Source organism: Streptomyces sp. NPDC002092 (assembly GCF_053593775.1).
The window spans coordinates 1-172,551 of sequence record NZ_JBSFDG010000020.1 but is presented as its reverse complement, the minus strand read 5'-3'; the positions used below and the strand labels follow the sequence as shown (position 1 = coordinate 172,551).

Annotated in this window: 148 protein-coding genes, 11 tRNA genes, 1 other RNA gene, 1 pseudogene and 2 riboswitches; of the genes and pseudogenes, 77 read left to right on the top strand and 84 right to left on the bottom strand. The window is 70.0% G+C overall.

Annotation, left to right across the window (positions count from 1 at the left end):
- Positions 1-695 precede the first annotated feature (695 nt).
- Positions 696-1,247, bottom strand: coding sequence for a MarR family winged helix-turn-helix transcriptional regulator (locus ACWCRD_RS37055; protein WP_450970092.1), 552 nt, complete (start codon positions 1,245-1,247; stop codon positions 696-698).
- 122 nt (positions 1,248-1,369) lie between these two features.
- On the opposite strand from ACWCRD_RS37055, the gene ACWCRD_RS37050 reads away from it, so the two are divergent.
- Entirely contained in the window at positions 1,370-2,647 is a 1,278-nt protein-coding gene (locus ACWCRD_RS37050) for an MFS transporter (protein ID WP_450970098.1), read from the top strand.
- Positions 2,648-2,860: 213 nt separating this feature from the next.
- Here ACWCRD_RS37050 and ACWCRD_RS37045 read toward each other — a convergent pair whose 3' ends face one another.
- Positions 2,861-4,507, bottom strand: coding sequence for an ATP-binding SpoIIE family protein phosphatase (locus ACWCRD_RS37045; protein ID WP_450970091.1), 1,647 nt, complete (start codon positions 4,505-4,507; stop codon positions 2,861-2,863).
- A gap of 233 nt (positions 4,508-4,740) precedes the next feature.
- Entirely contained in the window at positions 4,741-6,120 is a 1,380-nt protein-coding gene (locus ACWCRD_RS37040) for an NAD(P)/FAD-dependent oxidoreductase (RefSeq protein ID WP_450970097.1), read from the bottom strand.
- 386 nt (positions 6,121-6,506) lie between these two features.
- On the opposite strand from ACWCRD_RS37040, the gene ACWCRD_RS37035 reads away from it, so the two are divergent.
- Positions 6,507-7,274 (top strand): TetR/AcrR family transcriptional regulator, encoded by a 768-nt coding sequence (locus ACWCRD_RS37035; RefSeq protein ID WP_450970090.1) that lies wholly within the window; start codon positions 6,507-6,509, stop codon positions 7,272-7,274.
- Positions 7,275-7,625: 351 nt separating this feature from the next.
- A complete protein-coding gene (locus ACWCRD_RS37030) occupies positions 7,626-9,596 on the top strand; it encodes a sigma-70 family RNA polymerase sigma factor (protein ID WP_450970089.1) in 1,971 nt (656 codons plus the stop codon).
- A gap of 32 nt (positions 9,597-9,628) precedes the next feature.
- Here the strand turns inward: ACWCRD_RS37030 and ACWCRD_RS37025 are convergent, their stop codons facing one another.
- A complete protein-coding gene (locus ACWCRD_RS37025; protein ID WP_450970088.1) occupies positions 9,629-12,955 on the bottom strand; it encodes a BTAD domain-containing putative transcriptional regulator in 3,327 nt (1,108 codons plus the stop codon).
- 462 nt (positions 12,956-13,417) lie between these two features.
- Positions 13,418-15,517: an asparagine synthase-related protein gene (locus tag ACWCRD_RS37020; protein WP_450970087.1), complete on the bottom strand. Its 2,100-nt coding sequence runs from the start codon at positions 15,515-15,517 to the stop codon at positions 13,418-13,420.
- A gap of 683 nt (positions 15,518-16,200) precedes the next feature.
- Here ACWCRD_RS37020 and ACWCRD_RS37015 point away from each other — a divergent pair.
- The 4 genes from ACWCRD_RS37015 to ACWCRD_RS37000 all read left to right on the top strand — a co-directional run bounded on the left by ACWCRD_RS37015 (position 16,201) and on the right by ACWCRD_RS37000 (position 21,420).
- Positions 16,201-17,625, top strand: a complete 1,425-nt coding sequence (locus ACWCRD_RS37015) for an MFS transporter (RefSeq protein WP_115907289.1) — start codon at positions 16,201-16,203, stop codon at positions 17,623-17,625.
- A 96-nt stretch (positions 17,626-17,721) separates the two neighbouring features.
- Positions 17,722-18,942: an L-2-hydroxyglutarate oxidase gene (gene lhgO / locus ACWCRD_RS37010; protein WP_450970086.1), complete on the top strand. Its 1,221-nt coding sequence runs from the start codon at positions 17,722-17,724 to the stop codon at positions 18,940-18,942.
- 228 nt (positions 18,943-19,170) lie between these two features.
- The gene (trmB, locus tag ACWCRD_RS37005; protein ID WP_450970085.1) at positions 19,171-20,031 is read left to right on the top strand and encodes a tRNA (guanosine(46)-N7)-methyltransferase TrmB; all 861 of its coding nucleotides are present in this window, start codon (positions 19,171-19,173) and stop codon (positions 20,029-20,031) included.
- A gap of 69 nt (positions 20,032-20,100) precedes the next feature.
- Positions 20,101-21,420 (top strand): PrsW family intramembrane metalloprotease, encoded by a 1,320-nt coding sequence (locus tag ACWCRD_RS37000; protein WP_450970084.1) that lies wholly within the window; start codon positions 20,101-20,103, stop codon positions 21,418-21,420.
- Positions 21,421-21,432: 12 nt separating this feature from the next.
- Here the strand turns inward: ACWCRD_RS37000 and ACWCRD_RS36995 are convergent, their stop codons facing one another.
- From ACWCRD_RS36995 to ACWCRD_RS36970, 6 genes are all read right to left on the bottom strand, one after another.
- Positions 21,433-22,383 carry an aldo/keto reductase gene (locus ACWCRD_RS36995; RefSeq protein ID WP_450970083.1) on the bottom strand — a complete coding sequence of 317 codons (951 nt, stop codon included), beginning with the start codon at positions 22,381-22,383 and terminating at the stop codon, positions 21,433-21,435.
- A gap of 108 nt (positions 22,384-22,491) precedes the next feature.
- A complete protein-coding gene (locus tag ACWCRD_RS36990) occupies positions 22,492-23,517 on the bottom strand; it encodes a M23 family metallopeptidase (RefSeq protein ID WP_450970082.1) in 1,026 nt (341 codons plus the stop codon).
- Between the two features lie 12 nt (positions 23,518-23,529).
- Positions 23,530-23,686: riboswitch (cyclic di-AMP (ydaO/yuaA leader) on the bottom strand.
- Between the two features lie 164 nt (positions 23,687-23,850).
- Positions 23,851-24,936, bottom strand: a complete 1,086-nt coding sequence (locus tag ACWCRD_RS36985; protein ID WP_450970081.1) for a PP2C family protein-serine/threonine phosphatase — start codon at positions 24,934-24,936, stop codon at positions 23,851-23,853.
- A 130-nt stretch (positions 24,937-25,066) separates the two neighbouring features.
- Positions 25,067-25,140 (bottom strand) — tRNA-Met (locus ACWCRD_RS36980).
- Between the two features lie 100 nt (positions 25,141-25,240).
- Positions 25,241-26,464 (bottom strand): alginate lyase family protein, encoded by a 1,224-nt coding sequence (locus tag ACWCRD_RS36975; protein ID WP_450970080.1) that lies wholly within the window; start codon positions 26,462-26,464, stop codon positions 25,241-25,243.
- Between the two features lie 218 nt (positions 26,465-26,682).
- Positions 26,683-27,813, bottom strand: coding sequence for a dihydrofolate reductase family protein (locus ACWCRD_RS36970; protein ID WP_450970079.1), 1,131 nt, complete (start codon positions 27,811-27,813; stop codon positions 26,683-26,685).
- A 66-nt stretch (positions 27,814-27,879) separates the two neighbouring features.
- On the opposite strand from ACWCRD_RS36970, the gene ACWCRD_RS36965 reads away from it, so the two are divergent.
- A complete protein-coding gene (locus ACWCRD_RS36965; RefSeq protein ID WP_450970078.1) occupies positions 27,880-28,395 on the top strand; it encodes a MarR family winged helix-turn-helix transcriptional regulator in 516 nt (171 codons plus the stop codon).
- Positions 28,396-28,517: 122 nt separating this feature from the next.
- On the top strand, positions 28,518-29,150 hold the full coding sequence (locus tag ACWCRD_RS36960; RefSeq protein ID WP_450970077.1) for a GTP cyclohydrolase II: 633 nt from the start codon (positions 28,518-28,520) through the stop codon (positions 29,148-29,150).
- Between the two features lie 233 nt (positions 29,151-29,383).
- On the opposite strand, the gene ACWCRD_RS36955 is transcribed toward ACWCRD_RS36960, so the two are convergent.
- Entirely contained in the window at positions 29,384-29,935 is a 552-nt protein-coding gene (locus ACWCRD_RS36955) for an NADPH-dependent FMN reductase (protein WP_450970076.1), read from the bottom strand.
- 199 nt (positions 29,936-30,134) lie between these two features.
- On the opposite strand from ACWCRD_RS36955, the gene ACWCRD_RS36950 reads away from it, so the two are divergent.
- Positions 30,135-30,686, top strand: coding sequence for a TSCPD domain-containing protein (locus ACWCRD_RS36950; RefSeq protein WP_450970075.1), 552 nt, complete (start codon positions 30,135-30,137; stop codon positions 30,684-30,686).
- Between the two features lie 128 nt (positions 30,687-30,814).
- Positions 30,815-31,072 carry a hypothetical protein gene (locus tag ACWCRD_RS36945; protein ID WP_450970074.1) on the top strand — a complete coding sequence of 86 codons (258 nt, stop codon included), beginning with the start codon at positions 30,815-30,817 and terminating at the stop codon, positions 31,070-31,072.
- Between the two features lie 91 nt (positions 31,073-31,163).
- Here the strand turns inward: ACWCRD_RS36945 and ACWCRD_RS36940 are convergent, their stop codons facing one another.
- The 3 genes from ACWCRD_RS36940 to ACWCRD_RS36930 form a co-directional block, all read right to left on the bottom strand.
- Entirely contained in the window at positions 31,164-31,430 is a 267-nt protein-coding gene (locus tag ACWCRD_RS36940) for a hypothetical protein (RefSeq protein ID WP_450970073.1), read from the bottom strand.
- 155 nt (positions 31,431-31,585) lie between these two features.
- On the bottom strand, positions 31,586-31,795 hold the full coding sequence (locus ACWCRD_RS36935) for a fibronectin type III-like domain-contianing protein (RefSeq protein WP_450970072.1): 210 nt from the start codon (positions 31,793-31,795) through the stop codon (positions 31,586-31,588).
- A 637-nt stretch (positions 31,796-32,432) separates the two neighbouring features.
- Complete coding sequence (locus ACWCRD_RS36930; protein WP_450970071.1) at positions 32,433-33,542, bottom strand: HoxN/HupN/NixA family nickel/cobalt transporter; 1,110 nt, start codon at positions 33,540-33,542, stop codon at positions 32,433-32,435.
- A 27-nt stretch (positions 33,543-33,569) separates the two neighbouring features.
- Positions 33,570-33,773, bottom strand: a riboswitch (cobalamin riboswitch).
- Between the two features lie 80 nt (positions 33,774-33,853).
- On the opposite strand from ACWCRD_RS36930, the gene ACWCRD_RS36925 reads away from it, so the two are divergent.
- Entirely contained in the window at positions 33,854-34,231 is a 378-nt protein-coding gene (locus tag ACWCRD_RS36925) for an ArsR/SmtB family transcription factor (protein WP_450970070.1), read from the top strand.
- Between the two features lie 297 nt (positions 34,232-34,528).
- Here ACWCRD_RS36925 and ACWCRD_RS36920 read toward each other — a convergent pair whose 3' ends face one another.
- From ACWCRD_RS36920 to ACWCRD_RS36875, 10 genes are all read right to left on the bottom strand, one after another.
- A complete protein-coding gene (locus tag ACWCRD_RS36920) occupies positions 34,529-35,572 on the bottom strand; it encodes a hypothetical protein (protein ID WP_450970069.1) in 1,044 nt (347 codons plus the stop codon).
- Positions 35,573-35,580: 8 nt separating this feature from the next.
- Positions 35,581-36,798: an FtsX-like permease family protein gene (locus ACWCRD_RS36915; protein ID WP_450970068.1), complete on the bottom strand. Its 1,218-nt coding sequence runs from the start codon at positions 36,796-36,798 to the stop codon at positions 35,581-35,583.
- Positions 36,795-37,520 (bottom strand): ABC transporter ATP-binding protein, encoded by a 726-nt coding sequence (locus ACWCRD_RS36910; RefSeq protein ID WP_450970067.1) that lies wholly within the window; start codon positions 37,518-37,520, stop codon positions 36,795-36,797. The genes ACWCRD_RS36915 and ACWCRD_RS36910 overlap by 4 nt, the downstream gene beginning before the upstream one ends.
- A gap of 24 nt (positions 37,521-37,544) precedes the next feature.
- Positions 37,545-39,146, bottom strand: coding sequence for a hypothetical protein (locus ACWCRD_RS36905; protein ID WP_450970066.1), 1,602 nt, complete (start codon positions 39,144-39,146; stop codon positions 37,545-37,547).
- Between the two features lie 148 nt (positions 39,147-39,294).
- Positions 39,295-39,792 (bottom strand): hypothetical protein, encoded by a 498-nt coding sequence (locus ACWCRD_RS36900; protein WP_030938479.1) that lies wholly within the window; start codon positions 39,790-39,792, stop codon positions 39,295-39,297.
- A 167-nt stretch (positions 39,793-39,959) separates the two neighbouring features.
- The gene (locus ACWCRD_RS36895) at positions 39,960-40,433 is read right to left on the bottom strand and encodes a DUF3515 family protein (protein WP_450970096.1); all 474 of its coding nucleotides are present in this window, start codon (positions 40,431-40,433) and stop codon (positions 39,960-39,962) included.
- A gap of 120 nt (positions 40,434-40,553) precedes the next feature.
- Positions 40,554-40,778: a helix-turn-helix domain-containing protein gene (locus ACWCRD_RS36890; RefSeq protein WP_030938482.1), complete on the bottom strand. Its 225-nt coding sequence runs from the start codon at positions 40,776-40,778 to the stop codon at positions 40,554-40,556.
- Positions 40,778-41,398 (bottom strand): DUF2975 domain-containing protein, encoded by a 621-nt coding sequence (locus ACWCRD_RS36885; RefSeq protein WP_450970065.1) that lies wholly within the window; start codon positions 41,396-41,398, stop codon positions 40,778-40,780. Before ACWCRD_RS36885 ends, ACWCRD_RS36890 begins: the two co-directional genes overlap by 1 nt.
- A gap of 297 nt (positions 41,399-41,695) precedes the next feature.
- On the bottom strand, positions 41,696-42,001 hold the full coding sequence (locus ACWCRD_RS36880; RefSeq protein WP_450970064.1) for a helix-turn-helix domain-containing protein: 306 nt from the start codon (positions 41,999-42,001) through the stop codon (positions 41,696-41,698).
- A 395-nt stretch (positions 42,002-42,396) separates the two neighbouring features.
- Positions 42,397-43,341, bottom strand: a complete 945-nt coding sequence (locus ACWCRD_RS36875; RefSeq protein ID WP_450970063.1) for a transposase — start codon at positions 43,339-43,341, stop codon at positions 42,397-42,399.
- A gap of 5 nt (positions 43,342-43,346) precedes the next feature.
- On the opposite strand from ACWCRD_RS36875, the pseudogene ACWCRD_RS36870 reads away from it, so the two are divergent.
- Positions 43,347-43,835, top strand: a pseudogene (locus ACWCRD_RS36870) (site-specific integrase); the annotation flags it as partial.
- A 34-nt stretch (positions 43,836-43,869) separates the two neighbouring features.
- Here ACWCRD_RS36870 and ACWCRD_RS36865 read toward each other — a convergent pair.
- From ACWCRD_RS36865 to ACWCRD_RS36845, 5 genes are all read right to left on the bottom strand, one after another.
- Positions 43,870-43,942, bottom strand: a tRNA-Lys gene (locus tag ACWCRD_RS36865).
- A gap of 99 nt (positions 43,943-44,041) precedes the next feature.
- Positions 44,042-45,625: an amino acid permease gene (locus tag ACWCRD_RS36860; protein ID WP_450970062.1), complete on the bottom strand. Its 1,584-nt coding sequence runs from the start codon at positions 45,623-45,625 to the stop codon at positions 44,042-44,044.
- A gap of 336 nt (positions 45,626-45,961) precedes the next feature.
- The gene (locus ACWCRD_RS36855) at positions 45,962-48,124 is read right to left on the bottom strand and encodes a DEAD/DEAH box helicase (RefSeq protein ID WP_450970061.1); all 2,163 of its coding nucleotides are present in this window, start codon (positions 48,122-48,124) and stop codon (positions 45,962-45,964) included.
- A gap of 217 nt (positions 48,125-48,341) precedes the next feature.
- Entirely contained in the window at positions 48,342-48,860 is a 519-nt protein-coding gene (locus tag ACWCRD_RS36850; protein WP_450970060.1) for a hypothetical protein, read from the bottom strand.
- A 76-nt stretch (positions 48,861-48,936) separates the two neighbouring features.
- Positions 48,937-49,287, bottom strand: a complete 351-nt coding sequence (locus ACWCRD_RS36845; RefSeq protein ID WP_450970095.1) for a metallopeptidase family protein — start codon at positions 49,285-49,287, stop codon at positions 48,937-48,939.
- Between the two features lie 85 nt (positions 49,288-49,372).
- On the opposite strand from ACWCRD_RS36845, the gene ACWCRD_RS36840 reads away from it, so the two are divergent.
- The 9 genes from ACWCRD_RS36840 (at position 49,373) to ACWCRD_RS36800 (ending at position 57,040) form a co-directional block, all read left to right on the top strand.
- Positions 49,373-50,944: a metallophosphoesterase family protein gene (locus ACWCRD_RS36840; RefSeq protein WP_450970059.1), complete on the top strand. Its 1,572-nt coding sequence runs from the start codon at positions 49,373-49,375 to the stop codon at positions 50,942-50,944.
- A gap of 80 nt (positions 50,945-51,024) precedes the next feature.
- Positions 51,025-51,097 (top strand) — tRNA-Glu (locus ACWCRD_RS36835).
- Positions 51,098-51,138: 41 nt separating this feature from the next.
- Positions 51,139-51,213: transfer RNA gene (locus tag ACWCRD_RS36830), tRNA-Asp, on the top strand.
- 24 nt (positions 51,214-51,237) lie between these two features.
- Positions 51,238-51,311 (top strand) — tRNA-Phe (locus tag ACWCRD_RS36825).
- Positions 51,312-51,696: 385 nt separating this feature from the next.
- A complete protein-coding gene (locus tag ACWCRD_RS36820; protein WP_450970058.1) occupies positions 51,697-51,882 on the top strand; it encodes a DivIVA domain-containing protein in 186 nt (61 codons plus the stop codon).
- An 85-nt stretch (positions 51,883-51,967) separates the two neighbouring features.
- Positions 51,968-52,285, top strand: a complete 318-nt coding sequence (locus tag ACWCRD_RS36815) for a hypothetical protein (protein WP_450970057.1) — start codon at positions 51,968-51,970, stop codon at positions 52,283-52,285.
- Between the two features lie 80 nt (positions 52,286-52,365).
- Entirely contained in the window at positions 52,366-56,319 is a 3,954-nt protein-coding gene (gene hrpA / locus ACWCRD_RS36810; protein WP_450970056.1) for an ATP-dependent RNA helicase HrpA, read from the top strand.
- A 120-nt stretch (positions 56,320-56,439) separates the two neighbouring features.
- Positions 56,440-56,514: transfer RNA gene (locus ACWCRD_RS36805), tRNA-Asp, on the top strand.
- 337 nt (positions 56,515-56,851) lie between these two features.
- A complete protein-coding gene (locus tag ACWCRD_RS36800; RefSeq protein ID WP_450970055.1) occupies positions 56,852-57,040 on the top strand; it encodes a DUF6274 family protein in 189 nt (62 codons plus the stop codon).
- A gap of 492 nt (positions 57,041-57,532) precedes the next feature.
- On the opposite strand, the gene bldC is transcribed toward ACWCRD_RS36800, so the two are convergent.
- Both bldC and ACWCRD_RS36790 read right to left on the bottom strand, forming a co-directional pair.
- A complete protein-coding gene (gene bldC / locus ACWCRD_RS36795; protein ID WP_003949541.1) occupies positions 57,533-57,739 on the bottom strand; it encodes a developmental transcriptional regulator BldC in 207 nt (68 codons plus the stop codon).
- A gap of 565 nt (positions 57,740-58,304) precedes the next feature.
- Positions 58,305-59,147, bottom strand: coding sequence for a hypothetical protein (locus ACWCRD_RS36790; RefSeq protein WP_450970054.1), 843 nt, complete (start codon positions 59,145-59,147; stop codon positions 58,305-58,307).
- A gap of 251 nt (positions 59,148-59,398) precedes the next feature.
- Here ACWCRD_RS36790 and ACWCRD_RS36785 point away from each other — a divergent pair, with 251 nt between their 5' ends.
- Both ACWCRD_RS36785 and ACWCRD_RS36780 read left to right on the top strand, forming a co-directional pair.
- Positions 59,399-60,502 (top strand): Leu/Phe/Val dehydrogenase, encoded by a 1,104-nt coding sequence (locus ACWCRD_RS36785; RefSeq protein ID WP_450970053.1) that lies wholly within the window; start codon positions 59,399-59,401, stop codon positions 60,500-60,502.
- A 290-nt stretch (positions 60,503-60,792) separates the two neighbouring features.
- Entirely contained in the window at positions 60,793-61,050 is a 258-nt protein-coding gene (locus ACWCRD_RS36780; protein ID WP_109497005.1) for a DUF3073 domain-containing protein, read from the top strand.
- A gap of 76 nt (positions 61,051-61,126) precedes the next feature.
- Here the strand turns inward: ACWCRD_RS36780 and purM are convergent, their stop codons facing one another.
- The 5 genes from purM to ACWCRD_RS36755 form a co-directional block, all read right to left on the bottom strand.
- Positions 61,127-62,194, bottom strand: coding sequence for a phosphoribosylformylglycinamidine cyclo-ligase (gene purM / locus ACWCRD_RS36775; protein ID WP_450970052.1), 1,068 nt, complete (start codon positions 62,192-62,194; stop codon positions 61,127-61,129).
- A 43-nt stretch (positions 62,195-62,237) separates the two neighbouring features.
- Positions 62,238-63,767: an amidophosphoribosyltransferase gene (gene purF / locus ACWCRD_RS36770; RefSeq protein WP_123966093.1), complete on the bottom strand. Its 1,530-nt coding sequence runs from the start codon at positions 63,765-63,767 to the stop codon at positions 62,238-62,240.
- Positions 63,768-63,828: 61 nt separating this feature from the next.
- Positions 63,829-64,617, bottom strand: a complete 789-nt coding sequence (locus tag ACWCRD_RS36765) for an META domain-containing protein (protein ID WP_450970051.1) — start codon at positions 64,615-64,617, stop codon at positions 63,829-63,831.
- Positions 64,618-64,657: 40 nt separating this feature from the next.
- Complete coding sequence (locus ACWCRD_RS36760; RefSeq protein WP_450970050.1) at positions 64,658-65,455, bottom strand: sterol carrier family protein; 798 nt, start codon at positions 65,453-65,455, stop codon at positions 64,658-64,660.
- Positions 65,456-65,465: 10 nt separating this feature from the next.
- Entirely contained in the window at positions 65,466-66,104 is a 639-nt protein-coding gene (locus ACWCRD_RS36755) for a TetR/AcrR family transcriptional regulator (protein ID WP_450970049.1), read from the bottom strand.
- A gap of 77 nt (positions 66,105-66,181) precedes the next feature.
- On the opposite strand from ACWCRD_RS36755, the gene ACWCRD_RS36750 reads away from it, so the two are divergent.
- Positions 66,182-66,406 (top strand): hypothetical protein, encoded by a 225-nt coding sequence (locus ACWCRD_RS36750; RefSeq protein WP_450970048.1) that lies wholly within the window; start codon positions 66,182-66,184, stop codon positions 66,404-66,406.
- Here the strand turns inward: ACWCRD_RS36750 and ACWCRD_RS36745 are convergent.
- On the bottom strand, positions 66,333-66,623 hold the full coding sequence (locus ACWCRD_RS36745) for a hypothetical protein (RefSeq protein WP_450970099.1): 291 nt from the start codon (positions 66,621-66,623) through the stop codon (positions 66,333-66,335). The genes ACWCRD_RS36750 and ACWCRD_RS36745 overlap by 74 nt on opposite strands.
- A gap of 59 nt (positions 66,624-66,682) precedes the next feature.
- Here ACWCRD_RS36745 and ACWCRD_RS36740 point away from each other — a divergent pair, with 59 nt between their 5' ends.
- Positions 66,683-66,979, top strand: coding sequence for a hypothetical protein (locus ACWCRD_RS36740; RefSeq protein ID WP_450970047.1), 297 nt, complete (start codon positions 66,683-66,685; stop codon positions 66,977-66,979).
- Here ACWCRD_RS36740 and ACWCRD_RS36735 read toward each other — a convergent pair.
- The 4 genes from ACWCRD_RS36735 to purS all read right to left on the bottom strand — a co-directional run bounded on the left by ACWCRD_RS36735 (position 66,976) and on the right by purS (position 71,712).
- Positions 66,976-68,214, bottom strand: coding sequence for an RNA-guided endonuclease InsQ/TnpB family protein (locus ACWCRD_RS36735; RefSeq protein ID WP_450970046.1), 1,239 nt, complete (start codon positions 68,212-68,214; stop codon positions 66,976-66,978). The genes ACWCRD_RS36740 and ACWCRD_RS36735 overlap by 4 nt on opposite strands.
- A gap of 302 nt (positions 68,215-68,516) precedes the next feature.
- A complete protein-coding gene (gene purL, locus ACWCRD_RS36730) occupies positions 68,517-70,775 on the bottom strand; it encodes a phosphoribosylformylglycinamidine synthase subunit PurL (RefSeq protein ID WP_450970045.1) in 2,259 nt (752 codons plus the stop codon).
- Positions 70,772-71,452 carry a phosphoribosylformylglycinamidine synthase subunit PurQ gene (gene purQ / locus ACWCRD_RS36725; protein WP_450970044.1) on the bottom strand — a complete coding sequence of 227 codons (681 nt, stop codon included), beginning with the start codon at positions 71,450-71,452 and terminating at the stop codon, positions 70,772-70,774. Before purQ ends, purL begins: the two co-directional genes overlap by 4 nt.
- A complete protein-coding gene (gene purS, locus ACWCRD_RS36720; RefSeq protein WP_365287283.1) occupies positions 71,449-71,712 on the bottom strand; it encodes a phosphoribosylformylglycinamidine synthase subunit PurS in 264 nt (87 codons plus the stop codon). Before purS ends, purQ begins: the two co-directional genes overlap by 4 nt.
- A gap of 280 nt (positions 71,713-71,992) precedes the next feature.
- Between purS and ACWCRD_RS36715 the strand changes: the two genes are divergently transcribed.
- The 8 genes from ACWCRD_RS36715 (at position 71,993) to ACWCRD_RS36680 (ending at position 76,475) form a co-directional block, all read left to right on the top strand.
- Complete coding sequence (locus ACWCRD_RS36715) at positions 71,993-72,310, top strand: histone-like nucleoid-structuring protein Lsr2 (RefSeq protein WP_115907231.1); 318 nt, start codon at positions 71,993-71,995, stop codon at positions 72,308-72,310.
- 124 nt (positions 72,311-72,434) lie between these two features.
- A tRNA-Gly gene (locus ACWCRD_RS36710) sits at positions 72,435-72,506 on the top strand.
- 81 nt (positions 72,507-72,587) lie between these two features.
- Positions 72,588-72,660 (top strand) — tRNA-Gly (locus ACWCRD_RS36705).
- Between the two features lie 137 nt (positions 72,661-72,797).
- Entirely contained in the window at positions 72,798-73,736 is a 939-nt protein-coding gene (locus tag ACWCRD_RS36700; RefSeq protein WP_450970043.1) for an ABC transporter ATP-binding protein, read from the top strand.
- On the top strand, positions 73,733-74,512 hold the full coding sequence (locus tag ACWCRD_RS36695) for an ABC transporter permease (protein ID WP_450970042.1): 780 nt from the start codon (positions 73,733-73,735) through the stop codon (positions 74,510-74,512). The genes ACWCRD_RS36700 and ACWCRD_RS36695 overlap by 4 nt, the downstream gene beginning before the upstream one ends.
- A 17-nt stretch (positions 74,513-74,529) precedes the next feature.
- Positions 74,530-75,765 (top strand): sensor histidine kinase, encoded by a 1,236-nt coding sequence (locus ACWCRD_RS36690; protein ID WP_450970041.1) that lies wholly within the window; start codon positions 74,530-74,532, stop codon positions 75,763-75,765.
- Entirely contained in the window at positions 75,762-76,376 is a 615-nt protein-coding gene (locus ACWCRD_RS36685; RefSeq protein ID WP_450970040.1) for a response regulator, read from the top strand. The genes ACWCRD_RS36690 and ACWCRD_RS36685 overlap by 4 nt, the downstream gene beginning before the upstream one ends.
- A 23-nt stretch (positions 76,377-76,399) precedes the next feature.
- Positions 76,400-76,475, top strand: a tRNA-Gly gene (locus ACWCRD_RS36680).
- 40 nt (positions 76,476-76,515) lie between these two features.
- Here the strand turns inward: ACWCRD_RS36680 and ACWCRD_RS36675 are convergent.
- From ACWCRD_RS36675 to ffs, 6 genes are all read right to left on the bottom strand, one after another.
- Positions 76,516-77,415, bottom strand: a complete 900-nt coding sequence (locus ACWCRD_RS36675) for a phosphoribosylaminoimidazolesuccinocarboxamide synthase (protein WP_450970039.1) — start codon at positions 77,413-77,415, stop codon at positions 76,516-76,518.
- Between the two features lie 158 nt (positions 77,416-77,573).
- Positions 77,574-79,076: a N,N-dimethylformamidase beta subunit family domain-containing protein gene (locus tag ACWCRD_RS36670; RefSeq protein ID WP_450970038.1), complete on the bottom strand. Its 1,503-nt coding sequence runs from the start codon at positions 79,074-79,076 to the stop codon at positions 77,574-77,576.
- A gap of 213 nt (positions 79,077-79,289) precedes the next feature.
- Positions 79,290-81,095: a hypothetical protein gene (locus ACWCRD_RS36665; protein ID WP_450970094.1), complete on the bottom strand. Its 1,806-nt coding sequence runs from the start codon at positions 81,093-81,095 to the stop codon at positions 79,290-79,292.
- A gap of 356 nt (positions 81,096-81,451) precedes the next feature.
- Positions 81,452-82,705 (bottom strand): phosphoribosylamine--glycine ligase, encoded by a 1,254-nt coding sequence (purD, locus tag ACWCRD_RS36660; protein ID WP_450970037.1) that lies wholly within the window; start codon positions 82,703-82,705, stop codon positions 81,452-81,454.
- A gap of 271 nt (positions 82,706-82,976) precedes the next feature.
- Complete coding sequence (locus ACWCRD_RS36655; RefSeq protein ID WP_450970036.1) at positions 82,977-85,238, bottom strand: DNA polymerase III subunit gamma and tau; 2,262 nt, start codon at positions 85,236-85,238, stop codon at positions 82,977-82,979.
- A 67-nt stretch (positions 85,239-85,305) separates the two neighbouring features.
- An RNA gene (gene ffs / locus ACWCRD_RS36650) (signal recognition particle sRNA small type) lies at positions 85,306-85,402 on the bottom strand.
- A 73-nt stretch (positions 85,403-85,475) separates the two neighbouring features.
- Between ffs and ACWCRD_RS36645 the strand changes: the two genes are divergently transcribed.
- Positions 85,476-85,560: transfer RNA gene (locus ACWCRD_RS36645), tRNA-Ser, on the top strand.
- A gap of 438 nt (positions 85,561-85,998) precedes the next feature.
- Here the strand turns inward: ACWCRD_RS36645 and ACWCRD_RS36640 are convergent.
- Together ACWCRD_RS36640 and ACWCRD_RS36635 are read right to left on the bottom strand one after the other, a co-directional pair.
- Positions 85,999-86,400, bottom strand: coding sequence for a DNA-binding protein (locus tag ACWCRD_RS36640; RefSeq protein ID WP_450970035.1), 402 nt, complete (start codon positions 86,398-86,400; stop codon positions 85,999-86,001).
- Entirely contained in the window at positions 86,397-86,645 is a 249-nt protein-coding gene (locus ACWCRD_RS36635; protein WP_450970034.1) for a hypothetical protein, read from the bottom strand. The genes ACWCRD_RS36640 and ACWCRD_RS36635 overlap by 4 nt, the downstream gene beginning before the upstream one ends.
- A 519-nt stretch (positions 86,646-87,164) precedes the next feature.
- Here ACWCRD_RS36635 and ACWCRD_RS36630 point away from each other — a divergent pair.
- The 6 genes from ACWCRD_RS36630 to ACWCRD_RS36605 all read left to right on the top strand — a co-directional run bounded on the left by ACWCRD_RS36630 (position 87,165) and on the right by ACWCRD_RS36605 (position 95,928).
- The gene (locus tag ACWCRD_RS36630; RefSeq protein WP_450970033.1) at positions 87,165-90,029 is read left to right on the top strand and encodes a DEAD/DEAH box helicase; all 2,865 of its coding nucleotides are present in this window, start codon (positions 87,165-87,167) and stop codon (positions 90,027-90,029) included.
- Positions 90,026-91,261, top strand: a complete 1,236-nt coding sequence (locus tag ACWCRD_RS36625) for an SWIM zinc finger family protein (protein WP_450970032.1) — start codon at positions 90,026-90,028, stop codon at positions 91,259-91,261. Before ACWCRD_RS36630 ends, ACWCRD_RS36625 begins: the two co-directional genes overlap by 4 nt.
- Before the next feature lie 504 nt (positions 91,262-91,765).
- Positions 91,766-94,207, top strand: a complete 2,442-nt coding sequence (locus ACWCRD_RS36620; protein WP_450970031.1) for a helicase-associated domain-containing protein — start codon at positions 91,766-91,768, stop codon at positions 94,205-94,207.
- 65 nt (positions 94,208-94,272) lie between these two features.
- A complete protein-coding gene (locus ACWCRD_RS36615; protein ID WP_450970030.1) occupies positions 94,273-95,184 on the top strand; it encodes a phosphorothioated DNA-binding restriction endonuclease in 912 nt (303 codons plus the stop codon).
- A 43-nt stretch (positions 95,185-95,227) separates the two neighbouring features.
- The gene (locus tag ACWCRD_RS36610) at positions 95,228-95,506 is read left to right on the top strand and encodes a CopG family transcriptional regulator (protein WP_450970029.1); all 279 of its coding nucleotides are present in this window, start codon (positions 95,228-95,230) and stop codon (positions 95,504-95,506) included.
- Complete coding sequence (locus tag ACWCRD_RS36605) at positions 95,503-95,928, top strand: hypothetical protein (RefSeq protein ID WP_450970028.1); 426 nt, start codon at positions 95,503-95,505, stop codon at positions 95,926-95,928. The genes ACWCRD_RS36610 and ACWCRD_RS36605 overlap by 4 nt, the downstream gene beginning before the upstream one ends.
- Positions 95,929-96,104: 176 nt before the next feature.
- Here ACWCRD_RS36605 and ACWCRD_RS36600 read toward each other — a convergent pair whose 3' ends face one another.
- Positions 96,105-96,707, bottom strand: coding sequence for a hypothetical protein (locus ACWCRD_RS36600; RefSeq protein ID WP_450970027.1), 603 nt, complete (start codon positions 96,705-96,707; stop codon positions 96,105-96,107).
- A 945-nt stretch (positions 96,708-97,652) separates the two neighbouring features.
- On the opposite strand from ACWCRD_RS36600, the gene ACWCRD_RS36595 reads away from it, so the two are divergent.
- Positions 97,653-99,338 (top strand): RICIN domain-containing protein, encoded by a 1,686-nt coding sequence (locus ACWCRD_RS36595; protein ID WP_450970026.1) that lies wholly within the window; start codon positions 97,653-97,655, stop codon positions 99,336-99,338.
- A 253-nt stretch (positions 99,339-99,591) separates the two neighbouring features.
- On the opposite strand, the gene ACWCRD_RS36590 is transcribed toward ACWCRD_RS36595, so the two are convergent.
- From ACWCRD_RS36590 to ACWCRD_RS36575, 4 genes are all read right to left on the bottom strand, one after another.
- Positions 99,592-102,039, bottom strand: coding sequence for a non-reducing end alpha-L-arabinofuranosidase family hydrolase (locus ACWCRD_RS36590; RefSeq protein ID WP_450970025.1), 2,448 nt, complete (start codon positions 102,037-102,039; stop codon positions 99,592-99,594).
- A gap of 120 nt (positions 102,040-102,159) precedes the next feature.
- Complete coding sequence (locus ACWCRD_RS36585; protein ID WP_450970024.1) at positions 102,160-102,942, bottom strand: hypothetical protein; 783 nt, start codon at positions 102,940-102,942, stop codon at positions 102,160-102,162.
- Positions 102,939-103,469 (bottom strand): SigE family RNA polymerase sigma factor, encoded by a 531-nt coding sequence (locus tag ACWCRD_RS36580; protein WP_450970023.1) that lies wholly within the window; start codon positions 103,467-103,469, stop codon positions 102,939-102,941. Before ACWCRD_RS36580 ends, ACWCRD_RS36585 begins: the two co-directional genes overlap by 4 nt.
- A 146-nt stretch (positions 103,470-103,615) precedes the next feature.
- Entirely contained in the window at positions 103,616-103,777 is a 162-nt protein-coding gene (locus tag ACWCRD_RS36575; RefSeq protein ID WP_450970022.1) for a hypothetical protein, read from the bottom strand.
- A 245-nt stretch (positions 103,778-104,022) separates the two neighbouring features.
- On the opposite strand from ACWCRD_RS36575, the gene ACWCRD_RS36570 reads away from it, so the two are divergent.
- Both ACWCRD_RS36570 and ACWCRD_RS36565 read left to right on the top strand, forming a co-directional pair.
- Positions 104,023-105,798 carry an LPXTG cell wall anchor domain-containing protein gene (locus ACWCRD_RS36570; RefSeq protein WP_450970021.1) on the top strand — a complete coding sequence of 592 codons (1,776 nt, stop codon included), beginning with the start codon at positions 104,023-104,025 and terminating at the stop codon, positions 105,796-105,798.
- A gap of 177 nt (positions 105,799-105,975) precedes the next feature.
- Positions 105,976-109,710, top strand: a complete 3,735-nt coding sequence (locus ACWCRD_RS36565; protein ID WP_450970020.1) for an nSTAND1 domain-containing NTPase — start codon at positions 105,976-105,978, stop codon at positions 109,708-109,710.
- Here the strand turns inward: ACWCRD_RS36565 and ACWCRD_RS36560 are convergent.
- The 3 genes from ACWCRD_RS36560 to ACWCRD_RS36550 all read right to left on the bottom strand — a co-directional run bounded on the left by ACWCRD_RS36560 (position 109,688) and on the right by ACWCRD_RS36550 (position 111,570).
- Positions 109,688-110,335, bottom strand: coding sequence for a hypothetical protein (locus tag ACWCRD_RS36560; RefSeq protein ID WP_450970019.1), 648 nt, complete (start codon positions 110,333-110,335; stop codon positions 109,688-109,690). The two genes, ACWCRD_RS36565 and ACWCRD_RS36560, sit on opposite strands and share 23 nt — an antisense overlap.
- Positions 110,336-110,430: 95 nt before the next feature.
- Positions 110,431-111,081 carry a hypothetical protein gene (locus ACWCRD_RS36555; RefSeq protein WP_450970018.1) on the bottom strand — a complete coding sequence of 217 codons (651 nt, stop codon included), beginning with the start codon at positions 111,079-111,081 and terminating at the stop codon, positions 110,431-110,433.
- A 57-nt stretch (positions 111,082-111,138) separates the two neighbouring features.
- On the bottom strand, positions 111,139-111,570 hold the full coding sequence (locus ACWCRD_RS36550; protein ID WP_450970017.1) for a hypothetical protein: 432 nt from the start codon (positions 111,568-111,570) through the stop codon (positions 111,139-111,141).
- A gap of 204 nt (positions 111,571-111,774) precedes the next feature.
- Between ACWCRD_RS36550 and ACWCRD_RS36545 the strand changes: the two genes are divergently transcribed.
- Complete coding sequence (locus ACWCRD_RS36545) at positions 111,775-112,398, top strand: TetR/AcrR family transcriptional regulator (RefSeq protein ID WP_450970016.1); 624 nt, start codon at positions 111,775-111,777, stop codon at positions 112,396-112,398.
- A gap of 102 nt (positions 112,399-112,500) precedes the next feature.
- Here ACWCRD_RS36545 and ACWCRD_RS36540 read toward each other — a convergent pair whose 3' ends face one another.
- Positions 112,501-113,700, bottom strand: coding sequence for an MFS transporter (locus ACWCRD_RS36540; RefSeq protein WP_450970015.1), 1,200 nt, complete (start codon positions 113,698-113,700; stop codon positions 112,501-112,503).
- A gap of 197 nt (positions 113,701-113,897) precedes the next feature.
- Entirely contained in the window at positions 113,898-117,107 is a 3,210-nt protein-coding gene (locus ACWCRD_RS36535) for a bifunctional cytochrome P450/NADPH--P450 reductase (RefSeq protein ID WP_450970014.1), read from the bottom strand.
- Positions 117,108-117,344: 237 nt separating this feature from the next.
- Between ACWCRD_RS36535 and ACWCRD_RS36530 the strand changes: the two genes are divergently transcribed.
- The 5 genes from ACWCRD_RS36530 to ctaF all read left to right on the top strand — a co-directional run bounded on the left by ACWCRD_RS36530 (position 117,345) and on the right by ctaF (position 121,505).
- Positions 117,345-118,034: a HemK2/MTQ2 family protein methyltransferase gene (locus ACWCRD_RS36530; RefSeq protein WP_450970013.1), complete on the top strand. Its 690-nt coding sequence runs from the start codon at positions 117,345-117,347 to the stop codon at positions 118,032-118,034.
- A complete protein-coding gene (locus ACWCRD_RS36525; RefSeq protein WP_450970012.1) occupies positions 118,018-118,239 on the top strand; it encodes a CDGSH iron-sulfur domain-containing protein in 222 nt (73 codons plus the stop codon). Before ACWCRD_RS36530 ends, ACWCRD_RS36525 begins: the two co-directional genes overlap by 17 nt.
- On the top strand, positions 118,236-119,246 hold the full coding sequence (locus tag ACWCRD_RS36520) for an iron-containing redox enzyme family protein (protein ID WP_450970011.1): 1,011 nt from the start codon (positions 118,236-118,238) through the stop codon (positions 119,244-119,246). The genes ACWCRD_RS36525 and ACWCRD_RS36520 overlap by 4 nt, the downstream gene beginning before the upstream one ends.
- A gap of 178 nt (positions 119,247-119,424) precedes the next feature.
- Complete coding sequence (gene ctaD / locus ACWCRD_RS36515) at positions 119,425-121,104, top strand: aa3-type cytochrome oxidase subunit I (protein WP_450970010.1); 1,680 nt, start codon at positions 119,425-119,427, stop codon at positions 121,102-121,104.
- Positions 121,101-121,505: an aa3-type cytochrome oxidase subunit IV gene (gene ctaF, locus ACWCRD_RS36510; RefSeq protein WP_450970009.1), complete on the top strand. Its 405-nt coding sequence runs from the start codon at positions 121,101-121,103 to the stop codon at positions 121,503-121,505. Before ctaD ends, ctaF begins: the two co-directional genes overlap by 4 nt.
- Here ctaF and qcrB read toward each other — a convergent pair.
- Together qcrB and ACWCRD_RS36500 are read right to left on the bottom strand one after the other, a co-directional pair.
- A complete protein-coding gene (gene qcrB, locus ACWCRD_RS36505; RefSeq protein WP_450970008.1) occupies positions 121,423-122,952 on the bottom strand; it encodes a cytochrome bc1 complex cytochrome b subunit in 1,530 nt (509 codons plus the stop codon). The genes ctaF and qcrB overlap by 83 nt on opposite strands.
- Before the next feature lie 170 nt (positions 122,953-123,122).
- Positions 123,123-124,169 carry a helix-turn-helix transcriptional regulator gene (locus ACWCRD_RS36500; RefSeq protein ID WP_450970007.1) on the bottom strand — a complete coding sequence of 349 codons (1,047 nt, stop codon included), beginning with the start codon at positions 124,167-124,169 and terminating at the stop codon, positions 123,123-123,125.
- Positions 124,170-124,262: 93 nt separating this feature from the next.
- Here ACWCRD_RS36500 and ACWCRD_RS36495 point away from each other — a divergent pair, with 93 nt between their 5' ends.
- Positions 124,263-124,733: a hypothetical protein gene (locus ACWCRD_RS36495; RefSeq protein ID WP_450970006.1), complete on the top strand. Its 471-nt coding sequence runs from the start codon at positions 124,263-124,265 to the stop codon at positions 124,731-124,733.
- Positions 124,734-124,751: 18 nt separating this feature from the next.
- Here ACWCRD_RS36495 and ACWCRD_RS36490 read toward each other — a convergent pair whose 3' ends face one another.
- The 9 genes from ACWCRD_RS36490 to ACWCRD_RS36450 all read right to left on the bottom strand — a co-directional run bounded on the left by ACWCRD_RS36490 (position 124,752) and on the right by ACWCRD_RS36450 (position 135,693).
- Positions 124,752-125,528, bottom strand: coding sequence for an Fpg/Nei family DNA glycosylase (locus ACWCRD_RS36490; protein WP_450970005.1), 777 nt, complete (start codon positions 125,526-125,528; stop codon positions 124,752-124,754).
- A 38-nt stretch (positions 125,529-125,566) separates the two neighbouring features.
- Positions 125,567-127,579 (bottom strand): beta-galactosidase, encoded by a 2,013-nt coding sequence (locus ACWCRD_RS36485; protein ID WP_450970004.1) that lies wholly within the window; start codon positions 127,577-127,579, stop codon positions 125,567-125,569.
- Complete coding sequence (locus ACWCRD_RS36480; RefSeq protein WP_450970003.1) at positions 127,576-128,892, bottom strand: glycoside hydrolase family 36 protein; 1,317 nt, start codon at positions 128,890-128,892, stop codon at positions 127,576-127,578. The genes ACWCRD_RS36485 and ACWCRD_RS36480 overlap by 4 nt, the downstream gene beginning before the upstream one ends.
- 26 nt (positions 128,893-128,918) lie before the next feature.
- Positions 128,919-129,800: a carbohydrate ABC transporter permease gene (locus ACWCRD_RS36475; RefSeq protein WP_450970002.1), complete on the bottom strand. Its 882-nt coding sequence runs from the start codon at positions 129,798-129,800 to the stop codon at positions 128,919-128,921.
- Complete coding sequence (locus tag ACWCRD_RS36470) at positions 129,797-130,780, bottom strand: carbohydrate ABC transporter permease (protein WP_450970001.1); 984 nt, start codon at positions 130,778-130,780, stop codon at positions 129,797-129,799. The genes ACWCRD_RS36475 and ACWCRD_RS36470 overlap by 4 nt, the downstream gene beginning before the upstream one ends.
- The gene (locus ACWCRD_RS36465; protein ID WP_450970000.1) at positions 130,777-132,090 is read right to left on the bottom strand and encodes an ABC transporter substrate-binding protein; all 1,314 of its coding nucleotides are present in this window, start codon (positions 132,088-132,090) and stop codon (positions 130,777-130,779) included. Before ACWCRD_RS36465 ends, ACWCRD_RS36470 begins: the two co-directional genes overlap by 4 nt.
- A gap of 251 nt (positions 132,091-132,341) precedes the next feature.
- Positions 132,342-134,078, bottom strand: a complete 1,737-nt coding sequence (locus ACWCRD_RS36460; protein ID WP_450970093.1) for a copper resistance CopC/CopD family protein — start codon at positions 134,076-134,078, stop codon at positions 132,342-132,344.
- A gap of 383 nt (positions 134,079-134,461) precedes the next feature.
- Positions 134,462-135,223: an SDR family NAD(P)-dependent oxidoreductase gene (locus tag ACWCRD_RS36455; protein WP_450969999.1), complete on the bottom strand. Its 762-nt coding sequence runs from the start codon at positions 135,221-135,223 to the stop codon at positions 134,462-134,464.
- Positions 135,220-135,693 (bottom strand): cupin domain-containing protein, encoded by a 474-nt coding sequence (locus tag ACWCRD_RS36450; protein ID WP_450969998.1) that lies wholly within the window; start codon positions 135,691-135,693, stop codon positions 135,220-135,222. The genes ACWCRD_RS36455 and ACWCRD_RS36450 overlap by 4 nt, the downstream gene beginning before the upstream one ends.
- Positions 135,694-136,049: 356 nt before the next feature.
- On the opposite strand from ACWCRD_RS36450, the gene ACWCRD_RS36445 reads away from it, so the two are divergent.
- From ACWCRD_RS36445 to ACWCRD_RS36420, 6 genes are all read left to right on the top strand, one after another.
- Positions 136,050-136,643: an HhH-GPD-type base excision DNA repair protein gene (locus ACWCRD_RS36445; RefSeq protein ID WP_450969997.1), complete on the top strand. Its 594-nt coding sequence runs from the start codon at positions 136,050-136,052 to the stop codon at positions 136,641-136,643.
- 60 nt (positions 136,644-136,703) lie between these two features.
- The gene (locus tag ACWCRD_RS36440) at positions 136,704-137,369 is read left to right on the top strand and encodes an HdeD family acid-resistance protein (protein ID WP_450969996.1); all 666 of its coding nucleotides are present in this window, start codon (positions 136,704-136,706) and stop codon (positions 137,367-137,369) included.
- An 80-nt stretch (positions 137,370-137,449) separates the two neighbouring features.
- On the top strand, positions 137,450-137,764 hold the full coding sequence (locus ACWCRD_RS36435) for a hypothetical protein (RefSeq protein ID WP_450969995.1): 315 nt from the start codon (positions 137,450-137,452) through the stop codon (positions 137,762-137,764).
- 57 nt (positions 137,765-137,821) lie between these two features.
- Positions 137,822-137,944, top strand: a complete 123-nt coding sequence (locus ACWCRD_RS36430; protein WP_450969994.1) for a hypothetical protein — start codon at positions 137,822-137,824, stop codon at positions 137,942-137,944.
- A gap of 181 nt (positions 137,945-138,125) precedes the next feature.
- Positions 138,126-138,422, top strand: coding sequence for a type II toxin-antitoxin system VapB family antitoxin (locus ACWCRD_RS36425; RefSeq protein WP_003999914.1), 297 nt, complete (start codon positions 138,126-138,128; stop codon positions 138,420-138,422).
- 110 nt (positions 138,423-138,532) lie between these two features.
- Entirely contained in the window at positions 138,533-139,171 is a 639-nt protein-coding gene (locus ACWCRD_RS36420; protein ID WP_450969993.1) for a LytR C-terminal domain-containing protein, read from the top strand.
- Positions 139,172-139,289: 118 nt separating this feature from the next.
- Here the strand turns inward: ACWCRD_RS36420 and upp are convergent, their stop codons facing one another.
- Positions 139,290-139,925: a uracil phosphoribosyltransferase gene (upp, locus tag ACWCRD_RS36415; RefSeq protein WP_030938597.1), complete on the bottom strand. Its 636-nt coding sequence runs from the start codon at positions 139,923-139,925 to the stop codon at positions 139,290-139,292.
- Positions 139,926-140,020: 95 nt separating this feature from the next.
- On the opposite strand from upp, the gene ACWCRD_RS36410 reads away from it, so the two are divergent.
- The 9 genes from ACWCRD_RS36410 (at position 140,021) to ACWCRD_RS36370 (ending at position 145,200) form a co-directional block, all read left to right on the top strand.
- Positions 140,021-140,215 carry a hypothetical protein gene (locus ACWCRD_RS36410; protein ID WP_030938598.1) on the top strand — a complete coding sequence of 65 codons (195 nt, stop codon included), beginning with the start codon at positions 140,021-140,023 and terminating at the stop codon, positions 140,213-140,215.
- 242 nt (positions 140,216-140,457) lie between these two features.
- Positions 140,458-140,991, top strand: a complete 534-nt coding sequence (locus tag ACWCRD_RS36405; protein ID WP_450969992.1) for a tRNA adenosine deaminase-associated protein — start codon at positions 140,458-140,460, stop codon at positions 140,989-140,991.
- A gap of 59 nt (positions 140,992-141,050) precedes the next feature.
- Positions 141,051-141,476: a tRNA adenosine(34) deaminase TadA gene (tadA, locus tag ACWCRD_RS36400; RefSeq protein WP_099934251.1), complete on the top strand. Its 426-nt coding sequence runs from the start codon at positions 141,051-141,053 to the stop codon at positions 141,474-141,476.
- Between the two features lie 74 nt (positions 141,477-141,550).
- A tRNA-Ser gene (locus ACWCRD_RS36395) sits at positions 141,551-141,635 on the top strand.
- An 83-nt stretch (positions 141,636-141,718) separates the two neighbouring features.
- Positions 141,719-141,895: a hypothetical protein gene (locus ACWCRD_RS36390; RefSeq protein ID WP_181922395.1), complete on the top strand. Its 177-nt coding sequence runs from the start codon at positions 141,719-141,721 to the stop codon at positions 141,893-141,895.
- Positions 141,896-141,914: 19 nt separating this feature from the next.
- On the top strand, positions 141,915-142,208 hold the full coding sequence (locus ACWCRD_RS36385) for a Dabb family protein (protein ID WP_450969991.1): 294 nt from the start codon (positions 141,915-141,917) through the stop codon (positions 142,206-142,208).
- Between the two features lie 180 nt (positions 142,209-142,388).
- The gene (locus ACWCRD_RS36380; RefSeq protein WP_450969990.1) at positions 142,389-143,228 is read left to right on the top strand and encodes an RNA polymerase sigma factor SigF; all 840 of its coding nucleotides are present in this window, start codon (positions 142,389-142,391) and stop codon (positions 143,226-143,228) included.
- A gap of 304 nt (positions 143,229-143,532) precedes the next feature.
- A complete protein-coding gene (locus ACWCRD_RS36375; RefSeq protein WP_389073117.1) occupies positions 143,533-144,456 on the top strand; it encodes an RNA polymerase sigma factor SigF in 924 nt (307 codons plus the stop codon).
- Between the two features lie 39 nt (positions 144,457-144,495).
- Entirely contained in the window at positions 144,496-145,200 is a 705-nt protein-coding gene (locus ACWCRD_RS36370) for a hypothetical protein (RefSeq protein WP_450969989.1), read from the top strand.
- Between the two features lie 9 nt (positions 145,201-145,209).
- On the opposite strand, the gene ACWCRD_RS36365 is transcribed toward ACWCRD_RS36370, so the two are convergent.
- Positions 145,210-145,410 (bottom strand): hypothetical protein, encoded by a 201-nt coding sequence (locus ACWCRD_RS36365; protein WP_450969988.1) that lies wholly within the window; start codon positions 145,408-145,410, stop codon positions 145,210-145,212.
- A 195-nt stretch (positions 145,411-145,605) separates the two neighbouring features.
- On the opposite strand from ACWCRD_RS36365, the gene ACWCRD_RS36360 reads away from it, so the two are divergent.
- The 4 genes from ACWCRD_RS36360 to ACWCRD_RS36345 all read left to right on the top strand — a co-directional run bounded on the left by ACWCRD_RS36360 (position 145,606) and on the right by ACWCRD_RS36345 (position 150,175).
- Entirely contained in the window at positions 145,606-146,106 is a 501-nt protein-coding gene (locus ACWCRD_RS36360) for a MarR family winged helix-turn-helix transcriptional regulator (RefSeq protein WP_450969987.1), read from the top strand.
- 13 nt (positions 146,107-146,119) lie between these two features.
- Positions 146,120-148,681, top strand: coding sequence for an MFS transporter (locus ACWCRD_RS36355; RefSeq protein WP_450969986.1), 2,562 nt, complete (start codon positions 146,120-146,122; stop codon positions 148,679-148,681).
- Positions 148,682-148,822: 141 nt separating this feature from the next.
- The gene (locus ACWCRD_RS36350) at positions 148,823-149,644 is read left to right on the top strand and encodes a YceI family protein (RefSeq protein ID WP_450969985.1); all 822 of its coding nucleotides are present in this window, start codon (positions 148,823-148,825) and stop codon (positions 149,642-149,644) included.
- Positions 149,645-149,704: 60 nt separating this feature from the next.
- Complete coding sequence (locus tag ACWCRD_RS36345; RefSeq protein ID WP_450969984.1) at positions 149,705-150,175, top strand: PPOX class F420-dependent oxidoreductase; 471 nt, start codon at positions 149,705-149,707, stop codon at positions 150,173-150,175.
- 4 nt (positions 150,176-150,179) lie between these two features.
- Here ACWCRD_RS36345 and ACWCRD_RS36340 read toward each other — a convergent pair whose 3' ends face one another.
- From ACWCRD_RS36340 to ACWCRD_RS36310, 7 genes are all read right to left on the bottom strand, one after another.
- Positions 150,180-150,935, bottom strand: a complete 756-nt coding sequence (locus ACWCRD_RS36340; protein ID WP_450969983.1) for a TetR/AcrR family transcriptional regulator — start codon at positions 150,933-150,935, stop codon at positions 150,180-150,182.
- A gap of 139 nt (positions 150,936-151,074) precedes the next feature.
- Positions 151,075-152,487 carry an MFS transporter gene (locus tag ACWCRD_RS36335; protein ID WP_450969982.1) on the bottom strand — a complete coding sequence of 471 codons (1,413 nt, stop codon included), beginning with the start codon at positions 152,485-152,487 and terminating at the stop codon, positions 151,075-151,077.
- 55 nt (positions 152,488-152,542) lie between these two features.
- On the bottom strand, positions 152,543-154,765 hold the full coding sequence (locus tag ACWCRD_RS36330) for a glycosyltransferase family 39 protein (RefSeq protein WP_450969981.1): 2,223 nt from the start codon (positions 154,763-154,765) through the stop codon (positions 152,543-152,545).
- A 2-nt stretch (positions 154,766-154,767) separates the two neighbouring features.
- Entirely contained in the window at positions 154,768-156,258 is a 1,491-nt protein-coding gene (locus ACWCRD_RS36325) for a glycosyltransferase (RefSeq protein ID WP_450969980.1), read from the bottom strand.
- A 14-nt stretch (positions 156,259-156,272) separates the two neighbouring features.
- On the bottom strand, positions 156,273-157,898 hold the full coding sequence (locus ACWCRD_RS36320) for a HAMP domain-containing sensor histidine kinase (protein WP_450969979.1): 1,626 nt from the start codon (positions 157,896-157,898) through the stop codon (positions 156,273-156,275).
- On the bottom strand, positions 157,895-158,635 hold the full coding sequence (locus tag ACWCRD_RS36315) for a response regulator transcription factor (protein WP_450969978.1): 741 nt from the start codon (positions 158,633-158,635) through the stop codon (positions 157,895-157,897). Before ACWCRD_RS36315 ends, ACWCRD_RS36320 begins: the two co-directional genes overlap by 4 nt.
- Positions 158,636-158,764: 129 nt before the next feature.
- The gene (locus tag ACWCRD_RS36310) at positions 158,765-159,640 is read right to left on the bottom strand and encodes an amidohydrolase family protein (RefSeq protein WP_450969977.1); all 876 of its coding nucleotides are present in this window, start codon (positions 159,638-159,640) and stop codon (positions 158,765-158,767) included.
- A gap of 565 nt (positions 159,641-160,205) precedes the next feature.
- Between ACWCRD_RS36310 and ACWCRD_RS36305 the strand changes: the two genes are divergently transcribed.
- The gene (locus ACWCRD_RS36305; protein WP_450969976.1) at positions 160,206-160,394 is read left to right on the top strand and encodes a hypothetical protein; all 189 of its coding nucleotides are present in this window, start codon (positions 160,206-160,208) and stop codon (positions 160,392-160,394) included.
- Between the two features lie 229 nt (positions 160,395-160,623).
- On the opposite strand, the gene ACWCRD_RS36300 is transcribed toward ACWCRD_RS36305, so the two are convergent.
- A complete protein-coding gene (locus ACWCRD_RS36300; RefSeq protein ID WP_450969975.1) occupies positions 160,624-161,508 on the bottom strand; it encodes a DUF2797 domain-containing protein in 885 nt (294 codons plus the stop codon).
- Positions 161,509-161,588: 80 nt separating this feature from the next.
- A complete protein-coding gene (locus ACWCRD_RS36295) occupies positions 161,589-161,981 on the bottom strand; it encodes an HGxxPAAW family protein (protein WP_450969974.1) in 393 nt (130 codons plus the stop codon).
- Between the two features lie 127 nt (positions 161,982-162,108).
- On the opposite strand from ACWCRD_RS36295, the gene ACWCRD_RS36290 reads away from it, so the two are divergent.
- Both ACWCRD_RS36290 and ACWCRD_RS36285 read left to right on the top strand, forming a co-directional pair.
- On the top strand, positions 162,109-162,585 hold the full coding sequence (locus ACWCRD_RS36290; protein ID WP_450969973.1) for a MarR family winged helix-turn-helix transcriptional regulator: 477 nt from the start codon (positions 162,109-162,111) through the stop codon (positions 162,583-162,585).
- Positions 162,586-163,089: 504 nt separating this feature from the next.
- A complete protein-coding gene (locus tag ACWCRD_RS36285; protein WP_344403306.1) occupies positions 163,090-163,338 on the top strand; it encodes a hypothetical protein in 249 nt (82 codons plus the stop codon).
- 173 nt (positions 163,339-163,511) lie between these two features.
- Here the strand turns inward: ACWCRD_RS36285 and ACWCRD_RS36280 are convergent, their stop codons facing one another.
- Complete coding sequence (locus ACWCRD_RS36280; protein WP_450969972.1) at positions 163,512-164,285, bottom strand: hypothetical protein; 774 nt, start codon at positions 164,283-164,285, stop codon at positions 163,512-163,514.
- Between the two features lie 2,403 nt (positions 164,286-166,688).
- Between ACWCRD_RS36280 and ACWCRD_RS36275 the strand changes: the two genes are divergently transcribed.
- Together ACWCRD_RS36275 and ACWCRD_RS36270 are read left to right on the top strand one after the other, a co-directional pair.
- Positions 166,689-166,991: a hypothetical protein gene (locus ACWCRD_RS36275; protein WP_450969971.1), complete on the top strand. Its 303-nt coding sequence runs from the start codon at positions 166,689-166,691 to the stop codon at positions 166,989-166,991.
- A gap of 899 nt (positions 166,992-167,890) precedes the next feature.
- The gene (locus ACWCRD_RS36270; protein ID WP_450969970.1) at positions 167,891-168,325 is read left to right on the top strand and encodes an NUDIX domain-containing protein; all 435 of its coding nucleotides are present in this window, start codon (positions 167,891-167,893) and stop codon (positions 168,323-168,325) included.
- A gap of 469 nt (positions 168,326-168,794) precedes the next feature.
- On the opposite strand, the gene ACWCRD_RS36265 is transcribed toward ACWCRD_RS36270, so the two are convergent.
- A complete protein-coding gene (locus ACWCRD_RS36265; RefSeq protein ID WP_450969969.1) occupies positions 168,795-169,892 on the bottom strand; it encodes a hypothetical protein in 1,098 nt (365 codons plus the stop codon).
- Positions 169,893-170,403: 511 nt separating this feature from the next.
- Between ACWCRD_RS36265 and ACWCRD_RS36260 the strand changes: the two genes are divergently transcribed.
- Together ACWCRD_RS36260 and ACWCRD_RS36255 are read left to right on the top strand one after the other, a co-directional pair.
- Positions 170,404-171,558, top strand: a complete 1,155-nt coding sequence (locus ACWCRD_RS36260) for a DUF262 domain-containing protein (RefSeq protein WP_450969968.1) — start codon at positions 170,404-170,406, stop codon at positions 171,556-171,558.
- Positions 171,558-172,244: an MAE_28990/MAE_18760 family HEPN-like nuclease gene (locus tag ACWCRD_RS36255; RefSeq protein ID WP_450969967.1), complete on the top strand. Its 687-nt coding sequence runs from the start codon at positions 171,558-171,560 to the stop codon at positions 172,242-172,244. Before ACWCRD_RS36260 ends, ACWCRD_RS36255 begins: the two co-directional genes overlap by 1 nt.
- Positions 172,245-172,551: the final 307 nt, after the last annotated feature.

Sequence of the window (172,551 nt, the reverse complement as noted above, 5' to 3'; positions counted from 1 at the left end):
TTAAGCACGCCGCCAGCGTTCGTCCTGAGCCAGGATCAAACTCTCCGTGAATGTTTACCCGTAATCGGGTGACACATCACGAGAGCGGAACAACCAGGCGGAATAAGCCCGGCCGTTCACAGCGTCCTCGCTGTGTTTTTCAAAGGAACCTCGCCACCAGGAAACTTCCCGGTGTCGGGGTATCAACATATCTGGCGTTGATTTTTGGCACGCTGTTGAGTTCTCAAGGAACGGACGCTTCCTTTGTACTCACCCTCTCGGGCTTTCCTCCGGGCAGTTTCCCTTCGGTCTTGCGTTTCCGACTCTATCAGACCGTTTCCCGATCCGATTTCCTCGGTGCTTTCCAGGTTCCCGCTTTCGCGTTTCCCTTTCCGGCAGTTCCGACTCTATCAGATCCTTTCGGGCCTGACTCCCAGTCAGAGGGGCTGTCCTCCCGGCCGTTGGGCCGTTCCGACGTCTCAAACCTTAGCGGATCCCTTCGGCAGTTCCTAATCGGGCTGCCGGTTCCGAATCGAATTGAATTCGGGCATGCCGAACGCAATCCCATTGGGAGATCGTTCTGATGGTTTGAGGGTGCCGCTCATACGGCGGAGGTGCTGTCGCAGAACCGTTACGGCTCTGTGGCAACCCGAAGAACTCTACGGATCCAGGAGGGGGTTGTCAAGCACCCTCTGTCAAGATCTTTTATGTCGGCCTCAGTCCAGGTCGGTGAGGCGTCCGCCCGCGTCCGGCTGGGCGTCTTCCACCCTGCGCAGGAGGCGGGTGAGGACCTCTCCCAGGGTACTGCGCTCGCCGGGAGACAGGTCCTGGAGGAGGTCCTCCTCGAAGACCGTGGCGAGGCGCATCGCCTCGAGCCACTTCTCGCGGCCCTCGGCGGTCAGCTCCACGATCACCCGCACCCGGTTGGACTCGTCGCGCTCCCGGGTCACCAGACCCTCGGCGACCATGCGGTCGATCCGGTGGGTCATCGCGGCCGGCGTGAGCCCCAGGCGCTTGGCGAGATCGCTCGGGCCCAGGCGGTAGGGGGCGCCGGAGAGGACGAGGGCCTTGAGGACCTCCCACTCGGCGTTGCTGATGCCCAGGGCGGAGGTCTGGCGGCCGTAGGCGACGTTCATACGGCGGTTCAGGCGGGACAGGGCCGAGACGATCTTTTCGACCTGGGGGTCGAGGTCCCGGAACTCGCGCTGGTAGGCGGCGATCTGCTCTTCGAGTGTCGGTTCGCCGAGGGTGCCGGGGGTGTCGCCCATGGGCGAAGTATGGCACGGGCCTGCTTGGCGTTGAAGTTCTTCTGGGTGTACTGTTTAGCTTCGAACTTTAGGTTCTAAGTCTTCACTCCTAACTACTGAGAGAGGTGAACGTGACCAGGGCGATGGGCGCAGCGATGCGCCGGATCCACGTGGGCAACGCACTCAGCGCGTTCGGGCTCGGCTTCACCGTCCCCTACCTGTACGTCTATGTGGCGCAGGTGCGGGGGCTGGGGGCCATGACGGCGGGTCTCGTGCTCGCTGTCTTTGCTGTGGCCGCGCTGATCGTGCTGCCGTTCGCCGGGCGGGCCATCGTCCGGCGCGGTCCCCGACCGGTCCTGCTCGCCGCCCTGGTCACTGCCGCCGTCGGGGCGCTGAGCCTGGGGCTGGCGAGCAACAGCACCGCCGTGCTGCTGTCGGCGGCCGCGCTCGGAGCCGGTCAGGCCGTGATGCAGCCGGCGCTCGCGACGATGATCGTGGACTGCTCCACGGCGGACACGCGCTCGCGTGCGTTTGCGATGCAGTTCTTCCTGCAGAACCTGGGGCTGGGTGTCGGCGGGCTCATCGGCGGCCATCTCGTCGACTCTACGCGCGTCGACTCCTTCACGATGCTGTTCTCGATCGAGGCTGCGGTGTTCCTGCTGCTCGCGGTCGTGATGGCCACTGTGCGGATGCCGCACTCCCCGCGCATCGAGGACGCGCCCGCGCGGTCCTCGAAGGGCAGCTGGAAGCAGTTGCTCGGCAACCGGGCCATGGTGCAGCTGTCCGTGCTCGGCTTTGTGCTGTTCTTCGCCTGCTACGGACAGTTCGAGTCGGGGCTGAGCGCGTACGGCGTCGAGGCCGCGGGCATCTCGACGTCGGCGCTGGGGACCGCGCTCGCCGCCAACACCCTGATGATCGTCGTCGCGCAGTTCGCCGCGCTGAGGTTCGTCGAGCGCCGGCGCCGGTCCCGGGTGATCGCCGGTGTCGGGCTGATCTGGGCCGTGGCGTGGGTCATGGCCGGGTACGCCGGGCTCGGGCACGGCAGCCAGGAGATGGCGACGGCCGCGTTCGTGTCGACGTACGCCTTGTTCGGGCTGGGTGAGGCGATGCTGTCGCCGACCGTCGCTCCGCTGGTCGCCGATCTCGCGCCGACGGGGATGGCGGGGCAGTACAACTCCGCCTTCGCCCTGGTGAAGCAGCTTGCGCTGGCGGTCGGGCCCGCGGTGGGCGGGCCGCTGGGGGCCTCGCTGCCCGCGCCGTACATCGTGACGTTCCTGCTGTTCTCGCTGGGGATCAGCGTGCTTGCGCTGCGGCTGGGACGGCGGCTCACGGCGGTGCAGGATCAGCCTTGGCTGGCGCGCCGGAGCCGAGTGGTTGCCCGGGGTGGGGCACCTGCCCAGCCTGTGGTCACGGAGGCGTAAGGGACCCGGTACTGGGGGCGGCGGGTTTGGGCGCTGCTCGCTGGCAGGTGCCGCTCTCTTTGGGTCGGGAGCCGCCCCAGCGGCACGACTGCCCGCAGCTTCGGGCGAATGTAGGTGGGGCAACTGCAGCCCCCTAGGGGCGCGGGGAACTGCGCGAGCAACCCACCACGCACCCGCACCCGCACCCGGCGACGGCCGGAAGCCCCAGCGGCGCTACCCCTTCGGCAAAACAAACTCGCACCAGACCGCCTTGCCTCCGCCCGGTGTGCGGCGTGAGCCCCAGTTCGAGGCGATCGTCGCGACGATGGCGATGCCCCGGCCCGACTCGTCGCCGGGCTCCGCGCGCCGGCGGCGGGGCAGGTGGTCGTCGCCGTCGGTGACCTCGATGATCAGGCGGCGGTCGGTGCGGCGCAGGCGCAGGCGCATGGGTGGTGTGCCGTGCTGGAGGGAGTTGGCGACCAGTTCGCTGGCCGCGAGGACGCCGAGGTCGTGCAGGTCGGTGGGGAAGCGCCAGCTCGTCAGGACGCCGGAGGCGAAGGCACGCGCGCGTGGGGCCGCTTCGATGCCCCCGAGGAGTTCCAGGGCCGCGTTGCGGAAGAGGTCGCTGTCCGGGCCCGTGCGGGCCGGGTGCTGGAGGACCAGGACGGCGACGTCGTCGTCGTGGTCCGCCGTCACGCCCGCTGAGCGGACCAGGCGGTCGCAGACGACCTGGGGGGTGCCCGTGGCGCCGGACAGGGCGCGCTCCAGGGCTGCGATGCCCTCGTCGAGGTCCTCGTCCCTGCGTTCCACCAGGCCGTCCGTGTAGAGGACGGCGGTGGAGCCGGGGCCCAGGGGGATCGAACCCGAGGTGTGGATCCAGCCGCCAGTGCCGAGGGGCGGGCCGGTCGGTTCGTCGGCGCGCAGGACGACTCCGCTCTCGTCGCGGACGAGGATCGGGAGGTGGCCGGCGGAGGCGTACACCAGGCGGCCCTCGTTCGGGTCGTGGATGGCGTACACGCAGGTCGCGATCTGGTTGGCGTCGATCTCCGTGGCCAGGCCGTCGAGGAGCTGCAGGACCTCGTGCGGGGGCAGGTCGAGGCGGGCGTACGCGCGGACCGCGGTGCGGAGTTGGCCCATGACGGCCGCGGCTCGTACGCCCCGGCCCATCACGTCGCCGATGACCAGGGCCGTGCGGCCGCCGCCGAGGGTGATGACGTCGTACCAGTCGCCGCCGACCGCCGCCTCGGTGCCGCCGGGCTGGTAGGTGGCGGCGATGCGCAGGTCGTCGGGTTCTTCGAGTTCCTGGGGCAGCAGTGACCGCTGGAGGGTGACGGCTGTTTCGCGCTGCCGGCGCTCGCTGGCGCGCAGGCGTTCGGCGGCTTCGGCGTGGTCGGTGACGTCGGTCGCGAAGACCAGTACGCCCGCGTTCTCGCCTTCCGTCACGGGGGTGCAGGTGAAGGTGTAGGAGCGGCCGTCGGGGGCCTTGCGGGACTTGAGGGTGCGGGGCTTGCGGCTGCGCAGGACCTGGTCGAGGAGCGGGAGCAGGCCCAGTTCGTCGAGTTCGGGGAGGGCTTCGCGGGCGGGCTCGCCGAGCGGCCGTACGCCGAAGGCCGTCACATAGGCGTCGTTGATGTAGGCGACGCGGTGGTCGGGGCCGTGGACGAGGGCGACGAGGGCCGGGACGCGGTCGAGGACCTCGCGGACGGGGAGCTCGTCGACGGCCGGTACGGGGGCGTGCTCGTCGGTGAGTTGTTCGGCGCGGGCCGCGGGCACGGGGTTCGGGGTCTCGGCCTGCCGGTCGGGGGCGGCCGTGTGATCGGTCCGCGCTGCGGCGCGGCGCTGCGTTCCGGGGAGCCGGGCGCTCCAGCGCGTGAAGTTCACGAATCCTTGCCTCGTGTCGTCGTCTTCGGTGTCTTCGGCGCCTTGGGCCGGCTCCGGACCCGGCCGGAGGGCTGGGGGGTGACACCCCCGGTATGCAGCACGGTGGAGAGAGCCTCTTGGGTTCGAAGGGCGAGCATCCGCTCGCCCTGGGGGCGGGGATCAGTCTGGCAGTGTGGCCTACCGGGGCGACATCCGTGAGACGCCCGGTCGGTCGGTGGAGTTCCTCGGTCCGGTCAGGACGACCCCTTCGGGTCGTTCATCGGGTCGGTAGGAGGCTTTCCACCGGCCGCGAGTTCGAACTCCGCTCGGGGATGTTCGAGCGAACCCAGGGAGACGATCTCCCGCTTGAAGAGGCCCGAAAGGGTCCATTCGGCCAGAACACGGGCCTTGCGATTGAAGGTCGGCACCCTGCTGAGGTGGTAGACGCGGTGCATGAACCAGGCAGGGTAGCCCTTCAGCTTGCGCCCGTAGACGTGGGCGACGCCCTTGTGCAGGCCCAGGGAGGCGACCGAGCCGACGTACTTGTGGGAGTAGGTCTCGAGGGGTTCGCCGCGCAGGGAGTGCGCGATGTTGTCGCCGAGGAGCTTGGCCTGGCGGACCGCGTGCTGGGCGTTGGGTGCGGTCTCCGTGCCGGGTTCGGCGGCGGTGACGTCGGGGACGGCGGCCGCGTCTCCTGCCGCCCACGCGTGCGTGGCGCCGTCGATCGTCAGCTGGGGGGTGCATTTCAGCCGACCGCGTTCGGTGCGGGGCAGGTCGGTGGCGGCGAGCAGCGGGCTGGGCTTCACACCGGCGGTCCAGACGACCGTACGGGTCGGGAAGCGGGCGCCGTCGCTGAGGACGGCGACACGGTCCGCGCAGGACTCCAGGCGGGTGTGCAGGCGTACGTCGATGTTGCGGCGGCGCAGTTCGGTGACCGTGTAGCGGCCCATCTCCTCGCCGACCTCGGGCAGGATGCGGTCCGAGGCCTCCACGAGGATCCACTTCATGTCCTCGGGCCGGACGTTGTGGTAGTAGCGGGCGGCGTAGCGGGCCATGTCCTCGAGTTCGCCGAGCGCCTCCACCCCGGCGAAGCCGCCGCCGACGAAGACGAAGGTGAGGGCCGCGTCGCGGATCGCGGGGTCGCGGGTGGAGGAGGCGATGTCCATCTGCTCGATGACGTGGTTGCGCAGGCCGATGGCCTCCTCGACCGACTTGAAACCGATGCCGTGGTCGGCGAGGCCCGGGATGGGCAGCGTGCGCGAGATCGAACCGGGGGCGAGGACCAGTTCGTCGTACGTCATGTGCTCGGGTCCCGCTCCCTCCTCCTCCGTGGCGAGGGTGGTGACGGTGGCGGTGCGTTTGGCGTGGTCGATGGAGTGGACCTCGCCGACCACCACATGGCACTGGTCCAGGACGCGGCGCAGCGGTACGACGACATGCCGGGGCGAAATGGCACCGGCGGCCGCTTCGGGAAGGAATGGCTGATAGGTCATGTAAGGGTCCGGAGTGACGACGGTGATCTCGGCCTCGCCCCGCCTGAGTTCCCGTTTCAGCTTCTGCTGGAGGCGCAGGGCCGTGTACATCCCGACGTAGCCACCACCGACAACGAGAATGCGCGCACGTTCCTTCACCATCCCATGACGCACCCAGCGCTTGAGTTTGTCCACAGCCTCGACAATTTGTGTGACGCGGGACCGGGGACGCCCAGGGTTGGCCGAATTGCCCGACTGCCCGGAAGCATTGCAGGTCAGCGGGTGTGCGCCGGATGACCTTGGGGGGCGCAATCGGGACGTATGCGACCCGTACTCCGATCGGGGGGCGCTCTGTGCGGAACCTGCCCCTTCTGAATTGACCCCCTCTCAACTATGTTCGTGTCTCGACGGGGTGTAGGGGGATGCACTCATCGGTCGTCAAGTCCGTGACGGACGGGCCGGTGAACCGGGCTTGTTCCCACGCTCCGGCAACCAATGAATGGCGGGGAGAGTCTCCGGGGGGAGACGTCATTACCGGGGGAACGCTTATGCATGTTCAGGACTCTCATTGGTCGTCCGCGTCTGCACTGACAACGGGCGGCATCGTGAGCGCGGCGACGGGCAACGGACGCGGGGACTCCTCGCGCACGGCGCCGCTGCGCGTGGATGCACAGCGCAATCTGGAGCACGTACTGCGCGCGGCGCGCGAGGTCTTCGGCGAGCTGGGGTACGGCGCGCCGATGGAGGACGTGGCGCGGCGGGCGCGGGTGGGTGTGGGGACCGTGTACCGGCGGTTCCCGAGCAAGGACGTCCTGGTGCGGCGGATAGCCGAGGAGGAGACCTCCCGGCTGACCGACCAGGCCCGGGCGGCACTCGGCCAGGAGGACGAGCCGTGGTCGGCGCTCTCGCGCTTCCTGCGGACGTCGGTGGCCTCGGGCGCCGGGCGGCTGCTGCCGCCGCAGGTGCTGCGGGTCTCGGTCGCCGACGAGGAGTCCGACGGGACGGTCTTCGACGAGGCCCGGGTGCCGCAGCAGCGGACCCAGCCGGGTTCCGGGGAGCTGCGGCTCGTTCCCGAAGGGGCCCCGAGGGTCTCGGCGGAGGACGACACGGGTGCTGCGGCGCTGCTCGAGGTCGTGGGCCGGCTCGTGGAGCGGGCGCGCGCGGCGGGTGAGCTGCGGGCCGACGTGTCGGTCTCGGACGTACTGCTGGTCATCGCGACGGCGGCACCCTCGCTGCCGGACGCGGCCCAGCAGGCGGCCGCTTCGGCACGGCTGCTCGACATCCTGCTGGAGGGGCTGCGGTCACGGCCGGCCTGAGGCGGCGGCCCGTCCGCGGGACGGGGCGTGTCAGCGTCTCCGGCGGGCCGTAACTCGAACGGTCCGTAACTCGAAGAGGTGACGGTGGGGCGTGGGCGCCGCACAGCCCGCGCACCCGGCGTGAGCCCGGAATGAGCGGGACATTTCCGGTATGCCACTCAACTGCCGCTCAACTTACGTCTGTCGGGCGTCAATTGAGTCTTCCCCGAATGAGTGACGGCTAGTACTACGGCACGACAAGTCCCCACGGACGGGTGGATGGTCCGCTCTGATGGGTCCTGAACAAAAGCCAATATGGCACTCTGACCCGGTGTTCGGGACTGGTTGGGCAGGCGTCGGGGGCTTTCCGCGATGAGCGTTGACGGGCGGGACGAGTCACTGGGTGACGGTGACCCGGAGGCCGGTGGTTCGCCGCAGGTGCCGAGTCAGGGCGGGCCGGGCGGACGGGCGGGTGTCCCGCGCGGCGGCGGTCGCCCGGAGACCGTCATCCCGCCGCAGGGCGGCGAGCCGGTCGAGCCCGTCGAGGGCAGTGTCCCGGCGCAGCGCGACCGGCGGGAGGACGGCGTCCTGCCACCTCCCAGGGATCAGCCGCCCTCCGACGCCGATCTGATCGGGCGGATGCGCTCGGGCGACGACACCGCGTACGAGGAGCTGTTCCGGCGCCACGCGGGCGCGGTGCGCCGCTACGCCCGCACCTGTTGCCGCGACGCGCACACCGCGGACGACCTCACCGCGGAGGTCTTCGCCCGGATGCTCCAGGCGGTGCGCGGTGGCCACGGCCCCGAGCACGCCGTACGCGCGTATCTGCTCACCACCGTCCGGCGGGTGGCCGCGAACTGGACGAAGTCCGCGAAGCGTGAGCAACTGGTCGACGACTTCGCGGTGTTCGCGGCGCAGGCCGCGCGCTCCTCCGAGGTGTCCGAGGACACTGCATCCATTGGCTCCTTCGGAGCGGGCCTGGAGCTCGGCGCCGACGTGCGCGCGATGCACGAGGCCGAGCAGTCCATGGCCATGCAGGCCTTCCGGTCGCTGCCGGAGCGCTGGCAGGCCGTGCTGTGGCACACCGAGGTCGAGGACGAGTCGCCGAGCGAGGTCGCCACGCTTTTCGGCCTTGACGCCAACGGCACCCGGGTGCTCGCCAGCCGTGCCCGCGAGGGCCTCAAGCAGGCCTATCTCCAGGCACATGTCAGCGCCACGCTGGCCGGCGACGAGGAGTGCGCCCGCTACGCCGACCGGCTCGGCGCCTACGCCCGCGGCGGACTGCGCACACGTGCCGAGCGGGGACTGCGCAAGCACCTGGAGGAGTGCGCCAAGTGCCGGCTGGCCGCGGGCCAGATCAAGGAAGTCGCCGGCGGTATCCCGGGCGTCGTGCCGGTCGCGGTCATCGGCTGGTTCGGTGCCGCCGGGTACGCCAAGGTGGCCGCGCTCGTCGCGGGCGGCACCGGAGCCGGTGCGGCCGGGGTCGCGGGTGCGGCCGCCGCGGCGAGCGGTGGCTCCTCCAGCGGGGCGGGAGCCGGTGGCGCGGCGGCCTCCGAGGGGCTGGGTGCGCCCGCGAAGATCGGCCTCGCCGCCGGTGTCCTCGCCGCCGCGGGTGTGGCGGTGGCCCTCGCGCTGTCCGGGAGCGACACCCCGGTCAGGAAGCCGGACGCGAAGCCACCCGCCTCCGCGCCGGCCGTCCGGCGTGAGTCGCCCAAGCCCACGCCGCCGAAGAAGAAGCCCGAGCCGAAGCCGCCGGTGATCGTGCCCGCGGCGGCTCCCGCGCCGGCTCAGGCTCCGCCTCCCCGGCAGAAGGCCAGCCCGACCCCCACTCCCACTCCCACCCCCAAGCCGAAACCGAAGCCGGCCCCGAAGCCCACGCCCACGCCCGCCCCGACTCCGCCGCCGGTTCCGGCCGTCTACCAGTGGAGCGGGCTGTCGTACGACCTCGGCGGCGACGGCACCAGGCCCGAGATGCGGATCGGCGAGAGCAGCTGGGTGTGGCAGCGGTACGGCATGGCGATCGCCGGAAAGCAGTACCCGCAAGGCGTGACGGTGCACGGCGAGTCCTCCGTCACCGTCGACCTCAACCGCAGCTGCTCCGCCTACGACGCCGTGGTCGGCGTCGACGACATGACCCTGGGGCTCGGCAAGGTCTACTTCTCCGTCTACGCCGACGGCGTCCGGCTCTGGCAGTCCGGGCTGGTCCAGGCCGACCACCCGGCCGTCCCGGTCCATGTGAACCTCGCCGGGCACCGGACCGTACGGCTGGTCGTGCAGCCGCAGAGCAGCTTCGACACCCTGACGCTCGCGGACTGGGCCGAGTCGAAGTTCACCTGCTCATAGGGCGTACGGCCGCGGTTTGGGCCGTGGTTGGGCTACGGGAGCTGCTCGGCAGGGTGCTTGTGCACGGCCTCGCCGAGTGCGGTCAGGAGGTCGTCGGCGGTGAGGGCGGCACCCCGGGCGCACTCGGCCTCGTACTCCTCGGCGCACAGCGCGGCGCGGGCGGCGGCCTCGGCCCGCTCGGCCTCGGCGCGCTCCGGCATGGTGCGCGGCTCGCCGCCGCGCAGGTGCTTCGCGGCGGCGAGCAGGCGGACCGCGCGCGGATGGTCCCCCAGGTCGGACAGCAGGGCGGCCGTGCTGTCCACCAGGGCCGCCGTGACCACGTCCGCGCAGCGCCGCTCCACCGCCTCACGGACGGTGTCGGCCAGCTTCGGCAGTCCGCGCGCCGGGCCCGACTCGGCGACCGTCACCAGGCCGTCGATCGCGTTCAGCATCACCATGAACTGGGGCGGAGGCGTGCCCCGCCCGATCTCCGCGCGAGCCGCCCCGTGCAGCGCGCGGGCACGGGCGGTGTCCTTCTCGTCCAGTGCGAGCTGGGCCCGCATCAGCAGGACGAAAGCCCTGGAGTCCGGTACGCCGTAGCGGTCGGCTGCGGCGGTCGCCTCGTCCAGCCCGCTGCGCGCGGTCTCGCGGTCGCCCGCCCGGTAGGCGATCTCGGCGAGCCGGGCCAGCAGGAACGGTGTCTCGGTGTACGCGCCCACCTCGTAGGCGAGCCGCAGTGCCTCCCCGTACTCGCCCTTGGCCTCCTCCAGTCGGCTCCGGGCCATCGCCGCCTCACCGGCCGCGCTGCACACCTGGGCCCGCATCCAGCGGTCGCCGACGCGCCGGCTCAGCGCCCTGAGCTCCGCGATGTCCTCGTCGACGCCTTCCATGCCGCCCGGTGAGTCGACCGCCATGTGCGTACGGAACATCAGGGCGACGCCGACCGCCCAGTCGTCGCCGTGGGCACGGCAGTTGGCGACGGAGACGTCCAGGGCGGCGCGGACGTCCTGCGGGCTGTCCAGGACGAAGGTGGTGAACGGCCAGACGAGGCCCGGCATACGTGCCGCCTCCGGGCCGCCCCGCTCGAAGAATTCCCGCAGCCGGCCGACGTACTGACGCAGCCGGTCGTCCAGCAGAGCGTCCATCGGCTGAGTGTCCGACTTCATGAACAGGTGCAGCATCCGGAGGTTCATGCGGAGGGTGTGGCAGGGGTGGTGCGCTTCGGCGTCGGGGTCGGAGAGGTAGGCGTCCATGGGGTCCATGGGGCCTATGGGGTCCACGGCAGGGGCCTGTGAGGCGGTGACGGTGGTGGTGTCCAGAGCGACGCCCAGGCGGAGGACCTGGTCCAGCCAGGACTCGGCCTCGTGCCGGTAGTTGCGCAGCCACCAGAACCAGCCCATGGACAGGGCGAGGGCGCCGGCCTCCGGCTCGGCGCCCGCGGTGAGGGCACGGTGCAGGGCTGCGCGGATGTTGTCCAGCTCGGTCTCCAGACGGGAGATCCACGGGAGTTGGCCGGCGGAACGCAGGAGGGGGTCGGCCTCCTCCACGAGCGCGCGCACCCACGCGCTGTGCCGGCGCTCGGCCGCGGCGCGCAGTTCGGGGGCCTCGGCGGCGCGCTCCGCGGCGTACTCGTGGATGGTCTCCAGCATGCTGTAGCGCATGCCGCCGGAGCCGGTCCCGTCGTACGAGGTCTCGGCCGGGGTGGCCACGATCAGGGACTTGTCGACGAGCGCTCCGACGAGATCTGTCGCGGGGCCGGTGCACACGGTCTCCGCCGCGGCGAGGTCCCAGCCGCCGGCGAACACGGAGACCTCGCACAGCACCGTGCGCTCCCGCTCGTCGAGCAGTTCCCAGGACCAGTCGACGACGGCGCGCAGGGTCTGCTGGCGGGGCAGGACCGTACGGCTTCCGGAGGTGAGGAGGCGGAAGCGGTCGTCGAGGCGGTCGGCGATCTGGCGGGGCGTGAGCAGCCGCAGCCGGGCCGCGGCCAGTTCGATGGCGAGCGGCAGACCGTCCAGGCGGCGGCAGATCTCCTCCACCGCCTCGCGGTCGCGGAGCACGGCGGCCGCGTCGGGACGGACGGCGGAGGCGCGCTCCTCGAAGAGACGGTGCGCCTGGTCGAGGACGAGGGGCTCGACCGGGCGCACGGACTCGCCGGGGACGCCCAGGGGTTCACGGCTGGTGGCGAGGATCCTGAGCCCTGGGCAGCGGGTGAGCAGGGTCTCCGCGAGGGCCGCCGCTGCTTCGATGACATGTTCGCAGTTGTCAAGGATCAGGAGTTGGCTGCGCGGGGCGCAGTACTCGACGAGCAGGGCGAGCGGGTCGTCCTGCGGGGCCGTCAGCTCGGTGGTCATCAGCACGGTCTCGCGCAGACCGAGCGCGCTGACCACCGCGCCAGGCACCGCCTCCGGGCGGTCCAGCGCTGCCAGTTCGACCAGCCAGGCCTGGGGGAGCCCGGCTGCGGCCTCCTCGGCGAGGCGGGTCTTTCCGGAGCCGCCCGGACCGGTGAGGGTGACGAGCCTTGCCCTGTGCAATTCGGAACGGATGGCGTCGAGTTCTGGTTCCCGACCCACGAAAGAGGTAAGGCGGGGACGGATGTTGCCGGTGCGGGTGGGGGGCTCGGGTTGGGGGGCGGCGGGGGCGCGGGTGGGGTGCGGTGTCGGCGTGGGGGTGAGCAGTTCCGTGTGCAGGCCACGTAGTTGGGGGCCCGGGTCGGTGCCCAGGCCTTCGGCGAGGGCTCGGCGGGCGGTCTCGTATGCGGCGAGGGCGTCGGCTGTACGGCCCGTGTCGCGCAGGGCGCGGATGAGGAGGGCGTGCAGCGGTTCGTCGTACGGGTGCGCCGCGGTCAGTTCCTTCAGGTGGGGTACGGCGGCGTGGGCGCGGCCGAGGTGCAGGTCGGCGTCGATGCGGGCCCTTGTCGCCTCGCGGTGCAGCGCTTCGGGGCGGGTGGCGGCGAGGCGGTCCGGGAGGTCGGCGAGGGCGGGCCCGCGGTACAGGGCCAGGGCCTGGTCCAGGGCGTGTGCGGCGGTGTGCGGGTCGCCGTCGTCGAGGGCGGTGGTGCCCTGGCGTACCAGTCGCTCGAAGACGAACAGGTCCACGTCGTCGCGGGTCGCCTCGAGGCGGTAGCCGCCGGGGGCGGAGGTGATGCTTTGTCTGCCGAGGGTGCGGCGCAGGCGGGCGACGAGGGCCTGGAGGGCGGCGGGAGCGTCCTGGGGCGGAGTGTCCGACCAGACCTCGCCGATGAGGGTGTCGGGGGTGGTGACTCGGCCTGGGCGCAGGGCCAGGGCGGTGAGGAGGGTGCGGAGGCGTCGGCCGGGGATGGGTAGGGCGGTGCCATGGTCGTCCTCTGCCTGGGTGACGCCCAGGATTCTGTACCGCACCAGGTCATTGTCGCCGGGGGGTGGGAGTGGGGCACGTGGTTTGTGGAGGCGGGGGCCGCTGCGGGTGCCGGGCGTCGGGTGTTTTTTCGCCCCCGCCGCCCCTTCCCGTCCCGTCCCCAGGGGCTGCCGCCCCTTCGACCCCGCCAGAGGCTCCGCCCCTGAACCCCGGCGGGGACTGCGTCCCCTGCACCCCTCTCGGGGCTCCACCCCTGCACCCCGGACAGGGGACCGCATCCCCTACACCCCTCACGGGGCTCCACCCCTGCACCCCAGGCGACGGACCACATCCCCACCACCCCTCACGGGGCTCCGCCCCCGCACCCCGTTTCGGGGCTGCGCCCCGGGCCCCTATCGGCCTGAACGGCCTCGTCCTCAAACGCCGGACGGGCTGAAAAGATCGAGCCCCGACCGGCGCCGGGCCGGCCCCGTCCCGCGGGGGCGGGGAACCGGAAGGTTCCGGTCTCAGGCCACTCCCGCTCCCCCGCCGGAAGCCAGCGCCCCCCTCCGGGGTGTGATCCCCGCCGGTACTGCTCGTTGGCGGGCCGGGGTGCCTGTCCAGCAGGTTCCTCGGCGGGAGAGGAGGCGGCGCAGCCAGAGTTCCAGGGAGACCAGGTCTGCCAGGCCGTCCAGGGGGAGGGGTTCGCCCGCTGCCGCTGCGCGGAGGGCCTTGCGGACCACTCGGGCCTCCACCAGGCCCGCCTCCGCCAGCAAGGGGGTGCCGAAGAGGGACATCAGGGAGTCGGCGGCCACCCTCAGCCCGGTGCGGGCCGCCACCGCCGCCGAGGCGTGGGAAGGGGCGCCCCAGCCGGGCGGGAGGTCGCTCACACCGGCACCCTCCAGGACCGTACGGAGGATCTCGGCACGCGCGCCGGGCTGCACGCGCAGCGCCTCGGGCAGGGCGCGGCAGGCGCGGACCACCTGGTTGTCGAGGAAGGGCGCGTGCAGGCGTTGGGAGCGGATCTCGGCTGCTTGTTCCAGGATGCGCAGGTCCGCCGAGTGGCGGGCCAGGGCTGCGCGTGCGCGGTAGTCGCCCGGGCGTTGGGCCGGGCCCACGCCCGCGCGGCCCGTCGACGCCTGCAGGCGAACCGATACTTCAGCGAGGGCCTCGCCGGTCAGCCAGCGCGCCGCCGGGCCCGGTCTGGCCCAGGTGAGGGCGGCGAGGGACGCGCCGACAGCGCCGCCCGGCTCGTCGAAGCGACGTTGCAGGAGGCGTTCGGCGAGGAGTTCGAGGCCCGCCCGGTACGGGGTCCTCGCCAGCTTCCGGGCCGCGCCGTACACGCGCGCGGGGACCATCACCGAGCCGTCCGCCTTCGCGAGCGCCGCGACGGGGCGGACCAGGTGGCGGCGTTTGCGGTCCATCAGGAGGTCGGCCAGCCGGGCCGGATGCGCGTCCAGGACCTGGCGGGCGCCGTAGCCGGTGAAGTGGTCCGCGCTGCCGGAGGCCAGGCGGGTGCGGTGGCGGGCGGCCGTCACCAGGGACTGGCCCGGTTCGTCCGTCAGGGGGCCGTCGAGTTCGGCGTACGGGAGGGCCTCCTCGCCCCCGGTCACCACCACGTGATGCAGGCGGGGGTTGGCGGCCAGCGATCCCGCCCGCTCCAGTTCCGCCTCGCGGCCGCCGACCGCCAGGTCGTTGAAGGTGACCGCCAGCAGGCGTTCGCCCGCGCCGGTGCCGTGGCCCAGGACGGTGCCCGGCATGCCCGGCAGGCCGGCCGCCAGCAGGGCGAGCGTCCCGGACGCCGGGCCGCCGGAGAGGTCCGCGCCGATGCCCGCCACCGGCATCCCGCGCGCGGCGCGGCGCTCCGCCGGGCCCATGCCGGGGACGGGACCCGGGTCTATGTCGGCTCCCGGGACGTGTCTCGGTGCCGCCAGGCGCGTGCGTACCGCCTCCACCAGCGCGTCGCGCACCGCGTCGACCGCGCTGTCCGGGTCAGCCGAGGGCGCCGCGACCGCGAGGGAGGCGACCGGCTCGTAGCCGGCGATCTCACGTGCGCCCGCGCGCAGGATCAGCGCGTGCCCCGGCGGGATGCGCCGTACGCCGTCGTAGGGCGTGGAGTCGTGCAGCGCGGCCGGTACGTCGGGGGCGGCGAGGAGCGCGGCGAGGTGGCCGAAGTCAAGGTTGGCCTCGATGAGGTCGGCGAGGGGGAGCGCGGCGGTGGCGTAGGCCGTACCGCCCGCCCACGGGGTGTAGAAGACGGGGCGGGCGCCCGCCAGGTCGCCGCAGACGGTGACCCGGCGGCCGACCTGGACGATCGCCGTGTAGCTGCCCGGCCACGCCGTCAGATGGCGCAGCGCGCCTCCGCGTGCGGCGAAGAGACCGACCCGAAGTTGCTCGTCGGACGCCCCGCACGTGCCCAGGACCGCGATCCGGGTCTGGGCGTCGGCCTTGACCACCCGCACCTCGTCGGGCCGCCAGTCACCGACCGCCCAGAGCGGGTCCGGGTCGCCCCACAGGAGTTGGGAACCCACCGGGTGCACGGTCTCGCCGTCCTGTCCGGTGGCACCCGCGGAACCGATCTCCGGAGCCCTCGCGGCGGTGCTGCTCCACCCCACCAACCACCGCATGGACGCCTCCACAGGCTGTGGACAACCAGTGCACCGTACGAACTGGTTCACCATGCTGCCATGAAGGGCGCACGCCGGAGGCGTGGTGGAGCCGCTTACGATCCACGGAAGGTGCTTCGGCACTCAACCGGCCGGAGGGCCGAACACCCGTGCTCGGCAAGGCGTCTGCGACCTGAATGCGCCCCCGGAATGCTCCCCGAAAACGCCCTTCGCGCCCTCAAGTTCCGTGGTGGGAGCGGCAATTACCCGGGAATTACGGGGGTGATTTTCAGCCAAATCGGCGATGGCGGGCCAGGCTTGGACACGCTCCGTACATGCTCTGAGCATCGCCTCAGCCGCGCGCAGCCCGGGAGACGGAGTTCGCCCCCCGGGCCCGTCCGCCACCCGCGGGGATGAAGGCGGCGGTGTCCCCCAGCCCGCTGGATCCAGTACAGCGGGCCGACCCACGCACCGTCCATGGAAGCGCTCCCGGCATGGCCGGAGAAGAGCGCACGGACGGGCGCACGGCCACACAGCGGGAGCATGGCGCAACTGCGCGTATCGGGCCCGTACTTCAGTACGGACCACAATCCCGCCATCCGGAACAATGCCCCTTAACGCTTGGGATGCGGCGAACTACGCTGGGTTTACGAATGCCGCGTGGTTATGCCAGCGCGGCAGCCGTCTGTGTCGAGGGGTGGCGCATGTCCAGGGAGCAACGCGGGCCGAACGAAAAACTCGGCGCCGTTCTCGCCCTCGCGGGAATCAGCAACGCAGGACTCGCGCGTCGCGTCAACGATCTTGGCGCTCAACGCGGGTTGACTCTTCGCTACGACAAGACCTCGGTGGCGCGCTGGGTGTCCAAGGGCATGGTGCCGCAGGGTGCCGCGCCGCACCTCATCGCCGCCGCGATAGGCCAGAAGCTCGGCCGCCCGGTGCCGCTCCACGAGATCGGCCTGGCGGACGCGGATCCCGCACCCGAAGTGGGCCTCGCCTTCCCCAGGGACGTAGGACAGGCGGTGCGGTCGGCGACGGAGCTCTACCGTCTCGACCTCGCCGGGCGCCGGGCCGGCTCCGGCGGCATCTGGCAGTCGCTGGCCGGATCGTTCGCAGTAAGCGCATACGCAACGCCCGCCTCACGGTGGCTGATAACACCGGCCGACAGTTCGGTGGCGCGCGAGGCGAACTCCGCCGACGGCTCGGGCGCACCGCTCAAAGTCGGCCACAGCGATGTGCAGAAGCTGCGGGAGGCCGCCGAGGACGCCCGGCGCTGGGACTCCAAGTACGGCGGGGGCGACTGGCGTTCGTCGATGGTGCCCGAGTGCTTGCGGGTGGAGGCGGCTCCGCTGCTGCTCGGGGCCTACTCGGACGAGGTCGGGCGCGCACTGTTCGGGGCGAGCGCCGAACTGACCCGGCTCGCGGGCTGGATGGCCTTCGACACCGGTCAGCAGGAGGCCGCGCAGCGGTACTACATCCAGGCGCTGCGGCTGGCCCGGGCCGCCGCCGACGTGCCCCTCGGGGGGTATGTGCTGGCGTCCATGTCGCTGCAGGCGACCTATCGCGGCTTCGGCGACGAGGGCGTCGATCTCGCGCAGGCCGCCCTCGAGCGCAACCGGGGGCTGGCGACCGCCCGCACCATGAGTTTCTTCCGGCTCGTCGAGGCACGTGCGCATGCGCGCGCGGGTGACGCGCAGGCGGCGGGCGCGGCGCTGCGGGCCGCCGAAGGGTGGCTGGAGCGGGCCCGTGACGGTGACAATGACCCGTCATGGCTGGGTTTCTACTCGTACGACCGTTTCGCTGCGGATGCGGCGGAGTGCTACCGCGATCTGAAGGCGCCGCGTCAGGTGCGGCGGTTCACCGAGCAGGCGCTGTCGCAGCCGACGGAGGAATTCGTACGGTCGCACGGGCTCCGGTTGGTCGTCTCGGCGGTGGCCGAGCTGGAGTCGGGCAATCTCGATGCGGCGTGTGAGCAGGGGGTCCGGGCGGTGGAGGTGGCCGGGCGGATCTCGTCCGCGCGGACCACGGAGTATGTGAAGGATCTTCTGCACCGGCTGGAGCCGTACGGTGACGAGCCTCGGGTGGTGGAGTTGCGGGAGCGGGCGCGGCCCTTGCTGATGGCCCCCGCCTGAGCCGGGGGCAGGTGCGGGAAGACCTCTTTCCTCCCACGTGTTCCTCCCACGTTTGAAGTGGTTGTCAGTGGCGCAGTGCACTATCGGTAGCGGGAGGTGGTGCAGGTGCGGCCGGGGATCGCTTACGACTGTGATGTGCTGGTGGTGGGGGGTGGCATCGTCGGGCTGTCCACGGCGTTCGCGATCACGCGTATCGCGCCGGGGACACGGGTGACCGTGCTGGAGAAGGAGCCGGGGCCGGCCCGGCACCAGACGGGGCGCAACAGCGGGGTGATCCACAGCGGGATCTACTACCGCCCGGGGTCCCTGAAGGCGCGGTACGCGGTGCGGGGCGCCGCCGAGATGGTGAAGTTCTGCGCGGAGTACGGGATCGCCCATGCCGTCACCGGCAAGCTGATCGTCGCGACCGAGAAGGACGAGCTGCCGCGGCTGCACGCCCTGGTGCAGCGCGGCCGGGAGAACGGGATTCCGGTACGGGAGCTGAGCGGCCCCCAGATCGCGGAGTACGAGCCGGAGGTGCGCGGGCTCGCCGCCATACACGTCGGGACGACCGGGATATGCGACTTCGTGGGGGTCGCCCGGCAGCTGGCCGAGGCATCTGGGGCGGAGATCCGGTACGGGTCGCGGGTCGAGCGGATCGACCGGCGGCCGGAGCTCGGGGTGGCCGTGCGGACGACGAGCGGTGACGTCGTCCGGGGGCGTGTGCTGGTGAACTGCGCGGGGCTGTACTGCGACGAGGTGGCCTGGCTGACCGGGGACGACCCCGAGATGCGGATCGTGCCGTTCCGGGGCGAGTACTACGAGCTGGCCCGCCCCGACCTGGTGCGCGGGCTGGTGTATCCGGTGCCGGATCCGGCGTTCCCGTTCCTCGGCGTGCACCTCACGCGCGGGATCGACGGCGGTGTGCACATCGGGCCGAACGCGGTGCCGGCGCTGGCGCGGGAGGGGTACGACTGGGGCGTCGTACGGCCGCGGGAGGTGGCGCGGACACTGGCCTGGCCGGGGGCGTGGCGGATGGCCGGGCGGCACTGGCGGTACGGGGCCGGTGAGCTGGCGCGGTCGGTGTCCAAGGGGGCGTTCACCACGGCCGTGCGGCGGCTGCTGCCGGCGGTGACCGCGGATGATCTGGTGCCGACTGCGGCGGGGGTGCGGGCGCAGGCGGTGTTGCGGGACGGGGGGCTGGTGGACGACTTTCTGATCAAGGAGGGGGCTCGGGCTGTGCATGTGCTGAACGCGCCCTCGCCTGCGGCGACCGCTTCGCTGCCGATCGGGCGGGAGGTGGCTGGGCGGGCGCTGGCCATGCTGGGGGCGGTGTGAGGTTGCCCGGTGGCGGGACGGGCTCGCGGCGGAGCCGCTGATGCAGCCCGCCCCCGCCGCCCCTACCCGTCCCGTACCTGGGGGCTGCCGCCCCCAGGCCCCCGCTTTCGGCCCTTAAGGGGCCTCGTCCTCAAACGCCGGACGGGCTGAAAAGATCAAGCCCCGGCTGGCACTGAGGGACGCCACCCGGGCTGGGAGCTGCCCGCACCCCTTAAAATCGACCCCACTGTGTCTGACTCCCTCAACGCCCACGAAACCCCCGCACCCGGCGAGTACCCCTCGCACATCCCCGGAGCGTCGATCCGGCATACCCGCGCCAAGGGCGAGCCCCGGTTTCCGGACGGGCCGAGGGCTGATCCCGCCGGGTCGCACTTCGAGCGGCGGATCCGGAGTTTTCAGCCGCGGCGGAGCCGGGTGACCGCCGGGCAGGCGGATGCGCTGCAGCGGCTGTGGCCGAAGTGGGGGCTGGACGTCGACGGGCAGCGGACCCTCGATCTCGGCGAGCTCTTCGGGAACGGCAATCCCGTCGTGCTGGAGATCGGGTTCGGGATGGGTGAGGCCACCGCGCAGATGGCCGCCGCCGACCCGGACACCAACATTCTCGCCGTGGACGTGCACACCCCGGGGCAGGGCAATCTGCTCAACCTCGCCGACCACGACGGGCTGTCCAACGTCCGCGTGGCCAACGGGGACGCGATCATCCTGCTGCGCGAGATGCTCACCCCGGATTCGCTGGACGGGCTGCGGGTCTTTTTCCCCGACCCGTGGCCGAAGAAGCGGCATCACAAGCGGCGGCTGATCCAGCCGGAGTTCCTCGACCTCGCCGCGGCCCGGATCAGGCCCGGCGGCATCGTGCACTGCGCGACCGACTGGGAACCGTACGCCGAACAGATGCTCGAAGTGCTGACGGCGCATCCCGAGTTCGAGAACACGCAGCCAGAGGGCGGTTTCGCGCCCCGTCCCGACTTCCGCCCGCTGACCCGTTTCGAGGGCCAGGGACTGGACAAGGGACATGTCGTGAACGACCTGCTCTTCCGTCGCGTACAGCACCTCGTACAGCCTCACAACCAGCCCCACACCGGCGTCTGAAGCCCCACGGCCTGCGGGCAATCCGAAGTACCGTCGCGGGCGGCGCCCTTGCTCGTTAGGGTCAATGCCGTGGCCACCTTTCCCCCGTACCCGACGCATCCGCCACACCCCGGCGTCCCGGCCGGCGGTGCGCTCGGGCACGCTCACTGGTGGCAGCGCAGAGCGGTGCGGTATGGCGCGCTCGTCACCCTGCTCGCGCTCTCCGGGCTCGTCATCCTCGCCCTGGTGCGCGAACAGACCGGCACCGAGGGGTTCCTGGTGGGGCTCGGGCTGGCCGTGCTGCCCGTGCCGCTGCTCATGGCGGCGTTCCGCTGGCTGGACCGCGTCGCCCCCGGCCCCTGGCGCAATCTGCTGTTCGCCTTCGCCTGGGGGGCCTGTGCGGCCGCGCTGATAGCGATCGTCGCCAACAGCTTCGCCACGAAGTGGATAGCGACGGCGACCGCCGACCCGTCCAGCGCGGACACCCTCGGCGCGACCGTCATAGCGCCCATAGTCGAGGAGTCCTCCAAGGCGGCGGCCGTCCTGCTCGTGTTCCTGTTCCGCAGACGGGACTTCACCGGGATCGTCGACGGGGTGGTGATAGCCGGGGTCACCGCCACCGGCTTCGCGTTCACCGAGAACATCCTCTACCTGGGCACCGCCTTCGGCACCGACCGGCTCAACGGCGGCCACGGCATCGCCTCCGTCACCGCGGCGACGTTCTTCGTGCGCATCATCATGTCCCCGTTCGCGCACCCGCTGTTCACCGTCCTCACCGGCATCGGCTTCGGCGTCGCCGCGCTCTCCGCGGAACGCCAGCACCTGCGGCGCGTCCTCGTCCCGCTCTGCGGCCTGCTGCTCGCGATGAGCATGCACGCGATCTGGAACGGCTCCTCGAACTTCGGCGAGTACGGCTTCTTCGCGGTGTACGCGGCCTTCATGGTGCCCGCGTTCGGCCTGCTGACCTGGCTGGTGATCTGGACCCGCCAGCGCGAACTGCGCACCGTGCGCGAGGAACTGCCCGCCTACGCCGTCGCGGGCTGGCTCACCCCCGCCGAGCCCTACGCCCTCGGTTCGATGCGGGCCCGCCGGCTGGCCCGCGAACACGCCGCCCAGCACCTCGGCAAGCCCGCCGCACGCGAGGTCGCCCGGTACGAGGCGTACGCGACCTCCCTGGCCTTCCTGCGGCACCGGGGGCGCCGTGGCCGCGCCGGCGCCGACTTCGTCGTCAGGGAACGGGAGTTGCTGCACGAGCTGTGGCGCCGCCGCGAGGTGGCGCGCCCGGCGCTGGACCACGCGGCGCGGATGACGGCGCCCCCGGTGCCGGTGGCGCCGCCGCCCTGGCCGGTGTACGGGGCGTACGGGTACCCGGCGGTGCCGAATCCCGCGTACAACCCGTACCGGTCGTAGGACCCGAGGGGGTCAGGCCGACGCCTCCGTCAGGCGGGCGACCTCGGCCTCGGTGAGCGTCAGTTCGCCCACCGCCAGCAGCGCCGGGAGCTGCTCGACCGTCCGCGCGGACGCGATCGGGGCGGCGACCGTCGGCTGGGCGGCGAGCCAGGCCAGGGCGACCGTGGCGACCGGGGCGTCATGGGCCTGGGCGATCTCGTCGAGGGCGGTCAGGACCCGCTGCCCGCGCTCGGACTCCAGGTGCTTGGCCGCGCCGCCCGCGCGCGGGCTGTCGACCTTCGCGCCCGGGCGGTACTTGCCGGTGAGGAAGCCGGAGGCGAGGGAGAAGTAGGGGACGGCCGCGAGGCCGTAGCGTGCCGCCACGTCCTGCAGCTCGCCCTCGTACGTGTCGCGCGAGACCAAGTTGTAGTGCGGCTGCAGGGCCACGTACTTGGCCAGGCCCTCGCGGTCGGAGAACTCCAGGGAGGCGCGCAGCCGGTCGGCGGAGATGTTGGACGCGGCGATGTGCCGGACCTTGCCCGCCTTCACCAGCTCGTCGAGCGCGCCGATGATCTCCTCGACCGGCACCTCGGGCTTGTCGAAGTGGGTGTAGTAGACGTCGATGTGGTCGGTGTCGAGGCGGCGCAGCGAGGCCTCGGCGGCGGCCTTGATGTTGGCGGCGGACAGGCCCTGGAAGTCGGGGTGCTGGCTGACCTTGGTCGCGATGACCACGTCGTCGCGGTTCCCGCGCGCCTTCACCCACTTGCCGATGATCGTCTCGGACTCGCCGCCCTGGTTGCCGTCGACCCAGGCCGAGTAGGAGTCGGCGGTGTCGACGAAGTTGCCGCCGGCGGCCGCATAGGCGTCGAGCACGGCGAAGGAGGTGGGCTCGTCGGCGGTCCAGCCGAAGACGTTGCCGCCCAGGGAGAGCGGGAAGACCTCGAGGCCGGAGGAGCCGAGCTTGCGCAGAGAAGGAGAAGTCATGGTCTACGTCAACGCCCGCCCCGGGGGCCGGTCTTCCGCGGCGGGCGCAAAAATCCCGTAAACAAGCGGACTACGGCACTCCGGGTACGGACGGAGAGCGTACGGGTGTCAGGGGTTGAGGCCCTTGCTGCGCAGCCACGGCATCGGGTCGATGCCGGTGGCCTGGCCGCCGGGGTGAACCTCGAGGTGGCAGTGCGGGCCGGTCACGTTGCCGGTGGCGCCGACGCGGCCGATGACGTCACCCGTGCTGACCTTCTGGCCGACGCTGACGCTGATCGACGACTGGTGGCAGAACCAGAGCTCCGTACCGTCGTCGAGGGTGAGGATCGTGCGGTAGCCGTACGCGCCCGCCCAGCCGGCCTGCGTGATGGTGCCGGAGTGGATGGCCTTGATGAGCGTGCCCGTGGGGGCGGCGAAGTCGAGGCCCGTGTGGTAGCCGGAGGACCACATGGAGCCGGCCTGACCGAAGGTGCCGGTGATCGTGTAGGAGACGACCGGCAGCGTGTACTGCTTGGCCAGCTCCGCGAGCTTCGCGTCCTCGGCTGCCTGCTTGGCCGCCGCCTCCGCCTTCTCCTTCGCGGCGGCGGCCTTGGCCGCGGCGTCCTGCTCGGCCTTGGCCGCGGCGTCGTCGATCTGCTTCGCGAGGGCCGCCTCGCCGGCCGCCTGGCTCTTGCTGTCGATCTGGACCTGCTGCGACGCGGCCTGCGCCATGATCCGGTCGCGCAGCGCCTCACCGGCACCCCTGGCGCCCTGTGCGGTGCCGACGGAGGTGGTGGCGACATCGCTGAGCGCGGTCGCGGAGCCCTTGGGGGCGTCGGAGCCGCCGCCGAACACATGGCTCACGGAGGCGAGATCGGGCATGGAGATCGACACCGGCGGCTTGCCGGTGTTGGCGCTGGCCATGCCGCCCGCGCCGACGGCGGCTATGACGCCGACGCCCAGGACCGTGGAGCTGCGGGCGAGTCCCCCGCCGCGCTGCTTGGCGACGCGGTGCCGGCCGCGGATGGGGGCGATGGAGTCCTCGGTGGGATTCCACTCCTCCCAGGGGCCCTCGTCGGTGCGTCGGCCGGCGAATCCGAAGGGTTCGGTGCTTGGCACGAACGGGGCTTGTGGGGCAGGCGGGTTGGACGCCACGTGGGCGTGCTCCTTTCCTTCCTTCTCGCCTACCGGGTTAGCTGACGGGTTCGGAGCAGGAAGGTCTCCTACGCGCGTATACCTGCCGTGCTGCCACGGCGGTGTCGGCGCGATTCACCCCAGGGTGGTGGTTCCCCGGTTCCCTTGCGGGATTCGGCGCGTGCGCACGGAGCCGCCTCTTGTGACGGCTGGGACGACCGCGCTGCGTTATCGAACGTTAATAGACCCGGGGTGTCGTTTCCAAGGTGTTCCGCTTGATCATTAACCTTTCTGACCTGGACAGACGGCGCATGAACGGTGAAAAACGGGCGAGTTGACCGCGCCTCAGGAACCTCAGGGCCGTCGTACGGCGAGCAGCGCCATGTCGTCCGCCATGGCCTCGCCGGCGTATCTGCGCACCTCCCGCGCGAGGGTGACGAGCAGCGCGGCGGGCTCGTGGAAGACCCGGCCGGCAAGCCGGTCCGCGGGTTCGAAGAACCGCCCCTTCTCGTCCCGCGCCTCGGACAGCCCGTCGGTGTACAGCAGCAGCGTGGCCCCGCTGCCGAACGCGATCTCCTCCGCTCGGTCGGGCCGGCTCCCGAAGTCGGCCATGCCGAGCGGCAGCGCGGGCTCGCGGGCGTGCAGGGTGTGCACCGTGCCGTCGGGGCACAGCAGCAGCGGGGGCGGGTGGCCGCGGGTGACGATACGGACGACGCCCTCGCCGTGCGGGAGTTCGGCGAGCACGGCGGTGGTGAACCCCTCGAACAACTCGATGCCCTCGCGCCGCGCCGCCTCGCGCGCCAGCGCCCGGTCCAGCCGCTGCGCGACCGCCTCCAGCGTGGCCTCCTGCTCGGCGGCCTCCCGGAACGCCCCGATGACGACGGCCACGGCGGCCACCGCCCCCATCCCCTTTCCGCGCACGTCACCCACGACCAGCCGTACGCCGTGCGGGCTGTCCTGCACGGCGTACAGGTCGCCGCCGATGGACGCGTCCGCCTGCGCGGCCTCGTACCGTGCCGCGATCGCGAACCCTCCGATCTGCTCGGCGGGTTCGGGCAGCACCGCGCGCTGGGCGGCCTCGGCGATCTCGCGCTGCGAGGCGAGCTCCTCGCGGCTGCGGCGGACGAGGAGGTTGATGAGGACGGCCAGGACGGAGACCGTCGCGATGGTGGCCAGCTCGGTGATCGCCTCCACCTGGAGGAGGATGCCCACCTGGGCGTGGATCGCGGTGACGACGAGGACGGTCGCGAGGCCGGTGAGGACCGTGCCGCGGCGTGAGTAGAGCGGGGCGGCGACCAGGGGCGCGGCGGTGAAGAGGGGGCCGGCCGTGAACCGCGACGGGGTGAGGTAGTCGTAGAAGGTCCCGCCGACGATCAGCAGCGCCGGGAGCAGCCGCACGAAGGTGCGTGCGTATGAGATCGGCCCCTCCTGCTCCACCACTCCAGGTTTCCCGGTGCGGCGGCGCGGGGCGAGCCGGATGGTCCGACCGGGGGAGCACACTCAGGCCCCCGACCGGGGGAAACACTCAGGGCCGGAGTCCAGTGACTGGACTCCGGCCCTGAGCCTTGAGTAGCGGGGACAGGATTTGAACCTGCGACCTCTGGGTTATGAGCCCAGCGAGCTACCGAGCTGCTCCACCCCGCGTCGTTGTGTAACCAGCATACGCCATCCGCGGGGCTGTCTGCGCCAGGGTTTGTCTCCGCTCCCGTTCACCTGCGTTTTTCGGGGGTCCGCAGGGCCTCCGTCAGGCGGCCGGGTTGTCCGCGTGGGTGAGGGTCTCCCAGGAGACGAAGAGGTCGTCGGTGCCGGCCGGGCGGGTCTGCTCGACCAGCTTGTGGGCGGCCGGGACGGGGGTGCCGAGCCGGTTCTCCAGGTGGTTGAGGGCGACCTCCAGGTCGGGGCCCATGTTCCCGACGACCCTGCCGCCGCACAGCCACCGCGGAGGCTTGGCCCCCATCTCGTAGCGGGCGTGGAAGTCGAGGGCCGCCTTCAGCCGGTCCTTGACGTCGCCGTACAGGTCGACACCCTGGTGCCAGGCGGTCTCGGCGATGTGCGCGGTGGCGGCGAGGGAGTAGCCGACGTGCTTGAAGTTGCGGCAGGTCTCCTGCGCGATGCCGTCCTCGAACTTCGTCTCCTTGAACCAGTACGTCTCCAGCTTCTGCACGGTGTTGGCGTCGGAGCCGGCCGGGGTGAGCGGGATCTTGCCGTCCTTGCGCAGATAGAAGTAGTCGGGCACCAGGCCGCGGAAGCGTTTGACGGCGGTGTCGAAGGTCTTGTGGTCGTCGGTGAAGACGGCGATCCCGATGGCGGCGTCGGTCATCGCGAGGTCCCAGTTGCCGTTGTAGTCGGGAAGGTCCCTGGTGACCTCGGGGAGGTAGGCGGTGCGCAGCATGGCCGTGAACCGCCGTACGCGGTCGGCGGGCCAGCCGGCGCCCGGTGCGTACCGGATGATCTCCGCGGCCCGCGCCCAGGTCGACCCGGCCCAGGAGGACTGCAGCTGGGCGTCCTGCGCCGTGTGCCGCTTCAGCTGCGCCGACCAGGCGTCCATGATCTCCCGGGCCTTGAGGGCGTGCTGCCGCTCGCCGGTGACGCTGTACAGGAGCGCCTGCGTGTAGGCGGCGATGGCGTCCTGCCGCTCCTCAAGACAGCCCTTCGCGCCCTTGCCGCCCCAGGGGCAGTTGACGACCGCGGTCGGCTGGGCCGTGTACTTGTACGACCCGTACTTGCTGTCCCGCATGTCGAGGAACGCCTGCAGCCAGGGCTGCTTGCCCGCGATGACGTTCTTGCGTACGACGTCCAGCTGGGCCTGGCTGACGAGGACACCGGGGTGGGTGAACGGTGCGCCCGGGGGCAGCGCCCTCGCCATGGTGCGGGTGCCGGGGTCGGTGCCGCAGGAGGCGACGAGCGCCGTCAGCAGGAGGACGAGGAGAACTGCCGCCGCACGTCTGGGAACTGACCTCACTGGCACTACCTCCGCGATCGCCTCCGGCCGGTACGGTCAGGGTCGCCCTTCCGGAGGTCGGGCGCAGGATCTGTTGGGCCGATCGGCCGGTGCGGGGGGTTGTGCGCGGGCGGTGCTGGGGGCTGCCGCCCCGAGCACCGCCGCTGTCGGCCTGAACGGCCTCGTCCTCAAACGCCGGACAGGCTGAAAGGTGCGGTACGGCGCTGAAGCATCCCCCGACACAGTCACCGCAACAAATGTTCGTTCGGCGCCTTCGCCCGCCCGGCAAACTCCTCCAGTACGACCACCTCGACCCCCCGCCCCGCCAGCAGCCCGCTCCCGTCCGCCCCTGTCACGAAGGTGTCCGGCTCGCGCCAGGCCGTGACCACCCGGCGTACCCCCGCGTCGAGGATCAGCCGTGCGCAGGGCTTGGGGCGGGAGGCGCGGTGGGCGCAGGGTTCCAGGCTGCTGTAGACCGTTGCCGACGCCAGCCTCGGGTCGGCCGGGTCCAGCTTGGCGAGGGCCGCCTCCTCGGCGTGGACGACCGGGTCGTCGCCCTCGCGGGAGTGGCCGCGGGCGAGTTCCGTGCCGTCGGCGGCGACGATCACCGCGCCGACGCTGAAGGCCGTGCCCGAGGGCGGGCACAGCGCCGCGAGGTCGCAGGCGAGGGCCAGCCAGCGGCGGTCGGCGGCGGTGGGGAGCGGGCCGGTGCCGGGGGCCGTGGGCTCGTAGCGCATGAGGACGACGTCCTCGATCCGGCGGGTTTCCGTCAGGCGCAGGCGTCCGGGCTGGTAGGCGCCGGGGCCGAAGAGGCGGGGGGCGTCCGGGTCGCCCACGAAGAGGGGGGCCAGGACGAGCTGGAGTTCGTCGGCGAGGCCCTGCTGGAGGAGCTGGGTGTGGATCGTGCCGCCGCCCTCGACCATCAGGCGCCGCACGCCGCGTACCTCGTGCAGATGCTCCAGGAGGCGGCGCCAGTCGAGGTCGGGGCCGAGCGGTACGACGTCGGCGGCGAGGCCCAGGGCGCGGGCGCGCTCGGCGCCCTTGTCGGTCGTGCAGACGAGCTTCTCGCCGCCCGTGTGCCAGAAATTGGCGTCCGGATCCAGGTCGCCGGAGCCGCTGACGGTGACCTTGAGGGGGTACTCGGGCTGTCCGGCGGCCATGCGGGCGGCACGGCGCTCGGGCGAGTTGACCAGCAGGCGCGGGTTGTCGGCGCGGATCGTGCCGGCGCCGATGAGGATCGCGTCCACGGAGGCTCGGACCTCGTCCACGCGGTCGAAGTCCGCCGGGCTGGAGAGCAGCAGGCGCTCGGGGCCGGTGTCGTCGAGGTAGCCGTCGAGGGAGACGGCGGCGGACAGCAGGACGTACGGGAACGGCATCGGACGCGCTCACTCTCGGCGGCGGACAGTCTTGGTTAAAGTTTGAAACAAACCTACACTGGACGTATGACGACTCGCTGGCTCACGGAGAAGGAGCAGCGCGCCTGGCGCGCGTACATCGCGGCGACGCACCTCCTGGAGGACGCCATCGACCGGCAGCTCCAGCAGGACGCCGGCATGCCGCATCTGTACTACTCCATCCTGGCCAACCTCTCCGAGGCGCCGGACGGCAGGCTGCGCATGACCGATCTCGCCGAGCGGGCGAAGATCACACGCAGCCGGCTGACGTATGCCGTCACCCGGCTGGAGAAGGACGGTCTGATCCGGCGCGAGGACTGCCAGTGGGACAAGCGCAGCAGCTTCGCCCTGCTCACCGACGAGGGGATGGCCGTGCTGGAGCGGACGGCGCCCGGACATGTGGAGACCGTGCGTTCGCTGCTCTTCGACCAGCTGACCCCGCAGCAGGTGGAGCAGCTGGAGGAGATCTTCTCGGGAGTGGTGCAGGCACTGGAGCGGGAGGAGGAGCGCCCCACCTCGGAAGAGGTCCCCTGGCGCCGCCGCTCCTCCGGTCCGTGTTCCTGAGGCGGCCGGAAATCTGAACCGTCCCGAAAAGCTGTTGCTTCAAATTTAAAGCATGGGGTAGGGTTCCGGACCATGCAGCTGCTTCAAAACTGAAGCAGATATGGACGACCCCGGAGACCCGCATGCCCGACTTCCCCGCCGCCACCCCGCGCTCCCGCGTCCGGGTGCCGCTGCGCTTCCAGGACGGCTACAGCGTCGACGCCGAACTGGTCACCTTCCACGGCCTGACCGACGGCCAGGAGCACGTCGCCGTCGTCCTGGGCGACCCGGCTCCCGGTACAACGCCCCTGGTCCGCCTGCATTCCGAGTGCCTGACCGGTGACGTGTTCGGCTCGGCCCGCTGCGACTGCGGTCCGCAGCTGCGCGAGGCGGTCGAGCGGATCGCGGACCGCGGCGGCGTACTGCTCTACCTGCGCCAGGAGGGCCGCGGCATCGGCCTCTACAACAAGCTGGACGCCTACGCCCTCCAGGACCAGGGCCTCGACACCTACGAGGCGAACGCGGCCCTGGGGCTGCCCGAGGACGACCGTGACTACACGGCGGCCGCGCAGATGCTGGAAGCCCTGGGCATCGGCAGCCTGGACCTGCTGTCCAACAACCCCGACAAGGCCGGTCAGCTCCGCGATCTGGGCATCGACGTCCAGGACCGCGTCCCCACGGGCGTCTTCACCACCGCCCACAATGTCCGCTACCTGCGCGCGAAGGTCCTCCAGACCCAGCACACGCTGCCGCTGGCGGAGCTGAGCGCGGGCTGATCCGGGCCGGCTCGGGCCGATGACCGCGGGGTGCCGGGCAGCCGCCGTTCACCACACGCACGGCAGCAGTACGTCGATCACCGTCGGCCCGCCGACCGGGCTGGACACCTCCACGGTCCCGTCCAGCGCGGCGCCCAGCGGCGGGACGGACGCTTTTGGGGCCTAGGAGGTACCCCCAGGGGCGGCGCGGGTGGGCGCAGGCACACCCCGCAGCGCCGGACCGCGCTCGCGCCTCACGCAGTCGTGGCCGCCCGGGCAGCCAACAGCCGTAGTACCTCCGCAAGTCGGCGGCGCACCTCCGGATCGTCTACGACCCCGTCCACGCCGACCGTCTCGCGCCGCACCGGGACCTTCACGCAGGCCGCCTCCACGATGTCGGCGCCGGTGTAGCCGAGCACCGTCCGCAGCGTGGCCTCCGCGCCCTGGCCGCGCCCCGGTGCGGCCGCGTTGACCCAGGCCACCGGCTTGTCGCAGATCTCGGTGCCGCCGACCGTCCAGTCGAGCAGGTTCTTGAACGCTCCCGGCAGGGTCCCCGCGTACTCCGGAGCACAGACCAGCACCCCGGCCGCCCCCTCGATCGCCGCCCGCAGCCCGGCCACGGCCTCCGGCAGCGGATCCACGTCGTCATCCGGGTTGAAGTGCGGAAGGCCCGCCAGACCGTCGTAGAACACGGCCTCCACCGGCACCGACGGCGCCACGGCCCGCGCGGTGCGCAACACGGCCTCGTTGGTGGAGCCGACCCGCAGACTCCCGGACAGCAAAAGGATCACCGGCAACGTGGACATCGGCCCAACTTACTGCGTACCGGCCCCCTTTCCGGCGCGCCACAGCCACTCGTCCGCCCTGCCGCCCCTATCTTCGACCCCAACATGTTGTGGCAGAAGGCGAGTTGGTGCCCACAGATTGTGTACAAGGGTGCACTGTGCCGGAATTGGGCCACGGATGTCCCAGGCAGCCGCAGATCGACGACGAGTGAGGGCGTTCATGACTGAGCGATTCGGGGACGGTACGACACGGGCGGCCGGCGAGACCCGGGCGGTGGCGCGGACCGCCGTACCGCGCCCCGCCAGGCGGATGCGGTCGACGACCCGGTCGTTCAGCGTCGGCGAGGGCAAGGGATACCTGACCGTCGCGCACGCCCCCGATGGCCGCGTCACCGGGGTGATGGTCCGCATGGCCAAGCAGGGCTCCACGCTCGCGGGCATGATGGACGCCTTCTCCTCGACCGTCACCCGGGGCCTCCAGCACGGCGTCCCGCTCGAAATCCTCGTCGCGGACTACGTCGGGACGCGCTTCGAGCCCTCCGGCCTCACCAACGACCCGGACATCAAGCAGGCCGGCTCCGTCATCGACTACGTCGGCCGCCGCCTCGCCCTCGACCACCTGCCCTACGAGACCCGGGCCGGCCTCGGCATCCTCACCGCCGCGGAACGCGCCGCGAAACAGACCCTCGACGGTGTCGGCGAGGCCGTCTGGACCGATCTCGTGGGCCTGTCCATGTCCGCACCAGTGGTGGGGCGGCCGCGCCGCGGCTGACGGTCGTACGAAAAAACGACACGGCGCGCAAACAACCCAAAGATCCCAAATGACTACTATCAGTGCATATATTGTCACAATACGTAGCCAAGCCAGGGCGTCGCGCCCGGGCAAGAAAGGGTCTAACCATGCGCAAGTTTCAGCGTGTTGCCGTCGTAGCCGCGGCGATCGCGAGCCTCTCCGCCTTCGGTGCCGGCGTCAGCTCCGCCCACGACCACGGCCACGACGACGAGGGCGTCACCGCGGTGGCCAACTCGCAGTCCAACGCCGTGGCCTACGACGACGACAGCCGCAGCGGGCGCCACGGCAGCCCGGACGCGGCCCCCGCCTTCACGACAGGGAGCGACTTCAACCTCGGGAACGTCACTCCGCCGGCATCCAAGTAACGAAGCACCGCCCGGCAGGCCGCGAGGAACGGCCACGGCCTGCCGGGCGCTCCGCCCGGCAGGCCGCTCATCCGGCAGCAGCCGTCCGCGACTACTTGCCGAAGGCGTTGCTGCAGCCCATGTCCGAGCCCTCGGAGGTGCTCTGCGCCCCCGTGTTGCCCTCGCCGTTGAGGGCGTTGCCCAACAGGCCGTCGATGAGCCCGACCTCACCAAGGACGCTGATGTTCAGGTCGTGCGACCTGCAAGTGGTGCTCTGCTGGACGCCGACGCCACCGTCGGCATGGGCGCCGCCTGCGCCCAGAAACGCGACACTCCCGAGGGCGGCGACCAGGACGGCGGCCTTGCGAAGCTTGTGCATGTCATCTCCGGTGGAGCGAAGTGGATGCGACCTGTGACAGATCAACTCCTTGCTGCAACGGGAGATTAGTGCGAAATACCCCAAAACGGACGGCAGCGCGCCAGGTTTCGTGATCTCAAACGTGATCTCACCCGGAAGCGCCGCTGGGGACGGCCTCAGGTGACGCGGAGAACCGCCCGTCGGCGGATGTCCGCCGCGGAGCGCCCGACCTTGATCTCGAACGTGCCCGGCTCGACGACCGTGCGCATCTCGCCGTCCACCAGGGTGAGATCGCGGCTCGGCACGATGCCGAAGGTGACGGTGACCCGCTTCCCGGGCTCCACATGGCCCTTCCGCACACCCCGCAGCCGGATGTACAGCAGCAACGCCGACGCCTGGTCGTCCGCCCAGCGCCAGCCCCTCGGGAAAGATGGTCGAGCCGGGTCCGACCGAGCCGTGGGTGCCCTCGCTGATCTGCAGCAGGGGGATGCCGAGCGGGTTGGCGCGGGCGAGGCGCTGCAAGTGGTTGTGCTGCAGCGCCTGTTGCCGCGGGCTCAGTGGACGAGGCACCGGGACGGAGCCGGAGAGGGACTGGTTGGCCAGGCCGAAGAACCCCCCGCCCGGGCCCAGCCTCATCCGGTCCGCCTTCCTCCCGACCACCGTGGCGCCGGGCACGTACGCCTCCCGGTGCTCCCGCGTGCCGGTCGGATCCGTGGAGTCGCCGAGGAGTGCCTGGGGCAGACAGACCGGGATGTTCAGCTGCGCGATCTTGTCGGCGACGGTCATTCGGGCCAGCAGGACGTCGACTCGCCGTCCTCGGGGGGCCTTCACCATCGGCGTCACGAGACCCGTACAGGCGGCCACCGCCAGGCCGGCGAAGGCCCGACGCGAGATCTTCGCTTTGTCCATGACGGCAGCCTCGCAGCGGCGAACCGAGCCGGGCAGCGGCCGAAATGCTGAACCACGGCGACTTTGGTCGCTGCTTGCACCGACTGAAGTCGAGAGGCGATGGACGCTGTGCCGTCAGCCGGTGTCGGCGGTGCGGGCGCTCCAGCGTTCCTCGACCTTGGCCAGGCGCCAGTACACGACCGCCATGGCCCAGACGGCCACGAACAGACCGACGATGACGTAGCCGACGTTGTCCAGGTCCAGCCCGGATATCCAGCCGGTGACGGCGTCCTGCAGACCGAGCTTGTCGTGCAGCACGCCGACCAGTTCGATCGTGCCGACGAAGAAGGCCACTGCGATGGACAGGCCGGTGATCGTGAGGTTGTAGAACACCTTGCGAACGGGGTTGGAGAACGCCCACTGGTAGGCGAAGTTCATGAAGGTGCCGTCGAGGGTGTCGAACAGGCTCATGCCCGCCGCGAAGAGCAGGGGCAGGCACAGGATCGCGTACCACGGCAGCCCGGCGGCGGCGCCGTTGCCGGCCAGGGCGAGCAGCAGGACCTCGGTCGTGGTGTCGAAGCCGATCCCGAACAGGAAGCCGAGAGGGAACATCTGGCCGGGGCGGCGGATGGACCTGGTGAGGCGTCCCAGGATGCGGTTCATGAAGCCGCGCGAGTCCAGGTGCGCCTCCAGCTCCGCCTCGTCGTAGTGTCCGGCCCGCATCGCACGGAAGACGCGTGCGATGCGGACGAGGGCGACGAGGTTGAGGGCGGCGATGAGGTACAGGAAGCCGCCGGAGACCGTGGTGCCCACCGTGCCGAGCACCTGGTGGGTCGGGGAGCTGTCGTTCATCAGGGTGCCGGCGAGGTGCGCGCCCCCGGCGACCAGCGCGGCCATGACGACCACCACGCTGGAGTGCCCGAGCGCGAACCAGAAGCCCACCGACACCGGCCGCTTTCCGTCGGCCATCAGCTTGCGGGTGGTGTTGTCGATGGCGGCGATGTGGTCGGCGTCGAAGGCATGCCGCATGCCGAGCGTGTAGGCGGTGATGCCGAGGCCGACCCCGAACGCCTGGGTACCGACCGCGTAGTGATGGGGGATCACGAGGAGGAAGAGGATCCCGAAGGCGGCCACATGCAGAGCGACGATCACAGCCAGCAGGCCCGCGGTCCTGACGGTGTCCTCGCGACGCCAGCGGAAGGACGGGGCGGCGGCGGTTTCGGGCACGCCTTGGGACACGGTCATTCGGTCACGCTCCAGCACCTCGTGGATCAGCTTCGTGATGCCGTGGCCGGTCTCCTGGCTGACGGGTCCTACGTCCGCCGCCCGCCTTCCCAACCGCCTTGCGGCGGCCAGTGGCTGTCCCCTGCGGGACGTGGGCGACGAACTCCCCGATCACAGTGGCGAGGGCCGCTCCGGACTGAGCCCCTGAAGGCTGTCACCGGCTTCCCGAACACCACGGCCCGCTCACCCTAGAAGGCCGCAGGCAGTGGCTGCAAGGCTGCACAGCTGAACAGGTATGGAGATCGGCAGCTGTTCGCTGCGATGATGGACCCATGCATCTCGTCCCCGCGGAACACGCCGGGCGGCGCACCATTGACGGCCATCGGGTCTGCGATGCCATCGCCGCCGTCGGCGACCCCGAGCGCGTGCGCGCCTGGGCCGATCGCTTCTCGCTGCTCTCCGATCCCGGACGCCTGTCCTTGCTGTTCGCCCTCCAGGAGGCCGGCCCCATCGCCGTCTCCGACCTCGCCGTCGCCAGCGGCATGCGGGACACGGCCGTCTCCCAGGCTCTGCGTCTCCTGCGGACCGCGGGCATCGTCGAGGGCGAGAAGGACGGCCGGATCGTGCGCTACCGACTCGTCGAGGGCCCGATCTCCGCGCTGCTGAAACACTGCACGCCGGAATCGACAGGGGAAGGCGGCTCGGGCTGACGGTATGTGCGGCTGCTCACGCACCGGCCCGAAAACGCCACAGCGCCCGGCCCGACCGAAGCCGACTCAGGCGCTGCGTAGCAGGTCGGAGGGCATATCCCCCGCCTACCACCGGTAGGCCCTGTGGGACTCGAACCCACAACCAATGGCTTAAGAGTCCTGATGGGATCTTGCTTCGTCCGCACCGTGATGGTCTCTGCTGGATCATCCGCTCACGCATCGCTCACGCATCCCGACTCGTTCAATGTGAGGGGCCTGCGCACCGGACGACGCGTGGAGGCCCCCTTTCGCGCCGACTCAGAAGCTCGTCAGCGTCCCCGGCAGGTTGAACGTCTGGTACGTCCCCTTGTCCAGGTCCACCAAGGTCGCGGTGCTGTCCGAGAACATCACCCAGCCATCCCGCGTGTGCCGCAGCAGAGACGAGCTGTCCATGCCCTTGACTGTCACGCGCCGCAGTTCACGCCCGCTCCTCCGGTCCAGCTCGATGAGATCGCTGTCCTCACCGGAGCTCACCGCGACCACGACGGTGTTCTTCGACGCCTGCACGGCATCGACCCTTCCGCCGACTGCGCTCACCACCGTTGCCTCGTCAGCGTTCTTCAGGGTCACTTTCACCGTGGTTCCCTGGCTGTTCCGGGTAGGGGTACCGGCCAGGACCGGCGTGCCTGCCGGACATGCCAGTTGCTGCACCTGCACACCCCCGGCCCCCCCGACCTGCCTGGTCCTGCCGGTGGTGAGGTCGAGCACACTCGCCTTCACGTCGGATCCCTGTCCGGTAGCCAGGCACACCGTGTCACTGGACGGATCGGACGCCGCCAGCGTGACCGGTCCCGGAACCTGCACGTCCCGGACCTTCCTCCACGTCTTCGCATTGCGTATCAGCACACTGGTGGTTTCGCTGTCCGCCGTGGCAGCACTCTGATCGCTTCCGGAGGAGTCATGAACGGCCGCGACCAGGTTCTTGCCCGGCACGAGTTCACGTAGCCGCTCCGTATCGTCTTTCTCCTCCAGGGCGTGCCGGGCGGTGTTCAGCGCGAAAAGGCGGTCCGGGCGCTCCCCTTTGCGGGGCGTTGACAGCCACCACGTCCCATCGGCCGACTGCACGAGCTGAGGAGCCAGCACGTCATCGTCGCCGTCCTTCTGCGGCACAACAGCCAGCGCCTGCGCGTGGTGGGCTTCGGGGTTGATGCCGACCACCACTGTGTGCCCGGACACGCTCGCAGTCACAAAGGTCTGCGATCCCTTCCAGTCCGTTCCCAATTCCACATCGTCGGAACCGGAACAGGAAGCCAACAGGGCAGCGGACACCACGAGCGCGGCGTACGACGTCTTGCGCCGCATAACAGGAATCACCAGTCCTTCATGGCTTCGGTGGGGGACATGCGCGCGGCACGGCGCGCCGGGAGCACGGCTCCGGCGGCTACGACGACAACGGTCGCAACCGACAGGGAGATCAGCATCGGTATCCCCGGAAGCGGCACCGTGTCGCGCACATACGGGGCGATGTCGCCGATACGCCGAAGACCGGCAGCAGCCGCACTGGACGCGCCCACCGCGAGCACTACGCCGGCCGCAGCCGCCACCACCCCGGCGATCGCCATCTCCGCCACGAGCATCCCCGTCACCGCGCGGCTACGGAAACCGACTGCCTTGAGGATGCCCACTTCCTGGGCCCGCTGCCGCCCCAGCGCACCTGTCACCGTGACCGCCCCGACGAAGGCAAGCACACCCAGGACGCCGAGCAGCACGTTCCCCGTCAGCCTGACCAGCTGCAGCACTCCGGGAAGAGCCTGAAGCCGCTGCTGCAAGGAGTTGGCCGGGTAGTTCATCCTCTGCACGGCCTTGAGCACACCCGGTACATGGGCGGCGCTGTCAGCCACCACTGTCAGCTGATCCCATCCCGACGTGCGCAGATAGTCGTCGGTCGTCTTGCCGGCCGCAGCTGCCGCCCACTTCACCACCGTCGCATCGTCCGCGTACGCCGTGTCCGGGCCGTCGAACTGCCAGCTGGGGTCATACAGACCCACCACCTTCACCCGGTCGCTCACCGTGTCCCCCACGCCGGGCCGCACATATCGGTGCGCGTCCACCGTCACCGTCCTGCCCACCATCGAAGACAGGTCCACCCCGTGCGTGGAGGCGGGAAAGACCACCTCTCCAGGGCGCAGCGGGAACAGCTGCTTGCGTACGGACTTGACCACGGGGGGCGCCAGCGCCTTGCGGTAGGTCGTCGCATACAGCAGGTCGGCGCCCTCGGGGTTGTCCCGTACCGGCATGGACACCTGAAGCCTGTGCTGGACCGACTCCACGTGAGCGATCTTCGCCAGGCGCTTCTCCGTCGCGTCCGTCAGCTGAGCAGTGTCAGGACGCCCCTCCGGGGAGTCGACCGTGACCGACCGATTCGCGGTCGACTCCCCGACCTGGCTGGTCGTCGTCCCCTGCGCGTTCGAGGCGATCCCGATCGCGCTCAGGCACACAGCGCCGGCGACCGCGACCATCGTCACCAGCCCCAGCAGCCGCCTGCGCAGCGCTTGCACGTTCCACCACGCCACCTGAAGCAGATTCACAGCTCACCCTCCCGCGAGCCCCGGGTGGCTGCCCAGGAGCGGCCGTTCGTCTCGTCCTGTGCCGAAAGACCGGCGCTCCGGCCCAGCCGGTGAACGATGTCGGCCGCATCCGCAACCGCCTGGTTGTGCGTGACGACCAGCACCCCCCGCCCATCGTCCGCCAACTCCCGGAACAGGCCCAGCAACAGGGCCTCGCTCTCGGTGTCCAGGTTTCCGGTGGGTTCGTCGGCCAGCAGGAGTGGCGGATCGTTCACCAGCGCTCGGGCCAGCGCCACGCGCTGTTGTTCGCCGCCGGACAGCTCGCTGGGCCGGTGCTCACACCGGTCCCCCAGCCCCACGCGCTCCAGCAGACTGCGCGCCCGGGCCTCTGCTTCCCGGCGCCTGCCGGTGTACGGAAGCAGGACATTCCTCAGGGCGCTGTGCTGCGGCAGCAGGTTGTAGGACTGGAAGACGAATCCCAGACGCCGGCGCCGCAGGTCCGCGAGTGCGCTGTCCGACAGACCATGGGTGTCGCGGCCCTCCAGCTCCACCCGGCCTGTATCGGGTTTCGTCAGCAGCCCGAGAATGTGCATGAGGGTGGATTTACCCGATCCGGAGTGCCCGACGAGGGCGGTGACGCATCCCGGCGCGACAGCTAGATCGATGTCTTTGAGGACGTCGACCCGCTGGCCGCGCAATATATAGGATTTACCTATCCCACTCGCTGTCAGCAGTGTGCTCACGGGGGGTTCTGCTCACTTTCTGTCTCAGGAGCCCTGCGAGGGCAGAGTTCCCAGCTTCTGATCCAGTGCCTTGTCCAGCTCCCACACCGCCCATGTCGTCTTGAGGTCGCAGCCCGGCTCGTCATCGGGGCGGTACAGGCCGGGAAGCCCCGGACAGCCCCGGTGCGCCCTGAACTGACTGGCAAGGTGACTCACCGTGGACTCGTCGGCATGGCCGCCGAGCAGCAGGTAGGCGCGGACGATCAGCGCACGGTCATAGACGCTTGCGCGGGGCCCTGGGTCGGCTGCCCATCGCTTGAGCACGTCCGCGGTCAGCCATCCAGGTGTCCGGTCCTCCTGGCCGGTCTGGTGCAGGCCGACCACCAGCGTGGCAGCGGCCTGCGCGCCTTCGAGATCGTCAACACTCCAGCGCGTGACGGAGGGAACCGGTATCGGTACGCCGGACTCCGCGCAGTCCCATGCCGCACGCTGCCAGACCAACACGTTGTCTGCGGTGATCGTGGTCGGCACAGTCGACGGATCCTGGCACAGTGCCGCCTCCTGACGGGAAAGCGGCTCCCCGCCGGCGCTGTGCTTGAGCGCGGCCAGGTTCAGCCGCGCAGCGCCGTCGCGGGGCGCGTCCTGCGAGTTGGCCTGCTCCTCGACCGCAGCCAGGAGACGTTTGTCCCGCACAGGCCATCCAGCCACACTCCGCAGTTGCTGCACGAACAGCGACGCGTCAGGCGTGCCCAGGTAGGAGGACGGGTCACGCACCGTTCCGTCCTGCATGCGCTGCTGCTCGAGACGGCGTGTGACCGCCGAGAACTCGCCCTTGGAGCTGCCGGTGGCGCGCAGGATGTGCACCAGGCTGTAGAGCTGGTCGTAGTCGAGGCTTCCGACGTTGTGGGACAGCGCCTGCTGCCATGTCTTCCGGTCCACATGCGGCTCTTTGCCGGCCGACTCCTGGAGCAGTACGTAGTTGTATGTGTCCTCCAGCAGGCTGGAGCGTTCCTTCTCCGGCCGCTCGGTGAACCGGCTCGTGCCCGGAGCCGCCACCGACGTCAGGGAGCGCGGGACGGACCTGCCGAGCAGGTGCAGAGAGCGTGCCAGGACCGCGGCCTCATCCAGTTGCGGCGTGCCCTCCGCCAACCGGCCCAGCCAGTTGGCGGTGGTCGACCTGTCGGCGGCGGGAAGCTTTCCGAGAGTTCCAGTGGCCGCCTCCACCTCCAGCGCCGCCCAAGTGGCACCCAGACGTCCTTCGTCGCTCTTCTCTCCGAGCGCGGGATCTTCGTACCATCCCCCACCGGTTCGCAGATTCTCCACGTCGTGGGTGTCGCCGCGCCCCAGCACCGCCGACACCCCGGCCTCGCGCAGGGGGACAAGCCAGTACCTCCCCCACAGCGCGGACGTTTTGAGCGCATCGGAGCGCAGTGCTGCGGCCGTCGTAGCTCCCACTGTGACCTTCGGCTTCGCGCCGGTCTCCGCCAGGATGCGCAGCGCGTAGGACTGAGCTTCGGCGCTGCCGCGCTCTTCCCTCAGGAAGGGGTGGTAGTACAGGCCGTTGACTTGGCTGACGAGGCTCTGGAAGTAGGCCGGTTCCCTGCTTTCATGGTGGCTACCCTGCGAGGTGCAGGACACGGCCGGCATCAAGACGCAGGCCGCAGCAGCCGCCCACGCCGCTTTCCTCGCGACTCTCCTGGCGTGAGACATACTCGTTCTCCCCCGTAAGAGAACTCTGCCCCCGCCGAGGGGCGGGGGCAGAGACGTTCAGGTGGTGCGCAGCGTCAAGAGCGGATCAGGCCGCGCCGGCAGTGACGCACTTCTCCGTGAACTTGATGCTGCTGGTGATCTGGGCCGAGCCGCAGGACTTCGTCGACACGTACACGGTGAGCGAGCTGGGCTTCATCTGACCGTAGGTGTCCGAGATCCACTTGTGCCCGCCGTAGTTCTTCCAGCGGACCTCGCCCTGCGACTTGCTGGTCATCTTCAGCGTCGCCTCAGGGTTCTTCGAGATCGTGAGGGAGACGCTGATGCCGTGAGCGGTCAGGATGGCCCGGTTCTGCACCCACTGGGCACTGTCGTGGGCCGTGCCCTTGTACACCTTGGTCGATGCCTTCCAGTCACAGGTGCTCACGTACGAGCCACAGTGCCAGGCATTCACCTGCATTTTGTGGCCCGGGATGCCCCAGGTGCCCGAGGACGACGTGGCGTGCGCGGGCGCGGCTGCGAACAGCAGCGCGCCAGCGGCCACCGCAGCGGCACCGCCAGAGGCCAGGCGTGAGAGAGTACGCATGATTTCTCCCCGTAGAAGTGGAAATGCTTCCTTGACCGTGCGCCCAGCACCACAGACGGCACCCGCACGCACGTTCCACTGATTTCTACGTTCTGGCCACGCCGGCGACCATCGCACCTTTGGGCATCCTGCCCTCCAGGGCTAACAGGAGTCCGGGCCGCAACGGCTCAGCCCTGCTTCGCGCACGCCTTCTGCTTCGTCAGCCCCGTCACGATCCCGGACACTTCACCGATCACGGCGTTCTTGTCCTTGATCCGCTCCGACATCGTGACTTCGGCCGCAGGGCTACGCCCGTACGACAGAACCGTCTTCACCCCGTCGTGGGTCTTCTTCTCGTTCACGACCCAGTCAACCCCCTTCACCGACGTGCATGGAGCCGACTCAGGAACGTCCGAGATGTTCCCGCACCGAAGAATGACATCACCGTCTCCCCACACGGCAGTTCCCTTCTGGTCGGAATCGTTCCGCTCATGGCCCGCCAGCTTCTGCGGCGCCTTGCTCACCAGACTGGAGCACGCGACACTGGCACCCCCCGGAGCTCCCGACACGTTGTAGGAGCGCGAGGAGGTCCCGCACGCTGCAAGAGCGGCAGCACACACAGCGATCACAGCAACCTGTGACAGACGCCGGCCAGAGGTCATCTCCATGAGTAATCCCTTGTCTAGATAACGTAGTTATGGGCGCTCTTCGGCGAGGGCCACACGGTAGGAGGCGGTACTCGGCGCTCTCGTACGGAACGTCGGCCATTCCGGTGACCGGGGTCAGTCCTCGCGGACGCTGAGCAGGTCACCGGGCTGGCAGTTCAATTCGCGGCAGATCGCTGTGAGGGTGGAGAAGCGGATCGCCTTCGCCCGGTCGTTCTTCAGGACGGAGAGGTTGACCACCGTCACCCCGACCCTGGCCGCGAGTTCGGACAAGGTCATGCCGCGCTCGGCCAGCAGTCGGTCCAGGTGGACCTGAACCCGGTGTTCCTCCTCTGACGGCATCAGACCAACCCCTCGGTATCAGCGCGGAGCTTCGTGCCGCGCCGAAACACCTCGCCCAGGGCCAGGATGAGGAAGGCGAGCAGGACGTACTCGCCGGTGAACGTGATCGAGGAGGGGATCTGATCAGCCATGGAGGTGCCGCTCACCAGAGCCGCCGTGGTGAGCGCCGGCAGCACCGGGGAGAGGACCGCCTGCACCAGCACCGTGAGCCCTATGGCGCTCAGACGGCGGGCGTTGCTCGGCACGAAGACGTCGCCGCCACGCAGGGTCCTGGCCATCTGAAGGAGGAGGGCCAGGACGAGGAGCAGGAGCAGGCTGCCAATGACGTCCGGCAGCGCGAGCAGCAGGCGCTGACTCAGGTCGGGGTGGGCGAAGACGAGGTTGGCCTGGTGGGTGCCGGTGAGGGTCAAGCCATGGCCCGCCACCACGTCAGTCACGGTGCCCGGCACCCGGGTCGTGGTCTCGACCTTGACCTCGCGGGTGTCCATCGGGTCGATGAGGCCGACCACCCCGAGGACCGGGAGCAGCACCCCGAAGACGCTGGCAAGCAGAGCAGCCAGGCCCAGAGCCGCCTCCAGCAGCCGATTGTCGCTCCGGCTCCACCAGGACTTCGTACCCACGGTTCCCCCTGTCGCTCGCAGCGTCCATATCGCTTATCGATAGTATCGATAAGCGATATGGACGCTGTCAAGCTCAGGTCCCGGCGGCGGTGCACGCAGGTCTCGCGAGAAGGGCGCCGACGGCGGTCGCCGAGGTCATCCGCCGGGCGGCCCGGAACCTCGGCATGCATCCCGCGGCCCTGCATGGGTGAATCCACCAGAACAAGGCGATCGCGACGACCGCCTTATCGCCACATGCGACTCACTCGTGACCTCCGGGCAAGAAGAGCGCCCAGACCGCGCGACCGAACAAGACCCTCAGAGCCGGCCGGTGAGGCGGCCGTGAAAGGCGTAAGCGAAGAGGGCTGCTTCAGTGCGGCTGGTCACTTTGATCTTGGCCATGAGGTTGGTCAGGTGTGCTTTGACGGTGCGTTCAGCTATGCCGAGTCGGCGGCTGATTTCACGATTGTCGGCGGCGCGGCTGAGCAGGATGAGGACTTGGTGTTCTCGGGGGGTGAGAGAGGGGATGGCGTGGGGGTCTCCTGGGGTGGGCGGAGTGGCTGGCGTGAAGCTGAAGCCCCCTAGCGGCCGCGCCCTCTGATCGTCCGTCGTGAGGTAAGTCAAAGCAGTGGTCTCCCCGTTCGTCCATGTCTGACCGCTTTAGCCGAATATCCCCTTGCTCTCGTTGCACTGCTTGCCTTCCGAGGATTCGGCGCCGGGCGGCAGTTGTGGCGACACCGCGGTCAGATCGGTTGATGGTGTCGCACATTTACGCTCCCCGCATGGCGCGTCTCCATGTCGATATGGCCGGTAAGGCCGTACGGACGGCAGTGGGTGAGGTCAGCCACCCACGCTCGGAGGGGCGCCATCGTGACGCACGGTAAGTAAATGATCTATAAGAGCTCAAGTAAAGGGAGTTGAGGCAGTCTTGAGGTTGCCTCACAGGTTGACGCCCTCCCAGACGATGCCCGATGGCCCCAAACCGCAGAGGCGCGGTCATGTCCCGCTGAGCGGTGTAGTCACGGCAGCTGTTTCGGTTCCGGTTGCGGTGTGATCTGCGGTTCGGGTTCGGTTGGCTTGGTGGTGAAGAGTTCGGCCAAGACGGAGGCGGCGAGTCGGTCCAGGGCGGCAGGGTTGGGGAAGACCTGGCCGACGTCGGCCCGCCGTGTGATCTCCCGGTTCAGCCGCTCCAGCGGATTGGTCGACCAGATCTTCTTCCAGTGCGCCGGCGGCAAGTCCGCGAACGCCGTGATGTCTGTGGCAGCGTCCAGCAGCATCTTCTTGACCTGCGGGAACTGCCGTCCAAGCATGTCGGCGACCACGTCTAGTTGGGTGCGCACGGCCTCGCCGGTGGTCTGCGCGAAGACGGTCCGGATAGTCGCCGTGACCATCTCTCCCGAACCCTTTCGATCACCGCGAAGACGTCTCGCACGAAGTGAACCCGGCAGCGCTGCCAGGCCGAGCCGAGGAAGACCGTGCGGATCGCTGCCACCAGCCCGCTGTGGCTGTCGGAGATGACCAACTGAACGTTCTCCAGGCCGCGGGCCCGCAGACTGCCGCAGGAACTTCGTCCAGAACTTCTTCGACTCACTGTCGCCGACCATCAAACCGAGGATTTCACGGTGCCCGGTGACGGAGATTCCGGTCGCGATGACCACCGCCTGCGAGGCGATCCGGTGGTTCACCCTCGCTTTGCAGTAGGTGGCGTCCAGGAAGACACAGGGGAAGACGGTGTGATCCAGCGGCCGTTCCTTGAACGCGGTCAGTTCCTCGTCCAGCTCGCCGCAGATCCTGGAGACCTCGGACTTGGAGATCCCGGAGTCCGTGCCGAGCGCTTTGACCAGGTCGTCCACGCTCCGAGTGGACACGCCGTGCACGTATGCCTCCATCACCACGGCGAGCAGGGCCCGGTCGATGCGCCGGCGCCGCTCCAGCAAGGAAGGGAAGAACGACCCGGTCCGCACCCGAACTGCGCGAGCACAAAGCCCGCCAGGAGAAGGAGCGCGCCAAGTGGGGCACCGCCTGGCAGGACACCGGCAAGGTCTTCACGAAGGAAGACGGCTCGTGGCTGCACCCGGAGACCGTTTCCGAGACCTTCCGCCGCATCCTCGCCACGACGGACCTGCCGCCCATCACCCTGCTGGACCTACGCCACGTCGCCGCAACGCTCACGCACGGAGGCGGCGGCGACATCCACACGGTGAAGGAGACCCTCCGGCACTCCACCATCACGCTGACCTCGGACACGTACACGAGTCTGCTCCCCGAGCTGGACCGTGAAATCGCCGAGAAGGCAGCGAAGCTGATCCCCAGGTCGCGTCCGGCAGCTGCTGATTCGTCCGCCCAAGCGGCACCCGATCCGCAGGCCACGAGCGCATCCGCTCACGCATCGCTCACGCAGTGGCTCGAAAACGAAGCAGCGCCCGACCCGACCGAAGCCGACTCAGGCGCTGCGTAGCAGGTCGGAGGGCATATCCCCCGCCTACCACCGGTAGGCCCTGTGGGACTCGAACCCACAACCAATGGATTAAAAGTCCACTGCTCTGCCAATTGAGCTAAGGGCCCCTGGCGATGTTGCCTCCACGAGCATAGCCGGACACGGCCGCGTCTCCGATCGGGTATCGGGGACACGGCCGTGCCGGAGGTGAAGATCCAGCCGGAGTGTCAGGGATCCACCTTTTCGGGGGCGCCCGCGGAAGCGTCCCCGGAGGCCGCCGCGCGGGACGCCTCCCGGGCGAGCGTGCGTTCGTGGCCCGGGTTGAGGAACCAGTGCCTGGCCGACGCGCCCCACCACGCCGCCGCGAAGCCGAGGACGACCAGGACGGCGACCGGGGCGTAGTTGAAGCTCTCCCAGGTGACCGGCGAGACCTGGGGCAGCATGAAGAGGACCGTGATCACGCCCACCCACACCACCGAGACGATGCCGATCGGGCGTGACCAGCGGCCCAGGTGCCACGGCCCCCGCACGAAGTCGTCACCCTTGCGTACCCGCAGCAGCGTCGGGATGACGTACGCGATGTACAGGCCGATGACGGCGATCGACGTCACCGCCGCGTACGCCGTCACATTGATCAGATACGGCAGCCCCAGCACCAGCGCCCCGGCCGCCGCGAGCCATACGGCGGCCACCGGTGTCCGGGTCCGCGGGCTCACCGTGTGCCACACGTGCGAGAAGGGCAGCGCGCCGTCGCGTGAAAAGGCGTAGATCATGCGGCTGTTGGCCGTGACCGAGGCCATCCCGCAGAACAGCTGGGCGCCGATGACGACCAGGAGCAGCAGTTTGCCCGCCGTGGCGCCCAGCGCGTCCAGCAGGATCTGGGCCGGCGGCGCCCCCGTGGGCGAGGCGAGCTCCTTGTCGTAGGACTGGATGGCGAACGTGAAGCCGAGCAGCAGCACGAAGCCCGCTATCCACGAGGTCCAGATGGACTGGACGATGCCCTTCGGGCCGGCCGTCGACGCGTCGTGCGTCTCCTCCGTCATGTGGGCGGAGGCGTCGTAGCCGGTGAAGGTGTACTGCGCCATCAGCAGTCCGAGGAGCACCACGTACACGCCGCTGCCCCAGCCCGTGTTGTTCACGAACTTGGTGAACACGAAGGAAGCGGACTGGTGGTGGTCCGGTACGAAGGCCAGCGCGCCGACGATGACGCCGACGCCGAGCACGTGCCACCACACGCTGATGTCGTTGAGAAGCGCGACGATCTTCACGCCGAAGGTGTTCAGAAGGCCGTGCAGCAGCAGGATCGCCGCGAAGAGCAGGACCGTACGCCCCGGTGTGACCTTGAAGTCGAACTGCAGGTTCAGGTACGCCCCCAGGAAGGACGCGGCGCCGAAGTCGATGCCCGCCGTCACCGCCACCTGGCCCAGCACGTTGAACCAGCCCGTGAACCACGCCCAGGCGGCGGCCGTACGCGGGGGCGCCAGCCGGTGGGCCCAGAAGTACAGGCCCGCGGAGGTCGGATAGGCGGAACAGATCTCGGCCATCGACAGGCCGACGAACAGTGTCATCAGGCCTACGGCGACCCAGCCCCAGGTGATCACCGACGGGCCGCCCGTGTTCATGCCGAACAGATAGAGGGTGAGGCAGCCGGAGAGGACCGAGATGATCGTGAAGGAGACCGCGTAGTTGGAGAACGCCGACATGCGGCGGGCAAGGACCTGCGTGTAGCCGAGCTGGGCAAGCCGTTCTTCGTCGGACAACCCCGAGTCGGAGGGTCCCGACTTCCCGCTCGCTATGGCGTCATCTGTCATGCCCCCAGCGATTCCCTCGTCAGAGGCGTGACATGCATCACAGCATGGCCAAAAAATGCCCCTTCCGGCCTGCCCTGCGCGCCCGTTCCGTGCCCGCCCGCCGCAGGAACCATTGCCCCTGCCGCCGTTGTGCTGAAGGCGCCCCGCGCTGCCCCGTACGACCAGCTCGTTCTTCCCCTCACCGGCGCTCTCGCCGACGCCGACGACCCTCTCGTACGGCGTTCCCCGGCCGCCGGAGACCTTTGCGCGGACCTCCGGCGCCCGGGACATGTGACGTGACACACGAAGGGCCCGTACGACCGAAGTCGTACGGGCCCTCGCTCAGTTCACGCGGCGTCAGCCGTTGCGCTTCCAGCGCGGCTTGTCGTCGCGGCGGCCGAAGGAGGAGCCGCCGGTGCCGGTGCCGCGGTGGTCGTCACGGCGGCCGTAGGGGCGCTCGTGGCCGCCGGAGCGGAGGCCCGGGCGGTCGCCCTGGCGGTCGCGGTTGAACGGGCGGTCGCTGCCACGGTGACCGCCGCGCTCGTCCCGGCGCTCGAAGGAACGGCCGGCCGGACGGTCAGCCGGACGGTCGTCACGGCGGAACCCGCCGCGGTCGTTGTCCCGACGCTCGAAGCCACGGCCACCACGGTCGTCACGGCGCTCGAAGGAACGACCACCCCGGTCGTCACGACGGTCGTCACGGCGGAACCCGCCGCGGTCGTTGTCCCGACGCTCGAAACCACGGTCGCGGTCGCGGTTGAACCCGCCCCGGTCGTTGTCACGGCGCTCGAAGGAACGACCACCCCGGTCGTCACGACGGTCGTCGCGACGGAACCCGCCGCGGTCGTTGTCCCGACGCTCGAAACCACGGTCGCGGTCGCGGTTGAACCCGCCCCGGTCGTTGTCACGGCGCTCGAAGGAACGGCCACCCCGGTCGTCACGACGGTCGTCACGGCGGAAGCCGCCACGGTCGTTGTCCCGACGCTCACGACGCTCGTACGACGACGGCGCCTGGGCCCGGTCCACGTCCTGCGCGGCGGGCTGCTCGGGCACCGCCACCTCGGCCGCCTCGACGGCCTCGGCGACCACGGCCTGCGCTTCGGCGACCGCGGTCTCGGGGTCCTCGCCGCGCTCGCGGGCGACCCGGGCGACCAGGCGGTCGGCCTCCTCGCGCAGCTCGGTCGCGCGCCGCTGCGCCCGCTCCAGCTGCTTGGTGAGGTGCGCGACCTCGCGCTCGGCCTGCTGCGCCGCGTTGCCCGCGGACTCGGCCTGGACCTCGGTCATCGAACGGGCGCCGGTGATCTCGGCGACCTCGGGCTCGAAGGCCGTACCGGAGTTGATGATGTGACGCCCGGCGTCCACGCCCGCGTCCTCCATCAGCCGGAAGATCTGGCGGCGCTGGTGCGGCAGGGACAGGGAGACGACCGTGCCGGTGCGGCCCGCGCGGGCGGTACGGCCGGCGCGGTGCAGGTAGTCCTTGTGGTCACCGGCCGGGTCGACGTTCAGCACGAGGTCGATGCCGTCGACGTGGATGCCGCGGGCGGCGACGTCGGTGGCGACGAGCGCGTTGACGTAACCGTCCTTGAAGTCGGCCAGCGTGCGCGTCCGCGCGCCCTGCGTCATGCCGCCGTGCAGGGCGTCGGCCTTCACACCGGCCTCGCGCAGCTGCTCGGCGATGCGGTCGGCGCCCAGCTGGGTGCGGACGAAGATGATCGTGCGGCCCTTGCGGGAGGCGATCGCGGCGGTGACCGGCGCCTTGTCCTTGGGCTTCACGATCAGGATGTGGTGCGACATGGTCGTGACGTTGCCCTGGGCGCTGTCGACCTCGTGCGTGACCGGGTTGCTCAGGTAGCGCTTGACCAGCGTGGAGATCTCGTTCTCCATCGTGGCCGAGAACAGCATCCGCTGACCGCCCGCCGGGACCTGGTCCAGCAGCTCGGTGACCTCGGGCAGGAAGCCCAGGTCGGACATCTGGTCGGCCTCGTCGAGGACGGCCACCTCGACGTTCTCCAGGGAGCAGGCGCCGCGGTTGATGATGTCGCGCAGTCGGCCCGGGGTGGCGACGAGGATGTCGACGCCGCGCTCCAGGGCGTAGATCTGGTTGCCCATCGACGTACCGCCGCAGACGACCTTCATCTTCAGGCCCACGACGTCGCCGTACGGCTGGAGGGCGTCCGCGACCTGCATCGCGAGCTCACGGGTCGGGGTGAGGATGACGGCGCGCGGCTTGTGCTTCTCGGTGCGGCTGCCGGCCAGACGCGCCAGGACCGGCAGACCGAAGGAGAGGGTCTTGCCGGAGCCGGTGCGGCCACGGCCGAGGATGTCCTTGCCGGCCAGGGCGTCCGGGATGGTCGCGGCCTGGATCGGGAAGGGGGTGGTCACGCCGTTCTGGGCGAGCTTGCGCACCACGCCCTCGGGGAGACCGAGGTCCGCGAAGGTGACTTCGGGAGTGGCCTCGGTGACGTCCTCGGTGCCCTCGTTCTCGGGCACGACGACGTGATCAGTACTGGAAATGGACATGCGTAAGCGAAACCTTCCGGAGTCTCGTCGGCACGCGCCCGTCAACTCCGTGAATTCGCATTACGACCGCCTCTATGCGGTCAGCCACGGCAAGGGAGAGAACGCGCCACGCGGCGCTCTCTGCAATGGCGCCGGGCAATGGGATCAAACGATCTACCACCATACGCACCCTGCACCCCCCGAGGCAAACCGAGCCTCCGAGACGCTCGTCACGTCCCTAGGCCGGCGAGCCCGCCGTCGGCGCCGGCTCCCGCTCGGTCATCTGCGGCGACTCCTCGTGCGCCGAGGACGACGGCTCGGCGACCGTCGGCTCCGGCGAGGCGGGGGTCGGCTGCTCGGTCGGCGTCGGCTGCGGCTCGGCCGTGTGCGTCGGGGTCGGCGACGCGGCGGTCGGCGCGGGCACCCCGGGCTTCTCGCTCTTCCCGTTCCCGGGCCTGCCCGCCGGAGGGGCGGACCGGCCGTCCCCCGCGGACGGCGAGGCCGAGGGGGACGCCGACTCCCCGTCCTTCCCCTTCTCCCCCTTGCCGCCCTTGTGCTTGCCGTCGACCGCGCCGGCCCCGAACCCCCTGCCGGACACGCCCGACCCGCCGTCGGGCGCCTCACCGCCCCGCTGCCTCGCGGAGTGCGACGGCTTCGCGCCGCCGCCCCCGTCCTCGCCCACGCTCATGCAGCCGGCGGCAGCGGCGACGGCCATGACCGTGGCGGCCAGACGGACGGGTACGTACAAGCGGCGCACGGAAAGCCACCTCCGAGGCGGGGGAAGGAGTCAACCTGCCCAACTCCCGCCGCCCACAAGAGGACACGCGCCCCGCTCATCCGTATCCCAGGGCGTGCAGCCGCGCGTCGTCGATCCCGAAGTGGTGCGCGATCTCGTGCACGACGGTCACCTCGGTCTCCGCGACGACGTCCTCCCGCGACCGGCACATCCTGAGCGTCGGGCCCCGGTAGATGGTGATGCGGTCCGGCAGCACCCCGGCGTACCACTCACCCCGGTCCGTCAGCGGAGTCCCCTCGTAGAGCCCGAGCAGCTCGGGATCGTCCGCCGGCGGCTCGTCCTCGACGAACACCGCGACGTTGTCCATCAGTCGCGTCAGCTCCGGCGGGATCCGGTCGAGCGCCTCGGCGACCAGTTCCTCGAACTCCTCGCGCGTCATCTCCAGCACATGCCCATTGTCGGCCACGGCCCGTCCGTACGAGAGTCATGGACCCACTCGCATATCCACGGCCGCACTTGGGCATACGGGACCAATGGCCCGCGTCCCCGCCATCGCCGCCACCGTCCTGAACCGGGTACGCAAGTCCCCGCGCACCCTCGCCCGCCACTACCGCGCCCGCCGTCCCCACCCGACCCTCGAGCTGGTCCGGCAGCCCCACCCCTGGCCCCGCGCCCTGGGCCTGGCCGCCGTCGTCCTGCTCGGCGCCTGGCTGGGGCTGCTGATCGTCGGGAACGTACGGGTCCCGGTCGGCCCGATGGACACGACGATGACCCTGCGGCCGTCCCTCAGCGGCGGCACGAAGATCAACGTCTCGCCGCTCGGCGCCCTGCAGCTGAACAGCCACCATGCGCCGCTCCGCCTGGACGTGAACGTCGACCAGCTCGACCCGGTCCGCGCCCAGGCCCTGGTGGACCATCCCGAACGCCTCGCCGGCCTCCAGGACGAGGTCGCCCACGACGTCGAGCACGGCACCCTCGACGTGGCCCTGCGCTCCTGCGTCGCCGTCGTGTCCGGAGCCACGGCCCTGGGCCTCGCGGTCTACCGCCGCCCCCGCCGCGCCCTCGCCGCCGGCGGCACGGCCCTGGCCCTCCTCATGGCCTGCGGAGCCTCGGTGTACGCGACCTGGAACCCCGAGTCCGTCCTCGAACCGAAGTACTCGGGCCTGCTCTCCTCCGCGCCCTCGCTGGTCGGCAACGCCCGCAACATCGTCACCGAATTCAACGTCTACCAGAAGGAGTTGGCCCGTCTGGTGACCAACGTGACGAAGCTCTACGACGTCACGTCCACGCTCCCCGCCTACCAGCCGGACCCGTCCACCATCCGTGTCCTGCACGTCTCGGACATCCATCTCAACCCCGCGAGCTGGAAGATCATCGCGTCGCTGGTGGACCAGTACAAGGTGGACGTGATCGTCGACACCGGCGACACGATGGACCACGGCTCGGCGGCGGAGAACGGCTTCCTCGACCCGATCGCGGACCTGGGAGCGCCGTACGTCTGGGTCCGCGGCAACCACGACTCGGACATCACGCAGCGCTATCTGCAGCGCATGAAGAACGTCCACGTGCTGGACGGCGGCCGGGCGGAGACGATCGGGGGCCTGCGTTTCGCGGGCATCGGCGACCCGCAGTTCACCCCCGACCGCACGAAGGTCCTGGGAGCCGCCCAGTCGGAGGAACTGGCCGGCGCCCGCCTGGCCGCGGCCCTGAACGACCAGAAGAACGCGGGCACCCCGGTCGACGTGGCCATGGCCCACGAGCCCTCGGCGGCCCGCGGAGTGGACGGCGAGGTGCCGCTGGTCCTGTGCGGGCACCTCCACCACGAGGGCGACGAGATCCTCCCGCGCGGCACCCGGCTGCACATGGAGGGCTCGACGGGCGGCAGCGGCCTGCGCGCTTTGGAGCACAGGTACCCGGCCCCCATCGAGGCCTCGATCCTCTACTTCGACCGCGACACCCGCCGCCTCCAGGCCTGGGACGCGATCAAACTGGGCGGCCTGGGCGAGACGACGGCGGAGGTCACCCGCCACCTCCCCAAGGAGAACCAACCAGGAGCCACTCCTTCCACTCCGGCCCCATCAGCACCTTCCAGCTCCACCCCGTAAACCGTTTTGGCGATACCTCCCGCCATCCCATATGCTTCTCACGTCCCCGACGCGCTGAGAAGCGCCCAGGCGGGCCGATAGCCCTCATCGTCTAGCGGCCTAGGACGCCGCCCTTTCAAGGCGGTAGCACGGGTTCGAATCCCGTTGGGGGCACGCAAAACCGTGTGCGACACTGGTGGTCGCCCACACAGCTAGGTCCTGTGGAGCAGTTTGGAGTGCTCGCCACCCTGTCAAGGTGGAGGCCGCGGGTTCAAATCCCGTCAGGACCGCTGAGGCTTTCTCAAAAGCCTCGTGGCTGGGTAGCTCAGTTGGTACGAGCGATCGCCTGAAAAGCGATAGGTCGCCGGTTCGACCCCGGCCCCAGCCACAGCAAAGGCCCCGATCTCCGGATCGGGGCCTTGTTGTGTGCCTCCTGGATCAAGCTCGATGACCGATGACGGTACGAGCGATCGCGTCCGCTGCCAGGGATTTCCTCCCCGGCTCGCAGCTCGCCCCGCCGAGCATGCCTCTCTTCTGCAGCCGGGTGCGCAGGTTCCGGTCGTTCTGCCCGGCTGCGTGTAGGTCACGGCGCGGAGGTCGCGGTTCTCCTTGTTGCCGGTGGTGTGGGCGACGGCGGACACGTGGTTGGCGGCTTAGGTTGCGAATCGTGTTCGGTACGGCGGATCAACATCATTAACCAGAAGGGGTGAACTTCGAACGTATCGTCGATCTCTGACGTATTGTCGGCGCAGGCATGGATGGGGAGGGCATCGGTGGCGGACGGGTTCCAGGGGTTTGCGATCGTCCGGCGCGGTTACGACCGCGCCCAGGTCGACGCCTACGTCGCCCAGCTGGCCGCGGGCGCGGCCCCCGACACACCACCCGCCTTCGACCTCGCCCGCCGCGGCTACGACCGGGCGCAGGTCGACGCCCGGATCGCCGAACTGCGGGCCGGCTGAGGATGGCGGTCGGGCGGCTTGGCAGCGATCCGCCGCGGCGCTACGTTCTGGCTGGTCGGCGTAGGGCCAAGGGGGGCGGGGGACGATGAGCCGGGACGAGGCCAGGGCCATCCGGGATGTCGAGCTGGAGAAGGACCGGGCCCGGTACGGGCTGCTGGCCGTGGTGATCAGCAATCTGGCGATCGCGGGCGTGGCGGTCTTCGGAGTGTGGCGGCTCGACGGGGACAAGTCGGTGATCGTGGGCGTGCTCACGGCCGCCTTCACCGCGGTGAGCAGCATGACCACCGCCTATCTGGGGATCAAGGCCGTATCCAACACCGCCAGGTCCATCGCGCTGGGCGACGGCGGCCCGCGGCAGCAGCCGCCCGCGCCCGCGCCGCCTCCGGTGCAGCGGACCGGCTGAGCGCCCCCGCCGGCCCGCCTGGCCGTCGGGCGACAATTCGTTCGCCATGGATTTCCCCGGGATGAGATCCTGGATCGCGTATGTCTACGCACCCTGCCCCCGCCACCCCGGCCCTCGGCGCCCTCGCCCCCCGCCTGACCGAGCTGTCCCTGCGCGATGCGCACCGGCTCGGGCGCAGGCTCGAAGGCGCGCGCAAGATCCGTAAGCCCGAGGCCCAGGCCGCCGTCCTCGCCGAGATCGAGGCGGAGATCGCGAAGGCCGAGGAGCGGATGGGCGAGCGGCGCGGCCGGGTCCCCGCCGTCTCCTATCCCGAGCAGCTGCCGGTCAGCCAGAAGAAGGACGTCATCGCGGAGGCCATCCGCGATCACCAGGTCGTCATCGTCGCCGGTGAGACCGGGTCCGGAAAGACGACACAGATCCCCAAGATCTGTCTCGAACTCGGGCGTGGGGTCAGGGGGATGATCGGGCACACCCAGCCCCGTCGTATCGCCGCCCGTACGGTCGCCGAGCGCGTGGCCGAGGAGATGGACACCCCGCTGGGCGAGGCCGTCGGCTGGAAGGTGCGGTTCACCGACCAGGTGAACCAGGACTCGACCTTCATCAAGCTGATGACGGACGGCATCCTGCTCGCCGAGATCCAGACGGACCGCGAGCTGCGCGCCTACGACACGATCATCATCGACGAGGCCCACGAGCGGTCCCTCAACATCGACTTCCTGCTGGGTTACCTCGCGCAGCTGCTGCCGAAGCGGCCCGATCTCAAGGTCGTGATCACCTCCGCGACCATCGACCCCGAGCGCTTCTCCCGGCACTTCGGCGACGCCCCGATCATCGAGGTCAGCGGGCGGACGTATCCGGTGGAGGTGCGCTATCGCCCGCTCCTCGAAGAGGACAGCGACGACTCCGACCGCGACCAGATCACCGCGATCTGCGACGCGGTGGAGGAGCTCCAGGGGGAGGGCAAGGGCGACATCCTCGTCTTCCTCTCCGGGGAGCGCGAGATCCGCGACACGGCGGACGCGCTGGTCAAGAAGAACTACCGCTTCACGGAAGTCCTGCCCCTCTACGCCCGCCTCTCGCACGCCGAGCAGCACCGTGTCTTCCAGCCGCACGCGGGCCGCAGGATCGTTCTGGCCACGAACGTCGCCGAGACCTCGCTGACCGTCCCGGGCATCAAGTACGTCATCGACCCCGGCTTCGCCCGGATCAGCCGCTACAGCCACCGCACCAAGGTCCAGCGCCTGCCCATCGAGCCGATCTCGCAGGCCAGCGCCAACCAGCGCAAGGGCCGTTGCGGCCGTACGTCCGACGGCATCTGCATCCGCCTGTACTCCGAGGACGACTTCCTCGCCCGTCCGGAGTTCACGGACGCGGAGATCCTGCGTACGAACCTGGCGTCCGTCATCCTGCAGATGACCGCGGCCGGCCTCGGCGACATCGAGAAGTTCCCCTTCATCGACCCGCCGGACCACCGCAACATCCGCGACGGCGTGCAACTGCTCCAGGAGCTGCACGCGCTGGACCCGGCGGAGAAGGACGTACGCAAGCGGCTCACCCCTACCGGCCGCAGGCTCGCCCAGCTGCCCGTCGACCCGCGCCTGGCCCGTATGGTCCTGGAGGCCGACAAGAACGGCTGTGTCCGCGAGGTCATGGTCATAGCCGCCGCGCTGTCCATCCAGGACCCGCGCGAGCGCCCCGCGGACAAACAGGCCCAGGCCGACCAGCAGCACGCCCGCTTCAAGGACGAGACGAGCGACTTCCTCGCCTACCTCAACCTGTGGCGCTACGTGCGCGAGCAGCAGAAGGAGCGGGGTTCGAGCTCCTTCCGCCGTATGTGCAAGCAGGAGTACCTCAACTTCCTGCGCATTCGCGAATGGCAGGACATCTACACGCAGTTGAGGACGGTCGCCAAGCAGATGGGCATCCACCTCAACGAGGACGATGCCCCCGGCGACCGCATCCACGTCTCCCTCCTCGCCGGCCTGCTCTCGCACATCGGCATGAAGGACGTGAAGGAGGGCGCGAAGAACGAGTATCTGGGCGCCCGCAACGCCAAGTTCGCGATCTTCCCGGGCTCGGCCCTCTTCAAGAAGCCGCCGCGGTTCGTGATGTCCGCGGAGCTGGTGGAGACATCCCGGCTGTGGGCCCGCGTCAACGCGAAGATCGAGCCGGAGTGGGTCGAGCCGCTCGCGGAGCATTTGCTGAAGCGGACGTACAGCGAACCGCACTGGGAGAAGGACCAGGCGGCCGTGATGGCGTACGAGAAGGTCACGCTGTACGGCGTCCCGATCGTCGCCCAGCGCAAGGTGAACTACGGCCGGATCGACCCCGAGGCCAGTCGCGAGCTGTTCATCCGCAACGCGCTCGTCGAGGGCGACTGGCGCACGCACCACAAGTTCTTCGCCGACAACCGCAGACTCCTCAGCGAGGTCGAGGAGCTGGAGCACCGCGCCCGCCGCCGGGACATCGTCGTCGACGACGACACGCTGTTCGACTTCTACGACCGGAAGGTACCCGAACACGTCGTCTCCGGCGCCCACTTCGACTCCTGGTGGAAGCGGAAGCGGCACGAGCAGCCGGAGTTCCTGGACTTCGAGCGGGAGATGCTCATCCGGGAGTCGGCGGAGGCGGTCACCAAGGCCGACTATCCGGACTCCTGGCGGCAGGGGCCGCTGAAGTTCCGGGTGACGTACCAGTTCGAGCCGGGCGCGGACGCGGACGGTGTGACGGTGCATGTGCCGCTCCAGGTCCTCAACCAGGTCACGGACGAGGGCTTCGACTGGCAGATCCCGGGCCTGCGGGAGGAACTCGTCACCGAGCTGATCCGCTCGCTCCCGAAGCCGATCCGCCGTAACTACGTGCCGGCACCGAACTTCGCGAAGCGCTTCCTGGCCACCGCCGTCCCCCTGCAGGAGCCTTTGACGGAGACGATGGCGCGCGAGCTGAAGCGCATGGTCGGAGTGCCCTTCGAGGCGTCCGACTTCGACTGGTCGAAGGTCCCGGACCATCTGCGCATCACCTTCCGCATCGTCGACGAGCGGCGGCGCAAGCTCGCCGAGGACAAGGACCTGGAGGCGCTTCGGCTCCAGCTGAAGCCGAAGGCCCGCAAGGCCCTCTCCGAGGCCGCCGCGGCCACCGCCTCGCGCGAGGGCGGCCAGTCCCTGGAGCGCAAGGGCGTGACGGACTGGACGATCGGCTCCCTGACCCGCGTGTTCGAGACGCGCCGGGCCGGCCAGCCGGTGAAGGCGTACCCGGCGCTGGTCGACGACGGCGACACGGTCTCGGTCCGCCTCTTCGACACGGAGGCGGAACAGGCGGAGGCGATGTGGAAGGGCACGCGCAGGCTGATCCTGCGCAACATCCCGGTCAACCCCGCGAAGTTCGCGTCCGAGAAGCTGACGAACGCCCAGAAGCTCGCCCTGTCCGCGAATCCGCACGGCTCGATCCAGGGCCTGTTCGACGACTGCGCGATGGCGGCGGCGGACAAGCTGATCGGGGACTTCGGGGGCCCGGCGTGGGACGAGGAGTCGTACCGGAAGCTGTACGACAAGGTGCGCGCGGAGATCGTGGACACCACGGTCCGTACGGTGGGGCAGGTGCAGCAGGTGCTGGCCGCCTGGCAGGCCTGTGAGCGCCGTCTGAAGGCCGTACGCAGCCCCGCGCTGCTCCCGAACCTCCAGGACGTCAGGGGGCAGCTGGACGCCCTCGTGAAGCCCGGCTTCGTGACGGAGACGGGCCTTCGGCGCCTGCCGGACCTGATGCGCTACCTGGTGGCCGCGGACCGTCGGCTCCAGCAGATGCCGACGGGGGTCCAGCGGGACACCACGCGCATGGAGAAGGTCCACGAGATGCAGGACGAGTACGCGTGGCTGCTGGAGCAGCTGCCCCAGGGCCGCCCGGTCCCGTCCTCCGTCACCGACATCCGCTGGATGATCGAGGAGCTCCGGGTCAGCTATTTCGCCCACGCGCTGGGTACGGCGTACCCGGTCTCCGACAAGCGGATCGTGAAGGCGATCGACGCGGCCGTCCCGTAACCGCCCGCGCACAGTGGGTGAGTTCGACCAGCGGGCTCACCCTCCTGTACAGTCTCTTCTCGCAGCGCAACGCACACGGAATCCAATATGCGACTCCGTCGCGTGGTCGCCGCGAAACCTGGTCCTGTGGAGCAGTTTGGAGTGCTCGCCACCCTGTCAAGGTGGAGGCCGCGGGTTCAAATCCCGTCAGGACCGCAGTAAGCAAGAAGGCCCGCCCCAGACAAGGGATGCGGGCCTTCTTCATATCCGCCCGCAACCCGCCACCCTGTCAGGGTGGAGGCCGCGCCCGCAGCGCAGCCGCCACCGGGTACAGCAAATCCCGTCAGGACCGCAGTGAGAAGGGCCCGCACCGGCAAGGTGCGGGCCCTTTCTCGTGCCGGTCACGGCATTTCAGCTCGTCCGGCGGTCTCGGCCGCGTGCGTCACCCCATGCACAGGCGTTCGACGGAGCCCCATGCCGTCTTGACGGCGTCACATTCCATCGGTACCCAGAAGACAGGGCCGTTCCCCGTTCGGCCCCGTGGAGGTGGCGTATGGCGGCGTCGGTCAGGCACGAGACACGGGCCCTGCTCCGTGCGCATCTGTCGGCCGCTTCCTCGTACGGCCACCTGACCCGCCACTGCCCGATATGCCACCACCTGCTGCGGCTGGCGCTGGACTCGCCGAGGAGCGCCGAGGTCCCGGACGAGGTCGTCGAGGACGAAAGCGCCGCCGGCGCATGACGGCCGACCGCCCCAACGCCCGCCCCGCCAAGGGAATCTGGACCGCATGGCTTCTCTAGCGCACAGACGCCGACGGCAACAAGGACCGCGGCATGTGACGGGTGTCACCGCATGAGTTTCTGAAACCGCGGTACTTACACCCCGCCTACAAGTGGTCAATTTTATATGTGCAATTGCACCACTCGGGGGCCCCTCCGGGAGGCCGCCGCACGGCGCCCTCCAGCCGCGCCCCACAGGCGATCCGACACCCGCCCCCAGACTCCGACAAGGCCGCTCACAGCACCCCCGGCCAGGCGCGCCGCACGCACAAAAAAGATCGCGCTGGACCCGGCGGAGTCCAGCGCGATCGACGACGCACCCTGTTACTTGCTTGGAAAGCTCTGAAGAGCGTGGGCATGGAGCCTGTTGGGGCAGACCCCGCGTCGCTTGGAGCCAGGGTTCGGGCGCCGCGGCAAGTGGGGGACCTGCCGGTTTGCCCGGTTATGCAGTTGTTCAGGCCTCGCTGCGCTGCTGCGGGATGCCCGCGAGCAGTGCACGGACCTCCGCCTCGCGGTAGCGGCGGTGCCCGCCGAGCGTTCGAATCGAAGTGAGCTTTCCGGCCTTCGCCCACCGCGTGACCGTCTTGGGGTCGACGCGGAACATCGTGGCGACCTCAGCCGGGGTCAGCAGCGGCTCGGCATCAGGGGTGCGAGCGGTCATGAGCGGCCTCCTCGGGAGAACCGAACCTTCTCGGTTCTTTCCTCTAAATTCTGCACCTTGACCCGCGTTGCCCGAAATGGTGGACGCGAGTCGAGTCGGTTATAGGACGAACGGCTTGTCCTCGGCACTACAACTACACCATCTGTCCAGCCGCGTCGGCCAAACCGATGGAATTGCCCCTCCAGGTGTTCATCAGCGACGGAAGCCGATGGACCATGCCATAGCGGACAGTCACGTCACTGTGACGATCAGTCACAGGACAATCAGGAGCCACGAGACCCCCCAAAGCGTGCAATGCTGAGATTCCGCCCACAGTGGTACGCACCGGGACGGACGGAGCCCTCCCCGGACTCCTTGTCCTATTTTGGCACGAGGAGGGGCAAGGGGCGCAAGGGCCGCGTAAGTGCGGTCCGTCACGCTTGGCACAGCTTGAGATGAACGCCCGGATCGGGGCCTACGTCCCATGTTGACGAAACCTCAGGAAACTCAGAGCACACTTCGGTGCGAGGACGAAACCCCAAAACGGGCGATTCGTCAAACGTCAGTTCGTTACCTGAGGCCGCTCTCAGTTGGCCGAGCGCCGGTCCCGGACCGACCGCCAGCGCTCCACCAGCCGCGCGTACGCCGCTCCCGCCGCCGCCCCGTCGCCCTGGCGCAGCGCCTCGATGCCCTCGGCGACGTCCGCCGCCGAGTGATCGTCCTCGAGCTCGCCGGCCGGCAGCGTGTGCACCAGGCCGCCGTAGTCCAGCTCCACCGTCGAGCGCGGGTGGAACTCCTCCAGCCAGCGCCCCACGTCCACCAGGCCGTCGATCAGCGGCCCCTCGTCGATGCCGTCCTTCAGGGCCCGCAGCGCCCGCGCCACCCGCCGCCGCGCCTGCACCATCGGCGTCTGGTAGCGCAGCATCGGAGGGATCTCGCCGGAGCCCTTGTCGAAGCGCCGCTCCTCGTCCGCCACCAGCACGAACCAGTGCAGCGGCACCTGCCAGGTCGCCGTGCGGATCCACGGGCGGGCGTCCGGGTTGCGCACCAGCCAGCGCTCGTAGTCCTGCGCCGCCTGGCGTCGTACGACCTCCGGGAGCACCGCGTCCAGGACCGGCTTCGGCAGCTCCTCGGGGAGCTCCTGGAGGGCCTGCCAGCCGCGCAGCCGGGTCCGCCAGGGGCACACGCACAGCACCCCGTCGGCCTCCAGCACGAAGGCGTCGCTGCTCTCGTGCACCGGCACCGGGATCGGCGGGGTGGGCACCAAGTCGGCCAGGGAGCGGCGCAGTTCGTCCTGGTACGAGGGACGGTCGGCGCGCCGGGCATAGCGCGCCCAGTGGCTGCGCTCCGGCTCGGGGAAGGCGGCCAGTGGCTCGTACACGCGCAGATACGTCGCGTACGGGACGATCACCGAGGACACCTTGGGCACGCCTGCTCCCTCCCCCGCCCACCACCGGGAAAACCTGCGGAACCCGCTCACAAACCGGCGGGAAATCTATGCAAATCGTCGCACGGACGTACTCCGGGAGTGGGTGATCCTGAGCACTGCGCGGTGACGGGGGCGCCCAGGCTCTAATCTCAACCTCACAGCACCCGCCACCCTCCCCCTCTGCCAAAAGCGTGGGGGGACCCCCAGGGAGCTGGTCTCCAACCGCCGCTAGCTACTCAGGAGTCACCACAGTGACCGACGTAACCGGCGCACCTGCTGATGTACTGCACACCCTGTTCCACTCGGACCAGGGCGGACATGAGCAAGTCGTGCTCTGCCAGGACCGCGCCAGCGGCCTCAAGGCCGTCATCGCCATTCACAACACCGCCCTGGGCCCCGCCCTCGGCGGTACCCGCTTCTACCCGTATGCGAACGAGTCGGAGGCCGTCGCCGACGCGCTCAACCTCGCGCGCGGGATGTCGTACAAGAACGCCATGGCCGGTCTCGACCACGGCGGCGGCAAGGCCGTGATCATCGGCGACCCGGAGAGGGACAAGACCGAGGAGCTGCTGCTCGCCTACGGGCGCATGGTCGCCTCCCTCGGCGGGCGCTACGTCACCGCGTGTGACGTCGGTACGTACGTCGCCGACATGGACGTCGTGGCCCGGGAGTGCCGCTGGACGACCGGACGGTCCCCGGAGAACGGCGGCGCCGGCGACTCCTCCGTCCTCACCGCCTTCGGCGTCTACCAGGGCATGCGCGCCAGCGCCCAGCACCTGTGGGGCGACCCCTCGCTGCGTGGCCGCAAGGTGGGCATCGCGGGCGTCGGCAAGGTCGGCCACCACCTGGTCCGGCACCTGCGCGACGAGGGCTCCGAGGTCGTCATCACCGATGTGCGCGAGGAAGCCGTGGGGCGGATCCTCGCGGCGCACCCGGAGGGCGTGAGCGCCGTCGCTGACACCGCGACCCTGATCCGCGTCGAGGGCCTGGACATCTACGCCCCCTGCGCGCTCGGCGGTGCCCTGAACGACGACACCGTGCCCGCGCTGACCGCGAGGATCGTCTGCGGCGCCGCCAACAACCAGCTCGCCCACCCGGGCGTCGAGAAGGACCTCGCCGACCGCGGGATCCTCTACGCGCCGGACTACGTGGTGAACGCCGGCGGTGTCATCCAGGTCGCCGACGAACTGCACGGCTTCGACTTCGAGCGGTGCAAGGCGAAGGCGGCGAAGATCTTCGACACCACGCTGGCCATATTCGCACGTGCGAAGACGGACGGGATTCCGCCGGCCGCGGCGGCCGACCGGATCGCCGAGCAGCGGATGCACGAGGCGGCCGCAGGACGCAGTCTCTGACCTCCGGAAGGTTTGGCCGGTACCCGTCGGCGCACACTTAGAGAGAACTCTCACGTTCGTCGGCGGGTCGCCTGTCGAGAAGTGGTTAAAATCGCGGTTGACCAGCGGGGACGGGGCGCCCCGAGGGTCCTGGACCCGGGCCCGTCCTGCGGGCGACGTACCGTATGGGCGCGGGCTCAGGTACCGTGGAAGCCCTACGGACCGGTCTCTCCGCGGAGAGCCCGTTCCAGATCATGAACGCGTGTCAAGACTCTGGGGCCGTCGAGCCCCGTCACCGAGGGGGTCGAGCCATGGGGCGCGGCCGGGCCAAGGCCAAGCAGACGAAGGTCGCCCGCCAGCTGAAGTACAACAGCGGCGGGACTGACCTGTCGCGTCTGGCCAGCGAGCTGGGCGCTTCGACTTCGAGCCAACCGCCGAACGGCGAGCCGTTCGAGGACGACGAGGACGAAGACGACCCGTACGCCGAGTACGCGAGTCTCTATAACGACGACGATGAGGACGAGGACGACGAGTCCGGTCCGTCGTCGCAACATCGCCGCGGCGCTTGACGCACTGAGCAGTGCTTGACCCGGTCCGGGAGTGGTCCACACCACCGGACCGGGTTTTGCGCTGCTTTCGCCACCGTCAGGCGCTGTAGTCCCCCACGAGGGCCGCGCCCGTCTCGTGATCGCCGCGCTCGGTGATCTCTCCGGCGACCCATGCCTCGACCCCGCGGTCGGCCAGCGTCGCGAGAGCCACGTCGGTGGACTCCTCGGGGACGATGGCGATCATGCCCACGCCCATGTTGAGGGTCTTCTCCAGCTCCAGGCGCTCGACCTGCCCCGTCCTGCCGACGAGGTCGAAAACCGGGGCCGGGGCCCAGGTTGAACGGTCGACGATCGCGTGCAGGTCGTCCGGGATGACGCGGGCGAGGTTCGCGGCCAGGCCGCCGCCCGTGACATGGCTGAACGCGTGCACCTCGGTGGTACGGGTCAGGGCCAGGCAGTCCAGCGAGTAGATCTTGGTCGGCTCCAGCAGCTCCTCGCCGAGGGTGCGGCCGAACTCCTCGATCCGCGCGTCGAGCGACAGGCCCGCCTGGTTCAGCAGGACATGCCGGACGAGCGAGTACCCGTTCGAGTGAAGCCCGGAGGCCGCCATGGCGATCACCGTGTCACCCGTACGGATAAGATCCGGGCCCAGCAGCCGGTCGGCCTCCACCGCGCCCGTACCGGCACCGGCGACATCGAAGTCGTCCGGGCCGAGCAGCCCCGGGTGTTCGGCCGTCTCGCCGCCCACCAGGGCGCAGCCGGCCAGCACACAGCCCTCCGCGATGCCCTTGACGATCGCGGCCACCCGCTCCGGGTGGACCTTGCCGACGCAGATGTAGTCGGTCATGAACAGCGGCTCGGCGCCGCACACCACGATGTCGTCCATGACCATCGCGACCAGGTCGTGGCCGATGGTGTCGTACACACCGAGCTGGCGCGCGATGTCGACCTTGGTGCCCACGCCGTCGGTGGCGGAGGCGAGGAGGGGACGCTCGAAGCGCTTGAGGGCGGAGGCGTCGAAAAGGCCGGCGAAACCGCCGAGGCCGCCGAGGACCTCGGGGCGCTGCGTCTTCTTCACCCACTCCTTCATCAGCTCGACCGCGCGGTCGCCCGCTTCGATGTCGACGCCCGCGGCTGCGTAGCTGGCACCAGTTGTCTCAGACATGGCTAGTGAGAACTTTCGTGTCGTACGGCAGGTATGACGGGCTTTACGGGCGACGGATCGCGTCGGCCGCGGCCGTGGCTGCGGGACCCGCGGCCAGCTCGGTCTCCAGGAGCTGCTTGCCGAGCAGCTCGGGGTCCGGGAGCTCCATCGGGTACTCGCCGTCGAAGCAGGCGCGGCACAGGTTCGGCTTGGCGATGGTGGTCGCCTCGATCATGCCGTCGATGGAGATGTACGCCAGGGAGTCGGCGCCCAGCGAGGTGCCGATCTCGTCGATGGTCATGCCGTTGGCGATGAGCTCGGCGCGGGTGGCGAAGTCGATGCCGAAGAAGCAGGGCCACTTCACGGGCGGTGAGGAGATCCGGATGTGGACCTCCGCCGCGCCCGCCTCGCGGAGCATGCGCACCAGGGCCCGCTGGGTGTTGCCGCGCACGATCGAGTCGTCCACGACCACCAGGCGCTTGCCCTTGATGACTTCCTTCAGCGGGTTCAGCTTCAGACGGATGCCGAGCTGGCGGATCGTCTGCGAGGGCTGGATGAAGGTCCGGCCGACGTACGCGTTCTTCACTAGGCCCGCGCCGAAGGGGATGCCGGAGGCCTCCGCGTAGCCGATGGCGGCCGGGGTGCCGGACTCCGGGGTCGCTATGACCAGGTCGGCCTCGACCGGGGCTTCCTTGGCGAGCTTGCGGCCCATCTCCACGCGGGAGAGGTACACGTTCCGGCCGGCGATGTCGGTGTCCGGACGGGCCAGATAGACGTACTCGAAGACACAGCCCTTGGGCTTCGCTTCCGCGAATCGGGAGGTGCGCAGACCGTTCTCGTCGATGGCCACGAACTCGCCCGGCTCGATCTCGCGGACGTAGCTCGCGCCGCAGATGTCGAGGGCGGCGGACTCGGAGGCGACGACCCAGCCGCGCTCCAGGCGGCCGAGGACCAGCGGGCGGATGCCCTGCGGGTCGCGGGCCGCGTAGAGGGTGTGCTCGTCCATGAAGACGAGGGAGAAGGCTCCGCGCACCTTCGGGAGGACCGTGTGGGCGGCCTCCTCGATGGTCAGCGGCTTGCCGTCCGCGTCCTCCTGGGCGGCGAGCAGCGCCGTCAGGAGGTCGGTGTCGTTGGTGGCCGCCACGCGCGGGGTGCGGCCGCCCTCCTTCTTCGGGAGGTCGGCGACCATCTCGGCGAGCTGCGCCGTGTTGACCAGGTTGCCGTTGTGGCCGAGCGCGATGGAGCCGTGCGCGGTGGCGCGGAACGTCGGCTGGGCGTTCTCCCACACGGAGGCGCCGGTGGTCGAGTAGCGGGCGTGACCGACCGCGATATGACCCTGGAGCGAACCGAGCGAGGTCTCGTCGAAGACCTGGGAGACGAGGCCCATGTCCTTGAAGACGAGGATCTGGGAGCCGTTGCTGACCGCGATTCCCGCGGATTCCTGGCCCCGATGCTGGAGGGCGTAGAGCCCGAAGTAAGTGAGCTTGGCGACCTCTTCACCGGGAGCCCAGACTCCGAAGACGCCGCAGGCGTCCTGGGGGCCCTTCTCACCGGGGAGCAGATCATGATTGAGTCGACCGTCACCACGTGGCACGCCACCGAGTGTAGGCGAGATCGACCACTGGTCCGAATTGGGGACAGCTGCCGCTAATGGATCACCGCTCGGCGACCGCCTTGGCGGTTTCTCCGTTCGTGCTGGTCAGCGTGAGGGTTTGCTGATCCAGCCCGTAGCTCACGGTGCCGTCGAAGAGGCGCAGGAGAGCCTTCTCCGTATGCATGAGTGAGGTGTCGCACATCATTCGGGTGGTGGACGGGGCGCCGAGGGTGATATGTCCGTCGCGGACCGTGGCGTTCGCGGTGACGTGGTTGCAGCCGAGGCGGCCGGTGACCTTGCCGGACTTCTTGTCGAAGGTGAGGTGAGCGGACGCCGTCTGCTGCCGCGGCAGGCCGGTCGCCGTGCCGTTGGAGTCGCCGAGCGCGGTGATCGTCCACTTCGTCCCGTACAGCGGGGCGTCCTTCTCCTTGGTCAGCCGGATGCGGTCGCCGTCGTGGGTGGTGAGCGTCAGGCCGTCGCCCTTGGTCTCGACGGTGAGCGAGTGGTCGGTGAGGGTGGTGGCGAGGGCCCGCTCGAAGGCCATGCGCCGGGGCTCGCAGGCCATCAGGGTCTGGTGGGCGTTCGTCAGTTCGACTCGGTGGTCCTTGAAGGCGACCTTCGCGCCGAACTCGTTGCAGCCGTAGTTGCCCACGGCGGTCCCGTCCGCGCGGATCCGGAGGTCGGCGTCGGCGGGAGCGCGCCGGGTGGTGCCGTCCACGGTGACGCTGTCGACCTTCCAGTGGACCCCGGACACCTCCGAGGCGGCGGAGGTGCCGCCTGTGTCGCTTCCGCACGCCATGACCAGCGGAAGGACGGTCAGGACGGCGAGGGTGAGTCGCTGTTTGTCCATGCCGATGGGACGAAAGGGACGGAGGACCGGTTCCCCGCGTTCACCTCATCAGCGGCAGCAGCCCGCCCAGGTCCGCCCGTTCCCCACTGGCGCTGACCTGGGCCTCCTGGACGGCATCCGCCCAGGTCACCCGCCCGGTCGCGAGCCGGATCCAGGTCAGCGGACCGGTCTCGACGACGTTCGGCGGGGTGCCGCGGGTGTGCCGGGGGCCCTCGATGCACTGCACGACGGCGTACGGCGGGATCCGCACCTCGGTGGAGCCGCCGGGCGCCTTGGCTGCCAGGGCGTCGGCGAGCAGCCGGGTGCAGGCGGCGAGGCACTGGCGGTCGTACGGCACCTCCAGGCCCGGCACGGCTGCGTTCAGGTCATCGGTGTGGACGACTAGTTCGACGGTGCGGGTGACGACGTAGTCGGCGAGGGGCAGGGCGCCGACGTTGGTCTCCAGGAGACGGCTGCCGGGGTGCTCGTCGAGCAGCCGGTCCAGGCTCTGCTCGATGTCCGCGAGATAGGCGCCGAGGTCGGTGTGCTGCTCGGCGAGCCGCCGGGTGAAGTCGTCGATGGCCGAGGAGTTGGCGGCGGTGGCGAAGGCCCAGTCGAGCAGCACGGCGTCCTGCTTGGCGGGCTCCGGCTTGTCGAGCGACCGGTGTACGGCCGTCACCGCCATCCCGATGTGCGCGACCAGCTCCCGCACGGTCCACTCACCGAGGCGGGTGGGGAGCGCGAACTGCTCGGGGGGCAGTTTCCGTACGGTCTCCCGTACGTTCCCGAGCTGGGCGAGGACCGCGGCGCGGACCTTGGCCGGGTCGTAGGTGCGGGGGCGCTTCTTGGCCGGGGGCATGGCGGCGAGCCTATGCCTTCACGGCGTAGCCGCTCAGCCCCTTTTCAACCAGGTCGAACGCCTGCCGGGCGCGCTCCGCGGCATCGGCGGCGACCTCGTCGGCGGTCTCACCGCGAGCGATGCGGGCGTGATGCTCCTCGATGAGGGCGTTGCGGGCGGCGCTGAGCATGGCGGCGGCGACGGTGGCGAGCATGGGGTCGCCGGTCTCCTCGGCGAGCAGCGCGGCCAGGTCGCGGGTGCCCTTCTGGGCGGAGAGGAAGGCGCGCTCCATCAAGACCGGGGTGCCGAGGACGAGTTGGCGCAGTTGCCGGGCGAACGGTTCGGGGTGCAGCCCGACCGAAGGGTCACGGGTCTCGGCCATCTCCAGGAACTGCCGGCGCACGGCCGCCACGGCGGACTCGCCGGTCCGGCGCTCGCGCACCGCGCGGGCCGCGTCGCCGAAGTGCTCCTCCATGGGCAGGAAGACGAGGTCCTCCTTGGAGCCGAAGTAGTTGAAGACGGTCATCTTGGAGACCTCGGCCGCGTCGGCGATCTCCTGGACCGAGACGGCGTCGAACCCGCGCTCGATGAACAGCTCGACGGCCACCTGCCAGATCCGCCGCGCGGTCTGCGCCTTCTTGCGCTCCCGCAGCCCCATCACTTCAGCCATGCCCTCACTGTACCAAGGCGAATTTTAAGCCGAGATGAAACATTGACTCGGTACACAAAGGTCGGCATGGTGGTGTCATGACCGAGACCCAGCGCAAAGTCGCCTTCGTCGTCTGCCTGCTGACGATCGTCCTGGCCCTGCTGGACATGCAGATCGTGTCCGCCGCGACCGTCCCGATCGTCCGGGACCTCGACCCCGGCCACGGCATCGACAAGATCCCGTGGCTGGTCAGCGCCTACGCGCTGGCGTCGGCGGCGATGCTCCCCCTGTACGGCCGATCGCCATGGCGCCGCCGGCGATGAGGCCACCCAGGTTGGTGCCCTTGTCGGCGCTCTTCTTCTCCGGGCCTTTGAGGTGGGCGATGACCACCATCGTCACGCTCATCAGGCCACCGCCACCCAGGCCCTGCACAGCCCGGGCCGCGATCAGCTGCGCCATCGACTGGGCGGCGCCGCACAGCGCGGAGCCGAGCAGGAAGGTGGCGATCGCCCCTGGATCGGCGGCCTGCTGGCCGATCACGCCACGGTATCGCCGCCCTGACCGGCGCCGCTCTCGCCCTGAAACTCCCCGAGCACCACGTGCGCCGCCCGGTCGACTACGCGGGCGCCGCGCTCGCGGCCGGTTTCTCCAGTGCGCTGCTGCTGGTGACGGACTGGGGCGGGAAGCGGTACGCGTGGACGTCTCCGGTGATCACCGGGGAGCCGACCCGGACGGCGCGCTCATGGTTGTCGAGCAACCCGGACCGGCAGGTCGGCGGCTACCGCAGCATCCAGACGTCGAAGTTCGGCGAGAAGGTGTCCGTACCCGGCCCCATGGACATCGAACTGGACACGGAGATTCTCAAGAACTACGTCCGGTCAACGACCAGGGACTAAGGTCCCAGGCTTGCACAACGGGCGCCGCTGGCTGTGGCGCTGCGTTTGCGTCCTCTCCCACGCCTCGGTTCCGGGGGTGGGCCTGGGGCGGTTGACTGCGCCCCGCCTCGCCACAACTCCCATGCTCTGGCACGGATGTTGCGGGAGCCGTTCCGGTCCGCGTGATCAACGAATCCGCAGGACCGGCACACGAACCAGGCCTGGGAGACCCGGTTCGCCTTGTCCACATGCCCGCACTCGGCGCAGGTGCGCGAGGTGTACGCCGGATCGACGTACACCACCGGCACCCCGGCTTTACGGGCCTTGTACGCGATGATCTTCCCCAGCTGAGCGAAGGCCCAGCTGGAATGTGTGGCCCGTTGGGGCTTGGGAAGCCGTACCCGGTCACGGATGCCCGTCAGGTTCTCCAGGGCGATCCCGCGACCGGTGCGTTCTGCCTCGGCCACCACATGTTTCGCGATCTTGTGGTTGATGTCCTTGGCCCGCCGTGCTTCCTTGCGCCGCCGTTTCTTCAGGCGGCGCTTGGCGGACGGGGTGTTCTTCTTCTGCAGCTTGCCACGCAAGGTCCGTTCCCGGGCACGGATGCGGTTGAGCTCGCGTCCGGCCATGATCTCGCCGTCGGACGTGGTGGCGATGTTGACGATGCCCAGGTCGATGCCGAGGAAGTCATGCGGTTCGGTGTTCGGCGGGGCTTCGGGCACCTCGCAGGTGGCGTTCAGGAACCACATGCCGTCCCGGTACAGCAGGTCCGATTCGCCCTTTCGGTACAGCGCCAAGGTGGCCAACTGCTCCGGTGAAGCGGTGAACGCGACGTCCTTGACCCGTCCGCGCACGGTCCAGATCGAGATCCGCCGCTCGGGAACCTGCCAGGACAGCATCCGGTCGTCGTACGGCTGCGCCCCTTCCGGACGGAAGGCGATCGGTTTCTCAGTGGCCCTGCGGTAGCGCTTCGAGCCGCGCGTGCCGAGGTTCCCGGCCTTGAGGTTGGCCTTGAGCGCGGCGTACGCATCGCACGTCTTTTTCACGACGTGTTGGGCGGCCTGCGCGCCCAGTCCCCAGCGAGCCCTGATCTCGCCATAGGTGTGCTCGCGCAGCGCGAAGTTCCGCTTCACATCCTTCTCGAACGCGATTTTGCTGGCCCAGGTGGCTGCCTTGTTGCAGGCGCACAGCGTCGCCTCAAGTGCCGCCGCCTGCTCCAGCGTCGGCAACAGCCTGACCTGCACCACCAGCTTCACGATCAAGGAATCTACATGTATGTACGACTGCCCACCGCGCGTTCACCATGCATCACCCGACCGGGTGAACCCACCACCACATGGGCACAGCACCGGCTCCGCCGGACACCACACCCGGCCGCTTCGCGGCCGAGCATGCACCGGCGATACCCCGGCGCTCCGCCCCGTAACCACGAGGATGCGACTCCTTCCAGGGCTGAAGCCCTGGGGTTCCTCGCGAGAACAGGCTGAACGCCCGACCAGCCGACAAGGCCCCGCCCGGAAACGTGATCCGGGCGGGGCCTTCACCGTCGTACCTCTGCCTACGCGAGCAGCGCCGGGATCGTCCCCTCGTGTGCCTCGCGCAGTTCCTCCAGGGACAGTTCGAACTCGCCCTGCAGCTCGACGCTGTCGCCGTCCACGACGCCGATGCGCGTGACGGGCAGACCCCGGGCACCGCACATGTCGTTGAAGCGGACCTCCTCTGAGCGCGGTACGGCGACGACCGCCCGCCCTGCCGACTCGGAGAAGAGGAAGGTGAACGCGTCCAGCCCGTCCGGTACGACCAGGCGCGCGCCCTTGCCGCCGAGCAGCGCCGACTCCACGACCGCCTGGATCAGACCGCCGTCGGACAGGTCGTGCGCGGAGTCGATCATGCCGTCGCGGGAGGCGGAGATCAGGATCTCGGCCAGCAGGCGCTCACGCTCCAGGTCGACCTTCGGGGGCAGGCCGCCGAGGTGGTCGTGCACCACCTGCGACCAGGCCGAACCGCCGAACTCCTCACGCGTGTCGCCGAGGAGGTACAGCAGCTGCCCCTCCTCCTGGAAGGCGACCGGCGTGCGCCGGGTCACGTCGTCGATGACGCCGAGGACCGCGACCACGGGCGTCGGGTGGATGGCCGCCTCGCCCGTCTGGTTGTAGAGCGAGACGTTGCCGCCGGTCACCGGGGTGCCCAGCTGCTGGCAGGCGTCGGCGAGGCCGCGGATCGCCTCCACGAACTGCCACATGACGGCCGGGTCCTCGGGCGAGCCGAAGTTCAGGCAGTCGGAGACGGCCAGCGGCTTGGCGCCGGTCGTGGCGACATTGCGGTACGCCTCCGCGAGGGCCAGCTGCGCGCCCGCGTACGGGTCGAGCTTGGCGTACCGGCCGTTGCCGTCCGTCGCGATCGCGACGCCGAGACCGGACTCCTCGTCGATGCGGATCATGCCCGAGTCCTCGGGCTGGGCCAGCACCGTGTTGCCCTGCACGAAGTGGTCGTACTGCGAGGTGATCCACTTCTTGGAGGCCTGGTTGGGCGAGGCCACCAGCTTCAGGACCTGGTCCTTCAGCTCCGCCGAGGTCGTGGGCCGGGGGAGCTTGCCCGCGTCGTCCGCCTGCAGGGCGTCCTGCCACTCCGGGCGCGCGTACGGCCGCTCGTAGGTCGGGCCCTCGTGCGCCACGGTCCGCGGGTCGACGTCGACGATCTTGCCGCCGTGCCAGTAGATCTCCAGGCGGTCGCCGTCGGTGACCTCACCGATGACGGTGGCGATGACGTCCCACTTGTCGCAGATCTCCAGGAACCGGTCGACCTTCTCCGGCTCCACGACCGCGCACATGCGTTCCTGCGACTCGCTCATGAGGATTTCCTCGGGCGAGAGCGTGGAGTCGCGCAGCGGTACGTCGTCCAGGGTGACGCGCATGCCGCCGGAGCCGTTCGAGGCCAGCTCGCTCGTCGCGCAGGACAGGCCGGCCGCACCGAGGTCCTGGATGCCGACGACCAGCTTCTCCTTGAAGGCCTCCAGGGTGCACTCGATGAGCAGCTTCTCCTGGAAGGGGTCGCCGACCTGGACCGCCGGACGCTTCGACGGCTTGGCGTCGTCAAAGGTCTCGGAGGCCAGGATCGAGGCGCCGCCGATGCCGTCACCGCCCGTACGGGCCCCGTACAGGATGACCTTGTTGCCCTCGCCGGACGCCTTCGCCAGGTGGATGTCCTCGTGCCGCATCACACCGATGGCACCGGCGTTGACCAGCGGGTTTCCCTGGTAGCAGGCGTCGAAGACGACCTCGCCGCCGATGTTCGGCAAACCCAGGCAGTTGCCGTAGCCACCGATGCCGGCGACCACGCCCGGCAGCACGCGCTTGGTGTCCGGGTGGTCGGCCGCACCGAAGCGCAGCGGGTCGACGACCGCGACCGGGCGGGCGCCCATCGCGATGATGTCCCGCACGATGCCGCCGACGCCGGTGGCCGCGCCCTGGTAGGGCTCGACGTACGACGGGTGGTTGTGCGACTCGACCTTGAAGGTGACCGCGTAGCCCTGGCCGACGTCGACGACACCGGCGTTCTCGCCGATGCCGACGAGGAGGGCGTCGGACTGGGGGGCTTTCTCGCCGAACTGGCGCAGATGCACCTTCGACGACTTGTACGAGCAGTGCTCGGACCACATGACCGAGTACATGGCGAGTTCGGCGCCGGTCGGGCGGCGGCCGAGGATCTCCACCACCCGCTCGTACTCGTCCTTCTTCAGGCCGAGTTCGGCCCAGGGCAGCTCGACGTCGGGGGTCGCGGCCGCGTGCTCGACCGTGTCCAGAGGCGTCCGGCTCATGCGTTGACCAGCTTCTTGAGGATCGAGGTGAAGAAGGGGAGGCCGTCGGTGCGGCCCGACCCGATGAGGGGCTCCACGGCGTGCTCCGGGTGCGGCATGAGGCCCACGACGTTCCCGGCCTCGTTGGTGATGCCGGCGATGTCGTTGAGCGAGCCGTTCGGGTTGAAGTCGAGGTAACGGAACGCGACCCGCCCCTCGGCCTCCAGCTTGTCCAGCGTGTACTGGTCGGCCACGTACCGGCCGTCCATGTTCTTGAGCGGGATGTGGATCTCCTGGCCCCGCTCGTAGTCGACGGTCCACGCGGTGTCCGCGTTCTCCACCCGCAGCTTCTGGTCGCGGCAGATGAAGTGCAGATGGTCGTTGCCGAGCATGCCGCCCGGGAGGAGGTGGGCCTCGGTGAGGATCTGGAAGCCGTTGCAGATACCGAGGACCGGAAGGCCGGCCTTGGCCTGCTCGATGACCGTCTCCATCACCGGCGAGAAGCGGGAGATGGCACCGGCCCGCAGATAGTCGCCGTAGGAAAAACCGCCGGGAAGGACGACCGCGTCCACCTGGTGGAGGTCCTTGTCCTTGTGCCAGAGGGCGACCGGTTCCGCGCCCGCGAGGCGGATCGCGCGCTGGGTGTCCCGGTCGTCGAGGCTGCCGGGGAAAGTGACGACGCCAATACGAGCGGTCACTTCGCGGCCTCCGCGACTTCCTCCACCTTGACGGTGAAGTCCTCGATCACGGTGTTGGCGAGGAAGGATTCCGCAAGATCGTGGATGCGGGCGAGGGTGGCCTCGTCGACCGGTCCGTCAACTTCCAGTTCGAATCGCTTTCCCTGACGTACGTCGGAGATGCCGTCGAAACCCAGACGCGGCAGTGCGCGCTGCACCGCCTGGCCCTGGGGGTCGAGGATCTCCGGCTTGAGCATGACGTCGACTACGACGCGTGCCACGTGCACTCCCGGTGGTGTGGTGCGGAGCAGGTTCCTGCAGTGGTTTCAGACTACCTGCACAAAATTTCTACGCGCGTCGACTTGTAGGAATCTACGTGACGCCTGTCACGATCCGGCGTGGCGGCGGGCCCCTCCAGAAAATTTCCGGGAAAGATCCCGGATCGACATCCGAAACCTATTGCGCTCGGACACGCGGGAGGATTTAGTCGGGCTTCACATTGCATTGTCGGGCACTGTACAAATGAATTGTCAGCGTGCCGCACGAAGGGACCGATTATTCGTGGCGCAGAAGGTCGTGGTCACTCTCTTTGACGACATCGACGGCTCGGAAGCGGCGGAAACGATCGCCTTCGGACTCGACGGCAAGTCGTACGAGATCGACCTGAATCAAGCCAATGCCAAGAAACTGCGTAAGGTGCTCGCACCGTACGTGGAGGCCGGCCGCAAGCGGTCGAAGTCGGGCCGGACCTACCGGCAGACGGAGGTCGCCCCCGACCCGGCAGCCGTCCGCGCCTGGGCCCAGGCCAACAAGATGGACGTCCCGGCCCGCGGCCGGATCCCCAAGAAGGTCTACGAGGCCTTCAGCGCGGCCCAGTAGCCGCCGCCCGACGACCGGTCACCGGCCCCTCGGGAGAACCGACTTGCGCTGCACCCCTCCTGGTCAGCTAGAGTCTGGAGCACGCCGAGGGGCGAGGCCGAAAGGCCCGGCTCACGGAGTACATGCGGGTGTAGTTCAGTAGCAGAACATCCCCCTTCCAGGGGGAAGGCGCAGTGTGCAATTCCTGTCACCCGCTCTGCATCGCCGGTCCGGACCACTGTTGTGGATCAGGTAGGCTGGTGCTCGCGCCGATCGGTGGGAGCCGGTCGGAGGCAATGCGGACGTAGCTCAGTTGGTAGAGCGCAACCTTGCCAAGGTTGAGGTCGCGAGTTCGAGCCTCGTCGTCCGCTCTGATTGAAGGCCCCAGTCTTATGACTGGGGCCTTCGTCGTGTTCGGCGTCTCCCCCGCCGTACCTCTGACATTTGTCATGCCGAGTGATGACAGCGCGCACTGCTGCCGGGCCCCGGCCGCCGGGACGCTGAAGTCATGGACACGAACGAACGCGAACACGTGATTGAGGTCACTGACCTGCGGCGTGTGTACGGGGGCGGGTTCGAGGCGGTGCGCGGAATCTCTTTCTCCGTGCGCCGCGGCGAGATCTTCGCCCTGCTCGGCACCAACGGCGCGGGCAAGACGTCCACGGTCGAAGTGCTGGAGGGACTCGCCCGCCCGGCCGGCGGCCGGGTGCGGGTGCTCGGCCACGATCCGTACGAGGAACGGGCCGCCGTACGGCCTCGGGTCGGGGTGATGCTGCAGGAGGGCGGGTTTCCGTCCGAGCTGACCGTCGCGGAGACCGCGCGCATGTGGGCGGGGTGTGTGAGCGGCGCGCGGCCCGAAGACGAGGCGCTGGCGCTCGTCGGCCTCCGGAAACGGGCCGACGTACGGGTGAAGCAGTTGTCCGGGGGTGAACGGCGTCGGCTGGATCTCGCGCTCGCGCTGCTCGGCGAGCCCGAGGTGCTGTTCCTGGACGAGCCCACGACCGGGCTCGACGCCGAAGGGCGCCTGGACACCTGGGAGTTGGTACGGGCGCTGCGCGACGGCGGCACCACCGTGCTGCTCACCACGCACTACCTGGAGGAGGCGGAGGGGCTCGCCGACCGGATCGCGATCCTGCACGAGGGGAACGTCGCGGCGACCGGGACGCCGGCCGAGGTGACCGCCGCGCAGCCCTCACGGATCTCCTTCCGGCTGCCCGACGGCTACTTCCTCGGGGACCTGCCGCCGCTCGGTGAGCTGGGGGTGTGCGGGCACGAGGTGGACGGGAACGTCGTACGGCTGCGGACGCGGGAGTTGCAGCGGGCGGCCACCGGGCTGCTGGTGTGGGCCGAGGGGGCGCGGGTGGAGCTGCAGGGGCTGGATGTGCGGTCCGCCTCGCTGGAGGAGGCGTTCCTGGGGATCGCGCGGGAGCGGGAGGTGGCGGTGTGAGCGCTGTTGTCCTCGGCCCGGTCGGGCGGCGGTTGCGGGCGCTGGCGCGGGCGGAGCTGACACTGCTCGGGCGCAACCGGAGTGCGGTGGTCATGGCGCTGCTGATGCCGCTTTCGCTGCCGATCAGTGTGCGGCCCGCGGTCGACCAGATGGATCTGAAGGCGGAGGGGCTGAGCGTCGGCACGGTGATGCTGACGGCCGCGGTCGGCTTCTCCTTCTTGTTCGCCGTGTACACCCCCCTGGTGAGTGCGTACGTCGCCCGCCGCGAGGAGCTCGTCCTCAAGCGGCTGCGCACCGGCGAACTCGACGACGCGGAGATCCTGACCGGCACCGCTCTGCCCGCCGTCTGCCTCGGCTTCGCCCAGGCCGTCCTGTTCGGCGTCGGCTGCGCGGTGCTGCTCGACGCGGGGGCGCCCCGGGCGCCGTATCTCACGATCCTCGGTCTGCTGTCGGGCCTGGTGCTGTGCGCCGCGCTCGCCGCGCTCACCGCCTCCTTCACCAGGACCACGGAGAGCGCCCAGATCACGGCTGCGCCGCTGGTGTTCATGTCCATGTTCGGCTCGGGCATCATGATCCCCACGGAGGTCCTGCCGCACCGGCTGGCCTCCGTCTGCGAACTGCTTCCGCTCTCCCCCGCGATCCGGCTGGTCCGGGGCGGCTGGACCGGACAGTTGACTGCCTACGAGGTGCTGGGCGCGGTGGCGACCGCCCTGGCCTGGACCGTGGTGGCGGTGTTTGCTGTACGGCGGTGGTTCCGCTGGGAACCTCGACGCTGACGGACGGGGGAACGGGGATGTTCGGGCTGATACGGGGGTGGCAGCGGCGGTACTGGCGGGAGCGGAGCAAGGCCGAGCGGGTCGAGCTGCAGACCGTGGTGACCGGGTACGTCACGACGTGGGTCTTCTCCCTGTCCTGGCTGGCACTGCCACTGGTGGGCGCACTTGAGCGGCGGACCGCGCCGGTGGTCTTCGCGGGCCTGCTCCTCCTGGTGAGCGCCCTGCAGTGCGTGGAGGCCAACCGGCTCACCCGGACCGTGCTCGACCACTACCTGGGCCGCGCCGAACTCCCGGTCGGCGCCCTGCGCCCCGCCGCCGTCCTGCTGGGCCTCGCGCTGGCCCTGACCCTGGCGCTCGCCGCGCTGGGCGGGGCCGACCCGGTGACGATCAGGCTGGTCATCGGTGCCACGCTGTTGCCCTTCGGACTGCTGTACGGGCTGGTCGTGTCCGTGCGGGTGTTCCTGCGCCGGTCCGCCGTGCTCGCCGTGCTGCTCATGGCCGCGTTCGCCTGGGCCGATCCGGATCCCGCCGGGATCGTCGCGATCGGCGTGATGACCGGTTTCGGGGCGGCCCTCTCCCTGATCGCCAGCCGCTGCGGCGCCTGGACCCTGTCCGTGCTGTGGGAGGCGGAACGGGCCCGGGAGGTCGAGGCACGGCTCGCCGTCGCCGAGGAACGGCTGCGGTTCGGGCGGGATCTGCACGACGTGATGGGGCGCAATCTCGCCGTGATCGCCCTGAAGAGCGAGCTGGCCGTGCAGCTGGCGCGGCGCGGGCGGGCCGAGGCGGTGGAGCAGATGATCGAGGTGCAGCGGATCGCGCAGGAGTCGCAGCGGGAGGTGCGGGATGTCGTACGGGGGTATCGGGGGGCCGATCTCGGGGTCGAACTCGCGGGTGCGCAGGGCGTGTTGAGTGCGGCCGGGATCCGCTGCGAGGTGAGCGGGGAGGCCGGTGGGCTGGAGGTCGGGGTGCAGTCGGTGCTCGGGTGGGTGGTGCGGGAGGCGACGACGAACGTGCTGCGCCACGGGGACGCGGTGCGATGCGACATAGCACTGCAGGCCGGTGCGGGATGTGTGGTGCTGACCGTGGAGAACGACGGGGCCTCGGCCCCTGCCGGTGGCGGCGGGTCCGGACTGGCCGGGCTGCGGGAGCGGCTGTCGGCGGTGGGCGGGACGCTGGAGGCGGGCCGGGTCGGGGCGGATGTGTTCCGGGTGACGGCCGAGGTGCCGCTGAGTGTGGAAGGGGTCATGGCATGACCGCCGCCGTACGGCTGCTGCTCGCCGACGACGAGCATCTGATCCGGGGGGCGCTCGCCGCGCTGCTCACCCTGGAGGACGACCTCGTGGTCGTGGCCGAGGCCGCGTCCGGTCCCGAGGCGCTGGCGATGGCGCGGGCTCACGAGCCCGACGTGGCCGTGCTCGATCTCCAGATGCCGGGCGGCGACGGTGTGAAGGTCGCCACATCCCTGCGGTCCGAACTGCCCGGCTGCCAGGTGCTGATCGTCACCAGTCACGGGCGGCCCGGGCATCTGAAGCGGGCGCTTGCGGCGGGTGTGCGGGGGTTCGTTCCGAAGACGGTCAGCGCGCAGCGGCTCGCGGAGATCATCCGGACCGTGCACGCCGGGAACCGTTACGTCGACCCGGAGTTGGCCGCCGATGCGATCGCCTCCGGGGACTCGCCGCTGACCGCGCGGGAGGCCGAGGTGCTGGAACTCGCCGCCGACGGAGCGCCCGTCGCGGAGATCGCCGAGCGGGCCGCGCTGTCCCAGGGGACCGTACGGAACTACCTGTCGTCGGCCGTCTCCAAGCTCGGAGCCGAGAACCGTCATACGGCGGTGCGGCTCGCGCGGGAGCGGGGTTGGGTATAGTTGGCTCCGCGCCACGGCGCACTGCGGACGTAGCTCAGTTGGTAGAGCGCAACCTTGCCAAGGTTGAGGTCGCGAGTTCGAGCCTCGTCGTCCGCTCCAGATGAGCCCCCCGGCTTCTGCCGGGGGGCTTCTTCGTGTCCTACGACCAGCTCGTGCCCGTCAGGCGCTCGTACGCCTCGATGTACTTCGCCCGGGTCGCGTCCACGACCTGCTGCGGCAGCGGCGGCGGGGGCTGCTCGCTCTTGCGGTCCCAGCCGGAGGCCGGCGAGGTCAGCCAGTCGCGGACGAACTGCTTGTCGTACGACGGCTGGGCGCGGCCCGGCTGCCACTGGTCGGCCGGCCAGAAGCGGGAGGAGTCCGGGGTGAGGATCTCGTCCGCGAGGACCAGGGTCTCGCCGTCGAAGCCGAACTCGAACTTGGTGTCCGCGAGGATGATGCCGCGGTCCCGGGCGATGTCCCGGCCCCGGCCGTAGACGGCGAGGGTGGCCTGGCGCAGTCGGGCGGCGGTGTCCGCGCCGACCTGGCGGGCGACCTCCTCGTAGGAGACGTTCTCGTCGTGCTCGCCGACCTCGGCCTTGGTGGCCGGGGTGAAGATCGGCGCGGGGAGTTCGCTGCCGTCGACCAGGCCCTCGGGGAGGGCGAGGCCGCAGACGGTGCGGGACTCGTTGTACTCCAGCAGGCCCGAGCCGGTGAGATAGCCGCGGGCGACGGCCTCCACCGGGACCATCTGCAGCGACTTGCAGACGAGGGTGCGGCCGGCCCAGTCGGCGGGGGCCCCGGCGGGCAGGTCGGTGCCGATCACGTGGTTGGGGATCAGATCGGCGATCCGGTCGAACCACCACAGGGAGAGCTGGGTGAGGACGCGGCCCTTGTCGGGGATCTCGGTCGGCAGCACCCAGTCGTAGGCGGACATGCGGTCGCTGGCGACCATGACGAGGTCACCGGCCTCGTTCTGGTACAGCTCGCGCACCTTGCCGGTGTGGAGATGAACCAGTCCCGGAACCTGGATCGGCTCGGGCTTTTCTACGAATCCGGACACGGTTCCTCCCCGTGGTTGAACGAAAGGGGCGCCCGCAGGGCTCGGATAGGGCGGTGGTGGGAGACGGGCGGGCCAATACGCCGATTCTCCCGTATGCCGGGGATCGCCTTTGGAGTGGGGTGGGCTCGAAAGGGGCGGTGACGTGGGCTTACGTGAGTTCAGTCACGTTTGCAGATACGGTCCAGGAGGTTGGCCGTGGCGCGCTGGACGCGGGTGTCGACGTGGCCCGGACGGTCCAGGGCCGGGGACCAGGCGAAGGTCCCGGACGCGAAGACCAGGGCGCCCGAGGGGGCTCGGTAGAGGGATGTCTCCTGGTGGCGGAGGGTGCCCTCGGAGTCGGTGTAGGGGGAGTGGGCGAGCAGGATGCGCTCCTCGTGCTCGGGGAGCGGGGTGCGCGGGAAGTAGCGGTCCGCCTCGCCCGCGACCAGACCGTCGATCTCGTCGCCCTCGTGGGCGCCGGTCGCCTCCCACAGCCAGTGGTCGGCGTTGCGGACGATCAGGGGGCTGGGGTCGGGGACCCGGCCCGCGTACTGGATGCCGACCAGTTGCTGCTCGGGGCGGTCGATCTCGCGCCACAGGACGGGCCGGCCGGGGCCTTTGCGCTTGCGGCAGGTCAGCAGGCGGTCGGGGACGCCGGACGGGGACGGGCCCAACTCCACCTGCCAGTACATGGTGTTGGCGGAGAGGAAGACGAGGGACGTGCCGTTCTCGCGGGCGAGTTCGACGGTACGGCGCATGCTGGCCGACCAGTACTCGTCGTGTCCCGGGAAGACCAGGCCGCGGTAGCGGGTGGGGTCGACGTGCCCTGCGTGCAGGTCGCGGGCGTCGGCGTAGGCGAGGTCGTAGCCGTAGCGCTCGGCCCAGCGGATGAAGTCGTAGGCGTGGCCGACGTGCAGGGGGAGGCCGGCTCCGGCGTACGGGCGGTCGAAGGAGACCGTGGTCGCCGCGTCGGACTCGCCCAGCAGGCGGCCCTGTTCGTCCCAGGCGTGGTAGAGACTCGCGCCCGTGCGGCCGTCCTCCGGGTAGAGGTTGTACGCCTGCCAGGTGACGTCCGGCAGCAGCAGGAGCAGGTCCGCGGGGTGCTTGTCGCGGACCGTGAAGGGGATGTGGGAGCGGTAGCCGTCGACGGTGGTGAGTACGGCGACATAGGCGCCGATGCTCCAGTAGCTCGGGATCTGCAGGCGCCAGGAGAGCCACCAGTGGTGGCAGGAGACCGTGCGGTCCGCGGCGAGCGGCGGGGGCTGGACGATGCCGGCAAGGCGGGGGCTGGTGGTGATCTTGGCTGCGCCGTCACCGCCGTAGTGGCCGATGCGGTAGATGTCGACGCTGAACTCCTGGGGCGGGTCGACCGTGATGTGGAAGTCGACGGCCTCGCCCGGGGCGACCGCGCCGGTGGAGATGAAGCCCTTGATCTGGCGGCGGACGTCGTCCGCGGAGCGGGGGCCGCCGGCGGCTCGCGGGGCCGGGATGCGGTGGGTGTCCGGGGAGTCGCCCGACGACGACTGCTGGGGGGCGTCCACGTACCAGGGGACCACCTGGCCGGTGTCGTCGAAGTATGTCTCGCTGCCGCGGAGCCAGGGCAGCGGGCCCTGGCCGAAGGGATCGGTCACGGCATGCGCCAGCGCCCCGGATTCCCAGCGGCGGATCTGCTCCTGCCCCATGGTCGCTCCCCTCCCTCGATCCCCCGCGGTCGCGTGGTGTGCCTGTCGCATGGTGTGGTGTGCCTGGCTTGTGGCCCTGGCGTACCTGGCTTGTGCCGCAAGCCCTTGCCATGTGCTCGATCGGTCCCAGCACATCACATTGCGCACCCATGTGGTCACTATTCGTTGCGAATTGGCCGAAAGTGGAATGCGGGGTTCCGGAACGGGTGACCGTCACACAAGCCGGACGGGCTTCTCGGGGCGTATGCCGGATTCGAGAAGCCAGGCCCGCAAGGGGGCCGGGTCGCCGTCCTCGACGAGGCTGAGGACGCGGGGGGTCAGGTCCGTGGCCCGTTCGCCCTTGATGAGGAGGGACGGGCCGTCGAGCCAGTCGAGGCCGGGGGTGGCGCCCGCGGTGTCCATGGCGGCGCAGCAGACCATCGCGGTGACGTGGTCCGCGAGCAGCTCGCGGGCCGTTCTCGGGGGTTGGAGCGGGAAGAGCGGGAGCGTGGCTTCGTCCCAGAACGCGGCGTCGGGGGCGGTTCGCTCCGCGGGGGTGGCGGCTGTGGCTTCCTCGCGGGCCAGTTCGGCGGTGAGGCCTGCGGCGAGGGTGGCTGTGCGTTCGTTTTCCGGCGGCTCGGCCTCGGCTTCGCCTTCGGCCGTGGTTTTCCCGCCCGCACCACGCGTACCACTTTCGTCGTCGAGTGCAGGTGGGCCCTGTGGGTGGTTCTCACCGTCGGCGACTGCCGGGTCGTTCCGGGGGAGATCCGGGGTCGACAGGTGGTCGAGGATTCTGGAGAGGGTGGGGCCGTCGGGGGGCGGGGTGCCGGGGTCGGGGGCGCGGCTGACGCCCAGGGTGTCGAGGACTCGGTGGAGGCGGGCCGCATCGGTGCGCCATTTACGGTCCACGACCTCCTCCGGGTACTCGTCCCAGTCGACCGGCGCCCAGTCCCGGCCGGACTCGGCGGGGCCGCCGTGGAAGAGGCGGGCGGCGAGGAGTGAGGCCGCCCCGTCCACCGCGCCGGGCTCTTCCAGCAGGTCGCAGGCAGGGCGCTCACCCAGACGGGAGGCGAAGCCCTCGGCCAGGCGGTCGCGACGCGAGAGTTCCGTGAGAGCCGCCACCACTCCCGCGTCCAGTCGGGAGGGCCAGCGGCCCATCCGCCAGGCGGGCAGCGCGACCCGGGTCAGCAGGCGGTCCCAGCCGGCGTAGGCCAGGCCCACCTGTTCCTGGGCGACGATCCTGAGGCCGTAGTCCACAGCCTGTGCACGCTCGGAGGCCGCGGCCGCCACGCCTCGCTCCATCTGCGCCGCATGCTCCCGGCAGCTGCGCAGCAGCAGACGGGCCACCCAGCCGATGCTCGCGCACACCCCGCGGGTCAGAGGGCAGCGACCGGGCGTCGAGCCTACGGCCACCGCCGCGTCCAGGCCCCGTACGAAGCGGCGGGCCGCTGCTATGTCCGGATGGGCGGAGGGTCCCGTACCGGCGACGACCGGAGCGAGGACCGCGCGCAGTTCGCCGACGCGCATCCACCACAGGAAGGGGGAACCTATGACCAGGACCGGTGCCGCGGCCGTGCGCCGGTGGGCGCCCCGCATGCCCGCTATCTCGTCCCGGTCCGCCGCGGGGGGCGGGCCGTGCGCAGGGTGGGTGCGGTCCTCGAGCCAGCTGTCGCAGTCCGGGGTGAGCGCTATCGCCGAGGGTGCGGGGACGTCGAGCCGGTCGGCGAGGTCGCGCACCATCCGGTACAGGTCCGGGGCCGACTCCTCGGCGATCGGGACCGTCGGGCTGACGGCCGGGCGGGCGCGGGCGACGACCAGGGCGATGGCACCCGCGGCGAGCAGAACGAGGGCGGCGAGGGGGGTCATGGCCCAGCGGGCGGCATGCCAGAAGGGGCCCACCAGGTGGTCCGTGGAACCGCCGGCCAGCAGGATCACGGCGACCGCCGCGGGCAGCACCGCCACGGCCAGCGCCCTGCTGCGGATGCGCAGCACGGCGAGGGCCCTCGCGCGCGCTGCCTGCGCGCCCGCTTCCACACCCATACCGGTACCGGTCACGGCCGGTCCTCACCCCCTCCCAAGCTGTCCTGGCTGCGCGGCTGTCCTGGCGTTGCTCACTCCCCCACTGTGGCACCCGCCACTGACATCGCAATGCCGGTGGGCCAAGTGCCGGACCGCTTGCGCCGCACCCTAGTTGGGGCCTCGGCCCACGTCAGCCGGATGGGGTATCGGTCACTCGATGGAATGGCTTTGGGGAGAGGTGGATGACGGAAAGCGAGGATCAGGCCTCTGGTCCTGAACCCGACCCGGAGCCCCGCCGCGAACGCGTCGGGCCCCGAATCCTTAGACGGATCCGGGGCCCGATGGGTTGGTCGGCGGGTGTGGACGCCGCGGTGGGGTCAGGCGTTCTGCGCCGCCTTCGCCGCAATGTCCGTGCGGTGCTGGGAGCCGTCGAGGTGGATGCGGGAGACGGCCCGGTACGCGCGGTCGCGGGCCTCGGTGAGGTCCTTGCCGGTCGCCGTGACGGACAGGACGCGGCCGCCGGCACTGACCACCGTGTCACCGTCGTGCTTCGTGCCGGCGTGCAGGACGTACGCGTGCGGGGCGTCCTGGGCGGCCACCTCGTCGAGGCCGGTGATCGGGTCGCCGGTGCGCGGGGTGCCGGGGTAGTTGTGCGAGGCGACGACCACGGTGACCGCGGCGTCCGCGCTCCAGCGCAGGGGCGGCAGGTCCTGGAGGGTACCGTTCGCGGCGGCGAGCAGGACGCCGGCCAGCGGGGTCCTCAGACGGGCCAGCACCACCTGGGTCTCGGGGTCGCCGAAGCGAGCGTTGAACTCGATGACCCGGACGCCCCGCGAGGTGATCGCGAGACCGGCGTAGAGGAGGCCGGAGAAGGGGATGCCGCGGCGGCGCATCTCGTCGACGGTCGGCTGCAGGACGGTCTGCAGGATCTCCTCGACCAGCTTCGGGTCGGCCCACGGCAGTGGCGAGTACGCGCCCATGCCGCCGGTGTTCGGGCCCTCGTCGCCGTCGAGCGCGCGCTTGAAGTCCTGGGCGGGCTGCAGCGGGACGACCGTCTCGCCGTCGGTGATGGCGAAGAGGGAGACCTCGGGGCCGTCCAGGAACTCCTCGATGACCACGCGTTCGCAGGAGTTGGCGTGCGCCCTCGCCGCTTCGATGTCGGCGGTGACGACGACGCCCTTTCCGGCGGCGAGGCCGTCGTCCTTGACGACGTACGGGGCACCGAAGGCGTCGAGGGCCTCGTCGACCTCTTCCGGTGTCGTACAGACGTACGAGCGTGCGGTGGGCACGCCCGCTCCCGCCATGACGTCCTTCGCGAAGGCCTTGGAGCCCTCGAGCTGCGCGGCCTCCTTGGCGGGGCCGAAGACCGGGATGCCCGCCTCGCGCACCGCGTCGGCGACCCCGGCGACGAGGGGTGCCTCCGGGCCCACGACGACGAGGTCGGCGCCGAGTCCGGTGGCCAGCGCGGCGACGGCCTTGCCGTCCAGGGCGTCGACCTGGTGCAGCTCGGCGACCTCGGCGATGCCGGCGTTGCCGGGGGCGCAGTGCAGCGCGGTGACGTCGGGGTCGAGGGACAGGGAGCGGCACAGGGCGTGTTCGCGGGCGCCGGTGCCGATGACGAGGACCTTCACGGGGGTCAGCCTAACGGGGGTTTTGTGCGGGGTGCCGAGTGGGAGGGGGGCGGGGAGTTGTACGTTCCTCCAAGCGGTGCCGGGTGGTGGGGTTGCCGGACCTGGGGGGCTGCCGCCTCCCGGACCCCCGCTTTCGGCCTGAACGGCCTCGTCCTCAAACGCCGGACGGGCTGGAGTGCCGTGACCGGCGACCAGGACAGGGCGCCCGGAAGAACAGGGCCTCCTGGAAGAACTCCCGCCCGGGAGAAACAAGCCGCGCCCGGAAGACGGCTTACTCGTTCGTGAACTCCTCCACGACCGTTGCGCCCAACTCGCGCACGATCAGTTCGTGGCCGGAGAGGGCCGATTCATTGAGGTCGGGGTCGTCGTCCTCGGGGATGTCGTCCTCGGGGGAGACCGGGGGCGGGGGTTCCGGGGCCCTGGGCTGGGGGGCGGGTGTGAGCGTGGTCCGGGCCGTCGGGGGCTGTGACGTTGGCGCGGGTGAGGTGGGGGGCGGCGGGGTCGCCGGGCGCTGTGGGGGCGCGCCGGTGCCGGTGCTGCCGTAGCCGCCTCCGCCGTAGGAGCCGTTGGAAGGGGCGGGCGGCGGGGCGGAGCCGCCGGACGGGTCGACGATCGCCTCGATCTTCCACTGCACGTTGAACTGCTCGGCCAGCGCCTGGCGCAGTACGTCCTCGCTGCCGCTGCTGGCGAAGTTGTCGCGGGCGCCCGCGTTGACGAAGCCGAGCTGGAGGGTCGTGCCGTCGAAGCCGGCCACCTGGGCGTTCTGGCTGAGCAGGATCCAGGTGAAGCGGCGGCGGTTCTTGACGGCCTCCAGGATGTTCGGCCAGAGCATGCGGGGGTCCGGGCCGCCGCTCGGGGGTGCGTAGGAGGAGACGGGGGCGGGTGCCGCCGTCTGTGGCGCGGGCGTGGGCGCGGGTGCGGAAGCGGTCGGCGCGCCGGGCGTGGCCGGGGGTTGGCCGGCGCCCGCCGGGGTTGCCGTGGGCCAGCCGCCGGGACGTCGGCCGCCGCCCGCGGGGGCCGCGGTGGGCCAGGCTCCGGGGGCGGCGGAGGGGGTGGCCGGGGCGGGGGCAGGGGATGCCGGGGCAGGGGGCGGCGGTGAAGCGACCGGGGCGGCCGGCTCTGCGGCGGTGGGCGGGGGGGCGGATGCTGCGGGGGCTGCCGGGGCGACCGGCGCGGCTGTGCCGGCCCCGGCGCCGGGCATGCCGGCCGATGGCGCTCCGGCATTCCGTACTGCAGCCCGAGCCGCAGCGGGGCCGCCGCCCGGCGGGACCGGGCCGCCAGCCGGGCCGCCGACGGCTCCGGGCACCGGTCCCCCGTGTGCTTCGGGTCCCGGCACGTACCCCATGGCCGGTGCCCCGCCGCCCGCGGAGAAGTTCACGCCCCGCTCGATCCGGTCGAGGCGGGCCATCACCGAACGCTCGTCGCCGTACGCGGCCGGCAGCAGCACGCGCGCGCAGATCAGTTCGAGCTGGAGGCGGGGCGAGTTGGCGCCGCGCATCTCGGTCAGGCCCTCGTTGACCAGGTCGGCGGCGCGGCTGAGCTCGGCGGCGCCGAAGGTGCCCGCCTGGGCCTGCATGCGCTCCACGACATCGGCCGGGGCGTCGATGAGCCCCTTCTCCGCGGCGTCCGGCACGGCGGCGAGGATCACCAGGTCGCGCAGTCGCTCCAGCAGGTCGGCGACGAAGCGGCGCGGGTCGTTGCCGCCCTCGATGATGCGGTCGACCACCTCGAAGGCGGCGGCCCCGTCACCGGTCGCGAAGGCCTCGACGACGGAGTCGAGGAGCGAACCGTCGGTGTAGCCCAGGAGGGACGTCGCCATGGCATACGTCACACCTTCCTCCCGCGCGCCCGCGAGCAGCTGGTCCATGACGGACATGGAGTCACGCACGGAACCCTGACCGGCCCGGACGACCAGGGGCAGCACGCCGTCCTCGACCGGGATGTTCTCCTTGCCGCACACCTCGCCGAGGTACTCGCGCAGCGTCCCCGGCGGCACGAGACGGAACGGGTAGTGGTGCGTCCGCGAGCGGATCGTCCCGATGACCTTCTCGGGCTCCGTGGTCGCGAAGATGAACTTGAGGTGCTCCGGGGGCTCCTCGACGACCTTCAGCAGCGCGTTGAAACCGGCCGACGTGACCATGTGGGCCTCGTCGATGATGTAGATCTTGTATCGGCTCGCGGCAGGCCCGAAGAAGGCCTTCTCGCGCAGTTCACGTGCGTCGTCCACACCGCCGTGCGAAGCGGCGTCGATCTCGATGACGTCGATGGAGCCCGGTCCGTTGCGCGCCAGGTCGCGACAGGACTGGCACTCCCCGCAGGGCGTGGGCGTGGGTCCCTGTTCGCAGTTCAGGCAGCGGGCCAGGATGCGTGCGCTCGTCGTCTTGCCGCAGCCGCGCGGCCCGCTGAACAGGTACGCGTGATTGACCCGGTTGTTCCGCAGCGCCTGCTGCAGCGGGTCGGTTACATGCTCCTGCCCGATGACCTCGGCGAACGACTCCGGGCGATAGCGGCGGTACAGCGCGAGAGACGACACGCATACGAGGTTATAGGCGCCCACTGACAACGCGGGCCGCCCGGATGCGCCCGACCGATCCCGGGAAACACAAGACCCCCCACGCACCCGCCAGAGCCGACCTACCCTTGCTGCCTTCCGGCCCTGGGGGAGTTCAGTCAGATAGCGCCGCGTGAGGGGCTGGCGCCCAGCTTACCTGATCGCCGGGCGCCCGAACGAGTTCGCTAGCACCCTCCGACGTCATGTAATGTTTCCGGCGGAGGATTCGCCTAGAGGCCTAGGGCGCACGCTTGGAAAGCGTGTTGGGGGCAACCCCTCACGAGTTCGAATCTCGTATCCTCCGCAGCCGCCTGAACAGGCGAAACGAAGAGCTGGACCGCTCATTGCGGTCCAGCTCTTCGGCATGCCTTGGTTGCAGTTTCGGTTGCATTTATAGGCGACATTTAGGGCATTTCCTCATGTAGGGAAGGCGTACGCTCACGTCCTACAGGGCGCCCGGCGCAGACTGCGGGGCGCCACACCATCTGACGGGATACGTCACGACGGTTACCGGCCGCCAGGACCCACACGATGAGTTGGCCGTCCTCAACGACGTGGAAGAAGAGGCAGTCGCCGCCCTGAGCCGTCGGCAGGCATCGCGTCATGAGGAGCTTTGACACCGAACGCAGTCATGCCCCCGCACCCGTCGATGCCTTATCCACCCATCACGGGATGGCCTGCGGCGACTCTGGTCTCGGTGGATCCATGCGGATCTGTCCATCGTTCCGGGACGATGTCGCGGTCATAGCCCGATCATCCGGACCTTGCTGCCGCACAGCCGGGTCATGTCATCGACATCCGGCGTGAGGATGGCGACCGGGCCAGGCTGACGCAAGGCCGCTTCCGCGACGGTGGCGTCGATCGCGTACTTGTGTCCGTGCAGACCGGCGCCCTTGAGCAGTTGGGCCGCCGCCTTGGCCGCTGCCTCCGTGATCGGCTCCACCTTGACACGGGAGAGCGCCCATTGCAGTCGGGGCAGGTTCACCCTGGCGTGGCTCACCTCCGCGATGGTGTTGGCGCTGACGACAAGGTCCGCTCCCATGTCGTGGAACACCTGGAACATCGCCAGAACCTTCCGGTCCTGCGCTACCCAGGCCAACAGCCCTTCGCTGTCCAGGACGACGGTCTCAATGTGCCCGCTCACGCAGCGCTCGCGCCGCCGGCGGCCGACGTCGTACCGAAGATCCGCGCCCGCGCCTCGGCCAGCTCTTCCTCACTGAAGGCCCCGTGCTCGTCTGCGTGGCTGCGCAGATCGGCCCCCAGGAGCTGGTGCCGGATCTGCCTGGCGACCGCTTCGGCCACGTAGCCGGAGATGTTGTCCGTGATCTTCTTCAGCTCCGCCACCTGCTCGGTGGGGAGTGTCACCGTGATACGTGTGGTGTCAGCCATAAGCGAAAGCATACTGTGGTATGCGCGCTACGTGCTGTCTGTTCCTCTGTTCGAGCAGGGGCTCAGCCGGGCGGTGGTACGACGCGCCGGTTCAGCGGGCCCAGTAGCGGTGCGCCGCGATCCATGGCGAACCCTCGGGAGCGGCTTCCGGCAGCGGCAGGTCCAGAAGCCGGTGAGCTGGGCTCATCCTCACCGTAGGCATCGACAGTGGCCTCTTCGATCAACGCCTCCAGCGCGGCCGGGGCCAGGTACTCATGGCCTCACCGTAGCGCTGCACCGTACGGCTGAGGACCGGTGTGTTCAGCAGCGGCGTATCCGTCGTGGCGCCGTCGCCGGCAGTCAAGCCAAGGCTCGCGGTTGCCAGTGTGTGACGTTGCCTGGTGGGGTTCGGTAGTGAGGGCCCAGGGGAGGGCCCGGCAAGCGACAGGGCGGAAGAGAGTGGCACGAGTCGTCGTACGAGAGCCGAGTACGGGCGCGAGGAGCGCACCGCCGCTTGCCCGGCAGGAAACGTCCACCTTCGTGAGGGAGCTGCTCGGCGCCGGCTGGGCGGCCGTGTTCCTGCCCGGTGAGCCCGCCCGCCTTGGGCGGCTGCTGCTGTGGAAGCCGACCGGGGCAGCAGCCGGGGACAGTATGGCGCCCACCGGCCTTGAGACCGAGACGGTGGAGCTGGTCCTGCCGCACGGCCGCTCTGTCAGGCGGCGCAGGGTGGAGGGTTACGCGCTGCCTGTCGCCGTCGCTGTCGCCGCCCTGGCCGGTGCGGAGCCTACGCATCCCTCCGGCGCCGCCTGGCAGGCCGCCACCCGCTTCGCGCTGCGACTGCTCGCCGACGGCCGCCTCCACCCGGCCCTCACCCCCGCCGGTTACGACACCTGGGAGGCGGGCCCTTTCACCGCCGCCCAGCGCCAGGCGCTGGACGCCCTGGCCGCCGCATTCCCGCCGCACGCCCACTGCCTGCCCGAGCCTGGCCCTGCTCCGGTACGGATCGCCGAACCGGCTGCGCTGGTACGCCAGTTCTGCGACGCGGTCGCCGATGACCTGGTCCGTACGCCGGCCGCGCCGCTCGCCATGGGAGCGCTGCCGTACGCCTGGCGCGAGGCCCGCGCCGTGCCCACCTTGCGTGAATGGGCCGAGGAAACCCAGGCGGCGCTCACCGCCGACGTCAGGGTCTCCCTGCGCGTCGACGTACCCGAAGGACGCCGACGGCAGTTCCGGGCCGTCCTGCAACTGCACACCGCGGCGGACCCGGCGCTCGTCGTCGAGGCCGCACGGCTGTGGACCGAGCCGGCCGAAGTGGAGCGGCTGCTCGGCCCGCGCGCCGAGACCGAGACCCTTCTCGCCCTGCGCCGCGGCGCCCGCGCCTGGTCCCCGCTGCGGAGGCTGCTCGACGACGCCGCTCCCGATCAGCTCCGGTTGACCGACGACGAAGCCTTCGATCTCCTCGGGGACGCAACGGACGCGCTGCGCGCGGCCGGTGTCGACGTGCACTGGCCGCGCGACCTGGTCAAGGCGCTCACCGCGACCGCGGAGATCGGGCAGCGCACCGCCCCCGGTTCCACCGCGGGCGGCCTGCTGGACACCGAGGCCCTCCTCGACTTCCGCTGGCAGGTCTCCCTCGGCGGAGAGCCGCTCACCGAGGCCGAGATGGATGCTCTCGCGGAGTCACGCCGTCCCCTCGTCCGGCTTCGCGACCAGTGGGTGGTCGCCGACCCGAAGCTGGTGGCCCGCGCCAAGCGCCGCCGGATGGAACCGCTCACCCCCATGGAGGCGTTGAGCGCCGCGCTGACCGGCGAGGCCGAGCGAAGCGAGATGGGGGTCCCCCCGGCCGGAGGCTGGGAGAGGGACGGTGACCGGGTCCCCTGTGCGGCGGTCGGTGCGCTCGGCGACCTGGTCGCTCGTATCCGCGACCCCGAGTCCCGCACCCCCGTGCCCCAGCCCGCCGCCCTCAAGGCCACGCTGCGCGAGTACCAGAAGCGGGGCTTGGCCTGGCTGGCCGAGATGTGCGCACTTGGCCTCGGCGGCTGTCTCGCCGACGACATGGGCCTGGGCAAGACCATCACCTTGCTCGCTCTGCACCTGCACCGCCAGAGCGACCCCACCACCGCGGGCCCCACCCTTGTCGTCTGCCCGGCCTCCCTGCTCGGCAACTGGCAGCGCGAGGCCGCCGGATTCGCACCGCTCACCCCCGTACGCCGCTACCACGGCGGCGACCGCCACCTGGGGGACCTGGCCGGCGACGAGATCGTCCTGGTCACCTACGGGGTGCTGCGCCGCGACCGCGAAGTGCTTGCCGAGACAGCCTGGTCGCTGGTGGCCGCCGACGAGGCCCAGCACGTCAAGAACCCCTACGCCGTCACCGCCCGCGAACTGCGCGCCCTGCCCGCCCGCGCCCGCGTCGCTCTCACCGGCACCCCCGTGGAGAACAACCTCTCCGAGCTGTGGGCACTGCTCGACTGGACCACCCCCGGGCTCCTCGGCTCACTCACCGCATTCCGTGACAGGCATGCCCGCGCCATCGAGGCGGGCGAGGATCCCGAGGCAGCCGAGCGCCTGTCCCGTCTCGTACGTCCCTTCCTGTTGCGCCGCAAGAAGTCCGACCCCGGCATCGCGCCCGAACTGCCGCCCAAGACCGAGACCGACCACGTCGTCCCGCTGACGGCCGAGCAGACCAGCCTGTACGAGGCACAGGTCCGCGAGACCATGGCGAAGATCGCGGAGTCGGAGGGCATCGCCCGACGCGGTCTGGTACTCAAGCTGCTCACTGCGCTGAAGCAGATCTGCAACCACCCCGCCCAGTATTTGAGAGAGCCCCCGTATGTGAAAGAGCACGGCCTGCGCCAGTCCACTCCCCTGCGGGGCCGCTCCGGCAAGCTCGACCTGCTCGACGAGCTTCTCGACACCATCACCGCCGAAGGCGAATCCGTACTGGTCTTCACGCAGTACAAACAGATGGCGGCTCTGCTGGAGAAGCATCTCGCCGAGCGCGGCGTCCCCACTCTCTTCCTGCACGGCGGCACCCCCGTCGCTCGGCGCGAGGAGATGGTGGACCGCTTCCAACGCGGTGAAGTGCCGGTGTTCCTGCTGTCGTTGAAGGCGGCGGGCACCGGACTCAACCTCACCCGCGCCAGCCACGTCGTGCACTACGACCGCTGGTGGAACCCGGCCGTCGAGGAGCAGGCGACCGACCGCGCCTACCGCATCGGCCAGGACAAACCCGTCCAGGTACACAGGCTCCTGGCGGAGGGAACCGTGGAGGACAAGGTGGCGAAGCTGCTCGAAGCCAAGCGCGCCCTCGCCGACGCCGTCGTCGGCTCCGGCGAGGCAGCCCTGACCGAGCTGTCCGACGCCGACCTCGCCGAACTCGTCGCCCTGGGAAGGCAGTCATGAGCCCCGCCGTCCCCGGCCCGCGCCGTGCGCCCACCCGCGGCAAGCGGGCCTTCGCCGCGACCTGGTGGGGCCAGGCATGGGTGGCCGCCCTGGAGGACTCCACCCTGGACGCCGGACGGCTCTCGCGCGGACGCACCTACGCCCGCCAAGGCATGGTCGGCCCGGTCACCGTCGCTCCGGGCAAGGTCACTGCCGCTGTCCAGGGCAGCCGCCCGCGCCCGTACCACTCCTCAGTCCACCTATCTGTCCTCACCGATCCTCAGTGGGACACCCTTCTCGACACGATCGCGGCCCGCGCCGGACATCTCGCGGCACTTCTCGACGACGAGATGCCCGCCGAACTCGTGGACGACGCCCTGCACGCAGGCGTCCCCCTGCTCCCACTGCCCACCGAGCTCGACCCCAAGTGCTCCTGCCCCGACTGGGGATACCCCTGCAAGCACGCCGCCGCGCTCTGCTACGCCATCGCCGCCACCATCGACGCCGACCCGTTCGTGCTCTTCGCGCTGCGCGGCCGCGGTCGCGAGGAGGTCTTCGCCCAGCTGCGCGCACGCCGTACGGCAGCACAGGAGACCGCCGCCCCACCGGCACCGGCCGGCGTCCCGGCCGCCGCCGCGTACGCCCGCTGGGCCGAGGAGTCCCCCGAGCTGCCCGAACTACCGGAACCCGCCGCCCACACCACAGCACTGCCCGTCGCCCCGCCACCCGGCACCGGCCTGGCCGCCGCGGACCTGGAACGCCTCATGGCCGACGCCACCGCGCGAGCCGCCCGGCTCCTCGCGGGCGACACCGCCGACCTGCACCTGACCCAGCACCAGGACGCCGTCCGCATCGCCGCAAGCAACCCCGGACCCGAGTGGTTCCACCACCTGACCCAGAACACCGGCACCATACCCACTGCCTTCGCACGCCTCACCCGCGCCTGGCGCCACGGCGGCCCCACGGGCATCACCGTCGCCGAACAGCCCCACACTCCCGACCCGAAGGTCATGAAGGCCACCCGCACCGCCCTGGAAGCGGCCCTCTCCGAGATGACCGACTCCCCCACACACCTCAGAGCCTGGCGCAACCGCCTCACCCTCACCCACCACGGCATCCAACTGCGTCTGGGCCCCGACGCCCGCTGGTACCCCTACCTCCAGGACGACGACGGCGAATGGTGGCCCGCGGCACCAGCCGACGGTGACCCGGTCACCGCACTCACCGCGGCATGGTCGCAGAACGGCGAGTAAGGAGGCGACTCCCCGCTGACCAGGAGCCACGAGCAGAAGCTGGACACTCACGCTGCATCCACTTCCGTGGTTGCAGTTCTGGTTGCATTCACCGGCGTCCAGCACCGTTCAGAGCACCCGCCAGGACCAGCTGCACCGCAGGTCAGGACATTGCCGTACGCCCCGGAACCCCCAGACGAACATTTGGAAAGCGTGTTGGGGGCAACCCCTCACGAGTTCGAATCTCGTATCCTCCGCAGCCGCCTGATCAGGCGAAACGAGAACCCCGGACCGCTCAGCGGCCGGGGTTCTCGGCATGCCCTGGTCTCAGTTCTGGTCTCATTTATTTCCGGCATAAGGCACTTTTCACCGCTTCGCTTTGGCGCTGACGGGTCGACCGCCAGGGCAACGCCTTCACTCACGAGCGGCTTCCTGCCGCCGCAGGACGCGGGTGTCCCCCGCCGTGCGCCATTCTGGAGCGTGTGCAGGACCGATTCCGGTTCGAAGAGCAACGGCGTCGTCTTGGTGAGGTGCCCCATCGGCAAGCCCAGCGGATCAACTCTGGCCACGTGGCTGAGTGGTCTGGAAGTCGGTCGACTTGAGCGCGTCCTGGCGACTCGCCCGGATGCCGTGTCCCTGCCGGAGCCACGATCGTTCGGCGAACTCGCGGACCGCCTTCAGCGCCCGGCGTCGGTGGCACCGGTGCTGGCGGAGCTCGCGCTGCCACAGCTGCAGGTGGCTGAGGCGCTGGCGGCGTTGGGACCCGTACCACGTGCCGCTTTGGCCGACCTGCTTGACGTGACCGAAACGGAGACCGATCGCGGGCTGGACACGGCCCTGGAGACACTGGCCGATCACGCGCTCGTCTGGCCGGACGGCCAAGGGCTGCTCCACATGGCGGCGCCGTTGCGGCAGGCGTGGGATTCGCCGTTGGGGCTGGACGCGCCGCTCGCCCGGCTACTGGCGGACACGACCTCCGAGGAACTGCGGCGCATGCTGGTGGCCCTGGGCATCCCAGCTCCCGGCACCACCAAGAAAGATCGGCTGGCCACGCTGCTGGAACACCACAGTAATCCGGAGCGGGTGGCCGCGGTGGTCGCTTCAGCGCCTGCGGTCACTCGGAAACTGCTTGAGCAGCGAGCCCGTCACCAGCGTGAACAGAAGCAGGAACAGACAGAGTTCCTCATGCTCGGGGCCCGACGGGCCGACTCCCAACCGGGTGCACGGTGGGCGCTGGAGCGAGGACTCCTGGTCCAGGACCGGTACTCCGGGTACGGGCCCGCACGCATGCCGGCCGAGGTGACGCTCGCGCTGCGAGGGGCCGACTGGCACGCCCCGTTCGAGCCGTGCCCGCCCATCGTGCAGACGGTGTCCGTCACCGAGGCGGAGGTGGATCGGGAGGCGGCGGCAGCCGCCACGGCGTTCGCCGCCCACGCCGCCTCGGTTCTGGCGGCGTGCGCCGCGTCTCCGCCGGCCCGTCTGAAGTCCGGCGGGGTCGGGGCGCGTGAGCTGTCCCGGATCGGCAAGGCCACACAGTGCGACGACATCGTCGTACGCCTCGTCCTGGAGACGGCGTACGACGCCGGGCTGCTGGCCCGGGACGGTGACCGGGTCGCGGCGACGGAAGGCTACGACGCCTGGGCGGAGCGGGAACCGGCGGAGCAGCTCACCGCCCTTCTCCAGGCGTGGCGGACGCTGCCGCTGACCCCGACCCAGGCCCGCGACGGAGACGGCAAGGCGCTGCCCGCACTCGCCGGAACACCACCCTGTGGCGGCTGTGTGCAGGCCCGGGACGGGCTTCTCGCCGCGGCGGTGGCGCTCCCGGCGGACCAGGGGGTGCGGAGCCCAGTGGAACTGGGGCCGCTCGTCGCCTGGCACCGTCCGTTCACCCATCAACTCCCCCAGGACGCCACGCCCTTCGCCTCCGTGGTCCGCGAAGCAGAACTGCTCGGTGTGATTGCCCGCGGCTCCCTGTCCCGCATCGGTGCAGCCTTGCAGGCCGATGACGGGGAAGCACTGGCCGCGGCCAGTCGGCGGCTGCTGCCGACGGCCACCGGCACGGCCCGCTTCGGCGCGGACCTCACCGCCGTCGTCACGGGCACACCGTCAGCCCGCCTGGCCGCCCTGCTGGACGCCGTCGCAGACCGGGAAGCCGTCGGCACGGCATCCGTGTGGCGGTTCAGCCCGGGCAGCATCCGCGGCGCCCTGGACACCGGCCGTACACCCGACGCCATCACCGCCGACCTGGCCGATGTCGCCGTCGGCGCCCTCCCCCAGCCGCTGTCGTATCTGATCCACGACACCGCGCGCGCTCACGGCCGTGTGCGCATCGCCCCCGCGGCCTGCGTGATCCACGGCGAGGAACCCGCCCTTCTCGCCGAACTCGCCGCCCACCGGGGGCTCGCCGAGCTCGGGCTGCGGCAGCTGGCACCGACCGTGCTGGTCTGCGGGACTCCACTCGACAAGGCCCTTGCCGCGCTCCGGGCCGCAGGCTACGCCCCCGTCGCCGAGAAGGCCGACGGAACCGTGCGCGTCGAGAAGACCCGGCGCCGACGTGCCTCCGCCCCGGCTCCGACCCCACTCCCAGGCCAACGACGGCGGTCTGCGCCGACGGAGACCCCGGTGGACGTCGGCCTGAGCGCCCTGGCCGCCAGGCTGCGCGACGCCCCGCCGACACTTCCGGATCCCGACCCGTTCGGCACCGGGGTCCCCTACGGCACGGACACCGAGGAGATCGTCGCCGGGTACGCGAAGAACCTGACGTACAGCGATGTCCGCCAGCTCGCCCACGCCGTCGACGCGGGCACAGCCATCACGGTCGAGTACGTCGCCGCCTCGGGCAACCGGACCGTACGTACCCTCAGCGAGCTCGATCTCGACCCGCCCCATCTGTATGCCTGGTGCCATCTGCGCGAGGACGAACGGGTCTTCACCCTCTCCCGCATCCTCGGCGTCATGCCCGCGTAGCCCTCGGCCTGGCCCACCCCGTGCACGGGTCATTGTTCGACGAGCCGCCACTACGATCGCCGGTCATGGACTGGGTCGAGCGCACCGCGCAGCTGAGGCAGTGGACGAGGAGTGGGGTGCGGGCTCCGCACAAGCCGTTGCTGTTCCTGTACGCGCTCAGCCGGTTCCAGCAGGACGCCGACGGCGAGCTGCGGTACAGCGCGGTGGAGCATGACCTGCGGCGGCTGCTCGACGAGTACGGGCCCGGTAACCGGACGACGCCCGCTTATCCCTTCCATCACCTGGTGAGTGACGGAGTGTGGGAGGTGCGCACCGAGCGCGGGACGGGTAGCCCCGGGACCGGGGTCAGGGAGCTGCGGGCGACCGGGGCCGCCGGGCGGCTGACGCCGGAGCTGCGGGCGGCGCTACGGCGGGAGCCTTCCCTGCTCGGCCGGATGACTCGGGTGCTGCTCGATCTGAACTTCCCGCCCTCCCTCCACGGCGAGCTGTGCGAAGCCGTCGGCCTGGAACTGGAGGAGGCCGAGACCGGGCGGCTGTCAGCCGCGCGCAGGCAGCGGGACCGGCGGATGCGGGAGATGGTCCTGACAGCCTACGAGTACCAGTGCGCCTTCTGCGGGTACGACGGCAGGATCGGCGCGGTGCCGGTCGGGCTGGAGGCCGCCCATGTGCGCTGGTGGGCGTTCGACGGACCGGACGACATCGACAACGGGCTGTGCCTGTGCTCGCTGCACCACAAGCTCCTCGACAAGGGCGTTCTCGGCATCGGCGACGGCCACCGCATCCTGGTCTCGCAGAGCTTCGTCGGCCGCAGTACCGCCGCCCGCGAGCACGTCATCACGCTCGCCGGCCGTCCGGTCATAGGTCCCCAGCCGGGCGTCCGCCCCATCGCCGCCGCCCACCGCTCCTGGCACACCAGCCAGGTCTTCCACGGCAGCCCCCGCCACGACCGTCTGATCGCCGATCCGGTGGTCACATGAACGCACTGGTAAGGAGCGCGATACCAAGAGTATGGTCTCTTGTATGGCGACAAAGAAGGTAACGGTGACGATTCCCGAGGATCTCCTGGACGAGATCCGCGCGGAGGCGGCGGAGCGGGGCCTGTCGGCGTACGTCGCCGAGGCGCTGCGCTTCAAGCGCGACCGGGACCGGCTGCGGGAGCTGTCCGACTGGCTGCAGGAGGAACACGGCTCCCTCACCGAGGAGGAGCGCACGGCAGCGTTCGAGGAGTTGGAGGAGCTCGACGCCGAGCACGAGCGCCGTCGCGCCGCCGGAACGCACGGCGCGGGAGAGGCCGCGTGAAGAAGCGGGCCGGTGAGCCGGGGCAGCGACGACTTCGTGTCTTCGTGCTCGACTGCGAAGCCTTGTCCCTGGCCGTGCGCGGCGACCGGAAGATGATCGCATGGCTCGACCTCGCGGCCAGAGGTGAAGCCGAGGTCGTGACATCTCCGATGTCACTGATCGAGGCGTACGACGGCAGAACCACCGAGCAACGCTGGGACTGGGTGCTCTCGCGGCTCAGTGTCGCCGATATCGGAAAGGACGAGGCCCGCCAGGCCCGCCGCCTGCTGGCAGATGCCAAGCTGCACGGCCACAAGTACGCGATCGACGCGGTGCTCGCCGTCATCGCGCGCCAGCAGAAGGGGCAGGTCACTGTCTTCACCTCAGACGTGGACGACCTGGAGAAGCTGGTTCCGGAGTCGATCTTCGTCAAGAAGGTGTGACCCGGCAATCTGGTCTCACTTCTGGTCTCATTCCCCCGTCCAGAGCCGTTCATCAACCGTCCGGCTGTCGGCTCCGTCCCAGGTCAGAACGCCCCCGTCCCTCCCTGAACCCCCAGACGAACATTTGGAAAGCGTGTTGGGGGCAACCCCTCACGAGGTCGATGGTGACGAGCATGTCAGCGGCCCTCACCGGGTCCGGGAAGATACTGGTTGACCAGGTCCGCTGCGGTCTGAGCGTCGTCGACGGTGATGACGAAGTGTGTCCCCCGGACCAGTTCCAGCCACAGGGCGTCACCTTCGCGCAGGGAGAGCGCGCGCAGGCCCGGTTTCCACCGGTAGCCCCAGCCGCCGATCTCCATCGGCCGGGTCCAGCGTGCTGAGGCGTGGGTGATCCGCTCGGGAGGAATGGTGCGGCGCAGGAACGGGACGAGTGCGGAAGCGACCGTCACGCCGTGCGAGGACACGGTCACCTTGATGCCGCCCGTGACGAGGAACGCGGCCGCCGCGAGCAGGAGGACGAGGCTGACGGTGCGGTAGGAGGCATTGATGGCCGCGATGACGGCGAGGGCTATCGCCATGACCACGCCGACGGTGATCATCCATCTGCTGAACTGCGTGCGGTACCAGACGGTTCGCTTGCTGTGCTCGTGTGGATGGCTCACCGGTTCCTCCCGGGACAGGATGCGGCCGACGAGCACGATGGCGACGCCGAGGCTGAGTGCGATGACGAACTGGTAGACCGGCACGGTGACGTTGCGGCCGTCGACATGGGTCGCCATGCGTTTCGGCAGCGTGTGGCTTAACAGCAGCTGCCCTGCGCCCCAGGCTCGTCGGCCGGCGTTCCTGTGCTGGTCACACAATGCGCCACTCCAAGATGAAGTGTTCGCGTCAAATTAGAACAAGCCCCGCCTGGGACACAACAGCCATGATCCAGCCCTTCCCATCGGAATCACATCCTCCGCAAAACTCGCGGCACAGGGAGTCATGGCGACCACAACCCGGGCCCCTGCCGATGTAATCGATCGTCGTCAGGCGAGTATGACCGGCGCCCTGGTCTCAGATGGTGCACTCCCCATGATCCGGCGCAGATCAGGGGGAGCCCCCCTCGCCCGCCTCCTGCCGGACGGGCCCCCGCCCGCCGCGCCAGCGATCGGTTGGTACTGGCACCGGGCAGCAATCACCGACGAGCCGGTCCGCTCGTGGCGGTCTCCCGCAGCGGGACCGGTTGTTCCGGCCTTCAGGCGGTGTACGGCCCCGAGGAGCCACTGGCAGTGAGCCGACCACCGATTGCTGCGCGTCGGCAGGCCGGTCCAGGAGTGATCAGCAGTTGTGAAGCCACAGGCCCCGGAACGGTCTGGACGCCTCCGACGAAGGGGCCGAGGCCCTCATCGTCGCTCAGCTCTCCCAGCGGTGGCATCGATCTCCATCCGTGGGGAAGTCCGGCGGCGGGGCCGGCGAAAAATCTGTGGCTCTTCGCGGCAACCTTTTCGGCCTCTCGAACCACTCAGTCCTGTCCGGCCAAGTGGCCCGGTCAGATGCAACGGCTGAAAGAGAGCACAGGCGTGTCCCTGGAACGACAGCACAGACATGTCCCCGACCCACCCACGTCATCGGTGGCGTCCCGCGTCGGCGGCCGTCGTGCCGACGGCGGCGTTCACGGTGGTCGCCCGAAGCATCGTGGCCGTCGGTTGCTCGCGCGTCGGGGTCTCTGGGCGGGTCTCGCCATGGTGGCCGTGGCCGGCTCGGCTGTCGTGGTCAGCCAGGCTTCGGCGGAGCAGAAAACCCTGGATCTGAAGAAGTGGTACGTGCTGGTCAACCGCAACAGCGGCAAGGTGCTGGACGACCGCGGCTCCGCCAAGAACGACGGCGCGGCGGTGGTGCAGTGGAGCCGTCATGGCGGCCCCAACCAGCAGTGGCGGTTCATCGACGCGGGTGACGGGTACTACCGGCTGCAGAACCGGAACTCCGGCAAGGTGCTGGACGACCTCGGCTGGTCGAAGACCGCCGGCTCCGCCCTCGTGCAGTGGAAAGACCTGAAGGGCACCAACCAGCAGTTCAAACTGGCCAAGTCGTCGAACGGCTACGTGCGTCTGGTCAATCGCTTCAGTGGCATGGCTGTCGATGTCCGCAACGCCGCCAAGGCGGACGGGATCGGTGTCGTCCAGAACCGCGACCGGGGCGGCGCCACTCAGCAGTGGCAACTCGTCCCGGCCGGGAGCGTCGGCAGCGCCGGTACGCCCACCGCGCCGAGCAGCAGCGTTCCCACCAGCCAGGCTCCGAGCAGCTCGCACCCGTCGTCGGCGCCGTCTCCCGTTGCGGGTGGCGGAAGCTCGACGAAGCGTTTCATGGGCAGCAGCACGGTGCTTGTCGGCGGCTCGGTGTCCGACGCCTCGGCCGCCGCCGCGCCGTTCGACGTGCGGTACGCCTATGTGCACAGCCAGCCCGCGCCCTCGTCGGACTACTACACGGCTGCGCGCTGCCACGACGGGTGGTCGGGCTGGTGGGGCTGCTGGACCGGGAGCACCACGGCGCCCGGCACTTATGTGACCTATCGGGACACCGTGGCGGCCCAGGCGACGTACAAGGGCAGCCCGCGCCCGCAGAAGATGCTCTGGACCTGGTACTCGCTGCGCGACCTCGGGGATGCGGCAGGCCAGGGCGACGGCCCGGGCGAGGTCCAGGCCATCAACAGGACGGACCTGCTCACCCGGTACCTGAACGACTACCGCTTCTTCCTCCAGAAGATCGGCACGTCGCACGACGCGATCGACCTCGAACCCGACTTCTGGGGCTATGTCCGGTCGCTCGGCAATCCGCACCAGGTTCCCGCACAGGTCACGGCCTCGAATCCGACGGACTGCGGATCGCAGGAGAACAGCGCCACCGGCCTGGCCCAGTGCCTGATCTCGATGGCGCACAAGTACGCGCCGAACACCGCCGTGGGGCTGCACCTTTCCTGCTTCGACTGGCAGACCAACACACAGGCATGCGTCAAGGACTACGCGAACCTCGGGGCGAAGAACGCCGACTTCCTGGTCACCGATGTGTCGGACCGCGACGCGGGCTGGTACGCACAGCCGGCCCACGGCGGCAGTGACCACTTCTGGAACGACCAGAAGGCCGCCGCCGCGCTGCAGTTCTACAAGACGATGGCCGAGTCCGTGGGCAAGCCGGTGGTCCTGTGGCAGATCCCCGTGGGCAACATGGCACAGAACAACACCCTCAACCATTACAAGGACGACAAGGTGGACTGGTTCTTCGCACACATGGACCAGGTCGCGAACGCCCATGTCGCCGGGCTGCTCTTCGGGCCGGGGCAGCAGGAACAGACCACGGCCGAGACCGACGGCGGAAACCTGATCAACAAGACGATCGCGTACCACAACTCAGGTGGCACAGCGCTCAAGTAGGCGAAGGAAGACACGAATGCGCCCCCATCTTTCCGATGGGGGCGCATTCGTCATCTTCACGGAGCTGCGGGCTCCTCAGGTCGGCGCCGCCCACGCAGCACAGGATCAGGAGCACACCCATCTGCCGGACAAACCCCGCCGGGCCTCCGTCTGGTCCCCAGACGACGGGAACCCCACCCGATGCACGGATGGGGTTCCTCGAGGCGGTGAGTACCGGTCAGCGGGTGGAGGTGTCCACGCCGGATCGGGCGGGTCAGCGCTGGAGGGTGAGGACGCCCGGCCGCCACGGCAGCCGGTCGTAGGGGCCGCTCGCTGTGGGCGACTTGCCCTGGTAGAGGAACTGCAGGTGGCAGGGGTCGATGGTCATGGTCTGGTCGGGGTTGTCGCGGACCAGGTCACCGTGGCTGATGTCGTTGGTCCAGCCGGCACCGCTGTTGGCCTTGCCCGCGAAGGGGCTGGACTCGGTGGCGGCCTGCGGGGTCCAGGAACCGCTCAGGCTGGAGGCCGTGAACGAGCGGAAGTAGCGCTGCTCATTGGCACCCCGCGCCTCGACGATCATCAGGTACTGGTTCTGGCCCTGGACCTTGTAGACCTGCGGCGCCTCGAAGAGGTTCTTCACCGTGTCGCTCATGACCGTCGTGTACGACGAGCCGAAGCTGCCCGGGAAGTTCCCGATCGGCATGCTCGCCCGGTAGATCTTGCCGTTGTCGCCGGCGAAGAACAGGTACATGTTCTGGCCGTCGGCGATCAGGGTCTGGTCGATCGGGCCGGTGCTGGAGCCGGGGATGCTGCCGGTGAACAGCGGCTTCGGCGCGGACCAGCCGTTGGGGTCGGTGGGGTCGCTCGACGTGCGGTAGACGAAGGGCGACGCGCCCCACTGGGACGCCAGTACCCAGATGTTCTTGGGCGCGAAGTAGAACAGGGTGGGCGCCACCGCTTTCTGGCTCATGCCGGTCTGGCCGGCCGACACCATGTCCGCCCAGTTCGTGAAGGGCTTGAACATCATCGAGCCGTATCCCGATCCCGACACGCTCGACGCGTAGACCAGGTGCTTGCCGTTGTACGTCACGTCGGTGAAGTCCTTCACCGCGTCCCACCCGTTCGCCGGCTGCGCCAGCGGAGCCGTCGACGTCCACCGGTACGTCGACGGAAGAGCGCACGTGGCGCCCGTCGGCGTGGGCGTTGTCGGGGTCGACGTCCTGAAGTTCCAGTGCTGGTTGGCGCCGCCGGCCGAGTCCCAGATCTGGACGGGGGTGCCGTTGGCGGTCCGGCCGCCGGGGATCTCCAGCGCCCGGCCGCTGGCGACGTTGGTCAGCGTGTAGGAGCCGTCGCTGTTGCGGCGGGCCCGCCAGTGCTGGTTGGCGCCGCCGTTGGAGTCCCAGACCGTCATGCTCGTCCCGTTGGCCGTGCGGTTGCCCGGCTCGTCCAGGACCCGGCCGCTGGCGACATTGGTCAGCGTGTAGGAGCCGTCGCTGTTGCGGCCGGCCCGCCACTGCTGGTTGGAGGCACCACTGGCGTCCCACACCTGGAGCGGGGTGCCGTTGCCGTTCTGTCCCGCGGGCTCGTCGAGAACGCGTCCCGAAGCCGCGTTGGAGAGCGTGTAGACGGCGCCGGAGGTGAGTCCCCCGTCCGCCGAGCCCCCGCCGCTGCCGCTGCCGCCCAGGGCGGTGAGCACGGCGCCGTAGGCGGGCTTCTTGTTGCCGCCCGCGTCGAACAGCAGCGGGTTCTCACCGGTGCGCCACGAGTCGCTGTCCCTGATCCCCCATACCGTGATGCCCGTGCAACGGGCGACGTTCATGCAGGCCTGGACGGCGTTGGTGTACGCGGTCGCGGGCGCCTGGGCTATGTCGAGTTCGGTGATCTGGACGTCCACGCCGAGGGCGGCGAACTTGGACAGGGTTGTCTGGAAGCTGGGCGGTGGGCCGCCCGCGCCGAAGTGGCTCTGGAAGCCGACGCAGTCGATGGGCACGCCGCGGGACTTGAAGTCCTTGACCATCGCGTAGACGCCCTGCGTCTTGGCGTCGGTCCAGTTCTCGATGTTGTAGTCGTTGTAGCAGAGCTTGGCGGAGGGGTCGGCGTTCCGGGCGGTGCGGAAGGCCTCCTCGATGAAGCCGTTGCCCAGCACGTCCTGGAAGACCGAGCTGCGGTGCTGACCGCTACCGCCGTCGGCGAAGGCTTCGTTGACCACGTCCCAGGCGTAGACCTTGCCCTTGAAGTGGGTCATCTCCTGGGTGATGTGGTTGTCCATCACACTGCGCAGGGTGTTGGCGTCGGTGATGGACTTCACCCAGCCGGGCAGCTGTGAGTGCCACACCAGGGTGTGGCCGCGCATCCGCTGCCCGTGCGCGGTGGCGTGGCTGACGATCTGGTCGGCGGGGCCGAAGTTGAAGTTGCCGCGGGAGGGTTCGGTGGTGTCCCACTTCATCTCGTTCTCCGGGGTGATCATGTTGAATTCCCGGTCGAGAAGGGTGGAGTACGTCGAGTCGCCGAGCCTGCCCGAGGACACTGCCGTACCGAAGTAGCGGCCGCTGCCTGCTGCTGCAGCGGCGGCCGTGGTCGGCGTGCTGTTGGCCGGCGTACGGGCGGCCATGGCGACCAGCGGTACAGCGGCACCAGCGGCGGCGATGACCACGGCGGCGGCGAGCACGCGACGGGTGGCTGGACGGCGGCGATGAGAGCGGTTCTGATCTGACAACGGCATGTCCTTCAACGGCATGTCCTTCTGGCACGACGGGCCTTGATCCGGCCTCGGTTACCAGGCAGTTGCCGCCACGCATGCAAAGGTTGCCGCGATCGAGGGAGGATTCCTGCGCGGCCACCGTCATCTCCCCACGAACCCTCCCCGGACCGACGCGGAGCCGCCCGGACCCTGCGCGTCGACGCGGTAGCCGTCGCCCGCGGCACTGCGCACGCCGGTGCCGTTGTTGAACTGGGCGGCCATCTCATAGCTCCCGGCCGGCACGGTCAGGCCGGGTTTGAGAACCCAGCGGTAGACCAGCATGCCGTCGGCCTCCCGGGTGGTGATGGTGAAGTCATCGCTCGGCAGGGTCTGCCAGGTACCGGTCTTCTTCACCCCGCCGGTCTGCACGATCCGCATCTCGACCGTGAGCGCGGTGAGCGGCTGGGTCGTCTTGAGGACGAGGTTGCTCTGCGTCCAGTAGACGGTGCTTTGAGGGGCCACGGAGCCGGCCGACCACAGCGGACCGTTCTGGCTCTCACCGGCGGACGGTGACGGACCGGCGGTCGGCGGAGTCGCCTGCGAGCTGCCCGGGGTGGTGACCGGGGCCGGTGCGACAGGGATGGGGCGGGCCGGGGTCGGTTTCCGGGAGGTGGCGTCCGGGGACGGGGTGGCCGGCGTGGTCACCGTGGCCGACGGCGACGAGTGCGTGACGATGGCGGCGACGGCGAGGCCGCCGGTCGCCAGGATGCCGGCGGCGGCGAGCCCGGCGAGCGCGACCCTGGTACCGGACCGCGCGAACGGCCGCGCGCGGTGACGGACGGCGGGGCCGGCCATGCCGCGTTGCACCCGGGCCAGCATCCTCGCGCGGTCGGGCCGGTGGGCCTCGGCGGCCTCGCGCAGCTGACGGGCGATCTCCTCGTTCACCGGTTCCTCCTCCCTGCCATCAGGTCCCCGACTGCTCGCTCGCCCAGTATCCTTTTCAGCTCGGCCATTCCCTTCGAGGTCTGGCTCTTCACCGTTCCGACCGAGATGCCCAGCGCCTTTGCCGTGTCCTTCTCCGACAGGTCGAAGGCGTGCCGCAGCACCACACAGGCCCGCTTGCGGAACGGCAGCCGGGCAAGCGCCGCGCGGACGTCCAGTACGGCCGCCACGTCCGGCCCCTCCACCTTCTCGGGGCTGCGGGACCAGAACAGCGCGACCCGGAGTCGCTCGCGCACCGCGCTGCGGATGCGTCCCCGCGCCAGGTTGGCCACCACACCGCGGGCGTACGCGAGCGGGTGGTCGGCCTGCCGCAGTCGATCCCAGCGCTGCCACAGGGCGACCAGGGCATCCGCTGCGAGGTCGTCCGCCGCGTCGGCCTCACCGGTCAGGAGGTGGGCCAGACGGGCGAGTTCGGCATAGTGGCGTTCGAAGAATTCGTGGAACTCCGCGGACGCGTCATCGAGGACCATCCCCCGGTCGCCCTCTCCTGGCAATGATGTGCGCGTTAGTTGCGCGTTTAACAACAACGGGGGGCGCAGCCTAACAGTGCCCGGCCCGGGATTCGAACAGCGACCGTGCTCGGTTGCGGGCCGGTGAAGGCCGACCGGCGAACTGGTCAACGCCCGGCGCACTGGACGCCGGTCGGCTGCACCGTCCCGGTGAGGACGGTCAGGGCCGCGCACGCCGGCACACCGACGACCAGCAGCCCCAGGGGAGTGCCCGTGACCAGTCCGCGACTGCGCCACGGTTGCGGCGCGGCGTGCTTCGTTGCCCTCATGCCCGTCCATTCGGTAGTTCGGCTTGGCCTTCCGGCCCCCAGTTGCCGCAGAAGACGAGAAGGTTGCCGCCCCCGACGCTGATTTCTCGGCGACCGGTGCACCGCACGCATGGGATCCGAAGAACACCGGACACGGCGGCAACCTTTCCTTGCCGAGCGGCCACCTAGGAGCGCACCAACCACGGCGGGCGCAGTCGGCTGCACCACGCCGCCCCTGTTCACACACTCCGATCGGGAGCCCCAACGTGTCACCTGACGATCCGACGACCACCGAGCAGCCGATGCCTCGGGGCCGCACGCACCGCCGTAGCCGAACGCGCCGCCGCATCATGGCGGGTACGGTGGCGGCCCTGCTGGCCGGGGCCGGCGCGGGCGTCCTGGCGCTCAGCGCGAACGCCGCGCCGACCGTCGCCGTCACCGTCGATGCAGGCACCTCGCTGGGCACGGTGCCCAGCACCGGAGTCGGCCTCAACACGGCGGTCTACGACACCTACATGAACGACGCCAAGGCGGCGTCGCTGATGAAGGCGGCCGGGATCCGGCAGCTGCGCTTCCCCGGTGGCTCGGTCGCGGACGCCTACCACTGGAAGACCCACACCGTGACCGGCGGCAGCTGGGCCGCGCCGGGCACCGACTTCGACCACTTCATGGCCACCGCGAAGAAGGTCGGCGCCCAGCCGATCATCACCGCCAACTACGGTTCCGGCACCCCGCAGGAAGCCGCCGACTGGGTCAAGTACGCCAACGTCGACAAGGGCTACGGCGTGAAGTACTGGGAGATCGGCAACGAGGTCTCGGGCAACGGGTACTACGGCAGCAAATGGGAGGTCGACAACCACGCCGACAAAAGCCCGAGGGAGTACGCGAAGAACCTCCTCGCCTATGCGAAGGCGATGAAGGCCGTGGACCCGAAGGTGAAGATCGGCGCGGTGCTCAACACTCCGGGCTCCTGGCCGGACGGTGTGAAGGCCTCCGGCGACAGCGCGGACTGGAACCACACCGTGCTCTCCATCGCGGCCAAGTCGATCGACTTCGTGATCGTCCACTGGTACCCGGCCGGCGACAACACGGCGAGCCTGCTGAACTCCCCCGCCAGGATCGCCGGCACCGCCTCCGCGGTGCGCTCGCTGATCAACACCTACGCGGGCCCGCACGCCGCCTCGGTGAAGATCGCGATCACCGAGACCTCCACCGCCAATTCGGTGGCCCAGACCAGCCAGGCCGCGGCGCTGTTCGCGCCGGACACGTACATGAACTGGCTCGAGCAGGGAGTCGTCGGCGTCGACTGGTGGGACCTGCACAACGGGCCGGGCAAGCCCACCACCGTCCACGGCGAGACCGACTACCAGGACGGGGGCGTTCTCTCCGTCGGAGGCTGCTCCGGCGGGACCTGTGAACCGGCCCGCGAAACGCCCTTCTCCACCTACTGGGGCATCCGCTCGCTGACCGCACTCGCGCGGCCCGGCGACACCATGGTCAAGGCGTCCTCGGCCGACCTGTCGGTCGCCGTGCACGCGGTACGCACCGGCAACGGCGGCCTGAACGTCATGCTGATCAACAAGAACCCGCAGAACGCGTCGCAGGTGTCGCTCTCCTACACCGGATACACCCCCGCCCACGGAACGGTCAGGACCGTTTCGTACACCAAGGGCGGCACCGCCCTGGCCACGGCGACGCGGGGAACGGCGGCCGCACAGACACTGCCCCCTTACTCGATCACGACTCTCCAGCTGAAGCCGGCGTCGGCGGCCTCCCGCGCCGAAGCCCCGTCTCCCGCCCCCACTCCGACCGCCGCTGCGAAGGTCGCCCCCGCCTCCGGCACGATCGGCACCCGGGCGCAGGCCTCGGCAGCCGGCGTACCCGCCGGCCGGCCGGACCGGAGCGAAGCGGCCGGCGGCCTGGCTTCCACCGGCATGGGCAACGCCGTCGTGTACAGCGCCCTCGCCGGCCTGCTGGCCCTCGCCGCCGGATCGGTGCTGGTCCTTCGCATGCGCCGCAGCAGGGGTTCGCACGCCAGGTGAACCCCACGGGCCGCAGGCGTGGGACCACAGCCTCCGGCCCGGTCACCAAGCCCCCGGTCGTCGGACTGCGGTCACCTGCACGTCATTCGCAGACAACCCGAACGTCACCCTGCTGTCCGTAGGGTCGTCAGGTCGAATGTAAGGATGTCCTGTACCGCACCTACGGAGGTACGCCTCATGGGGCGGCCCGAGAGACCAGTGGACCCGACGGCCGGGCCCGTCCAACGGCTCGCGCACGAGCTGCGCGAGCTGCGCAAGGCGGCCGGCAGCCCCTCCTACCGGACGATGGCGAAGGCGGCAGGCTTCTCGGCGACCGCGCTGTCGCAGGCCGCCGCCGGTGAACGGCTGCCGTCCCTCGCCGTGGTCCAGGGCTATGGACGCGCCTGCGGGGGCGATCCCGCCGAGTGGGAGCTGCGCTGGAAGGCCGCCGAGGCGGCGGTGAACCAGGCCCCCGCGGAGAACGGCGAGGACGCACCGTCGCCGTATCGCGGTCTGGCCCGGTTCGAGCCGGACGACCGGCATGTGTTCTTCGGCCGCGACCGGATGGTCGACGAGGTCGGGCACCTGGTGTGCGAACACCGGTTCGCGGTGCTGTTCGGCCCCTCGGGGAGCGGGAAGTCGTCCCTGCTGCGGGCCGGGCTGGTCCCGCGGCTGCAGGAGGAGATCGCGGCGCGCGGTTGCCCGGCCGCCCTGCGGATCCTCACCCCCGGAGCCACGCCGGCCACGACGTACGGGCATCTGCTGAGCCCCGCCGATGACGAGCCGGAGAGCTGGGTGGTGGTGGATCAGTTCGAGGAGGTCTTCACCCTCTGCCGCGACCCGCAGGAACGTTCCCGATTCGTCGACCTGCTGCTCGCCGCCCGCGCCCCGGACAGCAGACTGCGCGTACTGGTCGCCGTGCGCGCCGACTTCTACGCCCGCTGCGCCGAACACCGCGGCCTCGCCGACGCGCTGCGCGGCGCCGGGCTGCTGCTCGGCCCGATGACGGCGGACGAGCTGCGGGAGGCGGTGGTCGGACCGGCGCAGGAGGCCGGATGCCGTGTGGAGCGGACGCTGACCGCCCGCCTGGTGGACGAGGTGCAGGGTGAACCCGGCGGGCTGCCGATGCTCTCGCACGCCCTGCTGGAGACCTGGCGCCGCCGCAGGGGCCGGATGCTCACCCTGGCCGGGTACGAGGCCGCCGGCGGAGTACGGGGCGCGATCGCGGCGACCGCGGAGGAGGTGTACGGCGGACTGTCCCCGGCCCAGGCGGGTGCCGCCCGGCGGGTGCTGCTGCGGATGGTCGAGCCGGGCCAGGGAACCCCCGACACCCGCCGCCCGCTCACCCGGGCCGAGCTGGAGGAGTGGGCGGATGCCGATGTGCGGGTGGTGGTGGAGCGGCTGACCCGGGCCCGGCTGCTGACCGCCGACGAGCACGGCGTCCAGCTCGCCCACGAGGCGCTGATCACCTGCTGGCCCCGGCTGCACGACTGGATCGAGGAGGACCGCGAACGCCTCCGTCACCACCGGATGCTCGCGGACGCGGCCCGCACCTGGCTGGAGCACGACCGCGACCCGGGCGATCTGTACCGGGGCAACCGGCTGGCCCGCGCCGAGGAGCTGTTCCCGGACCCGGCGGCCGACCTCGCGCTGACGGTGCCGGAGCGGGACTTCCTGTCCGCCGCGCTGGACGCCCGGGCCGCGGAGCACCGGGCCGCGGCCCATATCAGCCGCAGGCACCGCATCCTGACCGGATCGCTGTCCGCCGTCCTCGCGGTGGCGCTGCTGACGGCTCTCGCCGTCTGGCAGGCCTACGACGACAACCAGCGCCGGCGCACCCAGGAAGCGGCCCGCCAGGTCGCCGACGTTGCGGACGCGCTGCGCACCACCGACCCGCACACCGCGCTGCTGCTGGGCGCGGCCGCCTGGCGCGTCGCCGAGCTGCCCGAGACCCGCCGTGCCCTGCTCGGCTCCCTCGCCCAGCAGGAGACGGACACCTTCACCGACCCCGTGCCCGGCGATTCCGCCTGGCGTTCCCTCTCCGCCTCCGGCCGCACCCTGCTGAGCCCCGGCGACCGCACCTGGCGCACCTGGGACGTGAGAACGCACCGGCGCACCGGCTCGGGCCGGCTGCCGGACGGCATGGTCCTCGGGGCGAGCCCGGACAGCCGGGTGCTCGTGATCAGCGGCCACGACGGAATACGGCTGTGGGACACCGCCACCGGGCACCGGACCGGCGGCCCCGACCCGCTGCCGCAGGACACCGACGTCCACTTCACCGGCGACGACCGCACCTTCCTGAGCACCGAGGCCGACCGGCTGCGGCTGCGCTCGATCGCGGACGGCCGCGTGCTGTTCGAGGCCCCGGCACCGGGTATCACGGTCACGGCGCTCGGCGCGGACGGACGGCGCGCGGCCGTCTGCTCCGGCGGGCAGGCCCCGCAACTGTGGGACATCCCCGGTCGCCGTGCCCTGCCCGGCGACTGGCAGAAGGAGCGTCTGTGCGACGCGGACGCGAACACGACCGTCCTCGCGCTCGGCAAGGACCGGCTGGCCGCCGGCACCCGCACCGGGCTCCGGGTCTGGGACACCGGGACCGGCAAGCGGATCGCCGACCTTGGCGACGAGGTGCGCGACGCCTCCTTCAGTCCGGACGGCGCCTTCGTGGCGACGGCCGACCGCGAGGAGATCCAGGTGTGGCGTCTCGCGGCCCCCGAAGCGCCCGTCTTCCGGCACTCCCTGAACAACCAGCGCCCCTACAGCGGTCTGGCCTGGGACCGGGACGGCCGCACGCTGCGCTACCTGGAGGGCAGCACCGTCCACACCCTCGACCTCGGCCCGGCCCTCACCCCGGCCTGGCGCGCCTCCCCGGTGGACGCGGTCGGCTTCAGCCCCGACGGCCGTACGTACGCCACGGCCGAGCGATCCGGCAACCGCTACCTCTTCCGGCTCCGCGCCAGCGCCGACGGCCGGCTGCTGAGCACCCTGCCCCCGGTGGACGTGCCGGTCCCCCGCGATCCCGACCCGGGGATACCTGACGACCCCCTCGCTCTGCTGGCGTTCAGCCCGGACGGCACGGCGCTCGCGTACGGTGTCTCGGCGCCCGGCCGGGAGGTCGTCTCACAGTCGTTCACGGTGTGGGACCTCGCCCGTCACCGCGTCCGCTCCACGTTGGTCCTGCCCAAAGACCCGGTGGTGAAGACCGCTCTCGGACCCGGCGGGCGCACCCTGTACGCCGCCCGCGTCTCACTTCGGCCCGGCGGCGACCTGTACGGCGAGGCGTGGGACACCGCGGCCCGCCGCAGGACGGCGGTGCTGCGGGGGCTGGCCAGTGTCCACCTGGCCGTCCGCCCCGACGGCGGGCTGCTCGTCGGTGACGGACGGCTGGCCGGGCTGCCGTCGGCCGAGGTGGCGCGCCGCGACCTGGTGCAGGGTGAGCAGGTGGGCGCGGTGGGGTTCTCGGCCGACGGCTCGTTGCTCGCGGTCGGCGACCAGATGGGCCGGGTCGCCCTGTGGGACAGGACGGCGAGCCGGCGTGCCGGTGTGCTGCGCAACGTCTTCCCGGAGCCACTCGGTGACCGCCCGGAGGCGGTGAACGCGCTGGCCGTCAGCCCGGACGGCCGGACGCTGGCGGTGGGCGGCGACGCCGGCAGCCTGCAGTTGTGGGACGTGGCGACCCGCCAGCCCCTCGGCACCCCGCTGACCACGCCCGGCGACGCCGTCGAGTCCCTGGCCTTCTCACCCGACGGCACGACCCTGTACGCGTCAAGTGCGCACGTCCCGCTCCAGCGGTACGCCGTCGACCCCGCACGGGCGATCGCGCGGGTCTGCGCCCGGGCGGGCGGCGGCCTGACCCGGGAACAGTGGCGGACGTACGTGCCGGACGCGCCCTATCGGCGGGTGTGCGGGGTCAGTGCGGGAGCCGGGGGGTGATCTGCCGGGCCAGCGACACGAGGCGGTCGGCGTCCGTCGCCCCGTCGGTCTCCGCGAGGGTGAGCACCCAGGCCCTGGAACCCGCGCTCCACACCACGTAGGCGACGTTCTGCGGCGGCTGCAGCACCTGCACCGTCTCGCGGAAGGCGCCCTGCCCCAGCCCGTGGACCTCGGCGACTTTCACGTCGCGCATGCCCGCCGACGCGGGGTCGCGGACCAGGTTGTGCGAGGCGGAGAGTTCGGCGGCGTAGGAGCGGTCGGAGGGGTTGAGGGTCAGCAGGGCCGTCCCGTCGCCGGAGGCGTAGCTGCACGAGTCCGGAGCCTTGCCCTTGCCGGGTGCGAGGCGGGGGGCTTGCTTCGGGCCGGTCAGGACCTGCTGGGCGGCGGAGCGGTCGAGGACGGTGCACAGGTGAGAAGGCGGCAGGGTCCTGGGCGAGGAAGTGACGGCGGGGGTGACGGCGGGGCCGGGCGAGACGGTCTTCACCTGACCGGCCCCGGCCGGGGAAGCTCCGGCGGCGGCCGGGGACGCGCCGCCCGAGGAGCAGGAGGCCAGCACAGCGCACAGGAGGGCGGCGGCCGCGGGCAGGGCGGTGCGGGGGAGACGGCGGAGACGGCGCGGGTGCATGGCCGGGGTTCCTCAGGGGGTCGGAGGTCGAACGGGAAGGAGGCCCGGCCCCGGTGCAGGTGCAGGAACACCGGGGCCGGGCCGGCTTTTGGGCGTCACTTCCAGATGTTGTACGAGCCGTAGTCGTTGACCCTGAGGTTGGCCTGCCACGAACCCCACTGGTAGTTGCCGTCCCACCAGTACCGCTCCGAGCCGTGTTCGCAGCCGGAGTGGTCGGTGCGGAAGGCGCCGACGAAGGTGCCCTTCGTCCAGCGGCGCTCCACCACCTGGATCGGCTGGGCGTACTGGCCCGGGCTCAGGTTCGTGGTGAAGTTGAACGTGGTGGACGTGGACCCGTTGCGGCCGTAGGAGGGGGTGACGCTGGCGAGCACCTGGTTGAGCCACGGGACGGGGTTGCTGACGCTGACGCCGACCGACCACTGCCAGCCCGTCGTCTTCTGCTGCTGCCAGGCGTACTGGCAGCCGGGTGAGTTCGTGGGGCAGCGGAAGGTGGGGCCGCGCCACACCCAGTCCTGGAAGGTGTTGGCGGCCTGGGTCTGGGCCTTGGCCCAGGTGGTGTCGCCCTTGCGGATGTCGTAGCCGTCCGGCTTCCAGCACCAGGTGTCCGCCGAGGCGGAGCCGGGGGAGGCCAGCAGGATGAGCGGGGCGAGACCCAGGCTCAGCACCGGCGCCAGCCAGCGGCGGTGCTTGCTCTTCTTGGTCACTGTGGGCGCTGCTTCGGGGGTCGTCAGAGCGTGGGGGCGCACTTGGGTGGCTCCTTGCGGGGAATGAGGGGGGCTGGTCGTGCGAGCGGTGTGCGGCGGTCAGTGCCTGTTGACGACGATCACGTGGTACTGGTCCTGGGTCGAGCGCCAGTCGCCCCACCAGTCGTCGTTCCGGCTCCAGCCCTCGCAGCTCCCGCCGCGGAAGGCCGTCAGCGAGACCCGGTCGCTGTTGGAGAACCACACGCTCGGGTAGTAGCTCGTCTCCCCGGGCCGGCCGCCCGTGAGGCAGCGGTTCCACCGGTGGCCGTTGGGCTCGGTGACACTGATACGCCAGCTGTACGCGTCCACGCTCTGGTTGACGATCTCGACGCAGTCGGTGAAGACGGGGGAGTTGCAGGCGGGGTGGGGGAAGGGGCGCGGCGGCGGAAAGGTGGCGGCGTCGGCCCCGCCGGCGGCCAGGGTCAGCGACCCTCCCGCGAGGGCGACCACGGCCAAGGCGCCGGCGATTCTCTTACGGAGTGAACGGGACATGGCCCCGCTCCCTTCTGTCCGGTTGGGTTCGGGCACCACCGAATTTCCGGGGCGGGCGGTTGATCAGGCAGTCGGAACCGGGAAGTAATCAACGTCGGAGCCGCTGATCAATGAAGTTCCTCTTGATCGCGTGCTGGTGCGACAACTGTCTCATCGACTTGATCGAACGACTTAACCAAAGGACTAAGTCGCTACAATGGGAGCATGGCTCACGTCTCCGCGGCCGAACGCCGCCCTCAACTGATCAAAGCGGCCATCGACCTCATGACCAGGGAGGGCGTCGCAGCCGGAAGCACACGCGCCATCGCTGCCGAACTGGGCGTCGCACAGGCCACCGTGCACTACACGTTCGGCACGAAGGAAGAGCTCTACCGCGCCGTCATGGAGCAGCTCACCGAGGACCTGGTCGCCCAGGTCGAGCGGGCGGCACCCGAGGACGCCGGTTTCGAGGAGTCGATCGCGGCTCTCGCCGCCGCCCTGTGGCGCACCGTGGTTGAGCAGCCCACCAGCCACCAGCTGCTCACGGAGCTGTCCATGTTCGCTCTGCGCACTCCCGCCCTCAGCGAGGCCCTGCGCAGCCACTACGTGGGGATCGTGGACGTGACGACGAAGCTGGTGAACGAGGCCGCCGGACGCACCGGCCACCAGCTCGCCCAGCCGGCCGAGACGCTCGCGCGGTTCTTCCTCGCGGGGTTCGACGGACTGAGCATGCAGCACCTGTCACTGCCCGATCAGGCGGCTGAACAGGCCGCCCTCCAGGCGCTGGTCTCCGCGGTCGTGGCCCTGGCAGGCGGCCGACTGGACCTCGTGACCGTGCCCACGGACTGATCAGGACGTCCGCGTCTGTCCGGAAGTACGACCAAGGGCCGGGTCCCGGCTGACGGTCTTGCCGTCGACCCGGACCCGGCCCCTGCCCGGCGCCGGATGCTCTCAACCCGCCTCGGCGGCGGGCGACGGAGCCGGGGGACGCTCGGCGGAGGCAGCGGCACCTGCCACCGTCATCCTGAGCAGCGGCAGAGAGGCGATGAAAGTGCCGAGGGCCAGAAGGACGCTGAGTACACCGGCTCCCGCCGCGTCCAGGACGGCGCCGACGGCCAGTGGTCCGATGCCGGTGCCCAGCGCCCCCGCACCGCTGAGGGACGCGACCAGGCGCCCGGTCGGGTCGATGAGCGCGGCGGCGGCCAGCATCTGCACCAGGACGGCCAGTTGGCACCCCTGCCAGATCACGGCCGCGGCGATGAAGAGCACGGTGTCGTGGGTGGAGATCAGGACGGCCATCGCCAGGGCCTGTGCGGTGACGAAGGCGGCCATCGACCTCATGCGTCCGAAGCGGCGTGCGGCCACGGGGCCGACGACCGCGCCGAGCAGTGCCACGACGCTGGAGAGCGCGAGCACCGCCGACACGAGCGAGTCCGACATGGCGGTGTGCTGACGTCCCAGCACGGAGGCGTATGACCAGGCCCCCTGGGTGACGGCCCACAGGAGCGCCGTTCCGGCCAGCAGGATCACCGAAGGGCGGCCCGCGACGCCTTTGCCCTCCGCCCCGTCGCAGGCGCCACCGGAGGCCGGCGGCCCGTCCGGAAGCCGCCGCACGAGGGGCCAGGCGGCCAGGCAGCACAGCGCCATGAGGACGAACCCGGTGCCCTCCCCCAGATCGTGGTTGGCTGCGGGCACCGCCATGATCAGCAGCGCTGTCACCGCGACCGTCCCCGAGATGGTGACCGCGGACGCCTTGTCCGCGTCGTCGGTGGCGGCGAGCGCCGCTGTGGCCGCGGCGTAGACCGCACCGAGTCCAGCTCCCAGGACCAGGTTCGCCAGGATTAGGGTCACCGCGCCGGGCGCTGCCGTCGCGGCCAGGAAGCCGACTCCCGCGCAGGCGAGGCCGAGGCGGGTCAGCCCCACACGGCCCGGCCGCGCGGCCCGTCGGGCCAGCAACAGGGTCACGACGGCGGTCGCCAGCAGCTGGGTCGCGGCGACGAGTCCGGCACCGGAGTTGGACATGGCGAAGCGCGAGGCGAAGTCGTCGACGAAGACGGGCATCACATTCGCGCCGCCGTTGCCGAGCGTGACTCCGGCGATGAGCGCCACCGCGACACCGAAGGTTAGAACGGTGCCGCCGCGCGCCTTCACCGGCCGCTCCGCTGCAACGAGAACGAGGACGGGGACGGGGACGGGGACGGGGAGAGGAGGAGGGGTCCTCGGCGGACCGCCGAGCGTGCGACAGGCATGGAAACCTCACGTGGGGGAGAGCGGGTGGCGTGCGGGACGGGAGGGCACGGGGCACGGGCGGTGCGGACGCGCGTGCCCCGTGGCGGGGATCCGGTGTGTCAGCCGGCCCAGACGTCCTCGACGTAGGTGCCGGACTCGATCAGGGCGGCGAGCCAGGCGGTGGCCTCTTCGTCGTCCGCGCCCGTGTACTTGCGGTAGACGGCCATGAACGCCTCGCGCACGGCGGGAGCCATGCGGCGGCCGTCGCCGCAGACGTAGACGCGTCCGCCGGCCTGCAGCGCGGCCCAGACCTCGTCGCTCTCCTTGGCGATGCGGTCCTGCACGAAGCGGGCGCCGTCCTCGGGGGCGCAGGCGAAGGTGGGGCGCATGCTGACGGCTCCGGCCGCCTCCGCCAGCTCGAACTCCTCACGGTGGAGGTAGTCGACGGCCGGGTGGTCGCAGCCGAAGTAGCACAGCAGCGTCCCGGTCGACCGGGTGTGGTGGCGGTCGAGGACGGCTCCGCGGAAGGGGGCCAGACCGGTGCCGGCGCTGATCAGGATGACGGGGACGGACGGGTCCTGCGGCAGGCGGAACGACTCGCTGCACGGAAGCACCCTGGCCTGGACGGTGTCCCCGGCCCGAACGGTCTGGATGTAGTGCGAGGCGATGCCCTTGAAGGTTCCCTCGCCACCGCGGTGGGGTGCCGCCAGCAGCGAGATCATCAGGTCCACCTCGCCCGGGGCCGCCTGCGCGGAGGAGGAGATCGAGTAGTGACGCGGGCGCAGCACGGGGAGCAGTTCCAGGAAGCGCTCGAACGGCAACTCGCAGGCCTGGTAGCGCTCCAGCAGGTCCAGGACGCTCCGCCCGGCGACCGTCACCTGCTCACGGAAGGCCTCGGGTTCCGCCGCCGCCAGCTCGGCCAGGGGGCGCTTCTCCGGCGGGCAGGCCGTGTGCTCGGCGAGCACCGCGACCTGCTCCTGGGCCGCCGCGTCCTGCAGTTCGACGAAGTCGGTCAGCAGCCGGCGCAGGGTCAGCGGGCGGTCGACGGGCAGCGCGCCCCGGCTGCGGCGGCGGGCGCGCAGCCGGACGGTGCGGTCCAGGTCCAGGCCGAACCGGTCGGCGACCCGCTGGACCAGGGCGTCGGGGTTGCGCGGGAGTACGGCCAGGTGGTCGCCGGTGCGGTAGGTGACGCCCTCGGGCAGCCGCAGCCGCACGAACCGCTTGGAACGGCCGAGCCCATGGTCCATGTCGACCAGTTCGTACGCGTCGAGCACCTCCATCGGCTGGACGCCGTGGCGAGCCGTGAGCCCGCCGATGACCGAGTCGGTCGTGTCCTGCAGCTCGTACAGCCCCGCGTCCTGGTCGGGCTGCGCCTCCACCGCGGCCGCCTCCCCTTCGGCCCCGTACCGGTCGAGCAGGGCGGCCCACAGGTCGCCCGTCCACCGGTCGACGGTGCCGCCGAAGTCCCCGGAGGCGTCGGCGGCCCCGCGCTCCAGAAGGCGTACGGCGCCCGCGGCGGTGAGCCGTTCGTCGATGAGGGTGGGGACGCGCTGGTAGGTGGCGGCCCAGTTGCGGTCTCCGACGCCGAGTACGGCGTACCGGACTCCGTCGAGCGAGCCGGGCTCGAGTCCCTCCAGCCAGGCGACGAACTCCGTGGCGTCGTCGGTCGGCCTGCCGTTGTAGGAGGCGGCCACGATCACCACGGGTCCGGCGCCGGGGGTCAGTTTGCCCACCGCGTCGTTGAGGGGCGTGACGGTCGCGGTGAATCCGCGTTCGCCGCCGTCCTCGGCCAGATCCCGGGCGATGCCCGCGCAGGTCCCCAGGTTGGAGCCGTGCAGGAGGGTCAGTGCGGTGCCGGTGACGGGCCGGGCGGCGGGCCGCTCCAGGGCCGCGGGTGCGCCGGTCGCGGCGGCGGGACGGCGCCGGTCCGCGCTGGTCCGCCGGGCCAGGCCGAGGGTGAACTCGTCGGGCTTGAGGGTGAGGGACTGCTTGATCTTCAGCTGGTAGTCGGTGTGGTCGATCAGGCGGTAGCGGTGCACCAGGAGCGCGAGGACCAGGGTCGCCTCGTGCAGCGCGAACTGGCGGCCGATGCAGGCGCGTTCGCCGTTGCCGAACGGCTTGAACAAGTGGACGGGGCGGGTGTCCTCCCGCTCGGGCAGGAATCGGTCGGGGTCGAACAGCTCGACGTTCTCGCCCCAGGCCGGGTCCCGGTGCAGCTGCGGAATGAGCACCAGCAGCGACTCGCCCTTGCGCACGGCGTACTTCCCGCCGATGACCGTGTCCTGAAGCGGCTCCACCGCATAGACGGGCGCCGTGGGCCACAGCCGCAGGCCCTCGTTGAGCACCTGACGGATGTACGTCAGCTTCCCGATGTCCGCGTAGTCGGGTTCGGGCGCGTCCGTGTCGCCCCACAGCGCGTCCACCTCCGCCTGGGCACGGGCCAGGACCTCGGGGTGCTTGGTCAGGTAGTACAGCGCGAAGGACAGCGCCCCGCTGGTGGTCTCGTGCCCGGCGATGAGGAAGGTGATCGCCTGGTGACGGATGTTCACGTCGTCGAGCGGTTCGCCCGTGACGGCGTCGCGGGTGTGCAGCATCCGCCCGAGCAGGTCGTCGGTGCTCTGGTCACCGGAAGCCCTGCGCTGCCGGATCACGTCGTCGACCAGGTCCTGCATCAGGGTCACGTCACCGCGGAACTGTTCGGCCTGCCGCCACTTGAAGAGGTCCGTACCGGGGATCGACTCCCCCTTGGCCTGCGCGAAGCCGAGCGCGCGTGACAGCGAGGTGACGAAGGGGTGCGCCTCTGCGCGGGCGAACGACTCGAAGTCGTAGCCGAAGCCGCACAGGCCGATCGTGTCGAAGGTGAGCCGGGTCATGTCGGCGGCGACGTCCACGGGCTCCGTGCCTGCTGCCCGGTCCCACTTCCCCGTCAGCTCCCGGGCGACCTTGAGCATCGTCGCGTGGTAGCCGCGCATCGCACCGAGCGAGAACGCCGGCATGAGGATGTCGTGCGCCTTGCGCCAGTTCGGCTCGTCGTTGAAGGCCGTGAACAGCCCGTCTCCGCCGATCGCCCGGAGGAGGACGAGGTCCGGGTGGACGTTCTTGCGGAAGCGGGTCTCGTCGGCGAGTTCGGTGACGAGGTCCAGGCCGGAGACGAAGTTGATGTCGTTGCCGAAGATCCTGAGCCGGAAGAGCGGCCCCAGTTCCTTGGCCTCCTTCATCACATGGAGCAGGCCGTCGGCACCACTGGGGACGCTGAACGCGTGGCCGACCAGCGGGAGGGCAGGCCGCTGGGGGATCGGCTCGGTTCCACGCAGGGACGTCTTGGTCATGGGGCTGCCTTTCGTGCCGCACCGGTCTGTCGCTTGTGATCAACATACACGCGACATTGTCACTCGACAATGTCGAGCGATTGTGTTACCTGACACGGTCATCCGACAGAACCTTCGGGCGGGTCAGTGCATCGGGTGCCGGTCGGCGCGGGCCGTTACGTCTGTCGCCAGGGGGTACCCGTGGGACGCTGCCGGTTCAGCTCGGTGGCGTTCGATCTAGGCGGAAGGCACCGGCCTGTGGAGACTTCTCTGACCAGCAGCCGTTCGGTCGTCGCCGCCCCGCCCCGCTGCTGGGTCCCGCGGGGTGTCTACGCCCCGCAGACCGACACCCGGCTGCTGCGGCGTGCGCTGTACCGCGAGGCGATCACGGAACGTACGGACGTGCTGGACCTGGGCACCGGGAGCGGAGTGCTCGCGGTGGAGGCGGCGCGGCTCGGCGGCCGGGTCACCGCGGTCGACATCTCCTGGCGGGCGGTCGCGGCCACCTGGGTCAACGCCCTGCTGAACGGCCAGACCCTGCGGGTGCGCCACGGCGACCTCTCCTCGGCCGTGCCCGGCCGCCGCTTCGACCTCGTGGTCGCCAACCCGCCCTATGTACCCGCCCAGGACGAGACGCCGCCCGTGGGTGCCGCCCGGGCCTGGGACGCCGGTCCGGACGGCCGGCTGCTGATCGACCGCATCTGCGACAGCGCGACGACGTTCCTGCGGCCGACGGGCGCGCTGCTGCTCGTGCACTCGCATCTGTGCGGCATCGACGCCACGCTGGCCCGCCTCGCGGACGCCGGTCTGCGGGCCGAGGTCGTCGACCGGACCCGGCTCCCGTTCGGCCGCGTGCTGCGTTCACGGCTCGGCTGGCTGCGCGAGCGGGGGCTGACGGCCGACGGTACGACGGAGGAGCTGGTGGTGATCCGTGCCGAACACATCTGACCGGCCCCGCCGGGTGCGCGTGCAGCGCGACGGGCCCCTGCTCATCGAGGGTCCCGTCGAAGTGGTGGACGAGAACGGCGAGGTGACGGTCTCGCGGCGCTTCACCGTGGCCGTCTGCACCTGCCGCCGCAGCCGTACCTTCCCCTGGTGCGACACCAGCCATCGCCGCCGCGGCGGGCGGCCCTGCGAAGGCGGGCCCGAATGACCGCGGCCCACCCCCGGGAGCAGTCGCGGCACCGGCCACCGCCACTGCCCGAACCCCGTGGCCCGCTCTCCGCCGCCGTGCTGGCGCTGCTGCGGGGATCGATCCCCGGGAGCATTCCGCCTGCCGCGGACCGTGCGCCGTACGGCGAGGACCTGCAACTCGCCCTCTACGTCCTCTACGAGCTGCACTACGAGGGCTTCCAGGGCGTGCCCGACGGGCTCGAGTGGGACAGCGGGCTGCTGGCCTGCCGCGCCGCGATCGAGGACCGCTTCCTGGGCGCACTGCGCGCGGACGTACCGGTGAACGGCACCGACACGGCCGGGCAGGCGCTGGACGAACTGCAGGTCGAACCGGTGGACGCCGGCGGCAGCGTCTCGCACTTCCTGCGCGACGAGGGCGATCTCGGCCAGCTGCGGGAGTACGCGGCCCTGCGCTCGCTCTACCACCTCAAGGAAGCCGATCCGCACGCCTGGGTCATCCCCCGGCTGCACGGACGGGCCAAGGCGGCGATGGTCGCGGTCGAGTTCGACGAGTTCGGCGCGGGCCGCGCGGACGAGATCCATGCGCAGCTGTACGCCGACCTCATGGCGGACCTCGGGCTGGAGACGGCGTACGGCCACTACGTCGACGCCGCCCCCGCCGAGGCGCTCGCCATCGTCAATCTGATGTCCCTGTTCGGTCTGCACCGGGCGCTGCGCGGCGCGCTCGTCGGGCACTTCGCCGCCGTCGAGGTGACCTCGTCCCCGGCCTCCCGCCGCCTCGCCGAAGCGATGCGCCGGGCCGGGGCAGGGCCGGCGGCCGTGCGGTTCTACACCGAGCACGTCGAGGCCGACGCCGTGCACGAACAGGTCGTACGGCATGACGTCGTCGGAGGGCTGCTGGAGAGCGATCCGGGCCTGGAGGCCGACGTGGTCTTCGGGATCCGTGCGACCGGTCATCTGGAGGACGCCCTGGCGGCCAGGCTGCTGGCGCACTGGCGGCGGGACGGGATACCCCGCCGCCCATGAGACCGGCACCGCCCCTGGCGTGGCGGCCGGGCGATCTGCGCCCGCTCCGGAGGCGTGGCAGCGCCCGCGCCGCCCGAGGCGTGGGTAGCGTCGTCACGCAGAGGAGTCGCTGGTTTCCCGTCGGTCGGGGCGGGCACTCGCGACGCGCTTCTCACTCTCGGCACGGCTGAGGAGAACCATGACCGAAGCGTCGCAACGCCTTGAGGAAGGCGCGGGGCGTGCGTCTCGCGGTGCCGCCGTCCCGCTGGGGCGCACGCTGCTCGCCTGGGCCTCGACGACCGACCACAAGGTGATCGGCCGGCTGTACATGGTGACGTCGTTCTGCTTCTTCCTCCTGGCCGGCCTGCTCGCTCTCGGCATGCGTGCCGAACTGGCCCGTCCGGGGCTGCAGTTCATGAACGAGCACACCTACAACCAGCTGTTCACCATTCACGGCACGATCATGATGCTGCTGTTCGCCACCCCGATGTTCGCCGGGTTCGCGAACGCCGTGATGCCCTTGCAGATCGGCGCCCCCGACGTGGCGTTCCCCCGGCTCAACGCGCTGTCGTACTGGATGTATCTGTTCGGCGGCCTGATGGTGGTGTCGGGGTTCCTGGTACCGGGCGGTGCCGCGGCCTTCGGCTGGTTCGCCTACGCGCCACTGAACAGCGCGTACTTCTCGCCCGGCGCCGGCGGCGACCTGTGGGTGATGGGGCTGGTGGTCACCGGAGTGTCGACCACACTGGGCGCGGTCAACTTCATCACCACGATCCTGTGTCTGCGCGCCCCGGGCATGACGATGTTCCGGATGCCTATGTTCACCTGGAACGTGCTGTTCACGTCGATCCTGGTGCTGCCCGCGTTCCCGGTGCTCACGGCCGCACTGCTGGCCCTGGAGTGCGACCGGAAGTTCGGCTCGCACGTCTTCGACGCCCACAACGGCGGCGCCCTGCTGTGGCAGCACCTCTTCTGGTTCTTCGGGCACCCCGAGGTCTACATCGTCGCGCTGCCGTTCTTCGGCATCATCGCGGAGATCATCCCGGTGTTCTCGCGCAAGCCCCTCTTCGGCTATCTGCCGATGATCGGGGCGACGACCACCATCACCATGCTGTCGGCGGTGGTGTGGGCGCACCACATGTTCGCCACCGGAGCCGTGCTGCTGCCGTTCTTCTCCGTGATGTCGTTCCTGATCGCGGTGCCCACGGGCATCAAGTTCTTCGCCTGGATCGGAACGATGGTGGGCGGCTCGGTGTCCTTCGAGACACCGATGCTGTGGTCGCTCGGATTCCTGGTGTCGTTCCTGCTGGGCGGCCTCAGCGGGGTGCTGCTGGCCTCACCGCCGCTGGACTTCCATGTCACCGACACGTACTTCGTGGTGGCCCATCTGCACTACGTGCTCTTCGGCACCGTGGTCTTCGCGATGTTCGCGGGCTTCTACTTCTGGTGGCCGAAGATCACCGGGAAGATGCTCGACGAGCGCCTGGGCAAGCTGCACTTCTGGCTGCTGTTCCCGGCGTTCCAGCTGACGTTCCTCGTGCAGCACTGGCTGGGCGAGTCGGGCATGCCGCGCCGGTACGCCGACTATCTGCCCTCCGACGGGTTCACCCTGCTCAACACCCTGTCGTCGACGGGCGCGTTCCTGCTCGGTGTGTCCACGCTGCCGTTCCTCTACAACGTGTGGCGCACCTCCCGGCACGGGCGGACCGTCGAGGAGGACGACCCCTGGGGCTACGGACGCGGCCTGGAATGGGCCACCTCCTGTCCGCCGCCCCGGCACAACTTCACGGCGCTGCCCCGGGTGCGCTCGGAGTCCCCGGCCTTCGACCTGCACCACCCCGATGTCGTCCAGCAGGCCAGGAAGGAGGGACTCCGGTGAAGGTGGAGGCCGTGCTCTTCGGTGCCGTGGCCGCCTTCTTCGGCGGCTCCGCGGCGCTCTACGGCGTGTGGTCCCACTGGGACCCGGCCGGCACCGCGGCGCTCGTCGTGGCGTTCGCGATGGCCGCACTGGTGTCGTTCTTCTGCGCCGTGCAGTACGCCCGGCACGGCCGGCGCCCCCAGGACTGCAAGGACGCCGAGGTGGCCGACGCCGCCGGGCCGCTGGAGTTCTTCCCGCCGCACAGCCCCTGGCCGATCGTCACCGCGTTGGGTTTCGCGGTCACGGCGACCGGCGTGGTCTACGGCCTGTGGCTGTTCCTCATCGGCTTCGGCGTGCTGGGCCGGGGTGTTCTCGGCCTGGTGTTCCAGTACGTGGACCGGGGTGCCGGTCCACAGGAGTGAGCGGGGCGCGCGGGGCGCCGGGCCGGAAGTCGGTGACGGGGCGGTGGCCGCTCTCGTAGCCGCCGGTCACGCTCTGCCGCACCTCGCCGGTCTCCTCGCCCTCGGCGAGACGTTCGCGTTCCGCCTCCAGGAGGGCGTGGCACAGCGCGCGGGTGAGAACGAAGGCGAGCACCGGGCCCACGACCAGGGCGACGCGCAGCGTCCAGGTGAGGGTGTTGACCGAGATGCGGAAGGTCGCCGCCAGCACGTCGTTGCCACCGGCCAGCAGCAGCACGCCGTAGAAGGTGATGCCCGCGACGCCCAGGCCGGTGCGGACGGGTCGTTCGCGGGGCCGGTCGCACAGGTGCTGTTCGGTGAGCCACTCGCCGGTCAGCCGCTGCTCCACGAAGGGGTAGGCGTACAGGACGGCGAAGAGCAGTGCGGGCAGGACGACCGCGGGCAGCAGGACGTTCCACATCAGCGTGTGGCCGGCGACGGTCGTCTCCCACGGCGGCACGAGCCGCAGCGAGCCCTCCAGGAAGCCGACGTACCAGTCGGGCTGGGACCCGGTCGACACCTGGTCCGGCCGGTAGGGGCCGTACACCCAGACGGGGTTGATCTGCGCGACGCCGGAGAGGACGGCCAGCACCCCGAACACGGTCAGGGACAGGCCGGCGGACGAGGCCGTGAACTGCGGGTAGAGGGGCTTTCCGACGGCGTTCGCATTGGTGCGGCCCGGGCCGCGCCACTGGGTGTGCTTGAGGTGGAAGACGAGGATCAGATGCAGGGTGACCAGGGCGATCAGCGCTCCCGGCAGCAGCAGCACATGCAGGCTGTACAGCCGCGGAATGACGTCGTGGCCCGGGTACTGGGATCCGAAGACGAAGAAGGCGATGTACGTCCCCACCACCGGGATGGAGAGCATGATCCCCTCGGCGATGCGCAGTCCGGTGCCGGAGAGCAGGTCGTCCGGCAGGGAGTAGCCGGCGAAGCCCTCGGCCAGGGCGAGCATGAACAGGGTGACGCCGATGACCCAGTTCAGCTCCCGCGGCCTGCGGAAGGCCCCGGTGAAGAAGATCCGCAGCAGATGGAGGCCGATCGCGGAGACGAACACCAGGGCGGCCCAGTGGTGCAGCTGACGGATCAGCAGCCCGCCCCGCACGTCGAAGCTGATGTGCAGGGTGGAGTCGAAGGCCTGCGACATGCGCACGCCCCGCAGCGGGGTGTACGGCCCGTCGTAGACGACCTCCCGCATCTCCGGCTTGAAGAAGAGGGTCAGCCACACACCGGTCAGCACCAGGACCAGCAGGCTGTACAGCGCCAACTCGCCGAGCAGGAACGACCAGTGGTCCGGGAACGCCTTGCGCAACAGCCGGCCGCCCCCGTCGTACACGGGCAGCCGGGCGTCCACCGCGTCCGCCAGCCGCTCCCCCCGGTGGGGAGGGCGAGCCGCTCCGGGCGCGCTCACGACGGGCCCATGGCGCGGCCGACGGCTTCCTCGTACGGCACCCACCTCACGGCCGCTCTCCCTTCGACACCGCCTGCTCCCGGCATCTCTTTCCCGGAGCGCATGCGGCGAGTACCCCTGGGTCACGAAACACTCGTGCGCCGGTGGTGTCGCACCCGTTCGGCTGACGCTCACGCTCCCAGCGCGCGGGCGAGCAGCATGCCGCGGTTGTTGGTGGAGGTCTTCGCGAAGATCGACTTGAGGTGGTCCTGCACGGTGTGCTCCGACAGGGACATCCGGTCGGCCAGGGCGTGGCTGTCGCCGCCCTTGGCCAGGAGGCCGAGGAGGACGCTCTCCCGGGGGCTCAGGGCGTGGGCCCTGGCGAACACGGCGAGCCGCTCGGCCGGTGAGGTCTCCTCGATGGTGACGGCGATGGCCCGCCGCCGGTCGGGCCGCGCCGGGTCGCCGATCCGGGCGGCGCTCAGGGTCAGCCACAGGCCGTCCGCCAGGTGGACCCGTGAGCGCGGCGGGTTCGCGTCGACGCCGGCCTCGACGGCCAGCAGCTGGGCGGCGACGTCGTAGGCGCTCGCGGGCACCTCCGGGCGGGCATGCTCGGGCGGCACCAGCAGGCTCAGATAGGCGTACGTGTCCGGGGTACGGGCGAGGACCCGCAGGTCGGGGGAGAGCAGCAGCACCAGCGGGCCCGGGCGCTGCGCCCCGGACGGTCTCACCACGAAGGTCTCCGCCTGGCTGCGGCGCAGGGCCGCGGTCACGGGGGCGGTGAGGCGGGCCAGGTACTCGGCCTCCGCGGCGCTGAAGCCGCCGTCGTAGCGGTACAGGTCGAGGAAGCCCCAGCAGCCGAAGCGGTCCCGGAACACCATCGAGGCGATGTCCCGCACGCCGTAGCCGTGCAGCAGCTCCCGCCACAGCAGGCTGCCGGAGCGGTCGGGGAGCTCGTTGAGCAGGGCGATGCCGTCGAGTGCCGTCCAGCGACCGGTCGCGCTCAGGTACTTGAGGCGGGTCATCCTCGGCAGTTCCGGCAGACACGGCACCTCGGCCACCGGTGAGCAGCCCACGGCGGTCTCGGGGTCGGTGAGGGGGAAGGCGTACGCGTCGAAGCCGGTGGCGGTGCGCAGTTCGTCGAGGAGCCGCACACGCAGGTCCCGGGAGTCGCCACCGGCCTCGCAGAGGCGGACGACACGCTCGTGCGACCGCGCGTAGGCGACACGAACCGCCATGATTACAGCGTACGACGCAATTCCCCACATTTCTGGGATGGGCCGGGCGCCCGGCCGCCGTCGACGATGGAGGGACCGGAACAGGAGCCCTCGATGACCAGCAACCCAGACCCCCGTGCGACGGCCGACCCCGTCGCGACCTCCCGGCGCCGGCGCGGAGCCGGCACCTCCTGGCGTGCGCTCGTGGTCGCCTCCGCGCTCGCCTCCGCGGCCGCCCTCGGCACGGCCGCCCCGGCGCACGCCGCCCCCGCCCAGACCCAGACGGGTCATGTGTACGCATGGATCAGCGACGGCTGGGGCGGAGGACGCCTCACCAGCAGTCCGGCCGGGATCAACTGCCACATCACGTCGTGGGACCCCTACGCCGACAACGCGCAGGCGCCGAGCCAGACCGGCACGTGCGACGCGACCTTCCCGGTCGGCTCGACCGTCACCTTCACCGCCACGCCCGATCCGGGTTCGAACCTCAACATCGGCCCCGACCCGGCTCGCCTGACCGTGGCCTCCGGCTACAACCCCGTCTACGTCGTCTTCTGCCCGAACGACGGCCTCTGCATGAGCTGACGACGGCTTCCGCACGATCTACTGACACTGCGCGCACCACACCGTCGTACGGCCCCCCAGACGGGAGCGGCGCAGCGGCTCGCCGCAGCGGGGGCAGTGCGGGGACGGGGTGTCGCGGTGGCCGGTGAGCCAGGAGTCCCGGGGCGGGACGCGGCCGGTGGGCACCGCCGAGCGCAGGGTGCGGCACATCTGGGTGTAGAGGCGGCGGCGGTCGTCCTCGGTGAGGTCGTTCGCGTGGGCGGCGGGACGTACTCTCGCGCGCCAGAGGATCTCGTCGGCCAGCAGGTTGCCCAGGCCGGCGACGACGGACTGGTCGGTGAGGACGGTCTTGATCGTGCCGCGGCGGGCGCAGAGCGCGGCCTCGAACCGCTCGCGGTCCACGGCCAGCGCGTCCGGGCCCTGGCGGGCCAGCAGCCGTCCGACGGCCGTTTCGTCGTCGGCCAGCCACAGGCCCTGGAGCTTGCGCTGGTCGCGGTAGCGGAGCTGGCGGTCGGCGCCCACGGTGAACAGGACGCGGTCGTGGGGCGCGGCCTCCTCGTCGGGGCGGGCGCAGACCAGCAGCCCGGTCATGCCGAAGTGGAGCGCGACGGTGGGGCCGCCGGTACGGGCGAGCAGCCACTTCCCGTGGCGCTCCGCACCCGTGAAGCGCCGGCCCTCCAGCGCCTCCCGCAGCCGCCGCGCGCTCACCCCGTGCAGGACGCCCGCGTCACGGACGTCGACGCGCCGGATCACCCTCCCCTTCGCGCAGGACACGAAGACCTTCCGGAATCCCTCGACGTCCGGCAGCTCGGGCATGACCGCTCACCTCGCTACGGGAGGCTCCGGCGACTTCGCTACCGGGTACCCACCCGTGGCTCCCGCACCACCACGGCCTCCCGCGCCGCCACCGTCACCCTGCCGTCGGCCACCGGGTTCCCGGACAGCAGCTCGGTCGCCCCCGGGGAGACGGCGACCTCCGCGTCCTGGTCCGTGTGGTTGATCAGGAAGAGGTAGTCGGCCTCGGTGCCGCGCCGCAGGGCCGCCTCCACGCCCGCCGGAGCGGAACGCACCGGCTCGACCCCGGCCTCGACGCGGATGCGCTCCAGGAGGCCGGCCAGGGCCTCCGGGGCCGGGTGGGTGGCCACGTACCAGGCAGCGCCCGTGCCGTACGCGTTGCGGGTCACCGCCGGCACCCCGGCGAGCGGCCCGTCCGTGTACGACGTCACCGCCTCGGCGCCCTCCAGCCGTACCCGCTCCGACCAGAGCGTGCCCGTGCTGCCGTCGCTCAAAGCCACCGTCTGCCCGGGCAGCAGCGGGAACAGCTCGTCCGTGCGGACGCCGAGGGCCTCCCGGAACGCGCCCGGGTAACCGCCCAGCCGCACATGGCAGTTGGCGTCGACCATCCCGCTGTGGAAGCCGACCACGAGAGTGCCGCCGCGCTCCGCGAAGCCGGTGAGGTTGGCCGCGCCCGTGTCGTCGACCAGATACAGCGAAGGGGCCAGGACCAGGCGGTACGCCGACAGATCCGCGTCCGGGCGTACGAAGTCCACCGCCACGCCGGACCGCCACAGGGGCTCGTACCAGGCGCGGACCAGGTCCTGGAAGTGCAGCTCGCCGCTGGGCTGCGAGGGCAGTTCCATGGCCCAACGGGCGTTCCAGTCCCAGACGACGGCGACCTCGGCGGTGCCGGTGGCGCCCCGCACCTCCGCCAACGCCCGCAGATCCGCGCCCAGTTGCACCACGTCCCGCCAGATCTGGCTGTCGGTGCCCGCGTGCGGCAGCATCGCCGAGTGCCACTGCTCGGCGCCCGCCTTCGCCGCCCGCCACTGGAAGTAGGCGATGCCGTCGGCGCCGCGCGCCACGTGGGACAGCGCGTTGCGCCGCAACTCCCCCGCCGTCTTGGCCCGGTTGACCGGCTGCCAGTTGACCGCGCCCGTGGAGTGCTCCATGAGCAGCCACGGGCCGCCCGCGAGCGAGCGGACCAGGTCGCCGCTGAGGGCGATGTCGATCTGCGACTCCGGGTCGGCGGACTGGAGGTAGTGGTCGTTGGAGACGATGTCCAGCTCGGGCGCCCAGCGCCAGTAGTCCAGGGCGTCGAAGTTGAACATCACCATGAAGTTGGTGGTGGCGGGGGTCTGCGGGGCGGCCTCCCGCAGGACGTCCCGCTCGGCCTCGTACAGCGAGAGCAGGGCGTCGCTGCAGAAGCGGCGCCAGTCCAGCTGGTGGGTCGGGTTCGGGACCGCGCCGGTCGCACGCGGCGGCAGGATCTGGTCCCAGTCGTAGTACCACTGGCTCCAGAAGGTGGTGCCCCAGGCGTGGTTGAGGGCGTCCAGGCTCGCGTACCTGTCCTGCAGCCACTCGCGGAAGGCCTCCGCGCTGGTGTCGCAGTGGCACTCGGCGTTGTGGCAGCCGTACTCGTTGTGGACGTGCCACATCACCACGGCGGGGTGGTCGGCGTAGCGGCGGGCCAGTTCGCCGACGATCCGCAGGGCCGCCTCGCGGTAGGCGGGGCTGGACGGGCAGAACGTCTGGCGGCTGCCGTACGACAGCCTGCGGCCGTCCTTGTCGACCGGCAGCGCCTCCGGGTGCTTCACGAAGAACCAGGCCGGCGGGGCCGCCGTCGGGGTCGCCAGGTCGGCGGCGATCCCGTGGGCGTGCAGCAGATCGAGGATGCGGTCGAGGCGCGAGAAGTCGTAGGTGCCCTCGGAGGGTTCCAGCAGCGCCCAGGAGAAGATGTTGACGCTCACCATGGTGACCCCGGCCTCGGCCATCAGCCGCATGTCCTCGGCCCAGACCTCCTCGGGCCACTGCTCCGGGTTGTAGTCGCCGCCGTAGGCGATGCCCGGCACGTTCAGGGCGCGGCTCATCGCTCGGCTCCCGAGAGCAGTCGGCGGGTGGTGGTCACGCCCCACTCGTCCAGGGACAGCAGGCGGTCGCTGGAGGCCATCAGACCGCCGGTCGCCTCCACATGGGCCGCCCAGCGCTCCCGTGTCTCCACGGCCGGGCGGGCCATCAGGCAGTCGGGGTCGTTGACCCAGAGGCGGCCGTGCTGCCACTGGCGTCCGGCGCCGGTGAACTCGGCCGGGTCCTGGCCGGGCTGGCTGAAGTCGTCGGCCTCGGGGCGGCGGTGCGGGGCCGTGTCCGGGCTCACCCGCATCGCGTCGAACAGGCCGATCGAGGGCAGGATCGGGGCGCCGCAGCCCAGCAGGTACGCGTCCGGGCCGATCGCCTCGCGGATCAGCTCGATGCCCTCGCGGTACGCGGTGAGGGCGTCGACGTCCCTGTGCCGTACGCCGTCCAGCGCACCCGCGTACAGGAAGTCGACCTTGAAGTAGTCGTAGCCCTCGCTGCCCAGGGTGCGGAAGACCTCGGTGAGATACGCCGCCGCCTCGGGGTGCGTGGTGTCCAGGACGCGCAGGTCGTGGCCCCAGTTGCGGCCGGCGTGGGTGAAGCCGCCGGTGGTGTCGCGGACCAGCCAGTCGGGGTGCTCGGTGGCCAGGTCGCTCGCCGGGTCGACCAGGAAGGGGGCCGTCCAGATGCCGGCCCGGCGGCCGCGGGCGCGGATGGCGTCCGCGATGCCCTCGCGGGAGCGGAAGCGGCCCGAGAGGGTGAGCCAGTCGCCGAGGGCCTTCTGGTAGCCGTCGTCGATCTGGACCACGTCGATCGGCAGGTCGAGGGTGTCCATCGCACGGAGGTTCTCGTGGATGTCGTCCTCGGTGACGTTCGTGAAGTACTCGTACCAGGAGCACCAGACGGTCGGCGCCGGGCGCGGGGGCTCGACGCCGAGGCTGTCGGCCCAGCTGCCCAGTGCGGTCTGGACGTCCGTGCCCGTCCACTCCTTCACCGAGCCGTCGGCGGTGACCTCCGCGATGCCGTCCGCCACGGTCAGACGGATGGACGGCACCTCGCCGGTGGGGTCGACGGCCGCCCACAGACGGGCCGGGGAGCCATCGCCTGGGTCGAGCGCCAGCAGGCCCTCGCCCTGGAAGGTGCCCTCGGGGACGGTCACGCCGGGGCGGTAGCAGACCGTCGCCCAGTTGTCGTTGGTCGGACGGTACGGCTTGTCGCCGAGGGCATAGGCCCCGCTGGGGCTCCAGGACTGCCAGCCCTCCTCGTGGACCCGGGCGTTGACCGGGTCCACGGGGACGGAGGCGACGGCGGTGAAGGGGTGGTGCTGCACGGAGGTCTCTTTCAAGAGGGAGGGCGTCAGCCCTTGTTGGCGCCCAGGGTCAGTCCGCTGACGAACTGGCGCTGCAGTACGAAGTACACGATCAGGGTGGGGATCGCGGTGAGCAGGGCGCCCGCGGCGACCAGGTTGGGGTCGGTGAAGTACTGCCCGGAGAGGTTGTTCAGCGCGGAGGTGATCGGCATGTTCTCGCCGGTGGAGATCAGCACGATGGCCCAGAAGAAGTCGTTGTAGATCCAGATCGAGAGCAGTGTGGCCAGCGCGGCCATGGCGGGCTTGCACAGCGGCAGCACGATCTGCCAGTACATCCGCCACACCGACGCCCCGTCGACCAGGGCGGCCTCGGTCAGCTCGTGCGGCAGCATCCGCATGTAGTTGGAGAGCACGAAGGCGCAGAACCCGGACTGGAAGGCCACGTGGATCAGCACCAGGCCGAGGGCGGAGTCGTAGAGCTTGCCGGACATGGTGATGCCGGGCAGGTCGATGAGCAGGTACATGCGGTACAGCGGGGTGATGATGACCTGCTGGGGCAGCAGGTTGCCCGCGGTGAACACCAGCAGCAGGAAGATGTTCAGCCGGAAGTCGAACCGGGAGACGTAGAACGCCACCATCGACGACAGCAGCAGCGTGATCAGCACGGCCGGGACCGCGATGATCAGCGTGTTGCCGAAGTAGTGCATCATGTCCGACTGCTGGAACGCGTTGGTGAAGTTCTCGAAGCTCAGCTTGTGCGGCCAGGACACGTAGCCGCGGTTGCTGGTCTCCGAGTACGGCCGCAGGGCCGCGAAGACGGCCCACAGCAGCGGGGCCAGCCAGGCGAGCGCGGTGACGATGAGGAACGTGTGCAGCAGGATCCGGGCCGGGCGGACCGGCGTGCGCTTCTTCAAAGCGATGGTGCTCATGCGCGCCGCTCCTTCCGGAAGGTGGCGATCAGATACGGGATGATGACCGCGAGGGAGATCACCAGCAGGACGACGGCGATCGCGGAGCCGTAACCGATCCGGCTGGACTCGCCGATGATGTTGTTGGTGATCAGGATCGACAGCAGTTCGGTGCCCTGGGCGCCCTTGTTGAACACAAACACCAGGTCGAAGGCGCGCAGCGCCTCGATGATCGTGACGACCAGGACGACGGTGTTGGTGGGGCGCAGGGTGGGGAAGATGACGTTCTTGAACGTCTGCCACTCGTTCGCCCCGTCCAGCGAGGACGCCTCGCGCAGGGAGGGGTCGACGCCCTTGAGGCCGGCCAGGTAGAGGATCATCATGTAGCCGGTGTGCCGCCAGGACGCGGCGATCAGCACCGCCCACAGGTTCAGGTGCGGGTTGCCGATCCAGTCGATGTAGTGGCCCGGCTTGTTCGCCCCGATCAGGCTGTTGATCAGCCCGGTGTCGGGGTTGTAGACCAGCTGCCACACGAACCCGGTCACCGCGAGGGAGACCACGACCGGCAGGAAGAACGCGGTCTGGTAGATCCGGGTGAAGCGGATCTTCTTGTCCAGCTGCACGGCCAGGAACAGGCCCATCGGCGTCGGTATCAGGATGAGCACGACGAACCAGATGATGTTGTGCTCGACCGCGGGCCAGAACTGCGGGTTGTCGGTGAACAACTGACGGAAGTTGTCCAGCCCCACCCACTTGATCGAGTCGAAGCCGATCCCGTCCCAGCTGGTGAAGGCCAGGAAGATCGAGGCGAGGGCGGTGACCCAGACCAGGGCCACGTGCAAGACGGTCGGCACGCCGGCCATGAAGGCGAGCGTGACGCGGTCACGGCGGGTCAGCAGGCGCTTGTGTCCCTGCGGCACCCGCTTGTTGTGGACAGGCGCGGGCCCCGGAGGCGGCACGGCGGCCGCCTCCGGGGTCTTCGTGGAGGTCTCGGAGCTCATGAGGACGCGAAGATCGTCTTCTTCTGGCGCTCGATCGAGGACAGCAGACTGTCCACGCCCTTGGGGTTCTGGAGGAACTTCTGCAGACCCGGCTGCATCACCGTGGAGGTGAAGTCCGGCCGCGAGTCACGGTCCATGAACTGGGTCAGCGACTTGGCGTTGCTGATCATGTCGTACGCCTTCTTCTGCAGCGGCGTGTACGACGAGGTGTCGGCCTTGCTGGAGGCGGCCACCACACTGGAGTCGGCCTTGAGGTAGATCTGCTCGGCCTCCGGCGTGCCCAGGAACTCCATCAGCTTGGTGACACCGTCATGGTTCTTGGGTGCCTTGGAGACCATGAAGCCGTCGGTCGGCGCCTCCACGGTGTCCTGCCCGAACTGCGGGTTGATCTCCGGGAAGGCGAAGAAGTCCAGGTCGTCCAGGTCGGCCTTGTTGGTGAACTGCTGCGCCACGAACGAGCCGAGGACGTACATGCCGGCCTTCTTCGACACCAGCGTCTGCGCGGCGTCCTGCCAGGTGCGGCCCATGAAACCGTCCTGGTGGAAGGGCAGCAGCTCGGACCAGTGGTCGAAGACCGCCTTGACCTTCGGGTCCGTCCACGCCTCCTTGCCCGCCATCAGCGACTTGTGGAAGTCGTAGCCGTTGAGGCGGAAGTTGATCTGGTCGAAGGTGCCCATCGCCGGCCAGGCGTCCTTGTCGCCGAACGCGATCGGCACCAGGCCGTCCTTCTTCATCTGCTTGCACAGGGCCACCAGCTGGTCCCAGGTGGTGGGCACCTGGTAGCCGTGCTGCTTGAAGACGCTCTTGCGGTAGAACAGCGCCCACGGGTACGTGTACAGCGGCACGAAGTAGTACTTGCCGTCCTCACCCTTGGACAGCTGCTTCATCGCGTCGGGGAAGTTCCCGCCGATCTTCTGCCACACGTCGTCGATCGGCGTCGCCAGCTTCTTCGCCGCGAAGAACTGCATCCGGTAGCCCGCGAACCAGGTGAACACGTCGTCCGGCGTCGCCTGCAGGTAGGAGTTGATCTGCTCCTGGAAGGTGTTGTGGTCCTTCGTGTTCACGTCGACCTTGATGCCCGACTTCTTCGTGAAGGCCGCATAGATCTCCGCGAACGCCTTCTTGGGCACCGCGTCGGACGAGTTCGAGCCGAGACTGACCGTCTTCGGGTCCGACGAGGACCCACTGCTGCCACACGCGGACAGCAGGGGTATGCCCGCACCCGCGAGCAGGGCGGCACCCCCCACACCGCGCAGCAGACCACGACGACTGGGGGCGGGCAGAGAGAGACCCGAGGGTGAGAGGTCCATGTACGGCTCCTGAAGGCAGGGGTTCGGCCACAACTACGCCACGTCGAAAAAAAGTCGAAACCGACCATAAATCAACTCGACCGAACATCGTGGCGCTTATATCAGTCCTATGTCCGGTCATGCGTCAAGAGCCGCCGGGGACCTTTGTGGAAATGTGACCGACATGTTCGTGATCGTTTCGGTGCGAGTGATCGAACGAACCAGCCCGGAGATGAGAGTAAATGCCGGATTCGCGTCGCGGCCAGGGCCTGCTAGGCGACGATCCGGACCGACTTCGTCACACTGACCTGGTCGATCTCGGACGTGCGGACCGTGGCCTTCATGGTCCAGGTGCCAGCGAGGGGCACGGTGACCGAACTGGTCCCCCAGTAGCCGCCCAGATCGGTCAGCCGGGCGTCCAGCGGGCCGATCTTCTGCGCGGGGAGGCTGAGGGAGAGCCGCAGCTCAGGGACGGTGACGATGCCGCCGTCGGGCCCGAAGACGACCGCCTGCACGGTGTTGTCGCCGACGCGGCCCGGGTCGAGGGTGATCTGCACCTTGCCGCGCGCGCGGCCCACCTCGAACGGGATCGTCGTGACCGACGCGGCAGGCAGCCCGCCGGCCGTCGCGGGTGCCTTGGCCGCCTCGGCGGCCGCGCGACCCGGCAGCGTGCTGCTGAGCACGGTCGTGAGCACCAGCACCACGACCCCGACGGTGACCTCGGCGAGCACGCTGCGGCGCAGATTGCGGCGGCTCGCGCCTCCGGCGGCCGGGGCGGCCGGTTCCCCCGCGGCGGTCGCGGGAGGCCCGCCCACGGGCTCCGGGACCCGTTCCCGTACGGCCGTCTCGGCGTCCGCCGTCACCAGCCGCGCGGTCCAGCGCCGCGAGAGCCCCGCCGCCGCCACCAGGAGCAGCACAGCGGCCAGTTTGGCCACCAGCAGGCGCCCGTACGTCGTCCCGGTGAGCGCGCTCCAGGAGCCGAGGCCCCGCCAGGACTGGTAGACGCCGGTGACGACCAGGACGGTCACGCAGGCGAAGGCGATCCGGGAGAAGCGGGCCACGACGGCCGGGGCGGGTTCGGTGCGGTGGAGCAGGATCAGCAGCGCCGTGAGGCCGCCCAGCCAGACCGCCATGGCCAGCAGGTGCAGCACGGCGGAGGCCATCGCCAGGGGGACCTGGATGCCCGCCGAGGCGTGCTCGGAGGCGGCCCAGGTGAGCGCGAGGGCCACGCCGAGGGCACCACCGGCGGCGAGCGGCGGCCGCGGCCATGCCTCGCGTTTGCGGAGTCGTACGGCGAACACGGCGGCGACCAGCAGCAGGGCGAGCCGGGCCAGCAGGGCGAGCCCCGGGCGGCCCGTGAGGGTGCGGCTGAAGGCGGCGGCGTCGAGGGCGGTCGCGGGGCCCGTGCCGGTCTCGTACGGGGCGCGCAGCACCAGCAGCGCCAGGGTGCTCCCCAGCAGCGTCCACCAGCCCACGACCAGGGGTTTCTGCAAGGGGCCGTGGTCCGTCGGGCGGCACAGGGCGACGAAGGCGGCCGTGCCGATCAGCAGCGCCGCCGCCAGGTAGGCCAGATAGCGGGCGATGTTGTAGAGACTGGCGGTCGCCGGGTTCTCGACCGGTCCGGTGTTGACGGTGGCGACCGTCGCGGAGGCTTTGCCGACGGAGAAGGTGAACGCGCCGCCCACCGGGTGGCTGTCCGCCGAGACGACCCGCCAGGCCACGACATAGGTGCCCTTGGCGAGCTTCTTCGGCAGGGTCACGCTCGCCGTGTCGGAGCGGCCCCCGGCGTGCTGGGCCTCACCGATGCCCACACGCCGGTTGTGGGGGTCCAGGACGCGGAAGGAGTCGTCCAGCAGACCGACGGACTCGGTGAACGTCAGGGTGATGGAGCGGGGGGCCGACCTGAGGACGGTTCCGTCCTCGGGGTCGGTGGACTTGAGGGCCGCGTGCGCCGACGCGGGCCCCGCACCCCCGAGGACGAGCAGGACCAGCACGGCACCGAGCAGCACCAGCCCTCGAACCCCCCGACGCCGCTGCCGCCCCCTGCGCTCACCGTCACACCCCACGCCACCCTCCGTCCCGGCCCGGACCGCCTCCCGGATAGGTACGGACACAAACCGCGGAGCATTCACCATGCCGGCCGACACGCACCACTCGCCGCACCCGGACCGCCGGACGGACGCTTGCGGCAGCCGCCCTCTGCCACCCCTCCGCCTCGGGACCCGCCGCCTTCCCCACAGCACCGCCCCCCAAGCCGCCCCCGCCTCACCACGCCGACCGCCAGTCTCTCCGACATCACCCGCTGTCTCGCGTACCTGGCGGCGGCACTGCTCATCGGTGCCGAAGCCCCTGCCGCCGCGACCCACAGCACCGCACGCAAGCCGCCCCCACCTCACCACGTCGGCCGCGCCGACACCCCTCCGTCGACCACCAGGTCGTGTCCCGACACCCAGGACGCCAGCCGGGAGGCCAGAAACACGCAGGCGTCACCCACGTCCTCCGGTTGGCCGAGGCGGCCGAGCGGGGCCGCGGTTCGCCAGCGCCGGACGCCCTCCGGCCAGGCGTCCGCCAGGCCCTCGCGGTCGATGAGGCCGGGGGAGACCGTGTTGACGCGGATGCCGTACGCGCCGTACTCCAGGGCCGCCGAGCGCGCGTGCATCACGACGGCGGCCTTGGCGGCGCCGTAGTGGGCGTGCAGTGGCGCCGGCCGGCGGGCCTCGATCGAGGCGATGTGGGTCACGGAACCTCCGGCGCCGCGCTCCCGCATGGCCTCCGCGGCGGCCTGCGTGCACGCGAAGACGCTCGACAGGTTGGCGTCCACGACCGCCCGCCACTCGGCCGCCGTCATCCCGGGCAGCGCCCGGGTCGGCTGCACACCCGCGTTGTTGACCAGCGCGGTCAGCCCGCCGCCCCACTCGGCCGCCTCGCCGACCACCCGTCGGCACGCGTCCTCGTCGGTGAGGTCGCCCTGCAGTACGACGGCCCGCCGGCCCAGCTCCTCGATCCGTGCGACCACCGCCCGCGCCGCCTCCACCGCCGTACGACAGTGGACGGCGACCGCCGCGCCCTCCTCGGCGAAGCGCAGCGCGATGCCCCGGCCGATACCCCCGCTCGCGCCCGTGACCAGGGCGGCCTGTCCCTCCAGCAGCTTCATGGACGGCACAGTTCCGCAATCCGGTCCGCCTCGGCCGGATACCGCGCCGTGAGCTCGGCCGCATCGCCGTGCTCGTAGCCCTCGTAGGTGAACCCGGGCGCCATCGTGCACCCGAAGAACGTCCACGCCCCGCCCGCGGCGACCCGCCCGCCCATCCAGGTGCCGGCCGGCACGGTCGTCTGGGGCTGCTGGCCGCCCAGTACGTCCGGTCCGAGCAGCACCGTCCTGGACGTCCCGTCCGGGGCGAGGAGCAGCAGCTCCAGCGGATCGCCCAGGTAGAAGTGCCAGATCTCGTCGGTGGGCAGGCGGTGCAGGGCCGAGTGGTCGTCGGCCGTCAGCAGGGCGACGATCGCGGTCCCCTCCGGCCGTCCGTCGGCGCGCTCGGGGCCCGCCCACGTCTGGCGGAACAGGCCGCCCTCGCGCGGGATCGGTTCCAGTCCGTAGTACGCGACGAGGTCCTCAGGAGTCATTCGGGGAGGCTACCGCCCGCCGCGGGAGGGCCAGTTGGGCCTTCTTCCCGGGCAGCCTGGCCACTTGGTCGCGGGTGAGGCCGCGGCAGCGGGCCGGATCCCGAAGGGGCGAGGCGGTGGGCCCCATGGGTGACGCAACTCCTCGGCGCGCGGCAGGTGTTCGAGGGCAACGCCGATGCGCTGGTGGCGTACGACCGCGCCGCGCGGACGGCCGCGTCGGTGCTGCTCGCGTCCATGCGGCGGTCCCAGTGCGGGGCCTCGGGCCCGGGGAAGGACACCGCGATGCCCTGCGCGCGGTGCCGCCCGCCTCCGCGCCGGAATCGTACGCGCGGCGTGAAAGCGGCATGATCGGAGGCATGGACGTCACCCTGCACCTCGCCCAGGACCCCAAGGCCGACGAGCTCCTCGGACGCTCCCCGCTCGCCGCCCTCGTCGGGATGCTGCTGGACCAGCAGGTCCCGATGGAGTGGGCGTTCAAGGGGCCCCGCACGATCGCGGACCGGCTCGGCGCCGACGACCTGGACGCGCACGAGATCGCCGTCATGGACCCGGACGCCTTCGCCGCGCTGCTGTCCGAGAAGCCGGCCGTGCACCGCTACCCGGGCTCCATGGCCAAGCGCGTCCAGCAGCTGTGCCAGTACCTCGTCGAGCACTACGACGGCAACGCCGAGCTCGTCTGGCAGGGCGTGACCGACGGGCGCGAGCTGCTCAAGCGCCTCCAGGAGCTGCCCGGCTTCGGCAAGCAGAAGGCGCAGATCTTCCTGGCCCTGCTGGGCAAGCAGCTCGGCGTACGGCCCAAGGGCTGGCGGGAGGCCGCGGGTGGATACGGCGAGGCGAACTGCCACCGTTCCGTCGCCGACATCGAGGGACCCGAGTCGCTGGCCAAGGTCCGGGCGCACAAGCAGGAGATGAAGGCGGCCGCGAAGGCCGCGAAGGCCGCCGGGAAATAGCCGTCAGCCGAGCGGCTCCCAGAGGTGGCGCGCCGCCCGCGGCCGGTCCAAGCATGGACCATGACCGAGCCATCGAGCACCTCCCCCGCGGGCCCGCAGTACGATGACCGCAAGGTCCACGCCGCCGGACGCGAGAAGGGTCCGCATGAGCCGGAGCCCCCCTTCGAAGGCCCCCTGCACGCCCTCTCCCGCGCCGCCTGGCAGGTCGTCCTGCTCACCGGCGTCGCCTCCCTGGTCCTCGGCCTGCTGGTCCTGGTCTGGCCGGGCGCCTCCCTGCTCGCGGCCGGCGTCCTCTTCGGTGTCTACCTCCTGATCAGCGGCATCTTCCAGCTGGTCGCCGCGTTCGGCACGCACCGGACGACGGCCCTGCGCGTCCTGGCCTTCATCAGCGGTTCCCTGTCGATCCTGCTGGGCCTGTTCTGTCTGCGCGGCCCGATGCGGTCGATCCTGCTGCTGGCCCTGTGGATCGGCATCGGCTGGCTCGTCCGCGGGATCACCCAGACCCTGGCCGCCGCCTCCGACAGCACCATGCCGGCCCGCGGCTGGCAGATCTTCCTCGGGATCGTCACCTTCCTCGGCGGGATCGTGCTGATCGACTCGCCCTTGCATTCGGTCGCCGTGCTCACCCTGCTCGGCGGCATCTGGCTGGTCGCGGTCGGCGTGGTCGAGATCGTCACCGCGCTCCGTATCCGGGGCCGGGCCCAGCAACTGCCGCGCACCCTTTAGGCCGTACCGGGTCCCCCGAACGGGCGGTTCTCGGCCCCGACATACCGAAGGCGGGCCAAAGCGTGGGCAAATGACCTCTCGTGAGCACCGTACGAAGCCTCTCCCGCGGCCATGCCTGGCTGCGGACGCTCGTCCTGCTGCTCGCCCTGCTGGTCCCGGGCGCCCATGCGGAGGTGCATGCGGCACCGCCCTCCGCCACGGAGATCGTGGAGTACGACGCCCTGGACGCGGCCGTGCGGCCACCGGCCGACGCCCTGCACCGCACCGTCGTGGCCCTGCGCCCCGCCCCGCTCCAGGCCCCGCCCCTCGACACCCCGGCGGACCGCCCCCTTCCCGCGCCGCCCCGGCCGCCGCACGCCCTGCACGCCCTGCGCTCCGTGGTCCTGCGCTGCTGACAGACCCCGGCCCCCCGGAAACGTCAGTCACCACGCAAGGAACCAAGGAACACAGCCATGCCCATCGACCCGTACGCGGTCCTGCGCGCCCTGCTGCGCGCCGAAGCCGCACGCAACGCACCGAAGCAGAACCTGAAGAAGCCGGAACCCGAGCAGCCCCCGAAGGAACGGGACCGCTGAATCCGCCGGCGGAGGCGGATGTTCTCCCTGAACCACCGCCTCCGCCGGGCCGACGCTCGCCGCCCACAGCCTGTGCGTAACACCCGAACGGATCCTTTGCCCCGATTTGTAACTTCTTTTCGGTCCCCGCACTGCGTCGCCATGGCTGCGCCCGGAAGGTCTTGACCGGTAGGCTTTCCGTGTGATCTTCAAGCGCATCGGAAACGGCCGGCCGTACCCCGACCACGGCCGGGAAAGCACCCGGCAGTGGGCGGACGTCGCGCCGCGCCCGGTCCGCCTCGATCAGCTCGTCACCACCAAGGGACAGCTCGACCTGGAGACCCTCCTGGCCGAGGACTCGACCTTCTACGGCGACCTGTTCGCACACGTCGTCAAGTGGCAGGGCGACCTGTATCTCGAGGACGGCCTCCACCGCGCGGTGCGGGCCGCGCTGCAGCAGCGCCAGGTGCTGCACGCGCGCGTGCTCGAACTCGACTGACGCACAGCCCGAAGGCCTGCCGGTGACGGCTTGGCCCTTTCGGGTTCACCTGTGCGGCCTCGAATGATCATCTAGTAGGCATCGCCGCCCGGGCGCACTACGCTGCGCTCATGAGCATGCTGACTCCGCCGGGCATGGGTGGTAAGTACCGGATCACGGGGGACAAATACCCGCGGATGCGCAGGCGCCGGCGCGGCAGGCTCGGAGTCGCCCTGGTGGCCTCCGTCGCCGCGCTCGGCCTGGTCGGCTGGGGCACTCTGCAGCTCATCGACCTCTTCACCGGCGGCGGCGAGAAGGCCTCGGCGGCCGGCCCCAAGGCGGACTGCGCGACCAAGGCGAGCCCGTCGGCCGACACCAAGAAGGCCGCCGTGCCCAAGCCCGGCACGATCACCGTCAACGTCTACAACGCCACGGACCGCAGCGGTCTGGCCAAGAACACGGCGGACGAGTTGAAGCTGCGCGGCTTCAAGATCGGCGATGTGGGCAACGCGTCCAAGGAGTTCGACAAGAAGGTCAAGGGCACCGGCATACTGCTCGGCGCCCCGTCCGCCCTGAACAGCTCGCTGCCGGTGCTCGCCACGCAGCTCGCCGGCGCCGAGAAGCGGGCCGACACCCGCAAGGGCACCGCCGTCGACCTGATCCTCGGCACGGCCTTCAAGGACCTCACGAGCAAGGCGGACGCCGACAAGGCACTGGCGGCACTGGCGAACCCGCAGCCGACGCCAACATCTTCAACGAAGCGCTGCTAAAACGCGCCTCAGGGGCGCGGGGCTGTGTCGATTTGCGGCTCCGCCGCGTGGGCGCGACCAGCCACAACGAACCAGCAGTCGCCAGACATCCGCACCCCTACGGCGAAAAGGCGAAGCCCTATTCAGCAGCGCCGTAGAGGCGATCCCCCGCGTCCCCGAGCCCCGGCACGATGTACCCGTGCTCATTGAGCCGCTCATCAACAGCGGCCGTCACCACCGTCACCGGCGTACCCGCCAACTCCCGCTCCATGAGCTCGACCCCCTCGGGGGCCGCAAGCAGCACCACGGCGGTCACATCATCGGCCCCGCGCTTGATCAGCTCCTGGATCGCCGCGACCAAGGTGCCGCCGGTGGCCAGCATCGGGTCCAGGACGTACACCTGACGCCCGGAGAGGTCCTCGGGCATACGCGAGGCGTAGGTCGACGCCTGCAGCGTCTCCTCGTTGCGGATCATGCCGAGGAAGCCCACCTCGGCCGTCGGCAGCAGCCGGACCATGCCGTCGAGCATGCCGAGCCCGGCCCGCAGGATCGGCACCACCAGGGGGCGCGGGCGGGCGAGCTTGACGCCGGTGGTCGAGGAGACCGGCGTCGTGATGTCGACCTGTTCGGTGCGCACGTCGCGCGTGGCCTCGTAGGCGAGCAGGGTGACCAGCTCGTCGGCGAGACGGCGGAAGGTCGCGGAGTCGGTGCGCTGGTCGCGCAGCGTGGTGAGCTTGTGGGCGACCAGGGGGTGGTCGACGACGTGGAGACGCATGCCCTAACAGTAACCGCGCCTCAGTGAGGGCTGCGCTGGCATCAAACCGCCCAACAGAGGGAAAGTGGGAGGACGTACCGGGGGGTGGTGTGCCTATGCCTGACCTGCCTGAGCGTGAAACCCGTCAGGACTCGCCGTCGGCCGAGACCGACGCCGAGCGCCGGCGCCGCAGGGCCCAGTTCCTGCGCGACCTCGCCGAAGCCCGTGAGCTGCGGGACCGTGTGCAGCCCAGACGGGCCAAGACCGCACGGCTGCGCCACGCCATGCGCATGCGCACCTTCCGCTGGTAGCTCGGGGGTCCGACTCGGGACGCGCCTGAGGGCAACCCGTTGCGTGCACAAGCCGATCGCCGCGTACGATCCCGCTCGTGGCCGATCGAAGACGGCAGACACAGGGTGCCGAAGACGTCCCCTGAACGCCTTGTTTCTGCCACGATTCCGAGTGGGTGGGGCTCGGAGCACAGCTCTCCCCGCCCTGAGCCCCGCCGGGGGGACCTCCAACCGGCACGCCTAAGACCAGTGGGAGAGTCACGGTGTACTTCGCCGCACTGCTCGCGCGCACCGAAGACGGGTGGGAAGCGAGCGACACAGAGCTCGACGATGTGGAAACCCTGTCGGATCTCGCCGATCTCGCCCGGGAGGCCTCGACCGAGGACGACACGGTGCTCATCCTGATCGAGCAGGAAGAAACCTGGTTCGGCGTCGTCCGCGTCGACGGCGAGGACGACCCTCGTATCTACGTCTCGGACGCCGCCGCCGCTGCCCGCAGCAGCTACGGCGAGATCCTGCTCACCGACGAACTGCTCGGAAGGGAGCCCGGCGACGACGACGCCGACCTGGACTCTCTCGACCTCGACGGCACAGAGGACGGTGAGGACGCGGACGAGGACGACGGCGACGAGGACACGCCGTCCGCCGAGTCCGTGCCGCACAGCCCCGTCGGCGACGCCGAGATCCTCGACGACCTCGGTGTCAGCGCCAAGGAGCTGCGCACCCTCGATGAGGACGCCCTGAACACGATCGCCGAGGCCCTGGGCGCCTCGGAGGTCCTGGAGACCGTCCGCTGACCGCTGCAGCGACCCAAGGAGGCACCCCCGACCCGGTACGCGACCGCTGGCGGGCCGCGATGCGGCTCGCCCTGGACGAGGCCGGGCGGGCCGGCGCCGACGTGCCCGTGGGCGCCGTCGTACTGGCCTCGGACGGTACGACCGTGCTCGGCGCCGGACACAACGAACGCGAGGCCACCGGCGATCCGACGGCGCACGCCGAGATCCTCGCGATCCGCCGGGCCGCGGCCGACCTCGGGGAGTGGCGGCTGTCCGGCTGCACTCTCGTCGTCACGCTGGAGCCCTGCACGATGTGCGCGGGCGCGCTCGTGCAGTCCCGCGTGGACCGGGTGGTCTACGGCGCCCGCGACGAGAAGGCCGGCGCGGCCGGCTCCCTCTGGGACGTCGTACGCGACCGCAGGCTCAACCACCGCCCCGAGGTGATCGAGGGCGTACTCGCCGAGGACTGCGCCCGGATCCTCACCGAATTCTTCCGCTCCCGCTGACGGCCGGCCCCCTGCACACCGACCGCCGAATACCGATTTCAGAGCACTGCCCGGCGTGCTGTAAGGTCTCCCTCGGTAGCGTGTCCGAGCGGCCGAAGGAGCTCGCCTCGAAAGCGAGTGTGGCGCAAGTCACCGAGGGTTCAAATCCCTCCGCTACCGCTTTGGGAAGGGCCCCGTCGAGAGACGGGGCCCTTCGTGCGATCATGTGCGGTCGTGGGGCAACAGTGACTGGGGAGGCCGCAATGGCGGTGAATGCCAAGAAGATCGCCGTCTATGTGCTCGTGGTCTTCGCGCTGTACGTCATCATCACGGACCCGGCCAAGGCGGCCAGTTACGTCCAGATAGGGTTCGAGGGCATATCGGACGCCGCCAAGGCCATAGGAGACTTCTTCACCTGGCTCGCCAACGGCGCCCACTAGGCCGCAGCTAGGAGCGCACATGATCCGCCATCTCGTCCTGTTCAAGCTCGACGAGGGCGTCGAGCGCGACGACCCGCGCGTCCTGGAGGGCGTCGACGCCTTCCGGTCGCTGGACGGGAAGATCCCCGAGATCCGCTACTGGGAGCTGGGCTGGAACATCAGCGACCGCCCCATCGCGTACGACTTCGCCATCAACTCCGGCTTCGACGACGCGGCCGCGCTGCGCCGCTATGTCGAGCACCCGGAGCACCAGGCGGGAGTGACGCTGTGGAAGGAGTTCTCCACCTGGGTGATCGCCGACTACGAGTACTGAGCCGGACCCCGCTGGGCCCTGCGCCGGGAAGGCGCAGGGCCTTTATGCGTATTGAGACCCATTTGATCCCAACTTGCCCTCAACACGGCGTTATGCGGTGCTTGCACACAGTGCACATCTCTTGTGATGCTATGACCGCTTTTGCCGAATCCGTTGATCGATTGTGAGGTGGAGTTGACCGTGCCGGCCAGTACTGCGCCTCAAGCACCGCCCCTGGAGGCCCCCGAAGCCCCCACGGAGCCCGCACCGCCGCGCAGCCGCGGTGCCGACACCCGGGCTCTCACCCAGGTGCTCTTCGGCGAGCTCAAGGGGCTCGGGCCCGGCACGCCGGAGCACAACCGGGTGCGATCGGCGCTCATCGAGGCCAACCTCCCGCTCGTGCGCTACGCGGCTGCCCGCTTCCGCTCCCGCAACGAACCGATGGAGGACGTGATCCAGGTCGGCACCATCGGGCTCATCAACGCGATCGACCGCTTCGACCCGGACCGGGGCGTGCAGTTCCCGACCTTCGCGATGCCGACCGTCGTCGGCGAGATCAAGCGCTACTTCCGGGACAACGTCCGCACGGTCCACGTCCCGCGCCGACTGCACGAGCTGTGGGTACAGGTCAACAGCGCGACCGAGGACCTGACGACCGCCTTCGGGCGCACCCCGACGACCGCCGAGATCGCCGAACGGCTGCGCATCACCGAGGATGAGGTGCTCTCCTGCATCGAGGCCGGCCGCTCGTACCACGCGACCTCCCTGGAGGCCGCCCAGGAGGGCGACGGGCTGCCGGGGCTGCTGGACCGGCTCGGCTACGAGGACCCGGCCCTGGACGGCGTCGAGCACCGCGACCTCGTCCGCCATCTCCTCGTACAACTCCCGGAACGGGAACAGAGAATCCTTCTTCTGCGGTACTACAGCAACCTCACCCAGTCGCAGATCAGTGCGGAACTCGGCGTCTCCCAGATGCATGTCTCACGGCTACTCGCGCGTAGCTTCCAGCGACTGCGATCCGCTAATCGGATCGAGGCATAAGAGGCGCACGGGCGCACACTCCGGAACACCGCAGATCGCAAACACGATCGAGGCGTAACCGGCACGAGCGAATCGCTCACCAGGGCCGTTCCCGACAGTTCTGCGCTGAAAAAGCATCAGACCCCCTTTTTCCAGGGCCGATTCGCGTCTCGCATGTCGACATGTCACTACAGCGTGTTGCCGACATGTGACATTCTTCCCCAAGCGCGTTTGCCGCGGCTTCGGCTCCGGTATTCAGGTGAAGGCTGAACTCCTCGCCAGGGGAGGCTCCGCCACGACCGTCCCGCGACCCAGAGGGGGTGGCATGTCCGCAGACCAGGGCAGCTCGAAGGTGCTCACGCTCACGAAGAGCGCGTCCGCGCCCGCCGACGCCGTGCCCGGCTCCATCGACGAGATGGCAGCCGTCGACACCGCACCGGCCCCGGCCCTTACGGCCGCTGACATCCCGGCCCCCCCGGCCTCGGATGCCATCGACACCCGCACCCTGTCCCGCTCCCTTTTCCTGCGGCTCGCCGCACTCGACGAGACCAGCCCCGAGCGCGCGTACGTCCGGGACACCCTCATCGAACTCAACCTCCCGCTGGTGCGCTACGCGGCGGCCCGCTTCCGCTCGCGCAACGAGCCGATGGAGGACATCGTCCAGGTCGGCACCATCGGCCTGATCAAGGCGATCGACCGCTTCGACTGCGAGCGGGGCGTGGAGTTCCCGACCTTCGCGATGCCGACGGTCGTCGGTGAGATCAAGCGGTTCTTCCGCGACACCTCGTGGTCGGTGCGGGTCCCGCGCCGGCTGCAGGAGCTGCGCCTGGCCCTCACCAAGGCCAGCGACGAGCTCTCCCAGAAGCTGGACCGCTCCCCGACCGTCCCGGAACTCGCCGCCGTGCTCGGCGTCTCCGAGGAGGACGTGGTCGACGGCCTCGCGGTCGGCAACGCGTACACCGCCTCCTCACTCGACTCCCCGGCACCCGAGGACGACGGCGGCGAGGGCTCCCTCGCGGACCGGCTCGGCTACGAGGACACCGCCCTGGAGGGCGTCGAGTACCGCGAGTCCCTCAAGCCGCTGCTGGCCAAGCTCCCGCCCCGGGAGCGGCAGATCATCATGCTCCGCTTCTTCGCCAACATGACCCAGTCGCAGATCGGCGAGGAGGTCGGCATCTCCCAGATGCACGTCTCCCGGCTGCTGACCCGGACGCTGGCGCAGCTGCGGGAAGGGCTCATCTCCGACTGAGCCCTTCCTTCCTGACGGAGTGTCAGCCACACTGGCGCGATGCTTCGGACGACATGGACACCTGGCCGTCGAGGCGCCGTGATCGGCGCGTCGGCGGCCGTCGTCTGCCTGGGCGCCGCGCTGGCCGCGTGTGGGGGCGGCGGGGCCGAGGGTTACGTCGCCACCGGTGCGGTGGGCGGTGCGCCTCAGGCGTCCGGTACGGCCGTGACACCGACGGGCGGGGTGACGTTCGCACCGCTGGACGGACCGCGCAGGGACGGCGGGGCCGCCCCTGCGGCCGAGGGCAACACCGGTCCGGGGAGCGGGACTTCTCCCAGCGCCCCGGCAGCAGCGCGCACAGGAGACGGCAGCCCGTCGGGCGACAGCGCCAAGTCCGGTCGTACGACGACGGATTCGCCGTCGCCGACGACAACTCCCAGCCGCACGGCACCCGCTGGGCCGGCCGTTCTCACCTGGAGCGACCCGGCCCGGAAAGCCACAGGCGAGCGCTGGTGCGAGGACGTCACGCTGGACTTCGCCAACTCCGGTGGCAACCCGGTGCGTTCCGGCAGCGTGACCTTCGGGACGCACATCATCGGGGCGCTCGGCATCGACTGGGGGGCGGTCGAGTCGACCGCCGGGCTTCCGGTGCCGATCGGTGCCGGAGCGCGGAAGGGGAAGACCTGGACGGTGTGCGTCGACGCCTGGCGCGTGCCGCTGGGCATGCACATCGAGACGCGGGACGTCACCGTCCGGTGGAAGTAGCGGCAGGCCCTACATGAGTGCCAGCCAGGCGACGGCCGCCACGACCGCCACGGCCACGACGATGCCGACGATCAGGCCGATGCGCGGTCCGGCCGGAGCGGGCGCCTGCTGCTGACGGCGGCCCTGCGGGCCCTCGTCGACGAACGCGCGGAACATCTGGGTGCTGCCTGCGGGGTCGTGGTTGCCCTGGGGGCCCTGGGGGTTAGCCATAGCCCGAGACCCTAGCGAATCACCGGTTGTGGCCCAAGTGGGGGGCTGTTCACTGCCGCAACCGCCCCCACCTGCACGTTTACACTCACAATACTTGTCTTTGCCAAGTTTTTGTACGGCATCCGGGCCATTTTGTTTGCCTGCAGCAACCAACCACTTCTATGGTTGCCCCAAGCAACGAATGCGGGAGGTGTGATGGCCGAGCGGGCGCAGTACGAGGAGCTGCTGAGGCAGTTCAGCGCCTTCGGCGCGGTGAAGCGGGAGCTGGGGCGGATCATGCCGTCCCACTGCTCCAGCGGCAGCGCCGCGGTGCTGATCCTGCTCGGACGCCACGGCGACATGCGGATGAGCAGGCTCGCCGAGCTGCTGGCCGTGGACATGTCGGTCACCAGCCGCCATGTAGCCCACCTCGCCGAGCGCGGCTGGATCGACCGGTCCCCCGACCCGGCGGACAAGCGGTCCCGGATCCTGCACCTCACACCCACGGGCCTGGCCCAGCTGGAGGCGCTGTCTGAGCGGACCACCCAGCTGCTGGCCGAGCGGCTCGCCGACTGGAGCGACGAGGAGGTCGCCCAGCTCAGCAGGCTCATGGAGCGCCTGCGGGCCAGCTTCGACGACTGCCGCGCGCTGCCGCCCCGGCTCCCGCCCCCCGCATTCGCACTCGAACCGACCACCCGTACACCCGCAAGCACTTAAGAGAAGGAAGCCCATGGCAACGACCACACCAGCCGGTGTGCGGGCTCATGCCAAGCACGGGGGAGGCTCCGCCGAGTACGCCCCGATGACGCACCGGCAGATCATGGAGGCCATCTCCGGTCTGCTGCTCGGCATGTTCGTGGCGATCCTGTCGTCCACGATCGTCACCAACGCCCTGCCGCACATCATCAGCGACCTCGGCGGCGGCCAGTCCGCCTACACCTGGGTCGTCACCGCCGCCCTGCTGTCGATGACCGCGGCCACTCCCCTGTGGGGCAAGCTCGCCGACCTGTACAGCAAGAAGGCGCTCGTCCAGATAGCCCTGGTCATCTACGTCCTGGGGTCCGCGGCCGCGGGTCTGTCCCAGAACGCCGGCATGCTGATCGCCTGCCGTGTCGTCCAGGGCATCGGCGTCGGCGGTCTGTCCGCCCTCGCCCAGATCGTCATGGCCGCGATGATCTCCCCGCGCGAGCGCGGCCGTTACTCCGGCTACCTCGGCGCGACCTTCGCCGTCGCCACCGTCGGCGGCCCGCTGCTCGGCGGCGTCATCACCGACACCAGCTGGCTCGGCTGGCGCTGGTGCTTCTACGTCGGTGTCCCCTTCGCCGTCCTCGCGCTGATCGTGCTGCAGAAGACGCTGCACCTGCCGGTCGTGAAGCGGGACGTGAAGGTCGACTGGGCCGGCGCGTTCTTCATCGCCGCGGCCGTCTCGCTGCTGCTGGTCTGGGTCACCTTCGCCGGTGACAAGTACGACTGGATCTCCTGGCAGACGTACGCGATGGTCGGCGGTTCGATCGTCCTCGGTCTGGTCTTCGTGCTCGTCGAGTCGAAGGCGAGCGAGCCGATCATCCCGCTGCGCCTGTTCCGCAACCGCACCATCACGCTCGCGTCGCTGGCCTCGCTGTTCGTCGGTGTCGCGATGTTCACCGGCACGGTCTTCTTCAGCCAGTACTTCCAGCTGGCCCGCGACAAGTCCCCGACGATGTCGGGCGTCATGACCATCCCGATGATCGGCGGGCTGTTCATCTCCTCCACCGTCTCCGGTCAGTTCATCACCCGCACCGGCCGCTGGAAGGCCTGGCTGGTCAGCGGTGGCGTGCTGGTGACGGCGGGCCTCGGTCTGCTCGGCACCATCCGCTACGACACGGCGTACTGGAAGATGTCGATCTTCATGGCGCTGCTGGGCCTCGGCATCGGCATGATGATGCAGAACCTGGTGCTGTGCACCCAGAACCAGGTCGACCCGAGCGACCTCGGCTCCGCCAGCTCCACGGTCACCTTCTTCCGCTCGCTCGGCGGTGCGGTCGGCGTGTCCGCGCTGGGCGCGGTGATGTCCCACCGGATCACGCACTACGTCAAGGACGGCATCGCCGCCCTCGACCCGCAGTACCGCGCCGCGCTGGCCGGTTCCAGCTCCTCCACCGACAGCATCCCGGACCTGAGCAAGCTCCCGGCGCCGCTGCGCACCCTCATGGAGAGCTCCTACGGCCACGGCATCGCCGATGTCTTCCTGATCGCCGGCGCCCTCGCGGCCGTCGCGTTCCTGATCGCCCTGTTCATCAAGGAGGTCCCGCTGAAGACCAAGGGCGCGCTGGCGCAGGCCGCTGCCGCGGACGGGACGCCCGCCGAGCCGGGGGCCGCTCCGGCCGCCGTCGAGGCCCCGGCCGCGGTTGCGGCTCCAATCGCGGCTGCGGCTCCGGTCGCCGAGAAGGTCCCGAGCTGGGCCGTCTCCGACACCGAGGTCGCCGCCGACGGCACGCAGCGGCTGGCCGCCGTGGCCACCCTCGCCCGGCCCGAGGAGTCCGCCGGTTCCGGCGGGATCCCGGTGCGCGGATTCGTCCGCGGCAACGAGGGCGCGCCCGTGCCGCAGGCCGCCGTCACGCTGATCTCGCTGGCGGGCCGGCAGCTGGGCCGGTCGGTCGCGCAGGCCGACGGCTCCTACGCCGTCGAGGCGCCGAGCGTGGGCAGTTACGTCCTGATCGCCGCCGCCGACGGTTTCCAGCCGCAGGCGTCCACGGTCGTGGTGAACGGTGAGCCTGTCTCGTACGACATCCTGCTCAGCGGCACCAGCGGGCTGAGCGGTGTGGTGCGGGCCGCCGAGACCACGCTGCCCGTCAAGGACGCGATGGTCATCGTGACCGATGTCCGCGGGGAGCTGCTGGCCACCGCCGCCACCGGTGAGCAGGGCGAGTTCTCCCTCGCCGAGCTGGTGCCCGGGACGGTGACCGTCGCGGTGAACGCCGCCGGATACCGGCCGCGCGCCCTGCCCGTGGAGGTGGGCGGCACCGGAGTCACCCGTATCGAGATCGACCTCGACTCGGGCGCCCAGCTCCAGGGCGTGGTCCGCGCCCCGCACGGTCCGCTGGCCGACGCCCGGGTCACCCTGGTCGACGCGGCGGGCAACGTGGTCGGAACGGCCACCACCGGCACGGACGGGGCCTACGCCTTCACCGACCTGAACGGCGGCGACTACACGGTCATCGCCACGGGCTACCCGCCGGTCGCGACCGCCCTGACGGTGAACGGCCGCGGAGTCGACGACCACGACATCGAACTGGCCCATCCGGGCGAGTAGTTCGGTACTCCGGCCCGTGGCGGACGGCGTGCGCGCTCTGAGCGGAGGTGCGCGCCCGGCGCCACGGGCCGGTCTCTTTACGACCAGTTTCACGACCAGCTCCACGAGCAGTTGCGCTGCCGGGAGAAACAGGGAGTCAAGATGGGCCTGACCGCGAAGATCCGTACGCGGGACGGATGGGCCGTGTCGCACGCGGTCGTCACGGTGACCGACATGACCGGCACGCAGGTGCTGCGCGCGGAGGCGGACGCCGACGGAGCCGTACGGGACGCCACCGAGCTCGCCCCGGGCGCGTACACCGTCATCGTCACGGCCGTCGGGTATGCGCCGGTGGCCTCCAGCGCGCTCGTCACCGCGAGCGGACGGGCCGAACTGGGCGCGGTGACGCTGGCCCGGCAGGGCGGCACCGAGCTGCCGCCGCCCGGGCCGTGGACCATCGACCCGGCGCACTCCTCGGTGGGCGCGGTCGCCCAGCACCTGGGGATCTCCAGCGTGCACGGGCGGTTCACGGAGTTCGCCGGGCGCGTCGAGATCGCCCCTGACGAGGTGGAGAAGTCGCGCGTGGACGCGGTGATCCGGGCCGCGTCCATCGACACGGGCAACGGCATGCGCGACGACCATCTGCGCTCGCCGGACTTCCTGGACGTCGAGAAGCACCCGGAGATCACGTACCGGTCGACGGGTCTCACGGCCGCGGGCGCGGACCGCTGGACCGTGCACGGGGAGCTGACCCTGCACGGGGTCGTACGGCCGGTGGACCTGGACCTGGCGTACCTCGGGACGGGCGCGGACCCGTGGGGCGGCACGCGCGCCGCGTTCCGCGCGACGACCGAGCTGCGCCGCGAGGACTTCGCCATGAACTACAACCAGGTGCTCCAGGCGGGTATCGCCGCGATCGGCACGACCCTGAAGGTGGAGCTGGACATCCAGGCGGTGCAGGGGGAGTCGCTGCCGCAGGTCTGAGCGTGGGCGTAGGCACGGCAGGGGCAGGCTTGTCGGACCGCACGGGCCTAGGCTGGCGCCATGGCACCGAACATCGCGACCAACACCCGCGTCTCCCTCGACGAACTGCTGGACTTCGTACGCCCCCGCCATCGCGCCATCCTGCTCACGCGCAGGGCCGACGGCAGCCCGCAGGCCTCGCCGCTGACCTGCGGGGTCGACGACTCGGGGCGGATCGTCGTCTCCACCTACCCCGAACGGGCCAAGACCCGCAACGCCAAGCGGGACGAACGCGTCAGCCTCCTCGTGCTGAGCGACGACTGGAACGGCCCCTGGGTCCAGGTGGACGGAACGGCGGAGGTCATCGACTCACCGGAGTCCGTGGAACCGCTGGTCGAGTACTACCGCAACATCGCCGGTGAGCACCCGGACTGGGACGAGTACCGCGAGGCGATGGTCAAGCAGGGCAAGTCGATCATCCGGGTCACGCCCGAGAAGTGGGGCCCGGTGGCCACCGGCGGCTTCCCGGCACGGCTGGCGTCCGGGGAGTAGCGCGTCAGCCCCGGGCCACCATTGCCTCGATGCCCGCCACCAGCAGGTCCAGGGCGAAGTCGAAGTCCCGTTCCCACATCTCGTGCACGGTGTCGCCGCCGCGGGCCGCCATGATGTCCTCGGACTCCTTGACGACCTCGGCGGCCTGCGGGTCCTGCGTCACCGCGGTCAGGGCGTGCTTGAAGTACTCGTCCGCGGTCATGCCGAAGTCGGCGCTGCGGGCGTTGAAGTGGCCCTCGATCGTGCCGAAGCCGTACACGAACTGGAAGACGGACGAGATGGCCGCCGCCAGGCCGTGCGCGGGCAGTCCGGTGCGGCGGATGACGCGTTGCACGGCCCGGGCGAAGGCCAGGTTGTTCGGGCCGATGTTGAGGAAGGTACCGGCCAGCGGCGACAGCCAGGGGTGGCGGACCAGCAGCGAGCGGTACTCCCTGGCCAGTGCGCGCAGCTGGTCGCGCCAGTCCTCGTCGGCGTCCGGCTCCGGCAGGGCGATCTCGCCGAAGGCCGCGTCCAGGGCGAGTTCGAGGAGGTCGTCCTTGGTGTCGACGTACCAGTAGACGGACATCGCGGTGACGTTCAGCTCGGCCGCCAGCCGGCGCATGGAGAACTTGGCCAGCCCCTCCGCGTCGAGCAGGCGGACGGTCACCTCGGTGATCCGGTCCCGGTCGAGCCCCGAGGGCTGCCCGCCACGACCGCCCCGGCGGACCTTGCCCTCCAGCCACACGCTGGTCCGCGCCGCCCGCTCGGCTGCCCTCACCATTGGCGCACCTTCCTCGACCTACGTTTCACTGATCACGATGCCAGACGGCAGCCGCCGCAAGGGGCGCGGGACTGCATCGATGCCGCTCCGCCGCGTGGGCGCACACGACCACCGGGCCACCCGAGCTCCTGGACAGGTCCTAGGCGACCACCACCCCCGAGTCTGCCCGCTCAGCCCGCCGCAGCAACGCCGCCGCCACGAACCCACCCAGCAGTACCGCCACCGCTCCCACCAACTGCCCCGTCTGCAACCCCGCGGCCAACCCGGCCGACGGCACCCGGGAGCTGAGTACCGCCCCGAGCACGGCAACCCCGAGCCCGTTCCCGAACTCCGCGAGCGTCCCGTTGATCCCGGCCCCCACCCCCGCCTTCTCCGGAGGAATCGCGCTCATGATGGCGTGCGCCATCGCCGGGTTGGCGACCGCACACCCCCCACCGATCAGCAACAGCCCCACCAGCGTCCCCGCATAACCCCCGGCGTCCAGCAGCGCGATGGACACCAGCCCACCCGCCATCAGCACCATCCCCAGCGCAATGGACACCGGCGTACCCAGCCTGGCAGCCCACTTCGCCGTCAGCCCCGAGAAGTTCAGTACGACGACCGTCAGCGCGAGCGGCGCCGTCCGCAGACCGGCCTCCAAGGGGCCGTAACCCAGCACGAGTTGCAGATGCTGGGTGAGCAGGAACAACGCCCCGCCCATGCCGAAGGTGATCAGCACCGCACCGGCGACCGCACCCGTGAACCGCCGGTCCCTGAAGAAGTGCAGGTCGAGCATGGGATACGGGATCCGGGTCTCCCAGTACGCGAAGGCACCCAGGACCAGGACGGCGACCGCCGCCGTCCCGAGGACCCGCCCCGACGTCCACCCGTGCCCCGGCCCGGAGATGATCGCAAACACCAGCGCGGCCATGCCGATCGTGGAGAGCAGTGCGCCGAGGAGGTCGGGGCGGTCACCGCGCGGATTCCGGGACTCCGGGACCAGGGCCACGACCGCCATCAGCCCCAGCGCCACCACCGGCAGGTTGACCAGGAAGATCGCTCCCCACCAGAAGTGGTTCAGCATGAACCCGCCGAGCAGCGGCCCCGCCGCGAAACCGAGCGCGTTGACCGCCGCCCAGATGCCGATGGCCTTCGGCTGCTCCTCGGCCGCGAAGATCTGCATCGCCACGGCCAGAGTCGTGGTCAGCAGCAGCGCGCCGCCCACGCCCATGCCGGCCCGTGCGGCGATCAACTGCCCTGTGCTGCCCGCCAGTCCGGCGGTCAGCGAACCGACCCCGAACAGGGCCAGACCCGCGATCAGCATCTTCTTGCGGCCGTAGCGATCGGCCGCGCTGCCCGCGGTGAGGAGCAGACCCGACTGGACGAGCGAGTACGCGTTGATCATCCACTGGATGTCGGAGGTGGCCGCGCCCAACTCCCTGGTGAGGGAGGGGATCGCCACGTTCAGGACGGTGTTGTCGAGCAGCACGGTGAGCTGGGCGAGACAGATGACACCGAGGATCAGCCAGCGTTGGGGGTGGCCCTGCGGCCGGCTCTGCGGGGACGTAGACATGCCATACACCGTATAGCGGAGCGCTATACGGTGTACAACACATTTCCTTCGGCTGCTAGCTGCTCGCCTTCTGCGTCAGGTCGTAGAAGGTCGACGAACCGGCCGTCACCTTCTTGAAGTTCTTCTCGACCCACGAGGTGATCTGCGAGGACGTACCGCTGCTGCTGCCGCCCATGCCGCCGCCGCCCGTGCCGGACGAGATGAAGTAGTGGATCCTGCCGTCGGCCACGTACTTCTTGAACTGCGCGAGGGTCGGGGACGGGTCGGTGCCGTTGAAGCCGCCGATCGCCATCACCGGGTCGCCGGTGGAGAGCTGGTAGCTCGCCGCGTTCTGCGCGCCGATGGCCGCCGCGACCCAGGTGTACTGGGACGAGTTCGCCTCCAGCAGCTTCTTGGCCTGGGCGGAGACGGACGCGCCGTTCAGCAGGCCGCCGACGCCACCGCCGCCGCCCAGGCCGCCGCCCGTCCGGCCGCCGGGCATACCGCCCTGCTGGTTCCGGGTGCCGCCGTTACCGTTCTGCTGGGTCTGGCCCGGCATTCCGCCACCGAAGCCGCCGTTGCCGGTCATGCCGCCGCCCGGGAAGCCGTTGCCGTTCTGGGTGTTGCCGTTGCCCTTCTGCTGGTTCTGCCGGCCCGGCATGCCACCGCCGCCGAAGCCGCCCCGCATGCCGCCACCGCCGCCGCCCATCATGCTGGCGCCGGCCGGGCCCGCCGTGACGATGGATCCGGTGTGCGCACTGTTCACGGTGGACAGGGTGTACGCGGTCGGGCCGGCCAGTGAGGCCAGGATGCCCACGGCGGCCGCCCCGAGGGCGAGCTGCCGGTTGATCCGGCCCGCGAAGATCAGGCCGAGCGCGGCGACCAGGCCACCGACCAGGACCAGGTACTTCAGCCAGGGCAGATAGTCCGAGGTGCGGTTGAGGAGTACGTAGCCCCAGGCGGCGCTCGCCACGACCGCGCCCGCGAGGGTGAGGGACGCCCAGGTCTCGCGCCGCCTCTCCCACAGGAGCGCGGAGCCCATGCCGACCACGGCGGCGAGGTAGGGGGCGAGGGCCACCGTGTAGTACTGGTGGAAGATGCCCGCCATGTAGCTGAAGACGACCATGGTCAGGAGCAGCGAGCCGCCCCAGACCAGGAACGAGGCGCGGGTGACGGAGGTCCGCCGGTACTTGCGCGTGGCCACCAGGCCCGCGACGAAGAGGATCAGCGCGGCCGGCAGCAGCCAGGAGATCTGGCTGCCGACCTCGGAGTTGAACATCCGGTTCCAGCCGGTCGCCCCCCACATGCCGGTGCCGCCGCCTCCGCCACCGCCGCCGACGCTGCCGGTCTCGTTGCCGCTCAGGCGCCCGAAGCCGTTGTAGCCGAAGGTCAGCGAAAGGAAGCTGTTGTCCTGCGACCCGCCGATGTACGGGCGGGAGGAGGCGGGCCACAGCTCGACGATCGCGACCCACCAGCCGCCGGCCACCACCAGCGCGGCCGTCGCCGCGGCCAGCTGCCCGAGGCGCTTCTTCAGCGACACCGGCGCGCAGACCGCGTAGACGATCGCGAGGGCCGGAAGGATCAGGAAGGCCTGCAACGTCTTGCCGAGGAACGCGAATCCGATCGCGACACCGGCCCACACCAGCCACTTCGTACGGCCGTCCTCCAGGGCCCGGACCACGAAGCAGCAGGCGACCGACATCAGCAGCGCCAGCATGGCGTCCGGGTTGTTGAACCGGAACATCAGCGCCGCGACGGGGGTGAGCGCGAGCACCGCGCCCGCGATCAGTCCGGCCGCGGGACTGAACCGGCGGCGCACGGACGCGTAGACGACGGCGACCGTCGCGAGGCCCATCAGGACCTCGGGGACGAGGATCGCCCAGGAGCTGAGGCCGAAGATCCGGACCGACAGCTCCATCGGCCACAGGGAGGCCGGGGGCTTGTCGACGGTGATGGCGTTGCCCGCGTCCAGCGAGCCGAAGAAGAACGCCTTCCAGCTCTTGCTGCCGGCCTGGACAGCCGCCGAGTAGAAGGAGTTGGCGTAGCCGGAGGCGCTCAGGTTGTAGAGGTAGAGCAGGCCGGTGGCCAGGAGCAGGCCCCAGAAGGCCGGGCGTACCCAGCGAGGATCCTCGGGGCGGCCACGCCAGAGTCTGCGGACGAAGGGCTGCTCGGGTTCACCGGCCCTGGGAGCCGGGGCGGTCGGTGGAGCAACGGGCTCCGGAACGTCCGTGGTCGCCGTCGGTGGCGGGCCCCATGCGGAGGGGCCCGGCTGGGTCGTCCGGTCGTAGTGGGTGGTCATCGTCAGTCCCTCGGCTCGGTGTCGGTCGGGCGCACCGGCTGCAGATGCATGGTGGCGTCCTCCCAGCGCTGGTCCGCGACTTCACCGGCGCGGAACTGGGTCGTGTGGTACGAGTTCGGATGCGCGACGGGACGCTGCGGGAGCGGCTGGTACGGCTGCGGGTGCTGGGCGTACTGGGGGGCCGTGGCGTACGTCGGCGAGGACGGGCCGCGCTCCGGCGGGTGCGAGGCCACCACGGTGGACGGCTCGCTGTCCCGCCGGTCGGAGAAGACCCAGGCGCGGAAGAGCAGGAAGCGCAGCACGGTCGCGGCGAGGTTGGCGGCGACGAGGACCGCCAGCTCGGTGGAGTGCCCCGGGTCGGACGTCGCCGCGTTCAGGGCGGCGAGCGAACCGCTGGTCAGCGCGAGGCCGATGCCGAAGACGACCAGGCCCTGCGCCTGGTGCCGGACGGCGCCGCCGCTGCCGCGCACCCCGAAGGTGAGGCGCCGGTTGGCCGCCGTATTGGCGATGGCCGAGACCAGCAGGGCGAGCGCGTTGGCGACCTGCGAGCCGCCGAACTGCCGGAAGAGGCTGTAGAGGACGAGATAGAAGAGGGTCGACAGGCCGCCGACGACACAGAACCCGACGAGCTGGCGGGCCAGCCCCTTCGGCACGTCCTGGATGTCGCGGTCGCGCGGGTCGTCGCCGAACGGCCGGGTGATGCGGTCCAGCGGCAGCGACCCGGTGGCCAGGGCCTTGCCCACCCGCCACACGCCCTTGAGGTCCTCGGTCGCCGTCTTCACGAGGTGGACGGTGGAGTCGGGGTCGTCGACCCAGTCGACCGGCACTTCGTGGATACGCAGCCCCGCGCGCTCGGCGATGACCAGCATCTCGGTGTCGAAGAACCAGCCGGTGTCCTCGACCAGCGGAAGCAGCACCTGCGCCACATCACGCCGGATCGCCTTGAAGCCGCACTGCGCGTCGGAGAAACGGGCCTGCAGCGAGCCGCGCAGGATCAGGTTGTACGCCCGGCTGATGAACTCCCGCTTGGGCCCGCGCACCACGCGGGAGGAGCGGGCCAGCCGGGAGCCGATCGCGAGGTCCGAGTGGCCGGAGATCAGCGGCGCCACCAGGGGCAGCAGCGCGTTGAGGTCGGTGGAGAGGTCCACGTCCATGTAGGCGAGGATCGGCGCCTCGGAGGCGGACCACACGGTCCGCAGGGCGCGACCACGGCCCTTCTGCTCCAGTCGGAAGGTGGAGACCTCGGGGATCTCCGTCTCCAGCCGCGCCGCCACCAGCGGGGTGGTGTCGGTCGACGCGTTGTCCGCGATCGTGATCCGGAACGCGTACGGGAACGTGCGCTTGAGGTGGTCGTGCAGTCTCAGCACACACGGCTGGAGGTCCTTCTCCTCGTTGTAGACGGGGATCACTACGTCCAGGACAGGCGTACCGGCGTCGCCGGCCGGGAGGTGCTCCCGCGCCGGCAGGGTGCCGGGAGAAGAGTCGGTTCGCATGCGAACGACTCTGGTCAAGTGCCCTGTTGCACCCATGTGGTGGCACTGTGGTCTGCCTGTGAGTGCGGCTGCCGACGCGTCTCGGGGGCCGGGCGGGGCACCACCGGGGCAAGCGCCGGCAGATGCACGGTGAACACCGTGCGTCCGGGAACGCTGTCCACGGTCACGGCACCGCCGTGCGCGGTCGCGACGGCCTGCACGATCGCCAGACCGAGGCCCGTCGACCCAGAGGCACGAGAGCGCGAGGAGTCACCGCGGGCGAACCGCTCGAAGACGTGCGGCAGCAGCTCCGCCGGGATTCCCTGCCCGTTGTCCTCGACGTCCACGCACATCCACGGTCCGCGCCGCTGCACGCGTGCCGTGACCGTCGTACCGGGCGGGGTGTGCTTGCGGGCGTTGCCGAGCAGATTGACCAGCACCTGCTGGATGCGGGCCGCGTCCGCGGACACGAGCGCCGGTTCGTCGGGCAGGTCGAGCCGCCAGTTGTGGTCCATGCCGGCCGCCCGGGAGTCGCTGACCGTGTCGACGGCCAGGGGGATGAGGTCGGTCTGCTCGAACTGAAGCGGACGGCCTGCATCAAGCCGCGCGAGAAGAAGGAGGTCCTCGACGAGCAACGTCATCCGCCCCGCCTCGGACTCGATACGGCCGAGGGCGTGCCGGGTGTCGGGGCCGACCTGCTCCCTGCCGCGCCTGGTCAGCTCGGCGTACCCGCGGATGGAGGCCAGGGGAGTGCGCAGTTCGTGGCTGGCGTCGGCGACGAACTGCCGTACCCGCATCTCACTCTGCTGCCGCGAGTGCAGCGCGGCATGGACGTGGTCCAGCATCCGGTTGAGCGCGGCCCCGACCTGCCCGACCTCGGTGTGCGGGTCGGTCTCGGACTCCGGGACGCGCTCGCTGAGGTTCACCTCGCCGGTGTGGAGGGGGAGTTCGGAGACCCGGGTCGCGGTGGCGGCGACGCGGCGGAGGGGGCGGGTGGCCACGCCTACGAGGACGTAGCCGGCGATTACGGCGGCGCCGAGGCCGGCGGCGGTGACGCTCACCTCGACGAGGATCAGGGTGTTGATGTTGCCGTCGGTTTCGGCTGTGGGGAAGCCGACGTAGTAGCCGCTCCTGTACTCGACTCGGTACGTGCCGAGCCCCGGAAGGTCCACAGTGTGTGCACGGCCGTCGTGGGAGACCTGGCCCAGGGCGGTCTTCTGGTCAGCGGTGAGGTCCTCGGCGCTCATCTCGAAGTTGGACGTGGACTTGTTACCGACCTTGCCGTCGGTAACGGCGCCTTTGACGACCTTGGCCGCGAGCGTGCCAAGCGTTCCGGAGGGCTGCTGCGGGCTGTGCTTGACGAAGTCGCCGAGATTGGGCGGCTTGCGGATCTGGCTCTGCTGGTCGCCGGGGCCGGGCGCACCACCCTCCCTGCCCGCACCGGGCGGCCCGAAGTCGCCCGACACACGCGTGACCGCCTCGAACAGCTGCTTGTCCAACTGGTCGTACAGATGCTGCCTGAGCGCCAGCGTCGTCACCGTACCGATCACCGCACACACGGTGGCGATCAGCACCACGGAAGCAACGACGAGCCGCGCCCGCAGGGTGCGCGGCTGTCCCGCTCGTCGCCTCTGCGTACGCGGTCGTCGCCGTCCGCTCATGACACGGCAGGCTTGATCAGGTAACCGGCTCCCCGCCGGGTGTGGATCATCGGCTCACGACCGGCGTCGATCTTCCGCCGCAGATACGAGATGTAGAGCTCGACCACATTGGCCTGTCCACCGAAGTCGTACGACCACACCCGGTCGAGTATCTGCGCCTTGCTGAGCACGCGCCGCGGGTTGCGCATCAGGAAGCGCAGCAGCTCGAACTCGGTTGCGGTCAGGTGTATGCCCTCCCCGGCACGGCTGACCTCGTGGCTGTCCTCGTCCAGCGTCAGGTCACCCACGACGAGCACGGAGTCCGAACGCCGGTCGGCCGCACCGGAACGCCGGATCAGCCCCCGCAGCCGCGCCACGACCTCTTCCAGGCTGAACGGCTTGGTGACGTAGTCGTCGCCGCCGGCGGTGAGACCGGCGATCCGGTCCTCGACGGCGTCCTTCGCGGTCAGGAACAGGACGGGCACGTCAGGCAGCTCACGGCGCAGCCGCCCGAGCACCGTCAGCCCGTCCATGTCCGGCAGCATCATGTCGAGTACGACGGCGTCGGGCCGGAACTCCCGCGCGGTCTGGATGGCACCCGTGCCATCCCCCGCACTCCGGATCTGCCATCCCTCATAGCGAAGAGCCATGGACAGCAGCTCGGTGATCGACATCTCGTCGTCCACCACAAGCACTCGGACGGGGCTCCCGTCCGGCCTCAGCAGTTCGGTGCGCCCCTGGGGCGAGGTCGTGGTCATGGTGACCACACTGTCGGGACCCTCTGAGAGCACCCTTTCGGCAACCTGTGATTTCCCTGAGAAACGCACAGGCGCCTCTCAGGCAACCCCTGGGAAGCTCCTGACCTGCCGGCACCTGCCCGTGGGCTCTCACAACCCGAACAACCGCGCCCCGTTGTCATGGCAGACGGCCCGCAGCCACGCGTCGCCCAACCCCAGCCGCTCCAGCGCCTGCAGCTGATGAACGTACGGATACGGGATGTTGGGAAAGTCGCTGCCCAGCAGAATCCGGTCGCCGAGATCACCGAGCCGTGCCAGCGCCCGCCGCGGGAACGGCGAGAGCCGCTCGCCGAAGTCCGTGAACGCCATCGTCGTGTCCAGCCGCACCTCCCGGTACCGCTCGGCGAGGTCGAGGAAGTCCTCGTACTCCGGCATCCCCATGTGCGCGACGATCAGCCGCAGCCGGGGATGCCGGGCCAGCACCCGCCCGACCGGCTCCGGCCCGGTGTGCTTGCCGGGCGCGGGCCCCGACCCGCAGTGCATCACCACCGGAACCCCGGACTCGGCCAGCAACCCCCAGACTCTGTCGAGGAGTTCACTCGCCGGGTCGTACGCCCCCACCTGCACATGCGCCTTGAAGACCCGCGCTCCGGCGTCGAGGGCTTCCTGGACATAGGCCTCAACGCCCTCCTCCGGAAAGAGGGTCGAAGTGTGCAGACAGTCCGGAGTGCGGCCGGCGAATTCCGCGGCCCAGCTGTTGAGCCACTGCGCCATGCCCGGCTTGTGCGGGTAGAGCATGGCGGTGAAGCGACGCACGCCGAACTCCCTGATCAGCGCGACCCGTTCCGCTTCTTCCTTCCGGTACGTGATGGGCCACTCGACGCCGCCGGTCAGCGGCCCCAGTGAGTCGAAGTAACCCCAGACCTTGCGCAGCACCCGCTCGGGCATGAAGTGGGTGTGCACATCGACCAGCCCGGGCAGCCCGAGCCGCTGCCAGAACCGCCGCACATCCTCGGCCTCAGGCATACGTCCTCGCGAATCCGTAACTGCGCTCGCCCAGGCGGTGGACGGTACGGGCTGATCGTTCATGCCGTCCACGATCGACCGGAGAGGGACGGGGTGTCCAGTAGCCCCTACCAAAAGAGGCTCGCGCTGGTCGGAGGCTGGTGTCCACGGTGAAGATCGTCTGCCCTCTCGACTGAGACCGTTGCAGGGGTACGGGGGACCTGGAGCGGATCACCGCTCGCCTGAGGCGAACTGACGAGCCGAATCCGAGTCCCGGCGGATTCGGGTTCGCGGCACGTGGCGATCTGACGGATGAACAATGGGCCACAGTGGAGCCTGTGTTGTGGATGTTGCACTCAGCGTTCTTGGCCGTAGCCCGCGAACCGTGCGACGCCATCGCGCGTTACCAGAGAGCGACTGTCGGGGAATCGGAGCAGGAGCGCAGGTATTCCCGCTCGCCAGAGACATGGCGGGGCGATTCCGCGGAGGTCACACGATTGGCCGCGCCCGAGATGAAACCTGCCGCAGGCGTATGCAGAGTGATGGACAAGAAAGCAACACCCCAAACACACGCTTGGAGATATCCATGTCACGAATAATCGCGATCGGTGCCGCCCTTGGCTTCGCTCTCGCTGCCACGGCCGGATCCGCGATGGCCGCGCCGTCCGTCCTTCACACCGCCGCAAAGACCACAACGGTCCAGTCCATCCCGATCGCCTACCACCACGGCGGGGATGATGGCGACTGCGACGGCGTCGGCAACCAGTGTGCATGACACCTATCCCCGCGTGAGATAGGGACAGGCAGAGGAGGAGGGCTTTATGCCTGTCATTTCCTCCTCTGCCTCCCTAACGCGCAATACTCACTCCACGAATATCCCGCGGCCGGTGCCGGCTCGCCATAGACCCGGATCCCGGAGGCAGCCTGCTACAGCCGGAGCAGCCCAGACGTTGGTCGGGGTTGCCATTCACTGCTCATCTTGATTATTGAAGTGTGCTGACAACTCAGAACAAGCCGTCCTGCGCGCTGGGTGCACGCTTGTACTCCCTTATCGGAAAGGTGAGTTCGCCCTCTCCTGCCGGTCCCTCGACAGGAAGCAACTCCCACCCCCGCATCAACCGCGTATCCAGCACAACGACGTCACGCCCGGCCACCAGATGCAGATCCGGCCCGGCCGCCGCAACCAACCGCCCGCTCACCGCTCCGCCCGCGCCGAGCCCGGTCACCTCGCCGACGGCGGCCGGCAGGTCGGCCAGCCCGAACACCTCGGCGTGATCGACCGGTTGGCAGGGCTCGCGGGCGAGTGACTCCGGCCAGCCGTCGAGTGCGAGCGCCCGCCCGTGCAACTCCTCGACCTCTGCCGCCCGTTCCGCCGCCGCCACCGGCAACCCGGACCGCACCGCCCGCTTCTCGGCGTACGGAATCCGGTCCGGCACCTGGAGCGCGGCCCGCAGCAACTCCTCGGTGCGCCGCGCCGCCATCAGCGGCCCCACCCCCAGCCAGCTGAAGCACACCGCCCCCTGCTCAAGCAGCCGGGCGGAGCCCCGCTCTTCGGCGGTGATCCCGACTTTGACCATGCCGGGTCCGAACCACGCCAGATACACGTGGTACCGCCGCGGGTCGTCCGCGAGCGTGTCGGCGGCCACCGAGTGCGCCCGGTCCAGCCGCGCACACTCCTCGCACCGCGCCCCCGTACTCCGCCCCGGCACGACCGCCCGCACCGGACACGCATGTCCCCGCGCTCCCACACACGTCCGTACACCCCCGTCCGCGACCCTGAAGGCCACCCGTTTCCCCCAGGTCAGCGCCGAGCGCCGCCCGCCGTCCCATGCCAGCACGGGACCGTCTGCCGCCCATCGCAGCCCCGAGCACTTCCATGCCTGTGCCATCGCCTTCGAGAGTAGGGGGCGGCACTGACAATGGGCCGTGACGAGGAATCCGAGCAGGTCGGCACTTTGGTGCAGCCGGTTCAGCGCCCTGACTCAGCGACGGCGGCAGGCTCCGGCCCCCCGCCGTCGGCCGCGGCCACCGCGCCGTACGACTCCGCCGTACGACCCGCTCCCCGCCCGCGCCCGGCCAGCCGGCAGCCGACGCACCCGGGATGCCCCTCCCGCGCCGCCAGATCCCGTACCCGCCATCCCCACTGCTCCCTGGGCCGCCGCCCCGGCGGCTTGCCCCACCCCGCAAGGTGCAGTGCCCAGGTCACCAGGGCGCTCGCGACCACGATGCCGAGGCCTCCGGCCAGTGTGATCACCGATGCCGTACACACCCCGAGGCCCAGCACCGCAGCCCCCGCGCTCGCGACCGCGAAACCGGTCCAGCCCGCGACCGTGTGCCCCTCGTCATACTGGTGTGCGCTCATGCACCCGCCTCCCCGAGGACGAACGGGATCCGGACAGCGACCAGACAGCACGGCGCCCAGGTCCCTCACCTCCTAAGGAATTTAGCTTATAAACCTCTCACGACCTAAGGGAATCAGGGAATCCGCAATGCAAGCCAAGCCGCGCCCGACCGCCACCCCGGCCCAGGCGCTGTCGGCAATGGACCACCTCATCGCGACCAGCCTGATCGGCCAGCAGGAGATGGCCCAGCAGATAGGCCTGAACGTCACCGACCTGACCTGCTTCGCCTACGTCATCGAGGCCGGCGACAACCTGCTCACCGCCGGTGACCTGGCAGCCCGCGCCCACGTCACCACGGGTGCGGTCACCGGGATCCTCAACCGTCTGGAACGCGCCGGTTACGTCACCCGCCGCCCCGACCCGACGGACCGCCGCCGGGTCCGCGTGGCCGCCCTGCCGGACGCGGAGGCCCGCGTCCGCGAGGTCTACGAGCCGTACTACGCCCGCCTGAACGAGCTCTTCGCCGACTACTCCCCCGATGAAATCGCCGTCCTGACCGACTGGTTCACCCGCGCGAGCGCCCTGGCGGCCGGGTACCTGGAAGAGCACTGCCGAACGGACTGAGCCGGACCTGCTGCGGGCCGGCCTCCCGCTCCACGCCGGGCAACTTCGGCGAGGACGGGCTGCCCACCCCACGGTTGCGGCGACCAGGCGACGGCACCGTTGGACCCGGAGCAACCTCAGGAGAGCGAGCTCGCCCCGCTGCCCACCGCCTGGGACAGCCCTCGCCGATCCCTAGTGGCGGCAGCTGCGGGACGAGATCGCCCACCCGAGCACCACCGAGGCCTTCCACCGCCTCGCGGCCGCCGTTTGAACTCGTCCATCTGTGTCGGTGTCAGATCACGACGAACACGAGGCCCCGAAATCCTTCGGCGCCTCAAATACGTGTGGGACCAACAGGATTCGGGCCGCCACGGGTCGGAGCGACGGTGCCAGGTTCGCCCGGTTGCGCGCCATTGACCCCGTATGCCAGCTCCGAAGAGCGCGGCGGGACATATCGGATTAGCCTCCCAAATGAGCGCTTAGTGGATCTTTGATGGTGCGCTCCATTCGACCCAAGGAGGAGTCATGCGCAAGCTTCACAAGGCCGCTGTCGCGGCCGCCATCCTCGGTAGCTTCACCCTCATAGGCACCGGCACCGCCACCGCCCAGCCCGCGAACCTCATGCATGAAGGCGGCGGATGCAGGTCCCACGACCTGAATGTCGACATCCTCGGCCAGGTCGGGCTGCTCAACGGTCTGCTGGGCAATGCGCTCAACGGCGAGGGCAACGCGGGCGGCCAGAACAACCACGTCGGCTCCAGTACCTGCGAATAGGTGGCCACTGATCGCGTCACGTAGCTGACCGACTTGGGTCTCGGCGCCCGGAGCACAGCTCCGGGCGCCGAGCGCTGTCTGCCCTCCAGGACCGCCGCACTCCCCAGACACCAGAGGCCCCGGATCCCCCGGGGCCTCTTGTCTGTGTGTCAACTCCCGTACGTGCGCGGCATTCACTCGGAGTTCCCGCGGCGGGACCTGGCCCTCAGGAACAGCGCCCCCGCCACGCCGGCAAGGAGGGTGCCGCCCACCGTCCAGGCCACCACGCCGAGGCGCGATGCGCCGGCGGAATGCGCGGCCGTCTGCTCCGTGGAGCAGGCCTTGCCCCGGGCGGCGCCGGTGACGCGCAGCCGGGCCCAGGGCTTGGCCGGGCCGGTCTGGCCGACTTCGTGCCGGTAGACGACGTAGAGGCCGGGCGCGGCGTCGCACTTGAGGGTGGCGGTGGCGATCACGGCGGCTTTGCCGTCGCGCAGGACGGGACGGTCGGTGAAGGCGCGGGAGGTGAGGCTGTCGCCGCCCGATGCCTCGGCGTCGCTGCCGGTGATCGTGATGTGGCTGCCGGCCCGGAAGGTCCGCACGTCCCACTCCGACTGGGGCCAGGGGGCGCCCGCAGCCCAGCGTTCCTCCGGATTGGGCCGGGGCAGTTTCTTCACCTTGTCGTGGCAGGCCCGGCGCGCGGCCTCGGCGGCCGGTTCCACGCGCACCCGAGCCCAGTGGATCGGATGCTCGTCCTGGCCCACGCCTCCCGCGCCGTGCAGCAGGACCGGATAGGTACCGGGCTGGGCCTCGCAGGAGATGGTGACGGCGGTGGTCAGCAGCGGATTCACCATGCGCAGCCTGCCTGACGCGGTGAACACGGACGAGCGCATGATGTCGCCGTATCCAGCCTCGTACCGTCCGTCCTTGCCGTATTTGGCATCGATCGTCAGCTGATCGCCAGGCCGCACCGACCGGACACTTCCGTACGTGAGCGATGCCGTTGACTGCGAGCCCGAGCCCGAGGCCGGTCCGGCCGCCAGCAGGGGAAGCAGGAGCGGGAGGGCCGCCCACGCGGCAGTACGGAATCCGTCCATCGTCTTTGGCCTGTCCCGTCTGTGACGCCGCGCCGAGCAGCACCGCGCAGGTCGGTATGCCGACCCAGTCCATCATCGAACCTGTGTCCGATCATTCGGCTCGGCATCCACACCATTCGACGGACTCAAGACGGAAAGACATCTCGTCGCGTTCCAGATACAGATGGATTCCGGCCCTCGCGCCAGGTCTGTGCGCGGGCACACTCGGCACCGGGCGGGGTCCCGCCGCGACCGGCACTCCACTGCCGACGGCTCCGGCCAAGCCCTGGGCGCTATCGGCAAAGACCTCCCGGCCGACCGGCTCCCCCGCTCCCTCGGACGGACCGAGCCTCAGCCAGGGGGTGACGTACTGGACGGCGGACCGCATGGACAACGCGGTCCCGGTCGGCCGTACTCCGCCGACTCGCGCCGCGGCAAACGCCAAGAGCCCCGGAACTCTCGCCGGGACTCTCGGCCCGCCGTCGCCGGCCGAGGGGGAAGGCTTCTCCCGCTCCGCAACTCCCACGGGCGTTCTGCTTGGATCAGCCCATGACTGTTGTCGCACCGGGCGCAAGACGAGAGAGCGCAGAGCTCGCGGTCTGGCTCGGCGGGGCGTCCGTGGCGTGCTGGCTCTGCTGCCCCTTCTGGATCCTGGTCTCCTTCATCGCGCTGCCCCTGGCCCTCGTCGGTCTCGTGCGAGCGTGCGTCGAGTACCGCGCAGCAATGTCGGGTCGAGCGAGCAGGCCGAAAGCCGTAGTGGGTGCCGTGTTGTCCCTCCTGGGGGCAACGGCTGCGATCACCTACATGGCCTTTCTGGCCAACCATCCGGATCTTCCCGTCCAGGGGTAGCGGCCCGGCTGACATGCCGTGCACGGGGGAAAGCGGTGGGACGGCGTACGGCGTACCGCGACGTCACCGGCCGAAGCCCTGAGCCCAGTTGCCGTCACGTCAGATGCGATCGGCCCCAAACGCAAGAAGCCCCGGATCTCTCCGGGGCCCCTCATCTGTGTGCACTCGGCAGGATTCGAACCTGCAACCTTCTGATCCGTAGCTCTACAGAGATCGGCCATTGAGGGTCATTCAGGTCGCCGTGGGCCCTACGAGAGCTGCTGTTGGGCGCTGCCGGTTGCTGGGGTTGCTGTACTTCGCTGCTGTACAGCAGCGGGCGCTCGTTGCAGCTGATCTCGCTTGACCCAGGCTCGTTGCTCAGGCACCTGCGTTCGCCACAACACACACGTACTGAGGGGGGCGTGCGCCGTCATCGTTCGGGAAGTCCAGAACGGCCGCATAGGTCATCCTGGTCTCGGGGTAAGACTCTGCGCAGTCTGGGGGACTGTCATAGAAGACAGACGTGCCGTCCGGCTGGATCGCCTGGCCGTCGGTACCCACCAGGTCGGCCCCGCACTGGTACCCCGGCGCGTTCATGAGGAGGGTGGCATCCCTCCCAGTGCCATCGCTGCTGCCTGTCCAGGCGAGGCAGTAGCTGGAGCTGGGGTCTCCGCCGGTCGCCGGCTCCGAGATGACGTGAACGGTTTGAAGGGCCGGGGGTCCGCCGCAGAGCGCCTCAATACCAACGACGTACCAGGGTGCCCCTGGAGTACATATGTCGGTCTTCGGTTCACAGCTGGTTGGTCCGTTCGGCGTCTTGTACTGCGCCTGAATGCATGAATGTGCCTCGGTCGCCGAGGGAGACGGTGCCGCACTCGCAGAGGTGGACGGCGTTGCGGACGGCGAGGAGACAACCGCCTTCGCCCGTTCAGCTCCTGAGGCGCTGTGTGTTGCGTGACCACGTGCTGCGACGTCCCTGGCGGGAGCGTTACCCGTTGGGTGGCGAAGTATCAGAGCTGCGCACACGCCGATGATGATCACCACGACTCCACCAGCCAGTGTTGCCTTCCAGGGGAAGCGCTGGGGTGGGACGTCACGGATGACGGGGATGTTCTCAAGCGTGTCGCCGTTATGGAACGCGAGAACCTCATCCGGGCGCGGCGGTCTCTGTGGCGGTGGTGGTGTGCTCACGGTCCCCCCTGCTTGCTACGCGTAACGGCCACCGTAGGACAGCCGGATTGCAGGTGGGGTGAACTACTCAGAAGAGCTACCCCGTCGTGATTCACCCGCTGGCGCTGGCCGGGACTCGCCGGGCTCACCCGCGACGGACCGAGCATCGCGAACTCGCGGTGAGCAGCAGGGGCTGCTGCACGATGGTGTGCGCTTGTGGTGCGCGTCCGCTTCGGTGCCCTGCCAGGTCGGGCTCCCCCTGCTGCGCAACAACCACACGTGGCCTGCTTGGATCGGCCCATGGCTTCTGTCGGCGCACCGGACGAGACACGAGAGAGGTCAGCACTCGCCATCTGGTTCGGTGGGACGTCCACGGCGTGCTGGCTCTGCTGCCCGTTCTGGGTACTGGTCTGCTTCATCGCGCTACCCGTGGCCCTCATCGGCCTCGTGCGGGCCTGGATCGAGTACCGGGCATCAAGGGCGGGCCGGGCGAGCAGGCCGCGGGCCATAGTGGGTGGCGTGTTGTCCCTCCTGGGAGCAACAGCGGCGATCGCCTACATGATCTTTCTGGCCAGCCATCCGGATCTTCCCGTCCAGGGGTAGGAGTCCAGCAGCCACCGTGCTCCTGCGCCCTCACGCTTTCCAACTGTGGTGGTGGGGTGTTGGGGTGTGTGCGGGGGCGTTCACCTGGGTTCATGGGCGGTTGGCCGCCGGTGCTGGGAGGGCTGCGGGTCCCGCCTGAACGGCCGTGAACGGTGCTGAATGAGACGGAAACTGAGACGGCCAGGCATGGTACTAGGCCCGACCTCGCCACCATGGCACGTCCGGGCTGTCAGCCGGGATGACCTTGGCTCTTGCCAGGATCTTCCTGTCGAGGGCCCATACGAGGGCACGTAGCTCACGCGCGCTCTTCCTCGGCAGGGCGTGAAGTACGGCTTCGAGGTGGCCGCGGAAGTCGACGCCGTAGCACCCGCACTCGAGGATTCCGCAGTCGGGACCCACGAGTGGATCCGCGAGTTGTCTGAGAGGGCCGTGGGCCAGGGCCTTCCAGTGCCAGAACGCTTCTTCCGTGGCTTCGGGCCAGAAGCGGGTCCGCGCAAGTCGGCACAGGTCAGCTGTGCAAGATCCTGAGAGGCGGTCAATGAACGGGTACCGTCGCTGCCTCGGCCGGCGGGTAGGACGGTCACCCCGCAGGGATGAGGGGCGCCTACGCGGCATTGCTCCTTCGGCTGTCGGTCATGAGGGCAAGGTACAGAACGACGTGTTCGGTGGTCACCGTGTATTCGGTGACCAGAGCTCTGAGCTTGGGAAGCCGCGATCACTTGGGGCCGGTCTGGGCGCTGACCTGGGTGAAGGGTAGGGGGCGGGCTCGGCTGCTTTCACCGTGGTTCCCCGTTTCTCCCCGCTCGTTCTGGTTCGGTAGTGGTGCGCCGGGCCCATCCCCGTTCCGGTCTGCTCGGTTCGGGCCTCATCGCTGAGGTGGGCGCACTATCGTCGCGCACATGAAGGTCCGTCACAATGTGCGTGCGATTCTGCTCGATGGCGGTCAGCTGGTGTTCCTGCGCCGAGGATGGACGGGCGGCGCCCCCTATTACACGACCGTCGGTGGGGGCGTCGAAGCTGAGGACGCCGACTTTGAAGCGGCTCTACGCCGTGAAGTGATGGAAGAGATCGGCGCCACGATCGGCCCTGCGACCGAGTTCCTGACCTTGACCGAACCGGGCGAAAAGGTCACCGTCGTACAGCACTACTTTCGCGCTGACGTGCTGGACATGGATCTAAACCGCCGCAGCGGGCCCGAGCTCGACGATCCCGACATAGGCGACTTCTCGCCGGTACGAGTCGCGTTGGACGCGTCAGCCGTGAGAGCGCTCGAACTTCATCCGCCCGAACTCGCCAAGCACCTACGGGACCACGCCGAATATTGGGGTACCTGAAAAGTGGCGCCGCCACTCGGCGGTCTCACAGAGGCGCCCCGTACTCCCGCATCGGGTACGCGGATCGTCTCCTTCACGTCCACCTTGCTGATGTCGATCCCCGCGCAGCGTTCGTGGATCACGTCCATCCCCCCGGCACCCCCTTCTCGTTCACGGCTGTGGGCGCGTGACCGGCCTACGGGGGTCCGGCAGGCTGAAGGAACTGATTCACGTGCTCGAAGCAACACATCCGGGTGCCTGACGATGGACCCCCGCCGTCCTACTGAGACACAGGCTCGGATCGCACCAAGTTTCCTCGACGTCCGCCGGACGGCCACCCACCGATTTTCACGCCCACCGGGATCCTGCTGGCCAAATGATCGACTGGCGCGGCGTGGGGCCCGAGCGCTGGGGCCCGGAGACGAGCGGCTGACAACGAAGGCATCGCTCAGCGTCTTGGGCCGACTCACGTGCTTACAAACACCACGATTCAGCCACCGACGGACCTCAGCAGGGGAACAACATCAGGGGACAGATCACTCTCCGACCACGCTCGGACCTCTCGGCTCCTGCCCACACGATTGAGCCCGTACCTTGCCTGCTCCAGGACCGAAGCGCCCCAGTTGTCGTTGCTCCATTCGCCGCTGGCTCGGGAAACCTCAACGTCGAAGAGCGCCTCCCGGCGGGCGTCGGCCCCCGCACGCAGGCCTATGATCCGCAGATCCGAGAGTGAGGGCGCTGCAGCCCAGACCCTACGGATTGTCGCCAGAAGATGCGTACCCAACAGTTCGGCGTACACCTGGTTGAACTCGGTCTTTGGCCACGCCTTGGCCGACAGTCTGCCGGTGGGGGTGGTATGCGCCATCTTTTCGGGGAGCACTTTTGATCCCGGGAGCACAACGGCGATTATTGCCACGGAACCGCACGCGTCCCTCACCTCGACCGGTGACGGGCTATCGCGGAAGGCATCAATGAGAGCCATCGTGACAACAGAACGTTCACCGCGACAGAGGTCGCCCCACCAGGCGTCGGCGGCGCTCTGCCGTTCCTGTTGATCGCGCTGGGCGCGGGTGAAAACGTCGGCGGCTTGGCTTTCACCGTAGTCGCGCGCCTGCTTACGGATCTGCTGTCGTCGGCTGCGCTGCCACCATCGTGCTTCGATCTTGCGGCGCGCCCATTCCGACTCCACGAACGGTTTCGGATCAACGGACGCAGGCTCAGGGATCAGCGGGCGCCGAGCGTCGTTGAACTGTTGATGCCCGACGGCCATAAGCTGACTCAGCTGCTCCAATGAGGTAGCCGCCTCGGTCGCACGTACTCCACTGCCGACCATGTTCCCGCTCGCGTCAGGCGCCTGAGTCCCAAGGGAGGACGGGCGACCTGTCCCCGGAGTATGCCGTCCCCCGCTTCCAAGGGCCGCATCGATGATCTTGTTCTCGGCTGCCCCGATCGGATTGGTGACGACATACTTGGCGCGGCTCAACTGTTTGACCGGCCGGGGAGTCACCGCGTTCTTGACCGTCCGCGCGGGATGCATCGCATGGCGCACAGACCGAGGCGTCGCCTTGCGCACCGACTTGCGGACCACACGCCTACCAAAGCCCATGCCCGCCTCCTCCAGGAGCCCAGACATAAGCCTACGACTGGAGGAGCGGGGAGACCCCTGTACCAGCCGGGGGCATGAGCTTAGGAAGCTCAGCGTATCCAGGGGTCGCTCCGGTGCTGGCCTGTGGCGGAGCGGACTCGGCGCCTCGTGGGCGCTCGGCTGATTACCCGGTGTTCCCCGCGGCTCCCCGCACGATCTGGCATGGGTCTGGCACGGCCCTCCGTCTTCGAGATGGTCTGAGCAGCCGTCATCTGCGCCGCATGCCTGAATGGGGTTGACGAGGAGCCGCGCCTGTTGCCTCGTCCCAGGCGTCTACGTCCGCGGTGCGGCTGATCACCGTTCCGCACTGGTGAAGACCGTGAGACGGCTACCCACATCTTGGCGCCACCTGGCGATGGGATCGCTACGATCTATGTATGTGCAGTGGCTTCCTACCTCCGTTTGCATACGGCAGCAAGGAGGGCCGCCACGTCGGTACTTATAGGAGAACTGAATGTCACAGTCCAGGATTTTGGCAGACGAGGTCGCCCTTATTGACTCTGTCGACCGGAACGTCTCGTCGGTCAGGACTCGACAACTAGATCTCTCCTTTAACGAACTTGCAGACATGTATGAAACCGGCGAGTTGATCATTCAGCCGGAATATCAGCGACTCTTTCGATGGACCGAGGGAGCGCAATCGCGATTCATCGAGACTCTCATCCTTGAACTTCCGGTTCCTCCCATTTTTCTAATGGAGACGGAAGAGAATGTTTATGAGCTAATCGATGGATTGCAGCGAATCTCATCATATCTCAACTTTCGCGGAAAGTTGACGATCGATGGCGAGCTTCAGCGTGCCCTGGAACTCGAGGACTGCGATATTGTCCCTGAGCTTAATGGCCACACCTACGAGTCTTTGCCTGTGTCGCTAGTTCGGCGCCTGAAGAGGAATTTCATTCGGGCCGAAATCCTCCGCAAAGAAAACGATCACCGCCTCCGCTACTATATGTTCAAGAGGCTGAATTCTGGTGGAGAGTCCCTGGAGCCGCAAGAAATCCGCAATTGTACGATCCGGCTCCTTAGCCCTCAGTTCAATAACACCCTGATGGAGTGTGCGAAGAACGACGATTTTCGGTACTGCATCAGTACGGTCGGCGATGGTCCGATCGAGAAGAAATATGATCAGGAACTGGTATTGCGATTCTTTGCGTTCCGAAATTGGGCCACCAAATATAAGCATGAAGTCGGCGACTTCCTGACAGAGTATATGGAGGCTGCGTCGGACCCTGAAGGTCCTGCCCCCGAAGTATTCGACCCCGAGAAGGATGTCGCCAATTTTGTCAAGGCATTTAAGTGCCTTCGGGTTGGCGCAGAGAAGGCGGATGCAATTGGGCAGCGTATCTTCGGTGCTGTCGACGTGCGGGGCAACATCCGTGGGCAGTTCGCCGTCTATCACTTCGAAGGATTCGCCCTTGGCATCCAGGGAATCTTGAATGATTTGAACCCAGACGACTCGGAGCAGATGGAGCGGCTGGGAGAAGCGATCAGTCGAATTAAGAAGAATCCTGAGGTGCGCAACCATACAGGGGGAGGAAAGAATACCGGGCCTGCATTCAGGCAGCGTGTGAAGTTCTTCTCTGAGCAATTGCGCGAGGTTGTCGCATAATGGCTGACGCCGAAGCGCTAGCGGTTCGCTCTGCGCTCGAGCGCGAAGTTTCATGGAGATGGGACGAGGTCCGAAGGTTGAGAAACCTTCAGTCGTCCGATGCTGCTGACCGTGATGAAGTGAAGAATGCATTGCGGAGAGCGCTATTGGTCCTTCTTTATGCTCACGTGGAAGGGTTCGCCAAATTCGCGTTTGAGCAATATGCGGATGTCGTAAACAAGGCGAAGCTTCCCGTTGAGAAAGTCAAGAACCCTCTGGCGGCTGCATGCTTGTTGGATCGGTTCAAGGTCTACAGGGCATCCGGAGTGGCGGACCCGCATGATCCTTCGGGAAATCGCATGAGGCAAGTCCTCAAGGATGCCGAGTTTGTGGCTGACATGTTCCAGCTACAAAAGAAGACGGTATTGCTTGACGTGGAGAAAGTTACGTCTTCGGACTCCAACCTTTCTTCATCCGTTCTTCGCAGGAACATGGCCCTTCTGGCCCTTGATGACAGCGACATACACAAATTTACCAGTGCGCTAGACGGTCTGTTGAAATTGCGCAATGGTATCGCTCACGGGGAAAATGTAAATCTCAAGAGCGACCCAACCTATGTCAAGCTCGAGGGGCGAGTCCGGGATCTTTGCGACTCCCTTACGCGAATGATTTATCAGGCGGTAAGGGATGAGCTTTACAAGCGTTAGCGAGAAGCGATAGGTCGGCGGAGCGGCTTTGGGGTGGCGCTGCTTTGGCGCGAGTGATCATGGCCCCGTAAGCTTCCGGCGCGTCGGGCAGTCTGTGGACCTGCCCGGTAAAGCACGACGTTGGGGCCATGATCTGCGAGGCTCGCGCCAAAGTGGCTCCGTAAAGCCGCGGAGCCGACCGCCCCAGCCACGGCGTACTCCCTCTCTGGCATTAGCCTCGAACTTTCGTGATGGTCCGCCGACGGAGTTGGTGGACCATCAGGCGTTCTGCGGCTGAGCGTGGGCAGGCCAGCGGCCCGAGTGTCGT

Coding starts and splice junctions, on each gene's coding strand:
- ACWCRD_RS36900 (WP_030938479.1), bottom strand. CDS start 39,792: ATGCGTACTCTCTCACGCCTGGCCTCTGGCGGTGCCGCTGCGGTGGCC.
- ACWCRD_RS36545 (WP_450970016.1), top strand. CDS start 111,775: ATGGCTCACGTCTCCGCGGCCGAACGCCGCCCTCAACTGATCAAAGCG.
- ACWCRD_RS36345 (WP_450969984.1), top strand. CDS start 149,705: ATGGCACCGAACATCGCGACCAACACCCGCGTCTCCCTCGACGAACTG.
- ACWCRD_RS36945 (WP_450970074.1), top strand. CDS start 30,815: ATGCGCAAGTTTCAGCGTGTTGCCGTCGTAGCCGCGGCGATCGCGAGC.
- ACWCRD_RS36890 (WP_030938482.1), bottom strand. CDS start 40,778: ATGCCGTCAGAGGAGGAACACCGGGTTCAGGTCCACCTGGACCGACTG.
- ACWCRD_RS36520 (WP_450970011.1), top strand. CDS start 118,236: ATGACCGCGGCCCACCCCCGGGAGCAGTCGCGGCACCGGCCACCGCCA.
- ACWCRD_RS36355 (WP_450969986.1), top strand. CDS start 146,120: ATGGCAACGACCACACCAGCCGGTGTGCGGGCTCATGCCAAGCACGGG.
- ACWCRD_RS36325 (WP_450969980.1), bottom strand. CDS start 156,258: ATGCGAACCGACTCTTCTCCCGGCACCCTGCCGGCGCGGGAGCACCTC.
- purL (WP_450970045.1), bottom strand. CDS start 70,775: ATGAGCCGGACGCCTCTGGACACGGTCGAGCACGCGGCCGCGACCCCC.
- ACWCRD_RS36310 (WP_450969977.1), bottom strand. CDS start 159,640: ATGCCTGAGGCCGAGGATGTGCGGCGGTTCTGGCAGCGGCTCGGGCTG.
- ACWCRD_RS36270 (WP_450969970.1), top strand. CDS start 167,891: ATGAAGGTCCGTCACAATGTGCGTGCGATTCTGCTCGATGGCGGTCAG.
- ACWCRD_RS36475 (WP_450970002.1), bottom strand. CDS start 129,800: ATGAGCACCATCGCTTTGAAGAAGCGCACGCCGGTCCGCCCGGCCCGG.
- ACWCRD_RS36755 (WP_450970049.1), bottom strand. CDS start 66,104: ATGGCTGAAGTGATGGGGCTGCGGGAGCGCAAGAAGGCGCAGACCGCG.
- ACWCRD_RS36485 (WP_450970004.1), bottom strand. CDS start 127,579: ATGAGCCGCGCCCTGAACGTGCCGGGCATCGCCTACGGCGGCGACTAC.
- ACWCRD_RS36950 (WP_450970075.1), top strand. CDS start 30,135: ATGACTGAGCGATTCGGGGACGGTACGACACGGGCGGCCGGCGAGACC.
- ACWCRD_RS36340 (WP_450969983.1), bottom strand. CDS start 150,935: ATGGTGAGGGCAGCCGAGCGGGCGGCGCGGACCAGCGTGTGGCTGGAG.
- ACWCRD_RS36290 (WP_450969973.1), top strand. CDS start 162,109: ATGCAAGCCAAGCCGCGCCCGACCGCCACCCCGGCCCAGGCGCTGTCG.
- ACWCRD_RS36610 (WP_450970029.1), top strand. CDS start 95,228: ATGGCGACAAAGAAGGTAACGGTGACGATTCCCGAGGATCTCCTGGAC.
- ACWCRD_RS36320 (WP_450969979.1), bottom strand. CDS start 157,898: ATGAGCGGACGGCGACGACCGCGTACGCAGAGGCGACGAGCGGGACAG.
- ACWCRD_RS36410 (WP_030938598.1), top strand. CDS start 140,021: ATGCCTGACCTGCCTGAGCGTGAAACCCGTCAGGACTCGCCGTCGGCC.
- ACWCRD_RS36430 (WP_450969994.1), top strand. CDS start 137,822: ATGCCCATCGACCCGTACGCGGTCCTGCGCGCCCTGCTGCGCGCCGAA.
- ACWCRD_RS36370 (WP_450969989.1), top strand. CDS start 144,496: ATGCTTCGGACGACATGGACACCTGGCCGTCGAGGCGCCGTGATCGGC.
- ACWCRD_RS36840 (WP_450970059.1), top strand. CDS start 49,373: ATGGCCCGCGTCCCCGCCATCGCCGCCACCGTCCTGAACCGGGTACGC.
- ACWCRD_RS36995 (WP_450970083.1), bottom strand. CDS start 22,383: ATGACTTCTCCTTCTCTGCGCAAGCTCGGCTCCTCCGGCCTCGAGGTC.
- ACWCRD_RS37030 (WP_450970089.1), top strand. CDS start 7,626: ATGAGCGTTGACGGGCGGGACGAGTCACTGGGTGACGGTGACCCGGAG.
- ACWCRD_RS36690 (WP_450970041.1), top strand. CDS start 74,530: ATGTTCGGGCTGATACGGGGGTGGCAGCGGCGGTACTGGCGGGAGCGG.
- ACWCRD_RS36500 (WP_450970007.1), bottom strand. CDS start 124,169: ATGGCGGTTCGTGTCGCCTACGCGCGGTCGCACGAGCGTGTCGTCCGC.
- ACWCRD_RS36575 (WP_450970022.1), bottom strand. CDS start 103,777: ATGAGGGCAACGAAGCACGCCGCGCCGCAACCGTGGCGCAGTCGCGGA.
- ACWCRD_RS36960 (WP_450970077.1), top strand. CDS start 28,518: ATGCCCGACTTCCCCGCCGCCACCCCGCGCTCCCGCGTCCGGGTGCCG.
- ACWCRD_RS36445 (WP_450969997.1), top strand. CDS start 136,050: ATGGACGTCACCCTGCACCTCGCCCAGGACCCCAAGGCCGACGAGCTC.
- ACWCRD_RS36315 (WP_450969978.1), bottom strand. CDS start 158,635: ATGACCACGACCTCGCCCCAGGGGCGCACCGAACTGCTGAGGCCGGAC.
- ACWCRD_RS36905 (WP_450970066.1), bottom strand. CDS start 39,146: ATGCCGGCCGTGTCCTGCACCTCGCAGGGTAGCCACCATGAAAGCAGG.
- hrpA (WP_450970056.1), top strand. CDS start 52,366: ATGTCTACGCACCCTGCCCCCGCCACCCCGGCCCTCGGCGCCCTCGCC.
- ACWCRD_RS36455 (WP_450969999.1), bottom strand. CDS start 135,223: ATGAAGCTGCTGGAGGGACAGGCCGCCCTGGTCACGGGCGCGAGCGGG.
- ACWCRD_RS37020 (WP_450970087.1), bottom strand. CDS start 15,517: ATGCGGTGGTTGGTGGGGTGGAGCAGCACCGCCGCGAGGGCTCCGGAG.
- ACWCRD_RS36685 (WP_450970040.1), top strand. CDS start 75,762: ATGACCGCCGCCGTACGGCTGCTGCTCGCCGACGACGAGCATCTGATC.
- ACWCRD_RS36260 (WP_450969968.1), top strand. CDS start 170,404: ATGTCACAGTCCAGGATTTTGGCAGACGAGGTCGCCCTTATTGACTCT.
- ACWCRD_RS36285 (WP_344403306.1), top strand. CDS start 163,090: ATGCGCAAGCTTCACAAGGCCGCTGTCGCGGCCGCCATCCTCGGTAGC.
- ACWCRD_RS36390 (WP_181922395.1), top strand. CDS start 141,719: ATGGCGGTGAATGCCAAGAAGATCGCCGTCTATGTGCTCGTGGTCTTC.
- ACWCRD_RS36920 (WP_450970069.1), bottom strand. CDS start 35,572: ATGCGGCGCAAGACGTCGTACGCCGCGCTCGTGGTGTCCGCTGCCCTG.
- ACWCRD_RS36800 (WP_450970055.1), top strand. CDS start 56,852: ATGGCGGCGTCGGTCAGGCACGAGACACGGGCCCTGCTCCGTGCGCAT.
- ACWCRD_RS36925 (WP_450970070.1), top strand. CDS start 33,854: ATGCATCTCGTCCCCGCGGAACACGCCGGGCGGCGCACCATTGACGGC.
- ACWCRD_RS36560 (WP_450970019.1), bottom strand. CDS start 110,335: ATGCACCCGCGCCGTCTCCGCCGTCTCCCCCGCACCGCCCTGCCCGCG.
- ACWCRD_RS36275 (WP_450969971.1), top strand. CDS start 166,689: ATGGCTTCTGTCGGCGCACCGGACGAGACACGAGAGAGGTCAGCACTC.
- ACWCRD_RS36670 (WP_450970038.1), bottom strand. CDS start 79,076: ATGGGGCAGGAGCAGATCCGCCGCTGGGAATCCGGGGCGCTGGCGCAT.
- ACWCRD_RS37015 (WP_115907289.1), top strand. CDS start 16,201: ATGTCCAGGGAGCAACGCGGGCCGAACGAAAAACTCGGCGCCGTTCTC.
- ACWCRD_RS36375 (WP_389073117.1), top strand. CDS start 143,533: ATGTCCGCAGACCAGGGCAGCTCGAAGGTGCTCACGCTCACGAAGAGC.
- ACWCRD_RS36450 (WP_450969998.1), bottom strand. CDS start 135,693: ATGACTCCTGAGGACCTCGTCGCGTACTACGGACTGGAACCGATCCCG.
- ACWCRD_RS36300 (WP_450969975.1), bottom strand. CDS start 161,508: ATGGCACAGGCATGGAAGTGCTCGGGGCTGCGATGGGCGGCAGACGGT.
- ACWCRD_RS36860 (WP_450970062.1), bottom strand. CDS start 45,625: ATGACAGATGACGCCATAGCGAGCGGGAAGTCGGGACCCTCCGACTCG.
- ACWCRD_RS36465 (WP_450970000.1), bottom strand. CDS start 132,090: ATGGACCTCTCACCCTCGGGTCTCTCTCTGCCCGCCCCCAGTCGTCGT.
- ACWCRD_RS36550 (WP_450970017.1), bottom strand. CDS start 111,570: ATGTCCCGTTCACTCCGTAAGAGAATCGCCGGCGCCTTGGCCGTGGTC.
- ACWCRD_RS36360 (WP_450969987.1), top strand. CDS start 145,606: ATGGCCGAGCGGGCGCAGTACGAGGAGCTGCTGAGGCAGTTCAGCGCC.
- ctaD (WP_450970010.1), top strand. CDS start 119,425: ATGACCGAAGCGTCGCAACGCCTTGAGGAAGGCGCGGGGCGTGCGTCT.
- ACWCRD_RS36335 (WP_450969982.1), bottom strand. CDS start 152,487: ATGTCTACGTCCCCGCAGAGCCGGCCGCAGGGCCACCCCCAACGCTGG.
- ACWCRD_RS36955 (WP_450970076.1), bottom strand. CDS start 29,935: ATGTCCACGTTGCCGGTGATCCTTTTGCTGTCCGGGAGTCTGCGGGTC.
- ACWCRD_RS36815 (WP_450970057.1), top strand. CDS start 51,968: ATGAGCCGGGACGAGGCCAGGGCCATCCGGGATGTCGAGCTGGAGAAG.
- ACWCRD_RS36780 (WP_109497005.1), top strand. CDS start 60,793: ATGGGGCGCGGCCGGGCCAAGGCCAAGCAGACGAAGGTCGCCCGCCAG.
- ACWCRD_RS36665 (WP_450970094.1), bottom strand. CDS start 81,095: ATGGGTGTGGAAGCGGGCGCGCAGGCAGCGCGCGCGAGGGCCCTCGCC.
- ACWCRD_RS36420 (WP_450969993.1), top strand. CDS start 138,533: ATGAGCATGCTGACTCCGCCGGGCATGGGTGGTAAGTACCGGATCACG.
- ACWCRD_RS36855 (WP_450970061.1), bottom strand. CDS start 48,124: ATGTCCATTTCCAGTACTGATCACGTCGTCGTGCCCGAGAACGAGGGC.
- ACWCRD_RS36470 (WP_450970001.1), bottom strand. CDS start 130,780: ATGAGCTCCGAGACCTCCACGAAGACCCCGGAGGCGGCCGCCGTGCCG.
- ACWCRD_RS36595 (WP_450970026.1), top strand. CDS start 97,653: ATGGTGGCCGTGGCCGGCTCGGCTGTCGTGGTCAGCCAGGCTTCGGCG.
- upp (WP_030938597.1), bottom strand. CDS start 139,925: ATGCGTCTCCACGTCGTCGACCACCCCCTGGTCGCCCACAAGCTCACC.
- ACWCRD_RS36580 (WP_450970023.1), bottom strand. CDS start 103,469: ATGGTCCTCGATGACGCGTCCGCGGAGTTCCACGAATTCTTCGAACGC.
- ACWCRD_RS36255 (WP_450969967.1), top strand. CDS start 171,558: ATGGCTGACGCCGAAGCGCTAGCGGTTCGCTCTGCGCTCGAGCGCGAA.
- ACWCRD_RS36330 (WP_450969981.1), bottom strand. CDS start 154,765: ATGACCACCCACTACGACCGGACGACCCAGCCGGGCCCCTCCGCATGG.
- ACWCRD_RS37040 (WP_450970097.1), bottom strand. CDS start 6,120: ATGGTGAAGGAACGTGCGCGCATTCTCGTTGTCGGTGGTGGCTACGTC.
- ACWCRD_RS36700 (WP_450970043.1), top strand. CDS start 72,798: ATGGACACGAACGAACGCGAACACGTGATTGAGGTCACTGACCTGCGG.
- ACWCRD_RS37050 (WP_450970098.1), top strand. CDS start 1,370: ATGGGCGCAGCGATGCGCCGGATCCACGTGGGCAACGCACTCAGCGCG.
- ACWCRD_RS36895 (WP_450970096.1), bottom strand. CDS start 40,433: ATGACCTCTGGCCGGCGTCTGTCACAGGTTGCTGTGATCGCTGTGTGT.
- ACWCRD_RS36495 (WP_450970006.1), top strand. CDS start 124,263: ATGACCAGCAACCCAGACCCCCGTGCGACGGCCGACCCCGTCGCGACC.
- ACWCRD_RS36600 (WP_450970027.1), bottom strand. CDS start 96,707: ATGGCGACCCATGTCGACGGCCGCAACGTCACCGTGCCGGTCTACCAG.
- ACWCRD_RS37035 (WP_450970090.1), top strand. CDS start 6,507: ATGCATGTTCAGGACTCTCATTGGTCGTCCGCGTCTGCACTGACAACG.
- ACWCRD_RS36490 (WP_450970005.1), bottom strand. CDS start 125,528: ATGCCCGAGCTGCCGGACGTCGAGGGATTCCGGAAGGTCTTCGTGTCC.
- bldC (WP_003949541.1), bottom strand. CDS start 57,739: ATGACCGCTCGCACCCCTGATGCCGAGCCGCTGCTGACCCCGGCTGAG.
- ACWCRD_RS36535 (WP_450970014.1), bottom strand. CDS start 117,107: ATGACCAAGACGTCCCTGCGTGGAACCGAGCCGATCCCCCAGCGGCCT.
- purM (WP_450970052.1), bottom strand. CDS start 62,194: ATGTCTGAGACAACTGGTGCCAGCTACGCAGCCGCGGGCGTCGACATC.
- ACWCRD_RS36385 (WP_450969991.1), top strand. CDS start 141,915: ATGATCCGCCATCTCGTCCTGTTCAAGCTCGACGAGGGCGTCGAGCGC.
- ACWCRD_RS36970 (WP_450970079.1), bottom strand. CDS start 27,813: ATGCCGTTCCCGTACGTCCTGCTGTCCGCCGCCGTCTCCCTCGACGGC.
- ACWCRD_RS36635 (WP_450970034.1), bottom strand. CDS start 86,645: ATGGCTGACACCACACGTATCACGGTGACACTCCCCACCGAGCAGGTG.
- ACWCRD_RS36565 (WP_450970020.1), top strand. CDS start 105,976: ATGGGGCGGCCCGAGAGACCAGTGGACCCGACGGCCGGGCCCGTCCAA.
- ACWCRD_RS36940 (WP_450970073.1), bottom strand. CDS start 31,430: ATGCACAAGCTTCGCAAGGCCGCCGTCCTGGTCGCCGCCCTCGGGAGT.
- ACWCRD_RS36625 (WP_450970032.1), top strand. CDS start 90,026: ATGAGCCCCGCCGTCCCCGGCCCGCGCCGTGCGCCCACCCGCGGCAAG.
- ACWCRD_RS36930 (WP_450970071.1), bottom strand. CDS start 33,542: ATGACCGTGTCCCAAGGCGTGCCCGAAACCGCCGCCGCCCCGTCCTTC.
- ACWCRD_RS36760 (WP_450970050.1), bottom strand. CDS start 65,455: ATGCCCCCGGCCAAGAAGCGCCCCCGCACCTACGACCCGGCCAAGGTC.
- ACWCRD_RS36350 (WP_450969985.1), top strand. CDS start 148,823: ATGGGCCTGACCGCGAAGATCCGTACGCGGGACGGATGGGCCGTGTCG.
- ACWCRD_RS36615 (WP_450970030.1), top strand. CDS start 94,273: ATGGACTGGGTCGAGCGCACCGCGCAGCTGAGGCAGTGGACGAGGAGT.
- ACWCRD_RS37055 (WP_450970092.1), bottom strand. CDS start 1,247: ATGGGCGACACCCCCGGCACCCTCGGCGAACCGACACTCGAAGAGCAG.
- ACWCRD_RS36590 (WP_450970025.1), bottom strand. CDS start 102,039: ATGCCGTTGTCAGATCAGAACCGCTCTCATCGCCGCCGTCCAGCCACC.
- ACWCRD_RS36765 (WP_450970051.1), bottom strand. CDS start 64,617: ATGGACAAACAGCGACTCACCCTCGCCGTCCTGACCGTCCTTCCGCTG.
- ACWCRD_RS36750 (WP_450970048.1), top strand. CDS start 66,182: ATGACCGAGACCCAGCGCAAAGTCGCCTTCGTCGTCTGCCTGCTGACG.
- ACWCRD_RS36305 (WP_450969976.1), top strand. CDS start 160,206: ATGTCACGAATAATCGCGATCGGTGCCGCCCTTGGCTTCGCTCTCGCT.
- ACWCRD_RS36295 (WP_450969974.1), bottom strand. CDS start 161,981: ATGAGCGCACACCAGTATGACGAGGGGCACACGGTCGCGGGCTGGACC.
- tadA (WP_099934251.1), top strand. CDS start 141,051: ATGCGGCTCGCCCTGGACGAGGCCGGGCGGGCCGGCGCCGACGTGCCC.
- ACWCRD_RS36365 (WP_450969988.1), bottom strand. CDS start 145,410: ATGGCTAACCCCCAGGGCCCCCAGGGCAACCACGACCCCGCAGGCAGC.
- ACWCRD_RS36440 (WP_450969996.1), top strand. CDS start 136,704: ATGACCGAGCCATCGAGCACCTCCCCCGCGGGCCCGCAGTACGATGAC.
- ACWCRD_RS36965 (WP_450970078.1), top strand. CDS start 27,880: ATGACGACTCGCTGGCTCACGGAGAAGGAGCAGCGCGCCTGGCGCGCG.